This is a genomic window from Paradesertivirga mongoliensis (assembly GCF_024436395.1).
GTDB lineage: Bacteria > Bacteroidota > Bacteroidia > Sphingobacteriales > Sphingobacteriaceae > Paradesertivirga > Paradesertivirga mongoliensis.
The window spans coordinates 170,953-401,638 of sequence record NZ_JAFMZO010000004.1 but is presented as its reverse complement, the minus strand read 5'-3'; the positions used below and the strand labels follow the sequence as shown (position 1 = coordinate 401,638).

General features: G+C 42.8%; 190 protein-coding genes, 2 tRNA genes and 1 riboswitch (2 of these 193 running past the window's edge). Of the genes, 73 read left to right on the top strand and 119 right to left on the bottom strand.

Annotation, left to right across the window (positions count from 1 at the left end; all coding sequences use genetic code 11):
• From J3P43_RS17250 to J3P43_RS17080, 35 genes are all read right to left on the bottom strand, one after another.
• A protein-coding gene (locus tag J3P43_RS17250; RefSeq protein WP_255904773.1) for an aminotransferase class I/II-fold pyridoxal phosphate-dependent enzyme crosses the window boundary here: on the bottom strand, positions 1 to 796 show its 5' portion. It extends 479 nt beyond the left edge of the window; only the first 796 of its 1,275 coding nucleotides appear in the window; its start codon is at positions 794 to 796; its stop codon lies beyond the left edge, outside the window.
• 226 nt (positions 797 to 1,022) lie between these two features.
• Complete coding sequence (locus J3P43_RS17245; protein ID WP_255904772.1) at positions 1,023 to 1,943, bottom strand: LamG domain-containing protein; 921 nt, start codon at positions 1,941 to 1,943, stop codon at positions 1,023 to 1,025.
• Positions 1,944 to 2,201: 258 nt separating this feature from the next.
• A complete protein-coding gene (locus J3P43_RS17240) occupies positions 2,202 to 6,269 on the bottom strand; it encodes a two-component regulator propeller domain-containing protein (RefSeq protein ID WP_255904771.1) in 4,068 nt (1,355 codons plus the stop codon).
• 354 nt (positions 6,270 to 6,623) lie between these two features.
• Positions 6,624 to 8,174: a right-handed parallel beta-helix repeat-containing protein gene (locus J3P43_RS17235; RefSeq protein ID WP_255904770.1), complete on the bottom strand. Its 1,551-nt coding sequence runs from the start codon at positions 8,172 to 8,174 to the stop codon at positions 6,624 to 6,626.
• A 103-nt stretch (positions 8,175 to 8,277) separates the two neighbouring features.
• The gene (locus J3P43_RS17230) at positions 8,278 to 9,945 is read right to left on the bottom strand and encodes a RagB/SusD family nutrient uptake outer membrane protein (protein ID WP_255904769.1); all 1,668 of its coding nucleotides are present in this window, start codon (positions 9,943 to 9,945) and stop codon (positions 8,278 to 8,280) included.
• A gap of 23 nt (positions 9,946 to 9,968) precedes the next feature.
• On the bottom strand, positions 9,969 to 12,962 hold the full coding sequence (locus J3P43_RS17225) for a SusC/RagA family TonB-linked outer membrane protein (RefSeq protein WP_255904768.1): 2,994 nt from the start codon (positions 12,960 to 12,962) through the stop codon (positions 9,969 to 9,971).
• Positions 12,963 to 12,985: 23 nt separating this feature from the next.
• On the bottom strand, positions 12,986 to 14,737 hold the full coding sequence (locus tag J3P43_RS17220; RefSeq protein ID WP_255904767.1) for a RagB/SusD family nutrient uptake outer membrane protein: 1,752 nt from the start codon (positions 14,735 to 14,737) through the stop codon (positions 12,986 to 12,988).
• Between the two features lie 7 nt (positions 14,738 to 14,744).
• The gene (locus J3P43_RS17215) at positions 14,745 to 17,861 is read right to left on the bottom strand and encodes a SusC/RagA family TonB-linked outer membrane protein (protein ID WP_255904766.1); all 3,117 of its coding nucleotides are present in this window, start codon (positions 17,859 to 17,861) and stop codon (positions 14,745 to 14,747) included.
• 627 nt (positions 17,862 to 18,488) lie between these two features.
• Positions 18,489 to 18,815 carry a hypothetical protein gene (locus J3P43_RS17210; protein ID WP_255904765.1) on the bottom strand — a complete coding sequence of 109 codons (327 nt, stop codon included), beginning with the start codon at positions 18,813 to 18,815 and terminating at the stop codon, positions 18,489 to 18,491.
• Between the two features lie 215 nt (positions 18,816 to 19,030).
• Positions 19,031 to 20,461 (bottom strand): glycoside hydrolase family 88/105 protein, encoded by a 1,431-nt coding sequence (locus J3P43_RS17205; protein WP_255904764.1) that lies wholly within the window; start codon positions 20,459 to 20,461, stop codon positions 19,031 to 19,033.
• 75 nt (positions 20,462 to 20,536) lie between these two features.
• A complete protein-coding gene (locus J3P43_RS17200) occupies positions 20,537 to 21,967 on the bottom strand; it encodes a DUF1593 domain-containing protein (RefSeq protein ID WP_255904763.1) in 1,431 nt (476 codons plus the stop codon).
• Positions 21,968 to 21,975: 8 nt separating this feature from the next.
• Positions 21,976 to 23,313 (bottom strand): pectate lyase family protein, encoded by a 1,338-nt coding sequence (locus tag J3P43_RS17195; protein ID WP_255904762.1) that lies wholly within the window; start codon positions 23,311 to 23,313, stop codon positions 21,976 to 21,978.
• 77 nt (positions 23,314 to 23,390) lie between these two features.
• Positions 23,391 to 24,644: a nucleoside hydrolase-like domain-containing protein gene (locus J3P43_RS17190; RefSeq protein WP_255904761.1), complete on the bottom strand. Its 1,254-nt coding sequence runs from the start codon at positions 24,642 to 24,644 to the stop codon at positions 23,391 to 23,393.
• 167 nt (positions 24,645 to 24,811) lie between these two features.
• Positions 24,812 to 26,239 (bottom strand): nucleoside hydrolase-like domain-containing protein, encoded by a 1,428-nt coding sequence (locus J3P43_RS17185; protein ID WP_255904759.1) that lies wholly within the window; start codon positions 26,237 to 26,239, stop codon positions 24,812 to 24,814.
• Positions 26,240 to 26,260: 21 nt separating this feature from the next.
• Positions 26,261 to 27,643, bottom strand: coding sequence for a pectate lyase family protein (locus J3P43_RS17180; RefSeq protein ID WP_255904757.1), 1,383 nt, complete (start codon positions 27,641 to 27,643; stop codon positions 26,261 to 26,263).
• A 28-nt stretch (positions 27,644 to 27,671) separates the two neighbouring features.
• Positions 27,672 to 29,117: a DUF1593 domain-containing protein gene (locus J3P43_RS17175; protein ID WP_255904755.1), complete on the bottom strand. Its 1,446-nt coding sequence runs from the start codon at positions 29,115 to 29,117 to the stop codon at positions 27,672 to 27,674.
• Between the two features lie 237 nt (positions 29,118 to 29,354).
• The gene (locus tag J3P43_RS17170; RefSeq protein WP_255904753.1) at positions 29,355 to 30,866 is read right to left on the bottom strand and encodes an FGGY family carbohydrate kinase; all 1,512 of its coding nucleotides are present in this window, start codon (positions 30,864 to 30,866) and stop codon (positions 29,355 to 29,357) included.
• A gap of 3 nt (positions 30,867 to 30,869) precedes the next feature.
• Positions 30,870 to 31,844: an ABC transporter permease gene (locus J3P43_RS17165; RefSeq protein ID WP_255904751.1), complete on the bottom strand. Its 975-nt coding sequence runs from the start codon at positions 31,842 to 31,844 to the stop codon at positions 30,870 to 30,872.
• 13 nt (positions 31,845 to 31,857) lie between these two features.
• The gene (locus J3P43_RS17160) at positions 31,858 to 33,363 is read right to left on the bottom strand and encodes a sugar ABC transporter ATP-binding protein (RefSeq protein WP_255904749.1); all 1,506 of its coding nucleotides are present in this window, start codon (positions 33,361 to 33,363) and stop codon (positions 31,858 to 31,860) included.
• 11 nt (positions 33,364 to 33,374) lie between these two features.
• Positions 33,375 to 34,004 carry a DUF2291 family protein gene (locus tag J3P43_RS17155; protein WP_255904747.1) on the bottom strand — a complete coding sequence of 210 codons (630 nt, stop codon included), beginning with the start codon at positions 34,002 to 34,004 and terminating at the stop codon, positions 33,375 to 33,377.
• A gap of 3 nt (positions 34,005 to 34,007) precedes the next feature.
• A complete protein-coding gene (locus tag J3P43_RS17150) occupies positions 34,008 to 34,946 on the bottom strand; it encodes a D-ribose ABC transporter substrate-binding protein (protein WP_255904745.1) in 939 nt (312 codons plus the stop codon).
• A gap of 26 nt (positions 34,947 to 34,972) precedes the next feature.
• The gene (locus J3P43_RS17145; protein ID WP_255904743.1) at positions 34,973 to 35,941 is read right to left on the bottom strand and encodes a transketolase family protein; all 969 of its coding nucleotides are present in this window, start codon (positions 35,939 to 35,941) and stop codon (positions 34,973 to 34,975) included.
• A 1-nt stretch (position 35,942) separates the two neighbouring features.
• Positions 35,943 to 36,737: a transketolase gene (locus J3P43_RS17140; protein WP_255904741.1), complete on the bottom strand. Its 795-nt coding sequence runs from the start codon at positions 36,735 to 36,737 to the stop codon at positions 35,943 to 35,945.
• Positions 36,738 to 36,778: 41 nt separating this feature from the next.
• A complete protein-coding gene (locus J3P43_RS17135; protein ID WP_255904739.1) occupies positions 36,779 to 38,188 on the bottom strand; it encodes an L-fucose/L-arabinose isomerase family protein in 1,410 nt (469 codons plus the stop codon).
• Between the two features lie 93 nt (positions 38,189 to 38,281).
• Positions 38,282 to 39,046 carry a DeoR/GlpR family DNA-binding transcription regulator gene (locus J3P43_RS17130; RefSeq protein WP_255904737.1) on the bottom strand — a complete coding sequence of 255 codons (765 nt, stop codon included), beginning with the start codon at positions 39,044 to 39,046 and terminating at the stop codon, positions 38,282 to 38,284.
• A gap of 806 nt (positions 39,047 to 39,852) precedes the next feature.
• The gene (locus J3P43_RS17125; protein ID WP_255904736.1) at positions 39,853 to 41,694 is read right to left on the bottom strand and encodes a carbon starvation CstA family protein; all 1,842 of its coding nucleotides are present in this window, start codon (positions 41,692 to 41,694) and stop codon (positions 39,853 to 39,855) included.
• Between the two features lie 9 nt (positions 41,695 to 41,703).
• Entirely contained in the window at positions 41,704 to 43,641 is a 1,938-nt protein-coding gene (locus J3P43_RS17120; RefSeq protein ID WP_255904734.1) for a heparinase II/III family protein, read from the bottom strand.
• 10 nt (positions 43,642 to 43,651) lie between these two features.
• Entirely contained in the window at positions 43,652 to 44,929 is a 1,278-nt protein-coding gene (locus tag J3P43_RS17115) for a polysaccharide pyruvyl transferase family protein (protein ID WP_255904732.1), read from the bottom strand.
• 136 nt (positions 44,930 to 45,065) lie between these two features.
• On the bottom strand, positions 45,066 to 46,247 hold the full coding sequence (locus J3P43_RS17110; protein ID WP_255904730.1) for a glycoside hydrolase family 88 protein: 1,182 nt from the start codon (positions 46,245 to 46,247) through the stop codon (positions 45,066 to 45,068).
• A gap of 28 nt (positions 46,248 to 46,275) precedes the next feature.
• Positions 46,276 to 47,193: a DUF5017 domain-containing protein gene (locus J3P43_RS17105; RefSeq protein ID WP_255904728.1), complete on the bottom strand. Its 918-nt coding sequence runs from the start codon at positions 47,191 to 47,193 to the stop codon at positions 46,276 to 46,278.
• A gap of 33 nt (positions 47,194 to 47,226) precedes the next feature.
• A complete protein-coding gene (locus tag J3P43_RS17100) occupies positions 47,227 to 49,221 on the bottom strand; it encodes a RagB/SusD family nutrient uptake outer membrane protein (protein ID WP_255904726.1) in 1,995 nt (664 codons plus the stop codon).
• Between the two features lie 13 nt (positions 49,222 to 49,234).
• Positions 49,235 to 52,708, bottom strand: a complete 3,474-nt coding sequence (locus J3P43_RS17095; protein ID WP_255904724.1) for a TonB-dependent receptor — start codon at positions 52,706 to 52,708, stop codon at positions 49,235 to 49,237.
• A 119-nt stretch (positions 52,709 to 52,827) separates the two neighbouring features.
• On the bottom strand, positions 52,828 to 54,012 hold the full coding sequence (locus J3P43_RS17090; protein ID WP_255904722.1) for a FecR family protein: 1,185 nt from the start codon (positions 54,010 to 54,012) through the stop codon (positions 52,828 to 52,830).
• Between the two features lie 84 nt (positions 54,013 to 54,096).
• A complete protein-coding gene (locus tag J3P43_RS17085; protein WP_255904720.1) occupies positions 54,097 to 54,711 on the bottom strand; it encodes an RNA polymerase sigma factor in 615 nt (204 codons plus the stop codon).
• 558 nt (positions 54,712 to 55,269) lie between these two features.
• Positions 55,270 to 58,488 carry a T9SS type A sorting domain-containing protein gene (locus J3P43_RS17080; protein WP_255904718.1) on the bottom strand — a complete coding sequence of 1,073 codons (3,219 nt, stop codon included), beginning with the start codon at positions 58,486 to 58,488 and terminating at the stop codon, positions 55,270 to 55,272.
• 483 nt (positions 58,489 to 58,971) lie between these two features.
• On the opposite strand from J3P43_RS17080, the gene J3P43_RS17075 reads away from it, so the two are divergent.
• Entirely contained in the window at positions 58,972 to 62,247 is a 3,276-nt protein-coding gene (locus tag J3P43_RS17075; protein WP_255904716.1) for a glycosyl hydrolase, read from the top strand.
• Between the two features lie 303 nt (positions 62,248 to 62,550).
• On the opposite strand, the gene J3P43_RS17070 is transcribed toward J3P43_RS17075, so the two are convergent.
• The 5 genes from J3P43_RS17070 to J3P43_RS17050 all read right to left on the bottom strand — a co-directional run bounded on the left by J3P43_RS17070 (position 62,551) and on the right by J3P43_RS17050 (position 66,693).
• Complete coding sequence (locus J3P43_RS17070; protein WP_255904714.1) at positions 62,551 to 63,678, bottom strand: NtaA/DmoA family FMN-dependent monooxygenase; 1,128 nt, start codon at positions 63,676 to 63,678, stop codon at positions 62,551 to 62,553.
• Positions 63,675 to 64,718 (bottom strand): LLM class flavin-dependent oxidoreductase, encoded by a 1,044-nt coding sequence (locus tag J3P43_RS17065; protein ID WP_255904712.1) that lies wholly within the window; start codon positions 64,716 to 64,718, stop codon positions 63,675 to 63,677. Before J3P43_RS17065 ends, J3P43_RS17070 begins: the two co-directional genes overlap by 4 nt.
• Position 64,719: 1 nt before the next feature.
• Positions 64,720 to 65,142, bottom strand: coding sequence for an organic hydroperoxide resistance protein (locus tag J3P43_RS17060; RefSeq protein WP_255904710.1), 423 nt, complete (start codon positions 65,140 to 65,142; stop codon positions 64,720 to 64,722).
• Between the two features lie 24 nt (positions 65,143 to 65,166).
• Positions 65,167 to 65,910, bottom strand: a complete 744-nt coding sequence (locus tag J3P43_RS17055; protein WP_255904708.1) for an NADPH-dependent F420 reductase — start codon at positions 65,908 to 65,910, stop codon at positions 65,167 to 65,169.
• Positions 65,911 to 65,988: 78 nt separating this feature from the next.
• Positions 65,989 to 66,693 carry a nitroreductase gene (locus tag J3P43_RS17050; protein WP_255904706.1) on the bottom strand — a complete coding sequence of 235 codons (705 nt, stop codon included), beginning with the start codon at positions 66,691 to 66,693 and terminating at the stop codon, positions 65,989 to 65,991.
• 105 nt (positions 66,694 to 66,798) lie between these two features.
• On the opposite strand from J3P43_RS17050, the gene J3P43_RS17045 reads away from it, so the two are divergent.
• Positions 66,799 to 67,146 carry a winged helix-turn-helix transcriptional regulator gene (locus J3P43_RS17045; RefSeq protein WP_255904704.1) on the top strand — a complete coding sequence of 116 codons (348 nt, stop codon included), beginning with the start codon at positions 66,799 to 66,801 and terminating at the stop codon, positions 67,144 to 67,146.
• Positions 67,147 to 67,674: 528 nt separating this feature from the next.
• On the opposite strand, the gene J3P43_RS17040 is transcribed toward J3P43_RS17045, so the two are convergent.
• The 12 genes from J3P43_RS17040 to J3P43_RS16985 form a co-directional block, all read right to left on the bottom strand.
• Positions 67,675 to 67,754, bottom strand: a tRNA-Leu gene (locus J3P43_RS17040).
• Between the two features lie 9 nt (positions 67,755 to 67,763).
• Positions 67,764 to 68,294: a Fe-S protein assembly co-chaperone HscB gene (hscB, locus tag J3P43_RS17035; RefSeq protein WP_255904702.1), complete on the bottom strand. Its 531-nt coding sequence runs from the start codon at positions 68,292 to 68,294 to the stop codon at positions 67,764 to 67,766.
• The gene (gene rseP / locus J3P43_RS17030; RefSeq protein ID WP_255904700.1) at positions 68,294 to 69,613 is read right to left on the bottom strand and encodes an RIP metalloprotease RseP; all 1,320 of its coding nucleotides are present in this window, start codon (positions 69,611 to 69,613) and stop codon (positions 68,294 to 68,296) included. The genes hscB and rseP overlap by 1 nt, the downstream gene beginning before the upstream one ends.
• Before the next feature lie 13 nt (positions 69,614 to 69,626).
• On the bottom strand, positions 69,627 to 70,799 hold the full coding sequence (locus J3P43_RS17025) for a 1-deoxy-D-xylulose-5-phosphate reductoisomerase (RefSeq protein WP_255905106.1): 1,173 nt from the start codon (positions 70,797 to 70,799) through the stop codon (positions 69,627 to 69,629).
• A complete protein-coding gene (locus J3P43_RS17020) occupies positions 70,799 to 72,298 on the bottom strand; it encodes a GH3 auxin-responsive promoter family protein (protein WP_255904698.1) in 1,500 nt (499 codons plus the stop codon). Before J3P43_RS17020 ends, J3P43_RS17025 begins: the two co-directional genes overlap by 1 nt.
• A gap of 3 nt (positions 72,299 to 72,301) precedes the next feature.
• Positions 72,302 to 73,090 carry a beta-carotene 15,15'-monooxygenase gene (locus J3P43_RS17015; RefSeq protein WP_255904696.1) on the bottom strand — a complete coding sequence of 263 codons (789 nt, stop codon included), beginning with the start codon at positions 73,088 to 73,090 and terminating at the stop codon, positions 72,302 to 72,304.
• Positions 73,087 to 74,058, bottom strand: a complete 972-nt coding sequence (locus tag J3P43_RS17010) for a glycosyltransferase family 2 protein (protein ID WP_255904694.1) — start codon at positions 74,056 to 74,058, stop codon at positions 73,087 to 73,089. The genes J3P43_RS17015 and J3P43_RS17010 overlap by 4 nt, the downstream gene beginning before the upstream one ends.
• Positions 74,059 to 74,270: 212 nt before the next feature.
• Positions 74,271 to 75,221 carry a glycosyltransferase family 2 protein gene (locus J3P43_RS17005; RefSeq protein WP_255904692.1) on the bottom strand — a complete coding sequence of 317 codons (951 nt, stop codon included), beginning with the start codon at positions 75,219 to 75,221 and terminating at the stop codon, positions 74,271 to 74,273.
• Complete coding sequence (locus J3P43_RS17000) at positions 75,221 to 75,817, bottom strand: DUF4199 family protein (RefSeq protein ID WP_255904690.1); 597 nt, start codon at positions 75,815 to 75,817, stop codon at positions 75,221 to 75,223. Before J3P43_RS17000 ends, J3P43_RS17005 begins: the two co-directional genes overlap by 1 nt.
• Before the next feature lie 6 nt (positions 75,818 to 75,823).
• Positions 75,824 to 76,495: a hypothetical protein gene (locus J3P43_RS16995; protein WP_255904688.1), complete on the bottom strand. Its 672-nt coding sequence runs from the start codon at positions 76,493 to 76,495 to the stop codon at positions 75,824 to 75,826.
• A gap of 1 nt (position 76,496) precedes the next feature.
• Positions 76,497 to 77,762, bottom strand: coding sequence for a dihydroorotase (locus J3P43_RS16990; protein ID WP_255904686.1), 1,266 nt, complete (start codon positions 77,760 to 77,762; stop codon positions 76,497 to 76,499).
• The gene (locus tag J3P43_RS16985) at positions 77,762 to 79,813 is read right to left on the bottom strand and encodes a BatA domain-containing protein (protein WP_255904684.1); all 2,052 of its coding nucleotides are present in this window, start codon (positions 79,811 to 79,813) and stop codon (positions 77,762 to 77,764) included. The genes J3P43_RS16990 and J3P43_RS16985 overlap by 1 nt, the downstream gene beginning before the upstream one ends.
• A 204-nt stretch (positions 79,814 to 80,017) precedes the next feature.
• Here J3P43_RS16985 and J3P43_RS16980 point away from each other — a divergent pair, with 204 nt between their 5' ends.
• The 5 genes from J3P43_RS16980 to J3P43_RS16960 all read left to right on the top strand — a co-directional run bounded on the left by J3P43_RS16980 (position 80,018) and on the right by J3P43_RS16960 (position 86,669).
• Positions 80,018 to 80,179: a hypothetical protein gene (locus tag J3P43_RS16980; RefSeq protein ID WP_255904682.1), complete on the top strand. Its 162-nt coding sequence runs from the start codon at positions 80,018 to 80,020 to the stop codon at positions 80,177 to 80,179.
• 372 nt (positions 80,180 to 80,551) lie between these two features.
• A riboswitch (cobalamin riboswitch) is annotated at positions 80,552 to 80,746 on the top strand.
• 25 nt (positions 80,747 to 80,771) lie between these two features.
• Entirely contained in the window at positions 80,772 to 81,986 is a 1,215-nt protein-coding gene (locus tag J3P43_RS16975) for an ABC transporter substrate-binding protein (RefSeq protein ID WP_255904680.1), read from the top strand.
• Entirely contained in the window at positions 81,986 to 83,068 is a 1,083-nt protein-coding gene (locus J3P43_RS16970; protein ID WP_255904678.1) for an iron chelate uptake ABC transporter family permease subunit, read from the top strand. The genes J3P43_RS16975 and J3P43_RS16970 overlap by 1 nt, the downstream gene beginning before the upstream one ends.
• Positions 83,068 to 84,075 carry an ABC transporter ATP-binding protein gene (locus J3P43_RS16965; protein WP_255904676.1) on the top strand — a complete coding sequence of 336 codons (1,008 nt, stop codon included), beginning with the start codon at positions 83,068 to 83,070 and terminating at the stop codon, positions 84,073 to 84,075. Before J3P43_RS16970 ends, J3P43_RS16965 begins: the two co-directional genes overlap by 1 nt.
• A 158-nt stretch (positions 84,076 to 84,233) precedes the next feature.
• Positions 84,234 to 86,669 (top strand): TonB-dependent receptor, encoded by a 2,436-nt coding sequence (locus J3P43_RS16960; RefSeq protein ID WP_255904674.1) that lies wholly within the window; start codon positions 84,234 to 84,236, stop codon positions 86,667 to 86,669.
• 47 nt (positions 86,670 to 86,716) lie between these two features.
• Here J3P43_RS16960 and J3P43_RS16955 read toward each other — a convergent pair whose 3' ends face one another.
• Positions 86,717 to 87,115: a response regulator gene (locus J3P43_RS16955; RefSeq protein WP_255904672.1), complete on the bottom strand. Its 399-nt coding sequence runs from the start codon at positions 87,113 to 87,115 to the stop codon at positions 86,717 to 86,719.
• 160 nt (positions 87,116 to 87,275) lie between these two features.
• Positions 87,276 to 87,467, bottom strand: coding sequence for a cold-shock protein (locus J3P43_RS16950; protein WP_255904670.1), 192 nt, complete (start codon positions 87,465 to 87,467; stop codon positions 87,276 to 87,278).
• A 148-nt stretch (positions 87,468 to 87,615) separates the two neighbouring features.
• Here J3P43_RS16950 and J3P43_RS16945 point away from each other — a divergent pair, with 148 nt between their 5' ends.
• Positions 87,616 to 88,782, top strand: coding sequence for an App1 family protein phosphatidate phosphatase (locus tag J3P43_RS16945; protein WP_255904668.1), 1,167 nt, complete (start codon positions 87,616 to 87,618; stop codon positions 88,780 to 88,782).
• Here the strand turns inward: J3P43_RS16945 and J3P43_RS16940 are convergent.
• The 3 genes from J3P43_RS16940 to J3P43_RS16930 are packed head-to-tail and all read right to left on the bottom strand — an operon-like array spanning position 88,772 to position 90,306.
• Positions 88,772 to 89,206 (bottom strand): DoxX family protein, encoded by a 435-nt coding sequence (locus tag J3P43_RS16940; protein WP_255904666.1) that lies wholly within the window; start codon positions 89,204 to 89,206, stop codon positions 88,772 to 88,774. The two genes, J3P43_RS16945 and J3P43_RS16940, sit on opposite strands and share 11 nt — an antisense overlap.
• A gap of 10 nt (positions 89,207 to 89,216) precedes the next feature.
• Entirely contained in the window at positions 89,217 to 89,438 is a 222-nt protein-coding gene (locus tag J3P43_RS16935; RefSeq protein ID WP_255904664.1) for a hypothetical protein, read from the bottom strand.
• A gap of 52 nt (positions 89,439 to 89,490) precedes the next feature.
• A complete protein-coding gene (locus J3P43_RS16930) occupies positions 89,491 to 90,306 on the bottom strand; it encodes a DUF1206 domain-containing protein (protein ID WP_255904662.1) in 816 nt (271 codons plus the stop codon).
• 52 nt (positions 90,307 to 90,358) lie between these two features.
• Between J3P43_RS16930 and J3P43_RS16925 the strand changes: the two genes are divergently transcribed.
• Positions 90,359 to 90,856, top strand: coding sequence for a DUF4268 domain-containing protein (locus J3P43_RS16925; protein ID WP_255904660.1), 498 nt, complete (start codon positions 90,359 to 90,361; stop codon positions 90,854 to 90,856).
• 74 nt (positions 90,857 to 90,930) lie between these two features.
• On the opposite strand, the gene J3P43_RS16920 is transcribed toward J3P43_RS16925, so the two are convergent.
• A complete protein-coding gene (locus tag J3P43_RS16920; RefSeq protein WP_255904658.1) occupies positions 90,931 to 91,635 on the bottom strand; it encodes an LOG family protein in 705 nt (234 codons plus the stop codon).
• 22 nt (positions 91,636 to 91,657) lie between these two features.
• Positions 91,658 to 93,136: a sodium:solute symporter gene (locus tag J3P43_RS16915; protein ID WP_255904656.1), complete on the bottom strand. Its 1,479-nt coding sequence runs from the start codon at positions 93,134 to 93,136 to the stop codon at positions 91,658 to 91,660.
• A gap of 101 nt (positions 93,137 to 93,237) precedes the next feature.
• On the opposite strand from J3P43_RS16915, the gene recR reads away from it, so the two are divergent.
• Positions 93,238 to 93,852, top strand: a complete 615-nt coding sequence (recR, locus tag J3P43_RS16910; protein WP_255904654.1) for a recombination mediator RecR — start codon at positions 93,238 to 93,240, stop codon at positions 93,850 to 93,852.
• Between the two features lie 137 nt (positions 93,853 to 93,989).
• Positions 93,990 to 94,805: an SDR family oxidoreductase gene (locus tag J3P43_RS16905; RefSeq protein ID WP_255904652.1), complete on the top strand. Its 816-nt coding sequence runs from the start codon at positions 93,990 to 93,992 to the stop codon at positions 94,803 to 94,805.
• A 43-nt stretch (positions 94,806 to 94,848) separates the two neighbouring features.
• Here J3P43_RS16905 and J3P43_RS16900 read toward each other — a convergent pair whose 3' ends face one another.
• Complete coding sequence (locus J3P43_RS16900) at positions 94,849 to 95,736, bottom strand: YitT family protein (RefSeq protein WP_255904650.1); 888 nt, start codon at positions 95,734 to 95,736, stop codon at positions 94,849 to 94,851.
• A gap of 286 nt (positions 95,737 to 96,022) precedes the next feature.
• Here J3P43_RS16900 and trpD point away from each other — a divergent pair, with 286 nt between their 5' ends.
• Genes trpD through trpA form a run of 4 tightly spaced genes read left to right on the top strand, consistent with a single transcriptional unit; the run spans position 96,023 to position 99,640 of the window.
• Positions 96,023 to 97,015 (top strand): anthranilate phosphoribosyltransferase, encoded by a 993-nt coding sequence (trpD, locus tag J3P43_RS16895; RefSeq protein WP_255904648.1) that lies wholly within the window; start codon positions 96,023 to 96,025, stop codon positions 97,013 to 97,015.
• The gene (locus tag J3P43_RS16890; protein WP_255904646.1) at positions 97,015 to 97,653 is read left to right on the top strand and encodes a phosphoribosylanthranilate isomerase; all 639 of its coding nucleotides are present in this window, start codon (positions 97,015 to 97,017) and stop codon (positions 97,651 to 97,653) included. Before trpD ends, J3P43_RS16890 begins: the two co-directional genes overlap by 1 nt.
• An 18-nt stretch (positions 97,654 to 97,671) precedes the next feature.
• Entirely contained in the window at positions 97,672 to 98,853 is a 1,182-nt protein-coding gene (gene trpB / locus J3P43_RS16885) for a tryptophan synthase subunit beta (RefSeq protein ID WP_255905104.1), read from the top strand.
• 1 nt (position 98,854) lies between these two features.
• A complete protein-coding gene (gene trpA / locus J3P43_RS16880) occupies positions 98,855 to 99,640 on the top strand; it encodes a tryptophan synthase subunit alpha (protein ID WP_255904644.1) in 786 nt (261 codons plus the stop codon).
• Here trpA and J3P43_RS16875 read toward each other — a convergent pair whose 3' ends face one another.
• The 4 genes from J3P43_RS16875 to J3P43_RS16860 form a co-directional block, all read right to left on the bottom strand.
• Positions 99,641 to 100,099: a YciI family protein gene (locus J3P43_RS16875; RefSeq protein ID WP_255904642.1), complete on the bottom strand. Its 459-nt coding sequence runs from the start codon at positions 100,097 to 100,099 to the stop codon at positions 99,641 to 99,643.
• Between the two features lie 57 nt (positions 100,100 to 100,156).
• A complete protein-coding gene (locus tag J3P43_RS16870) occupies positions 100,157 to 100,528 on the bottom strand; it encodes an iron chaperone (RefSeq protein ID WP_255904640.1) in 372 nt (123 codons plus the stop codon).
• Positions 100,529 to 100,643: 115 nt separating this feature from the next.
• Complete coding sequence (locus tag J3P43_RS16865) at positions 100,644 to 101,030, bottom strand: VOC family protein (protein WP_255904638.1); 387 nt, start codon at positions 101,028 to 101,030, stop codon at positions 100,644 to 100,646.
• A gap of 11 nt (positions 101,031 to 101,041) precedes the next feature.
• On the bottom strand, positions 101,042 to 101,815 hold the full coding sequence (locus J3P43_RS16860; RefSeq protein WP_255904636.1) for a C40 family peptidase: 774 nt from the start codon (positions 101,813 to 101,815) through the stop codon (positions 101,042 to 101,044).
• A gap of 103 nt (positions 101,816 to 101,918) precedes the next feature.
• On the opposite strand from J3P43_RS16860, the gene J3P43_RS16855 reads away from it, so the two are divergent.
• Positions 101,919 to 102,398, top strand: coding sequence for a universal stress protein (locus tag J3P43_RS16855; protein WP_255904634.1), 480 nt, complete (start codon positions 101,919 to 101,921; stop codon positions 102,396 to 102,398).
• A gap of 68 nt (positions 102,399 to 102,466) precedes the next feature.
• Here the strand turns inward: J3P43_RS16855 and J3P43_RS16850 are convergent, their stop codons facing one another.
• Positions 102,467 to 102,820, bottom strand: a complete 354-nt coding sequence (locus J3P43_RS16850; protein WP_255904632.1) for a 4Fe-4S binding protein — start codon at positions 102,818 to 102,820, stop codon at positions 102,467 to 102,469.
• A gap of 105 nt (positions 102,821 to 102,925) precedes the next feature.
• On the opposite strand from J3P43_RS16850, the gene J3P43_RS16845 reads away from it, so the two are divergent.
• The 6 genes from J3P43_RS16845 (at position 102,926) to J3P43_RS16820 (ending at position 107,738) form a co-directional block, all read left to right on the top strand.
• On the top strand, positions 102,926 to 103,936 hold the full coding sequence (locus J3P43_RS16845; protein WP_255904630.1) for an acyl-CoA reductase: 1,011 nt from the start codon (positions 102,926 to 102,928) through the stop codon (positions 103,934 to 103,936).
• A 41-nt stretch (positions 103,937 to 103,977) separates the two neighbouring features.
• Entirely contained in the window at positions 103,978 to 104,181 is a 204-nt protein-coding gene (locus J3P43_RS16840) for a fructose-6-phosphate aldolase (RefSeq protein ID WP_255904628.1), read from the top strand.
• A gap of 1 nt (position 104,182) precedes the next feature.
• Entirely contained in the window at positions 104,183 to 104,866 is a 684-nt protein-coding gene (locus J3P43_RS16835) for a cell division ATP-binding protein FtsE (protein WP_255904626.1), read from the top strand.
• Between the two features lie 99 nt (positions 104,867 to 104,965).
• The gene (locus J3P43_RS16830; RefSeq protein ID WP_255904624.1) at positions 104,966 to 105,598 is read left to right on the top strand and encodes a nucleotide exchange factor GrpE; all 633 of its coding nucleotides are present in this window, start codon (positions 104,966 to 104,968) and stop codon (positions 105,596 to 105,598) included.
• Between the two features lie 85 nt (positions 105,599 to 105,683).
• Complete coding sequence (gene dnaJ, locus J3P43_RS16825) at positions 105,684 to 106,832, top strand: molecular chaperone DnaJ (protein WP_255904622.1); 1,149 nt, start codon at positions 105,684 to 105,686, stop codon at positions 106,830 to 106,832.
• A 135-nt stretch (positions 106,833 to 106,967) separates the two neighbouring features.
• Positions 106,968 to 107,738: a DUF2490 domain-containing protein gene (locus J3P43_RS16820; protein WP_255904621.1), complete on the top strand. Its 771-nt coding sequence runs from the start codon at positions 106,968 to 106,970 to the stop codon at positions 107,736 to 107,738.
• A 124-nt stretch (positions 107,739 to 107,862) separates the two neighbouring features.
• Here J3P43_RS16820 and J3P43_RS16815 read toward each other — a convergent pair whose 3' ends face one another.
• The 3 genes from J3P43_RS16815 to J3P43_RS16805 form a co-directional block, all read right to left on the bottom strand.
• The gene (locus J3P43_RS16815) at positions 107,863 to 109,089 is read right to left on the bottom strand and encodes a porin (protein WP_255904619.1); all 1,227 of its coding nucleotides are present in this window, start codon (positions 109,087 to 109,089) and stop codon (positions 107,863 to 107,865) included.
• Between the two features lie 116 nt (positions 109,090 to 109,205).
• Entirely contained in the window at positions 109,206 to 109,715 is a 510-nt protein-coding gene (locus J3P43_RS16810; RefSeq protein ID WP_255904617.1) for a hypothetical protein, read from the bottom strand.
• Positions 109,716 to 109,735: 20 nt separating this feature from the next.
• Entirely contained in the window at positions 109,736 to 111,103 is a 1,368-nt protein-coding gene (locus J3P43_RS16805; protein WP_255904615.1) for a dicarboxylate/amino acid:cation symporter, read from the bottom strand.
• A gap of 64 nt (positions 111,104 to 111,167) precedes the next feature.
• On the opposite strand from J3P43_RS16805, the gene J3P43_RS16800 reads away from it, so the two are divergent.
• The 4 genes from J3P43_RS16800 to J3P43_RS16785 all read left to right on the top strand — a co-directional run bounded on the left by J3P43_RS16800 (position 111,168) and on the right by J3P43_RS16785 (position 114,450).
• On the top strand, positions 111,168 to 111,689 hold the full coding sequence (locus J3P43_RS16800) for a hypothetical protein (protein WP_255904613.1): 522 nt from the start codon (positions 111,168 to 111,170) through the stop codon (positions 111,687 to 111,689).
• A gap of 93 nt (positions 111,690 to 111,782) precedes the next feature.
• Entirely contained in the window at positions 111,783 to 112,277 is a 495-nt protein-coding gene (locus J3P43_RS16795) for an RNA polymerase sigma factor (protein WP_255904611.1), read from the top strand.
• On the top strand, positions 112,264 to 112,866 hold the full coding sequence (locus J3P43_RS16790; protein WP_255904609.1) for a hypothetical protein: 603 nt from the start codon (positions 112,264 to 112,266) through the stop codon (positions 112,864 to 112,866). Before J3P43_RS16795 ends, J3P43_RS16790 begins: the two co-directional genes overlap by 14 nt.
• A 99-nt stretch (positions 112,867 to 112,965) precedes the next feature.
• Entirely contained in the window at positions 112,966 to 114,450 is a 1,485-nt protein-coding gene (locus J3P43_RS16785) for a sensor histidine kinase (RefSeq protein WP_255904607.1), read from the top strand.
• A gap of 10 nt (positions 114,451 to 114,460) precedes the next feature.
• On the opposite strand, the gene J3P43_RS16780 is transcribed toward J3P43_RS16785, so the two are convergent.
• Positions 114,461 to 115,075, bottom strand: a complete 615-nt coding sequence (locus tag J3P43_RS16780) for a hypothetical protein (RefSeq protein WP_255904605.1) — start codon at positions 115,073 to 115,075, stop codon at positions 114,461 to 114,463.
• Positions 115,076 to 115,372: 297 nt separating this feature from the next.
• On the opposite strand from J3P43_RS16780, the gene J3P43_RS16775 reads away from it, so the two are divergent.
• From J3P43_RS16775 to J3P43_RS16740, 8 genes are all read left to right on the top strand, one after another.
• Positions 115,373 to 118,597 carry an amidohydrolase family protein gene (locus J3P43_RS16775; protein WP_255904603.1) on the top strand — a complete coding sequence of 1,075 codons (3,225 nt, stop codon included), beginning with the start codon at positions 115,373 to 115,375 and terminating at the stop codon, positions 118,595 to 118,597.
• Positions 118,598 to 118,667: 70 nt separating this feature from the next.
• A tRNA-Lys gene (locus tag J3P43_RS16770) sits at positions 118,668 to 118,740 on the top strand.
• A 175-nt stretch (positions 118,741 to 118,915) separates the two neighbouring features.
• Complete coding sequence (locus J3P43_RS16765) at positions 118,916 to 119,143, top strand: type II toxin-antitoxin system HigB family toxin (protein WP_255904601.1); 228 nt, start codon at positions 118,916 to 118,918, stop codon at positions 119,141 to 119,143.
• Between the two features lie 12 nt (positions 119,144 to 119,155).
• The gene (locus J3P43_RS16760; RefSeq protein ID WP_255904599.1) at positions 119,156 to 119,362 is read left to right on the top strand and encodes a hypothetical protein; all 207 of its coding nucleotides are present in this window, start codon (positions 119,156 to 119,158) and stop codon (positions 119,360 to 119,362) included.
• Positions 119,363 to 119,722: 360 nt separating this feature from the next.
• Positions 119,723 to 120,754 carry a chemotaxis protein CheB gene (locus J3P43_RS16755; protein ID WP_255904597.1) on the top strand — a complete coding sequence of 344 codons (1,032 nt, stop codon included), beginning with the start codon at positions 119,723 to 119,725 and terminating at the stop codon, positions 120,752 to 120,754.
• Between the two features lie 287 nt (positions 120,755 to 121,041).
• On the top strand, positions 121,042 to 124,269 hold the full coding sequence (locus J3P43_RS16750; RefSeq protein ID WP_255904595.1) for a chemotaxis protein CheB: 3,228 nt from the start codon (positions 121,042 to 121,044) through the stop codon (positions 124,267 to 124,269).
• A gap of 292 nt (positions 124,270 to 124,561) precedes the next feature.
• Positions 124,562 to 125,638, top strand: coding sequence for a PKD domain-containing protein (locus J3P43_RS16745; protein WP_255904593.1), 1,077 nt, complete (start codon positions 124,562 to 124,564; stop codon positions 125,636 to 125,638).
• A 62-nt stretch (positions 125,639 to 125,700) separates the two neighbouring features.
• A complete protein-coding gene (locus J3P43_RS16740) occupies positions 125,701 to 127,359 on the top strand; it encodes a GH35 family beta-galactosidase (RefSeq protein ID WP_255904591.1) in 1,659 nt (552 codons plus the stop codon).
• A gap of 62 nt (positions 127,360 to 127,421) precedes the next feature.
• Here J3P43_RS16740 and J3P43_RS16735 read toward each other — a convergent pair whose 3' ends face one another.
• The 13 genes from J3P43_RS16735 to J3P43_RS16675 form a co-directional block, all read right to left on the bottom strand.
• Positions 127,422 to 128,672: a glycoside hydrolase family 28 protein gene (locus J3P43_RS16735; RefSeq protein ID WP_255904589.1), complete on the bottom strand. Its 1,251-nt coding sequence runs from the start codon at positions 128,670 to 128,672 to the stop codon at positions 127,422 to 127,424.
• A gap of 1 nt (position 128,673) precedes the next feature.
• On the bottom strand, positions 128,674 to 130,809 hold the full coding sequence (locus tag J3P43_RS16730) for a glycosyl hydrolase (RefSeq protein ID WP_255904587.1): 2,136 nt from the start codon (positions 130,807 to 130,809) through the stop codon (positions 128,674 to 128,676).
• A gap of 192 nt (positions 130,810 to 131,001) precedes the next feature.
• Positions 131,002 to 131,229 carry a hypothetical protein gene (locus J3P43_RS16725; RefSeq protein WP_255904585.1) on the bottom strand — a complete coding sequence of 76 codons (228 nt, stop codon included), beginning with the start codon at positions 131,227 to 131,229 and terminating at the stop codon, positions 131,002 to 131,004.
• A 119-nt stretch (positions 131,230 to 131,348) separates the two neighbouring features.
• A complete protein-coding gene (locus J3P43_RS16720) occupies positions 131,349 to 133,703 on the bottom strand; it encodes a glycoside hydrolase family 2 TIM barrel-domain containing protein (protein ID WP_255904583.1) in 2,355 nt (784 codons plus the stop codon).
• A gap of 17 nt (positions 133,704 to 133,720) precedes the next feature.
• Positions 133,721 to 134,737 carry a beta-propeller domain-containing protein gene (locus J3P43_RS16715; protein WP_255904581.1) on the bottom strand — a complete coding sequence of 339 codons (1,017 nt, stop codon included), beginning with the start codon at positions 134,735 to 134,737 and terminating at the stop codon, positions 133,721 to 133,723.
• Positions 134,734 to 135,864 carry a glycoside hydrolase family 88/105 protein gene (locus tag J3P43_RS16710; protein WP_255904579.1) on the bottom strand — a complete coding sequence of 377 codons (1,131 nt, stop codon included), beginning with the start codon at positions 135,862 to 135,864 and terminating at the stop codon, positions 134,734 to 134,736. Before J3P43_RS16710 ends, J3P43_RS16715 begins: the two co-directional genes overlap by 4 nt.
• Positions 135,865 to 135,876: 12 nt before the next feature.
• On the bottom strand, positions 135,877 to 138,054 hold the full coding sequence (locus J3P43_RS16705; protein ID WP_255904577.1) for a xanthine dehydrogenase family protein molybdopterin-binding subunit: 2,178 nt from the start codon (positions 138,052 to 138,054) through the stop codon (positions 135,877 to 135,879).
• Between the two features lie 3 nt (positions 138,055 to 138,057).
• Complete coding sequence (locus tag J3P43_RS16700; protein ID WP_255904575.1) at positions 138,058 to 138,528, bottom strand: (2Fe-2S)-binding protein; 471 nt, start codon at positions 138,526 to 138,528, stop codon at positions 138,058 to 138,060.
• A 79-nt stretch (positions 138,529 to 138,607) separates the two neighbouring features.
• Positions 138,608 to 139,597, bottom strand: a complete 990-nt coding sequence (gene mgrA / locus J3P43_RS16695; RefSeq protein ID WP_255904573.1) for an L-glyceraldehyde 3-phosphate reductase — start codon at positions 139,595 to 139,597, stop codon at positions 138,608 to 138,610.
• Positions 139,598 to 139,609: 12 nt separating this feature from the next.
• The gene (locus J3P43_RS16690; protein ID WP_255904571.1) at positions 139,610 to 141,280 is read right to left on the bottom strand and encodes a sodium/sugar symporter; all 1,671 of its coding nucleotides are present in this window, start codon (positions 141,278 to 141,280) and stop codon (positions 139,610 to 139,612) included.
• A gap of 81 nt (positions 141,281 to 141,361) precedes the next feature.
• Complete coding sequence (locus J3P43_RS16685; RefSeq protein ID WP_255904569.1) at positions 141,362 to 142,378, bottom strand: LacI family DNA-binding transcriptional regulator; 1,017 nt, start codon at positions 142,376 to 142,378, stop codon at positions 141,362 to 141,364.
• Between the two features lie 63 nt (positions 142,379 to 142,441).
• Positions 142,442 to 143,122, bottom strand: coding sequence for a response regulator transcription factor (locus J3P43_RS16680; protein ID WP_255904567.1), 681 nt, complete (start codon positions 143,120 to 143,122; stop codon positions 142,442 to 142,444).
• Positions 143,123 to 143,345: 223 nt separating this feature from the next.
• The gene (locus J3P43_RS16675; RefSeq protein ID WP_255904565.1) at positions 143,346 to 143,870 is read right to left on the bottom strand and encodes a leucine-rich repeat domain-containing protein; all 525 of its coding nucleotides are present in this window, start codon (positions 143,868 to 143,870) and stop codon (positions 143,346 to 143,348) included.
• Between the two features lie 242 nt (positions 143,871 to 144,112).
• Between J3P43_RS16675 and J3P43_RS16670 the strand changes: the two genes are divergently transcribed.
• A complete protein-coding gene (locus J3P43_RS16670; RefSeq protein ID WP_255904563.1) occupies positions 144,113 to 144,526 on the top strand; it encodes a response regulator in 414 nt (137 codons plus the stop codon).
• Between the two features lie 56 nt (positions 144,527 to 144,582).
• Here the strand turns inward: J3P43_RS16670 and rplT are convergent, their stop codons facing one another.
• The 6 genes from rplT to J3P43_RS16640 form a co-directional block, all read right to left on the bottom strand.
• A complete protein-coding gene (gene rplT, locus J3P43_RS16665) occupies positions 144,583 to 144,927 on the bottom strand; it encodes a 50S ribosomal protein L20 (protein WP_255904561.1) in 345 nt (114 codons plus the stop codon).
• A 94-nt stretch (positions 144,928 to 145,021) separates the two neighbouring features.
• Positions 145,022 to 145,222, bottom strand: coding sequence for a 50S ribosomal protein L35 (gene rpmI, locus J3P43_RS16660; protein WP_255904558.1), 201 nt, complete (start codon positions 145,220 to 145,222; stop codon positions 145,022 to 145,024).
• Between the two features lie 94 nt (positions 145,223 to 145,316).
• Positions 145,317 to 145,895, bottom strand: coding sequence for a translation initiation factor IF-3 (gene infC, locus J3P43_RS16655; protein ID WP_255904556.1), 579 nt, complete (start codon positions 145,893 to 145,895; stop codon positions 145,317 to 145,319).
• A gap of 13 nt (positions 145,896 to 145,908) precedes the next feature.
• Entirely contained in the window at positions 145,909 to 147,834 is a 1,926-nt protein-coding gene (gene thrS, locus J3P43_RS16650; protein ID WP_255904554.1) for a threonine--tRNA ligase, read from the bottom strand.
• A 112-nt stretch (positions 147,835 to 147,946) separates the two neighbouring features.
• A complete protein-coding gene (locus tag J3P43_RS16645; protein ID WP_255904552.1) occupies positions 147,947 to 148,675 on the bottom strand; it encodes a (Fe-S)-binding protein in 729 nt (242 codons plus the stop codon).
• Positions 148,676 to 148,798: 123 nt separating this feature from the next.
• On the bottom strand, positions 148,799 to 150,112 hold the full coding sequence (locus tag J3P43_RS16640; protein ID WP_255904550.1) for an MFS transporter: 1,314 nt from the start codon (positions 150,110 to 150,112) through the stop codon (positions 148,799 to 148,801).
• A gap of 123 nt (positions 150,113 to 150,235) precedes the next feature.
• On the opposite strand from J3P43_RS16640, the gene bamE reads away from it, so the two are divergent.
• The 5 genes from bamE (at position 150,236) to J3P43_RS16615 (ending at position 153,874) form a co-directional block, all read left to right on the top strand.
• On the top strand, positions 150,236 to 150,616 hold the full coding sequence (bamE, locus tag J3P43_RS16635) for an outer membrane protein assembly factor BamE domain-containing protein (protein WP_255904548.1): 381 nt from the start codon (positions 150,236 to 150,238) through the stop codon (positions 150,614 to 150,616).
• A gap of 8 nt (positions 150,617 to 150,624) precedes the next feature.
• A complete protein-coding gene (locus tag J3P43_RS16630; protein ID WP_255904546.1) occupies positions 150,625 to 151,992 on the top strand; it encodes an NAD-dependent succinate-semialdehyde dehydrogenase in 1,368 nt (455 codons plus the stop codon).
• Between the two features lie 130 nt (positions 151,993 to 152,122).
• Positions 152,123 to 152,284 (top strand): hypothetical protein, encoded by a 162-nt coding sequence (locus J3P43_RS16625; RefSeq protein WP_255904544.1) that lies wholly within the window; start codon positions 152,123 to 152,125, stop codon positions 152,282 to 152,284.
• Positions 152,285 to 152,564: 280 nt separating this feature from the next.
• Positions 152,565 to 153,440 (top strand): AraC family transcriptional regulator, encoded by an 876-nt coding sequence (locus J3P43_RS16620; RefSeq protein WP_255904542.1) that lies wholly within the window; start codon positions 152,565 to 152,567, stop codon positions 153,438 to 153,440.
• On the top strand, positions 153,437 to 153,874 hold the full coding sequence (locus J3P43_RS16615) for a DUF983 domain-containing protein (RefSeq protein WP_255904540.1): 438 nt from the start codon (positions 153,437 to 153,439) through the stop codon (positions 153,872 to 153,874). Before J3P43_RS16620 ends, J3P43_RS16615 begins: the two co-directional genes overlap by 4 nt.
• 34 nt (positions 153,875 to 153,908) lie before the next feature.
• Here J3P43_RS16615 and J3P43_RS16610 read toward each other — a convergent pair whose 3' ends face one another.
• Entirely contained in the window at positions 153,909 to 154,310 is a 402-nt protein-coding gene (locus J3P43_RS16610; protein ID WP_255904538.1) for a response regulator, read from the bottom strand.
• Positions 154,311 to 154,508: 198 nt separating this feature from the next.
• Here J3P43_RS16610 and J3P43_RS16605 point away from each other — a divergent pair, with 198 nt between their 5' ends.
• The 4 genes from J3P43_RS16605 to J3P43_RS16590 all read left to right on the top strand — a co-directional run bounded on the left by J3P43_RS16605 (position 154,509) and on the right by J3P43_RS16590 (position 159,907).
• Positions 154,509 to 154,901 carry a response regulator gene (locus J3P43_RS16605; protein ID WP_255904536.1) on the top strand — a complete coding sequence of 131 codons (393 nt, stop codon included), beginning with the start codon at positions 154,509 to 154,511 and terminating at the stop codon, positions 154,899 to 154,901.
• 295 nt (positions 154,902 to 155,196) lie between these two features.
• Positions 155,197 to 155,808 (top strand): DinB family protein, encoded by a 612-nt coding sequence (locus J3P43_RS16600; protein ID WP_255904534.1) that lies wholly within the window; start codon positions 155,197 to 155,199, stop codon positions 155,806 to 155,808.
• 184 nt (positions 155,809 to 155,992) lie between these two features.
• Positions 155,993 to 159,379 carry a DEAD/DEAH box helicase gene (locus J3P43_RS16595; RefSeq protein ID WP_255904532.1) on the top strand — a complete coding sequence of 1,129 codons (3,387 nt, stop codon included), beginning with the start codon at positions 155,993 to 155,995 and terminating at the stop codon, positions 159,377 to 159,379.
• A 99-nt stretch (positions 159,380 to 159,478) separates the two neighbouring features.
• Positions 159,479 to 159,907, top strand: a complete 429-nt coding sequence (locus J3P43_RS16590) for an HIT family protein (protein WP_255904531.1) — start codon at positions 159,479 to 159,481, stop codon at positions 159,905 to 159,907.
• A gap of 261 nt (positions 159,908 to 160,168) precedes the next feature.
• Here J3P43_RS16590 and J3P43_RS16585 read toward each other — a convergent pair whose 3' ends face one another.
• Positions 160,169 to 161,503, bottom strand: a complete 1,335-nt coding sequence (locus J3P43_RS16585) for a glycoside hydrolase family 88/105 protein (protein ID WP_255904529.1) — start codon at positions 161,501 to 161,503, stop codon at positions 160,169 to 160,171.
• Positions 161,504 to 161,961: 458 nt separating this feature from the next.
• Between J3P43_RS16585 and J3P43_RS16580 the strand changes: the two genes are divergently transcribed.
• Both J3P43_RS16580 and J3P43_RS16575 read left to right on the top strand, forming a co-directional pair.
• Positions 161,962 to 163,119 (top strand): DUF4934 domain-containing protein, encoded by a 1,158-nt coding sequence (locus J3P43_RS16580; RefSeq protein ID WP_255904527.1) that lies wholly within the window; start codon positions 161,962 to 161,964, stop codon positions 163,117 to 163,119.
• Between the two features lie 7 nt (positions 163,120 to 163,126).
• Positions 163,127 to 165,955 carry a porin family protein gene (locus J3P43_RS16575; protein WP_255904525.1) on the top strand — a complete coding sequence of 943 codons (2,829 nt, stop codon included), beginning with the start codon at positions 163,127 to 163,129 and terminating at the stop codon, positions 165,953 to 165,955.
• Positions 165,956 to 166,048: 93 nt separating this feature from the next.
• Here the strand turns inward: J3P43_RS16575 and J3P43_RS16570 are convergent, their stop codons facing one another.
• Together J3P43_RS16570 and J3P43_RS16565 are read right to left on the bottom strand one after the other, a co-directional pair.
• Positions 166,049 to 170,656 (bottom strand): rhamnogalacturonan lyase family protein, encoded by a 4,608-nt coding sequence (locus J3P43_RS16570; RefSeq protein ID WP_255904523.1) that lies wholly within the window; start codon positions 170,654 to 170,656, stop codon positions 166,049 to 166,051.
• 176 nt (positions 170,657 to 170,832) lie between these two features.
• Positions 170,833 to 171,063 (bottom strand): hypothetical protein, encoded by a 231-nt coding sequence (locus J3P43_RS16565; RefSeq protein WP_255904521.1) that lies wholly within the window; start codon positions 171,061 to 171,063, stop codon positions 170,833 to 170,835.
• Between the two features lie 153 nt (positions 171,064 to 171,216).
• On the opposite strand from J3P43_RS16565, the gene J3P43_RS16560 reads away from it, so the two are divergent.
• From J3P43_RS16560 to J3P43_RS16540, 5 genes are all read left to right on the top strand, one after another.
• Positions 171,217 to 172,470, top strand: a complete 1,254-nt coding sequence (locus J3P43_RS16560) for a putative DNA modification/repair radical SAM protein (RefSeq protein ID WP_255904519.1) — start codon at positions 171,217 to 171,219, stop codon at positions 172,468 to 172,470.
• Positions 172,470 to 173,225 carry a TIGR03915 family putative DNA repair protein gene (locus J3P43_RS16555; RefSeq protein WP_255904517.1) on the top strand — a complete coding sequence of 252 codons (756 nt, stop codon included), beginning with the start codon at positions 172,470 to 172,472 and terminating at the stop codon, positions 173,223 to 173,225. Before J3P43_RS16560 ends, J3P43_RS16555 begins: the two co-directional genes overlap by 1 nt.
• Positions 173,226 to 173,374: 149 nt before the next feature.
• Positions 173,375 to 174,073 carry an SIMPL domain-containing protein gene (locus J3P43_RS16550; protein ID WP_255904515.1) on the top strand — a complete coding sequence of 233 codons (699 nt, stop codon included), beginning with the start codon at positions 173,375 to 173,377 and terminating at the stop codon, positions 174,071 to 174,073.
• A gap of 133 nt (positions 174,074 to 174,206) precedes the next feature.
• Complete coding sequence (locus J3P43_RS16545) at positions 174,207 to 175,562, top strand: DUF6089 family protein (protein ID WP_255904513.1); 1,356 nt, start codon at positions 174,207 to 174,209, stop codon at positions 175,560 to 175,562.
• A gap of 128 nt (positions 175,563 to 175,690) precedes the next feature.
• Positions 175,691 to 176,995 (top strand): chloride channel protein, encoded by a 1,305-nt coding sequence (locus J3P43_RS16540; RefSeq protein WP_255904511.1) that lies wholly within the window; start codon positions 175,691 to 175,693, stop codon positions 176,993 to 176,995.
• Positions 176,996 to 177,016: 21 nt separating this feature from the next.
• On the opposite strand, the gene J3P43_RS16535 is transcribed toward J3P43_RS16540, so the two are convergent.
• From J3P43_RS16535 to J3P43_RS16520, 4 genes are all read right to left on the bottom strand, one after another.
• The gene (locus tag J3P43_RS16535) at positions 177,017 to 178,141 is read right to left on the bottom strand and encodes a glycoside hydrolase family protein (RefSeq protein WP_255904509.1); all 1,125 of its coding nucleotides are present in this window, start codon (positions 178,139 to 178,141) and stop codon (positions 177,017 to 177,019) included.
• 82 nt (positions 178,142 to 178,223) lie between these two features.
• Positions 178,224 to 178,634: a GNAT family N-acetyltransferase gene (locus J3P43_RS16530; RefSeq protein ID WP_255904508.1), complete on the bottom strand. Its 411-nt coding sequence runs from the start codon at positions 178,632 to 178,634 to the stop codon at positions 178,224 to 178,226.
• Positions 178,635 to 178,733: 99 nt separating this feature from the next.
• Positions 178,734 to 179,210 carry a TspO/MBR family protein gene (locus J3P43_RS16525; protein WP_255904506.1) on the bottom strand — a complete coding sequence of 159 codons (477 nt, stop codon included), beginning with the start codon at positions 179,208 to 179,210 and terminating at the stop codon, positions 178,734 to 178,736.
• 135 nt (positions 179,211 to 179,345) lie between these two features.
• The gene (locus J3P43_RS16520) at positions 179,346 to 180,404 is read right to left on the bottom strand and encodes a glycoside hydrolase family 43 protein (RefSeq protein ID WP_255904504.1); all 1,059 of its coding nucleotides are present in this window, start codon (positions 180,402 to 180,404) and stop codon (positions 179,346 to 179,348) included.
• Between the two features lie 174 nt (positions 180,405 to 180,578).
• Between J3P43_RS16520 and J3P43_RS16515 the strand changes: the two genes are divergently transcribed.
• On the top strand, positions 180,579 to 181,304 hold the full coding sequence (locus tag J3P43_RS16515) for a metallophosphoesterase family protein (RefSeq protein WP_255904502.1): 726 nt from the start codon (positions 180,579 to 180,581) through the stop codon (positions 181,302 to 181,304).
• A gap of 52 nt (positions 181,305 to 181,356) precedes the next feature.
• Positions 181,357 to 181,890 (top strand): GNAT family N-acetyltransferase, encoded by a 534-nt coding sequence (locus tag J3P43_RS16510; protein WP_255904500.1) that lies wholly within the window; start codon positions 181,357 to 181,359, stop codon positions 181,888 to 181,890.
• A gap of 60 nt (positions 181,891 to 181,950) precedes the next feature.
• Here the strand turns inward: J3P43_RS16510 and J3P43_RS16505 are convergent, their stop codons facing one another.
• The gene (locus tag J3P43_RS16505; RefSeq protein ID WP_255904498.1) at positions 181,951 to 182,808 is read right to left on the bottom strand and encodes a DUF808 domain-containing protein; all 858 of its coding nucleotides are present in this window, start codon (positions 182,806 to 182,808) and stop codon (positions 181,951 to 181,953) included.
• 309 nt (positions 182,809 to 183,117) lie between these two features.
• The gene (locus tag J3P43_RS16500; RefSeq protein ID WP_255904496.1) at positions 183,118 to 183,567 is read right to left on the bottom strand and encodes an SRPBCC family protein; all 450 of its coding nucleotides are present in this window, start codon (positions 183,565 to 183,567) and stop codon (positions 183,118 to 183,120) included.
• A gap of 280 nt (positions 183,568 to 183,847) precedes the next feature.
• Between J3P43_RS16500 and J3P43_RS16495 the strand changes: the two genes are divergently transcribed.
• The gene (locus tag J3P43_RS16495; protein ID WP_255904494.1) at positions 183,848 to 184,354 is read left to right on the top strand and encodes a DinB family protein; all 507 of its coding nucleotides are present in this window, start codon (positions 183,848 to 183,850) and stop codon (positions 184,352 to 184,354) included.
• Between the two features lie 54 nt (positions 184,355 to 184,408).
• Here J3P43_RS16495 and J3P43_RS16490 read toward each other — a convergent pair whose 3' ends face one another.
• From J3P43_RS16490 to J3P43_RS16470, 5 genes are all read right to left on the bottom strand, one after another.
• Positions 184,409 to 185,002 carry a dihydrofolate reductase family protein gene (locus J3P43_RS16490; RefSeq protein WP_255904492.1) on the bottom strand — a complete coding sequence of 198 codons (594 nt, stop codon included), beginning with the start codon at positions 185,000 to 185,002 and terminating at the stop codon, positions 184,409 to 184,411.
• Positions 185,003 to 185,037: 35 nt separating this feature from the next.
• On the bottom strand, positions 185,038 to 186,021 hold the full coding sequence (locus tag J3P43_RS16485; RefSeq protein WP_255904490.1) for a sterol desaturase family protein: 984 nt from the start codon (positions 186,019 to 186,021) through the stop codon (positions 185,038 to 185,040).
• A 246-nt stretch (positions 186,022 to 186,267) separates the two neighbouring features.
• Entirely contained in the window at positions 186,268 to 186,972 is a 705-nt protein-coding gene (locus J3P43_RS16480) for an ATP-dependent Clp protease proteolytic subunit (RefSeq protein ID WP_255904488.1), read from the bottom strand.
• A gap of 95 nt (positions 186,973 to 187,067) precedes the next feature.
• Positions 187,068 to 187,337 (bottom strand): hypothetical protein, encoded by a 270-nt coding sequence (locus J3P43_RS16475; RefSeq protein WP_255904486.1) that lies wholly within the window; start codon positions 187,335 to 187,337, stop codon positions 187,068 to 187,070.
• A complete protein-coding gene (locus tag J3P43_RS16470) occupies positions 187,318 to 187,860 on the bottom strand; it encodes an RNA polymerase sigma factor (RefSeq protein WP_255904484.1) in 543 nt (180 codons plus the stop codon). Before J3P43_RS16470 ends, J3P43_RS16475 begins: the two co-directional genes overlap by 20 nt.
• Positions 187,861 to 188,080: 220 nt before the next feature.
• Here J3P43_RS16470 and J3P43_RS16465 point away from each other — a divergent pair, with 220 nt between their 5' ends.
• The gene (locus J3P43_RS16465; protein ID WP_255904482.1) at positions 188,081 to 188,515 is read left to right on the top strand and encodes a hypothetical protein; all 435 of its coding nucleotides are present in this window, start codon (positions 188,081 to 188,083) and stop codon (positions 188,513 to 188,515) included.
• A 79-nt stretch (positions 188,516 to 188,594) separates the two neighbouring features.
• Here the strand turns inward: J3P43_RS16465 and J3P43_RS16460 are convergent, their stop codons facing one another.
• The 3 genes from J3P43_RS16460 to J3P43_RS16450 all read right to left on the bottom strand — a co-directional run bounded on the left by J3P43_RS16460 (position 188,595) and on the right by J3P43_RS16450 (position 195,301).
• Positions 188,595 to 189,626 carry a right-handed parallel beta-helix repeat-containing protein gene (locus tag J3P43_RS16460; protein WP_255904480.1) on the bottom strand — a complete coding sequence of 344 codons (1,032 nt, stop codon included), beginning with the start codon at positions 189,624 to 189,626 and terminating at the stop codon, positions 188,595 to 188,597.
• A 536-nt stretch (positions 189,627 to 190,162) separates the two neighbouring features.
• Positions 190,163 to 191,191, bottom strand: a complete 1,029-nt coding sequence (locus J3P43_RS16455; RefSeq protein ID WP_255904478.1) for a right-handed parallel beta-helix repeat-containing protein — start codon at positions 191,189 to 191,191, stop codon at positions 190,163 to 190,165.
• Positions 191,192 to 191,572: 381 nt separating this feature from the next.
• Positions 191,573 to 195,301 carry a hybrid sensor histidine kinase/response regulator transcription factor gene (locus J3P43_RS16450; RefSeq protein WP_255904476.1) on the bottom strand — a complete coding sequence of 1,243 codons (3,729 nt, stop codon included), beginning with the start codon at positions 195,299 to 195,301 and terminating at the stop codon, positions 191,573 to 191,575.
• A gap of 276 nt (positions 195,302 to 195,577) precedes the next feature.
• Here J3P43_RS16450 and J3P43_RS16445 point away from each other — a divergent pair, with 276 nt between their 5' ends.
• The 4 genes from J3P43_RS16445 to J3P43_RS16430 all read left to right on the top strand — a co-directional run bounded on the left by J3P43_RS16445 (position 195,578) and on the right by J3P43_RS16430 (position 198,949).
• Positions 195,578 to 196,036: a YdeI/OmpD-associated family protein gene (locus J3P43_RS16445; RefSeq protein WP_255904474.1), complete on the top strand. Its 459-nt coding sequence runs from the start codon at positions 195,578 to 195,580 to the stop codon at positions 196,034 to 196,036.
• Complete coding sequence (locus tag J3P43_RS16440; protein ID WP_369414811.1) at positions 195,946 to 196,164, top strand: YdeI/OmpD-associated family protein; 219 nt, start codon at positions 195,946 to 195,948, stop codon at positions 196,162 to 196,164. Before J3P43_RS16445 ends, J3P43_RS16440 begins: the two co-directional genes overlap by 91 nt.
• A 159-nt stretch (positions 196,165 to 196,323) precedes the next feature.
• Positions 196,324 to 197,898 (top strand): sialate O-acetylesterase, encoded by a 1,575-nt coding sequence (locus tag J3P43_RS16435; protein WP_255904473.1) that lies wholly within the window; start codon positions 196,324 to 196,326, stop codon positions 197,896 to 197,898.
• A 169-nt stretch (positions 197,899 to 198,067) separates the two neighbouring features.
• Complete coding sequence (locus J3P43_RS16430; RefSeq protein ID WP_255904471.1) at positions 198,068 to 198,949, top strand: DMT family transporter; 882 nt, start codon at positions 198,068 to 198,070, stop codon at positions 198,947 to 198,949.
• 40 nt (positions 198,950 to 198,989) lie between these two features.
• Here J3P43_RS16430 and J3P43_RS16425 read toward each other — a convergent pair whose 3' ends face one another.
• Entirely contained in the window at positions 198,990 to 200,696 is a 1,707-nt protein-coding gene (locus tag J3P43_RS16425) for a CHASE domain-containing protein (RefSeq protein ID WP_255904469.1), read from the bottom strand.
• Positions 200,697 to 201,021: 325 nt separating this feature from the next.
• Between J3P43_RS16425 and J3P43_RS16420 the strand changes: the two genes are divergently transcribed.
• Positions 201,022 to 201,486 carry a hypothetical protein gene (locus J3P43_RS16420; RefSeq protein WP_255904467.1) on the top strand — a complete coding sequence of 155 codons (465 nt, stop codon included), beginning with the start codon at positions 201,022 to 201,024 and terminating at the stop codon, positions 201,484 to 201,486.
• Positions 201,487 to 201,647: 161 nt separating this feature from the next.
• On the opposite strand, the gene J3P43_RS16415 is transcribed toward J3P43_RS16420, so the two are convergent.
• On the bottom strand, positions 201,648 to 202,115 hold the full coding sequence (locus J3P43_RS16415) for an XRE family transcriptional regulator (protein WP_255904465.1): 468 nt from the start codon (positions 202,113 to 202,115) through the stop codon (positions 201,648 to 201,650).
• Positions 202,116 to 202,358: 243 nt separating this feature from the next.
• Between J3P43_RS16415 and J3P43_RS16410 the strand changes: the two genes are divergently transcribed.
• A complete protein-coding gene (locus tag J3P43_RS16410) occupies positions 202,359 to 202,811 on the top strand; it encodes a cold shock domain-containing protein (protein ID WP_255904463.1) in 453 nt (150 codons plus the stop codon).
• Between the two features lie 39 nt (positions 202,812 to 202,850).
• Here the strand turns inward: J3P43_RS16410 and J3P43_RS16405 are convergent, their stop codons facing one another.
• The 4 genes from J3P43_RS16405 to J3P43_RS16390 form a co-directional block, all read right to left on the bottom strand.
• Positions 202,851 to 203,438 (bottom strand): hypothetical protein, encoded by a 588-nt coding sequence (locus J3P43_RS16405; RefSeq protein ID WP_255904461.1) that lies wholly within the window; start codon positions 203,436 to 203,438, stop codon positions 202,851 to 202,853.
• A 269-nt stretch (positions 203,439 to 203,707) separates the two neighbouring features.
• A complete protein-coding gene (locus J3P43_RS16400) occupies positions 203,708 to 204,526 on the bottom strand; it encodes a glycoside hydrolase family 16 protein (RefSeq protein WP_255904459.1) in 819 nt (272 codons plus the stop codon).
• A gap of 417 nt (positions 204,527 to 204,943) precedes the next feature.
• Positions 204,944 to 205,279 carry a hypothetical protein gene (locus tag J3P43_RS16395; RefSeq protein ID WP_255904457.1) on the bottom strand — a complete coding sequence of 112 codons (336 nt, stop codon included), beginning with the start codon at positions 205,277 to 205,279 and terminating at the stop codon, positions 204,944 to 204,946.
• 5 nt (positions 205,280 to 205,284) lie between these two features.
• Complete coding sequence (locus J3P43_RS16390; RefSeq protein ID WP_255904455.1) at positions 205,285 to 205,623, bottom strand: hypothetical protein; 339 nt, start codon at positions 205,621 to 205,623, stop codon at positions 205,285 to 205,287.
• Positions 205,624 to 205,778: 155 nt separating this feature from the next.
• Here J3P43_RS16390 and J3P43_RS16385 point away from each other — a divergent pair, with 155 nt between their 5' ends.
• Positions 205,779 to 206,504, top strand: coding sequence for a hypothetical protein (locus J3P43_RS16385; RefSeq protein WP_255904453.1), 726 nt, complete (start codon positions 205,779 to 205,781; stop codon positions 206,502 to 206,504).
• Between the two features lie 141 nt (positions 206,505 to 206,645).
• Here J3P43_RS16385 and J3P43_RS16380 read toward each other — a convergent pair whose 3' ends face one another.
• Positions 206,646 to 207,344 (bottom strand): hypothetical protein, encoded by a 699-nt coding sequence (locus J3P43_RS16380; protein WP_255904450.1) that lies wholly within the window; start codon positions 207,342 to 207,344, stop codon positions 206,646 to 206,648.
• Positions 207,345 to 207,970: 626 nt separating this feature from the next.
• Here J3P43_RS16380 and J3P43_RS16375 point away from each other — a divergent pair.
• The 5 genes from J3P43_RS16375 to J3P43_RS16355 all read left to right on the top strand — a co-directional run bounded on the left by J3P43_RS16375 (position 207,971) and on the right by J3P43_RS16355 (position 214,262).
• Entirely contained in the window at positions 207,971 to 209,962 is a 1,992-nt protein-coding gene (locus tag J3P43_RS16375; RefSeq protein ID WP_255904448.1) for an HRDC domain-containing protein, read from the top strand.
• Positions 209,963 to 210,122: 160 nt separating this feature from the next.
• Positions 210,123 to 211,196 carry an NADPH dehydrogenase NamA gene (gene namA / locus J3P43_RS16370; protein WP_255904446.1) on the top strand — a complete coding sequence of 358 codons (1,074 nt, stop codon included), beginning with the start codon at positions 210,123 to 210,125 and terminating at the stop codon, positions 211,194 to 211,196.
• 91 nt (positions 211,197 to 211,287) lie between these two features.
• The gene (locus J3P43_RS16365) at positions 211,288 to 211,512 is read left to right on the top strand and encodes a CDGSH iron-sulfur domain-containing protein (protein WP_255904444.1); all 225 of its coding nucleotides are present in this window, start codon (positions 211,288 to 211,290) and stop codon (positions 211,510 to 211,512) included.
• Positions 211,513 to 211,539: 27 nt separating this feature from the next.
• The gene (locus J3P43_RS16360; protein ID WP_255904442.1) at positions 211,540 to 212,565 is read left to right on the top strand and encodes an SMP-30/gluconolactonase/LRE family protein; all 1,026 of its coding nucleotides are present in this window, start codon (positions 211,540 to 211,542) and stop codon (positions 212,563 to 212,565) included.
• 479 nt (positions 212,566 to 213,044) lie between these two features.
• Entirely contained in the window at positions 213,045 to 214,262 is a 1,218-nt protein-coding gene (locus J3P43_RS16355) for a hypothetical protein (protein WP_255904440.1), read from the top strand.
• A 371-nt stretch (positions 214,263 to 214,633) separates the two neighbouring features.
• Here J3P43_RS16355 and J3P43_RS16350 read toward each other — a convergent pair whose 3' ends face one another.
• Positions 214,634 to 215,026: a VOC family protein gene (locus J3P43_RS16350; RefSeq protein ID WP_255904438.1), complete on the bottom strand. Its 393-nt coding sequence runs from the start codon at positions 215,024 to 215,026 to the stop codon at positions 214,634 to 214,636.
• 446 nt (positions 215,027 to 215,472) lie between these two features.
• Between J3P43_RS16350 and J3P43_RS16345 the strand changes: the two genes are divergently transcribed.
• From J3P43_RS16345 to J3P43_RS16335, 3 genes are all read left to right on the top strand, one after another.
• Positions 215,473 to 217,902 carry a glycoside hydrolase family 2 TIM barrel-domain containing protein gene (locus J3P43_RS16345; RefSeq protein ID WP_255904436.1) on the top strand — a complete coding sequence of 810 codons (2,430 nt, stop codon included), beginning with the start codon at positions 215,473 to 215,475 and terminating at the stop codon, positions 217,900 to 217,902.
• Positions 217,903 to 218,089: 187 nt separating this feature from the next.
• Positions 218,090 to 219,412, top strand: a complete 1,323-nt coding sequence (locus J3P43_RS16340; RefSeq protein WP_255904434.1) for a serine hydrolase domain-containing protein — start codon at positions 218,090 to 218,092, stop codon at positions 219,410 to 219,412.
• A gap of 307 nt (positions 219,413 to 219,719) precedes the next feature.
• Complete coding sequence (locus tag J3P43_RS16335) at positions 219,720 to 220,982, top strand: hypothetical protein (protein WP_255904432.1); 1,263 nt, start codon at positions 219,720 to 219,722, stop codon at positions 220,980 to 220,982.
• 532 nt (positions 220,983 to 221,514) lie between these two features.
• Here the strand turns inward: J3P43_RS16335 and J3P43_RS16330 are convergent.
• Entirely contained in the window at positions 221,515 to 222,414 is a 900-nt protein-coding gene (locus tag J3P43_RS16330; protein WP_255904430.1) for an alpha/beta hydrolase, read from the bottom strand.
• Between the two features lie 881 nt (positions 222,415 to 223,295).
• Here J3P43_RS16330 and J3P43_RS16325 point away from each other — a divergent pair.
• On the top strand, positions 223,296 to 224,426 hold the full coding sequence (locus J3P43_RS16325; RefSeq protein ID WP_255904428.1) for an MBL fold metallo-hydrolase: 1,131 nt from the start codon (positions 223,296 to 223,298) through the stop codon (positions 224,424 to 224,426).
• Positions 224,427 to 224,734: 308 nt separating this feature from the next.
• On the opposite strand, the gene J3P43_RS16320 is transcribed toward J3P43_RS16325, so the two are convergent.
• Together J3P43_RS16320 and J3P43_RS16315 are read right to left on the bottom strand one after the other, a co-directional pair.
• Positions 224,735 to 225,721 carry a hypothetical protein gene (locus J3P43_RS16320; protein WP_255904426.1) on the bottom strand — a complete coding sequence of 329 codons (987 nt, stop codon included), beginning with the start codon at positions 225,719 to 225,721 and terminating at the stop codon, positions 224,735 to 224,737.
• A gap of 506 nt (positions 225,722 to 226,227) precedes the next feature.
• Complete coding sequence (locus J3P43_RS16315) at positions 226,228 to 226,776, bottom strand: hypothetical protein (protein WP_255904424.1); 549 nt, start codon at positions 226,774 to 226,776, stop codon at positions 226,228 to 226,230.
• A 220-nt stretch (positions 226,777 to 226,996) separates the two neighbouring features.
• Here J3P43_RS16315 and J3P43_RS16310 point away from each other — a divergent pair, with 220 nt between their 5' ends.
• A complete protein-coding gene (locus tag J3P43_RS16310) occupies positions 226,997 to 227,896 on the top strand; it encodes a winged helix-turn-helix domain-containing protein (protein ID WP_255904422.1) in 900 nt (299 codons plus the stop codon).
• A gap of 306 nt (positions 227,897 to 228,202) precedes the next feature.
• Here J3P43_RS16310 and J3P43_RS16305 read toward each other — a convergent pair whose 3' ends face one another.
• Positions 228,203 to 228,769, bottom strand: coding sequence for a YdbT family protein (locus J3P43_RS16305; protein ID WP_255904420.1), 567 nt, complete (start codon positions 228,767 to 228,769; stop codon positions 228,203 to 228,205).
• Positions 228,770 to 228,971: 202 nt separating this feature from the next.
• Here J3P43_RS16305 and J3P43_RS16300 point away from each other — a divergent pair, with 202 nt between their 5' ends.
• Complete coding sequence (locus tag J3P43_RS16300) at positions 228,972 to 229,157, top strand: hypothetical protein (protein ID WP_255904418.1); 186 nt, start codon at positions 228,972 to 228,974, stop codon at positions 229,155 to 229,157.
• 156 nt (positions 229,158 to 229,313) lie between these two features.
• Here J3P43_RS16300 and J3P43_RS16295 read toward each other — a convergent pair whose 3' ends face one another.
• Positions 229,314 to 230,686: the 3' portion of a monovalent cation:proton antiporter-2 (CPA2) family protein gene (locus J3P43_RS16295; protein ID WP_255904416.1), read on the bottom strand. The gene runs 532 nt beyond the window's last position; the window shows 1,373 of its 1,905 coding nt (coding positions 533-1,905); its start codon lies beyond the right edge, outside the window — the gene reads right to left on this strand; the stop codon is at positions 229,314 to 229,316.

Sequence of the window (230,686 nt, the reverse complement as noted above, 5' to 3'; positions counted from 1 at the left end):
TTTTACTGAAAGTGCCGCTAATAATATCCACTTCCTGCAGGAGGCCATACTGCTCGATCAGGCCTCTTCCGGTCTGTCCGAGAACTCCCGTACCATGGGCATCGTCTACCATCAGGTAAGTGCCATATGCCCTGCATAACCGGAGGATACTATCCAGCGGCGCCAGGTCGCCGTCCTGGGAATACACTCCGTCTATGATCACCATCCGGGTGCGGTAGCGCCGTTGAGCATCAATTAGAATGCGTTCGAGTGCGTCAAGGTTATTATGAAGAAACGATTTTACGTTGGTGGCCGAACAACCTTCATACACACTGGCATGTACTGCCATATCCAAAATTGCCAGGTCCTCTTTCTTCAGCAAACACAAGAGCGAAGCACTGTTGGCGGTATACCCTGTGGTATAGACAATAGCATCGCTGCGCTTGAAAAAGCGGGCTATTTTCTTTTCCAATTGCTCGTGAAAACTGTAGTGTCCGCCAATAGCGGGCGATGCACCCGCTCCTGTACCGAACTGCAGGATACCGTCGATTGCCGCTGCGATAACTTCGGGATGCTGGGTGAAACCGAGGTAATCGTTGGAAACAAGACTGACGTACGAGCGCCTTCCTCCCTGACCCGGGATATTCAGCTCCAGCTCGGGGCCACAGCCGGTTTTGGCTTCGAACCGATAGTTAAGACGGGATTCGGATTTAAGATAATTAAGATACTCAGCAAAATATGCCGCTCTCTCTCCCAGTTCGGCGCCGGGGATGTTTTCAAAATCCTTGAAACTTGCGCTTTTAAAATTGATCATCATGATTTTGGCTTTTTTGTTAGCCATAAAACTAATGGGCTGCAGAGGTGTATGGGGGGAATTAAAAGGACTTTATTATCAGTTTCGCTATCTTTTTTTTCAGGTAAAGACCTTGATTATATTGGCAGACGAAATAATAAAAAGGCCGCCAGACATGTGTCTGACGGCCTTTAGCAACTACCTAACCATCTCAAGCAGGGGAATATATTACTCGACTGAGTATCATATTTTATTGAATTTTACCTTTTTTAACGATAATGTTTTTAGCATAAAAGAATGTATCCCCTAAAGGGCCAGAAGAGCCACTTGCACCTTCCATTTGCATATTGATAATAATATTAAATGTCTGGTTAAAAAAGTTAGTGCCTGTATGGGTCCCTTTCAATACTCCATCTATATAGTATTCACATTTTACGTTATTTGTAGGAACTCCTCTCCTGTCGTTAAGCCGGGTAAGTACAACCTTATAATTATGCCAGTTTGTAGGTGCATCTGCCACCACCGTTTTCACGGTTTCCCAGCCAACGTTTGTCCAGTCGGGACCATCTGCTGTATTCTGCCAACATAGATTGTTCCCTTTGAATTCCAATATGTCGCTTTCTGGCGGCCAGCTGTGGGCACCGGTAATCCAAAATGCGGGCCATGTACCGGAATTAATCGGAGCCTTGAAGTCTCCGCTTAGCTCCCACGCATCGTATTGCGAATTTATCACCACCTGAGGCTTCGCATGAATAGCTCCGGAATGGTAACGTATGGGTAAATGCGGATCATGGCTGCTTACCCCCTCTGTTTGCGGAACACGCGTCGCCTTAACGGTAAGAATACCAGATGTCTCAATATATACCTGGCTATGGTCGGTGGAGCTTGCATACATTCGGGCCGAGCCGTTGTGATCAGAACCCCAGGGATAGAGGTAATTCCATGTACTTTCCAGAGAACTATAATTAGTAAAACTTGTCCCGTCCATTACGGTTTCCCAGGCAATTGTTGGTGTTCCACCCCCTGGCTTACCCATTATAGAGGCCGACTGCTTTCCTGATCCGGATGCATTTACATCTGCATTTACCCCTTCTGGTCCGGCTTTTCTACAAGACGAGAATAAAAAAATCGTTAACAGGGGAAGAATACCCAATTTAATTTTTGTGTTCATAATTCGTTAGTTATTAAGTTTATAAAAGATCAGCCGGTCTGATAATTCAAATATTGTACTGTTTTTCCAAATCGGAAGGGGGGATTACCACAATTACAAGGGGGGTATCGAAGATGCTGTAACAGAATTGACCCTAACACAAGAAATAATCGGGAATCTTTGTAAAGAGACAACCACTTTCAATACCCTGTTAGATCCTAAATTAACTACGCTAAGAGAAGTTCTTGAACATTACAAGATTTCAAATCGCCGGACAAATCAACTTCTATTAACCTTTTCGTTGAACTTGTATAACTTCTTAAAGGCTTTCCTATACTTTTTAATATATTCGGACGGATTCATCCCGTATACCTTGCTAAACTGTTCACGAAAGTGCTTCATATCATTAAATCCGCATCTAAATGCTCCTTCGTTTATCCTGCAGTCTGTATTTATGAATAACTCAGCGGCTTTCCTCAAACGGATAAAACGAATAAACTCATTTGCAGATCGCCCGGAAATGGTCTTAACTTTTTGATAAAGAGAGGAATAACTTATCCCCATTTCCGAGGCCAGAGTATGAACGCTAAAACTGGAATCACTGAGATGTTTCTCTGTTATTGCAATACATTTTTCCAGAAACTCCTTATACTCTGCGGAAACAGTTGAATCATCCGATTTAAAGGTGATCTGGTTATAGAAATAACGCTGAAGATTACTTTTACTTTTCAAGAGATTGGCTACCCTGGCAGTTAAGATCTCCTTGTCAAAGGGTTTAGTGATATAATCGTCTGCGCCACTTTCTATGCCTTTCAGCTTAATTTCAGAAGAAGAACTGGATGTGAGCAAAATTATTGGTATATGATTAAGGGAGGCTTCATTCTTAATTTGCAAACACAGTTCAACTCCACTTAATTTACCCATAATTACATCAGTAACGATAATGTCCGGGATATGTTTTCTTGCAAGCTCATAGCCAGATTCGGCAGAATCTGCTTCATAGATTAAATAAGATGGCTGAAACAACTGTTTGATATAGCGTCTTAAATCTTCGTCATCTTCCACTATCAACATAGATGATTTTTCTGATATCATCTCTCTAGACGGATCTTCATTCACGTTCTCCGCCAGACTATTTTCTTCGTAATCTTCAACTAATTCCTCAAGAAAGACAGGCAGCTCAGTGACTTCAGGTTCGATCACAGACGGATCAAAATGTTCCTTTCCTTTAAGCAAGTTAATTTTGAACTCTGTACCAACCCCCTTTTTACTTGTATAGGAAACCCGACCTGCGTTTCCCTCAATAAACTTCTTCACCAGATGCAAACCGATTCCAAAACCAGCCTTCCCTGATCGGTCCTTTTCACGTCCTTGATAGAACACATCAAAAAGCTTTGCTCCTACATCCTCAGAGATTCCCATTCCTGTATCTTTGACAAGTAACTCCACCTCTGAATCCAAATCAAAAAGGGTCAAAGTTATCTTTCCTCCCGAGGGGGTATATTTAAAGGCATTCGAAATAAGATTAAATAATGCGATTTCCAATTTTTCCTTATCAGCATAAATCTCAATCTCGTCTTCAGGAGAAATAAAATCAAAATTCAAATCCTTTATTTTCGCTTGCTGAATGAAACATAAATATACCTCCCTGCAGAACGTCACCAAATTAACTTTGCTAACTTTCAAATCATCTGTATCAGATTTCCGGAAGTGTAGCAACTGATCCACCAGGCTCAATAATCGTCGGGCGTTTCTATAAACCACTATCAGGTCTTTGGGATCTATTTGACCATTTTTGTCGTTTAAAAACTCTTTAATCGGGTTGATAATCAGTGTTAAGGGAGTCCGAAATTCATGAGAAATATTCGTAAAAAATGATAGCTTTCTTTCATTTAATTCATGCTCTTGCTCGACTTTTATATTCGCTAGCTCGATTTGATATTTCAGGCGTTCTTGTCTCCTTTGGTAAAGACTATAGCAATAAAGAATCCCGACAAATAAGGCCACATAAAAGCAATATGCCCACCAGGAGCGCCACCAGGGAGCGAGGATCTTTATTTTCAGCACCCGTTCATTGCTTGCCCAAACTCCTTCGGTATTAGTAGATTTAATCTTTAACAAATAGGTTCCTTCTCTTAATCTGGAGTAATTAGCTATTCTGGATTTGCCGGCGGTATTCCAACTCTTATCCCATCCCTCCAGGTAGTATGTATAGGCTATTTTATCGGGGGCCGAATACTCTAAGGCTGCGAAGTCAACCGAAAGAACTGCCTTATCGTAAGGGATAACTATCTCAGTGAGTTCATAAACGCTTTTTTTACGATTGGAGCTTCCGTCCGCTTCGTATGGAAGATTATTTATTCTTAAGCCGGTAATAAAAATTTCCGGGTTTCTATTTATTGGCCTTATGTCTTTCGGATAAAAAATATTAAACCCTTTTATACCTCCAAAAAGAAATTCTCCTGAAGACAATTTTAGTGCTGCATTATAATTGAACTGATTGCTTTGCAATCCATCAGAGCCATAATAGTTACGAATATTCTTTCTATTGGCAGATAGTTTGGAAAGCCCAGTAAACGTACTGATCCATAAGTTTTGCTGTTTATCTTCAAGAATATTCAGAACTGAATTCCCTGCCAAGCCGTGTTGCCTGGTTATATTCGTTGAGCTTCCATTTTTCCGATTGAACAACAACAATCCTCCTCCCTCTGTTCCCACCCAAAAATCGCCCTTTCGGTCTTCGTATATCGCCCTTACGGCCTGACCAATAGGATATACATCGTGCCTTTTATGGATCGTATCAATTTTAAATAACGAATAAAATGTTCCCGCCCACAATTGCCCGCTCTTATCTGCTGTAAGTGTGATTACGTTTTTTAGATTATTGTCGAATAATTCAAACTTATTTCGCTGGCGATTAAAAATGTAAAGGCCGCCGTCTGCGCAATTGCCTGCCCATAAATTCTTATTCCTGTCCTCGAAAAGCGTCCAGGAGTATCTTTCATGAAACTTCAGATCAGGGTTAAAACAAGGATAATATTCAAACGATTTCCTGGCCTTATTGAATTTATTAATACCTCCTCCGTAAGTAGCTATCCAAATATCACCCTTGTAGTCTTTTATGATTCTGGCTATATTATTACTCGTCAACGATGCTGGGTTTTTACTATCGTGATAATAATGACTGAATACATTCTTGTTCCTATCCCAATAACTCAGTCCGGCACCGTCTGTACCTATCCAGAGCTTACCATTGTCATCCTCACAAAACGAAAGAATAAAATCATTGATAATGCTATTCTTGTCAAATGGGTTGTGTGCTATAGTAGAAAAGCGATCCTTTTTTTGATCGATCAGATTTATCCCCCCTCTTAAGGTTCCCAGCCACTTTCTTCCATCTTTATCTTCAAACATGGTACTAACCGCCAGACTCGTGAGCGAACCCTTATTTTTATTGGTATAAATATGTTGCGCAGCGAAGGTTGTGGTGTTTAAAACAGTTAAACCATTCGCATCTGTGCATATCCATAATTCACCGCTTTTATCGAAGGTCAAGCCATGAATCAAACCCATGTCAGAGGAGTTGGGAACATCAATAGACTCAAATTTCCTGCTCTCCACTCCATACCGGTATAAGCCATTTTCATTGCCCACCCAAATATTTCCGGATAGATCCGTTTCCATACAGATCCCCGTTTTGATGCCGGTATTTACTATATAGACCGACTTTGTTTTATAGTCAAATCTGCATATACCCTTATTTTGAATAAATAGCCACACACGATTCGAGTGATCGATATCTATTGACTGAACGTGATAACCATACTCCAGCTTCTTGCCAACTCTCAAAGGCACTTTAGATGCTTCCTTCTTTGACCATGTATAAAAAACAAGGCCCTCTCCAGCACTACCGATTAAAATATTGCCACCCCGGTCAGACTTAATATCGTTAATGGGATTTGTGAGTCTCCTTCTCTCCTTTCGAAAAGTGAATGAAAGAGAGCTGAACTTTGAATTTATTCGATTGTAGATGCTAACCCCGTTTTTAGTCCCTACCCATAAATTATTTGACCTGTCATCATGTATTGTCACCACCCTATCGTTTGATAAGGACGTAGAATCGTTTATTGTATTACGGAATACTTTAAAGTTGTAACCATCAAACCTGTTGAGTCCGTCATAGGTGCCAAACCACATAAATCCAAACTTATCCTGATATATGCTGGTTACTGCATTATTAGACAAGCCATGTTCGATGCCCAGATATTCAAACCTGGGATAATCCACAGCACTTGATTTAAAATACAAAGCAACTATCAGACTAAAAGATACAAAGAAATATTTCATGGTTCTTTCCTTCAAGGGCGAACTGATGGGTTCTGATTAACAAGTTTGAATAATAAAGTTAAATGGTTTATAATTTCAACGTAGCTACGTAATATATAAATAAACGTTGCATCTGATCGATGATTTTCAAAACCATTTATTCCAATACGCTTTAACTCCTGGCACTGTCAATTCCCTTAGATTCGTTCCCTTTTCCTAAAAAAAGGTGAACTTCCGGTGTTGATGATCAGCCCGCCGTTAAATATCCTTTTGATTTTCCTAAAAAGACTCATCTGACGGGCGTCAGACAAGTCTTATATAACCAATTATTGAGGAGGGCATACTGATATTTAACTATTGATCGATGCCAGGTATTTACGGCTGATAAATACCTATGGCTGGCTTTTTGTCAGAAAGCACAGGGTTGTTGAAAAAATCCACGATACTAGTTGAGACAATAACCTTCCCGGCATTAATACACGGAGAATCGTCTTTTAACTGAAAACACTTTAATGCATCAAAGCCTTGAGATCTACTCACCGGAACACTTACGAACATGGGATCAGAAGTCAATGCATGAGGATCATCAGGAATGTTGATATGCCGGCCATGATACAAGTTGTTTTCAAAAAAATTCCTCGTGCTTTCTCCAATTTGATAGTTGGCGACATCGGCAACCCAGAAAATGTTGTTAGCTATTAAGGTACTATCTGCGTAACCATGCCAGCTGGTGATGTCTATCATGGTACTATCTATTCTAGAAGATTCCTTTTTAGGAAGATAGATCACATTATTATAAATCGAGGTATTACTCACCGGGCCGGCAATATGAATTACCGGCGAAAAGCCAGCGGACTTTCCGGTTAGCCTGGAACCATCATTAACACTCACATTATAGCGGACAATTGTTCCTACATTACCAATATTTCCAGGCTTTCCTGCACTTCCATCATTACAAATGAGTAAAAATCCGCCTGCGTTGTCATGGCTATAATTATACTGTATAATCGTGTTCCTGCAATTCCAGTCTGAATCGAAGCCCTGTGAGTCCCAGGGACCTGCCGTGTATGCAACCTCATTAAATTGAACAATGGTATTATCGCAACTCCAGGGCCATATTCCGGCGGCTGCATCACCTTCCGGAAAACGCTGGCCTGCTTTGAAAACTACATTATGTTCTATCAGGGCTCCATCGCATCCGATGGGGACAATTGCGTCCCCACCAATGTCATTAAGTGTGTTGTTCCTGATAACTACATTGTAACTGGGAAACCAATTTAAGCGGGAACTGTAAGCTGAGCTTGTGATTCCATTTCTATCGGTCCGCTCGATTCTACAATTTTCGATAAACAGTCCATTAAATGCAGACTTGACGGTTTTCCCCTTATTCGTCCAGTGTATTCCGGCCCCGCCACCGTCTTTCTTTACATTCGTTCCATTAACATCATGAACATATAGATTAGAAATCACGACATTATTTGCGATTCCAAAATCTTCAATCAATATGTGCAACCCCATCCTTCCTGCTTTATAGGTAGCGCCTAAATTGGTAATCTCCAGGTTTTCTAGTTTAACGTACTCAGAATTATAAACCAAAACTGCTTCAGAGAAATCGCCTGCGCCATTAATTTGCGGCTTGTTCCCGGCACCATACGAACCAAACACTACGCTCATTTGTGATGTACCGCGGCAATTTATTTTCAAGTGGCCGCGATAAACTGTTGAATTTGAGAACAGGACTGAATCGCCGGGACTAAGAACCAGGCTATTTACTTTTGTAAGGGATTTGAAAGGAGTCTTTCGCGATAGCCCGTTGTAAGCGTCGTTACCTATAAGTGCATTTACATAATAAGTTCTGCCAGCAGCACGTGTTTTAGTTAGCTTAGCAAGTAATGAGCCCGGCGATAGTATAAATAACACTGCCATTAAGCAAAATAATATAGCTGGCTTAAAGTTCCGTTTTTCCATAAGTGGTTCAAACTTCAATAATTTGAAAAATCTGATCATAACTTTTAAATAACGATTTGAATTACCACTGAGGATTCTGCGTCAAGCTTCCCCCGGCTTTATCTATTTCCGCTCCTGGAATTGGATACAAATACATTTTATCTTCGAATACCCTGTTCTCCACCGGAGTTTTTTCAAAGGAGAACGAGGTTCCGTTTTTGAGAATTTTCATTCCATAAACAGGAGAAGCAAACACCTGCCCTATCCTCCAGCGACGAACATCCCAGAAACGATGTTCTTCGAAAGCTAACTCCACCCGCCTTTCATTCCTAACCTTTTCCCGAAATTCTGGTTGAGAGGAGGCGATCACATTTGGCATATTTACCGACGATCTTTTGCGCACAAGATTGATTGCTTGTCGGGCCGATAATGTATATCCGGCAGGCGTTACATCAGGACCATATGCTTCATTCATTGCCTCAGCATAATTCAACAGAATTTCAGCGTATCTGAAATATACCCAGGCATGATTACTCGTACGATTGAGCGACAGATCAAGTCCTTCGTCGGCAAACTTCTTAAGGTAGTAGCCGGTTCGGGTAGCTCTCGGTTTCCCAAGGCCGTCTTTACCTCCTATCCAGGCTTCTACGGGCCTGCCTTTATAGGTAGAACCATTAACGATAACGGTCATCAAGAGACGCGGATCTCTGTTGACATAGGGATTCTGACTATTATACGAGGGGTCGGCATTAACAGGTAACCCATTTGTGGTCTCATAAGAATCTATCAAATTTTGAGATGGATTTATTCCACCAACAGCTCCGTCAAATCCTGCGGGAAAGGTTGTACGCTCTAAGTTGTTAGATGCAGAATACCGGCGTTCGAAGATAAATTCGTTATTAGACATGGATCGAAACAAGTCTCTGTAGTTTGCCAATAACGAATATCTATTAAGAGCTATTACGGCTTTTGCAGCATCAGCGGCACTGACCCATTTTTGTAAGTCATTTGCCGGATTATTTAAAGGACTGGCAGCGTACAAAAGAACTCTGGACTTTAGAGCTAGTGCAGCCCCTTTGGTAGCTCTGCCAATCTGATTGCCACTATTCAGATCACTCCATGTGTTCCTTAACTCATTGTTGATCGCGTCAATCTCTGTTACGATAAAGTTGGCACACTCGTTAAAGGTATTCCTGGGGCGGGGAGATTCATCTGCTGACATTGTGGTAAGTATAAGTGGAACACCACCATACCTCTTTAAAAGCTCGAAGTAAAAATATGCTCTTAAAAAGCGCGCCTCGGCGCGTAACCATTTTATATCATTAATTTGATTATTGTAATTAGTTTTTCCAGCTGCGGTAATGGTATCGCGGTAGAGAACGTTTTTATAATCCACCGTCTTTTCGAGAAAAAAGTTAGCTTTTCGAACACCTGTATATAATCTCGCCCATTGGTCATCCGGGTTAATGAAAGGACCCCAACTACCATTATTAAACCGCTGAATGGTGGTTGCTGTACCCGAATGCACCGCATCGTCGGTGGCGGAAGCTAAAAACGCGGCATCAATTCTGTTGAACCCTTCGGGCAACGAGGTATATATAGCTATACCAAAATCACGCATCGGGGTATAAGAAGAAAACACCTGCTCTTCGCCGTAATTTGTGTCGAGCTTTCTATCGAGAAACTCTTTATCACAAGATATTGCGAGTACTGAGATTATGGCATAGATATATAAATAATATTTTTTCATCACTTTATATGTTAAGTCGATTATTAAAATTGAACCTGAAGACCGGCGTTATATGATTTCAACGGAGGATATCCTCCCATACCTTCGGGATCAACTGTTTTGATTTTATCCCAGGTAAAAAGATTCACACCAGAAACAAAAAATCTTGCAGACGAAATCCTGAGATGCTTAAGCAGGTTTGGGGCAAGAGAATAGCCTAGTTCAATATTTCTAAGCCGTAACACGCTTCCTGACTTCATCCAAAATGATGAGGTCCGATAATTATTCTCATTCGGGAGTGTTGTTAACCTCGGATAAGTGGCATTAGCAGCGTTTTCCGGAGTCCACCTGTTTAAAGCATTTTGTGTTACGTTATTATTATTTATCAGAGCCCAAAAATAAGTCCCACTGGTAAAAACATTACGATTGGTAATACCATGAAAAAACAGTTCAAGGTGTAATCCCTTAAACTTAGCTCCCAGGGTGGTGGTGTAGGTTAACTCGGGATAAGAACTGGAACCAAGAGAAACTTCATCATATTCATTAATAAAGCCATCGCCATTTTGATCCTTATATCTTATGTCGCCAGGCTGAACCGGTGAAAAAGACTGAACAGGACTGGCCGAAATCTCATCATAACTATTGAAAAGGCCTAGTGCTTCAAGTCCGAAATATTGATCTATTGCGTGCCCGGTCCGTTTCATATACTCTTCCGGCCGGGAGATTTCATTCATCTCTATAATTTTGTTCCGCGCCATAGAAGCTCCGGCCTGGATATAATAGCTAAAATCACTGATTTTACTATTAAACTTCAGGTCGAGCTCGAAACCACGATTATTAACTTTTCCCAAATTCTGGAATGACGTAGGCACTCCAACATAGGAAGGCACAGAGCCGTCGCTTGTGGCGAGAATATCAGAACGAGTTTCCGAAAACAGGTCGAGAGTTATATCCAGGCGCTTTAATAATGTGGCATCAACCCCCATATTGTATTTCAGGGATTTTTCGAAGGTTATATTCGGATTGCCCAACGGCCCCTCAACTATTGCTCCCCATACCGTATTATTTGCTCCGAGGTTATAACCACCAGAATAGTAGAAATCCTGCTCATAGGCAAATCTCCGGCCTGCTAACCTGTCATTCCCCACGAGACCGGCGGAGGCCCGTAGCTTTAAGAAATCAACAACTTTGCTTGTATTTAAAAAGTTCTCATTGCTAAGCAACCAGCCTGCTGATAGTGCCGGAAAGAATCCGAAGCGGTTGCCTTTGGCGAAGCTTTCAGATCCGCTATACGAAAATCCAAGTTCTGTGAAATACTTGGATTGATAACTATAGTTGAAGCGGCCTGCGATATTTTGGGTGGCATAATCCACATCATTCCCGCTAACTTTCAGCACGTCCTGATGGTACATCAACATAGCCGATAATCCATGTTCTTTTATCAACTTATCGTAATTCAAGGCCAACTGGAAATTTGAACGATTCCATTGATCATTCCCTCCCCGATCTACTGAATAGTCGCTAGTATTTCCCCTATTCTGATATACGATAGATTCCTCGCCAGCCGGATTAGTTACGACACTCATTTCACTATAAGACAGCGATCTGGTTCTGTTGTAGTTTCCCCGGTGCCAATTGTTCAAAGACATTAACTGACTAAATTTCAAGCCCTGAAGGAGAAACCCGAGATCTTCGGTAATTCGCATAGTGGCGTTTAAGTTGCGGTCGTTTGAAGTTCTATAACCTCTCCCCAGCACTGCAGCTACAGGGTTATCCGTATAAACAGCATTTCCGGCCCATGCCTGATTTGGATACTTGACAGGATAAATATTCGATGGGTACCTTGCTAAATTGTTCCACAAAGTCGGACCGTCGTAATTAGGAAAAGCCCTGTCTTCCAATCGACCGCCAAGATCAAAAGAAGCCGATACTATTTTATTCAGTGTTAAATCGATATTAGACCGAAAATTGTATTTTTTGAAGTTTGCATTGGAGTTAGCAACCGGCTTTTTATCAGTGTTAGCATACAGTCCCTGGTTGTTTAAATACCCTAACAGTATAAAATATTTAGCATTTGTATTTCCGCCCTGAAAGGTTAAGCTATAATCACTTAAGGGAGCACTTTTGCGCAAAACTTCGTCGTACCAATTCACATTCGGATATCTGTTAGGGTCGGATCCGGTTCTATAAGCCTCGAGAGCAGCAGCTGAGTACTGTCCGGTTAAATTATCATTGGTCAGAGCTTCATTATAAAGTCGCGCATAATCATAGGCACTTACAGACTGAGGAAGTCTGGATGGCTCTTGGGTGCCGGTTCGAGCATTTAAGGTTATTTTAGTTTTACCGATCCCGCCCCTTTTTGTGGTTACCAGAATCGCGCCATTTGCACCTCTAATACCGTATAAAGACAATGCCGCGGCATCTTTTAATACCGAAACACTCTCAATCTCATCTACCGCTAATTGATCAAAGGAACTTTCAAAGCCATCGACAAAAATCAGCAAAGAGTTATTCTGATAAGTCCCCTTTCCCCTGATAAACATGGCGGGAGCGTCATATCCGGGCTCGGCAGAAGTCTGCATTACCGTTAAGCCTGGCAATCTGCCGTAAAGTGTATTGCTTAATGTAGCCGCAGGAGTTTTACGAAGTGTTTCGGAACCGACTGTTGAGATGGCGGAGGTGAGCTGCTGAAAATTTTGAGTGCCATAAGCAACACTCACTTTGTCTCTACCTGCGTGTTCTTCTACAAGCACTATATCCCGTTTATTTGCAGACAGAAAAAAAAGATGCTCCTGAGTAATATAGCCTGCCTTTTTAAACACCAATGTGGTAGAATCACGCACCTGAATTATAAAGCTCCCGGTTTCATCAGTTTTGTATTCGGTTCCATTTTTAGCATCAACAATATTAACACTTGATAAGCCCCTGCCATTTTTGTTCTTAACAGTACCCGATACAGAGATTTGGGCATTGCTTATATTGGTACAGCCTAAGAGAATGGCCAGAACAAGATTTAATTGTATAAATATTTTATTCATTTTCTTTCGTTTATCTGTGGATATTAAAGCCAGCCCGGTGTCTGGATTACGTAGCCCTTATCGATCTCTGATTGTGGTATTGGATACAAATACATTTTATCTTCCCAAACTCTATTTTCGAAGGGCTCCTTTTTGTATATTTTGCTTCCATCGGCTTGTTCATAGACATTCAGCCCCCACATCTGGCCTTTCATAACACCCTCTTCTCCTGCAATCTTCCAACGCCGCACATCAAAAAACCGGTGCTCTTCGAAAGCGAGTTCTACGGCCCGTTCACGTCTGATTGCTGCTCGTAATTTTTCCTGAGAGTTGTATCTTGGATCGGCCGGTAGAATTAGAGGCACGCCTGCACGTTCCCTGATTTTATTTAAAGCAGAATAAGATTCGGCAGCCATTGGAGTAACTTCATTTAGCGCCTCTGCATAATTCAGATAAAATTCTGCCAGACGAAACACTATCCATTGCTGATAGGTATCGCCCCATCTATCTCTGGTCAGGAATTTCTTCATAAAGCCAACTCCGTTGACAGGAGCTCCGCCCGTCCAGCTTCCGTTCGACCTTTTGAAAAACTCCCGAACGCCGAGTTCATCATTCCATTTTCCACCAGAATAAAAAACTGATTGCTGGAAGCGAGGTTCCATTTCCTGCATTTTTTGAACAAATTCAGCAAAAGAGCCCTGAGTGTCCCATACCTGATCGACACCTGCTGTTGTCTGATATTTTTGCGCATGTTGAAGTGTTACCCCATGGCCATACCATCCCCCGTAAAAACCTCTTGGCATGAGAAATTGGCCAGTCATAGGCCACCAGTCTCCCCATGAACCTTCACCTTTATTAGCAAGAATAATTTCCGAATTATCTGTTTGTGCTATCGCTGCCTCATAATTCATAGCAGGATCTGCATGTGTTTTTACCAGCTCTACACCATTATCAGCGGCCCAGTCGAGTACGGCCTTATTAGCGTCGGCTGCCAATTGCCATCTTTGGACGTCAAAATTTCCATATCCTGTTAGTTTCTTTTGGTCGTCGAGGTAAGGAGTGCCATTGTGTAATGGGCTTGCTGCATATAAAAGCGTTCTTGCTTTTACTGCCAATGCTGTTCCGCTGGTAATTCTGCCACGACTTGCTTTGGGGTAAGTTTGAGGAAGAACAGCTGCTGCACTATCACAGCTTTTCACTATAAAGTCGACGCACTCCTGAAAAGAACTCCTGGGGATTTTTACGTTACCTGTTGCCTTCAACGAATGAAGCACCAAAGGTATTCCACCATATCTCTTCAATAACTCCGAATATTGAAGCGCACGGAGCACGACTGCCTCTGCCCGCATCTGTTGCTTTTCAGTCTCAGAGATGTCTGATACCCTGCCAATATTTTCTATAAATAGACTAGCATTCCTAATCCCTTTATAGTGATATCCAAACTGATCCTCGGCGTTGTAGTTTGGGCTCCAGGAACCAACATTATGCACATTGGAACTCGGCCAGCTGTCATAAACATCCCCTTCATCGCTAGCTGCCATCAACATGGATGCGTACATTCCATCATGGTGATTCTCTCTTCCATCGGCACCCCAGTCATGTGGAAAGCCCTGAGGAACGCTGGTACGATAAGTTTCCCATAAAAAACTTTCCGCTTTTACCTTCGTAGAAAAAATTGTGTCGATAGTTACATCACTGCTCAAGGGCTTTTCAAGAAAATCCTTATTACATGAAAGCAAAAATCCGCTCAATAAAAGGAAACACATAGTTCCCGCTGTTATCTTTAGTCTTTTCATAATATTTTTAGAATTGTAAACTTGCTCCGAAATTGTAGACTTTCATTTGAGGGTAGAACTGTCCTCTTCCCGCGGGAGCTTCAGGATCGTAATTTTTGATCTTGCTCCAGGTGATCAGGTTGTTACCATTAGTGAAAACCCTCAAAGATTTCACGCCAACTCTTCTCAGGGCATTCCCCTGAAAGCGATAAGCAACTTCCATGTTTTTTAAGCGTATATAACTTCCATCAACAAGCCAAAAATCTGAGGGTCTGTAATTATGCTTGCCTTGCGTTGGAGAAAGCTCCAATCTCGGATAACTGATGGTTTCGCCGGCTGCATATCGCTCCGGAGTCCAACGATCATGTATGCGGGATTGTGCACTCCGCCAGTCTGTATCAAAAGCCCAGGCAGCCATTTCACTTAAATAAGTTGACACCTTGCTTGCTCCCTGGAAAAGGACAGAAAAATCAAATCCCTTAAAATCGAATCCGGTGGAAATTCCGTACGTGATTTGCGGGAAGGTCGAATGTCCGATCGCCGTCATATCGTTGTCGTTGATAACGCCATCCAGATTGAGATCTTTGTATTTGATGTCGCCCAATTGCAATTGATTGGTCCATGCTGATTTAGGAGCAGCCGCCAATTCTTCTGCAGTATTATAAAAGCCTTCATTCACTAAACCAAAGTACTGTCCTACCGGCTGACCCGTTCGCTGCAACCATGGATAGGCACGGGGAGGCTCATCCTGATAGACAATTTTGTTTTTTGAGAAGGAATAATTTGCTTTTACCCAGTAATTTAATTTTCGGACACTGTTATTAAATCCGGCATCAAATTCAAAGCCCTCATTGTCTACTTTTCCAATATTGGCAGCCGGCAAAGTGGCCTGAACCAGGTCTGGAACTGTTTGGAGATTCCAAAGAATATTATCTCGTTTCTCCCGGAAAAAGTCTCCTGTGACACTTAATTTTTCATTAAAAAACTTTGCATCAAAACCGATATTGGACTTTTTCGCTCTTTCCCATGTGATATCGGGGTTACCGAGGCGGCCTTCTCTTGCTCCGTTATAAAACTGGTAATTAGTCCCAACCTCTCCAAAGTAATAACCACCTCCGTATACATAAGTATCGGGCCTGTACATAAACCGCTGAGAACCTAATCTATCATTTCCCACCTCACCGTAGGTTCCCCGAATTTTCAATAAGGAAAGTATATTATTCTTCGGGATGAAGGGTTCTTCTGTAAGCACCCAGCCAAGGGAGAAGGAAGGAAAAAAGCCGAAACGCTTGTTTTCGGGGAAATTTTCCGAACCATTATATCCCATGTTCATTTCGGTGAGGTAACGGCTTTTGAAGTTATAGGTTACCCGGCCAACCAGCCCCATGTAAGCTCTTGGAATTTCGGCAAACTCATACCCCACGCCATTATAGGTATCTGGATTATGGATTTTCTCCAGATTGTATAATACCAGCCCGGTAACATTATGCCCTCCGAAACTGCGTGCGTATTCGGTAGCCAGCTCGCTGTATATTTTTCTCCATCTATTGTATCCTTCTGAAAAGCCAAAGGGAGCTTCTTCACCGTCCTGTAGGTACACCGGCCGGCTTGGATCGGAAGGGTCTTTCACAATTCTGTATTGAAGACTAGACTTTTGACGGCTTACTCTATGTTGGTAATAACTATCGTAAGCCAAGGCTCCTCTCACTTTCAGCCCGGAGGTAATGAAATCCAGTTTGTGCTGCAGGCCTATATTGGTGTTTATGGTGCTATTAAAATTATTCTGGTACCCGCTTGTAGCGAGGAAGCCAAGGGGATTGCCGGAAGAGCTTGGAAGACCATCCACACTGCTTATCAATTTCCCATCAACCACTCCCGGGTTCATCATAGGGTTGGTGTTCAACACTCTAAAAAATATTTCGCCAGCCGGAACTCCAGGATAATTTACGTCGGCAATCTGACCGCCAAGTTTGATCGAAGCAGAAAAGTCTTTAGTAAAATTGACATCAAAGTTCGACCGGATATTATACCGTTTATACCGGGGGTTAGCAGAATACTCTTTCTGTAACTCGCCTACGTCATATGAGCCGTTTTGATCAAAATACCCCAAAGAAATAAAGTACTTCGTATTGTTATCTCCCCCGCCAATATTAAAATTATGCTGCTGTTGAAATGAGCTTGGTTTTAAAACCGCATCAAACCAATTTACATTCGGGTGGAATATCGGATCCGTTCCATTCTTAAACGTCTCAAGATCCTGGGATGAAAAATAAGGGGCTTGTCCCATATTCTTCTGCGCTTCATTTCTAAGCGTAGCGTAATCATAACTATTCAGAAGTTTTGGAAGCTGGGTAGGATTCTGCATACCAAAGTTCGATGAATAGCTTATCTGAGGCTTCCCTATCTTGCCAGTTTTGGTTGTAATAATAATAACGCCGTTTGCCCCCCGCACTCCAAAAACCGCAGTAGCCGATGCATCCTTAAGGGCGCTGACTGTCTCAATTTCATTGGGATCTAAAAGATTCATGTTTCTTTCCACTCCATCTACTATCACCAAAGGATCCGATTCAAAACCCTGAGATAATGTAGCGATACCCCGGATTTTAATCCGCGACTGGTCTTGCCCGGGCTCTCCGCTTTGCTGAACAGCTACTATTCCGGAAAGCCTGCCTGCCAGCGAATTACTGATATTTGCGACCGGAGACTGAACGAGTTGTTTATTGTCTATGGTAGATATGGCTCCCGTCAGAGTAGTTTTCTTTTGAGTTCCGTACCCAACCACCACCACTTCTTTCAAACTTTCGGTATCGGGTACTAAGCTGACATTGATAGTGGTTCTACCATTTATCGGGATCTTTTTTGACATAAATCCTATATAAGAGAATATCAAGATGCCTGTTTCAGGAGCACTGAACTCAAAATCTCCGTTAACGTTTGTGATTGTTCCGGCTTGTGAGTTCTCTACTTTTACACTCACTCCTATCAAGGGGTCACCATTGTTATCGGTTACCGTTCCCTTAATTCTAATATCCTGAGCGGAACTCATTGTGGCCAAGACATTAGCAGACGCGTCTGTTCCTATCAAAGCATATAAGGTTAATACCGCAAGAATCCGCGAAACTTTTTTCTGTAATAATTTCTTCATTTAGTACTTGGTTAGTTGAACAATAATTTGGTTTCTGATTAGGTTGAGAATCTTTTAGACCCCCGGGTGGAAGATGCTACTGCTTACAATTAGTTCCATTTTAATTAAGTTTAGTTTGAATACGGTTTAATAATTTTGCTACTCAAGAACTCATACTCATGTTAAGAACTGAGTAATCCATTTCTAATGATCCAAATTTATAGGAACAGTAAGGAAGCAAAAGGGGGGAAACCCACATATTGAGGGGGGGCTAAAAAACGATAAGAAAATTACTCAGCTGCATCCGCAAAACCTATCGCCGAGATGGCAAATCAGTCTTTAGATAAGCAGCCTGAAAGCTTTAGATAAATTTCCAGACTCCTGGAATTTAGGTTGTCAACTGGGGCAATCTGACGCGTTCATATGACTGGTCTCAATCTATCCTCAGGACTCGATGAGAGAGTACCTGATTGTAAATGACCAAATCGGGGAGCCTGCATTGCTTGGTTTACCCATATCTTATTGAATATAGAACCCGCCTGATGGCCAGCGGCCAGACTCGCACAGGTAGTAGATTCCGGTCCAGAGGAACTGTCGAAACGTTTCGGATAACGTTTATGATTTTGAATGTAGCGGCTCTCGGTATAACTATAGCCCGCAATATCTAGTGCTCCGGGATATTCCGTCTCGTTCGACATGGCTACACCGGCCAAGCCAGCTGTTACCGGCCGTATCGTATCTCCTTACTACTGCAGCAAGCCGCTTTGCAATATCACCCAAACGCATGGCATCGGAAGCATCTTTTTTGTAGCCGCTATACATGGCCTGTGTAAAGCCGCCTTCGCGGTTCCCATCAAGTACAGGGTGCGAATAAGGATCGTTCGGATAATCTACTTCGTTACCGATGCTCCAGGCAAATACAGAAAGATGGTACTGTCTCTTTTTACCATATCGGCCAGGCATCTTTCTCTCCATTCTTTAATGTAATCGTCTCCCCCTGAAGTCCGGGAGTTCCTACGTTCCAGCCCTAAAGCCATTTACGTTTAGGGAATTCCAACTCATCAAAAGCCTCGTCCATTGCCAACAGTCCCAGGCCTGCTCTTTTCAGTTCATCAGGACCCATGCCTTCTTTTTCTAAAAAACGTTTTATAACGTTGCGACCGCATAATATTCAGCCCCAAAGTATGCCATCACTTTTTCGGCCATTCACTTTTCAGGAGAAAATGATAGGTGCTGTTAACCGCGTTTGGTTTTGCTTTCAGAATCTCCAACTTCTCATTCTGTAGCAGGCGAATCATTTCGGCACCGGCATAAAGGACCGGTCCATACCCATGTGTAGCCTGCGTACTCTTTCCCCGGTAGTAATAGTACGTATTGTCGTGGGCAAATGTAGTACCCTCGACGGTGCCGTCAACAGCGCCATTGGGAAGAACCTTGGTGGTAATTGCATTCCAGCCGGTAAGCGCTACCGGACCATAAACATGACTGATCCATCCTTCATTAATGCCTTTTGCAATGGCGTAAGTAAACATAGCTGTGCAGGAAGTTTCCAGATAAGTATCGGGTTTGTCGAGCAGGTTGTGCCAGTGCCCCGTACCGTCCTGCAGACTGGCTAGGCTTCGCACCATCGAGCGGTAAAGATGAAGGATCTTATCCCGGCTCTGATGATCTTTGGGCATCGCACTTAAGAGCTCTGCCATCGCCATCAAACACCAGCCGTTGGCACGGCCCCAGTAGAACCGTGGGTCGTAAGCGGCTGAAGTTAGGTTCCAGCCATGATCGAATAATTCTTTCCCGGGAACATACAATCTGTCGCCCATTTGCAGCACCTGCTTTGCGGCATCATCAAAATACTTCTTCTTCCCTGTTAACACTCCCATATTAGTGAGGAAGGGGACACTCATATACATATCATCAGCCCAAACTGATTGATACTGCGGACGATTACGAGCCAGAGTTCCATCGGTTAAGCGGAACTGATTTTTGGAAACATGCTCGTCTACCCTGTTTATAACCGGAAGATACTTACCGTTTTTATTCCTTTGATAGGTTTTGATCATCGCCGCGCCAATGGAGCCACAATCGTCGAGCGCCTCAAAATGGAGAATACGTCCCCAGCTGCCTATTTTTTCCCCCGGTTTTATCGTAGTAGCCTTTTCAAAGTAAGGCAAGTTATCCACCACATAGTTGTAAAACCTGGTATTAAGGGCAGCGTAGCTTTCGTCGCCTGTTACCTTTGATATATAGTCGAAAGCAGACAACACCACACCGTGTGTGTACGACCATTCACTTGCGAAACCTTTGGAAGGGATTGCCAGCGGGTTGAACGACGTAAAATCTTTTATTCTTTCTCCGGTTTTGGAATTGACGATCGTTTGCGGACTTGTCGCTTCATAATACGAGCGGACACGCTGAAGCACTCCTTTAATGCTGTCTGTAGTAGGGAATTCATACGGAACGGGATAACTCGGTACCCGGCCAGGAGTAGTCTCCTGTGCGAATAAGCTGGCAGAAAGAAAAATAGGGAGTAAAAAACTTAGAAGTGATTTGAGTCTGCACGTTATCGCAGAGAGATTTTTTTCCTTCAAAATTGAATAGTGAGTATAAGTAAAGGGGCTCATAATTTTTATTGAGATATGATTGTTAAAATTGATAAAAAGCCGGAAAATATAATCGTTTATGAATTGGCATGCCCATTATTCAGCAGTTAATACTATCCGCTGATACCTGGTCAACTGTGGCGTGCCATTATCTTTTACCTCACAAATAATATGAAGCGTCTCCCCTTTTTTAATGTCGGATGGAACGGTGAAAGAAGCTTTTTTGCTATTGGCATTCGAAATGCTTACTCCGCCCTGGTAGCTGTCTGCTTCAACATATTGCCACCAGCGGTAGCTAAGCTTATCGTCATCAGGATCTTTCGTTTTCTTAGCGTTTAATTTAACCTTATCATTAGGCTCTGCTTTTCGATCCAAATCCCCACGCAACTTTAGTACAGGTGCATGATTAGCTTCCTCATATGGCTTTACACACCAGTCTGCTCTTGCAGCAAAGTCGTTTTGAAAGGCCTCAGACCAACGCCAGATAGGTTTAAAATAAGCGCGATGATTACTATCTGTTTCTGCTGTGGCGCCTCTTTTTGAACTCATTCTGCCCCATCCGTTGCTTCCATACCAGCGGCCCGTAGGGTATATATACCCCTTTTCCGGCACAGGATCATACCATGTATTTTCACGAACCTTAATATAACGGCCGCCCCATCCGCCCCAATCGGGGTTTTCCAGATTGCGTAAGCCGGTAACTATGGTGTGCATGAAAGCGGGCGAATCGCCCTCCGAGCGGAAATCGCCCTCAGCAAAACCTTTGTCACTTTTGGTGTGAGCTTTGTAAAGTGAGCAGAGCGGTCCGTGGTTGTTCAGGATATTTTCCTTCATCCATGCACCTTCAAAAAAGCGATGTATTTCTTTGGGTTGAGTGTCTTTCCAGCGATAAGCGATTGCTTCAAACTGGTCGGAGTTGATGGTTAAAATCTTGTATTTACCCCAATGCGGGCGGATATACGATTGATAGGTGGAGTCCTGCTCCCAGATTAAATAAAGGCGCATTTTAGCAGCAACTTCCTCCATGCGTTCCGGGTGTTCCTGCTCAATAGTTTTGAGTGCCCTGGCAATGGTGTTAGTGCCGCCCCAAGCCTGCAGCCAAACCGGGCGACTGTCGCTTTTGTCGAGCAACTCTTTTACGATAAGCTGCGAACCGGCTGTTACCTCATCCATCTCGCCCTCTGTTTTTACGTTCCCAAGCACAGTTCGCTCCCGAAGGTATTGTGGAGTAGGATAGCCTTTGTCGTGTTTAATCAGGTTAGGGTATACTTTCTCATAGGCATCCAGATAAGGATTCATCCAGTCGTCGCCTGCCCATTTGTGGCCCCGCCAGTGATACTGTGAACTGGAAGTTACGATTCCTTCTATATCCCACTCGTTAGCATACAGCAGGCAGCGTACCATAGAACATTCGTCGTCAATCTCTCCGTCGGACGTGATGATCACACGTGTCTTAACTGCCTGCTGCTGAGCAAACGTGCCGCTGATGACGAATGTAAACAGAACAACCAAAATCTTATTCATCATTATGGGTGTTAATGAATGCTGTTAATATATTTTTCAAGCATCGTGTAGCCATCTTCAGTTATTTTATTCCGGTCTTCCGGATTTTTCGGATCAAGGCTATTCTCCTTTTCCCATTTATCAGGCATCCCATCATGGTCTGTATCAGCAGGTGGAGTCGCTGAACTTAGTTTTGGCCAGGCTCCAACATCGTTCTGAGATTTGATGATCTTCCCTGTTCGGCGCCGGATATCATTCACTATACGGGAATCAACAGCATCCCGTTTGGGTAAAATTGCTCCTCCCCTTTCAAGCACACGTTTATATGTAGTCTCTGCATCTTCTGAATCCAACGCCCCCGTTCCCAATGGCTTGTTCTGCTTGTAAGCGCTGATTTGTTCGGTCGTCCAGCTTTTTGGAAAATTTACCACACTCCATGGGTTACCAGGAAGTTTGCCATTATAATAATTCCCCGCAAAATAGCCGCGGTTATAAGGCGAACCTTCAGAATATGCAAATCCTTCGGTTTTAGAATCCGCTCCGGGAACCAGGTAGTTGTTTACATAATTGAGGTTTGTAACACTTACTTTATCGGCGTTATAACCAGCATGTCCTCCTCCCCAGTTATAGATAACATTGTTCCTGAAATCGAGCAGCAATCCCTGTGGATCCTTGTCGTGCGGATTAGAATCATAGTTGCCGGGACGAGGATTCCGACCCCTGTTATTCGCATAAAGATTGTGAAGGTAGCTATACTTCGCCCCACCTGTTCCGCGAATCAGTGAACCAAAACCGTGGTTGTCCGGATTAAGGCCTTCTGTGATAAAGCACCATTGTACGGTCACCCTGGTAAGATCCGGCTTCCTGGTAGACGTTGACAATATTTCATCCAGGCTCCAGCTTGCCGAACAATGATCCACAATTATATCATGACCTTCCGAAATACTAATGGCGTCCTTTCCCTGCAAACTACCCTGCCCATGCAAACCATCACCCAGACGAACACGGATATACCGGACAATGACGTCATGTGTATTGATCTGCAGGGTCTCACCTTTTAGGCAAATACCCTCTCCTGGTGCGGTTTGTCCGGCAATGGTGATATAGGGTCTGTTGATGTTCAACCTGCTTTTAAGTTCAATAGTTCCGGATATTCCGAACACAATGGTACGCGGACCTTCCTGATCCACAGCCCATCGCAAACTACCGGGGCCACTATCATCCAGATTGGTTACGTAAATAACCTTTCCGCTACGTCCGCCTTTCGCGTAAGCACCAAAACCCTCGGCGCCCGGAAAAGCAAGTTGCTGTGCAGTAACAGATTGCAGTAACACAGAAAAAACAAGTCCATAAAATATCCTTTTCATCATATTAAATTTTTAATCCCTTAGCATTGAAAAATCAATGGCATCTTCCCGGTTGCAGCCGGATTTAAATCAAATCCCGTTTATTTTTCCGCAAGCCATTTCCAGCGTTTTGCCCAATCCAGTAAAACATCGTTACGCCATTTAAGCACTGTTTTGGCGCCCTGCCATAAGCCGTCAAACAACTCGGGATCTGGCTTATCTGTAAACCAGCTAGCTCCTAAATAATAATCTGTAGGATATTGCTCACCCGGCCAGCTATTACTTACCACTAATGCTCCGCTATGCTCCTGAAAGCCCGGAATGGTTGAGGTTACTTTATACGTGAGTGTTTCCTTCTGTTTTGGCGCGTACCTTACCGCATAGTTTCCGCTACCAAGGTAAAATCCATCCCATTTTTGGTTGCTTACAGCCATCGTAAAACATGCAGAATCTACCGGTATATTCACCTCTGGCCCTTTGAAGCTGAATTCAACTATTGAGTATACCGGTACTGTATCGGCCAGGGTAGTATTACGGTTATAAACTATTCTCGGACTGCGGCTGAGTTTTTCATAGCTCCCTCCCCAATTTTCCCTCATCGGATTATCCGGATCGCCGTCCATCAGGTAAAGTAATGTAGGCGTATCGCCCATTTTGACGTTACCTTCGTAGCGGTTGTTTTTAAAGTCTTTGCCCAGGTAACCTGCTCCACGAATATAATTGGCATAATAATTTTTACCGCTCAGTTTTTCCGGCGTTGAATTGGCAGAAAAAAAGCCTCTGTAGGCAGCATTAGATTCTATAAACCAAAGAGCGGAAAAGTTTTGTGCTATATAGGCATAACTGTTGGTACTCCATTTTTTGTTGGGGCCACCGATCCAGTACACTTTAATCTTGTTTTGAATTTCGGGAGCATCGTGCAGGGCCTGTGCTAAGTCATCGAGGCCACCCCAAACGAGCACCCACAACGGCCGGTTACTTTTTTCGTTAGCCTTTTTAATAATCCAGTTAGAACCCTCCGTTGCAGTTGTGTAGCCGAGATAGGGAGCCCCGCCTTTACGACCTTGTTTAGTTACTGAACGCAGGTAATCAGGAGTAGCCATCCCTTTGATGTGCGTTTTCATTTTAGGAAGATCTTTCTCATAAAGATCGATAGTGCGCAGAATTTCCTCCTTTTTGCCATCTCCGTATGATGGTGAAGATACCAGACCTTCAATATCAAACTTATCACTATACATTAGTAGATGGATCATCGACTGATTGTCGTCGGGGTCGGTGCCGCCAATGTCTGTGCTGACTATAATGCGGGGTTTGACCGGCACAGGATTCTGACCCACCGAGGCAAATGAACTCATGGACAGTAATAAAATCAACACTAACCGATACTTATACATAATTGGATATGTTTTGCATGCTTTTTAAGCTGATTAGGTTAATTCTCTACGAATTACATAATATTTTCCGAAGACTCAATCTTTTGTACCCTCATTCTTACATACATTGTTAATATCTCTCCTGCTAGCTATGGAACTACATTAACTATTACACGCTGATAGCGGGTTAGCCGGGGCGTACCGTGGTCAGTAACGGCAAGAATAACATGTATGGTACCCGTTCCTGGCGACATTACACGGTTTGTTTTAACAATGAATGAGGCTTTCGGCTGGTCAAAATTCTCAATATCTAACACCGCACCTGTACGAGAGTTCGACATTGCCCGTGTACCTGCCTCTCCATAGCAAAACCATTCATAAGAAAGTGCATTACCGTCAGGATCGGATGAACTAACAGCGCTAAGGTTAACACGTTCGCCCTGACGGGCAGTTATCTCTTTTGGATGATCAAGCTTTGGAACCGGCGGATGATTTGCTTCATCGTAGGCTTTAATGGTCCAATCCATACGAGCGGCAAAATCATTTTGATAGGCAGAACGCCAGCGCCAGATAGTGGCGTGATTGCTGGTGTGCCATTCGCCATCGTTACCTAATACTTCATCCTGCACGTTGGTCCAGATGGGGCGGCTTTCTGGTTCCAAAAACCATTTTTCTTTCCTTGGTGTGTATAGTTCATAACGACCGCCCCAGCCTCCCCAATCCGGACGTTCGGGATTGCTCAGACCATTATTGATCAGATGAAAAAACGAAGGTGTATCGCCCTCCATCATAAACTCCCAACGGGGATAAACAGCTCCGAGCGGCCCTTTGCTACGGATATTTCTGTCGAGCCACTCATTGGTCACCAACGAAAAGTCGGCTCCGTCGAAGCGACCATGAAATTTGTCTCCGCCGATAGCGATCCATGTTGCATGATGGAAACCGCCGCCGGCATTGACGCCCGGAGTTACAATGTAGAAAAGTTCAGGAAACTCTTTACGTATCCATGGACCGCTGTCGTCCTGATCTGATATGGCGTACACCCTCAACCTGGCCACAAATTTAGCCAGTTCCTTCGGAGATCTTGTGGCTCGTACTTTCCAGAGCGCCTGAGCAAGAACATTGGGACCACCCCATACCGTTACCCATAAAAGCCGGTCGTCTTTTTGATCTGCAGCACGTATCAGCAGTTCGGAGCCGGGAGAGTCCTTCCCTTTGCCAACGGCCTGCATTCCATCCAGTGATAGTCCTTGTGAAATGCGCTCCCGTAGATATGCTGCGGTGGGATACCCTTTTTCATGCAGTTCCAGATTATCACGAACCTTTCCGTAATTAGCTATTATTTCGTGAAGATATTCCGGAGAAATCCGGTACTCGCTTCCATAGGAAGTGGCGACAAGTCCCTCGATGTCAAAATGATTAGCATAGGTCATGAGCCGCACCATTGACATGCGATCATCAGGATCACCACCAATATCCGTAAGTACAAACAAACGATTTTTCTCTAATGCACTCGCAGATACAGCGAGGAACAGGATCATGACAGTCAGCCTAAGGCGCATTTTAATTTTTAACATATTAAACTCAATATCTTACTTTTACTTAATGCTGTTAAGAAACTTCTCCAGCATGGTATAGCCATCAGCAGCTACTTTATTTCTGTCGTCGGGGCTTTTTGGATTAAGGCCATTTTTACTTTCCCATGCATCTGGCATCCCGTCATGATCGGTGTCTTCTGGTGCAGGCGAATTTTTCAACTCAGGCCATCCGCCAACATCTTTCTGTGAATCAATAATGCCTGATTTCCCCGAGAGAGCTCCCTCTTTCTGGTCCGCCTTGTATCCTCCGCCATAGGTAGCATAACCGCCCTTCGTTTCACTTACAACTCTGGAATCGACGGCATCTCTCCGGGGTAAAGTGGCTCCCGCATTTTCGAGTACTAACTGATACGCACCCTCAGCGCTTTGTTGACCGATCTGCATAGATGGCCAGGGCTTATCAAGTTTAATTCTTTCGAAAGAGATTTTTGTTTGTACGCCTCCTTCCCAATTATTGGCCGAGACCGCTGGATTGCCCACCACAACATTATCCGCTATGTACCATTCGCCAAAGTCATCGGTTTCGTTTCTGGCCCCTGGGTTGGCAATCCGGTAAGATATTTCTCCGGCTCTTGTAGCCGGGCCTGGTTTATAGTAATTAGCCACAACATTAAAGGTCGAAAAATTGAACTTCCCCAGGTTAGCTCCTTTTTGCTGAGCCTCGCCCCCATACAGACTGTTATAGCCCCAGTTATAAATAACGTTGTTTCTATAATCGGTATAGCCAGCACCAGATGCCATCCTGGGATTACGGCTGCTATGGTGTGCCAACAAATTATGATGGTAGCTGCTATAGTTGCTACCCCAAATACCCCCGAATCCATGGCTTCCTTTTACATGGTTTGATCCGTACAAACTTTCAGAAATCAAACACCATTGAACCGTAATACTGTCGCAATGGTAAATCGAAAAAGCTTCGTCGATACTCCAGCTCGCTGATATATGATCCAATATGATATTCTTCGTGTACCTGCTGGAAACCGCATCGTAATCCTTACCGGATACATCGCCGGGTCGTACCCGGATGTATCTGACAATAACCTGATCGGCATTGATACCAAGAGGGTGATTTTTCAAACATATCCCATCGCCGGGCGCGGTCTGACCCGCAATAGTAACGTATGGATTTTCAATGGTTACCGGACTTTCGAGCTCTATATTACCCGACACCCTGAAAACAACAGTTCGCGGACCGGACGCTTCTACAGCAGCCCGTAAGCTTCCTTCTCCTCTGTCGTTTAGATTCGTTACTTCGTAAACCTTTCCCCCTCTGCCACCGACGGTAAACTTTCCGTACCCTTCTGCGCCGGGAAATGCAAGTTGCTGGGCAAAACTGTTGACTCCTGTAAGTAATACTAGACCTGAAAAAATGATTTTCTTCATTTGGATATCTTTAAAGTTCAGTTTTTAATTATTGCACCTTCACTATTACGCGTTGATATCTTGTTAATTGCGGCGAACCGTTATCTTTTACCTCGCAGATAATATGAATGGCTTCTCCTGTAACCACATCTTTAGGCACTGTAAACCAGGCAACCTGCTGAGTCGCATTCTCAATGGTGACGGCTCCTTTATAAGTATCTGCTTCCTCATACTGCCACCAGCTATAGTTCAGTTTGTCACCATCCGGATCTGTTGTTCCTTTAGCGCTCAATTGAATTTTGCTGCCGGGCTTTGCCTTTCTATCCAGCGCATGGCTCAGTTTAACAACCGGAGGATGATTGGCCTCTTTGTAGGATTTGACACACCAGTCGGCCCGGGAGGCAAAATCATTCTGAAAATCGTCAGCCCAGCGTACAATGGGGTCAAAGTACTTGTACATCAGGTCCTGATTTTTGGGATATGTCTCCCGCATATATTTTCTTCCCCAGCCTGTTCCTGTAAACCATCTTCCCTTGGGATACTGATACCCCGATTCCGGCACCGGATCCAGCCAGGTATTCTCCCGCACTTTGATATATCGGCCCGCCCAGCCCCCAAATGACGGCGACTCGGTACTTCGTAAACCGGTATTGATAAAATGCATAAATGCTGGTGAATCGCCTTCTGACCGAAAATCTCCCTCTTGAAAGTTCGTATCGCCCGCCAGGCCGTGACTTCCTGGTACGTGCGACTTATAGAGCGAACATAACGGACCGTGATTTTCAAGGATATTTGCTTTCATCCAGTCGGCCTTGAGATAGGCTTGCTTGTCTTCAGGCAATATTTTATTCCACTGGTAAGCAACTGCCCAGAACTGGTCCGAAATAATGGTTTCGACATTATATTTGCCCCAGTGAGGGCGAATGTAAGATTGATAGGTGGAGTCCTGTTCCCAAATGAAGAAAAAGCGCATCTTTCCGGCGACTTCGGCCATACGCTGCGGATGTTCCTGCTCAATGGTCTTCAAAGCCCTGGCAATGGTATTGGTTCCGCCCCAGGCCTGTAGCCAAACCGGGCGTGGATCACTCTTATCAAGCAATGCTTTTACTATCAGTTGAGAGCCTGCGGTAATTTCATCCATCTCTCCCTGAGCTTTGACATTTCCCAATACTGCACGTTCGCGGAGATATTGAGGTGTCGGATACCCTTTATCGTGTTTAATTAAGTTGGGATAAACCTTTTGATAAGCATCAAGATAGGGGTTTAGCCAGTCGTCGCCTGCCCACCTGTGTCCCTGCCAGTGGTACTGTGAACTGGAGGTAATGATGCCTTCAATATCCCATTCGTTAGCATATAGTAAAAACCGGACCATAGAGCATTCGTCATCAATCTCTCCGTCTGAAGTGACGATCACTCGTGTTTTATCTGGCTTTTGCTGTGCAAACGTAGCTGTAACCGAAATCATCGTAAGTAAAGCAATAAAAATTCTTATCACTGTATGTATTATTTTAAATCGTTTATACACTTCTCTTGTATGATATATCTTGCATCAGATCGGTTCAACAAACAAAAGCCGGCCCCAAAGAGGTAACCGACTTTTTATATGACGAATTAATATAAAGGGTAAAAAACATAGACACTTATTCAAACATATCGCAGTTGCAAAACGGCAAGTAATTTACTGTAAGGACAGGGGGTTTTTCGTATCAGATGACCAAAGAGGCGACCATCTTCATTCGCCCAAACCAGTTAGAACAGCTTTTTCCTCAATCACAGCTTTCCATCCCTGGTAATAGCGCTGAATATTGGCTTTGTACTTACCCGATTCAATGATTGGTTTCTGTCCGTGTAATTCCTTTATATCATCAATGCTACCAAATATCCCTATTCCGAGTCCGGCAAGATAAGCCGCACCCAGCGCTGATACGTCAGGCATTTTTCCATTAACCACCGTACAATCCAAGAGGTCTGCCAAGAATTCGAGCACAAAGGTGTTTGAAGTCATCCCCCCGTTAAGCATCAATTGATTTATCTGCACTCCGGTGTCTGCTTGCATTGCATCCAAAACATCTTTAATCTGAAACGCAATTGCTTCAAGCGCAGCTCGCACGATGTGATTTTTGGTACAATCGAATGTTAAACCTTGAATAGATGCCTTTCGGGTCATGTCCCAGTAGGGCGCGCCCAATCCGCTAAATGCAGGAACAATATAAACTCCGTTATTATCTGCTACCTCATTCGCCATCAGTTCGGTCTGCCTGCTATCTGAAAACAAGGCTAACTCATTTTTTAACCATTCGATAACTGATCCGCAGGAAACGATAACACCTTCCAGGGCATAATCTACTCTGCTTTCGGTGCTCCAGCAAATGGTAGTAATCATTCCAGACTCAGAGGACTTTGAGACCGGGCCAATATTTTTCAGAACCGAACAACCCGTACCCAGAGTTGCTTTAGCAGTGCCGGGCGAGAAACATCCTTCGCCAAAAGCTGCAGCATGCGAGTCCCCGATCATTGAGGAAATAGAAAGCGGTTCTGCAAAAATCCCTTCAAACGAGGATGAACCAAAATTATACGCAGATGGCTTCGGTTCAGGAAGGTTAATCCCAGTAAGGCCGAAAGTCTCAACAATATCTAAGTCCCATTGCAAACTGTGAAGGTTAAACAATAAGGTACGTGACGCATTACTATAATCTGTAAGATACTTCTGGCCGTTGGTTAACTTATAAAGCAACCAGGTATCAACTGTTCCGAAAAAAGCCTCGCCACCGCTAATTGCATTCTTTACCTCCGCATTATTTTCATTTAACCAGATGAGTTTACTTGCCGAAAAGTACGGGTCCACGATCAGTCCTGTCTTGTGTTTCAACATCCCCTCAAGACCCCTTCTTTTAAGTTCCGAACAAACTTTAATTGACCTTTTGCATTGCCATACTATCGCCGGATATAATGGGTTTCCAGCCTTATCCCACACAACGAAAGTTTCTCTCTGGTTCGAAATACCACAGGTTTTAATATCGGCAAGACTCCCACCATTTGACAGAAATTCCGCGACACATTTTTCAACCGACGATATTACATTCTTATAAATCTCATCCGGATCCTGCTCCACCCAACCACTCTCCATGTAATTGGTAACCAGGGCCTCGGTGGTTTTTGCTAAAACAGCACCTTTATTGTCGAATACTATAGTTTTAGTACTGCTTGTCCCCTGGTCTATCGCTAGTATGAGTGAATTTTGCATAGATTACTCTGCCTTAGAATTTACTTTATCAATTATTACTGCCAGAAGGATAACCAGGCCTTTAACAACTTGCTGCCAAAAGGGCGATACATCGAGTAATACGAGCCCGTTGTTTAATACTCCGATGATAAGTGCTCCGAGCACCGTTCCCATAATCGATCCACGGCCTCCTGAAAGTGAGGTTCCTCCGATTACTACCGCAGCTATAGAATCCAGTTCGTAACCCATACCGGCATTTGGTTGAGCAGAATCCAATCTGGACGTTACCATAATGCCCCCCACTGCAGCAAGAGCACCTGCGATAGTATAAACCAGAACTTTTACCTTACCGATATCGATCCCGGACAGCTTTGCAGCGCTCTCATTTCCACCTATAGCATAAATGTATCGTCCAAATGCTGTCTTATTCGAGATAATAACAGCAACAACCACAACTATAAGGGCAATCCACACGAGAACCGGAACACCTAAAAACCAGCCCGTTCCAATGAACGCAAAGTTAGGCCCCAATCCGGAGATGGGATACCCTTTGGTCCATAGCATCGTAAATCCACGGGCAATTGTTAGCATGGCTAAGGTTGCAACAAAAGGAGGCACTTTAAACCGCGTTATCACCCATCCGTTAAAAAAACCCAGGAAAGAGCCGGTTATCAGGCCGACTACAATAGTTCCAAGCAGGGTAAAGCCGACAAAAAGATCATTTGAGGGAAGCTCTATCCCAGTTTTTAAAAGACCTGCAGCAACAGCACCGCTAAGAGCGAGCACAGCCCCGACTGAAAGATCGATACCCGCAGTGAGAACCACCAGGGTCATCCCTACCGAGATACAAACGTTAACTGAGGTTTGTCTTAAAATATTCCAGCCATTTTCGGGAGTTAAAAATTTATCAGACAGAATACTTAGAGCTAAACACAGTACAAAAAGCGCTATAGATGATTGAAATCTTGCAAGTTTCGAACGATATTGAGAAATATCCATTTGTTGTTTGTAATTAAATTGTTTTAGGAATAGCAGCCTTTAAAATATTATCTTCATTGGCATCATGGGAAGAGAACTCTGCGGTGATTTTCCCTTCTGACATTACAAGGATGCGATCTGAAACGGCCAGAATCTCGGGCAGCTCTGAAGAAACCACGATAAGGCCTAAACCCGCTTCAGAGAGTTCAAAGATCAACTTGTAAATTTCATGTTTCGCATTTGCATCAACTCCGCGAGTTGGCTCATCCAGCATCAAAAGTTTCGGCCGGGTGGCCAGGCATCTTGCCAGAACTACCTTTTGCTGATTACCTCCGCTCAAATTCTTAACCTTTTCTTTACAGGAAGGCGTTTTTATTCTCAACGACGAAATGTATTGCTGAGCAAGATCAACTTCTTTTTTGTCGCTTAGAATGCCCGCATAACTCACTTGATCCAAAACACTTACACTGATATTGGTTTTAACATCCAGCCCTAAAACCAAGCCATCCTTTTTGCGATCTTCCGGAACTAAAGCGATACCCGCATTAATTGCATCCTCAGGAGAGCGCAGCTTTATCTTATGTTGTTCAATACTGATCTCTCCCACACATTTTGATGGGTGCAATCCAAAAACAGACTCCAGAAGTTCAGTTCTTCCTGCGCCCATTAAACCAAACACACCGAGTATTTCTCCGCGAAAAAGGTGAAATGAAATATCATCCAGCAACATTCTTTTCAAGCTATCCAGGGGTCGCAATGACAGTCTGTTTACCTCGAGAAGCTTTTCGGTCCCTACAACGCGGCTTCCCTTATTTACCATTTTCACCTCTCTGCCAACCATTTTATTTATGATAGCATCGTGGTCGATACCTTTCATCTCACCGGCTTCGGTAACGCGGCCATCTCTAAGCACTATATAGCGGTCGGCAATGCGAAACAGCTCATCCAACTTATGAGAGATATACACAATGGCTTTATTTTCACGTCTGAGGTTTTCGATAATTCCGAAGAGGATGTCGACTTCATGATCGCTTATTGCAGAAGTGGGTTCATCCATGATAATAACCTCTGCGTCTGTCAGCAGCGCTTTCGCGATTTCAACTACTTGTTGCTGGCCTACTTTCAGATCCCGAACAAGTGTATCCGGATTAACCGTCAGCTTTAGTTTGTCTAAAAGCTCCTGGGTTTTTTCCCGCATCAGCCGTTTTCTCAACACTCCAAATTCGTTGGTAACCTCTCTGCCGAGATAGATATTTTCGGCAATACTGAGATCCGGAATAAGATTTAACTCCTGATGAATGATAGCAATTCCGCATTCCTGAGCTTCCTTGGGATTCGCAAACTTAACTTCCGTGCCCTTATAGAGGACTCTTCCTTCATACTCGGGATATACGCCCGAGAGAATTTTCATTAAGGTTGACTTCCCTGCTCCGTTTTCGCCTATTATTGCAGTAACCTTCCCTGCTAAAAGCTCCATAGATACTTCATCCAGGGCAACTACGCCAGGAAATCTCTTTCCAATTTTTTCTGCTACTAACACTCTGATATCGCTTAATGTGGCTTTATAACAAGTTTTAAAGGAATTAATTCGATATCGGTCAGTTTGGGGGCCGTTTCTCTGATCTCCAGGGCCGCTATAAAATTCACTGTGTCTCCTTTCCTGGCTTCCTTTTTAAAAGGGGGAAGAATTTGAGAACGTATCAAACGGTTAATCTCCTCTGATACATTGTTAAAATCCATGGTGTTGTCAAACTGATCTGCTGAAATGAGGCCCGCAGCGTTCCTGGAAGCATTCCCGAAAATATATTCAGTCGCGATTTTAAGCTTAACAGAATCCCCGGAGCTGTTCAACAAAACATATTCCTCAGCAACTTCGACAATCTCAGCCTCTCCTTTTACCAAAAAATAGAGCTGATCTCCGGCTCTTCTTGATTCGGGAACAGCATTAAAAACCGCTTTAGGGTTGCCCGACACCCTGGAAATAAGTTCAGTAATATTTACAGCTTTGCCGACAGACTGAGGGACTTTTTTGAACAGATATTCCTGAGCATAGGCTTTTACATCAAGCGTTTTCTGAACGCCGGATTTATATTCACTCAACCTTTCGACATAAACAGAATTATAGCCGAGCAGTCCGACAGCTAAAACTATAAGCGCATATTTTAATCCACCTGACAACATAGCTTATTCTTTTTTTCCGTATGCAGTAAACTGGTCGATATTACTTTTATTAACAACATCAACCGCTATAGGCAATTTTTGAGGAAAATCTCTTTTGCCTCCAAAATATTCATGTGCAAAAGTTGCAGCCTTTTCGGCGATATCTTTAGGATACTGCATGGCGGTTGCGGCTAATTTGCCCTCGCTTACCGCAATAACGGCATCCTCAGAGCCGTCAAATCCAAATACCTTAACGTGCGACTTTCCCGCCGCCACTAAAGCCTGGATAGCTCCCATCGCCATAGCATCATTACCACAAAACACACCATCAATCTGCGGATGGGCCTGCAGTATAGACTCCATTACCTCCATGGCCTTGTTCCTGTCGAAATCTGCGCTTTGCTGAGCCACCATTTTCAGGTTAGGAAAATTATCAACAACACTATGAAATCCCTTCGAACGGTTCCAGGTATTGTTATCCGAAACTATTCCAAGAAGTTCAACGTATTGTCCTTTCTTTTGAAGAGTATCAACAAACAGCTTCCCAAGCTCTACGCAGGCCGAATAACTGTCGGACAGTATCTGGGATGTGGCGGCAGTTCTGGAGTTGATTTCCCTGTCCATACAAAACACAGGAATTTCAGCCTTTTTTGCTTTTTCTACATTGGATACCGAGCCGGCTGCATCTGTTGGATTGAACAAAATTGCGTCATATCCGGAAGCAAGAGCATTTTCGAAATGATCACTTTCTAATGCAGTATTGTTCTGCGAATCAAAAATCTTTGATTCATACCCGAGTTCCTTGGCTTTTTTTGCTGCGGTTTCAGCCAAAAAGACGAACCAGGGGTTATTTAGCGTGGAAACCACTATTGCCACCTTTTTAGGCTCATCAGATTTTTGGTTATTTCCCGAACAACCTGCAAATAATATCAGCAGAAGAACAAGCAGTTTAAACTGTTTCATAATTGGTTATTTAGATTTATTTGGGTTTATAAGTTAAGCAGATCCAGGGAGGCGGCTATAATGCCGGCCTCAGAAATCCCGTAATGGTTCATTATTTCAGCTTGCGAGCCGGTGACAGTATATTCGTCTGGAATGCCCATAATTTTAAATGGATTGCTGTAACGGTTCTCCAGCAGGTAAGATGCACAAGCTTCGCCTAAGCCACCGTAAACACTATGTTCTTCAACGGTAAGTAAGGCTTTTGTATTAGCGGCAACCTGTTTCAAAAGTGCATAATCAAGTGGCTTTATGGTATGCATGCTAACCACAGTGGCATTCAGCCCGTGCGAACTTTTCAATTTTTCAGCCGCTTGCAAGGCTGGTAAAACTGCTTCGCCGGTGGCGATGATAGCTATATCTTCGCCTTCGGTGATCACTCTTCCTTTTCCCAACTGAAAGCTGTTACTCTCGTCATTTGTCAGTAAAGGCATTGGCTTTTTTCCAAAGCGGAGATATATGGGCTTGTTAAGTTCTGCCGCCTGTTTGATTGCTTGTTGGGTTTCAAAGTTATCTGCCGGAGCAACGATGATCATATTATTGATTGCCCTCAAAACCGCATAATCGTGTAAACTATGATGCGTTGAGCCCAGGGCGCCGTAACTAACCCCTGCACTAATCCCTATTAACTTTACAGGATTATCAGAGTATGCCACGTCATTTTTTATTTGTTCGAGCGCGCGGGCCGTTAAAAAACAAGCCGGCGAAACTGCGAAAACCTTTTTCCCGGCAGACGCAAGCCCTGCAGCCACTCCTACCAGATTTTGTTCTGCAATACCTATTTCAATAATCTGATCGGGAAACTTTTGGCCAAAAGGAACCAGTTTACCCGAACCGCGAGAATCGCTGGTTACCGCAAGGATATCCCGGTCCCTCTGTGCCAATTCCTGTAAAGTGTTCGAAAACACCTCGAGATTTGCTACGCCATTTACTACCTGACTTTCTACAACTGTTCCCATCTTATAGTATTGCTGCTTTCTTTTGTTCTAACTCTTTAATTGCTTCTTCATATTGCCCCGCGTCTGGAACGCCATGATGCCATTTCACCTGATTCTCCATAAAGCTCACTCCATTTCCTTTCACGGTATGTGCTATAATTAAACTGGGTTTGCCTTTTTTTAACGGCAGAGAATCAAAAGCCTGTTTTAATTCTGAAATACTGTGTCCGTTTACGTGTTCAACTTCCCATCCAAAGCTCTCGAACTTTTCATCAATCGGATCTGTATTACACACATCGGCAGTAGAGCCTGTAATTTGTAAGGAATTTTTGTCGATTATGGCGCAGAGATTGTCAAGATTATAGTGAGATGCCGTTAATGCCGCCTCCCAGTTAGATCCCTCGGGAAGTTCTCCATCACCCAGCAAAGTATAAACGCGATAGGGCTTATTATCGAGCTTGGCCGCTAAGGCAGTACCTACACTTAAAGACAGGCCATGCCCAAGAGCGCCGGTATTTTGCTCAACCCCATGTACCTTTCGTGTAGGGTGACCAATGTAATGGGATTTATACTTACATAAAGTTTCAAGATCCGATTCGGGAAAGAAACCTTTATCAGCCAAAACAACGAATAAGGCCTCTACACAATGTCCCTTACTCTGAATATACCGATCCCTGTCGGCGGCCCCGAAGTTCTTCGGGTCGACATTTAAAACATAGTTGTACAGAACGTTTAAAATATCGATACATGATAAACTTCCACCGGTATGCCCGGCCTTAGCGCCGACAATGTATTTTAAAATTTTTTGCCGGTACAAATTTGATCTCAACTCCAATTCCCTGCCAGTCATCATCTTTTTTAGTTATGCTGATAAACTTCCCATCCCATATAATTACCCAATGCTTCTTTCAAAATTCCGGCTGTTTTGGAGGCATTCATCACCACGTGATGCTCAAATCCGTTACGGCAAACATATTGCATCAAGCCTTGTAAATCTGGTATTTTAGCTACTGCGCGATTGCCAAAAGTGTTCAAAGTGTCGTCGGTTAATGCACCCTCGCCGATGTAGGCTTTGATAATCCCTTTGCTGTCATCGGTGCTTATCCTTCCGTATGTAAGGGAAGAAGCCGGAGTACGCCCTGCAAGAGCGCCATAGGTATTTTCTACGCCAACGGTTGTCCCTAAGATGGGGGCCGTACTTATTTCGATATCCGGCAGAAAAGATTTGGCCCAGTTACCACAATGGAACAGAACACACTTCTCTTCATCATCCGCGTAATTGTTATTCCAATCTACCAATGCGCTGGGCGAGCCAGAAGCCAATTGCATGGCGTACATGGTAAGAGTACCGGTTACATCTACTTCACAGGCACTGGGAAGCATATTTTCACTCATCATACTCATACTGGTACATACGTTGCAGCCATAATTTTGCTGCAGAGAAGTCCAGCATTGAATAGCGGTCGCGTCGAGCGCATGATCAATCATAAACTGATTCAACACTACGTCCAATTTGGCTATTTGAATTAAAGCCTCATCCGGCGTTTTACCCGCAGGGGCATAAGCCAGTATTTTGTCGAGGTTAGCTTTAACCACGGCGTCGTCTTTAGTGAGTCGGTTAGCATGACCTAAAATCTCAGAAAGGTCGACAGTAGTAACTGATATTCCGTTACGCTGTAATATTTTCTCGCTGTAGCGAACCGTGTTAAAAGCGCCCGGACGGGCACCTACTGCTCCGATCCTTACCCGGCGCAGTCCCCTCACAACGCGACATACAGCTGCGAAATCTAACAACTCCTGGCCAAATGCGGCATCTTTTGGATGAACTACATGCTTACTGGTAAGGCTGTATTTAATTCCGTATTGATAAAGATTATTGCAAACGGAGATCTTTCCACACCAGGAATCTCTGCGGCGGGCAACATCAAGTTTATCTAAGTCGTCGGGATAAGCCTGTACCAACACCGGCACATTCAGTCCCGACAACTTTAGCGTCTCGGCCACTCCTTTTTCATCACCAAAATTTGGCAGCAATACCAGTACCCCGATAATCTCATCCTCATGTTTCTTAAACAACTGCGCGCACTTCTGTGCATCTCCAAAGGTTTCGACCCCTCCCAGTTTGGATTCGTTTTCTTCAAGTAAGATTGGATTGAGATTTAGATTATTGAAAATCTCAATAATATCCAGACGGGCCTCGGCCACCAACCTGTCAGGGAAAAAATCCCTGTTACCTATAATTACACCTATACTAACCTTATTTCTCATTCACTTATTATTTTCAGGAAAGAGGCTATCACGTAGCAGGTATCAGCCAATTTTATGACCTTCTACACGCCTTGCGATGCTTCAACTATCTTTTTATTTCGCTATTATTATTTCGATTTCATTTTCTTCCAAAACCACCTTATCCCTCTCGCTTATTTCCGGGTCTGTGATGACGTAATTTATCAACGACAATGCCCCCAAGCTAGCGAAGGAACTCTTACCTATCTTTGTCGAATCAGCGACAAGAAAGGTGGTTTCAGCAGCTTCGATCATTGCCTTCTTTACTACAATATCACTGATGCTCGGATATGTAAGCCCTGCTTTCAGAGACAAGCCCGCCGTTGCCAGAAACAATTTTTGAACAAATATCCCCTGGAAGAAATCTGCTGCCTTTTGGCCTGTCAACGAAAGCGTTGGCGGCTTAAACTCTCCGCCGGTTACAACAACTTCGATTCCCGGTTCGGCACCTAACATCATCGCGATGTTAAGGGCATTTGTAATAACCGTAAGATCACGGAAGCCTTTAAGCTTTTTCGCAATTTCGGTAGTGGTAGAACCCGAATCCAGGATAATCGTATCTCCACTTTCAATAAACTCCAGACACTTGTTCGCAATCCTCTCCTTTTTATCAAGATTTTCCTGATGACTTAAGGAGAGGCTTCTCACCTGATCCTCGATATTTTTCAGATAAGCTCCCCCGTGCTCACGCACCAGAAGGCCATCCTTTTCCAACTTCTCCAGATCCTGCCTGATCGTTACCTCTGTAACTTTGAATAATTTTGACAGGTCAATAACCTTTGCCGATCCGTCTTCTTTTAGTAATTCTAAGATTTTTTCTCTTCTTTGATTGGGTAACATATTCGTTCGTTAAAAACCCGCCTTTAAATTGGAGAAGGCTTTCGTTTTACTTTCATTTAACAAACATGCATTAATAAAAGAAGAAAAACAAAAATTCATCCTAAAAAGAATGTTAAAAAATATTTAAAAAATAGCATAGCCCACTACCCACGCCTCTATTCGCAAAAAATGTAGTTATAATTTACTCCAAAGAAAACAAAAAAACTAGAAAACAAACGTTCATTTAGAACACAAAGAGCAAGTCATTCGAAAGGTTAGCTCATAGCTAATATTCCCCCAAGATGACATCAGTAGTAATGAAACAGTGGTAAATCAATATGCCTCAGCAAGGGCTTGAGACTGCGAGATATCGTCACGAATAATATCAGGATGCTCCCCTCCATAGAGACAGGAGATTTATATTAATGACAGGGCATTTTTAAAAACGAATAGGATGACGATCACAGATGAAATCAAATAAAGCAGATAAAAACAAGTTTTCAGTATTTTTGTGATAATGTGAATGCCATTGAGATTACCTTTCGATAACGAAGATTACTGATTTAAAATTGCGAATGCCTGATAACCAAGGAACGGTGGAGATACCGATTTTATCCGAGGGCGAATAAGTCATATTGACAAGAAAAGACCTTCTATGATAATATTATAAATAACAGCACATATTAAGCTTAATTTAAAGAGTCGCTTAGGCTTCGGAGCGTTCTTGAAGCTTAGCGTTAGCTAATTATCCAACTGTTTGTTAGTGACGTATCACTTTTATTGAGAGACAGCTTTTTTTTCATTGATTAATATTCCTGTTATACTCTTTACCTTTCCACCAACTCCTTTACCGTATCTCCATAATAATCCACCTTATCTGCTTTCATTTTCGACAATTGATACCATCTTTTAAAGGAGTTCACAAACACGATGAACATCAGTACCATGGCTACGCAGGCCAGAAAAGCCAGTAAATATTTGCCTTGGGGCATGTACATATTCACCACCTGCTCGTAACCTGCCCAGAATGTAATGAGCGCCATGAACACCCCGGGTATAGCAGCAGAAAGGGCGTACTTCTTCCTGTTCATACGGATGAGCATGGTGGTACAAACGATCAGACCGCAGGCTGCCAGCAATTGGTTGCTGATCCCGAACAATGGCCAGATACTGCTTACGTTCCCTGTATACACCAGGTAGCCCCAGGAAAAGGTAAACAGCAAACTGCTGATGATGATGCCAGGCATCCAATTCTTATCATTGAACCTGGGGATTACCCTCCCTATCATCTCCTGTAAAAAGAACCTACCTACCCGTGTGCCTGCATCAATTGCTGTCAGAATGAATACCGCTTCAAACATGATGGCGAAGTTGTACCAGTAAGCCATCACGTCATCCATATAAGGGATTTTATTAAATATATGGGCCATACCTACTGCAAGGGATACTGCTCCCCCGGTCCTTCCCTGCAACTCTACTCCTATCTTCTCACTAAAATGGGCTAAGTCTACTGCCTTTAAATTTGGATTTAGGGCAATGAAACTTTCATACATCTCTTTTGGGGTATTGATGGCGAAATAATCTCCAGGAACTAAAGTACAGGCTGCGATCAAGGCCATCAATGCTACAAAGCCTTCCACAAGCATGGCTCCGTAGCCTACAAATAGAATTTCCTTTTCGTTGGTCAGCATTTTTGGAGTGGTTCCTGTGGCAATAATGGCGTGAAAACCAGAGATCGCTCCGCAGGCAATAACAATAAAAATAAAAGGTAATACAGGACCGCCAATAACCGGACCGCCTCCGCTCACGAATTGGGTGAGTGCAGGCATTTGCAGTGTTGGATGTACAAATATCACTCCTATCGTCAGCATAAGGATAGTTCCTATCTTTAAATAGGTAGATAGATAATCTCTTGGAACTAATAATAACCAAACAGGTAATACGGATGCTAAAAAGCCATATACTGTTATCGCTATGGATATGGTTTCTATCTTCCAGTGAAAAATATTGCTAATGGCAGGGATCTGCATCAGCTCATGACCTCCCACTATAGAGGCGATCAACATGATCCCCCCGAAAATACTTGCGAGGGTAACGCTGTCTTTCCGGTAGCGCATGATGAGACCCATGATCACGGCGATGGGCATGGTTGCTATAACGGTAAACAAAGACCAGGAAGCTTCATGCATGGCGCTGATACAGGCTAAAGAAAGGCCGGCGAGAGTAAGGATAAGGATAAAAAGTATGGCTATTCCTGCTATCAAACCGGTCCCTGTTCCAATTTCTTTTCCGGCTATGGTTGCAAGGCTTTCTCCTTTATGTCTTACTGATGCAAAGAGTACCACCATATCATGCACCCCACCTCCCAATACGCAGCCTATCAAAATCCATAAGGCTCCCGGCAGGTAACCAAACTGGGCTGCCAGCACTGGGCCCACTAAAGGCCCTGCAGCGGCTATGGCTGCAAAATGATGGCCAAATAGTACATTCCTGTTAGTGGCCACATAATCTTTTCCATCCGAAAATTCTATGGCAGGGGTTACGTTTGCAGCATTGAGCTTTAATACTTTATTGGCCAGGAAAATCCCGTAAAATCGATAAGCAATAGCAAATACCAATAAGGCGATAAAAACTAAAGTGAGGGCGTTAACCCCATTTAAAAAGTCCATACCTTAAATTTAGTTTTGCGGTCTATAAGTAATTACAATCTGACCTTCGGATACTGGTTTTGAGACAGAAATACCAATACGTGTGTAAGGCGTACCACCTTCTGATATTTCCTCTGATTTTAGCAATAGTTTGTTACCCGGAGAAGAAAAGGCAACCAGCATTTTTTCATTTTCTCTTGTCAGCAACAGAGTGCTATCAGAAGTCTGCTTCCATTCGGAACGAGTGGAAATAGCAGTTTCAAACCATTCTGGTTTAGCGTATTCAAAATAATCTGTAAAAGTAATGCTCCCGGCACCTGTTCTGTCGTAATCCATGGTGCGTTCAAGTTTCTTTAATCCCGGCACATTATATGCCGAGGCAATATCCAATGTGATATTATCTTTTTCCTTCGTAAAATCCGTACGCACAGTTCTTGATCTGGCTTGGACACCCGGCTGTTGCTGAGTACCTGCAACAAGCGGAACAGGGTGACCAAACGATCCAACCGTTTTATAAGTATAACGGTACTGAGGATCGAAAATATTGCTTGCATAAGGGATTACCCCGGGATCGCCAGCCATTATTTGATTTCCCTGTACAACTGTATACGATCCGATATCGTTATGATTATGGGATTCGTCATTATGGCCGCCTTTAAGAGCCACACCTATATTAGCGGGAGAGCCTGGTAGCGGCCTGCAGACCAACACACCTGTTTGTTCAAAAAGAGAGCGGATTTTTGCTCCTTCTTTTTGAATATTTTTTCCTGGCTGCGACTTAGAGGATGAATTCGGGAAGGCCATCATTACATTTAAGCGGTTATTACTAGTTGCGCTTTTATTTGTAAGGGTGTCATATTGGGTTATCCCCAGCGCTAAACTCCTATTGAGATAAATCATCATCTCCTCACTAGGCTTTGCTCCTTCCCGACAATCAGAAATAGCAGGATATACTCCGTTTATAATCTCAATATTCGGCGCATAACGGGCAATCTTCTGAACTTTTGGGTCGTCAAAAAGATCAATCTTTCCTCCCGTAGCCTGCCAAATACTTTCCCTCAATAAAATATAATGTCCAAATCCGTAGTTGTAATAAGTTACGCCTTCCACACAATATCCATCATCATTAAATCCGGCTAATCCATTTCTCGAATAATATTCTCCAATGTATGTAAATACAGCTCGCTCATGCTTATCCTCGATTACCGTAAGCGCTGCTCCCACCAATCCGGCCAAACAAACATGGTTCCAGTTGTTATCTGCAGTTAGAAAATCGTTTTTATCATTCTGTGTGCTAATTTTGCGATGTATTGGATTGAATATCCTTGTATATAAAGCATCCATAGCCTCTTTTCTTAATTTGGGACTTATCTTATTTCCCATCATATAAAGCGTTTGGGCAATGGTATGAGCATATAATGAGGAAGTCAGTTCTACTGAATACTCTACTCCATTATAATTCTTAAAATCATGATCGCTGCGGGGCGAAACCCAGGATTTTTGGTTAATAATATCACGTAAGCCCTCTTCTACCATTCGGGTATACTTCCCTTCGTTTTGCAAGCATTCGGCCCAGGTTACTTTTGCCAAGCCTTCTGCTCTTTTTCGCATCATCGTCAAACCTGCGTTTGAAGAAGAGGCACTACCGTTTGAGAGAGAGAAATAATCGTCCTTGCTAAAGGCGGGAAAGGTGTAATTTTTCATTGCCCGTAAAAACTGGTCGTAATCACCTGATTTTAAGAGGCTATTCCAAACTTTACGTTTATTATAAGGCTCGCCAAAACCCGAGGGTTTGTCCGTCAGCATTGCTTCAATTTCCTGAACGCGCTTTTCATCAATAGGTTTAAAAGGAGCCGTTTGAGCAATTGATACCGAAATCTTGAAAGTTAAAAGACCGGTAATAACAATAATTTTAGCCCTTAGCAACAAGTGCGTATAATAAGCTGATTTAGACTGTGTTTTTTTCATTTCTTTATGGTTAACCATTTAAAGATTCTTCTAAAATCTTCATTGTATCCCTTTGGTATTGAGTTACCAGTTTCTGGGCTTTCTTTACTTTTTCTTTTGAGGCTGCAGGATTTTTCACCATCTCAAGCACAGTAGGGACAATTCTCTCTACATCTTCTTTTGTATCCAAATCGAACAGCCACTCTTTTAACCCAATGTCCTGCCACATATATCCTTTAGATGTTTGCTCGGTAAAGCGACAAACGATGGCCGGTACACCCAGGGCTATACACATAATTGGCGAATGCATTTCGATCCCAAATAACCCTGCCGAACGGGCGTAAGTGCTAACCGCTTCATCTGTGAGCCAGTATTTATCCCGCCAAATAACGCGGGGTTTAACATCCTCTGGCAGGGGATCATACAGCATTTCCTTGCCTATACGGATTTGCGTTTCATTTTCCGGAACAAGCAAAACTTTAAGATCTGTTTGCCTAACTACTTCGATAATTGCATTTCGAATTGGGAGGTTATCATGTTCTTTCATCTTCTCATTCCACGCGTGTTTTTCCTGATTAACTGGCAATTGCTTTGACGGGATCTCCCACCATGGAGAAAAACGAAGCTGGGGAATTACACAAACAAACTTTCCGGTTTCCAGCTTATGCTCTTTCAGAAATAGATCAGCAGCTTTATCATTTCTCACATCTACGGCAAATGCACCGTCAGGACAAAAACCCATTATAGGGCATTTTGCGCCATGTCGTTTTGCAAATTCCAGTGACACAGAATCCCTGAAATAGGTAAAAGCGGCACCATTGAACAGTTCCATATCTACAGGCTTGTAAGTACCATCCTGTGCCTGAAACCCATAATTACCTGGAAAGGTAATTCCGTAAATTCCATATGGCTTGCCCGTGTCTCTCCACCGAAGCATTTCGTTTCTGCCTAACAAAGAAGGGCCCGATCCGTGAAGAAAAAAGTCGCACTCCGATAGTGCTTTTTGTTGTTCTTCTTCTGATTTTAAGATCTTTAATTTAGGAAACCTGGCCATGAGCATTTCTTCCACGCCAGCCTTTACGTCACTTGGCCACAGGCGAACATCTACATGCGGCAGGTATTTCTCTATCAGTGCCAACACGCCGGGTGTGTGCGCTATATCACCGATATTTTCGACTTGCCACGATGAACGTAAAAGAATCGTTCTGTTTCTCTTGCTACTGCAACTGGCTAAAGCCGGAATGGCGGCCAGGTAGCCTGCAAAAACAAGCGAGTGTTTCAGGAAGTCTTTGCGACTTATGTGATTCATATATCTGTATTTTTTATTAGCTTTTTTTTTTAAAAACCGGGATAATCCGGTCTTCATTTACGAATGGACTGGCCATACCATACCCTCTCAAAATTTTTTTTTGTTTGGGGATGGTCGAATTGGTTAGTTTAGTTTATTATAGCTTTGTTTTGCTGTACCTTATTAGCGCCTCCAGATAATAATAATCTGCATAGATAATGGGAGTATTTACTTCCGAATTTTCCGGTTTCGACCCTACAGAATGTTTTAATAGAAAATTATGATTCTCGCCCGGTTTGCTTTTATATGCTGTGCCAGATAAACTCACCAACATTTCTTCAGCGATAGTATAATATTTCTTTTTGTTTGTTAAAGTCGAAAGATCTAATAAAGCCGAAGCCATTATGGTAGCGGCAGAAACGTCTCTCTCTTCCTTAGGGATATAAGGTGCATTAAAATCCCAATAAGGTATTTTATCGGCCGGCAAGTTTGGATGATTGATAATGAACTTTGCAATCTTTTCTGCCTGTTTCAAATACCGTTTATGTCCGGTCTCTCTATACATCATTGTATAGCCATACAATCCCCAGGCCTGACCTCTGGCCCATGCCGATTCATCTGCAGCGCCCTGCGCTGTCCTTTTTGCCACCACTTTTCCATTATCTTTATCATAACATACTACATGATAGGAGCTGTAATCTTTTCTGAAATGGTTCTTTATGGTATTATCTGCATGTGTTATACTGATATCATAGTATTTTTTATTTTTAGATACTTTAGACGCCCATAGCAGGAAATCAAGATTCATCATATTATCTATAATTACCACGTAATTATACATGCCTTTATATCTTCCCCAATCATCCCATGATTTTATCAATCCCACTTTTTCACTGAACCGGGTTGATAAGGATTCGGCGCCGGTTAACATAACCTCTTTATACTTTTCGTTATTGGTTAAGCGGTAGCCATTACCAAAGGGGCAATACAACATAAATCCTAAATCGTGTGTGGTAGTATTGTGCTTTTCTTTTTCTACCGCCATCGTCCATTTATCCGCAGCTTCTTTCCACTTGTTATCTTTAGTGTATTCATAGATGTACCATAATGAACCACCGAAAAAACCGCTGCACCACCATTCTGATTTCCGGGTATCTAATGTTCCATCTTTTTTGATGGATTGGGGGAACCTGGTAATATCCGTATTTGCTTTTAACATTAAATCATATTGTGCTTTGGCGAATTCAATTTCTTTTTGAACATCTACTTTAGGTTGGGCATGTAAACCCATTGAAAGGAGTACACAATACATCCCCATAATAATGGTTTTCGTCATCATACTATCTAAGCTATTTGGCTTTTATAAATCAGTTGGTTACCGTAATGTTAAGTTGCCTTACCGCCTTTTTATTTCCATAGACATTATTTGTTTCACCTATGAAAGTGGCGGTATAGGTGCCGGCTTCATTATAGGTATAGGTGTAACTTTCCTTTTTTGGTTCTCTAAACAATTTAAGCGCTGTTGCTTTATCATTACTCAGGTCGTTAGGGTTGATATAGATAGCCCTGCTAATCCCCCAGTCTTCTGTATATTCTTCCTTAAGTTCCGCAGTTGCATTTCCTTTGAACTGAATCGTGGTCGCGTTTACAAGTGATCTGCCTTCTTGTTTGTTTCCGTAAGAAAATACAGAAAAATTACTGCCTGAACCATAGTCCATTAGCGTGACCTCTCCATCGTCAAATTTACTTTTCACCAATACAGCAGTGATATTCCAATCATTGGCGGCTAAAAATTCCGTCTGAGGCTTGGTAATATATCTAAAGGCCAGATATAATGGTTTTCCTGCAACGGCAAGATCCATGATATCAACTTCCGTAGAGGGCTTTACTGTGGCATTCGTTGCAAGTTCAAACCGGTTGGTGATGTCCACCCAGGTAGCAGCCTTGATGTTGGCAATCGCATATTTACCATCAAAATCAGAAGACACCAGCACAGCCAATTGATTGGCCTGTTTTATAGAGGCTACCGTAGCGCTTGAGAAAGACAAATAACAATTTTCTAATTCTCTGGGACTTGTCGCATAGTTATAGTCCTTCAGGAATTCTCCCGAATAAAAGGACAACATTTGTGGGTTCCCTTCAAATTTGAAAGTGACAGGATTACCAGCCTTAATAGTGGTTGTTTCAGCCGTAACCTCAAACGCTGGATCATCAAGCTGATTTTTCTCGCAAGAAAATAAAACAACCGATATCAGCATTAAATAATATTTGATATATGTGTTCATTAGATTATCAATAAATAGTAAAAGGAATAACAATTACCAGCCGAAATTCTGGCCGATTGCCTTATTGACTGTAGTTTCAGCATCCGGGATAGGCCATAAAACATCTCTCTCTGTGGTGTTTACTCCTGCTTTTCCACCGAAGGCCCTTGATCCCAGAGGGGCAAAATCCAGAGCGATCTGTTTCATTACACGGTAGTAATCACCCCAGCGCACCAAATCTCTCTTTCTCATGGCCTCAAATGCCAATTCTCTTGAACGCTCCGCTTTCAGGAACTCCATAAATTTGGCATAGTCTGCAAAGCCGATGGTTTTTACGTCGCCCTTAAAATCGGATAAATTGGTCAGGGTTATGGTGGCCTTTGCCTGTACCCCTGCATAGGTGAACACAGCACCGGTAGTCGCTGCTGCAGATGCTCCAGAGGTTTGTGTTGGGGGCGTGGAGGTTGTTGTCCCTGCGGTGGTTACTGTATACAGTTTATTAGCATTATAAACTTGTTTACCTGCAGTATAAGAGACGTTAGGCATCCAGGATTCACCAATAGTAATGGTTGGTGTTGAATTATAATTACCACCCCTATTCTCCAAATAAATCGCGGTTAGCGCTCTGGTTCCGCTCGTTGCAACTGTTGCTACAGCAGCGCCACCTGCACCGCCACCACCAGAAATTGTAACCGCGGGCGCTGACGTATAACCTGAACCTGCAGTCGAAATGGTAATGGTATCAATCAGTTCTCTATTTGGCAACAGGTTTCCAAAAGCTCTTCTTCTCACTTGATTCACAGTCTGGTCCAGTACATCTTGATCTGGTACTGTTCCATTTTGGCTTGCTACTGCTTCTGCATACATCAGCAATACATCTGCGTATCGCAGCAGCGGATAATTGACCGAATTACCTCCTTGCTCCTTTGGATAAACGGTTTCGTACTCCCTTTTCCATTTGGCTACGTGGCGTTGACTTGCCTGCATAGCTGTAGGATAGATTGGCAGATACGTTTTAGTGGCGGGATTTGTCGACGACAAAGTGTATGTAGAGATGGTCCAGTCCCTTCTCAGATCACCTTTTGAATAGGAAAAATACAACTTTGGTGTGATCGCTACATATCCAAAGCTGTAACCATGATTTGGATCTTGACCACCGTGTGAAATGCCATAATGAATGCCGACTTTTCCGGTAGCATTAAAACCATCTGTGCTATAACCGTAGAACTCAACCTCCCAAATACTTTCTTTTAGATCATATTTATCCTGGCTCATATTGATGAATACTTGCCTGTAATCAGGGTTAAGGCTATGAAATCCGTCATCAATCACCTTTTTCGCCCAAATTTTCGCCATTTCGTATTTAGATACATCCTTTACAGGGTCTCCTGCCATATATAGACATACTCTGGCTAATAAACCACGTACTGCAGATTTATTGATGTGACCTGCGTTGGTGACCTGCCTTACGTCAGGGACCAAACTTTCCGCTTCGGTCATATCTTTGATGATCTGCTCGTATACTTCTTTTGAAGGTGTTCTGGGATTATTGGTTTGTGCAACAGAAGAGGTAGGTTCCAGCAGCAAAGGCACATCTCCCCAGTAACTGACCAGTAAAAAGTAAAAGTAAGATCTTAAAAACAAAGCTTCTCCTTTAATGACCGCCCGATTTGCTTCACTCATTGTAGGCTTATTGATGTTGGCGAGCAATAGGTTCGCTCTTTCTATTCCACTATAAAGTGCTGTCCATACGGTAGTAACATTATTTTCGGAAGTGGTAACTAAGTTGACGGTAATGCCAGTATTCTGTGCAGAACGGTTATAAAAACCTTCATCTCCATCCAATGACATCACCCCCTGAAAGCTGTGCGCATAGATTTTGGTTAAAGTCTGAAACACTCCAGCCAATGCTGAATTGAGCTGTTGTTCTGTCTCGTAATAATTTAAATTGGTGATCGTATCCTTTGGTACGGTATCTAAAAATTTAGAGCAAGACGTAACCATACAAACCAGGGCTACAACAATACAGATATATAATTTCTTTTCCATAATATATTTTGGTTTATAATGAAGCCTTTAGTCCAAAAACTACTGTTTTCGCAATGGGGAATGCGGAATAGTCAAATCCTGGAGTTAAGATGGAGTTGCGCGTGGACACTTCGGGATCCATACCTGAATAGTTGGTCCATGTAACCAGATTCTGTGCGGAAGCTGTCAACATGATCTCTTTAAGTCCTAATTTTTTCGAGTAATTCGCTGGTATGCTGTAAGCTAATTCCACAGTTTTCAACCTTAAATAGGAAGCATCTTCCAATTCCCTGGTCGAATAATACCCCTCCGGAACCCCTCCTACAACGGGTATAGTCGTACTCGGATTTGTAGGCGACCAACGATTCGCATAACTCGCATATTGGTTCAGCATGCTGTATGCTTTTGCTTCAAAAATGAGTTTGTTTGCGTTGTACACATCATTGCCATAAGACCATTGCAAGAACACATTCAGACTTAAGTTTTTATATGTAAAATTGTTAGAAAAGCCACCAGTATGGATAGGTAAGCCCCTGCCGATAATAGTTTGATCTGCCGCTGTGATGATTCCGTCGCTGTTCAGATCTTTATAGCGGATATATCCTGGTCTGATAACCTCTCTGGCCATACCGTTTGTCGGCACAGAATTCTTGAGGCTATAACCGCCATTTGGCAATTGATAAAAATCTTCATACTGATAAATCCCATCAAAGATGTACCCAACGAAATTACCTATTGAATGACCTATAGCGGCGCTATACAATACCGGGTCAGCATATCCGGACTGCCATCTGGGTGAGATACTATTTAACAAACGTTCCTCTCCATCAGCCAACTGTAAAATGGTATTTCGGTTAAAGCTGATATTGAAATTACTCCGCCAGGCAAAATCAAGCTTATTGATATTCACCGTATTCAAGGTAAACTCCAATCCCTCATTCTTTAATTTACCTACGTTTTTGTAGGCACGGGCATAACCTGTACTGGGCGACATATTGGCTAAGAGCAACAAATTGTCTGTTTTCTTTTGGTACACATCAACCACTAACTCAATTCTATTCTTCAATAAAGATAAATCGTATCCTAAATTGAGCTGCGCAGTAGTTTCCCATCTTAATTGGGGATTGCCAATCGTAGGGATCGCAGCTGGTGTTGGCACTTCATTCCCAAAAGAATAACCAGTAGAGTTTTCTACGGCGATTGGTGAAAGCGCAGAAAAATCTCCTACCCGGTTGTTGCCGGTCAGGCCGTAACTTACACGTAATTTGGCTTCTGTAATGGCTTCAATTCCCTTAAAAAAGGATTCTTCCTTCATTTTCCAGGCTAAAGCCCCCGATGGAAAGTAACCCCATTTGCTATTCGGAAATTTAGAGGACCCGTCTGCCCTGAATGTTGCTGTGAACAGGTATTTAGATCGATATCCATAATTCACTCTGCTGAAATAAGATTGCAAAGTATTGTATGTACCGGAAGAACCTATCGCTAGTGGAGTACCTTGTCCCAGTCCATCTATGCCTAGAGTTTCATTGGGTACTTTAATCGCTGTATATTCATTTCCCTTTCTGTTTTCCTGCTGGAAACCAACCCCACCCAATACTGTAAGCGAATGGTTTTTGTTCACCTTGCTATAGGTAAGAGTATTGTCGTTAGACCAGGTGGTGCGACTGCTAAAGTCCATTGAACCCCACTGTCCATTGTTGTTTCTAGGGCTTATGGGGCTTCCTTGGCTCGTACCGGAATTATAGAACGTACCCAATTGAATGGTATTAAGGTTAATGGCGCCGGTAGATTTGAAGACCAGGTTTTTAGTGATATCATAAGTAAAATACCCATTAGCAACCAGGTTATTGTTGTCTTTATTTCTGTAAAGATTCTTTGCAGACTCCACTGGGTTGAAGCGATAATCTGTAGTGCTGGTTACATCTTCATCAAAAAGTTCTTCTTCCAAGTTTACGTCGTTTACGTCGCCTGTTAAATATCTAAGGTTAACTGGTCTGTATCCCCATACTGAATAAAGAAGCGCACTCGACGCATAGCCATCTTGTATAGAAGAAGCAATTTGGCCATACGTCTGCGTATGTGTATAATTTGCACTAACGCCAGCCCTCAATTTGTTGCTGACGTTCTGATCTAAAGTTACACGTCCCTGCTGCTTCTTCAAACCCGTGTTCACTACCACAGAGCCGGTTTCAAACAGGGATCCCGAAATGGCGTACTTGGTATCTTTATTTCCACCCCGCAATGATAAATTGTGAATATTGGTTACGCCTTGCCTGAAAAACTGATCTTGCCAGTTGATCCCTTCCAGATTTTTATAGGAATCAAAGCTTACCCCGTCTGGGAGATACAGCGTAGTAGCAGTCAACGGATCACGCTCATATTCCAATTTAACAAACTCATAAGGACTCAACACCTCAACTCTTTTAGTCACATCCTGGAAACCGTAGGACCCTGAATAAGTCAAAATGGGTTTGCCCACTTTCCCCTTTTTTGTTTCCACAACGATAACACCGTTTGCACCTCTAGATCCGTAGATCGCGGTTCCGGAGGCATCTTTGAGCACGTTTATGGATTCTATATCGTCAGGGTTCAACATTGAAAGATCAAAGTTCTCTGTTGCAAATCCATCAATAACATACAAAGGAGACGCATCCTGTGTGATAGACCCCACTCCTCTGATACGTATATTTGTTCCTTCTTCTCCCGGCTGTCCCTGACTGGCAGAGACGTTTAGACCGGCCACACGCCCAGCCAGTGCTTGTTCTATAGAAGACACCGGGGCTTTAGCCATATCGCGAATATTTACCTGAGCAATAGAACCTGTTGCATCTTTTTTGTTTACAGTACCATAGCCGACAACAACAACATCTTGTAGTAAAGATGTTTGTTCTTTCAGCATTACATCAATAACCGTCTTACCTGCTACTGAAACTTCCTTGTCTTCAAACCCTAAATAAGAGAATATTAATTGGGAATTGCTGTCTGCTTCTATAGTATACCTGCCATCGTTGTCTGCCATAGTCGCGGTTCCTGTTCCCTTTATTCTTACGGATGCTCCTGGCAATGGCAGGTTCTGTTCGTCCATAATCTTACCAGAGATTTTAATCTTTTTTCTGAGCTGCTGTTGCTGCTGCTGAGCTGTACCGGATTTTCTTTGTACTATAACAGTATTGTTGGTTAGTTTATATCTTAAAGGCTGTCCTTCAAAGCATTTGTCCAAAACCTCTTCTATACTGGCATTTTTTATTGAGATATTTACGGGCTTAGCTTCTTTAAGCATTTCTCCGGTATAAATAAATTCATAACCGAACTTTTTATTTATTTTTCTAAATACTTCAGCTATGGATGTGTTTTTTTCTGACAAAGAAATCTTTTGCGCTTTTGCAGCGAAGGACACTTGCATACACAAAGTAATGATCACAATAAAAGTTAACTTCATAACCAACACGAGTTTTCGGATTAAGGCATAGGAATGCTTATTATCCAATACATGTTTTTTTTTATACATTTGATTTAGGATTATTTGGCTTATATAATTGAGTGTATGTGGCTATTAATTCTACTCCCAGAAGCGTGTCCGAAGCGCTTCTGGTTTTTAAACCACTCTTTGAATTTGTTGGTTCAGGTTTACGGCATTACAATTACCCTCCTCCCTTCTGTTTTGAAATGTACTACGCCGGTCAATTCCAGCTTTTTAAGTACTTCATTTATATCCTCCGACCTGGAAATGTTCATAATAAAGCTTTCCTTAGTAACCGTTCCCTCATAAACAACCTCTACATTATACCATCTCGAAATTTCCTCCATTACTGTACGGATAGACTCGTTAGAAAAAATAAACAATCCTCTTTTCCAACCAATTACTTCCCAGGCATCAACTTGTTTAACCGACAAGCCATTATCATCTCTTATCCCCTGCTCTCCTGGGTTAAGTACTATAGATTGTCTTGATTTTGGAGAATTTACCTTGACAGAACCCTCTAATAAAGTTGTTTTAACATACTGGTTGACTTTGTAAGCGTCTACATTAAAATGGGTACCTAATACTTCGATATACTGTCCATCTGTTATGACTTTAAAAGTTCTTTTTTCTTTGCTAACCTCAAAGTATGCCTCTCCATCTAACTCCACTTCCCTTTCTTCATCTGTGAAACTTATCGGAAATCTCAAAGATGAAGCAGCATTGAGCCAAACTTTCGTTCCGTCAGAAAGTGTCACAAAAGACTGCCTGCCCGTTGATGTGTTGATGATATTATAGCTCTTTGTCTCATTGCTGCCAGGTTCATTTACTATATTGTAGATTAACTGTCCGTCTTCTGACCTTTTTATCTTTACAGATCCCTGTGTAATCTCCTCTCCTGCGCTAATACTATCCAGATTCAAAACAGAACCATCTTGCAATGTCAAACTTGTTATGCCACCTTGCCTGTTTGCTATTTTTTCATCTTTTAAACTATCCGGATCCATAAAATTGTAAATAACGGATAGAGCTACAACCAACAAAGCCGCTATTGCCGCTATTCTCCTAACAATGTTATTAGGCCTGATATGCTTTACCTTACCGTCGTTACTAATAATGGCCTGCTCTATCTTAGACAACAGTTCATGCCGTCTTTCTCCCGTCAACGTCTGCTTTAGATCTTCCCTTACTTCAAGAGTCTCTTTATTTATATCGTAATACTCTTTAAGTATTTTTTTTGCCTTATTTAAAGATTGTTTGTTAAGCCAGTCTATAAATTCCTGATGTTCCTGCTCGGTGTATTTATTTTCCGCATATTTTTTTAAAAATTCATTTACATTCATGTTTTTCATAACCATAAGACGAACATGCGTCGTAAAAGCCCCCCTCTAATTTTATTTTTCTTTAAAATTCAACTTTTAAAAATGTCATTGCAATTAATTACTCCCAAGCAATACAAGCGTAATAAAACTTACGGCATTCGGCAGTTCCCCATTAAACCTAAGATGCCGTTTTATGAGATCGATACCGCTATAAAACTGCTTTTTTACAACCGATTTTGAAATAGATAAAGTCGCAGCAATTTCATCCAGGCTCATATCTTCCATCAACCTCATGATAACAATCTGCTTTCTTTTTTCAGGAAGAAGATTAATAGCGTCCTGTATGATCTGGTAGTACTGTCCATAAATCACCTTACTATCAGAACGTTCTAAACTATCCTCAGAATCCAGTTTTAGCAGAGATAAAATTTTAGTTTCTGTTTGATTTCTCCTGAGTTCATCTATCAACAAGTTTTTGGAAACTTTATAGACGTAGGACCTGAAAGACCTCACCTTCACCAAATTGCATCTCTTCTCCCATATCTTCAGGAATGTATTCTGAACAATGTCCTCGGTTTTCTCTTCCGATTTGGTAAACAGAAAGATGTATCTGTAAACTTCATCCAGATAAAGATCATATAATTTAGAATACATCGTATAACTGCCTTGTGAAACCGCTAATAGCAAATCTTCTTCGTTAATATGATGTACTATTGCTGAATGCCTCATAAAAAACTGGGATAAACGACGTTTTAAATAATTGGTTAAACTGGTTTTCAGGTTTTAGTACCTTAAAATATAAATTGTGTTCTACATTATATGAGTTTGTATTTCCGCAGCATTAACCAAAGAAAACCATACTACATAACATGGCAACGCTTCCACTAAAACTCTGCAAGTGTACGACCAGGAGTTCAAAATTGTTTTAGCGATATTTGCGTAAGCAATGTCTCCCGTAATAGCCACATAATTGCACTCCTATAAGCTATCTGACCGTGGGAAGACAGTGCGTTTGCCACTGCACTAGTTATATACCTTCAGCCCATTAAACATCCTCATAAACCTCCCCTGAACATAGTTTATATCTGTCTTGCCATTCAAGATGGCAGACCCGGATTTCCATGGCTGCCGTCTCGAATTGCAAATTTCTTTTTCCTGACCAAGTGTCATCATAACTGAACAGCATCCCCGCTCATAAATGGCTATAATTTAGTAGTCTATAATCTTAATAGACGGACAACTAAGCGAATCGCACCCCTTCCTATTGAAAAAAATCATTCGTTATAATTACCTTTGTACTAAAACGGGTTTGCTGGCAATAGCACCATTTTTTTCTACTATCAGCTGATACACTCCGTCACTTAATGCTCCCGGAAGCAAGATGCTATATGTTCCCGTTCCCGTAACATCTTTTCTTATATTTATCTTTCTTCCGTTTATATCACATAAGGTGAATCTTACTTCATTCATATTTGAAGAAAGCTCTTCTGATAAGCGAACATTTACTATACTGCCTTTTACCGGATTTGGATAAACCTCTATACTGTTCTGGTTAAATTTAACTTCATTTAAGGTTGTAGGCTCTTCTGCGGCTTTTGCCTGTATTTCTAAGTTTTCTACGTTTGCAGAATTCAATGGCTGAGCCCCCCCTATCTGTACCCGGTAGCGTAGGCCATTGGTATTTAGAGTAACGGTAGCGGTATTTAGTGCATAATCACCACTGCCTGCCACTGTTCCCCAACTGCTTCCATTATATTTTGAAATACCGAAAGGAGATGACGGGGTAAAACCACTGCCTTTCAGACTTGCAGGAAAGCCAACACGAATCGTATAATCTGCTGTTCCGGCTGTACGGACAACATGGTACGACGCATTTACAAACTGGCTCTTGTCTGCAACTACACCGCCATTTGGCAAACCATTAGCTGTAAGGCCCGTAAGTACGCTCATTGTATAGCTTGATACAGTTGCTGGATCTGTAACCTTTGGGGTAACGCGTATAGGCAGATAATTTCCACCGTTTCCTAAAGGAAAATCTGCCGCCAGAGCAGCTAATCCGGTTACATTAACTTTCGCAATGTTACCGCTAGTTGCTGACGACTTGGTGTTGATATAGGATGTGCTGCTTCCGCCTGACACACGTGAAACATTAAGCTCTGAAGTTTCCGGAATATTCAGCAATCCCTTCTGCATATCCAGTGTTCCTATCGTCAGCACCGGGTTCAGTGTAACTCCAGCGGTGGAATTGACTACCATTTTATTGAGAGTTGCATTTTTAAACGTATTGGCTGCAACGGTTCTTAGTGTCGATGTAGAAGGAGAGGCACTTACAAAACTGATAGTTCCATTAGTTGCATCAATTATGCCGGTACTGTTTAGCGTAATAGCGCCTGCAATATTCATTACGGCACCCAGCTTCAATTTAATGATATTCGCAGCTGCAACACCCAGTGCGTTAAAAGTAACATTTCCGCCCATGAAACCGATATTATCAGAACCATTGTTAAAATTTACTGTGAGTGATGACATGGTATTATCATGAGCTACAGAGATACAATTAACGGTATCTTCTGCTATCAGGTTGCCACTGATATTCAATATACCTGTAGAAGCTGGAGCGGTATACACAGATGATCCTCTTTGAAAAAACACATCATTTGCTACACTTAAAGCAATTCCGTTACTCACTTTCAGAAAGGTCCCTGCTATAACTGTTGGTGCTTGGGTATAGCCGGTACCTCCGCTACTAATGCTTACCTGTGTAATACCAACTTTTGCCGAAACAGCTGCTCCTGTACCATTTCCTATAACAGACATGGTTGGTATGGAAGTATAGTTCGATCCTGAATTGGTTATAGTAATACCTGTAATTTTACCACCACTCAATTCTGGTATAGCCGTTGCTCCGCTTCCGCCACCGCCGCTAAAAGTAACACTGGCAGAAGTATAGCCAGAACCCTGATTATTTATATCTGCACCTGTTACTTTTACTCTTGTGATAGTTGCAACAGCACTGGTAGAGCCTGTAGCTTGTCCACCGTTAACAAAAGATAGAGGAGGAATACTGCTTAAGCTACCTGGCTCTACAATGGTTAATGCTGATACGGCACCTGCATTGACCTGCGCTCTCAAAACAGCTCCATCCCCTTCTCCAACCATCAGATTCTTTAAATTTCTATTACCTGCTGCCAATGCACTTTGCCCATCTCTTACTAACAAATTAGTTGTTAATCCAAGGGCAGTTGTTGCTGGTACCCAATTTCCGTTTGTAAAAACTTCGAACTGTGATGGGGTACCCATACTGCTACTCAATCCTGTTGTCCGATAATCACCCGCAGCAGGAACATATTTAAATCCTGCATATTCATTAAACAAAAATGATCCGTAGCCTAATAATATCGCATCACCACTTTCTCCTCCATTGTCTTGCCTTATTTTCTCAACAACCATTGTGGTAAATTTAACCGGAGTTCCAGACATCCCCAGTCTGTTTACATAATGATTGTAAACCAATTCATAAAATGGAAGAAACTCTCCCCTAAATAAAGGAGAAATTACAGATCCATAATGATTTGTTGTATAGGGTACGCTATAACCTAAATTATATTCAGCGGTATATTCGGTTCCTAACAATAACCTGTTTGAATACAAACCATAAAGATCCGTATTTTGGTTATACCCTATTTCGCAAGCTTCCGCTAAGCCCCCTATGCCCATTTGGGTATGCTCCTGATCGCGACCGCTTTCATAACACTGGCCGGTAGTACCGGAAATGTAATTGTACAGTGTTCCAGAATAAGTATCATAATCAGTGTCATCTCCTGGCTTTGCCATCAAGAAATTGCGCCCCCTGGTGTAAATGGCAGAGTCATTTATAAAAACTCCTATTCCCATCATAGTTTTGGTAATGGCCGTACTCCAATTCCCCGCATGCCCTGGCTGGAAAAATTCAATTACCGGATAAAATTTATTCCTGAACATGCCTTCCGCTCGCTGTATATGTGTCGTGCTCCAGCCTGAGTTTGTATATCGCAGAATTTCCGCAGCATTAACAAAACCAAAACCATACCACGCCGCACATAACTTGGCAGCGTCTCCAGTAATACTCTGCAAGGTACCTGACCAGGAGTTCAATATTGTTTTAGAAATATGTGCATAGGTAGTGTCTCCTGTAATTACCCACAAAATTGCGCACCTATAAGCTCTCTGACTTTGGGAAGACATTGCCCTTGACGCAGCACTGGTTTCACCTCCGTAATTTCTCTCAACAATGGCATAAACAGGTTCCTGCACATAGTTTATATCGTTATAGGCAAGCAATTTAGCATATGTCGCTGCCCATGGCTGTCGTTCCGTATTTGCATCTTTCTTTATCCTGGCCAGGCCAGCAGCGCTGAACAGTATCCCCGGATGTACAAGTTGCGCTTGAGCATGTAAAACGCCCATCAATAAAAAAACAAAGGCCAGCAAAGGCACTTTTAGTTGCTTAGTAAATTTTAATCTCATAATGGTTATAATTTGGTTATAGTCTACTTAGATATAGACGTTTAGATATAGACGGATATTTGAAAAAATCGCACCCCTATATAGTACCACAAAAAATGTTGAAATCGTTGACGGTGTAATTGTCCGCTTATTACCCAACTTAGGAGCCTTTACGAAATCTATGAAAAAGGTAACATAACTCAGAAGCATACATTAATTGGGGGGTGTTCAAAGATAGTCTGCTATGGGGGATGGGGTTATTTAGAAAACCGCTTTTATAGATCCAAGTGGAATAGCTTTGGACCGAGAATTTGAAGATAGTGGGAAAAGTCTGTAGCGTTAAGCGCTGCGAAAGACAGAGTAAAAGAAGCTGGTATCAAAAACACTAATATCGTTTAAAGTTCCTCGTATAATATATCACACCGGTAAGATTATTATGACATACCTTTAGAAATCGTTTTAAATCTCGATCCCTTCTTATATTGTCAACCTATAAACGATCGAATGCCTAAGTTACTTCTCACAACCTCCTTAATCGTAATATGCCTTTTTAGTTTCGCGCAGGAATTACGGATTGAGAATTTATCAAGTGTGCTTCACGGATTTAAACATCCGCAGGATAGTGCCCGGACCAAGGTTTGGTGGTTCCATGGCGAAACGGAGACCACACGGGAGGGAATAACAGCAGACCTTGAAGCGTTCAAAAAGGCTGGAGTTGGAGGAGTTGTTTACTATGACCAAAGTCATGGGAAGGCAGAAAACGCACTTGATGGGTTTTCACCTGAGTGGTGGAAAATGTTGCGTTTTTCGGCCGAAGAAACAAAACGACTGGGCTTGACATTTGAAATCCATCTATCCAATGGCTACGTGTCAGGCGGGCCCTGGATAACGAACGAAACGAGTATGAAACGGCTTGTCGCTACTGAGACTTATGTCAAAGGTGGCAAGACATTCTCAGGGCAATTGACTAAACCTATCAACGGATATAACTTCTATAAGGACGTAGCTGTGCTCGCATTTCCGGCACAAGTTGGTGCAGGGGTAACATCCTCTTCCCAAAGGGTTATGATATCCTCCAACGTAAAGGAATTGGATGTTCACAAGATGTTCAACATCAATGAAAAAACACTAACCAAGATCTCTAAGCAGAATAGTTCGGTCTTCATTAACTTAGAATTTCCCGAGCAGTTTGAAGCAAGGAGTATAAGCTATGAGGTTCAGCCCAAAGGCAAGGCAACAACAAGCGCCACGAATGTACCTGGGCCACCATCAGAGGTATTTGTTGGTACCGGATATCGTGTACTGCCAGACCTTGGCCAACTAGAAGCATCTAACGACGGAATCCACTACAATAAAGTTTGCGACCTGAAACCGATCTACCGCGCTCATGAGCGCTGGCGCCAGAAAACAATATCTTTTAAGCCGATAAAAGCGAAATACTTTCGTCTGAATTTACACAATTGGTGGGAGAACTCCGAGGCTAACCAAACCCTCATGATCGGAGCAGTAAACCTGCAATCTTCAGCCAAGCTGGATCAATGGGAGGAAAAGGCAGGGCTTTTTACAGAATACATAGAAGCCGACAAGACTCCAGCTTTTGCAAAAGCAGAAGCCATAGATTCGAAAAAGGTGCTTAATATCAGCGATAAGATGGACGCCGAAGGCAGGTTAAACTGGAATGTTCCGCCGGGGAACTGGGTGGTAATGAGATTCGCTTATGTACCGACTGGTGTAATGACAAAGCACGGTCGAAAAAATCTGATTGGATTTGAATCTGATAAACTATCCGTTAAAGCTGCCGAAATCCATTGGAAGAATTATGTGGGAAGGATAGCAGATTCGCTTCGAGCTTCCAACAGCGGGATCCTTTCGGGGGTGGCTATGGACAGTCATGAGGCAGGCTCGCAAAACTGGACCGACAATTTTATCGACGAATTTAAGTCTCGAAGAGGCTACGACCCGACTCCATATCTTCCTGCCATGCTCGGGTATGTTGTAGACGGAGTGAAGGAAAGCGATGGGTTCCTGTTTGACGTTCGCCGAAATATTGCTGATATGATAGCTGACAACTATTACGGAACATTTGAACGTCTGTCCCAAACACAGGGTTTAACATTCACTGCTCAGGCAATTGGAAACGCGCTGTGTATTGTTGGCGACCCTATTCTGGCAAAAAGTAAAGTAAGCAAGCCCCAGGGGGAGTTTTGGGCGATCCATCCGGAGGGCAATTACGATATCAAAGAGAGCTCGTCGGCGGCGCATTTGTATGGTAAGAAGATTGCTTCCGCGGAAGCATACACGGATGCAAAGTATAGTGCGTCTTTAGCTGAACTGAAGTCGCTGGCCGACTACGCCTACGCCTTCGGCATCAATGAATTTGTAGTATGCGCCTCAGCCTATCAGCCTTGGCTCGACAAATTACCGGGCAGTACCGGAGGGGGAAGGCACTATGCCATCAATCGAAATAATACCTGGTGGAAATACAGTCGCCCTTTTTGGGACTACCAGGCAAGAAACGCTTTTATCATGCGTGCAGGTAAATCCTCTTCAGACCTCTGCGTTTATCTCGGTGAGAATGCACCCGTTAAAATTCTTACTTACAGGCTGCCAGATATTCCAGGCGGGTTTGATTTTGATGCTTTTACAACGGACGCCTTACTTACCCGGATGAACGGTAACAAGGGCAAAATTACGTTACCAGATGGAATAAATTATAAAATGATGGTTCTCCCCCGTAACGGGGACATTACGCTTGATGCCCTACGAAAGATAGCTTCGATTATTGAGCAGGGGGGAAATGTTTACGGACCGAAGCCGCATACCTCCGGAACGGCCCGGGATATAGGGAAAGAACAGGAATACAAAACCATTGCAGATAAACTCTGGGGTGAAACTCCTGAAAAATCAGGTTCCAAAGACGTTGGCCAGGGAAGCGTTTATTGGGGGATGTCCCTCAATGAGGCGCTAGAAACGGCAGGTATAAAGCCCGACGTTGAAATGCAGGTTGGGGATACGAAATCCTCTAAGATTTACTTCGCACATAAGAAGCTGGCTGATGCTGATATTTACTTCCTCAATAATCATAAAGATGTAGCGGAGCGCAATCTTTTTACCTTCAATTCCCCGGGAAAGCAAGTGCAATTATGGAACGCAGTAAGTGGTGAACGTTTTTCAATTCCTATCACGAAGTCAGACGCGCAAAGCGTTTCTATCCAACTGAATATGGCTGCCCGCGAATCCTATTTTATAGTAGTAACTGACAAACAGGACAAGCTTCCTGTGTTAGCGAGTGAAAATAAAGCATCTAAAAGCGAGGTAATTAACGGTGAGTGGAAGGTGCGCTTTGATGAAAAGGCTGGCGGACCAGAAGAGGTGACTTTTAAAAAATTAGAAGACTGGACAAAGAATACCGATCCAAGGATCAAATACTATTCTGGAACAGCAATATATGATAAGACCATTTGGATAAACCATCCGGATGATGAGATAAAGATTGACCTAAGTAATCCTGGTTCTGTTGCACAGGTATTTGTGAATGGAAAAGATGCTGGAATTGTATGGTGTTCTCCATGGCAACTTGATATTACCCCCTACATAAGGAAAGGAGCAAATACTTTGGAGATTCGTGTTGCAAACAGCTTGATGAACAGGATGATCTATGATGCACAACTGCCGGAAGAAAAGCGAATCACATATGCCTATCCAATGATTGCTTCTCCATCAGAGCCTTTGCAGGCTTCTGGTCTGCGAGAAGTGCGATTATTGAGCCGGAGTAAATAACCATTAGAGGTATTGCGCTATTCGGCCTCAAATTGCTAACTAATTCATTTTTTATTGTTCCCCCACAACCGCTTAAACAACTAGCAGTTAAAATTTGCAAAGCGGGGAAGCTGAGGGAAAATAAACAACACTTAGTTAATCCGAAATCTCCATTTTTGAAGATAATGCAAAAAGAAACCCCTTCTAACATAAGCTAAAAGGGGTTGTTAATAAAACTTCGGTGGTACCTAAGGCTTACCAAGTTCCCCGGTACACAAGGCCGTACTAATCGAACCAGTTTCCGTAAAGAAAGTAAAATGATATTTACCCTACTTTTCTAAATGCTGGCTTCGGAATCTCCAGATGTCCTCTTAAGGTATCCCCCCCATACTCGGTCTTAAAAACACCACGCTCCTGTAAGATCGGAACCACCAGGTCGATAAAATCCCTCAATCCGTGCGGGTGGTCCTGCCTGACCATCAGCATATCCATCGCACCGGATTCATACCATAAAGCTACCTGAGCGGCCACCCGCTCTGCCGAACCAAAGAAGAGGGGTACCGGTATGCTGTTAGTTGGCTTAAATTCTAGCAGTTGCTTATATTTAGCCACCGCTTCTTCATCGGTATTGCCTACAATAGGGTTTTGGCTGGTGATCACTACAAAGTCTTCCGGGCGACGTCCTTTCTCGGCTAACCTTGCCCTGATGCCATTGGCTACTTGCATGGTATCTTCCATCGTTTCCCCATGTATAAACGCCCCGTCTGTATAGCTTGAGGCATGATCTATAAAGGTAGCCGAACTGCCGGCGGTATAGAGTACCGGCCTGCCCTGCACCGAACGGCTCAGGTTTAACGGTCCCGCGACTGAAAAATATTTTCCCCGGTAATTCAGCGTATGCATTTTGTTGGGGTTCAGGTACACTCCCCGTTCCTTATTCCGAATGAAAGCATCATCTTCGTAAGTGTCCCAAAGGCCGATCAGGATCTCCATAAATTCCTTGTTCATCGGGTATTGATCGGCCCTGGTTAAATGACCTCGACTGAAATTGACCATACCGCCGGGATTGGAGGTTACTGCGTTAACAGAGGCACGACCTTTACTAATCTTATCGAGGGACAAAACCTGCCTGGCCACGTTGTAAGGATCAGTATAGGAAGTAGCAATGGTGGCTGACAACCCAATCTTTTTGGTTTTCATGCTGATGGCCGACATAATGGTCATGCCCTCGAACATGCTTAGGTAATGTGGGATATTGCCCGCACCAACATGGCTGACATCGACCAGGAAAAGCGTGTCGAATTTTGCAGCCTCGGCAAGTTGTGCCTGCTGAATATAGAAGTCTATATTCTCGCTGGCGTCCGACGGCATGTCTGGATGCTGCCAGCCCACAAAGTTCCAGCCGGTGCCATCAATATTTGCAGCCAGCTTTAATTTTTTTCTTTCGCTCATTTTGAAACCCTTTGATGAGCACGAGAAGTTTCTGTATTGATATCATTCACAACTTCTGAAAAAAGCTGAACCGACTTTACCCGGTCTTCCAGGCTATACGTCGCAGTTACCACGATGAGTTCATCTACTTTCGTCTCGTTTAAAAATGCCTGGACTTGCTCTTTTACGGTTTGCTTGCTGCCTATAAAGGAGTATTTCAGCATTTGATGCACTGCGGGGTGCTGCAGCATACCTCTCAATTCATCAGTCATGACAGTTGGCGGATGCAGTGCGGTCGGAGTTCCGGTCAATACGCCAACGAACATCCTGATCAGCGTAGTAAATAAACGCTCGGCTTGTTCATCTGTATCTGCAACAAATACATTAATACCGGCTATAGTGTAAGGGCTTTCCAAAACTGAAGATGGCTGGAATTCTTCGCGATAAATGTGCAGAGCTTCAAGTAAATGCGTAGAGGCAAAGTGGCTTGCAAATGCATAAGGCAAGCCTTTCTTTGCTGCCAAGTGAGCGCTGTCGGTGCTTGATCCTAATATATATAGCGGTACATCAGTCCCTTCGGCGATAGCTGCCCTCACTTTTGAACCACTATTACCGCGAGAAAAGTAATTTTGAATTTTCTCAATTTCTTTAGGGAAAGAATGAGCAGCCTGCATGAAATCTGACCGGATAGCCTGGGCAGTTGCTGTGTCTGTACCCGGTGCCCTGCCCAGACCCAGATCGATGCGGCCGGGATACAAATGAGCCAGTGTACCAAACTGCTCCGCAATCACTAAGGGCGAATGGTTAGGAAGCATGATGCCGCCCGAACCCACTCTGATGTTTTCAGTGTTTTCGGCCACGTAGCCTATCAGTAGTGACGGCGCATTACTGCCGACATGTTCCGAATTGTGATGTTCGGCAAACCAGATCCTCTTATAACCCAGCGCTTCTGCTTCTTTGGCCAAAGCCAGGGAATTGTTCAGCGTTTGTTTGATGGTACTGCCTTCGGGCACAAGTGCCAGTTCTAAAATGGAGTAAGCAATATCTTGTGTTTTCATCATTTTAACTGTTTGTCGTAACAAGGCTTACCTCGATGTTATTTCTGGTGGCATTGGAATAAGGACAGACCTGATGTGCACGTTCCGTAAGTCGTTGTGCTTCTTCAATAGAAACACCTTGAATATTTACTGCAAGTTCTACTGCCAGTCCAAAAGCACCGCCTTCGAGAGGGCCAATTGACACTTTTGCAGTAACGGAAGTTTCGCCAGTCTTTGCTTTTTCTAAGCGGATGGTATGGTTTAGCGCACTATCAAAACAAGCAGCGTAACCGGCTGCAAATAATTGCTCTGGATTTGTGTAGTCGTCATTAGCACCGCCCATGGCTTTGGGTGCTCTTACCTGTATATCCAAAACGCCATTATCACTTTTTACCTGACCATCTCTACCTCCGGTAGCGGTGGCAACTGCTGTGTATAGAACTTTCATTGTTATTGTTGTTAAATTATTATTCTATTTTTTACCTATCTGCAATTCACGGTTTCCAGCTAAGATCTCTTCATAGGCAGGCCAGCTACCTTTACTCCTCAGTCTATCCATGATCCGATCCCGGATCGCCGGAGCGGTTCCTTTTTCAGCGTTAGCAAGTGCCTGTATTAATTCTGCTTCATTCAGTTCCGTGCAATACGCGGGTGTCCCGGGCTGCTGTCTCCAGGATTCGGCCAGACTTCCGGCGTCAACTGTATCAAAACCCGTAAGATCAACCAATTGAGCGACTACTTTTTTATGTTCCTGGTTATCCCCAGCTATAGAGATTGCTATTCGATCGTCTGCACCGGCTGCTTTGCCTTTATGTTTCAAGGTATATTCTAAAATGTTATTAAACACCTTAACAAGCGGACGATTTAGTATTCCGGAAATATATTCGCTTTCGGACATCTGCTCTAATTCAGCTATCTCACCATCCCTGAAAGGATAGTAGTTCGAAGTATCCATAACCACCACTTCCTGCGGTACTTCTTTCAATAAGTCCTTCGGGAGGTCTTTGTACGCATTAAAGGGCATAGAAAAAATAATGGCATCTACGTCTTTTACCACATCCTGTATGGTTGCAGCAGTTGCACCCAAGCTGGCAGCAATTTTTTCTAATTCAGGCATTGCCCTGGTGTTGGTTACTTTTATATAATGCCCGGCTTGAGATAATTTCTCTGCCAAAATGCTCCCTATGGAACCTGTTCCAACTATTCCTATTTTCATATCTTTCTATTTTTAGTTTCTATTTTAAACCCGTGAGTCAATTCCCTACTGGTCCGGAACACCGATGCTCCCCATATTTTATGGATGAAAAGTGACATTGTGCGAGAGTGGATCACGCCCTAATCTAAACGAATTGCCTGGCGCATCTGGGTCGGCATAGCCGAATGAAATCCCGAACAACATTTTAAGTTCGCCAGGTACATTCAATATTTCCCTTATGGTTCCAGCGAAAAAACCTAATGCTGTTTGCGGGATACCGGCAAGGCCATGGGCCGTGAGTGATAAGAGAAATGTCTGACCGTACATTCCTATATCGCCCCCCACCCGCACATTATCGCCAAATGATGGCATAAATGGTATAGCAAGATGTGGGGCATTGAAGAATTTATAATTCAGATCAGAAACCTCTTTTCGGCCTTCTCTATCATCACGTTTAATCCCAAATCCTTCATAATGAGTCTTAGCCAGGTTAAAGTAACGTTCTTGGTAACGACCGTGATATTCATCCGTATCAAAGCTAAAATCCGGCGATAACCTTCCTGCCTTGTTTGCTCTTACGAGAGCCTCCGAAAGTTCTTTGAGTTTGTCTCCTGAAACGATATGCGTTTCCCATGGTTGCGTATTGCAATTCGATGGTGCCATTTGCGCGTCTTCCAAAACGGAGGTAATCATGTCACCGGGCACTGGTGTTCGTAAAAAGCCCCGGCATGATTTTCTTAAATGCAGTACTTCTTTAAATGTATAGGTGCCCGTTTGTATTCTTTCTGATGTTGCTGTTTCCATGATGAAATGTTTTATAAATCGAATATGCAAACTTCCACAAAATATGCTTTACTTTGTATAGTCCTTTCCTAAAGGAAAGCGATTTATTATTTTCAAAAGACTATTATGGCGGTAAAAAGAGGTTATAACGATTGCATAAGTACCATCAATCCGGTGCGGGATTTTTTAGATGTAATGAGCGGTAAGTGGAAACTTCCAATAATTGTGTCTATCGGTGTGGGCAATGATAGATTTGTTGATATCCAGGAAAGTATACCAGGCATTACTCCAAAGGTTTTGGCTAAAGAGTTAAAAGAGCTGGAACTGCACCAACTTATTAAAAGAACCGTGGTAGGGGATTATCCGGTAAGAATCACATACACTCGCGAGCCTTATGCGGATACGTTAACACCGATTATTTATGCAATGAAAGACTGGGGTATTAGTCATCGTAAAAGGGTACTGGGCACTTAATTAGAATAATTTATAAATCCCTGGATAATTATAAGGCCCAATTATGTCTATAATTCTCTCAATTTCTCTGCTCTAATATGCGAACGTTAAATTAAAGGCTACGTTATATTCTTCGACAGTTGGGGTTCAAACTCCTCACCAAGGTAATAAGTTATCCATACAGATTATTCAAAAGATTATCTTAAAGTAACGATCTGACGTCTACTTAGCTGTTTGTTTCTTCTTCGTTGCCCTTCATTTTACGATAGCAATACGACTGGTGCACGTCGAAAAGGCGAATGCATTAGGATTCTAATCGGAAAGAGAGGGTTGAACTGATTTTGATTCGAAAACGGGTTGAAGCGGAGCCGTACTAAAATTATTCACACAAACATGCTAAAGGATAAAAACAAGAATCACTCGGAGGTACCGAATTACTTGCGAATGATTTAGACCCTAACCGGAGGTAGAATCGAAAAATCCTAAATTTAGGATTATAGCAAGTTTTTTACAGAAAAAACCCCTCTTTACTTACGTAAAGAAGGGTTGTACCCAGCGCCGGAGTCGAACCGGCACGGTTTCCCACAGGTGTTTGAGACCAGCGCGTCTACCAATTCCGCCAGCTGGGCATTTGCTTATTAGCGGGATGCGAATTTATTCAAACTCTCGCGAATTCGCAATAAATATTTTTGTCTATAATAGATGTCCTTGATTTTCAGCAGAAGAGTTTCTTTTTCAGCTCCCGATTGCTGATCAAACAGACTGGTATAATTTAATAATTCAGTGTTTAAAGCCGATTCAATCTCCGAAATCTGCTTTTCAGTATTTTCTATTACCGCAGGATCGGCTTCGAACTCAAGTTCCATCAACGCTTCGTTGATCTCCATCATTTCCATCAAAAAATTCTGCGCAAGCTGATACTTCTCCCCTTCAATTGCATGACCGTGTAATTGAAGGATATACTCAAGACGTTTGCCTGGGTTGGACAATACCTGATAAGCCTTATTATTTACCGTCGAGAGCTCCAGGATCTCCTGTTGCTTCTCCTCTGAGTGATTGATATAAAAATCGGGATGATACGTTTTACTTAACTCGTAAAACTTTCGCTTTACAAGGCCTTCATCCACATGAAAAGCTTCCGGAATATCGTAAAACTCGAAATAGTTCATCAATTCACTATTATCTTCAGCAAATCGTTTCCGAGGGTGAACACCATCAGGGCAACTAAGATCACAAAGCCGACAATTTGCGCACGCTCCATAAACTTATCGCCAAGAGGCTTTCCTTTGATCATCTCAACAACAAGAAATACAGCATGCCCTCCGTCCAGAGCCGGGATAGGGAGTAAATTCATCAGGGCCAGAGCCATAGAAAGGATCCCCACTAAACTCCAGAACCAGGTCCAGTCTACCGTAGCGCCGAACATCTGGGCAATACCAATTGGGCTGGTAAAGGCTTTATTGGCTTTCACCTGACCGGTAACTACCTTCCCAATGCCCTGGGCGTTAGCCATAAAAGATCCCCATGCCTTGGAAGCTCCAATGGGCAAGGAAGAAATAAACGAGTACTTCTGAGTTTCGGTAGGGAACTTTGGCGGAATGGCCACTCCTATCGTTCCTTCGCCAGTAACCTGCGATTTTAATGTAACAGGTTGTTCGCCTCTGATCACAGTCAGGTTAATAGCCTTGTTTTTGTTGGCCTGTACAAGCGACTGGAACTGGTCGAAGAACTGCACAGGCCTATTATTAATGGCTATAATACTATCTCCAGCCTTCAGTCCTGCCTTTGCAGCGTTACTGCCGGCGGATACTTCCATAACCTTGTACAGAGGGCGTCTTGGGGTTATAAACTCGCCGGCACCATAATCCGAGATAAGCTCTAATACACTTGTGGGTACATTGATGTTTTGGGTCTGGCCCTGGCGGTCGATGGTTAAATCGCTTCCCAGTAAAACCTTCGAGCTCAGGATTTCCTCAAAACGCTGTACCGGTTTTCCATTTATTGCCAGAATCTTATCGCCCGGCTGTATTCCGATCTCCTGCCCTACCTTACCAGGAACTACACCATGTACCAGTTTATCATTGGCAATAAAGGTCTCGCCGTTCTTAAAAATCAGGATCCAAAAAATAAGGACGCCTAAGATCAGGTTCACCGTTATACCTCCAAGCATCACAATTAAGCGCTGCCATGCCGGTTTAGAGCGAAACTCCCATGGTTGCGGAGGCAAGGCTAATTGCTCGGTATCCATCGATTCGTCGATCATACCTGCAATTTTAACGTAACCACCCAAGGGCAGCCATCCAATTCCGTATTCGCAGCCTTTGTAATTAAAGCTGAAGAGCTTTACGCCCCAGGCATCGAAAAAAAGATAGAATTTCTCCACTTTAATTCCGAAAGCACGAGCGGCCCAGAAGTGTCCAAGCTCATGTAAAATAATTAATATAGATAATGCCAGCAAAAGCTGACCTGCCATAACGAGTCCGTCCATTCGTACTTATATTTTATTTAAGATTTGTTGTCTTGTAGTTTGTTACTAATTCATCCGCTAAAATGCGAGTTTCTTTGTCAGTTTCAATAAAATCCTGTAAAGTTGGTGATTTCAAAAAAGACACTTTATTCATACAGTTTTCTATCACATCGCTCATCTGTAGGAAACCAATGCGTTCGTTCAAAAACTCGGCCACTACTACTTCATTGGCGGCATTGATGACACATGGCATGTTTCCTCCTTTTTCTATTGCCAAAAAAGCTAACGCGAGGTTCCTGAAGGTAGTTTTGTCAGGCTGTTCAAATGTCAGTTGAGGATATTGCAAAAAGTCAAAACGCGGAAAATTGCTATTTATTCTTTCCGGATAAGCCAGCGCGTATTGAATTGGTAATTTCATATCAGGCAATCCCATCTGCGCCTTCATTGAACCATCTTTAAACTGAACAATAGAATGAATGACAGATTGCGGGTGAACGATCACGTCGACCTGTGAAACATCGAGGCCGAATAGCCATTTTGCTTCGATCACTTCCAGGCCCTTATTCATCAATGTGGCAGAATCGATGGTTATTTTAGCTCCCATTACCCAATTGGGATGCTTTAAGGCCTCGTTCTTCGTAACGCCAGATAGAAACGCATTGTCCTTTCCCCGAAAGGGTCCACCCGAAGCAGTGAGATATATCTTCTCGATGCGGCTGACATTCTCGCCCACCAGACATTGGAAAATAGCCGAGTGTTCTGAATCGACGGGCAGGATTTTGACATCATGCTCTTTTGCAAGCGATGTTACCAGCTCTCCGGCAACCACAAGTGTTTCCTTATTTGCTAAGGCGATGTCCTTTCCGGCTTTTATCGCCGCTATAGTTGGCTGCAGTCCGGAGAAACCCACCAATGCCGTAAGCACAATATCAATTTCAGGCCGCTGAACAACTTCCACTAAGGCACTTTCACCGCTCAAAACCTTGATAGAAGTTCGTGAAAGCGCAGATTTAACCTCCTGATATTTGCTTTCGTCTGCTATCACGACAGCCAGGGGCAAAAACTCAAGCGCCTGTTCAATTAAGAGAGACGAATTATGTCCGACCGTCAGCACAGACACTTTAAAGAGTCCGGGGTTTTCACGAATTACTTCCAGCGCTTGTGTACCGATACTCCCCGACGAACCTAATATGGCGATATGTTTAATCAAAGTATATATTTTAGCAATGCATCCGCTATTTTCCTGTCGTTAGACAAACGGGCTACTTTATTTTGTCCGCCCAGTTTCCCCTCTTCCCTCATATAATTGCGGAATGCATCTGCTTGTAAATTTCTAATTTTTAATGGCTGTAAAATCTTGCCTTCAATCAGGTCAAAATAGTAAATATTCTTCTCCTGCAAAGCAGCGTCTACTTTCAGGCGAAAAGCTTCGGGATCGGTCGGAGCTTTTGCAAACTCGATAAACCATTCATGATAGGGCAATTCTCCGTTGATGGAATTCACCTGCGGGGCCACCGTAAACTCGGTTATCTCCACTCCTTCCTGCGAAGCAACAGAGAGGAGCGCATGTTCAACTTCTTCTCCAATAACATGCTCTCCAAAGGCTGATATATAGTGCTTTATCCGACCAGAGACTATAATCTTGTACGGGTTTTTAGATACAAACTTAATGGTGTCGCCAATGCTATATCCCCACAGGCCAGCATTCGTATTTAATATCAGTGCGTAGTTTTTATCGAGCTCGACCTCTGCCAGCGAAAGCCTGGTTGGATTTTCGTTAAAGTATTCTTCTGAAGGAATAAATTCATAAAAGATCCCCGCATCGACTAACAACAATAATCCTTTGTCGGTTTGTGAATCCTGGTAAGCAATAAATCCTTCGGATGCTGGATAGGTTTCTATCGAATCGATTTTTTTCCCGATAACCTCTTCCATCCTGGCGCGGTATGGCTCGAAATTAACCCCTCCATATACAAACAGGCTGAAGTTCTTAAAAATATCTTTGATCTTTTTTCCGCCGACTTTTGCAGATAGCTTGTCGAAATACATTTGCACCCATGGCGGTATGCCTGAAATCAGGCGCATATCTTCTTTATAAGTTTCTTCCACTATCGCATCAACTTTTTCCTCCCAATCGTCGATACTATTGGTTTGATACGATGGAAGCCGGTTCTTTTGAAGATAATTGGGAACATGATGGGCAACAATGCCGGACAAGCGCCCGGTTTGAATTCCAGCATGCTCCTTTAAAACAGGACTACCTTGCAGGAAGATCATTTTGCCGTCTACAAAATCTGTTTTGCCGGTCTCATGAATATAGGTCAATAAAGCGTTACGCGCTGCTTTAATATGTTCAGGCATTGACTCCTTAGATATCGGAATGTATTTTACACCGGAAGTTGTTCCTGAAGTTTTAGCGAAATATGCGGGCTTCCCCGGCCACAACACATTAGGCTCGCCATCAACAACACGTTCTATATAGTGTTTCAGCTCTTCATAATCCCGAACAGGAACATGTTTTTTAAAGTCCAGATAAGATGATATTTCTGAAAAATGATGATCCCGGCCAAAAGAGGTAGCTTGTGCATTTCGGATAAGTTTCTTAAACACTTTCTCCTGGGCAGCTACTGCATTCTTCTTCCACTTATTAATCTGCCAAACCGCGAACGCTGCAAAAGGCTTACTTAATGCCGCTTTTATACCCATTCTCTAAATAATATTATCCATCACATCGGGATCCTGATCACCTTTATACTCACTCATCATTATTCGATAAGCAATTGCTAGAGCGACACTTGAGAGAGGAATTATAAAAAAGGAGTTTATAAAGAGCACCACAAGACTTAAACCTAAGAACTCATTATACTCTAAATACAGGTACAAAATGTGAAAGATGGCAAAGAACGATAATAACAATAATATCTTGACAAAATTACCTCTGGTTATTGCAAGACTTAATCGTAAGGCTCTTAACGGCTGTATTTGCCTGTCGATAATAAAATATGGAAAAAACACTACTCTTATCGAAGCAATAAAAATTACAAGAGTAGCTATAGAGATAGCAATTGTAACCGCGTCTTCTTTTGATACTCCCATGTATACCAGTGGTAAGCCGAGCAATGCAAACACAGCAAGGATAATTAAACAGCAGATGATAAAGCTAAGGGTGCCCAGTAGAAAGTTAATCACTTCTGTTGTGGATGGCCAGGCTTTAATTACCGAAACTTCATTTTCTTCTTTATCCAAAGCGTGGAAAATGTACTTAATGATGGTGAGTTGGAAGCCAAAATAGGTAAGAACAAAGATCAGAAGAAAAAGAATGTTAAGTATCGGATGGATATCGTTCAAAAGTGCGGCCAATACCCGTGATATAGTAGGCACGAGAAACAGGAGCAAACACAGACCAACAATGGCGAAGTAATACCTTTTTAAGACAACCCGAGCCAACTGTATAACATCCTTTACAGCGAAGGTACTTTCCTTAAGAAAATCTATCATGAACGTTTAAAAATTATTCTTTTAATAAAATCCTGCATAAATCCCAGTCCATATGCAGTAAGCTGAATAATGGCTGCAAATATGCTTAAAAATGCAACATATAACGATTTGTTTACGCTCCAGGAATGAAAAAATATTAACAGAACATACAGAACCAGGAAAAAGTTGGTTAAAATCGATATCGCATGCTGAAAAACATTTACGAGCAATGTAAAAGCCAGGAATAAGGTAAATAAGGCAGGAAAAAAATGTACAAGCTTTAGTTCGGAGGGAAAGAATTTAAACACGTTTATTCGCGCTCTTCCAAAAAAATGGAGCTGTTTATAGAACTGACTAAAACTTGTCCGTCGCTTATGATAAACAACAGCATCAGGGATGAGGCCAATTTTGAAACCCAGCGAATGAATACGAATACTAAATTCAATATCCTCACCCAATCGGGTTAAAATAAAGCCTTTACTGGCTTCCCATACTTTTCTTGATATCCCCATATTAAAACTGCGGGGATGAAACATGCCCCCAAGGTTTTTCTTGTTGCCGCGAATCCCTCCGGTGGTAAATGGAGAGGTCATCGCATAACTTATCGCTTTTTGTATCGGGGTAAATGAATGGTGCCCCGCGTCAGGTCCGCCGTAAGCGTCGAGCTGATGTTGCAGGATATGGTTATTAACGTTTTGAAGGTAGTCTTCCGGGATCAGGCAGTCCGAATCAAAGACTATAAAATAATTGCCTTTAGCCCGGGCAAAGCCATAGTTTCTGGTAAAGCCCTGCCCCTCGTTCTCTTTAAAAAAATAATTTATTTCGAGCCTGTCTTTGTACGACTCGACAATCTCCTTCGCGGTGATCTTTGAACCGTCTTCGATAACCAGCACCTCGAATTGCGTATACGTTTGCCTTGTGAGCGTATCCAGCAACTCATCAATTTCTTGTGGGCGATTATAAAGCGGGATGATTATTGAAAAAAACACGGGCGAAAAATGTGCAGATGTGCAGATGAATTTATGTGCAGATATGGTGAAGGTTTGTTAGACATGTGCAAATGTATAAATGAAGTTGATGTGCAAATGACTGATGTGCAAATTTATAAATGAATTTGGTAAAGGAGAATTAGTATCAATGAGCGGCGGTGGTGTACATCTTCCGATCCGCATATCTGCCCATCCACCCATCTTTCCGTCTACTAAATCTTCTTCTCTATCTGATAATGATTTCGCTCCGACGAATTTCTCGATACCAATTCGGCAACAAAACCCGTCAAAAACAACTGGAAGCCTACAATAATCGCGACCAAAGCGATATAGAATAAAGGCTGATCAGTGGCATTACGGTATTTTAAGTTCTGGGATATGGCGATTAGCTTTTCGGCAATGAGCCAGATGGTGATAATCAATCCTGTAAAGAAGCTTAACACACCCATCGTACCAAAAAAATGCATAGGTCGCTTTCCGAACTTCCCTACAAAGAAAATGGAAAGTAAATCCAGAAACCCGTTTACAAAACGGCTCATTCCAAATTTGGTAGTACCGTATTTTCTGGGACGATGCTCTACTTCCTGCTCTCCGATTTTCTTAAAACCGGCCCATTTGGCCAACACCGGAATATAGCGGTGCATTTCTCCATAAACTTCGATGTTCTTTACCACGTCTCTGCGATAGGCTTTTAAACCGCAATTAAAATCGTGCAGATTATGGATGCCCGACATATTACGGGTGGCAGAATTAAACAGTTTTGTTGGAATCGTTTTGCTTAGCGGATCGTGCCGTTTCTTTTTCCAGCCTGATACCAGATCATATTTTTCCTGCGTGATCCGCCGGTAGAGTTCGGGAATTTCATCCGGACTGTCCTGCAAATCGGCATCCATGGTAATCACTACATCACCCTGAGCGTCTGCAAACCCAATATTTAAAGCGGCCGACTTTCCGTAATTCCTTCTGAACTTAATCCCCTTCACATTTGAATTTTGGCGCTGAAGTGACTCGATTACTTCCCAGGAGTCGTCGCTACTACCATCGTCAACCAGAATAATTTCGTACGAGAACCCGTTTTCCTCCATCACCCTGCGGTTCCAATCGACCAGTTCGGGCAAAGATTCGGCTTCATTATAAAGTGGAATAACTACGGAAACATCCATCAGGCGCTAAAATTACTATTGTTATGGTCAAATGCCCGGCCAACCTTCGGACTCCTTTTCAAAATATTACCAAAGATAAATGCAACTACAAACAGTATGATGATCAAAAACATCAAATTGGGCAACAATACACTTATCTTACTTACATCAATGGTGTCGAATTGCTGCCTTATGGATTTGACAATATTATTTATGGTATGGGGTTGAAACTTGAGGTTATTTAAGAACTGACCAACTGCATTGGCAAAGTTATTTATTGCCGAGCTCTTGGTTTGATCTGGAATGATTTGAAAACACAATAATCTCCCAAACGAGGAAATTAGATAGGCACACAGGAAAATTATGAAAATCCCCGAGGTTGCCTCCCGTTGGTTCCAATAGCCACCGATTTTATCACGCAGGCGGGTAATAACGCCGATAGCTGCACTTAATGGCAAAATAATGCTTCCGAAAAGATAAGCCAGAAGAACCCAAACCACTGATTCCCTTAACGAAAACACGTATAAGGTGATGATATCTATCACCAGCAGAGTAATTCCTAAAAGTAACCCGTAAAGGAAAGCGTTTTTTCTAAGTGCCTTTAAACTGCTATCCATCAAAAACTACAATTGGTTAAACGAAGCTAACAAGGCATAAACGGGTGCATCAAACTCCGGATCAACACTATTCTTTGTGTAAATGCTCATTTCTTCCTGATCAGGTTCTGGCTGGTAGAAGAAGCTCATAATAGGATAAAACAGATCTTTCAAATCGGAGTGCTCTGGCAATTCATTTGATGCCTTGGCAATATCTTCGATGCTCGACTCCATTAAGATCTGGTTTGCGATCACATCTTCATAAATGCGATGCTCATCTTGAAATTCATCTTCCTCAACTAATAAAAATTCTTTCAGGAAATCTTCAAGTTCTGGCTCAATTTCTTCATCGTGACACTCGCGGATATATAAAAGCACATTAAGAAGCTCGGTACCACGGTCAATAGTTTCTTCCTCGATATCTTCCCACTCTTTAGAATCGAGATAATCTTCTTCAAGCTTTTTAACATCCTCTGCAAAGAAGTTGATCATCATAAGGTCGAAGAAAACCTCGCGCAAGAAATCCAGTTTCGGCTCGTCATCAAATGCCTCATCCATCAGGGATACTTTTTCCATAAAGGGTGCCTCCAGATTAAAGACATCTATCACCCGCTTTGTAAAATCCTGTACCGATGATTTACTTACCTCGGAATATTTCTCTAACGAAGCTTTTATAGCTTTTTCTACCTGTATATCCATTCTAAAAATTGTTAAACACTTGCGCCTTATTACAGGCCAAAAACACTTTTCCTTTTAAACTTTGATTGAAGAAGGGGGAATTTGAGGCTTTAGACCTATTTGTAGTATTATCAAATATCCATTCTGAGTCGAGATCAAAAAGCACCAAATTTGCGTCCTCTCCTTCTTCGAAAGAAGGAACTGGAAGATTCAGTATCTCCCTGGGTTTTATAGCCAGCTTCTCTACAATGTTTTCGGGTGGCAGGCCTGCCTTTACAAGCAATGGGAGAACTGTTTGCAGCCCTATAATGCCGAACGAAGCAATTTCGAACTCAACTTCCTTAAACTCTATTTCGTGAGGGGTGTGCTGAGACACTATGGCATCGATTGTGCCGTCTTTGATCCCTTTTAAAAGCGCTAAAACGTCGGAAGACGCACGCAAAGGGGGTTTTACTTTATAATTGCTGTCGAATTCGGTTAAAGCCTCATCGGTTAAAGTGAGGTGATGAGCCGCCACATCACAACTCACTTTCAATCCCTTTTTCTTTGCTTTGCGGATTAAATCAACGCTGCCCGCCGAAGATATGGTGCTGAAATGTATGGGGCAGTCGTTATATTCGGCGAGGTATAGATCCCTCGAAATATGAACCTCTTCTGCTAAAGCCGGAATTCCTTTCATCCCAAGATAGGTACTTACTGTTCCCTCGTTCATCTTTCCTTTACCAGCGATTGATGAATCTTCCGGAAAAGAAAAAACAAGTCCGTCGAATCCCTTTGCATAAAGCAAAGCTCTGCTCATAAGGCCCGAGTCGGTTACAGGTCTGGTTCCATCGCTAAAGGCAATCGCTCCAGACAAACGCATATCGTAAAGTTCTGCAAGGTCTTTACCTTCCCTGTTATGTGAAATACTTCCTACAGGATAAACATCTGTTATAAAGTCCTTAGTACGATTAACAATGTATGAAACTTCGGACTTCGAATGTATCACCGGATTGGTAGAAGGTTGTATAGCCACACCGGTAAAACCGCCCGCAATGGCTGCGGCAGCCCCGCTGATAAGATCTTCCTTTGTTTCAAAACCTGGCTCGCCAAAGTTTGCGTTTAAATCCAGAAAACCCGGAGACAAATATTTGCCCTTCCCGTCAATAACAACCACATCGTCTTTGGCAATGATCTTGTCCGAAAGCCCTGCTATTTTGCCGTCCTTTATCAGTACATCAGCTAATTTATTATTAAACTTTGAGGCAGGATGAAGAATGGTTACCGAACGGATAAGTATGGGTTTCATCAAATTCTTGGTTTTGATTCTCTGGCTTTATAAAACCTGGTAAGTAACACTTCAATCCCCAGGAAAACCAGCGCCAAAATTAGACAAAGTTTCCACAATTGGAGGCCATTATTTGCAGCTTTTATCGCATTTTGTATTGAACCGCGGCCCGGGTCAAAAATATCGGCCTTTCTATCCGAAAATTGTCTACTTAGTTCGTCTTTGCTAAGATAACTCAGGTCAGACTCAAGCCGATTATCATTAAATGCAAACATCGACAAAACACTATCCCCTCTAAGCAACTGATACAGACCTTTTTCTTTGATCTGGTCGGAAATAAACAGGCGGGTACCATTTTCGGAGGATCTCATATCAGGAATCGCCTCAAAAGTTCCTCTTTTAAGTTTCAATGTTTGATTAGCAGACAACGTAATTTTATTGAATTCCAGGAACTGATCTTTTCCTAAAGTATAAAACAACCTATTGTCGCGCAGGCTTAAAAACGCTGCCTGATACATAATAGGCACAAACACAGAGTGCCGGACAAAATTGCTCGATTCCTCGCTTAGCTGCACCGCTGAAAGATAGACTTTTCCTTTCCCTATACTATACTGACTCAGAAAAGGCCTTCCAGGGCTTGAAAGTATATTTTGCTTGCTCGTACGGCTTGCATTACCGTATTGGACAGACTTTTTAGCAACTGGTAAGTCGAGCCTGTTAGGCGTGTGAGAAAAGACTCCTCTAAAAACAGGATGTTGTAAATTGATCGCGGTAACCTTAAGTTCCTGATTTGATATCGATTGGGGGACATCGGTACCTAGGGTCTGTGTTAGTGTGCGTAATCCTGTCAAATCTTCGTCCAATGAAGGAAAGATCATTAAACTTCCACCATTTTGAACGTAGGTTTTCAGCTGTGCCGCCAAGCCGGCGCTAACTGCCGATGTACCGGATAACACGATCAAAGGGCGACTGGAAAGCTGTGAATAGTCAATACTCCCCGTAGAAGTACTTTGGTAATTGAAAAAAGGTTCCGCGGTATATAAAGCCCTGACGTATGGGCTTTCCGTTTGCTCGTAGATAGAAAGCACCGACATTCCGCGCCGAACATTAAAGGTGAAGAAAAAGTTATCGTCGAAAACAACCGGATAGTCGGTTATACTCACCTCTCCCCTTTTCCAACCCGGATTTAAGCCGCTAAACGACAGCGTGTCTTTGCTGGTGGCCCGAGGCTCCACATTTAAACTACCCAGAGCCTTGGGTTTGCCGTCGATTAATACTTTCAGCGGAATATTAGCGGCCCTTTTATCCGAATTATTCCTGAGCTGGACTACCAGCCGTTCTGTTTCATTCTGACGGTGAACCGGAGAAACAAACCATACCGAGTCGACGGAAATATTTGGAAGCTCATTGGCTTGCAGGCGAACAAAACGAAGAGCTATACTCGTATCGGCTTTTATTTTTTGGGAAGGGCTGATGTTTTTTTGAAAATCTGAGATAACGTAAATGGTTTTAGCGGCGTTCGGTTCAACTGAAAAAACTTCCTGTTGACGGCTGACAACCTGCTGGAGATTTTTATTCAAACTACTTATTCTCACGTCTTCTACCGCTTGCACAAAATCTTCGTACGACAGCAAACGCTGATGCTTTCCCTCAAAATCGTTTGTTAACAGCTGAAACTTATCATTGATATTATACGCTGCGGCAATTTCCCTTGCACGTCTTTTCGCTTCATCCAGCAAGCTGCCCTCTTTATTAAGGGTTTCCATACTGTAGGAGTTATCGATATAAATACTGATCGCATTTTGCTGATAAGGATTACTTTCCTCTTCTCCTTGCGGGATGTACGGCCGTGCAAAAGCAAATACAAGAAAGATGATTGTCAGAATTCGTACAGCGAGCAGAAGCAAATTTTTAAGGTTTCTGCTCGAAGAGGTTTGTTGTTGAATTTCCCGAAGAAAAGAAACATTGCTGAAATATACTCTCTTAAACTTTCGGAAATTGAACAAGTGAATAATTACCGGAATGGCGATAAAGGAAAGTGCGAACAGAAAACCTGGAAAAAGGAATCTCATTAAAGACCAAATTTAAGATTTAGGTTTAATAACCTGATTTAAATATTCAATTAACGGTTTTATAGTGATATTGATACATAAACACAGTTTTCGCCCCAGCCACTGTATCAAATACAATACACTTTTTAGATAAGTTTCTAATTAAAAGGCAGCTTTTAGCTTTGGCATTATCTTAGTATAGGTGGAGATATAAAAATAAATTATATGAAAAGAACTCAGAACCTTACCGAAGATTTATTAAAACAATTTGATAAAGAATTAAGAGCAATCATCATGTACGATTTGAAACAATTCAAATTAAATAATGGCAAATTCTTAGGCAATAACGCGGGCAAAAACCAGGATAAAGACCTACTGGTTGCCTGATCTACATATATAATTTTTTCATCTACCTATAAAAAAAGAGCATGGTTTCTAAGCCACGCTCTTTTTTATATCCAGTCTCGCTATTAAGTAGCTTATTACAAGTCCCCCATAAAACTTTTTACTATATTAGATTCCGGCAACACCTCTTTGGTTTTTCGCACCACACTAATCTTAATCAGATATTTATGAGACATTAGCGTAGTCTATCACCAGTCTATACCCGCACTATGTCCTATGCACCATATATTCAGGGCTGTGTTTTCACCAAGAGCAAATAATCTGGAAGGTAATTTGAAAAATGTTCAAGGCACAAGGATACCGGCGACTCATGATCTCGAACACTGCGGGAGCATATCCCCTTCTCTAATTGGAAAATTTACGTAGTTTTGCGGCAAGGTAGCACGCCTTCACAGGCTGCTTTAATAGGGAATCCGGTGCAAGTCCGGAACAGTCTCCGCTGCTGTAACCTCAAAAAGACATACTACAATATGCCACTGTCCGGATAACGGGATGGGAAGGCTGTAGTTATGAGGAAGTCAGAAGACCTGCCGATTAATTTTCACCATGCTTTCGGAAGAAAGGCTCGAAAAATATGATTATAAAAAACAGGATTTACAGCTCTCCGGGGCTCGGAATTACTTTTCGGCTCTATCTATCACTTGCAGCTTTTCTGGCATCCGGGCTTCTTTGGATGGCAAGCTGCCAGCAATCGCAACACCGTCAAACTTTAAGAGAGAACGGCCAGAGTAAGATCACTTCTGGCAGAACCGAGATCAAATACGCTAAAGGTTTTGATATCGAGTACTTCGACACATATAAGCTTATCAAAGTTTTCAACCACAGCGCGAATAGTGTCGATACCATTAAATACGCATTGGTACCAACAGGCAATGCCGCTCCCAAAGGCTTTACAAAATCACGCGTAATTGAAATTCCGGTTAAAGAACTTGTTGGTATGTCTTCATTACAGATCGCTATGGCCGACTTTGTAGACTCGCCGGATATTTTAAAAGGCCTTGCCAGTTTAAAATATGTTACATCTCCCAAAGTACGGCAAAATATAAAGTCGGGGAAAGTGATTGAGGTTGGAGAAGAAGGAACCATTAACAAGGAGGCTATCATCGCTATGAAACCCGGTCTTGTGATGGCTATGGGCAACCCCAGCGCGAGCTTTAAGCGATACCAAACATTGGTCGACGCCGGGGTTCCGGTATTGCTGGTTTCGGAGTGGCTCGAAAACACGCCGCTTGGACGTGCGGAATGGGTAAAATTGATGGCCGCTTTGGTGAATAAAGAAGAGTTGGTGAATAAAAAGTTCGGGTTGATAGAGAAAGAGTATATAAGACTGGCTCAGCTCGGTCGTAATGCAGTAATGAAGCCTCATATCATCGTAGGCATGCCTTATAAAGGATCATGGTTTGTGCCCGATGGAACCAGTTTTATGACCCGATTTTTTAAAGATGCCGGAGCATCTTATAACTGGTACGATGTTAAAGGTACAGGTAGCATGGGAATGACCTTCGAGAGTGTTGCTCCAATTGCACTGAAGGCAGATTATTGGATCAATTCCGGAACTGCTCATAGCAAAGCCGATATTGCCGCGCTTGATGTGCGATATACTTACTTCAAACCTTATAAAAACAATACTATTTATAACTTCAACAAAAAAGTAAATGACTTGGGTTCAAATGATTACTGGGAGTCGGGTGTAGTAAACCCTCACATCGTGTTATCCGATCTGATTAAAATTCTTCATCCTGGAATCTTACCACATCACGAATTGGTGTATTACAAACAAATAAAGTAATGCCGGAATCAAGCACCTTTAATGACCAGTATCTTAGCGGCCGGCTTAGCCCTTTTAAAAAACTGATCATCAGCCTGTTAATCCTGTTTCTTTTCATCTTTTTTATCCTTGACATTGCGCTTGGGTCGGTTTCGATCCCCTTCCTGGATGTTATAAAGGTTATATTTTCCACCGGCTCGGTCGATGAAACCTGGGTGTATATCGTCGAAAAGATTCGTGTTCCGAAAGCGATCACTGCTGTTCTGGTGGGATGTGGTCTGTCGGTAAGCGGGCTTCAGATGCAGACCCTTTTCCGCAATCCACTGGCAGGCCCTTCGGTTCTGGGAATTACAGCAGGAGCCAGCCTCGGTGTAGCCCTGATCATGCTTTCAGCGGGCAGCGTTACGAGTTTATACACTATCCAGGAGCTTGGCCTAAACGGCAGCTGGCTCATCATTGTCGCCTCATCATTAGGTGCAGCAATGATTATGGTCGTCATTCTGGCAATTTCATCCTCATTAAAAGATAATGTTGTTATGCTGATTGTGGGGGTGATGATCGCTAATATTACACTCTCAATCATTAGCATCTGGCAATACTTTAGCGCCCCCGATCTGATAAAAGAATATCTCCTCTGGACGTTTGGCTCACTGGAAGGGGTTACCGAGCAGCATCTGTATGTTCTGATCCTGGCTGTTTTAGCTGGCCTGATCATCTCCATCGCATCCTCAAAATTACTCGACGCCCTGCTCCTTGGCGAAAACTACGCCCGGAGCATGGGCCTTACCGTGAACAGGGCACGGATTATTATCATTTGCAGTACCAGCATTCTGGCGGGAAGCATTACCGCGTTTTGCGGCCCTATTGGCTTTATTGGCATTGCGGTACCGCACCTGGCACGCTCGCTTTTTAACACGTCCAATCACCGTATACTCATTCCCGGCTGCTGTTTGATAGGCACCGCACTCATGCTTATCTGTGATATAATTTCGCAAATACCAGGTACTCAAACCACCCTTCCCATAAACGTTATTACTGCATTAATTGGCTCACCTGTTGTTATCTGGGTGATTATCAGCCGTAACAATTTAAGAGGTTTCTGATGGAGGATTTTCTGTTACATACCTCAGACCTGTCGGTGGGCTACAAATCGGGCAATACACAAAAAAGCGTAGCCGGGCCTCTCAATCTAACAATGAAAGCCGGTGAGCTAATTTGCCTTCTTGGACCCAACGGCGCGGGTAAATCCACGTTAATTCGTACGCTCGCAGGTTTGCAGCCTGCGCTGAATGGTATCGTCAAAATCGACACCGAAAATGTGGCGAAGCTGAAACCCTCTCAGCTGGCAAAAAAACTTAGCCTGGTTCTTACGGATTCGGTTAAAGCAGGAAACCTTGATGTTTTCTCACTCGTTTCTCTGGGCAGATACCCTTACTCCGGCTGGCTTGGCGGTTTGAGTAAAGAAGACAAAAAGATCGTTAAATGGGCCATCGAGTCTGCCCATGTGGAGATGTTCGTGAATAGAAAAGTGAGCCAGCTAAGCGATGGAGAGTGCCAGAAAGTAATGCTTGCCCGCGCACTGGCACAGGATACGCCTGTAATTATTTTAGATGAACCCACCGCACATCTAGACTTGCCCAGCCGCATAGAACTGATGCGGCTTCTGCATCAGTTGGCAAAAGAAACCAGCAAAGGCATCTTGATCTCTACCCATGAGCTGGACTTGGCGCTGCAGGTGGCCGACCAGATCTGGCTGTTAAAAAAGGACGGTTCGGTAGCCGTAGGCTCTCCGGAAGAATTGGTTTTAAATGGAATCTTCGAATCTGCTTTCGATAAAGCCGGAGTTCTGTTTGATAAGTCGACAGGAACTTTCAACATCCATCAAAATACCGGAAAATCTGTCTTTTTGGAAGGAAACGGAGCAGCTGCTTTCTGGACGAAGCGCGCCTTATTGCGACACGGCTATAGCCTTACAGATTCAGCATCAGCCCTGCTTTCGGCAGAAGTAAGGGATACACAAGAAGGTACGACATGGCTTATCAAATCGGGCGATACCATTGAAAAGCGTGATACCATGGAAGACTTTTTACTTCTGCTGCGTTCTCGTTGAATATCTTCTGGAGCTAATGCCTTACACAAACCTTCGCCTATGTTTCTTTACCGACAAAAAACATAAGCTCACCGACTTATTGCTACAGCCTGCCTAATATATATTGTAGTATCCCTTCCAACTTTCAAACTTTGACCAACCAATCCAAACATAAAACAATGAAAACCAAGGCTCTGCTCCTATTCACGCTCCTGATATCCGCTGCAAACACCCCGGCTCTATCTCAAATTAAAACAGATTATCAATTAACAGGCAGTATTACCGATTCTACCTCCAAGAAAGCGCTCGACTACGTTACGGTTAGCTTAAAAACAGAGAAGAATGTCCCGGTGAAAGTTGCTCTGACAAATCAGGACGGATCATTCGCATTTAACTCCCTGAAACCGCAAAAATATTTGCTATCCATCATTGCTGTAGGTTACTCTGCGAAAACCATAGCGGTCGACCTCAGCGACAGCTCCCAAAACAAACATAATCTTGGAGCAATAAATCTTGTTAAAGGGGCAAATAAACTTAAAGAGGTAACCATTACTGGCGACAAGCCAATAATGACTCAGGAAATTGATAGGATCGCGTACAATTTGCAGGCAGACCCTGAAAGTAAGGGATCAAATGTGCTCGAAATGATGCGGAAAGTACCTCTGCTTTCGGTAGATGCGGAAGATAATATCCAGTTGAAGGGCGATGGCAATTATAAAATCTTAATTAATGGAAAGCCATCGAGTATGATGGAGCGTAATCCGAAAGACGTGCTAAGAAGCATGCCGGCTTCGAGCATAGAAAAAATTGAGGTGATAACCACTCCTCCGGCAAAATACGATGCAGATGGCTTAACGGGTATCATTAATATTATCACAAATAAAAAAGTTGATAACGGCTATAACGGCAGCGTCAACCTCAACGAACGCTTTCCGGTAGGGGGACCCGGAATCGGAGGTTCGTTTACCATTAAGCAAGGTAAGTTTGGAACATCAGGATACGGAGGCGGCAGCTTATATAACTCGCCCTCTACCACAAACACTAACAACCGGTTTGCCACAACCAGCAGCAGCACACTTCTTCAAAACAGTCTGAGAGAATCCGACAGTCGCAGTGGTTATTTTGGTGGCGAATTAAGTTATGAGATTGACAGCCTGAACCTTATTTCCGGACAGTTTAATATCAACGGAAACCATAATAAAGGGAACAGTAATCAACACTCTGTTTTAAAAGAAGACGATGTAGTTAAACAAAATTATCGCTTACTGAATGGTAACACCGGGACGGGTCGCGGAGTTGATGCCGCTTTAAATTATCAGCTGGGATTCAAATCTAACAAAAACCGGCTTCTTACTCTTTCTTACAGATTTTTCAGCTTCAGTAATGATCAGTTCAGCAACCTGAATGTTGACGAATCTGCCTCGTATATCCAACCAGATTACAAACAAAAAAACAAAGGGCAGTCGTCTGAGCAAACATTCCAGATAGACTATACACATCCGGCAAAGAAGTTAACAATTGAAGCGGGAGTGAAAGGGATACTAAGGGATAATCAAAGCGACTTTAGGTACGATACGCTTAATACTAACGGCTCCTTTGTTACGGACGAAGAACTGAGCAACAAATTCAAGAATGAGCAACGTGTTTTGGGTGTATATAACTCGTATCAATACAATCTCAAAGACTGGGGATTTAAAGGCGGATTGAGGTTAGAGCAAACGCTGATCGAGGCGGATTTTATATCGAGCGAGTCTCAGCTGGAAAAGAGCTTTTTAAACCTGATTCCGTCTGTCTCAATCAATAGAAAACTAAAGAATATGACAAGCTTGACTTTGGGATTCTCACGGAAAATAAAACGTCCTGGAATTTATCAGCTAAACCCATTTGTAGACAAATCGAATCCCAATTTCCATTCGAGCGGCAACCCGAATTTGCGTCCTGCATCAGCTAGCGGCATCGAGCTGAAATTCAGCAAGTTTAAAAAAGGATCTTTTAATGCTGGCCTGAGTTACGAATTCTATAACAAACTTATAATGCCTATATCGACATTGGATCTGGCGACTAATATCACACGCTCATCGTTTGGCAATACTGGCAAAGCAAGAGTTATCGGTGCTAATCTTAATGTAAATTATCCTCTTACCAAAAAGTGGAACCTGACTATTAACGGCCAGGCCGGCTTCGGAAAAGTAAGCGCAATAGTGAACGATCAGCATGTAGAAAATCAGGGATTAATGTATTATATATCTGGCTCCACGGGCTACCGGTTTGAAAAAGGCTGGCGCATAAATGCCAACATGAATATGAACGGGCCGAATTTATCCCTGCAGGGAACGTCTAACCGCTTCATAGGGTCATCATTTAGCATAAATAAAGATATTGTGAAGGATAAACTGTCGTTTTCGGCAGCGGCTAATAATCCTTTTGCGAAATACCGTTATTACATCAGCGAAACCAATGGCAATAACTTTACGCAGGAAAGCAATAACCAAAGCTACCTCAGAAGCTTTTCTACAAGCCTGAATTACAAATTCGGCAAATTAAAAACCGGTTTGAAGAAAAACAAAAAGGGAATTATTAATGATGATACTGGCGGCGGAATGGGCGGGGGATAACCCAGAAATAAGAAAGGGTTTAAGCTCGACACTTAAACCCTTTCTTATTAATTCATCTGAGCCAAAATTTTTGTTAGTGTGTGAATAGTGACCGGCTTGCAAACAAAATCGGTTATTTCTTCTACCTCTCTTGCCCTCTTAATCTCATTCTCATTCACGGTAGAGCTTATCATGTAGATAGTAATTTTCTTATCGATCCTGATCTTAAGCTTTTTAAACTCTTTAATGAATTGCCAGCCATTGGTTACGGGCATGTTCAGATCCAGTAAGATAAGTTCGGGTAAAAGGCTTGACTGATGGATCCACTGGTCGAAATAATTAAGCGCTACACTACCATTTTCAAAATATACTGTCCGGTCTGTAAGCTCAACACTTTCTAAAAGTTTTTTTAAAGCGAGGACATACATTTCATCGTCGTCAATTACGGCCAGGTCGATTTTTTTCATTCTTGATAAACGCAGATATCTGCTTTAAATTGGTTGCTAAACTTCTATAACTCAGCGGTTATTACGGCATCACCTCAAAAAGGTTGCAGCGATAATTCAGGATATAAAAAAAGCACCAGCTTTTGGCTGATGCTTGTAAGATTTTAAAATAAAGTATTGATTATATAACCTTTACATTTACTGCGTTCAAACCTTTTTTTCCACGTTCTACTTCGTATTCAACGGTATCGTTTTCACGAATGTTGTCAACTAAACCTGAAGAATGAACAAAGATGTCTGCTTCTCCTGTGGATGGTACGATGAAACCGAAACCTTTAGTTTCATTGAAAAATTTTACTGTTCCTTTTTGCATTATAAAATTGTTAAAAATCAAATGTCGGCAATATAATTGAAAACAAGGATTTTTTTATTTTTTATATTTTTCCGGCAAAACTAAAAAAGAGAGCCGCTGCGATCAAACAGCGTGGCAATTAGTTCTGTTATTGAAGCAAAAGAACATTATGTCAGCCTGGAAAAAAGTATTCTCCGATTCCATTAACCTGCTCGAAGCCAAATATGACGATCTAAGGTTCGACCTGAAGAGAAAACTCGGACTAAACGATCCCGTTCAAATTATCCCGTACCGCAGTTATGGTACTGTAAACCGGCTGTATCTAAAAGGCAGAGTTTTAGAAGATAAAAAGATAGCCGCTTCAGGCGATAAAGATACTATCCTAAATAACCTGGTAAATATGTACAAGCGCTTCGAAAGCGATGAAGTACCGAATGCTGTGTTAAAAGTAGATTTTCAGGATCAAACCCATCAGTTAGTAACCGACGACGAGGGCTATTATATGATCAATCTGGAGCCTACTTTCCCTATCGAAACCACAGACATCTGGCATACGTTAGAAATAGAACTGGAAAATGCCCCAATCCCATTCATACCAGGCTTAAAAGCGGTATCAGAAGTACTTGTCCCTCCTTCAGACGCCGAATATGGGATCATCAGCGACATAGATGACACCATCGTTGAGACCTCGGCAACAAACGTACTGGCCATGTCGCGTACAGTCTTTCTGCATAATGCGCGTACGCGCCTTCCCTTTGCCGGGGTATCGGCATTTTACAAATCTTTACAGCTGGGCAGAAATGGTAAACGTAACAATCCGTTTTTCTACGTTTCAAGCAGTCCCTGGAATATGTACGACCTGTTAAAAGAGTTTATGGATCTGAATGAAATTCCGGCCGGACCGCTGTTATTACGTGATTTTGGATTGCAGGAAAATAAGTTCTTTAGTAGCGGTGGGCATATGGGTCACAAGTTCAAAGAAATTGAGAATATTTTGCTGACTTACCCAACTCTGAATTTTGTTTTAATTGGCGATAGCGGGCAAGAAGATCCCTCCATTTATCGCGAAGTTGTAAAACAATATCCCGGCAGGATTTTGGCGATCTATATCCGGGACGTACAATTACTGGAAAGAGAACAGATTGCTCTCAAGATTAAAGAAGAGCTTAGTAAGGATAAAGTGGATATGCTGATTCTCGATAACGCCGAGGAAGCTGCAGAACATGCCGCCAGTATTGGACTGATTTTCGAGGAAGCTATCCCGGAAATCGCGACCGAGAAGGAACAGGACAAAGGGCAAGCGCCAGGGAAAGAAGAGGCAAAAATTATTGAATAGCTATTTTCCGGGAAAACATCCGGTCCACAGACCAGGAGCCGCCTCCTTTTATTATTAAGAAGATGCTACCTAATAACATCGACCAGTCGGTGCGACTGTCGTGAAACATTTTCCAGATTCCTTCATCCGCTACTATTGGGAGCTTGGTTACAGATATCGCCGTGATCATAATTACGATTAATGGCAGCGAGGCCAAGCGGGTAAGGAATCCTAAAAGTATCAAGGTTCCGCAAAGTATTTCGAAGCTACCCACCAGACCTCCCAGGAGCGCCGGCTCTGGTAAGCCGATCTTTTCAAATCGTCCGGCACCTACGTCGCCTGGAAAGAGAAATTTTTGAATGCCTTCCGACAGAAAAACCGCACCCACCATTAGTCTGATGATTATAGTAGTCTTAGAATCATCTGCGCGTAAAATACGATACACCAGACTCGAACTAAATTTTCTGAAGATTAGCTAAATGCCTGTCAATCTTCTCACCTATTTTCTGCCAGGGATGATCTTTCATGATCCGGGATGGCCCCTCCCATGTCCAACCTTTGGTTTTCTCTTTGTACATCTGGCCAATAAAAGTGGCACCTTGAACAATAGAGTACATTCCTTCCGTTTCTTCGGCAGTGTAAATTTTATCGTTTATCGTGAATTCTATAGTTTCCATATCGTTATTTTATAAATGAAGATAAAAAAATTGAATCACAGTATGATATTCGTCAGAACTTAATTTTTTCAAAAACGGCCCTCACGAAATTCATCACTCCATAACAAATTAAACCGAGTCCGAGTGCAGCCAATAAGTAAGTCCCAAAGGAGCTCTGTTCAACAAATCCAAACGCGGAGGCTGTATCACCGGCTTCGGAAGCTTTATTATTTAAAGTCGCCTTAAGAAAGAGGAAAGCAATTATGAGCCAAACAATCCCCCTCGATATATATCCTATTTTACCGGCACGCATCAACGAGCGCGCTGCATCATGATCAAGCTCTTGCAGATCTACATGTTTGCGATATTTTTCAGAGTTTCCGTACCAAATTTGATAAACGCCAATCCCCGCAATTATAAGTGCAACAATCCCCAGAAGCCACTGGCCGAAAGGCTGATTTAAAATATCACTTACTGTGTCTTTTTGTGAGCTTCCCCCTCCTCCTCCTTTCCGACCATTTAGCACGAACTTTAACGAAAAAAAAGCCAGAGCCAAATATGTTAAACCACTAAAGAAATAGCTGAAGCGCTTGGCAAAACCTTTTGCGTTACTGCCCTTCCGCTCTGTATCGAGAAAAGTTTGCAAGAACCTCCAAACGGCATAACAAAACAAACCCAGAGTAATAACTGCAAGGATAAGTTTGCCTGCGGGCTGTTCAAGAATAAATTGAAATACCCCTTCTTTATTGGTCTTTTCGGATGTCTGGCCGCCTAAATGAAAGGCCGACATGATGGCCAGCAGCCCGATCAGGCAATAAACTATTCCTTTTGCTGCCAGGCCTAATTTGGCTATTGGTTTAATCCAGGATGAACTTGTTTTCAGATTCAATATATAAGTATTAGTGATTAAATAAAGGTTTTTAACGAGGAAATGTTTCTTAATGAAAGCAACAAATTATTCATTTGTATTTTTGAGGATGTATACGCGTGAACAGGCATCGCAACTCCGGCAGGAATTCTGGACAACTTTTGGTTTGTATATGTCTCCCCAATTATCCCCGGAAGGGCAGAAAGTAAACTGGCTGAATTACAAAACGGGAATAAAGAACGTGCATTTTAAAATGGATGCGGATAAAAATAAAGCCCGTATCGCCATAGAGATCACACACCCCGACGCAGGAATTCAGGAATTATTTTTCCAGCAGTTTGAAGAATACAGGGATATATTACACCAAACACTTAATGAAGAGTGGACATGGAGTTTTCAGTCTGCAGACGAATACAACAAGCCCATCAGCTGGATCGGAACCGAACTGCCGGGAGTAAATGTGTTTAAAAAAGAAGACTGGCCTGCAATCATCTCTTTCCTGAAGCCGAGAATTATAGCGCTCGATGGGTTTTGGGGAGACGTGAAGGACGGCTTTGAAGCGTTGAAGTAAAAAGAAACTCCGCATGATTGAATAGCCGGTCAGAAGCGCCATACTTCGCTTTTGACCGGAATGGTACTCAATCTTTAGAAATTTGGCTTCAAAACGTATTTATTATAGAATCTGAAGATATGTTCGGTTGCTTCTTCGGCAGTATCTACCAGGCGGTAAAGATTCAGGTCTTCCGCACTAATGTTTCCGGCATCAAGCATGTTCTTGTTCACCCAGTCAAGCAAGCCTTTCCAATATTCAGAACCTACAAGAACGATTGGGAAACGGGCGATTTTTCCGGTTTGTATCAAAGTAATTGCTTCGAACATTTCATCCATAGTACCGAACCCGCCCGGAAGAATGATAAAGCCCTGCGAGTATTTCATAAACATTACTTTGCGCACAAAGAAATAATCAAATTCTAAAAGCTTATCCCGGTCGACGTATTTATTATGAAATTGTTCAAAAGGAAGCTCGATGTTTAAACCAACCGACTTTCCGCCTGCTTCGTAAGCACCTTTATTGGCGGCTTCCATGATACCGGGCCCACCTCCCGAAATAACACCGTATCCCTTCTCGGTTAATAAACGGGCAATATCTTCGGCTAATTTGTAGTATTTGTTGTCGTTTGTCGTTCTGGCCGAACCGAATATTGACACACAGGGGCCAATTTTTGCAAGCTTCTCAAAGCCATCTACAAATTCGGCCATTATTTTAAATATCTGCCAGGAATCGGTTACTTTAATCTCCTGCCAGTCTTTATTATCAAATGCATTTCTTATCTGTTCGTCACTTGTCATAGTTCCCTAAATAAGTAAAAATTTAAAAAGTTGTTTGTTCTTTGGTACTTCTACTGGTTAGTAACAACAAAAGATACGTAATTAAAGCGTTGTAGATGATCAGCTCGAAACCAATGCCATACCCTACCCAGTTCACAGAGTTAATATCAATCAGATAACATATAGCGGGCGAGAGTATACAGATAAAGGGCACGAATTTATCTGTCACGCCTTTTCTGGTAAACATGCCAAAAGCGAATAAGCCGAGAAGAGGCCCGTACGTGTATCCGGCAGCCTTAAAAATTGCGTTCACTACCGAATCGTTATTAATTACCTTGAATCCTAAAATCACTAAAAGCATCAGGAAAGAAAAAACCACGTGTACCACATGCCGGGTACGAACCAGTTTAGGTGAGTTCTGATCCTTCTCTTTATTAAAATCCAGAAAATCAATACAGAACGAGGTTGTAAGCGCCGTTAACGCCGAATCTGTAGTAGCGAAGGTTGCAGCGGTGAGGCCGGCCATAAAAATAATTGCGGGCACAATATTGAGGTGATTTAAGGCTATCTCAGGGAACAGATGATCGGGGGTTTTGAACGAGGTTACATCAATATTGTTTTGAGCAGCGAACATATAAAGTAATGCACCCACACTTAGAAAAAACAGATTTATGATCACGAATATCCCCGTGAAGGTTAGCATGTTTTTTTGTGCTTCACCGATATTTTTACAGCTTAAGTTCTTTTGCATCAGATCCTGATCAAGCCCCGTCATTGCAAGGGTAACAAATATCCCCCCGATAAACTGCTTCAGAAAATGAGCTTTTGAACCCATAAAATCTTCCCAGAAAAAGATCTTCGAATAAGAACTTTCCTTCACTGCTTCAAAAGTCTGAGCTAAATTCAGGTTCAGACTCTGCGAAATAAATACGATTGATAACACCACAGATAAAAGTAGAAATGTTGTTTGCAATGTATCTGTGATAATAATCGTTTTTAATCCTCCTTTAAACGTATAAAGCCAGATAAGTACCAGACAAAGGGTAATGGTTACCCAGAAGGGCACATTCCATGCGTCGAAAATGAACTTTTGCAACACAATACCAACCAGGTAAAGACGGAAGGCAGATCCTATAGTCCTTGAAATCAAAAAGATCATAGCACCTGATTTATAGCTCCAGTACCCCAGCCTCTTTTCCAGGTAGGTGTAAATGGAAACCAGGTTCATGCGGTAATAAAGGGGGAGCAAGACCGTCGCAATCAGCACAAAGCCAACTGCGTTACCTAAAACAAATTGAAAATATCCGAAACTTCCCTTTCCCACCGCTCCGGGAACCGAGATAAACGTTACCCCCGAAAGCGCTGTACCAATCATCCCGAAAGCTACCAGGTACCATTTTGAGTTACGGTTAGCGATGAAGAATGTGGAATTATCGGAAGATTTCCTGGAAGTGAAATAAGATACGGCGATAAGCATCACAAAATATCCGATGATAAAAGTTAATAATATTCCCGGCGACATAGTTTAAATATTGAATTCTAAATGTATGAAGATGATTTAATAGATTTTAATATGATTACACAGAATTTAACTATCATCAGCTTAATCGTTATTTTTACACGATGAATTTCTCTTCCCGCTTACTTGAAAACGCTGTTACCGAATTTTCTAAGCTTCCGGGTATCGGACAAAAAACGGCCCTGCGGCTTGTTCTTCATTTACTTAACCAACCCACGCAAGATGTGGAACGGTTTAGCGATGCCTTAACCAGGCTAAAAAAAGAAATTCGCTTTTGCGAAGTATGCAAAAATATTTCAGACAATTCGATCTGTGAGATCTGCTCCAGTAGGAAACGGGATAAATCGCTGGTTTGTTTGGTTGAGGATACACGCGACGTGATGGCGATAGAAAACACTAATCAATACAATGGCGTTTATCATGTTCTGGGCGGCTTAATTTCTCCTATGGATGGAGTCGGTCCTTCAGATTTGAACATAGATTCAATTGTTGAACGCGTAAAAGCCGGCGAAATTCAGGAAGTGATACTTGCCCTAAGTGCCACCATGGAAGGCGATACCACTATTTTTTACCTGTATAAAAAGCTTAAAGATTTCCCCGTAAAGTTCAGTACCATAGCCAGGGGGATAGCCTTTGGCGGCGAAATAGAGTATGTAGACGAAATAACCCTTGGGAGATCTATTGTAACAAGGGTACCTTATGAAACCTCGCTGAGGTAAGCTTAGTCTTTTTAAATCAGTGGGTAAGACCTCTTCTCTATCCTTTTCAGCTTTATGCCTTTCACCGTTAACCTTTCTCCTTTTACCTTTTACCTTTTACCTTTAACCTCTTACCTTTACCCCTTTCATCTCAAACCATGTCTTTAAAGAACAAAACAGTTATCATCACAGGGGCATCATCCGGCATCGGAAAAGCCTGCGCAGAAGAATTTGCCCGTAATGGAGCCAATCTGGTATTAGGCGCCCGTCAATATGTAACTCTCTGCGAAATTACTGAAGAGCTGGAAAAGACTTATGGAATTAAGGCTATTGCGGTACAATGCGATGTTTCTAAAGAGGAAGAATGTAAGTTTTTAATTAAACAGGCCAACGTTACATTCGGACGGATTGATGTACTGATCAATAATGCAGGAATTAGTATGCGTGCATTATTTAACGATTTAGACCTCGTAGTGATCCGGAACCTGATGGATGTTAATTTTTGGGGAACGGTTTATTGCACCAAATATGCGCTGCCCGAGTTGCTAAAAAACCAGGGTTCAGTAGTCGGTGTATCATCAATTGCCGGATACAGGGGTTTGCCCGGGCGTACCGGATATTCTGCTTCGAAGTTTGCTATGAATGGTTTTCTGGAGGCACTACGGGTAGAAAACTTAAAAACAGGTTTGCATGTGATGATTGCGGCTCCGGGTTTCACAGCATCAAACATTCGAAATACAGCACTGGCAAAAGACGGCGAATCTCAGGGCGAAACCAGTATGGACGAAGGTAAAATGATGACTGCCGATGTAGTAGCCAAAATTATTGTAAATGGTGTGCTAAAAAGAGAGCGAACCCTGATTATGACAACTCAGGGTAAACTTGCTGTGTTAATGAATAAACTCATACCTGCTTGGGTTGACAAAAAAGTGTTTGAACTTTTCGCGAAAGAGAAAGACCCTTTGATCAAATAAACTCGACTCCTGTTACCTAAAAACCTGATCTATAAGCGTTACGTTAATGAAGCGGCCTGCGCTTGATTATTCCGCCATTGGTTTCGGTTATCACATTCATCACGATAAAAGCTTTCCTGTCAATTATTTTAACAACTTCTTTAATCTTAGATACTTCCAGCCTTGTAACCACTGTAAAAATTATATCGATATCCTTATCATCGTGAGGATTAGTACCATACCCTCTTTCTCCTTTATAGACCGTTACACCCCTGCCCAGTTCGTGTATAATGGCTTCGCGGATCTCGGTACTTTTGGCAGAAACTATAGTAACGCCTGTATATTCTTCAATCCCCTGAATAATAAAATCTACTGTTTTTGACGCCGACAAATAGGTAAGAATCGAATACAGCGCAGCTTCGATACTCAGCACAAAAGCGGCTATACAAAAGATAGCCACATTGATCAGTAGAATAATATCACCGATAGAAAAAACACTTTTCTTATTGATGTAAACCGCAATTATTTCAGTTCCATCCAATACGCAACCGCCCCGCATGGCCAGGCCAATACCCGCTCCAAGAAAAAAACCACCAAAAATGGAGATAAGCAGCTTATCGTGGGTAATAACCGGAAAACTAAAGAAGTATATCACCATCGCCAATGCAGTAACCGCTATCAGCGTATTTGCAGCGAAACGTTTTCCAATTTGCTTTACTCCGATCAGAATAAATGGAACGTTAAAAACAACCAGCCAGACGGAAACAGGAATTTTTTCGCTCAGATGATTAGCCAATAAAGCCAAACCAGTCACTCCCCCGTCGATAAATCCGTTTGGTAAAAGGAAACCTTTGAGTCCGAAGGCAGCAAGAGCCACACCCACCACAACAAATGCCCAATTGGCCACCTTCTGCCTCATCGAAATAATATACTTTGTACGTCTGCTCCTCATGTGGGCTAAAATAAATTATTGAGTGTTTTTGCGACGAATATAAACAGCGTACATTTATAACCGGGATGTTTTATCGACAAAATAAAATTTAAACAATATTTTTGCACAGCAAAAAAGATATAGGCATATTTGCAACACTTGGATATGAAAAAAACAACAGAATATAAATCTCTATGGTGGCAAATGTTAATTCGTTAGCAATTCCATAGGGACATATATTTTTATAGAACTAAATTAGGGTTGCTTCAAAGAGCAACCTTTTTTTTTGCCTAAAAGGCACACATAAATGAAAGACATATTAAATCACTTATTCGAACACAAAACATTCACACAACAACAGGCGAGAGAGATCCTCACCAGCATCGCCACAGGTAAGTACAACTCGTCACAAATGGCGGCTTTTATGACCGCCTACTGCATGAGGAGTATCACGGTGGAAGAATTGGAAGGATTCAGAGATGGCATGCTCGACCTGTGTTTAAAACCCGGTTTGGCAGATTACGACCTGATTGACTTATGCGGAACAGGCGGCGATGGAAAAAACACCTTCAATATTTCTACCCTGGCATCGTTTATAGTGGCCGGAGCCGGACACAAAGTGGCGAAACATGGCAACTACGGCGTATCGTCGGGCTGCGGATCTTCAAATGTTATGGAATATCTGGGATACCAGTTCAGTAACGATACCGGGAAATTAAAAAGAAGTTTAGACGAGGCTGGAATATGCTTCCTCCATGCCCCATTATTTCACCCGGCAATGAAAACGGTATCACCAATAAGAAAAGAACTGGGTGTTAAAACCTTCTTTAATATGCTTGGGCCGATGTGTAATCCGGCGCAACCACGTTTTCAGAGTGTGGGAGTATTTAGCCTCGAGCTGGCACGTATTTACGCTTACCTTTATCAAAAGTCGTCTAAAAGCTATACCATATTACATGATTTAGGTGGATACGATGAAATCTCTCTGACGAACAGCTTTAAGGTATTCTCTAACTCCGGCGAGAAGATCAGAACGGTTGAAAGCCTTGGTTTTGAAAAGATCTCTCCCGAGCTGATCACAGGAGGTGAAACAGTAGAAGAATCGGCCAGGATTTTTACTGGCATCCTCGAGGGCAGAGGTACTAACGAACAAAACAACACGGTCTTATGTAATGCGGCTATCGCGATACAGACCATTCAGCCGGAAAAAAGCTTTGGCGATTGCTTTTACGTTGCAGAAGAATCACTGGTGAGCAAAAAGGCGCTCAGCAGTTTCAAAACCCTACTTAGCATAAAGTAATGAGAAAAGATATTAAGCTTAAGGTTTGTGGTATGCGCGATGCGGAAAACACCATACAACTGGCTGCTCTGCAACCCGACTATATAGGCTTCATCTTTTATCCTGAATCAAAACGGTATGTCGGGGAAATAGATCAGAACATTCTGAAAAAGATACCGTCTGACATAAAAAAAACCGGCGTTTTTGTCAACGAGTCTTACCGCGTGATAGTTGATAAAATCAGCGATTTTAAACTCGATGCAATACAGCTGCATGGAAAGGAATCGGCAGAGTTTTGCGATAAATTCCGGACGGTGGATGTTGAAGTAATTAAAGCTGTAGGAATAAGTAACCCGGCAAACTTTGACGGATTGAATGAGTATTCCGACGCAGTCGATTATTTTCTTTTCGATACCAAAACAGAACAACATGGCGGATCCGGCAAGACGTTTGACTGGAGCTTGCTTAAATGTTATACCTTAAACAAGCCCTACTTTCTTAGTGGAGGTTTAAGTTCAGAGCATCTGAATGACTTATCAGCCATACAAGACAACAGGCTTTACGCGCTCGACCTGAACAGTCGGTTTGAACTCGAGCCTGGATTAAAAGACATACAAAAATTAAGATCATTTTTTAATGAAATAAGAGTCCCTGTTTAAATGGGATTGGAGGACACTATGAGTTATCATGTAAATGAAAGAGGATATTTTGGAACATTTGGCGGAGCCTATATTCCTGAAATGCTATATCCAAACGTTGAAGAACTGCGGGAAAAATATCTTGTGATTATGTCTGATCCCAAATTTCAGGAGGAGTATCAGCAATTGTTAAGAGACTATGTAGGACGCCCTTCACCTTTATATTTTGCAGGGCGCCTCTCTAAAAAATATGGTGCCAACATCTTCCTTAAACGGGAAGACCTGAACCATACCGGCGCACATAAGATCAACAACACCGTCGGACAAATCTTACTGGCCGAACGACTGGGCAAAAAGCGAATTATTGCCGAAACCGGGGCCGGTCAGCATGGAGTGGCTACCGCAACGGTATGCGCGTTAAAGGGGATTGAATGCGTAGTTTATATGGGGGCTGTTGATATTGAAAGACAAGCGCCAAACGTTGCCCGGATGAAAATGATGGGCGCTACGGTTATACCCGCAACCTCGGGAAGTCAGACTCTTAAAGACGCTACTAACGAAGCATTGCGCGACTGGATTAATAACCCTGTGGATACTCATTATATCATTGGTTCGGTAGTAGGCCCCCACCCCTATCCCGACATGGTTGCCCGCTTTCAGGCTATTATTTCGGAAGAAACTAAATGGCAGTTGAAGGAAAAAACCGGCAAAGAAAACCCAGATTACGTAATGGCTTGTGTAGGTGGCGGCAGTAACGCTATCGGCATGTTCTATCACTTTCTGAACGACGAGGATGTAAAACTTATCGCGGTTGAAGCTGCGGGAAAAGGTGTTGATTCGGGAGAATCGGCGGCTACCACATATTTGGGTACCGAGGGCGTACTGCATGGCAGCCGTTCTATTGTAATGCAAACACCCGATGGACAGGTTATTGAACCGTATTCGATATCGGCGGGACTGGATTATCCGGGAATTGGCCCGCAGCATGCCCACTTACACACTTCCAAAAGGGCATTGTATGTAAGCGTTACTGACGACGAGGCTCTGAATGCCGGACTGGAACTGACAAGGCTTGAAGGAATTATCCCGGCTATCGAAAGCGCTCATGCTTTTGCATACCTCGACAAGATGAAATTTAAGGGCGATGAAACTGTTGTAGTCTGCCTGTCTGGCCGTGGAGACAAAGATTTGGCCAATTACATGAATTATTTTGGATTTTAAAATGAACAGAATCAATCAACTTTTCGAACGGAAAAAAGAAAATATCCTCTCTATATATTTCACAGCCGGATACCCGGGCCTTAACAGTACCATCGACATTGCTGAGGCCCTGGAAAAAGCGGGTGCAGATTTCCTTGAAATAGGTATCCCCTATTCAGATCCCCTGGCAGACGGGCCGGTTATTCAAAACAGTTCTTTGAAATCAATTGAAAATGGCATGACCCTGAAAGTGCTGTTCGAGCAATTAAAAGATCTGAGGAAAAGGGTATCGATCCCTGTCCTTTTAATGGGCTATGTTAACCCGATTCTTCAATATGGAGTAGAAAAATTTTGCGCATCGTGCAAGGAGGTTGGGATTGACGGACTTATCGCCCCCGATCTTCCGATGTACGAATACGAAGAACTCTATATTAATTGCTTTCGCGGAAGCAATCTGAGCAACGTTTTTCTCATCACACCACAAACATCAGAAGAGCGGATCCGGAAAATCGACGAGCTTACAAACGGCTTCATTTATCTGCTATCCTCTTCATCAACCACAGGTAAAGATGTTTCGCTGTCGGATGTAACCGAGAATTACTTTTCGAGAATTAAAGCAATGCAGCTTAAGAACCCAACGATGATAGGTTTCGGAATTTCTGATAATAAAAGCTTCAGCAAGGCCACCGAATATGCCAACGGAGCGATTGTCGGAACCGCATTTGTGAAGTTATTAGGAGAAGACAATTATATGGAAAGGATTCCCGAGTTCGTAAGTTCTTTAAAAGGGAAACAAGAGTTCGCCTGATTACAGCCGGTTTTTCTCAATTTTTTCATGTGTTTTCAGATACTCGCCTAAGGCAGCAGAACCATACCATTGATACAATTCTGCATCAAGGAGTTTCTCTCTGAAAGCTGGGTCGGTTGCTAAAAGGACATTTGCTTCTTCAATACTCTTTACATTAAGGATGAAAATTCCACGATAGGCCTTATCATTCTTCTTGAATGGCCCCGCAACCACCAGTTTGCCCAAAGCAGCAAGCCGGTTGATGTTGGCAATATGCTCCTTAAACAAGCTGTCGATCATAGCTTTACTATCGGTTTTATTTGAGCCTGTTTTGAGTATAACCAGAACGTACGATTTCATTCCATAAATATCAGCGCCCAGGGAGTCGGCCAATGTTTTGTCGTACCTGAGATTTAGTGTCTGTGTTTTTGCATTAATGCTCAGAATCGTTAAAAACGTACAAATCAGGATCAGCCTCATAGTGTCAGGAGTTAATTATTTCAAATTAAATTACTGATTTATTGATTAACAGCAGGTTTATTTTGACAAACTTCCCTGCGAGACTTCCTCCACTCTGAATTTTACAATTTTCGTAATCAGATCCAGCGGCATAGGCTTATTTAGGGGAAACTGGATAGAGCCTTTACCTGTTTTGTAAGCCGAAAGCTCGTTAATGAAAGCCTGGTTCCCTTCCGGAAGGGCATAAAAACCGATGTGAGTTTTGAATGCAGCAAAGTAAACGAGAGGTGATTTGTTGAGTTTGAATGCGGGCATCGCATAGCTGATTGTTTCTATTGCTTCCGGAGCTGCAGCTCTAACCGTGTTGCGAACCTGTTCTAATGTTTCCCTAATTTCGTTGGGAAAACCGGAAATGTATTCGTCAATAGTACTGAACTTGGCGGTATTCATATGAATTTTTATTGTATGTAGTCTCTTGTAGATTCAATACAAAGATGCCTTCATACCTTTAACAGCCAGCTGTACGAACGCGACAATTTACAGGTAAATTGCGACGAGATAAGACCTACTGTTGTGTGCCAACAGACCACATATTACCGGCAAAATCTTTAAATGTACCTCTTTTATCAGGATCACCTTCCCGTTGCGATGGAGTCTCAACTACAGAACAGCCAAGTTCAATTGCCTTGTTAAAGATTTGATCTACGTCGGGTACATAAAGATGCACAACGTGAGTAACAGCCGGAAACCGTTCAGAGGAATCACCAATCATGATCACTGAATCGTCAATCCTGAGTTCCATATGCATAATAGTCCCGTCGGGGTTGTCGTAGCGGCGAAGTTCGGTGGCAGTAAAAACATGTTTTAGAAACTCGACGAAGCTCGAAGCGCCATCTATTATAAAATATGGCGATAACGAATTGTAACCTGAAGGTTTGAACTGTTTTTCCATAGGTAAGAGCATTAGATTCTCTTTATAATACGTAATTTATGAGTATGTCTTTTCAAATCTAAACTATAAATCCCCTGACCGTCAATAGGATCTATTTTAACCCTTCCGGATGCATGGATAATATTCTGCTCATCCAGCATAATCCCAACATGAATTACCCTTCCTTCTGCGTTATCAAAAAAAGCCAGATCACCTGGTTTTGCTTCCTGCAAGAAATTCACTACCTCTCCTTGTTCTGCCTGCTGCCATGCATCTCTTTTTAACGTTTTACCAAGCATTTTAAATACTATTTGAGTAAGGCCAGAGCAGTCAATACCAAATAACGTACGCCCACCCCATAAGTAGGGCGCCTGGAGGTAAAACCTGGCATAGTCGATCACCATCGCCGAAAAATCGCCCGGGGCTAAAATCGAATCAGCTGGTAACTGGTATTCTTCCGTCCCTAAAAAAAACCTTCCATTCAAAGGCTTTGGAACAGAGCTCCCTGCCACCAGATACAGTTTTTCGCCTGTAGATACCTTTACCACCTCATGATAGGGTTTTAATCCAAGCATAAAGGATTGCTCGCCAGGCTGCATCAGGCAGCTCTTGATTGGTGTAAATTGCTTGCTATCTATCCATCCCTGATAATCGTCAAAACAGGTTTTCACCTGTACCCACTTTTCAGTTATTTCCAGCACTTCAAAGCAATCGCCAAAAAGCAACTGAGTTAAAATTTCGCTTCTGTCAGACGCTTCCGCCCTTAAAGGGACGACAGATAAATTACAGGCTCCGTATTCAATCATTATTAGTGCAAAAAAACTGAAAATTGCTTAGATTCAGGAAATAAAAAACTTAGCTTTTACTTTATTGTTTTAACAATGGTGAAAAAACACTAGAAAATGCTTTATGAAAACCTTCAATCAAATCCACAAAATTTTAATCGCTGTTGAAGACAGTCAGTATTCTGAACGAGCCACCGGATATGGCATCGAACTGGCAAAAAAACTGGGGGCTGAAATCGCTTTGCTGCATGTAAACGAACTGCCTGTTGCAACGCCCTATGTTGCCGACCCTCTCCTGAATGAACCTCCCATTATGATGCCGGAGATCATTCACGCACAAGAAGATGCAAGTAAAAAATTATTGAACAAAATCGCTGACTCAATCGGCGAAGAGTATATGGTTTATACTTTTCATAAGGCAGGAAATCCAAAAGATGAGATTTTAAACACTGCAGAAGAATGGGATGCAGATATAATCATTTTAGGTACTCACGGCCGAACCGGCTTTGATCATTTTATCTCTGGCAGTGTGGCCGAAAGGGTTGTAAGAAAGGCAAAATGCCCTGTTCTAATAGTTCCCAATAAAGATTCTGAAGAGAAATAGCACCTCATGGCTGAGGTACTAACGAAAAAAAGCGGCTCAAGGGCCGCTCTATATTTCTATAACAGGGATCAGCCTTCGGCATGAAGCCATGCTTTCTTTGCCAACAACTCCTCTTCTGTTTCGCGTACATCCACGTCATCGATACAGCAATCTACCGGACAAACAGCAGCACACTGCGGCTCGTCGTGAAAACCTTTACATTCTGTACATTTATCAGAAACTATATAATAAAACTCATCTGAAATTGCTGGTTGAGCCTCTTCAGCATTTATTGTTGTACCGTCACCAAAATCAATTACTCCACGTAAAGCCGTACCCTCAGAGAAACGCCATGCAGCCCCTGCATCATAAATAGCATTATTAGGGCACTCAGGCTCACAAGCTCCGCAATTAATGCATTCGTCTGTTATTATTATCGCCATGTTCTAAAATTCTATTTCTTAACCGTAATTTTGCAACCGCAATTGCATTACAAAAACAATGCAAATATAATACAATCTGTTGATTTTATTTTAAGGACTTCCATTTTGACACTAGAACAACGAAAAACAGCTTTCAAAAGTTTGGGCAGCTATCTTCAATCACCAGATGAAGCGCTGAAACATCTGATAAAAACCGCGCATTTGACAAACGGCTGGTTCACTGCTGAAGAAACTGCGAAGGCTGTTAAAGGCATCGCAGCGATGTTGAACGAACAGGATTTAGACCTATGGCTAAGCCACCAAACAATTGATACTCAACAAAAAACAATCGGATTAGTACTGGCGGGTAATATTCCTTTAGTGGGTTTCCATGATATCCTGACGGTGTTAGCAAGCGGACACAAGGCGCTTATAAAGTCCTCATCACAAGACAAGCACCTTATTCCCCATCTGATAAACAAGTTAGTGGAGTTTGAACCTCGATTTATACATCAAATAGAATTCACCGAGAGGCTTGGAGGTTTTGATGCTGTTATTGCTACAGGAAGCAATAATACTTCGAGATACTTTGAATATTATTTCGGCAAGGTTCCGCATATTATCCGGAAAAACAGGAACAGCATAGCTGTACTTACAGGTAAAGAGACGAAGGAGGAACTTTACTTACTCGGCCGGGACATCCTTGATTTTTTTGGCCTGGGATGCCGCAATGTTTCAAAGCTATTTGTTCCGGAAGACTACAATTTCAGCACGTTCTTCGAATCTATTGAAGATCATAAAAATGTGGTAAATCATCATAAATACTGTAATAATTACGACTATAATAAGTCGATATACCTCATTAACCGCGAAAAACATCTCGACAACGGATTCTTGCTGGTTAAGCAGGACGAACGGCTAACCTCACCTCTTGCCGTGCTCTTCTATGAAGAATACACCTCTATCTCTTCACTCGAAGAAAGAATCGCACCGCTTTCAGAACAGATTCAGTGTATCGTTACCAGCGAAGCTTTTGCTCTTGAAAATCAGCAAGTCGGTTTTGGCAAAAGTCAGCAGCCGAAACTATGGGATTATGCCGACGGGATTAACACCCTTGAATTTTTACGGAGTTTATAAACAAGGAGCCAAAAACGATAGAAAATCATAACTTTGGCAGCATGTACATCATTAAGGTGAAAGGTGTGGCACGAATTCCTGACTACGTACAGTTACGGGATGATAAATTTACCTTATTGGCCTATTTCAGAGTAGACAGGCCGGATAAATCGCTGGATAAAATTGGTCTGGGCGATAAATCAGAATACATCATGAACCTTGTGAAGGAGCTTCCTTTTGGGAAGATTTTAAAATTAGAGCTTTAATATGATTGGCAACACTGTTATAAAACTTGAAAATGTAGACGTTTACCAGCAGAAGCACCTGGTATTAACAAATGTCAACTTGCAGATCGACAAAGGCGAATTTGTATTTCTTATCGGTCAAACCGGATCAGGAAAGAGCAGCTTGCTTAAGATAATTTACGGCGATCTGCATATTTCATCAGGCGAAGGCCACGCGGGAGGATACGATCTTAAAAAACTTACCGATAAAGATGTTCCTTTTTTGAGAAGAAAACTCGGGATTGTATTCCAGGATTTTCAACTGTTAACAGACCGAACTGTTGAGGAAAATTTGCGCTTTGTAATGCATGCCACCGGTTGGAAAGACAAGAATCTGATCGCCGATCGTATCAAAGATGTATTGGAGAAAGTGGGTTTGCGCTCTAAAATAAAAAAAATGCCCCACGAATTATCCGGTGGCGAACAACAGCGTGTAGTTATTGCCCGCGCTCTTCTGAACGACCCGGAGATCATACTTGCCGACGAACCTACAGGAAACCTCGACCCTGATACTTCAGAAGAAATTATGCTTCTGCTGAAAGAAATAAGTCGCTCGGGTACCGCCGTGTTAATGGCCACCCACGATTACCAGCTGATCCGCACCTTCCCCTCACGTATTATAAAATGCGAGAACGGAAAGGTACTGGAAGATGCCAAAATTGTATGATTTTGAAATCATGCGTCAAATTGTTTTAAACTAAGAACAAATCACTGACAGCTTGGCTGTTTTATTTGATTGGCAAAAATTTTGTCTAACCCCTTTATTATGAAGTTTTCAGATATGTTGAAAAACAAGAAGAAAAACCAGAAACCAGAAGTTATGAATGAAAATAACGAAGTGAAACCGGAAATAGAACAGGAACTCGAGCAGGTAAGCGAAATATTAAGCCATCAAGGTGATGGCGGAGATTCGGACAACAGGCCTGCAAGTGATGTTCAGGATCAACCATCAGAAGAAGAAAAACTTAAAGCCGAATTAGCAGAAGCGAACAACAAATATCTTCGCTTGTATGCTGAGTTTGATAACTATAAAAGACGTACCAACAAAGAAAGAATAGATCTTCTTCAAACAGCCGGAAAAGACGTCCTGGTAAGTTTGCTACCTGTAGTAGATGATTTTGACCGCGCTTTAAAATCAATGGAAACTGCTACCGATGTTTCTGCTGTAAAAGAAGGCATTGTTCTGGTTCAGAATAAATTAAAGAGCATTTTAACGCAAAAAGGATTAAAAGAAATGGAATCTGTGGGTACTGTTTTCGACGCAGATATTCACGAAGCCATTACCAATATCCCTGCTCCGTCAGACGACCTGAAAGGGAAAGTTATAGATGAGGTAGAGAAGGGTTATTATTTAAATGACAAGGTAATTCGCTTCGCAAAAGTAGTTGTAGGAGCATAAGGAGATGTGCAAATAAGCAGATGTGCAAATGCAGCAAGCGCAGATGCACATTTTCAAATCTGCACCTTCTCACATAAATAAATATATGGCAAAAAGAGATTATTACGATATCCTGGGAATTACGAAGGGAGCCAGTGCCGATGAGATAAAGAAAGCTTATCGAAAACAGGCTATTAAGTTTCACCCCGACAAAAACCCTGGCGACAAAGAAGCTGAAGAGAAGTTTAAAGAAGCAGCCGAAGCCTACGAAATTTTAAGCAGCCCTGAAAAGAAGCAACGTTACGACCAATTTGGTCATGCGGGAACTCAGGGAGCTGGCGGTTACGGCGGCGGCCATATGAACATGGAAGACATCTTCAGCCAGTTTGGCGATGTGTTCGGCGGCGGAAGCCCTTTCGAAAGCTTTTTTGGTGGTGGTCAATCTCGCGGCGGCCGACGCACGGCCCGCGGCAGCAATTTGCGCATCAAAGTAAAACTCAACCTTGAAGAAATTGCTAAAGGCGCAGAAAAGAAAATAAAAGTAAACAAACAGGTAGTATGTACCACCTGCGATGGCAGCGGCGCTAAAGACCGTTCATCGTTTCACACCTGTTCAACCTGCGGCGGTGCAGGTTCTGTACGCAGGGTAACCAACACCATTTTGGGCCAGATGCAAACAACCAGCACCTGCCCTACCTGTAACGGTGAAGGAACTCAGATCACCTCGAAATGTACAGTCTGCCATGGCGATGGAGTAGTTCGTGGAGAAGAAACGATCTCCATTAATATTCCGGCCGGGGTAAGCGAAGGTATGCAGCTGTCTATGGGCGGCAAAGGTAATGCAGCACCAAGAGGAGGTGTACCAGGCGATCTGATCATTCTGATAGAAGAGATCCCGCACGAAACCCTTCAGCGCGAGGGCAATAATGTGGTTTACGATTTACACATAAGTTTCATTGATGCGGCCTTAGGCGCAAGCGTCGAAGTGCCTACGATTGATGGTAAAGCAAAGATCAAAATAGAACCAGGTACTCAAGGCGGCAAAATCCTGCGTTTAAAAGGCAAAGGCGTTCCGGAAGTGAATTCTTATCACCGCGGAGACCAATTGATCTACGTAAACATCTGGACGCCAAAGGCTCTTTCTCGCGAAGAGCGCGACCTGATGGAGAAACTGCAGGACTCACCAAACTTTCGCCCGCAACCGGGGAAACATGAAAAGAGTTTCTTCGAAAGGATGAAGGAATATTTTGAATGAAAATTTTGATATAAAACAAAGAAGGTTGGAGGTTATATCTAACCTTTTTTGTTTTTAACTGATTTAAGTGCACCCTAAAGATTGGCTGGTGTAGTTTTGCTGACTTAATATATTAGTTATAAAACTATAAATCACATGAAATTAAAGATAATGGCAAACTGCGCTAAACGTTGTTTTTTATTGGCCACCTTCCTCCTCTCTGCCTTTAATTCGTTTCCACAAAAAGAAATAACAAATCAATCACTGTATTGGACCCGGTACTTTAATCAACTAGCTCTCTCCCCTAAGTTAACGTGGCACAATGAAATAGAAAACAGACGATTTTTCGAAAACAACCGGCAACATCATTTTATAATCCACTCACGATTACACTATAAAACTTTCAAGCGGGCTGACTTTGCTGCTGGATTTTCTTACGGACGTCAAAGCCCACACACCGCCGACTCTGAGTTCAGGCTTTCTGTACCTGAACTTAGGCCTTACCAGGAAGTAAGCCTCACTAATACTTATGGCCGCCGGCTTTCAGTTCAGCAAAGACTGCGAATGGATGAGCGATTTATTAAAAACAATAATGGTACTGAACTTCTCGACGGATACCAGTTCAATTTAAGATTCAGATATAGGTTGCAGGCCTCTGTCATACTGAGTAAAACCGGAGCGGAGAAATTAACAGCCCTGAAAATTGCAGACGAACTAATGATTAACGCCGGAGACGGTATTGTTTATAATCAATTCGACCAAAACAGGGTATATCTTGGCATCGAGCAAGGGGTTGTAAAAGGTCTGGCAGTAGAGCTTGGTTATTTGAATTGGTATCAGCAGAGACCTTCTGGCAAACAATTCTTCGCCAGAGATATCGTTCGAATAACACTCCATCACAAAATCAACCTTTACAAACAACTTTAGCTAATGCCTCTGAGAACCACTTAGAGTAAGTAAAGCAGCCGTCTTTTTTTACTTAACAAAAAAAATCTGTGAGATCAGGGGTTGAAGTTATCCCCCGCATCTCACAGAAATCAAGCGTTGCTGGTTAATAATTAAACTGAAACTGGATTCTTAAAAGATTTCCCTGCTGATCGTTAAATGGTCTGGCCGCATCTTCAAAGCGTCTTTTTGAAATAGTATACATGGTTACCAGCTCGAAGTTTTTAAACGGCTGCCATTCTGTACCAATTTCAAGTTCTTTTACTTTATAGGTTCTCGCATCGCGTTCAAATTTCTTTCCGCCATCATAAAAATGGTACCGCACAAATGGGAAAAACAGCTGCTTATTAAACTTCAGTGCATAGGATGCAAGTGCATATCCCCCACGCAAGCTGGTCTGTTCGATAGTATTTGTGGCCACATTATATTCCGGGCCGGTGCCTATGTTGTATTCGGCCTGCAAACCAAAAGGCTGCGGGTACAATACAAAGCTGGCGGCGGCACGCTGATCGCGGTATTGATTTTGGGGCTTGGCCTGAACACCTGTACTTATCGATGATACGACATACTTGCCGTGATAGGCCTGGATACCTGGCTCGATAATTTGCTTGCCAATCTGGATGGGATATGAAAAACGCGAAACGATATGCGGCTGATTATTTGCTTCGTTTTTATTTGCTGTCTGGCCGTTATACGCTCCTAAGGCAAACACTCCGTAGTCACCAGAGCCTTTCAGTCCTGAGCTCACCAGATAAGCGAATCGTTCGCGGATCTTCTTAGGCGCCCAATAGAAAAACACTCCAAGATCGCGCTCGTTACTAATGGCGCTATTCAAGCCATCGTTACGATCTAGAGGAAGTCTGTTTTGGCTGGATTGCATATTTTCGAATCCATAAGGAACTTTACTCTGTCCGAAACGAAGACGGAACTCATTTTCAGTATCCAAACCCAGATCAAAATAGGCGTCCCTTATCTGCCCGAAATTGTTATTTGAGCCATCCGGACTTGATGCAAAATCGGGTTGGATATAAAAATATAAACGATTGCTTATTTGACCTGAAAAAACCAGACGAAGACGACGAAGGAAAAACCCTCCGTTCTTACCCCAGGATTTATCACATTGCTCGCACTGTAAATCCTGGTTTGTTTCAAGCAGGCGGTTATAACGTACTTGCGCATAACCCCTTAAGTTGATTTTTTGATACCACTCTGATTTAGCCTCAGCTGGCTTTGTGGCTTCGGGAACTTTGGTTGCGGTATCAATCTTAGTCTCTTGTGAAAGAGCGGAAAACGATACAAAAACTAGGGCTGCTATTAACTTTAAATACCTCATGTTGCATTAATATGCCGCAAAAATATATTTAATGTTAATGCAATATTAGCTCTGGCGCAGATTTAACCAAATGATTATTCAGGCTTAACATTAACTTAACACTCTCAACGACCGATTTAGCGCCGCTGGTTGGTTTGATCTTCCGCATCATTAATCATGCTGCTCAGCTCTTCAATCAAGTGCCGGACGGCGTCTTTTAGCTTCGGATCTCCATTAAAGTCAAGGTCAAACAATACTTTTTTAGTTTTACGCTCGTAATTAAACTCAATATAATAATGCGGAGAATTCGGCCTTGAGGTTTCTTCTGAATTAACTATTTCCGAAGGGAAATTCCAGAATCCCAATTGGGCGGCCTTGCGGTGCAGATATAGAAGTTGATCTTTAGAAAGCTTTACTTTTTTCTTTACCAGCGAATCTTTGTCGGTTACATATTGATATTGAGCCGTCTTAGAATCGTATTGATTGACAAGACTATCACCTAATCCATATTTGAAGGTAAAAGACTCAAATTCAGAGAACTTATAGGGTGCGTTTTTAACCATCATCCCATAATAATAAAAGCAATAGATAAGGAAAGGGACTACTACACTTAAGGCTAAGAAAATCTTCTTCGATCTGTTCGACATATAAATTTTAATGTGGGGTATTATTCATTAATTTCAACTTCGGGATTAAATTCATTTTCCCATTTTGCCACTACCACCGTCGCCAGGCAATTTCCGATAACGTTCACCGAAGTTCTTGCCATATCCATCAGCTCATCAATCCCTAAAATGATAAAGATTGGCCAGGTAGGCATTCCGAACGATGCTGCGGTTCCTAATAAGATAACCAAAGAAGCCCTCGGAACCCCCGCTACTCCCTTGCTGGTCAGCATCAGGGTGAATACAATAACCAGTTGCTGTGTTAAACTTAGGTCCATGCCTGCAGCCTGTGCTACAAAGATCGAAGCCAGTGAAAGATAAAGTGTGGTACCATCGAGATTAAAGCTATAGCCGGTTGGCATTACGAAAGCAACAATTTTTCGCGGAACACCCAGCTTCTCCATATTCTCCATAGCACGCGGCAGGGCGGCTTCAGAGCTGGTTGTGGCAAACGCAATGGAAACGGGGCCCGCAATGGCCTCCAGGAACTTCTTAATAGGAACACCCACAATGAGTGCAATTGGCAGTAAGATCCCCAGCAGGAACACGATCAATGCCACGTATAAAGTGGCTAGTAACTGAAAAAGGTTGATCAGTATGCCCAGTCCCATGTGCCCAACGGTGTAAGCAATGGCTGCTCCCACTCCTATAGGGGCAAAATACATCACAATATTGGTGAACTTGAACATCACCTCGGATAAGCTTTCTGTAGCTTTAAGCATCGGAAGACGTTTATCTTCCCGTACCATAGCTAAAGCAATCCCAAATAAGATACTGAAAACTACGATTTGTAAGATCTGCCCTTCGGCGATAGATTTAGCAATATTTTCGGGGAAGATATGAAGTATAATATCGTTCAGCGTTTGCGGAGGTACATCGGGCAGTTCTTCCTGCGCTCCAACAGGCATTTGTATTCCGGCACCTGCCTGCGAAAGATTAATTGCAGCTAAACCAATAAACAGCGCAATAGTGGTAACCACCTCGAAATATAGAATAGCTTTCCAGCCCATTCGTCCAACCTGCTTCAGATCGGCGTGTCCGGCAATACCGTAAACCAGTGTGGCAAATAACAGCGGGGCGACGATCGTTTTAATCATCTTCAGGAAAACTTTGCTGAGCACCTGGAGTTTCATTCCAATCTCTGGGTAATCGTGCCCTATTGCCGCGCCTATTACCATGGATATTAAGATCCAGGTGGTTAGCGAACCTTTTTTAATAGCGTATAAAATCAGACAGGCAATTGCAAGCCATCTTGAAAAGATAAGCGCAATAGGAGAAACAGCAAGGATATTATAAGAGTTAAAGAAAGTAAGCAGGGCAGCAATAAATATGGCAATTATAGCAGCGTATCCTGCCTGTTTTAACCTCATAAAAGGAATTTAATGACTGAACAAATGTAAATAATTAGATTTACCCGTCAAACCGAAGCGATTAATGAGAGTAGAAAAATTAAGCGATATAAAAAAAGAGCTAAAATCGCATAATAGTGAGGCTTTAACCGAGATTTGTTTGCGGCTTGCCAAGTATAAAAAAGACAATAAAGAGCTCCTGAGTTACTTATTGTACGAAGCTGATAACCCACTTAATTATGCCGAAGAGGTTAAATCAGAACTACTCCTTAACTTCCAGAATTTAAACCGGTCGGCGTACACCAGCACTAAAGAATTAAGGAAGATCGTCCGTCTCCTTACCAAACATGCTAAATATACCGGATCGAAAGAAGTAGAAATCGAGCTGTTACTGTGGTTCTGCACCAACTTTCTCGAGTATGCTGATACCCGCTCTTCGCATAAACCCTTGCAAACTATTTTCAGCCGTCAGATGGAAAAAATAAAGAAAATCCTTCCTAAACTGCATGAAGACTTGCAATTTGACTATAGCTCGACATATGAGCAACTTCTCGAAGAAGCGGATAATAGGGTTAGGTTTTTTAACAAGAATGACTTTCGGCTGTAAGATCGCAAATGCAGGTTTTGCGATAAAGACCACCATTTACAAATTGAATTTATTTGTAACAGATACGGTTTTTCCTCATCTTAAGTTTATAAGATGAATAAAGAAGCTCTTTTCAAGGAAATCTTTAAAGCGAACTCCAAAAAGATTTATCATTTATGCTACGGTTATACCGGCGACGAAGATGCCGCTAACGACCTGATGCAGGAGACTTTTATGAAGGTGTGGCAAAATCTCGATAAATTTCGCAACCAGGCTATGATATCGACATGGATCTACCGGATTGCTGTAAACACCTGCCTCTCCTGGTTAAGAGTTGAAAAAAGACAAGCGAAGGACGAACTCACAGACAATATTATAGAAACGAGGGGCGAAGAGATATCTGAAAAGAATGAACAGGTTGCCCTCTTGTATAAATGCATCGCTCAACTGGAAGAAACCGAGCGTATTGTTATTTCGATGGTATTAGATGAAGTGCCTTATGCAGAAATAGCCGAGATCTCGGGGGTCTCTGAAGGAAATTTAAGAGTGAAGATCCATCGTATTAAACACAAACTGACTGAAATATACAATCGTTATGAAAGATTTTGATGCACTGAAAGATATATGGCACAGTCAGCTTGCAGCGCCCAGGCTCAGCTACGAAGATATTCTGAAAGGTATCAGAAAATCAAAAGCCAGCTTTGCCAACAAACTGTTGGTTGAAACAATTGGAATGTTTTTTGCCATCGTACTTTTTGCTTTGATATGGCTAGACAGCTCCTCGATGATGTGGACCACTCATCTGTCGCTGTTAATCTTCTTAGTTTGTTGCCTGTATTATCTTTTTGTACAGGTACGAGACTACCGAAGCATTTCCAACAGTGAGCATTTATTAAAAGAACCTGAAGAATATATCAGCTATTTGAAAGATTATCGCCGGAAACGCTATGCCTTAAACACACGCAAGTATACAGTTTACAGCATTTTTATCGGAATTGCTTTCGGGCTTTACTTCGTTGAAATTTACTTTAGTTCGCCACTATGGCATACAATCGCGGGCATCGTTGCTATCGCTCTTTGGTTTATAATATGCTGGTATTTGATGAAAACTTATATCCGTCGCGAGCAGGAAAGATTAACCGGAATGATCGAAAAACTTGAGCGACTGGAGAAACAATTTTCTACAGAACATAATTAGACACATCGGGTTACTGTTTCGGAAAAGGTTTGCAAAGCAGGTACTCGTTTTGTAAACATCACATATTTTAAGATTTTTGCTGCCACCAATTCATATAGATTGAACTTAACCGACGTTTATTTTAAAGACCTGTTTGAAAATACCAGCGATCTTATCCAGTATGTGAGCCTGGAGGGAGAAATTGAAATGGTAAATCCGGCCTGGCTCCTTAACTTAGGTTATGCTCTTGAAGAAGTGAAAGGTAAATCCATCTATGAATTTATCGATCCAGCTGAAGCAGACACTTACAAAACCTACCGGGACGCTTGCATAAACCACCAAAACAGGGATGATCTGGAAATTACCTTTATCGCCAAGGGGATGATACCAGTTATTTTAGAAGGCCACCTCCGCCCCTTTTTTCATGAAAATAAATTCCTTCACACCCGTGGCGTTTTTAGAAATATCACTGTAAAAAAGGAAAAAGAGAAACTACAGCAGGAACACCTGTTAAAGTTCAGCCAGTTCCTTGAGAATGCTCCCGATGCTGTAGTAATTATCGACGAACAGCAAATTATTGTTGAATGGAACTTAAAGGCATCAGAGATATTCGGATACTCGCGTAAAGAGGTGATCAACCAGCAACTGGCCGCATTTATTATCCCAATCGAATACCGTGAAGCCCACCACAGGGGTCTAAGGCATTTCCTGGCAACAGGCGAAGGTCCGGTGTTGAACAAAACAATCGAGGTCCCGGCGATTGATAAAAGCAATCGCGAATTCCCCATAAACCTGAACATCTCGAGCGTCAAACTTCAAGACCAATGGTTCTTTATCGCCTTTATGAATGATATTTCAGAGAAGAAGAAAAATGAACAGATTTTGAGGCAGAAAGACCTTGAGCTTGAAAAAACAAAGCTTGAAGATGCCCAAAAGATGGATTTTCTGACGATAGCGAGCCATGAACTTAAGACACCACTCACGAGCATGAAGGCCTATGTACAGCTGGCCTTAAGGGAAATCGAAACGAGGCCGACAGAACAGGTCATAAATCTTTTGAGAAAAGCGGATAGTTTTTCTGACAAACTAAATAAACTGATACTCAATTTGCTCGATATTTCTAAAATTCAGTCGGGCAAGCTACGTGTTGAAAAGCAGCCGACTGACATTACCAGCTTAGTTCGTGATGTTGTTAATTCGAGCCAGCTGCTCTACACATCGCATATTATAAGTTTCAGGTCCGATAAAGATTACATCATAAATATTGATCGTTCGCGAATAGAGCAGGTATTTGTAAATCTGATCAACAACGCGGTGAAGTATTCACCGAAAGCTGATAAAGTGGAAATTGAGATAAAACAGAAGCAGGATTTCATTTATATCAGTGTCAAAGATTATGGAACGGGTATCGAGAGCATCAACCAGACCAAAGTATTTGAGAAATTTTACCGGGTTGATGAACTCTCAAAAAACGACACCCAAAGCCTGGGGATAGGCTTATACATCTCCTCCGAAATCGTAAAACAGCATGGAGGAAAAATATGGGTCGAAAATAATAATTCAGGAGGCGCCACCTTTTTTGTGGTACTCCCGGTGAATGTATAAAGCCTGCAGCTTAGTTTTCGTCTTCCTTTAACTCATGAATATCAAAGCGGTTACCTTTAAGGGTATACTCCAGGCGTTTTCTTTCAACCGGAGTGATTCCTGCAGTATCTTTTTCATCGTACAACGGAAACTCTCTGAATAAATTACCCTCTTTCACATATACAGAATCTTTACCGCGATATTTCTTTTTGGTAGAGGATGTAAGTTCGGGGAATTTAAGCTCCTGAGAGGATCCTCCTTCAGAAAACTCATGGATATATAACTTAAAATAAGAATCCTTGTCCTGTCCTTTCGCCCGGATAAAAATTTCCGGATTACCATCTGAGTCCAGATCCATATTCCATGAGTCGGTAATATCTCCCTCGAGTTCTTCTGAGATAGTACTGTACTTCACGTCGGCAGAATCCGAACGAAGGATAAGATATTGCCCCACATGTTCAGAACCACGGCCCCAGCTCAAAACATCGAATGTGAGGCCGGGTGTAACTTCGATAGAATTGTGGTAGCGAAAAGGCGGTGGTAAAACCACTTTAGTGATAGACGACTCTGCCTTTTTCGGCTCTTTGGAAGTACAGGATATAAAAGCTGTTAAACCAAAGGTTAAAAACAGGATGGATCTCTTCATTACAGGTAATAATCAATTTATTTATTAAAACAGCCGGAATCTTAGGTACAAAAACCGGATTAAATTTATGATGCAATTCCAAATATGTGCATCGTCAAATCCAAATGTAGCATGTTTTCCGGCATAATTCACAACAACTTTATCATCAAGCGTCTCCAGCAATGGTAAGTTTTACGTGGATCGAATAAATAATCAATGCCGCAGAGCTGTTCAGCCGTTTTAAAAAGACACATAATATTTACATAGAAATTTAGTTCATCAAGGTACATAAGAATATATTTGTTGGTTTAACTGATAATGAAAAAAGCGTATATTATTGCTCTATCCTTTATTGTAAGTGTGGCTTATGGACAGCCCAGGTGGAATATTGAAAAACCTACCGGCCCGACCAAAAATATTTCATTTAGTACCGACGAAGGAACCTGGATGAACCTCGACGTCAGTCCCGACGGGAAAGACATTGTCTTTGATCTGTTAGGCGATATCTATAAAATGCCCATCACGGGCGGAAAGGCGACGGTTATTTCCGGAGGTCCTGCATTTGATGTCCAGCCCCGCTTTAGTCCAAACGGAAAAATGATCTCGTATACAAGCGATAAAGACGGCGGCGACAATATCTGGGTGATGAATGCCGATGGTTCGAGAAAACGCGCGGTTACCAAAGAAAACTTTCGCTTACTCAATAACGCGGTATGGACTCCGGACAATCAATATCTGATCGCCCGAAAGCATTTTACCGCTACACGCTCGCTCGGTGCCGGAGAAATGTGGATGTACCATTACACAGGAGGCGAAGGGATACAGCTCACGAAGAAAAAGAATGATCAGCAGGACGCCGGTGAACCAGAAGTTTCACCGGATGGAAAATACGTCTACTTTAGTGAAGACGATAGCCCAGGACCACTTTTTCAATATAATAAAGATCCAAACGGCGGCATTTATGTTATAAAACGCCTCAATCGCGAAAGCGGTGCGATTGAAACAATTACCGGCGGGCAAGGCGGAGCTGCTCGTCCCAGGATTTCTCCCGACGGCAGATATCTGGCTTTTGTAAAACGTGTGAGACTTAAATCGGTTCTTTATCTGCATGATCTTAACAGTGGTGAAGAATGGCCGGTTTATAACGATCTGTCGAAAGATATGCAGGAAACCTGGGCTGTTTTTGGTGTTTATCCGTCGTTTGCCTTTACTCCAGACAGCCGCAACATCATTTTTTACGCTAAGGGCAAGATCCGGAACCTGGATATCAATTTGCAGGAAGTTTCGGTTATTCCCTTTGAAGTTAACTCCGTTCACAGTATAACAGAGGCGCTGCATTTCAACAAACGTGTTTTTACTGAAGAGTTCGATTCGAAGATGATCCGCCAACTGACGACATCCCCGGATGGTAAACAGGTAGCTTTTAATGCTGCCGGCTATATTTATCTTAAAAACATACCCAACGGAAGACCAGAACGTTTAACAACGGGTACCGACTTTGAATATGAACCTGCGTTTAGCCCCGACGGCAAATCGCTTGTGTATGTAAGCTGGAACGATGAGGAAAAGGCCACCATAAATAGGATAGATCTGAAAACGCGGGAGATTACCCGCCTTACCTATGAAAAAGGATTCTATTACTCACCGCGGTTTTCATCAAAAGGAGATAAAATAGTTTATCGAAAAGGCAGTGGCAATAACACCTTAGGGTTCACCTACGGCAAAATCCCGGGGATCTATATGTTATCCCTAAACGGCGGAAACCCTACTAAGATTTCTGACCATGGCATAAGGCCTATGTTTGGTCAAAACGATACCAGAATCTATTTCCAGGGAAGCGAAGCAGGAAAAAAAGCGTTTAAGAGCATGGATCTTAACGGCGGCCAGATTCGCAATCATTATGTATCGCAGTACGCTAATCAGTTTGTACCGAGTCCTGATGGTAAATGGCTTGCTTTTACCGAGTTATTTAATGCCTACGTAACCCCCTTGGTAAATACCAACAACTCGCTCGACTTATCATCCGGCAACAAATCACTCCCACTGAGCAGAGTTACCCGCGATGCGGGCATATCCCTGCACTGGAGCAGCGATAGCAAAAAGTTAAACTGGACCCTGGGTTCAGAATACTTCTCGCATGAAATTAAAAACTCGTTCACTTTCGTGGATGGAGCCCCATCTAACCTGCCGGCTATCGATTCCACGGGCATAGAGATCGGCCTGAGGTTAAAGACCGACCTACCGGACGGAAAAATAGCGTTTGTAAACGCCCGTATCATTACTATGAAGGGCGATGAGGTGATTGAAAACGGCACTTTAATAATAGAACAAAATAAGATTGTTGCGGTAGGTTCGGCTAACCAGGTTAGAGTTCCTGACGACGCGAAGATCATCGATGCCGCCGGCCAGACTATTATGCCCGGAATCGTTGATGTCCATGCGCATTTACCTACCAGTCCCGATGGAATTTCACCACAACAGGATTGGTCATATTTCGCCAATCTGGCTTTTGGTGTTACTACCTCTCATGATCCATCTAGTAATACAGAAATGGTATTCAGCCAGTCGGAAATGCTCAAAGCCGGAAGGATGATTGGACCCCGACTCTATTCAACAGGCACCATTTTATACGGCGCAGACGGTGATTTCAAGGCCGTAATCAACAGTCTGGACGACGCGCGCTCACATTTAAGAAGAATGAAAGCAGTTGGCGCATTTTCAGTAAAATCATACAACCAGCCCCGCCGCGAGCAGCGCCAGCAAATTATGCAGGCAGCCCGCGAGCTCAAAATGGAGGTAGTGCCGGAAGGTGGCTCAACATTCTTTCACAACATGTCGATGATTCTGGATGGCCATACGGGTATTGAACATAACATCCCGGTAGTTCCTGTTTATAAAGATGTGAAGGCCTTATGGAACGCCAGCAAAACAGCTTATACACCCACTCTCATTGTAAGTTATGGATCGCAGTCGGGAGAGAATTTTTGGTACGACAGGACCAATGTCTGGGAGAATGAACGCTTGCTAACTTTTACGCCACGTTCTATTATTGACAGCCGGTCGCGCCGCCGGTCTACATCAGAATTTGGTGATTACGGCCATATCGATGTGTCCAAAGCAACAAAGCAAATAGCTGACGGAGGCACCAAAGTAAACCTTGGTTCGCACGGGCAAATCCAGGGATTGGGCGCCCATTGGGAGCTTTGGATGCTTGCTCAGGGCGGAATGTCACCATTGCAGGCCATCAGAAGTGCAACGCTTAACGGGGCGGAGTATTTAGGATTAGCTAAAGAACTTGGCTCTATCGAGAATGGAAAACTGGCAGATCTCATCGTTTTGACCGAGAACCCACTCGAGGATATCCGTAACTCGGATAAAATTAAATATGTAATGCTCAACGGCAGATTGTACGATGCAGAAACCATGAATGAGTTTGGAAGCGATAAAGTTCGCGGCAGGTTTTGGTGGGAGAATGTCAGAGCAGAAAGCTTCGGGCCAGGCGATACTGAAACGCATACATTTACCACACCAGAGTGTGATTAATGGCATGATGGCGCATGGCTTTTATTAAATATGTGGTTTGAATAATTTATTTCGTTACTTTGGACCACCAGACTTGGTAGCTCAGTTGGTAGAGCAACTGACTCTTAATCAGTGGGTCGAGAGTTCGAGCCTCTCCCAGGTCACTGGAAATCAAGCTATTACAAATTAAAATTTGGCCGCTTGAAAAATTTGCAGGAACTTTGCAGAAAGTTTGACTGCAAATGATAGAACAGAAAATGCCTGATAGAATGTATCAGGCATTTTCTGTTACCTCTCCTCCTACCTTTATTTGAACGCCAAACGATTTTTTGCATCTTCATGTTAGAATACGGTTGTCAATATAAACTCCAAATAAAGTTCACCTTCAACACTACCGACCTTTTTGGAAAAGGCAGTAACCGGGTAATCTTTGAGATTGGTGGGAATAATTTCAGGATGATCTGCAAGTATGTTTTTGGAGCAAAACAAGCTCATTTATCTGTTTGCTGGATGGGCACACATGCGGATTACGACAAGATTTGCACACAAGGTGAACAGTATAATTAATATCTATTGACCATGGTAACTACAGCAATTAAATATACCGTAATAAAGAACAAAGACCAGTATAACGAATACTGTGATCAACTGGAAAGGTTATTAAGCGAGAACCATACTGACCAAGTGCAGGATGAAATTGACTTGCTTACGCTTTTAATTGAGAAGTATGATGAGGATAACAATACCTTCCAGGAGACTGATCCTATAACGATGCTTCGCTCCTAACTATAAAAAAGGCTTGTCTAAAGAAGTAATCAGGAAGCTTGCTGAGTACTTCAAAGTGAGACAGGAGGCTTTTAACCGTCCTTATAAACTGGTGTAGACAGGGTTAGAGCTTCCCTCATCTGCGATGAGAAATAGTCACCTGCTGGTAAACGGACTGGTTATCTTCCCTCCTTTTATGTCTTCTTATGTATTCCAGACCATTGCGAAGCTTCGGGTTATATAAAAAAGTGAGACAAGAGGCTTTCACTTGTCACTATAAACTAGATTTTTTGCTCAACCTAACAACAAGGCAAAAAAGCACTATTAAAAGATTTTTGTTAGATTAGGCTAAATACGTCTCACCTATTGACAAATCACTCTATGGATAGCCGCAAACGAGTAAATAAAACACATTCTATACCCCAAGTTATTGTAATTGGAACTTCTGCCGGAGGACTGCTCGCACTAAAAAAATTAATTAACCAGTTGCAGGAAGATTTTCCGGCTCCTATGTTGGTGGTTCAGCACATTTCACCTGATGCCAATGGAAATGTATTGTTAGATGCGCTGAATAGCCTGGGCAAACTGAAATGTGAACATGCTATAAGTGGTGGAATTATTAAACCCGGCCATTTATATCTGGCACCTTCAGACCATCACCTGATGATAGATAGGGATCAAACAATGCTGGTGACCAAGGGAGCTGCTGAAAACAGATCCCGTCCAGGAATAGACCCATTATTCCGATCTGCTGCTGTAGCTTTTAGAAATAAGGTTGTGGGTATTATATTAACCGGGTATTTAGACGATGGAGTTGCAGGCCTCGAAGTAATAAAAAGATGTGGAGGAATCTGCATTGTTCAGGACCCGGAAGATGCAGAATACCCTGATATGCCAAAAAACGCATTAGCCCATGTTGAAGTAGACCACTGTTTACCTATTTCGGAAATGGGAGGCTTACTCTATCAGCTTATGTCACGGAAATTGGGAAAATTAAAATCAATTCCAAAGGACATTCAAATAGAAGCTAAAATTGCTCAGCGGGTATTAAGTGATCTGCCGTCCGTAAACGCTTTGGGCGATCAGGTTCCGTTTAATTGCCCGGGTTGCGGAGGCGTATTATGGAAAGTTAGCGATAGTTGGCCCATCCGTTATCGCTGCCATACCGGCCACGCTTATACAGAATCATCTTTACTTGCTGAGCAAACAATGAAAATCGAAGAAACCATGTGGACTGCCTTAAGGATGTTTGAAGAAAGAAAGAATCTACTAACTACTATGGCCCGGGAGCATGGCGGTGCCACTGCAAAATCAGCACTGGAGAGAGCTGAATTATCAGGGGTTCATATCGATCGTATTAAAGCAATATTAAAGTCAAATGATAAAGGAACTTCCAAAGACTTGCCGGGGTAAATAGCTTAAATCCAATCACCAATCTTATTAAAGACGTTACGAGTCTATATTTACGAGCTCAGGGGGCGGAATTTAGAATCGCTTCTGACAGTCGAAAAATGGCTAATTACCCTAAAAAATCAGATAGAAGCCTCTATCCTTACCTCTCAGCGCTGCGCTTCCTGCCAAGTTCGGACGCCTGTCTTTTCCTCCGGTTATCACTTTAATTACACAAATAGAGCTACCCAGTTATAAATGTGTATATTTATGGGGTACCCATCCATCATGAAATCAAACACTTCCTATCTATGCTTTTGAAAGACCCCCACCATATTATTGCCATTGGTGCCTCAGCGGGCGGCATGGAGGAAATAAACGCTTTTTTTGATCATACTCCAACGGACGGCGTGGCGTATGTAATAGTTCAGCACCTATCTGCGGATTTTAAGAGCCGTATGGTCGAACTACTTGCCCGCCATAGCAAACTCGAGGTTAGTGAAGCTCTGGATGGACTGCAGGTTAGATCCAACCAGGTCTATTTAATTCCTAACGATAAGTTTATGACCATTGTGGATAATAAACTTCATTTAACCGAAAAATCAGACAGCCGCGGACCGTATTTGACGATCAACACTTTTTTTAATTCTCTGGCTGTTAACTGCGGTGAAAAAGCAATTGGTATAGTTTTATCGGGGTTGGGTTCTGATGGTACAGAAGGCATTAAAGCAATTAAAGGCGCCGGCGGGATGGTGATTGCCCGCAACCCCGAAACTTCTGAATTTGGAAGCATGCCCTCAAGCGCTATTTCGACGGGATTGGTTGATTTTGTTTTAGAGCCGGAATTTATGCCTCAAACCATTGAGGATTATGTAAAACAAGACCATGGTATATTAGCTGATAACAAAGACGATGCAAAGCACATCAAAGCAGTTCTTGAAATAATAAAAACACAGTCGCCACACGATTTTTCGGATTATAAGCTAAATACTATTTTGAGAAGAACCAAGAGAAGAGCCTTGAACAGCGGTTTTACATCGTTGAAGACCTATCTTGGTTTCCTGAAAATTACCCCGGAAGAAGTCGAGGCTCTTTCTAAAGAATATCTTATCAGTGTGACAGCATTTTTTCGTGATAAGGAAGCATTCGACATTATCGAGAAGGAGGTGGTACCCGATATTTTATCAAAACTTGAACCAGAAGATGAGCTTAAAGTATGGATAGCAGGTTGTGCCACCGGTGAAGAAGCTTATTCAATGGCTATTCTGATTCACGAACAACTGGACGAGAACAAAGAAGAACCTGTTGTAAAGATATTTGCTACAGACATCGACCATGCGGCGCTGGCGTTTGCAGGAAGGGGTATTTATAATAAAGATATCGAAAAGCATGTAAGCTCCGAGCGCCTCAAGAAATACTTTATCAGAGAAGGAAAGGACTATAAGGTAAAACCTAAAATACGCAAAATGGTAATTTTTGCTCGGCACGACCTTGTTAAGAATCCGCCTTATTGCAATATGCAACTCATAAGCTGTCGTAACCTGCTCATTTACATGACCCCGATCCTACAACAAAAAATACATACACTTCTCTTATTCGGGCTTAAAAAAAATGGGTATTTATTTCTCGGTGCAAGTGAAAACCCACTTAGTATTAATGAAAGTCTGGAAACAATCGACAAGAAGTGGAAGATTTACAAAAATATTGAAAGCAAAAAGATCGTGCGCTTCGATGCATTCTCTCTTCCCCTGTTAGTTGATAAAAAAAACAACTCCAGTTTCAGTTTAAAGGAAGACCAACACACCGCTAAACAAACATTAGACAGTTTAGTAAATGCTGATCTAACAAGCGAATTTGACTGCCTGGTAGTTTGCGTTGATGAAAACCATCAGGTAGTGAAAACTTACGGTGATACCTCCAGGTACATGCTGCAGAAGATCCTCACTTCAAATCTCACCGAATTGCTGCCCAGACCACTGCTCATTGCATTCAACACAATAAGTGCAAAGGTGATTAAGACAAATAAAAAGGCCTGGGTGAGGGGAATAAAAACACAGTATGGGGAAAAGACAATCAAAGTAAATCTATCTGTATGTCCATTACATTTGACAAAGGATGGACCGAGATTGTTCTCCGTTACACTTTCAGAGGACGACAGAATCACAGGCTCGGGAAATGAAGAAAGTATTTTTGATGAAAAGATCTATCTCGATCAGTATGTTCTCAACCTCGAACAGGAGGTAAATGAACTTAAAAACAACCTTCAATCAGTAAACCTGCAGTTGGATGCATCCCACGAAAACATGCAATCTTTTAATGAAGAGCTCCTCTCCGCGAATGAAGAGATGCAGAGTTCCAATGAAGAAATGCAGTCGGTAAATGAGGAACTACATACCATAAATACAGACTACCAGTTAAAGAACAAAGAGTTGCTTGAACTTAACGATGATCTCAATAATTACTTTAGAAGCAATGTAAACGGACAATTGTTTGTAAACAACGACTTGCTTTTGATGAAGTTTTCACCCGGAACTGTTAAGCAAATCAACCTGTTACCAACCGATGTAGGAAGGCCCTTAAGTAATATTTCAACCAATATAAAATTCGAAACCTTCATAGAGGATATTAAAAAAGTTATTACAGACCAAACAGTTATTACAAAAGAGATTGAAGCTAATGATGGCAAGTGGTATCAGATAATGACGATGCCGTATATTCAGTCTGATAATAAAAGTAACGGCGCAATTATTACCTTCAATGATATTACGCAATTGAAAAGGGTTCAGCTTGAGCTCGATCAGAAAAACACAAGTTTATTGCGCATCAATACCGATCTTGACAATTTTGTAAACACCGCATCGCATGATTTACTTGCACCGCTTGCTAATATCGAAGGGAGCATAGCAGTGATGAATAAAATAAAGGTTAGTGATCCTAAACTCGCTAAATTCCTGTTTATAATTAACTCTTCGGTAAAAAAATTCAGGGCTCTGATAAAGGATCTTTCAGTTATTGGAAAAATTGAACATGGAAGAATTGAAACTGAGATGATTGATCTTAATGAACTACTGGATAATATAGAATGGAGTCTTGAGGATAAAATCATCTCATCCGGGGCTGTCATTACCCGGGATTTGAAGGCGAAGCGTATCAATTTCTCCAAAAAGAACCTTAGAAGTATAATATATAACCTGATTTCGAATGCTATTAAATTTACTAATGATCAGCCACCAGCGATTAAAGTGAGCACTAGACTTAAACAAGATTCTATAACGCTGACTGTAGAAGACAACGGAATTGGCATAAACAAAGTAGATTTACCCAGGATCTTTGATATGTATGGACGCCTTCATCATGATGTTGAAGGACAAGGTATCGGTTTATCTCTCGCTAAAAAGCTTATCGACGCCGGAAATGGTTCTATAACGGTTGAAAGTGAACCGGGTAAGGGAACGAAGTTTATTATTCAGTTTAAAATTAATTCGGAGCATGGATTACAACATAAGGTTCTGAATGTACTCCCGTCAGCCACGAACTAATAAAGTCATCCCCCACCAAGGCTGTTAAATGGCACCTTATTTAAACCAGTCATTGAGAAAGTGAAGCGTCACCTGGAACCCAGGATGATTCCTTATCCCACAGCTTTAGTTAAGCCATTCTGCGGAAAGCGCTTGAAGCCCCCGATTGTACTTAGTATGGACAAAGACGGATTTAGCATCCCAGGTCCGTCGCCGTTATAGTTCTCTAAAAGTATTGACGCATTTCGCCCCCCGGCACAGGACAGTAGAAATCATTCAATTATCTAAATTGCCTCCCAAAGCCGATAAACCAATGAAATTTAAACTTTTTACAGCAGCCTGCTTAACTTGCTTCATTACTTACAATCTTTCCGCGCAAGAAGACAAAGGATACAAAGTGTATCAGTTTCCCGCAAATATGATCCCAAAAATAGATGGAAAAACAGACGACTGGGATTCTTTTCCTAAAGAACTGATCGTGGGAACAGATCAACTGTGGGATGATTCGGGCAAATATCCCAAGGTAGATCCTAAAAACCTCGACGTTAAGGTAAAAGTTGCCTGGGTGAAGGGGCTAAACAGACTTTACTTCCTCTACGAAGCGTACGATAATTATTGGGACTTTACTCACCCGGGCTTACACAACGACATTTTTGAGATTGTGGTAGACGGTGATCTTTCCGGCGGTCCGCTTATCGATGAGCAACATCCCAATCAAAAGCTTGATCGATGGGAAACTTATTTCGCCTATCACGGCGTTCACGCTCAGAACTATCACATATTTACTCCCGCGGTTGGAAAAGACTGGGCTCTAGCCTGGGGAAGCCAGCCATGGATTAAAAACCTCCCGTATTCGAATATAGCATATTCGTACAATTTTAAACCAGGTGAATCCGGAAAGCTTACTGCTGAATTTTGGATCACCCCATTTGACTATGCCGGTGCTGAAGGACCGCTCAGGGCGGTTGAATCGGTGCTCTTCGACAACAAGAAAATTGGTTTGACCTGGGCAATTATAGATTATGATGATGTGAATGATGAAACCGTCAAGGGCTTCTGGAATTTATCCAAACACCACAAAATGTATGGCAACTCCAGCCTAGGAACAATTTTTACGCTCCAACCCCTGGAAGAGAAGTATCGGAAGCCATTCGAAGCTAAATGGTCATTCATTGTAACCGACATGGCCAAAAGAGAAGTAACCTTCAAAGATCAAAGCCGCGGAAAAATCAACAAATGGCATTGGGACTTCGGCGATGGAACATTCTCCAACGAACAAAATCCTGTTCATCGATACAAGAACCCGGGGAAGTATCTGGTGGTGCTTAATATTGAAGGCCCGGATGGAAAAGCCCGATGGGCCAACCAGTGGGACGTGGCGGTAAAGTAAACCACCCGCTACCCGAAACTGCCTGATATTAAAAAATAATACTCAAAACCATACAAAAAATCATGCTAAAACTAGTTAAAACCAGCACCATTCTATCGATCATCTTATCGTCCTTCCTATCGCTTAGTTTCGCGCAATCATCAGCGCCCCGATTAGAAAAACGAGGCCAGGCAACCCAGCTCATTGTTGATGGAAAACCCTTCTTACTACTGGCAGGAGAACTTCACAACTCCAGCTCCTCTAATCTTGATTATCTAAATACGCTATGGAAGCCATTAAAACAACAGCACCTGAACACTGCACTAGTTGCGGTATCATGGGAGTTAGTCGAGCCCCAGGAAGGGAAGTTTGACTTTAGTTTAGTAGACGGAATATTAAAAGGCGGCCGCGACAATAACTTGAAAATAGTTTTGCTTTGGTTCGGAAGCTGGAAAAATGGGCTTTCTCATTACGCGCCAGAATGGGTTAAGAAAGACACTCGAAGATTTCCCCGGATCAAGCTCGAAAACGGGCGATCAACAGAAACCATATCAGCCTTAAGCACCGAAGCCATGAACGCAGATGCTAAAGCATTTGCCGCACTAATGAAACATGTTAAAAAAGCCGACGCTTCAAAACAAACAGTGATTATGGTGCAGGTAGAAAATGAGGTCGGTGTTATCGGCGCTGCACGCGATTACTCGGATTTTGCAAATGTGGAGTTCGCGAAAGCGGTTCCCTCCGAATTAATGCAAAGCTTAATCGCACACAAAAACGAACTACAACCACAACTAAAAAGTCTTTGGGAACAAAACGGATCTAAAACCGGTGGCACATGGAGCCAGGTTTTCGGTAAAAGCGCTTCGGCAGATGAAGCCTTTATGGCCTGGAATTATGCAAAATACATCAATACGGTAACTGCTGCCGGCAAGGCCGAATATAATCTGCCCATGTTTGTAAATGCCTGGATTGTACAGCCTGAAGATAAACGTCCCGGAGATTACCCATCTGGCGGGCCGCAATCTCATGTACATGATATCTGGCGTGCAGCAGCGCCAACTGTGGATATACTATCTCCCGATATTTACCTTCAGGATACCAAAGGAATAACAGCAATGTATAAACATTCCTGGAACCCACTATTCATCCCGGAGTCGTTTGCAGGTCTGGATGGCGCTGCTAATGCATTCTATGTAATAGGCAGGCACGATGCCATTGGCTACTCTCCTTTTGGCATTGATAACAAAGCTGAGAAGCCGGCAGAGACACCTATCGCCAAGGCTTATAATATCCTGTCACAGCTAACACCAGAAATTACTAAAGCCCAATCAGAGGGTAAAATTACTGCATTCACATTAAAAGCCGACTCGGTACAAACCGCCGAACTTGCGGGCTACAAGATTAATGTAACGCTACGGAAGAACTGGAGCGGAGTTACACAGGCATCACAGGGTTATGGCCTGGTAATTAATACGGCTCCTGATGAATTCACTGTAGCCGGCTCCAATATAGATGTTACTTTCGTTCCTCTGTCTGCTGGCCCGAAAATGGCTGGCTTGTCATGGGTTCGCGAAGGCATAGTTGAAAATGGAGTTTGGAAACCAGGCCGGCTGCTTAACGGCGACAACATTATGATTAGTTACAAGTTGGCTGAACAGGCTGCCGTCAACAAAACAGGCACCGGAATCAGACTGCTCGATGAGCCTTCTATTTCAAAGTTGAAATTGTACCGGTTCGAATAATTCTTCTTTAACAAAAAGCCTCAGGTCGATTGATCCCGAGGCTTTTTGTTGTTTAATGACTACTATCGCACATTGGTCTTCATAATCGCCTCCCCTGTCACTCCCAGTATCTTTAAACCACTCAAATCTACGTTTGTGGCGTGCTCCATTGAAAATCCCCTTTGAGCTGTAATTTCACAATTCTTGAATTTCACTCCGTCGATCGGACTTTGCTCCAGGCCTTTCATTGTTCCAACTGTGCGGGCTGTTCCCCTCACATTGATAATACGTACATTTCTTACGATTGGCAACACTTTAGCCGGCGGTTTAGGATTCACCATCCGCCATGCCATGTTAAACTCAAAGGCTTGTCTTGTGTCTCTAATGATAAGATTTTTATAAGTTATATTTTCGACCACACCACCTCTGCTGGGTTGTGATTTGAATCGTATGGGTGCCCAATTGCCTGCTTCGAATACACAATTTCTTACCGTGATGTTTCTGATTCCTCCCGAAGTTTCGCTTCCCATAGCTACGCCGCCGTGCCCGTACCCAAATCTACATTTTTCGATCAGCACGTCTTCGCATGGGCGATTCACTCTTAGTCCATCCTCATCTTTTCCCGACTTGATGGAAATACAATCGTCGTTTACATCGATGTCGCAGCCGGTGATAAGGATGTCTTTACTAGAGTCGATATCTATACCATCCGAACTGGGTATGTTATGCGCTGCCCTGATCGTCAGGCCTTTTATCTTTACATTCCTGCTGTAGAGAACAAACAGTCCCCAACTCGCCTGATTATTCAATTTGATATGCTCTACTACCGCGTTTTTGCAGTTCTGGAGTCCTATCAGTCTGGGTCTTCCATATCGAGGGCCTGGGCTTTGCTGAGCGCTTCTTCCTCTCGCCGTCCAGGCATCACCCGAACCATCTATGGTTCCTTTGCCGCTGATTTTGAAGTTGCTTAAATCAATCGCATTTACGAGGCAGGCCGTCCATTTCTTTTCCTCGCCTTCCCAGCGCGTATTTATCTGGGGATAATCTTCCTGATTTAAGGATCCTTTCAATACAGCACCTTCTTCCAACAGCATACTTACCCCCTGTTTGAGAAATATCGAACCGCTCAGGAAAACACCCTCAGGTATAATAAGTGTTCCGCCTCCTTCTGCGCTGCATTTATCAATAGCTTCCTGGATCGATGCCGTGTTCAAGGTTTGTCCGTCTCCTTTAGCTCCAAAGTCGGTTATTTTATAGGTTTTATCTTTTTTAAAGCTGCTAAAAACGATGGCTGCTATGAGCAGGCAAACCATGAGTAGTTTTTTTTTGATCATTTTATTTAGACGAAGTTATGAGGAGATAGCGTGTCCCATGGGCCGGAATGGACAGCTGCAGAGTCGAACTGTCATTTTTTCGGACGATGTTTTTCACAGGAGTAATCTCTGCAGTTAAGGGATCCCAAAGTGTTACTTCACCCTGCCCGCTTAATGTAGCTTCTAATTCCTGATTTGATTCTCCCTCATTAAAGAAGAAGTAAAAGTCCGCGTCTTTTACCTTTCTATGAAGATACTTAACGGACGGAGCGGCTTTTTTAAACGTTACATCACGCGGAAGTGCAGCTTTTACACGTTCCGTTAAATTTCCGGAAGCTTCAGAAATGCCCCAGTTAACTCCTTCCAGCTTCTTCATACTCATAAACGTTTTGTCTGAAACGTATTTTGGCTGGCTTGCCATAAAAATCACCGTTCCTCCAGCTTTCTGGAAAGCTTCTAACCTGCTTAATGCCTTAGAAGATATAACCGTTACTGAAGGGATGATAATAGCGGAATACCCCTGCCCGCTGTCATTAACGAGCTGCTTGTTTTTTAGCTTCATTGTCTCGGTCAAGGCTTGCTCATCCACAAAATCGTAGTCGAACTGATTCTCAAGCAGCTGTTTCGAAATCGACAGTGTACTTTTATCGGCGCCGCTATCTCCTAACCACATGCTGGTGGTTGGATGATAGAGCGCTATCCTTGCCGCAGGAACGCCTTGCGAGAGTAGATATGCCGCACGGTTTGAATATACGGCCAGATCTTTGAACTCGGGCTTGCCTAAATAGCTCCCGGGCATTCCACGTCCTCCCGCCGAACCACTCCAAAACATATATTCGAACAGGTTAATACCTCGTACCATCTGGTAATCTACACACCATTTGGCTTGCGCTACCGTGGGTGGAATATTGTAAGCCGCGAAACTTTCACTTAACGAACGTGGGCGACCGAAAAGGTGTGCTGCAGACGAAGCGAGCTTAGGAAAGTCGGCTACCTTGTCAAACCAAACCTGATTCCAGATAGCATCAACACCGGGCACTTGTACATTTCGCATATTTTTGAAGAAATCACCGCTGGAACGCACCAGATCCATCATTTTCTCTTCATGATTAAGGTGTACCACGTATTCCAGCTTATTTTCAGCACACCAGGCAGCCTGAACATCGAAGAAGCTCTCTTTAAATAGATCAGACCATACATCCCAGTAATCCGCTTTGGCCCGTCTCTCCTGCTCGCTTAAACTGGCAGTAAAAAAGCTGGCGAGGTAAGGAACCACATCATAGCCCTTGCGCTTCTTAAACTCTGAGGGCATTTTGGGAGTCCACGGCGTAAATCCGTAATCCGGCTCATCACCTCTGAAGCCCAGCACTGTTTTCCCAAATTCGTTTCCGATGTATTTTTTGTACTGTTCGTGTGTAAATTCTAGGAACTGTTTTGTGCCTTCGGGATTAAGGTAGTCGAACAGTGAATTGGTGGTATCTTTTCCACCGGTTGGATTGTTGGCCGCCCGTGTAACGGAAGTTTTAAACCGGTGTTGTACTAATAACACTTGCCAGTTACCCTCGGGGGCTTTCCACTGTAAAGCTCCATTCTGGATTTGAAGCAGAACATGACTTTTATCCCCCAGATTTACTGCAGCAGCACTGATGATGTCGGCAGGTAAATCCTCTTTTATCTCTTGCCCTCCGGTTAATGCTATCCGCCGGGCTACAACAAGCCCCTGCATACGCAAAGCAGGTTTTTCCAAGCTGAACTTACCTCCGGCAAATCCGCTTGGATACTTTCCTTCATCAATAATCCATACCCGCATATTACGCTTTTTCGCTTCCTCCACTGCAACTTTCACCGTTTCGAACCAACCTGATGAGAGGTAGGGATTAATCATTTTATAACCGGCTTCGATGGTAACCACTCTTAAACCCTGCCCAAGGATAGCATCGAGATCTTTAATAATGGATTCACGACTGACAGGCCCATCCCAGCCCCAGGTAACTGTATGTGCATACTCCACCGGATAATTTTTAAAACTTGCTTCCAGTTGAGCTTTTGTAGGGTTAGTTATTTTTTGCCAGTTCTGCTGTGCGCTGGAAGGGGCCGAAGTAATAAACGTGGCGCCCAAAGCCAGATACACGAATCTGACTAAGACTGCTTTTTTCATGTGTTTGGTTTAATCGAGGGTTATAATTGATACTCAAATGTAATTGTTTAAGGCTGCTTTAGCTTTGAAACACATTATGCAACGGATATTTTACCCGGAACTCAAATGACTGTCTGGGATACTGAAGCAGACTCGAGATACACTGACGCCGTTCCACTATAGCCTCGAACAGTGACCCGGTTCGCCCGAAAGCTATCTACCTGCTCCAGGCTTTGCGGTCGGCGTAAATATTCGGTAGCCAACCTTAAGTGGCAGCTGAATTTTCGTTTGGTTCGATTCGACCACAAAAGACAGCCTGCTATGGTTAATCTTGACCACTTCAAACAACCTGCCCTGATACACAATAAAATCACCGGGGCCGGGAATTACCTTTTGATGGACCTCTTTCAGCATTGAATCTGCCTTTAGATCTTCTAACATAATGTATTACTTAATAAATGAAAATATCTTAGTATCTTATTTAATAAGAGGGTTTATATCATCAAAAGAAAGACACAGGGTGTATATAACACTACCTGCGCTTTCATTATGACATCTTGTTAAGGCGTAACATTTAACGTAATCACTCCGGCTTCCAGGCCTTCTACTTCTGCTTTCAAGGTTACTTTTCCACTTCTCTTACCCTTAACAATAGCTATTGCCTTGCCCATGTAAGCTTGTCGCTGTGAGGCCTGATAAGGCTCATGGCTCATAATGTTCCCATTATCAACTGCCTGAATCTCTCCGGCACCGGCTACAGTAAACTTGATTAAATTGTCAGCATTTGTACATGGAATTCCATTGGCATCTACGATAGTCGCCTGAACGAAAGAAACGTCGTCCCAGTTGTTGCGTAAATTTGTTTTGCTCGCAGTGAGCAAGATTTTAGCCGGTGTAGATGCCGACTTAAATTCTTCGGAGGCCACTTCTTTTCCTTTATTTTTGCCTACGGCACGAATGGTTCCTTTTTCAAATGTAATGTCCCACTCGCGGGCCGAATCATTTGCCGGTTTAGGTTTAACGCCCTGCGACTGACCATTTAAAAATAGTTCCACCTCATCACAATTACTATAAACCTGAACTTTAGCATTATCATAAGTATCAAAATCAGCCGGGGTCCAGTTGGCTACCCAATTACCGGAGCCAGCATTGTCTGATTTACGTACGATATGAACAACGGGTTTATTGGACCACCAGCTATGCCGCTGCAATGCTTGCTGTTTCCAATTATTTGCCCGATCGAAAAGGCCCTGATTATTGGTCGTTTCGGGCCAGTCGGCTTCTCCCAGATAGTCATATCCCGTCCAGAGGAACTGACCGGCCATATATGGTTTATCCCGTAAGGCAAGCCATTGATTTAAAACATGGGTATTTTCTGTACCGATAACTTTCCAATGCGGGTTAGCCTCATGCGCGGCGATTAATTCATTTTCACGATAATTTTGACCTACAACTTCCATGTGCTCTGCAAAGCCGTTAGAATACACCTTTGAAACATTTGGGCGGAACAGAGCCATAGTAACAGGACGGGTAGCATCAAACTTCTTAATTACGTCTTCCTGTTGTTTGTAGCGCTGATAGCCTTCGGGATAAGTAAGCGGATCATGAATCTCATTTCCTATACTATAAATTACGATAGAAGGATGATTTCTGTCGCGCAAAACCATGTCTCTGGTATCACGCTCCCACCACTCTTTAAAATAGAGATTATAGCCTTTCTCTCCGTTGTGTTTAGATGCGGTCCAGGTATCAAAGGTTTCATCCATCACTACAAATCCCATTCTGTCGCAAAGGTCAAGGAACTCTGGGGCCATAGGATTGTGAGATGTCCGGATTCCATTAACTCCCACTTCTTTCAATAGTCTAAAACGTTCTTCCCAAACAGCTAGTGGCACAGCAGCTCCTACCGCACCGCCGTCATGGTGCAAGCACACGCCCTTTATTTTATAATTTTTATCGTTGAGCCAAAAGCCGGTAGCGGCATCAAATCTCGATGTCTTGATACCAAAGGTGATGGTTTGATCGTCTACGACTGTGCCTCCTGATTTGAGCTTTACCACCGCCTTGTATAAGTTAGGCTGCTCGATATCCCATAGTTTTGGTTTTGACACTTCCAGATTCTGGTCAAATTCGATTTTATCGCCCGCGGGTACAGACTTTTTAGTACTTGAGCTCTTGACAATCTTGCCCTTATCATCCAAAATACTTGTTTCTACTGTATACTCAGCTGCTTTGTTGCTTGTATTAACCACATCGGCTTTTACATTTACAGTACCACTCGCAGTTGTAGCAATGGGTGTGGTAATAAAGGTTCCCCACTGAGTAAAGTGTACCGAATTAACAGATACCAGCCGAACATGGCGGTAAATTCCTGCACCCTGATAATACCTGGAAGCAGGCTGAATGGTATTATCAGCCTTAACCACTAACACGTTTTTCTGCCCTTTCCCGTACTTGAGATGCTTAGTTAAATCATAGCTAAAGCTGATATACCCGTAAGGTCGCTTGCCCAGATGAATGCCGTTTATCCAAACGTCGCTGTTCATCATCACACCGTCAAACTCAATCCAATGCTTTTTCTGAGCATCGGTTTCATTTAGTGTAAAGGTTTTTCTGTACCAGCCAATTCCTGCTGGAAGGTATCCGCCACCCCGCGCGGTTGGGTTTGACTTGTCGTATGGCCCCTCAATACTCCAGTCGTGCGGTACGTCCAGTGTTCGCCACTCCGAATCAACAAAGTCAGTTTTGTCAGCACCTGGCACGTCGCCCTTAAAAAACTTCCAATTATTATCGAAGGAAGTAATTTTTCTCACCTGCGCATAAATTGCAGTCTGTGAGATCGCGAGAAGCATTATCAATACAATTTTTTTCCAACTTACCATGCTGTGAATTTTCCGGTTGTTTATATAGTTCATTATTGATTAGTGTTTTGCTAGCGCTGTAGTTCTCCTTTTTCTGCAACTCCTTTTTCGTCCAATAGCTGTATTGCGGATGCAGGACCCAAATCCGGATCAGACCAGGATTTTACTCTCCATACCACCTTTTTATCAGGAGTAACTTCTAGTATCTGCACCGATGTGGGCCAGTCTTTCGGATCTTTGATTTTATTCGGAATCCAGTTGCAAATGACAGTGTTTCCATTGGCAAGCCGGTTACATTCTTGTACGCTGCCAAGTAAAATATCTGGTACATCCTTCTGACTGAATTCCCAAACAACTTCGCCTTTGGCATTTACCTCGCGTGCATAGGCCGCATTATCTCCACTGATCAAGGTATTGCCGTTCTTCAACCGAATGGCTGCCCATGGGCGCTCTGCAACAACAGACCAAATGCTTTTTCCATTCCCATCATATTCAACCACTTTCCCCATATCCATGTGTGCTACCAGAAAAGTTCCGGCAGTAGTATATCTCACGTGCCTGAATTGTCCATGTGCGGTTTTCGATCCACCGGTAGGTATTATTAGTTCCTTCTCCGTTTTTCCGGATTTCTTATTAATGATCATCAACTTAGCTGGAAAGCCGTTTTGCATAATCAGTACTTTATCTTTTCCAATTGGCTGGCTGGTATGGATTTCGGTCCCTTTTGGTGCCACATAGTTCCAAACTATTTTTTTAGCAGGAGTAATTTCGCTGGCCCCAACTTTGCGTGAAAACAAAATGTTGCCGTTCGACAATTGATGTACATCTCCAAGCTCTTGCAGCTCACCATTTTCGTCTTTTATCGGAATACCGTAAGACCAAACTACTTTGCCTTTTTTTACTATCCAAATGGTTTGCAGTGGATTACGGTGATCCCACTCGCCGGCATACACAAAAGGATGGCGTGACAGAGAGGTGTCTACCGCTGTTTGTGCAACGGTTTTCTGACTACTCAACGAGCCAACAAACACCAGGGATACAACCAACAAAACATAACCTTTCATACAAACTATTTTAAGTGCTTTCATTTTTTTCCGAGATATAAATAAAGTTGTGAACCTGCCAATAAGAAGGCACCAGGGCCATAAGTTTCTGTACTGTTTGCGTCTACCTTATCAGGTGCCGCGCCAACTGGTTGGACATAGCCCAGCATCCCGTTAGGATGGACAGAACTTGTTAATGCTTTCCAGGCCCTTTCTATTACTGGTCTGTATTTTTTGTCTTTTAGAATACCGTTATTCATTCCCCAAAGGATAGCGTAGGTATAAAATCCTGTTCCGCTGGTTTCTTTTGCAGGATAACTTTCGGGATCAAGAAGAGAAGAGTGCCAGCTTCCATCGGGTTGTTGAATAGCAGCAAGTTTGGCCGCCATGTCTTTGTAGAGCTTAATATATTTCGGTCTGTCGGGATAATCTTTTGGCATGTTGGAAAGAACCCTGACCAGTCCGCCCATCACCCAACCATTTCCTCTCGACCAGAACATCTTTTTCCCATTTTTTTCACGCTTTTCGAAATAACTTTCGTCTCTGAAATACAGATGCTCATCCTTGTCGTAAAGAAAGTCGGTAGTTTTCCACCAAAGCTTATTAGCAATATCCAGGTATTTTTGTTCGCCGGTGGCAGTAGCCAAATAGCTAAGTGAGGTAGGACCCATAAACAAAGCATCACACCAGGCCCACTCTCGGTCCATAATTCCCCGATTTTTTAATGACAAGGATTCTGTATGAGGGCGGGCAATAATGCTGTCGGCAAGTGCTTTGAACGGAGCTATCATTTTTGGCTCTTTGTAGAGCATATATAAATTGCTATAGGTCTGCGCTACACAGTAATCATCAGCAAAAAAACGTCGGGTGCCAGTATTCCAATTTAAGTCATTGCCTATGCCGACAAGAAAGTCAAAGTATTTTTTGTCGCCAGACACTTTTCCAAGTTCAAATATTCCGGTATAAGCGGCGCCGTAAGTCCAGTTATACTTTGGCTTTTTAAACCCTTTTGTAGTCCAGTCGTTTATTTGCCAGTCGGCCACCCGGCGCATAATGTTCATTACACTATCCCGGTTACGGAAACCATTTTTACTTTTTTTCTGCGCAAATGCTGGCGTAAACACAAGCTGCAGACAAAAAATTGCAACTAAATTTAAGCTTAATTTTCTCATCAGTGATTTATGTTAAATTGTGTATCCCTCTTTAATCAGCGGAAGCATCCTAATCCGTTTACCTGTTGCCGCAGCAATGGCATTACAAAGCGCTGGTGCTACAGAAGGAACCGCTGGCTCTCCCGCACCTCCAGGATTCTCGTTACTCTCTACTATTATTAGTTCGAATGGGGGCATTTCCCTAAGCCTCATTACATCATGATCAAAGAAAGACTGCTGATCCGCCTGTCCGTTTGTGATCGTAATTTCTTCTTTAATAGCAGCACTTAGTGCCCACACAAGACTGCCCTCTACCTGAGCTCTGAAACCATCCGGGTCTATAATTAACCCACAATCAATCGCACAAACTACTTTATGAATAGTGATTGCTTTTTCTGGCGAAACGCTGATCTCAAAAGCATGCGCTGTGTAAGCGTCTGTATGTGTATACTGGCAGCAGGCTATTCCGCGAAAGCGTTTTAATAAAGGCTTTTGTTTCCAATGAATGGCATCAGCACATTTTTGCAAAACAGTTTGCAGCCGCTGCATATGCTTTGTCTTTCCGTTGTTTTCATCAAAACCGTTTTTAAACAAGTTCATTCTGAAGTCAACCGGATCGATCAGTAAACGCTTGGCCAGCTCATCAATAAAACTTTCGACCGCAAATACATTATGGTTATAAGAAATCGACCGCCAGGAGCCGATCGGAACAGGAGATTCGACTGCATAAAAAGCCGATTGGTAGTCGTTTACCGGATAACACAAGTCATTTGCCGGACCACCATAGATGTCTTGAGCGCTTGAGATATTTTTGGCCGGAAAGGTTGCAATCCCAACTTCATGCCGCCAGTTGCTTATAGATAATTTATCAGCTACAGCCGTAAGTTGATGAAAACTTGCCGGGCGATAGAAATCATTCTTTGTATCATCGGCACGACTGAAAACCACCTGAACCGGCTTTCCTGTGGCTTTACTTAATTGCATTGCTTCGGCGGCGTTATCTACTTTCTCTTTGCGGCCAAAAGCACCTCCCATCGGAAGAAGGTTTACGAAAATTGCTGAAGGATCAAGACCAAATGCTTTTGACAAATTATTAGCGAACGCGCCCGGAGCTTGAAAGCCACCCCACAACTCATACTTACCATCCTTGTACCATGCGGTACAATTAATGGGCTCCATAGCTAGATGAGCAAGATAGGGTAGTTCATAGGTTGCCTTGAAAGCTTTGAGGTCGGTTATTTTACTAAAAAAAGAAGCCTTGCCTTTACTATCAAACTGCAATACGGGCTTTTCTGTTGACACAGCCTTTTTCAAAGCTGCTGATAGTGCAACTGTACTGCTGTTCGGTATAGCGCCCAAATCCCACTCTACTTTCAAAAGCTGTTGCGCCCTGAATGCCAGCCAGGTATTGGTAGCTATAATTGCGACACCGTTACGATTGTCGACACCGTTTCCCATTTGGCTGACAGGGACAACCTGAAGTATACCTGGCCCCAGTTTCTTTAAAGCGCTGTCGTCCCAGGATTGTATCTTACCATAAAATACAGGTGATCTAACTACAGCAGCATATACCATTCCTGGTAAACGAACATCGATTCCGTACTCCTGCTTCCCGCCCAGAATTTTCTTTATGTTGGTGCGCTTATTTTTCTTGCCGATAAGCTTGAAGTCCTTCAAATCTTTAAGCACCGGATTATCGGGAACTTTCAGATTGCTGGCCTTCTCGATCAGATTTGCGTAAGACAGAGATGCCCCGGTTACAGGATTAATAACTTTAGAATTTTCAGTTTTAAGATCTTCAGGGCTTACTTGCCAAACATCAGCAGCAGCGTTCATCAACATTGTTCTTGCAGCCGCACCTGCCTTTCGCAGGGTCTGCCATGAAGAACGAATACTGGCACTTGCATACGTGTTGTATCTTCCTGCAATGGCAGCATCGTAGGCGAATGTTTCAACCTGTACGCGTTGCGGATCAACATCAAGCTCTTCAGCAATTAACGCAGGCAATGAAGTATCAACTTGTTGCCCCATCTCCTGCTTCATCACGTACAGGATAACCTTGCCATCGCTTTGAATTCTGATCAAAGGATTAGGCATAAATGACTCCACACCAGCCCTATCCCTTGCATCCGATGCAAGCGGTATAAGATCAGAGATAAGCCAGGCACCTGCTGTAAAAGACGAAATCCTTAAAAAGTTTCTTCTGTTCATCACTTAACCTTTCTTTGCAGCAATTTCTGAAGCCCGATGTATTGCTTTTTTGATTCGATAATGGGTTCCACAGCGGCATATATTCTGAGACATAACCTGATCGATGATACTATCCTGAGGTTTGGGATTTTTTGATAATAAGGCCGCCGCCGCAAGCATTTGTCCAGATTGGCAATACCCGCATTGCGGAACGTTCAACTCCTCCCATGCCTGTTGAACTGGATGAGTTACCTCGTCAGATAAGCCCTCGATGGTTGTTATTTTTTTACCTGACGCAAATGCAGCAGTTAACTGACAGGAGCGAAAAGCCTGACCATCAACCAAAACAGTACAGGCACCGCAAACGCCAACACCACAACTGTACTTCGTTCCTGTGAGATTCAGCTCGTCTCGCAGTATCCAGAGCAGAGGCATTGCCGGGTCAACGTCTACTCCTTGTTCAATGCCATTTACTATAAGCGTATATTTTGCCATAAAATTCTCTGATTTTTACCCGCCAGCTTACAACAGGTCTTCCATTCCCTTCTGTATAGGGGGTAGAAACGAAAGGTTTTTATTTTAAGATGTTATTTATCATACCTATTTCTTCTACACTAAAATCAGTATTCTGCAAAGCTTTTATAGAATCTACAATTTGTTCGGGTTTGCTCGAACCGATCAATACCGATGTAACTCTTTTATCTTTAAGGAGCCATGACAATGCCATGTGCGCCAGTTTTTGTCCTCTTTGCTTCGCCAATGCGTTCAGTTTGGTAACCCTTTCAATTTTCTCGGGGGTAATGTGACTTTCGTTGAGAAATTTGCCGCTCGTAGCTACTCTCGAATCTTCCGGTATCCCCCCAAGGTATTTGTCGGTAAGCAGCCCCTGAGCAAGTGGTGAAAAGGGAATGCAGCCTACTCCCTCCTGCCCTAGTAAATCAAGTAACCCATCTTCCACCCACCGTTCAAACATGGAATATTTTGGCTGATGGATAAGGCAGGGCGTCCCTAACTCTTTCAGTATTTTAAAAGCTTTCGCTGCTTCCGCCGGACGATAATTTGAAAGGCCTACATATAGAGCCTTTCCCTGACGAACGATCAGGTCAAGCGCCGACATTGTTTCTTCTAAAGGAGTTTCCGGATCCGGACGATGATGATAAAAGATGTCCACATAGTCCAGATTCATCCGTTTTAGGCTTTGATCAAGACTGGCCACAAGGTATTTCTTTGATCCCCAGTTTCCATAAGGCCCCTCCCACATATCATAGCCTGCTTTGCTGGAAATAATCAGTTCATCTCTATAAGGTCGGAAATCCAGATCCAGTATTTTACCAAAATTAGCCTCGGCAGAACCGTAAGGGGGGCCGTAATTGTTTGCCAGATCAAAGTGAGTGATCCCATGGTCGAAGGCTGTTTTTAAAAGATTACGAGCATTTTCAAAATTATTTACGTGGCCGAAATTGTGCCATAAACCCAGCGAAAACGCCGATAATTTCAGCCCTGAATTTCCGCATCTGCGGTATTCCATTCCTTCGTAACGATTTGCTGCTGCGATATAAGTCATTTGTATTATAATTTACCAGTATAATGTATAAAGTGCTGTTAATATTCCTGTTATAAAAAGTGCTCCTACTGTAAATGCAGGAGAAAGCTTGAACATCTCTTTTTCGATTTCAAGTCCTTTTGGCTTATTGCCCGCCGCTTGCTGAATTTTGCTTATGATAACCATACAAATGATACAAAGCAGAAAAACTATCAGCATTCGATCAAGAAAGGGAATTTCGAACACACCTTCAGCATTCTGTTGGGCAAAGCCGATCTCTGATAAAAAGGAAAGGTCTGCGATTGTGGGAAGAACTTTCAGGATAATAGAAAGTACAAATCCTCCAATAGTGGCAAACATAGCGGCCCCGGAGGTGGTTCCTTTCCAGAAAAAACCAAGAAGAAACATGGCGAAAATTCCCGGAGAGACAAACCCCGTATATTCCTGGATGTATTGAAATCCTCCTTTTTTATCTATTCCGAGCATTGGAGCTATTACCACTGCAATTAACATGGCTATAACAACTGTTGTGCGTCCAACCAATACCATAGTTTTTTCATTGGCAGATGTAGCAATTTGTTTTTTATAAATATCAAGCGTAAAAATGGTGGCTATGCTATTTGCTTTGCCGGCAAGAGAAGCAACAACGGCAGCCGTCAACGCAGCAAATGAAATTCCTTTCAATCCTGAGGGTAAAAGATTTAACAATACCGGATAGGCCCTGTCGGGGTTTAATTCTCCATCTTGTAACATGGCCTGCTGAAAAGCGCCTTCCTTGTACAAAACAAAAGCGGCGATACCAGGCAAAACGACTATTACAGGCATTAGTATCTTCAAAAAGGCAGCGAATAAAAGACCGCTTCTGGCTGTTTTCAGATCGGCACCTAAGGCCCTTTGAGTGATGTACTGGTTACAACCCCAGTAGCTTAAATTAGAAATCCACATTCCACCCACCAATACAGAAATCCCTGGTAAATCCAGATAATTAGGATTGTCCTGAGATAAAATCATGTGAAAATGTTCGGGAGCTCTCTCTTGAAGTAGGTATAGACTTTCCAGGATTCCATCAGATCCCAAATGTTCAGAAACGAGGTCAAGAGCCAGATATGTTGTAACCAAGCCTCCAAGAATCAGGAAAAACACCTGTATTACGTCGGTATAACCGATAACTTTCATTCCCCCAAGGGTAATAATAATTGCAAAAAACGCCAGTGCATACATGCAATAACTAAGATCAATACCAGAAATACTATTGATAGCAACAGCTCCGAGATAAAGAATGGAAGTGAGGTTTACCAATACATATAATAACAACCAAAATACGGCCATAATCATACTCACAGTTCCGTTGTATCTTTGGTTAAGAAACTGCGGCATGGTGTAAATTTTATTTTTCAGATACACCGGAATAAAGAAAACAGCCACTACAATTAAAGTAGCCGCGGCTATCCACTCATAACTCGCAATGGCCAGGCCCATTTTGAATCCGGAGCCACTCATTCCAATAAATTGTTCTGCAGAAATGTTAGAGGCTATGAGTGATGCTCCTATCGCCCACCAGGTTAGTGATCCTTCTGCAAGAAAGTATTCCTTTGAGTCCTGACTGTGGTTTTTTTTCCGCCGATAAATCCACCAGCCGTAAATTGTTATTATCAGAAAGTAGATTAAAAAAACAAGATAATCTGTTAAGGACAGATATTTCATAAGGTCAGTTTAGCTGGAAACATCATTCTATTAGTTAATTCTTAAATACGTAATCGTTTACGTAACGAGACAAAAAAACATTTAAGTTCTTTTAGAAGACTCTCTTATTATTATTAATGGTTCGAGTACTTTTTTGTGCACTCGCTGGTTCGCTGGTTCATTATTAATTAATTTATTTATGAGGTCGAAAGCTTCCTCCCCCATCGCCACCGTTTGTTGATCGACAGTGGATAAGGAGGGTGAAATATGTTCCCCAAACAGATCATTACAAAAACCTATTACACCAAACTCTTCCGGAACATTGACACCCATCTCCTTCAACTCCTTAAGTGCCCCGAGCGCTGTAAAATCTTCCACCGCACATACGGCATCAGGCTTATTGTCTAATTTGAAAAACTTCTTAATTGCTTTCCTTCCAGACTCGATACTTATATCGCCAGGATAAATAAGTTCAGGGTCAGAATCTAGATTGTAATGCTCAAGTGCGTCTTTATATCCTCGTACTCTCTCAGAAAACGTTTTTATATGTAAAGGACCTGAAATGTAAGCAATTCGATTATACCCTTCGTTCACTAAAGTTTCAACGGCTAAGAATGCACCTCTGTAATCGTCTATGCATACTGAAGAAATGCCTAAATTATCATTAAAGCGGTCGAAAAAAGCAATCGGAATATTCTTTTCTTTGACATAGCTGAAATGAGAAAAATCTTTAGTGTCTTTAGCAATCGAAGCCAGAATTCCATCAACTCGCGCATTTATAAATGCGTCAATCCCTTTCTTCTCGAATTGTTCTGATTCATTCGATTGATATATCAGCACCTCATATCCGTTCTTGCTTGCAGCATTTGAAATCCCATGGATTACGGAACCAAAAAAAATGTGTTCAGCCGTCGGAATGATCACCCCTATAATATTTGTTTTACCGGATCGCAATGACGATGCAACCTTATTCGGACTGTAATCAAGTCTTAAAGCTGTTTCTTTGACAATTTTCTTTGTCCCTGAGCTGATCTCCGGATGATCACTCAGAGCGCGGGAAACCGTTGCTGCGGTGATATTTAACTCCCTGGCAATATCGTTTATAGTGACCCTTTTCATCTGCGTCGTAATCGTTTACGAACATAAAAACTATTTTTCGAATAAACAACTGATTCCGGATGATTATATAAGGTCAAACGCCTGAGCAAAAACTGTGAGATCATAACTGTTCGTAACGTTCAGCTTTTGTCGGATATTCTTTCTATGCGTATCTACCGTAGCAGGTGAAATAAAAAGCTGCTCGGCTATCTCGTTGGTAGATTTACCGAGAGCCATGAACTTCAAAACTTCCTTTTCGCGCGACCCCAGCTTGGCAAAAGCCAGATAATTCTTTTTCAGAAAGTTATTTTCAGACAAAATGCGTTCCGCCTTTGAAGTCATTTTATGCATATCATTGATCGAAGATGATGTCGAAATGGTCAACAAGGGCTCTCCTTTATCGTCCTGAGCAAAGATTCGCGTACTGGTAATATGCCACAACCAGTCGTCATTTTCCTTAAACCGCACTTGCTGAAAATAAGTACAGGTACTTTCCATATCATTTTCTGTAAGCAGCCGGATTAGCTTTGGCACATAATCTTTCGAGTCGTCTTCGTTAAAAAAACGGGCGTGATATTGCTCATTGGTCATACTGCAGACCTCTTCGAGCGTAGCACCTATCTGCTCAAGTCCGATTTTGCTCATCCAAACCACCCTAAAATCTCTAATATCATGTATAATGGTTACCCCTGGGAGGCTATCCGCCAATCGGGTTATATCCTTTATTTTTTCATTTATATACAATACATCATCCGATAAATCCATTGAGATATTCTTGAATATTTATAAGTCCTGAAAAGGGTGGGATCTCAAAAGCCGAGTCGCCATTTTAATTCGTCGAAAGCTTGCTACGAAGTCGAAACATCTGCGAGCTAACGGACCAATCCGATGCCACAGCAACAAATTTGACGAATTTGAGGCATACTTGAGGCATCTTCCATTGTATACACAAAAGAAAACATTCATTCTGAAGAGAAAACTACGTTATTTAAATGACTTTTAACCTATCGAATCTATAGTACACGTCATTAACAACAAGTTTACAGTTAGGAAAGGTGTGCTGCAATGCAATCAAACCGGGGTTAGAGTTTTCAGTATCTTTGACTGAGATATTTATGGATTTAAGATTCTGCAAATTATCGCATCCCTGTATACCTTTGTGAGTGATTGCAGTACCCCCTAAATAAAGATACTCGAGGGAGAACAGTTGGTTTAAAAAAGGCAGGCAGCCATCGTCAATTTGGCGACAGTTTGTTAAGCGAAGTTCTTTTAAGGATTGTAATTTGGTTAAATACAGGATACTCGTATTACTTACTTCAGTTCCTTCAAGATCCAGGGTTTCTATGGTTTTAACATTGCTACTTAGCAACCTTATTTCTTTGTCGCCCACCGCAGACATCTTTAAATTAACATGTTTTAAATGCTCTGAGATTTTCATCTGAGTCTTTGCTCCCTGAAAGTCAAAAAACTTTTTCCACCATTCGGAAGCAAACTTATTAAATCCTATATCCATAGTTGAGGTTCGGCTGGCTTCGAAATAAATACGCCTGCCTAAGGGAGAAATCCATTGCAGACAGGCTCTAAAATGAAGCTATTCGATCAATTAAGCAATACCCGGTTTCAGGTATTTATAAAACCAAACTGCATTAAAATTCAATCGATCTTCGTTAATTTTTTATTTGAAAAACCGATTTATTGTAACATAATTCGTATTTTACGGTATAAAAACGCTTCCCAACACTTTTATACTATCTTATGAGCATAAGTTTAATGTTAGTTGATGATGACCATATACAGCATAAGATCATCGAGCTAATGATTAAAAGAATAGATATTCCTTTAAAGTATAAAGCATACAGCCATGCTCAGGCGGTATTGAGTTTCCTTATAAAACATCACAAAAACTACACGCTTTTACCCGACCTTATCCTTCTGGACTTAGACATGCCAGAGATATCCGGCTGGGACTTTTTAGATATTTTTGAAATTTTCAAGCAGTATTTTGCTAAAAAGGTTTCCATCATTATATTAACTTCTTCTGTTGACCCGCGCGACCGCGAGCGCATAGCCATGTATGAATCTGTCAAAGGTTTTTATTCTAAGCCTTTTACTCAGGATGCTCTGGAGGATATCCTCGAGTCAGGATACATCACATTAAAGAAAAAATAAAGCAATAAAAAAGGGGCCCGATTTGAGCCCCTTTTTATTTTTTCGTTAAATACGATTTATTTTACCGCTTCAACTATTGCTTTGAAGGCAGCGGGTTCGTTCATTGCCAAATCAGCAAGAACTTTACGATTCAATCCGATTCCGCTTTTGGTTAATTTACCCATAAATTGAGAGTAAGATAACCCATGGTGACGTGCACCTGCGTTAATACGCTGAATCCACAATGCTCTGAATTCTCTCTTTTTAGCTTTACGGTCGCGGTAAGCATATTGCAAACCCTTTTCAACCGTGTTTTTAGCAATAGTATAAACTTTGCTTCTTGATCCGTAATAGCCTCTGGCTAATTTTAAGATCTTTTTTCTTCTTCTTCTTGACGCAACTGCGTTAACCGAACGTGGCATTTTGTTTGATTTTTGACTGGCGGCGTCGCCTCATTTTGCGAACTTATCCCGATAGCTATCGGGACCGGAAGCCTGGTTAAAACTTAATTAATACTTACTTACCAATGCAAAGCATACGCTTTACGTTACCCATATCCGCATCTGAAACCAGACTTGAATGGCTTAGGTTACGCTTACGCTTAGTAGACATCTTGGTTAAGATGTGACTCATGTAGGCATTGTTTCTTTTGATTTTACCTGTTCCAGTAAGCTTAAAACGCTTTTTTGCACTGGAATTGGTTTTCATTTTTGGCATGATCCTATGTATTTACGATTTATTGAATTACGATTTACGATTTTGGCACCTTACAAATCTGCACATCTGCATATTCAATAATTTGCACATTAACCTATTTTTTTCCCGCCTTAGGCGCTACTACCAAAAACATCCTCTTACCCTCTAACTTAGGTAGTTGTTCTACTTTTCCCACGTCTTCTAAAGCCTGTGCAAACTTAAGAAGCAGAATTTCGCCCTGCTCTTTATAAACAATGGCTCTACCTTTAAAATGTACATAGGCTCTAACTTTCTCACCATTTTCAAGGAAACTGATAGCATGCTTCAGTTTAAATTGAAAATCGTGCTCGTTAGTATTGGGCCCGAAACGGATCTCCTTAATCACCGTTTGCTTGGCATTTGATTTTATCTCTTTGAGCTTTTTCTTTTGCTCATAGATAAACTTGTTGTAATCAACAACTTTACAAACCGGCGGAACTGCATTCGGAGAAATTTCTACTAAATCCAGTTCCTGCTCTTCGGCAATTGCCAAAGCATCTCTCAAGGACATTACACCCTGTTCAACATTATCTCCAACAAGGCGTATCTGCTGAGCTGTGATTAGTTCGTTAATTCTATGCTCTGCCTCTTTCTTCTTAAAGGGAGGTCTGGGGCCGCGGGGCCCTTTGTTAAAACCCGGTCTTCCTAATGCCAAATTAAAATTTTCTTTAAACGGTTATTTCTGTAATTAACTGATTTCTAAATTCTTCTGCGCCCATGCTACCAATATCTCCTTCTCCGTGCCGGCGAACTGAAACCAATCCGTCTGCCATTTCTTTTTCACCTATGATAAGCATATAGGGGATTTTCTTGACTTCAGCATCTCTAATCTTCCTGCCAATCTTCTCGTCACGCAAGTCAATCAAGCCGCGAATATCGGAATTATTCAACGATTCTAAAACTTTTTTTGCATATTCTTCATACTTTTCAGAGATAGGAAGAATGATAAATTGTTCGGGTGTTAGCCATAACGGGAAGTTTCCTGCACAATGTTCTATCAGCACTGCTACAAATCGCTCTAACGAACCGAAAGGCGCCCGGTGTATCATCACCGGCCTGTGTTTCGCGTTGTCGCTTCCTGTGTATTCTAACTCGAAACGCTCTGGAAGGTTGTAATCCACCTGGATGGTTCCTAACTGCCACTTTCTGCCCAAAGCGTCTTTTACCATAAAGTCCAGCTTGGGGCCATAAAACGCTGCTTCACCTAACTCCACAACTGTACGCAAGCCTTTTTCATCAGCAGCTTCTATAATTGCAGATTCGGCTAATTGCCAGTTTTCATCCGAACCAATGTACTTCGTTTTGTTCTCCGGGTCGCGAAGGGAAACCTGTGCCGTGTAATCCGTGAATCCCAAAGCATTGAAAACATACAATACCAGATCGATCACCTTTTTGAACTCATCTTTTACCTGATCAGGACGACAGAACAAGTGTGCATCATCCTGCGTAAATCCCCGTACCCGGGTTAAGCCGTGCAATTCGCCACTTTGCTCATAACGGTAAACCGTACCAAATTCAGCGTATCTTACTGGTAAATCTTTGTAAGAACGTGGTTTTGTCTTATAAATTTCACAATGATGAGGGCAGTTCATTGGTTTTAAGAAGAACTCCTCCCCTTCCTGAGGCGTTTTTATGGGCTGAAAAGAGTCAGCGCCATATTTCTCATAGTGCCCCGAGGTGATGTATAAATTTTTATGGCCGATATGCGGCGTGATCACCTGTTCGTAGCCGGCTTTAACCTGTGCCCGCTGCAGGAAGTTGACTAATTTCTCGCGCAAAGCGGTGCCTTTAGGCAACCACAAAGGCAGTCCCATTCCAACTTTTTCAGAAAAGGTAAACAGTTCGAGCTCACGTCCAAGCTTCCGGTGGTCGCGTTTTTTGGCCTCTTCGATCATCTTGAGATACTCGGCCAACTCACTTTGCTTTGGAAAAGTTACTCCGTAAATACGGGTTAGCTGCTTGCGACTTTCGTCGCCGCGCCAGTATGCACCGGCAACATTAGTAAGCTTCACAGCTTTGATAAAGCCCGTATTGGGGATATGAGGACCGCGACACAGATCCGTAAAATTGCCTTGTGTATAAAATGTAATTGATCCGTCTGGCAAATCTTTAATCAGATCAAGCTTATACTCGTCGCCTTTTTCGGTAAAGTATTTCTCAGCATCGGCTTTGCCGACAGGTTTTCTCACATATTCGGATTTCGCTTTAGCGAGTTCTAAAATCTTATCTTCTATTTGTTTAAAATCGTCTGAAGAAAACTCGCGCTCGCCAAAATCAACATCATAATAAAAACCGGTCTCTATTGCAGGACCTATGCCGAATTTTGTTCCCGGATATAAGGCCTCTAATGCTTCGGCCATAAGGTGGGCGGATGAATGCCAGAATGTTGATTTACCGGTGCTATCATTCCAGGTAAGAAGTTTTACACTGGCATCTGTTTCAATGGGCCGACTTGCATCCCAAATCTCGCCATTTACTTCGGCTGCTAAAACATTCCTGGCAAGGCCCTCAGAGATTGAAAGGGCTATTTGATATGAATTGGTTCCTTTTTCATATTGCCTCGACGAACCATCAGGCAGTGTTATATTAATCATTTACAAACATGATTTTTGCCTTGCGGCGGGTTAGAAATATTTTATTGAAATCACCTACGATGTGATCTGGGAGGCAAAAATAGAATTTAATAGCTGAACTTAACTATGGAATTTAAACATTCCCCCATCCCTGTGTGAGTACATCGGCAATATGCATAGTTTTTATCGGAAGGTTATTTTTGTCGATATACCCTTGTAAATGCAATAAACAAGACGAATCGGTAGAGATAATGTATTCTGCATCCACTGCAAGTGCGTTATCAACTTTCTGTTGAGCCATAGCGCTTGATATTCCATCGAACTTAACCGCAAAAGTACCTCCGAATCCGCAGCAGGTGTCGTTGTCTTTCAATTCAACCAGTTCCAGTCCGTGTACTTTATCCAATAAAGCACGTGGTTCGGCTTTGATTTTACATTCTCTTAGTCCGGCGCAGGAATCGTGATAAACCGCCCTTCCTTCAAGTTCTGCACCGAAATAATCTTTCTTTAAAACATTGACCAGGAAATCTGAAAGCTCATGAATATTACTTTGGATATTGCGGCATTTATTGTGAACCGCCGTATTGGTGAACAAATCGTTATAATAATTTTTCACCATTCCTGTGCAGGAGGCAGAGGGTGAAACGATATAATTACTTTCAGAAAAATCGCTCAGAAATTTGCTTCCTACTGCTTTGGCTTCATCCCAAAAACCAGCATTGAAGGCCGGCTGTCCGCAACAAGTCTGTTGTGGATTGTAAGTTACCTTACAGCCTGCTTTTTCCAATACTTTAACGGTATTGAAAGCAGTTTCAGGAAAAAGTTGATCGATAAAGCAGGGAATAAAAAGTTCAACAGTCATATCCGAGGCCAAAGGTAAAAGGTTAAAGCTAAAAAGCAGAAGTTTTAGCAAATTACCCTTGAAATCGCATTTAATTTATCTCCTGCGTTTGGTTGTAACCATTTCAGAAAATGTTACCCCAACCTATGAGGTTTTCGAAACCTCATAGGTTGAGGGCTTTGTTTTCAAAACCACAAAAAGAGCAATAAAGCCTGCAATAAAAAACAATGTAAGCCCCAAAGCCGAGTTCCGAATATTCGAGTGCTCTTCAATAAATGCAAACGTTGCAAGGCCGATCACGATGGCAATCTTCTCTGTCACGTCATAAAAACTAAAGAAAGATGCGGTATCAGGAGTGTTAGCCGGCAAGAGTTTAGAATATGTGGATCGGGATAAGGATTGTATTCCTCCCATGATGATACCTACCAATCCCGCCAGGGCAAAAAACTGACCCTTGGTTTCTATAAAATAAGCTGCAACACACACGCCTACCCAAATAAGCACTACCAACATCAGCACCGGGATATTGCCGATTCGTTTTGCCAGACCCGACATAAAATAAGCTCCGGCAATAGCTACTAACTGAATAATCAGTATTATTTGAATGAGCTCACTGGTCTCCATCTGCAAAACCTTTGCACCAAAAGCTGTGGCTACGAGCATAATAGTTTGTACCCCAACAGAATACAGAAAGAATGCAGATAAAAATCGCTTAAGAACCTTTAACTCTTTTAGCTGTCGCCACACCTTTGCCAACTCGCTATAGCCACTTGCAACCACATTTAAAGTTGATTTAGCAAGGGCCGGTGTACCATCAGGCAGTTTTCGAAACGGAATCTGCGCAAAGCCTATCCACCATAAACCTACCAGGAGAAAGGAAAGGCGGGCGGGAAAGGAAGCATCAGTTATACCGAAAAGCTCAGGTTTTAAAACAAAGACAAAGCAGATAATTTGCAGCAAAACGCTTCCAACATATCCGTAAGAGAAACCTTGTGCGCTCACCTTATCCTGGCGACCGACCGAAGCAATCTGAGGCAAATACGAATTACTAAACATTACCCCGCCTATATATCCTGCTGCAGCAACAGCCGAGCATATTACGCCAAGTTCCAGGGTGTCGGACTCGAAGAAATAAAGTGCCATACAGGCCAGCGACCCGATCCAGGTGAACACTTTCATGAAAAATTTCTTATTCCCTCGGGCATCTGCCACACCAGATAAAACAGGCAGTAGAATGGCCATTATAAGGTAGGAAACGGAAAGCGAATAGTTGGCTAAAGCTGTATTAACGAAGGTAAAACCAAAGAAATCCACTTTGTCTCCCTGTTCTTTAGTAGTAGTGATCGCTGTATAATAAGCCGGAAATATGGTAGAAGTAATTACCAGATTGTAAGCTGAGTTTGCCCAATCGAACATGGCCCATGCCCTGATTGTGCTTTTGTTGTCTTTCGATTGCATAAGGTTGTCGAAAATAGTGATAAGTTTTGTTTAATGACAATCACTTAATTAAATGATAATCTAAAGAGTCTTTCAGGAAACAAATGAATAAAAACTATTGTTAGTGCCATAAATCATCAGCTCATGAAAACGCTATTTGTAACTCTGATAACTGCTATGATCCTGAGCAGTTGCGGCCGGCCTTCCAAAGATCTTGCCACTGTCGAAATAGGTATGACTAAAACTGAAGTAACCAGCATTGTGGGTGAACCAGTGAAAAAAAATGTGGTGAACGAAACTGAAATTTGGGATTATCCCGATTCAAACCGGACCGTAGTGTTTAGAAAAGATACTGTCTACGCAATTATGACTTCGGCACGGGCGCGTGTTGACTCGATGGAAGCCTGGATGGATACGACTGGAACGAAGGTTAAAAAAGGTCTCGGGAAGATTGGAGATAAGCTTGAAAAAGCCGGCGATAAAATTCACGACAAAGTAGATGGAGATTCGACAGTAGGTGAATAAGTTTGGGGATGCAAATTCAGTCTGTAAACCCCTATAATGGAAAGCTGATTCAAAGCTACTCTGCTGACACCCCGGAGAGAGTCGCTGAAAAAATCCGTCAAACCTATAAATCCTGGTCAACGTGGAAGGAAGTATCTTTCTCAGAACGAGGGCGTTATCTTTACAAAACTGCTTCTATTTTAAGAACTCAGGCGCCTATTCTTGCCCGCCTTATGGCGGCCGAAATGGGTAAGCCCTTCAAAGCGGGTCTTGCCGAAATTGAAAAATGTGCTGTTTGCTGTGAGTATTACGCAGAAAATTCCGAGAGCTTTCTAAAAGACGAAATTATTGATACGGAGGCCTCTAAAAGCTACATCAGGTTTCAGCCGCTGGGTGTAATCCTGGCCGTAATGCCCTGGAATTTTCCGTTTTGGCAGTTGTTCCGATTCCTGGCACCGGCATTGATGGCCGGAAACTGCGGCGTGTTGAAACATGCTTCGAATGTTTTCGGCTGTGCCCTTGCAATAGAAAATATAATTAGAGAGTCCGGATTCCCTGAATATGTATTTCAAACACTTTTGGTGAGCAGTAATGCTGTAGAAGGAATTATTGAGAATCCACTAATTAAAGCTGTTACCTTGACAGGAAGCACTACGGCCGGGAAAAAAGTAGCAGAAAAAGCCGCATCCGTTTTAAAAAAATCAGTGCTTGAACTCGGTGGAAGCGATGCTTATATAATTCTGGCCGATGCGGATTTGGAACATGCGGCTGAAGTTTGCGTCGACAGCCGCCTGATTAATAGTGGCCAGAGCTGCATCGCTGCCAAGCGATTTATTGTGTTAAAACATGTGGAAGAGGAGTTCACTGCCCTTTTTAAAAAGAAGATGGAATCGAAAGTCCTCGGCGATCCCCTGGATGAAAAAACTGATGTAGGCCCTCAGGCGCGCTTCGATCTCCGCGACGAATTACATCAGCAGGTTATTAAAAGTATTGAACTCGGCGCAACCTGTATTCTGGGGGGAGAGATCCCGCAAGGAAACCATGCGCTTTACCCCCCTACTATATTAAGCAATGTCAAAAAAGGAATGCCGGCTTATGATGAAGAGATTTTCGGGCCGGTTGCAGCGATTATAACTGCTCAGGATGAGGATGAAGCCGTTAATATTGCTAACGATTCGATTTTTGGACTGGGAGCTGCAGTATTTAGCAGAGATATCGCGAAAGCGGAGCAGATTGCGGCAACACGATTGGAGGCAGGCTCGTGCTTTGTGAATGAATCTGTCAAATCAGATCCAAGGCTGCCTTTCGGTGGAATCAAAGAATCGGGGTATGGCCGGGAGTTAGGGGTTTACGGGATAAAAGAATTTGTGAATATTAAAACGGTTTGGGTTGGCTGAATAAAGAATTAGCTGCAAAGACGCTAAGGCATAGAGCTGAACGCATCGTCGTGCCTTCGTGGCAATTAAATTAACGAAGTTATTTTTAAAACCACAGCACTTTTTTCTTGTCTTAATAAAAAAGGAAAACATGCTTATAGATCCTGAAGAATCCTTGATAGATGATTCACCATTAAACGATAATGATGACCCGAAAATTGAAAAAGGTTCGCTTATTGACGATTCACCACTGAATAATGAGAAAGAAGAAGACGACAGTCCCCCTGCTACCATACTTCCCCCGCCTGACTAAAATACTTCAGGTAAAAGACCCGAATCTCTGCTCAATCGATTAACACTGGTCTTGCTGGCCTTAACACATCCCTTCCCCCCAAAGATCTCTTCTAGTTGCATAGCGATTAAACAGCTTCCAGATACTTTTTGAAATTATCTCTCTTGAGTTTATAAAGATTACCTTCCGGAGAGCCTCCGGCTTCTAAACAAATAAGACTACTTTCCGGAATCAGTAAAAAGTACCATTATCCCCATAATACGCACCATTAAAGTTTGTAAGAGAGCCGTACCTTTGGATTATGAAAGACTTGCATGTTTTTGATCTATCCGGTTTTTCTGAACCCAGACATCAGGAGGTTTTAGTATCCAGATTTGCGCCTTATCTCCAAGTTCATCATCAGTTAAAAACGCCCCATGGACATTCATTTTATCACATTGTATTCTTCGTTCGGGGCAACGGTAACCATACCATTGATTTTGACCGGTTCGCGGTAAAGCCTAACCAGATATATTTTATGGTTCCCGGGCAAATTCACAACTGGCAATTTGATGGCGCCGTGGATGGCTATGTGATAAATTTCTCAACTACTTTTTTCCAGTCGTTTTTGCTCCGTCCGGATTACGTTGACGAGTTTCCATTTTTTAGCGGTTCAACCAGGGACGCGGTAATCGAAGTTCCTGAGGAATTTCAGGCAAAAATCAAATCGCTGTTTGAAGAAATGCTGACCATTAATTTAAATATCTCGCCAAGACAGGCAGACAGATTGCGGTTACTGATTCTTCAACTGTTCTTTGTAGTCGCCGACATTAACAATCAGAACACAGAAAATGCCCCATCGTACAACATTACTCTTTTGCGCAACTTCCAAAAGTTAATTGAGCAAAATTTTACCAAATTAAAGTTACCCAAAGAATATGCAGAGCTTTTGTTTGTAACACCTAACCACTTAAATGCTCTGTGTTCGCAAATGTTAGGTATTTCGGCTGGAGAATTAATTCGCAAACGAATTGTTTTGGAAGCCAAACGTTTGCTGGTAAATCTCGAGTTGCCGATCGCTTCCATCTCTTGCCTGTTAAATTTCAGTGACAACTCCTATTTCAGCAAGTTTTTCAAGAAACACACCGGGAGCACACCGGAAGAATTTAGAAGACAAATATTAAAACCAGGTTTATGAAAGGTTTAGAATTAAATAGAAAGCACATTATACCATCGGAATTCTCTTCGGCGCTGGCAGGAAAATGTCCACGGTGCCGAAAAGGCAATATGTTTACTACCTCAATGTATGGCTTCAGGCTGCAGAAAATGAACGTAAATTGCCCCCATTGCAATACAAAATTTGAAAGAGAGCCTGGCTACTTTTATGTAGCCATGTTCATCAGTTATGCAATGAACGTGGCCGAAATGATCGCTGCTGCCGTATCTACCTGGCTAATTACAGGCAATATGGAAAATCCGGCACTGTATATGGCGGTGTTGCTTCCAGTCGTGATCCTTCTCGCGCCGTTCAACTATCGGTACTCGAGAATTATTCTGCTTTATTGGTTAACACCCGGTTTGCATTTTAGCGTAGAAATGAGCAAGCCCTCATATGAGCCGGTTAAAGTGTAAAACAAAGGTCGTCAAGATTAATTAAGGGCAAATATTACGACCCGGCGCTTTTCAGCGAGTTTTCCTCAATCATCAATTGAGCATACTCTTTGTCGAAAGGTTTTGAAAAAATCGCCTTAACGATATCTTCGCGACAATTCAGGTCTTTCGGGTCGATAGAAGAAGTGCAGATATAGTGAACTGGTTTTTTAGCTAACCTTGGCTCCATTATTTCATAAGCCTCCAGATATTCCCAGCCATTCATTAATGGCATTTTGATATCCACGATAACGATATCTGGTATATTGTCCGCTTGTTCCGCATTCTCAAAATAATGTCTCAGAGCAGCCTGACCGTTAGAGAACTCGATAACCTGAACGTTTTTAGATGTTAATTTTATAAGTGTCGAACAGATCTGCCTGTCCAGAGCGTCATCATCAATTACAGCGATAGTCATATTTGCCTGGTAGTTTAGGTTATTATTTAGGAACGGTTTATACGAGATGAATGCCTGAAGGTTACCGGGTTGTTTGATACATTATTTATACACACGCTACAAACTTAGAAACGACAGTCGTCATTCTAAATTACTACAAACAAAACGCCGCAAACATTAACATTTAGTTAATGTTACTACAGTGAAGACATTCTGCGTATGAAAACAATCCTATGCGTTGATGATGATCAGGACATCCTGGACACATTTAAGATTATTTTGGACGGTGAGGGTTATAACACAGTATGCTTACCTGACCCTGCAGGCCTTTTTCAAACGATTGGCCAGTGCAGGCCTGCATTGATATTTATGGACATTAACATGGATGGAGTAAACGGCCTGGAGTTGTGCCGTGCTCTGGGTTCAAATCCGAAAACCCTCGATATACCGGTTATTATAATATCTTCTGATCCAAGGATTGATTCTGCGATAGATGATTACGGAGCAACCGATATTCTGTTAAAACCATTTGCCATTGAAGATTTGCTGGATACCGTCGACTACTACTTAGGATCGCAGATCGTTTCCCGTTCGCCCGAAGAAAGCCTTTAACGTTATTTTTAGTATTCAAATCATAACTATTCCACGTGGGCTTCGCAATTTTCAGCAAAGATTCACGGCAGACAAGCTTCGGATAAGCAAGGCAATTATTTGTCCAAATCAGCACCTAAAAATGTCCATTTACCACCGCAATTCAATTAACCGGGACTGTAACTTTGCCTGATAGTTTGAGATAACTGTTGTTAAAATGCCGGAAGTCCTGTGACCCTGACAGTTCAAATTAACAACCAAAAAATAACTTTACCTTAAACTGAGTTTCCTATATTGTGGCATAAAATCTAACATCATGAAATCAAAAACATCCCTACTCGTCGCCATTGCCTTTATAACGATGAGTTTTAACAACGCTGCCTTAACAGACGCCGAGCGTAAGTTTGCTTCCGATCTTTTACAGCAAACACAGGAAAACCTTGTTAAAAAAGTAAGCGGACTTAGCGCGGAGCAACTAAACTTTAAACCTGATACAAACAGCTGGTCTGTGGCAGAATGTGTAGAGCACCTGGCCATAGCAGAAAACAACTTATTTGGTTTTTCACAGGCCGCACTTAAAGAACCTGCTGATCCTTCTAAACGAAAAGATCTGATTATGAGCGACGAAGTTCTTGTCAGTAAAATTTCAGATAGAAGCTCAAAAGTAAACACTTCGGAATCGCTTAAGCCTTCCGGCAAATTTGGGACTTATGAAGCGGCGCTTAATGAGTTCAAAGCAAAAAGGGCGAGCAATATCGGGTATATTAAAACTACTACGGATGATTTAAGAAATCACTATAACGACTTTCCTTTCGGCAAATTAGACGCCTATCAAACCATTCTTCTGATGGCGAGTCATTCTAAACGTCATGCCGATCAGATTGAAGAAATAATGAATCACCCAAATTTTCCTAAGAAAGGAAAATAGCAAACGCTGCATATTCGCAGGTTAGCACTTAGTTGGATGAAAATCCAAAAAACTCAGGCAAGAGCATGATTCTTGCCTGAGTTTTTTTTCAGACCGAAAACCGTACCTCGTTTCTCTGGTGTATTAATAATCTAATTTCAAAAATTATTACTTAATGTCGGCCAGCAACCGCATATTTGAATAAATGTATCCGGGCTCGCTTCAAGAACATTCAGGCAACTATAATTATTCTATTTCCAGGGTTGATATCGAAGCGGTAAATGAGGTGTTCATACAGCACCATAGTGCCGAACATTTCCGTCCGGATGATCGGGATTTTTTGAAACTGCATCCCGAAAGTATAGAGATCAATTCGGCGCTTTTTTCAAACTTCAGCCACGATGCTCAAAGCTCTTTAACCTGGGTAATCCGGCAAGGCAACACCTTTTTATTTTCATGTCCCTGTCATACCGTACAAAACAAACTATGCTGCCATCAGGCGCAAGCCCTTTACAATATCATCAAGCGCAGAGAATTGCGTATTTTCTTTGATAGCGAACTAAGAACCGCCCAGTTAAAGAAATTCTCAGAACCCTACGGACTTCAGCATGAAACGAATATTGAGCAATACTTCGATATAGCATACGCGGATAAAAACATCCGGATTAAACCTGTTTCGCCAAGTATTTTTCCTGTTTCAACTGATCAGGCAGTTAAGATTGATACGGTGATTACTTCCGCGCCAGGCCTACCGGTAAGTCCGCCAGGCACAGAAAAAGAACAATTTGTGGTATTTAAACTGCACAAATATTACCGGCATTTGCTTGTTGGATTGTTTGAAGCGGCGAGTACGCAAAACGGAAAACCTAAAAATCCGATAAACCAGGTAAACGCTGCTGAAAAGATTTGGTCGGCTGAAAATTCAGAAGTGTCAAAATTCTATTTTGGAATTGAGCAGTTTCAAAATAAAAATCAGGCAGAGATGTCTGCTAGCACTATTGAAGGGTTAAAGGCCATACTGAAGAATCCGCTTGGGCTTAAATTCTATCATCACCAGGTTGAGATATCAGAAAATATAGTCGCCAGTGCTATTGTACCTTTTCCATTGGGTCAGATGGTTCATAATGCCGAGCTATCAGTAAAAAAAAGCGATCCGTTTTATGAGGTCAGCGCTCTTATCGATTTGGAGCATATTAAACCGCCCCTTGATCAGGTAAACATTAAATATGACTACTTCCTTGAAATAAATGGATCCTACCACCTATCGGGAAACTTACGGATTTTGAAGGTAGTTGAGTTCTTTAAAAAACATAATAACAAGCTGCTTATTCACCATAGCAAATATGAGGAATTCAGACAAAGCTTTCTGTCGAAGCTTGAAAACGATACCGAGATAAGATATGAATATCTGCCTCCGGCTACAGCCGAACAGCTCCGCGAAAACAAGCTTGATACGCCGCCGGAGCGAATTATTTATCTTAAAGATTCTGATCCCTACGTAGAACTTGATCCGGTAATGAAATACGGCGATTCTGAGATCTCGGTTCTAAGTAAAAAACAAATTTACCCCCAGGGCATTAAAAGAACGTTTAGCGTGAGCCGCAATTACGAGGCGGAAATTGCTTTTACAGCCCAGATCATTCGCCAGCATTCATATTTCAGAGAGCAGTCAGAGGATGCCCTTCCCTATTTTTACCTTCATAAAAAACATTTTTTGAACGAAGACTGGTTTCTTAACGCTTTTGAGGATTGGAGGACGCAGGGCATCAAAATTCTGGGGTTTAATAAACTGAAAGAGAATAAACTAAATCCTAATCCAGCCAGGATAAGTGTTAGAATATTGAGTGGGATTGACTGGTTCAATGCAGAGATTGACGTGCGTTTCGGGAAGAAGAAAGCATCATTAAAAAAAATCGACAAAGCCATTCGCAATAAAAGCAAATATGTGGCCCTTGATGATGGCACCTTGGGCATTCTGCCACTGGAATGGATTCAAAAATTCGGCGACTATTTTAGCACCGGCGATCTGGAAGACGATAGTCTGAAAATCCCAAAAAGTAATTTCAGCGTTATTTCTCAGCTTTTTGAAGAGGAGATGATAGACGGACAAGTAAAAGAAGAACTGCAATTCCTGAACGAAAAACTGGCTGATTTCCGTTCGATTGAAGAAGTAACCGTACCCAACGAACTTAAAGCACAACTGCGCGAATATCAAAAACACGGACTTAACTGGCTGAATTTTTTAGACGACTTTAATTTTGGAGGTTGTCTGGCTGATGATATGGGTCTCGGTAAAACCCTGCAAGTCATCGCTTTTATTTTACTTCTCAGACACAAGCGAGAGCATAACACCAATTTGCTTGTTGTGCCAACTTCGCTCATTTTCAACTGGCAGGCCGAGATCGAGAAATTCGCCCCGGATCTAAAGGTGCATATCCTTTATGGCGCCAGCAGGTTATCGGAACACAAAACGTTTAACAATTACGAGCTAATCATCACCTCCTACGGCACCTTGCTTTCCGATGTTCGCTTCTTGAAAAATTACGGGTTCAACTATGTTTTCCTCGACGAATCTCAAAATATAAAAAATCCAGACTCTCAGCGGTATAAGGCGGCGTGTTTACTAAAGTCGCGCAACCGGATCGTAATCACCGGGACGCCCATTGAAAACAATACCTTCGATCTGTATGGGCAATTAAGTTTTGCCAGTCCTGGCCTGCTAGGCAGCAAACAATACTTTAAAGAGATCTTTCTGGATCCGATAGATCAGTTCGGCGATAGCAAACGGGCGAAAGAACTACAACGTAAGATCCAGCCATTCATTCTGCGGAGAACGAAAAGCCAGGTGCTAAAAGAACTTCCGGAAAAGACCGAGATGGTGATTTACTGCGAAATGGGCATGCAACAACGAAAAGTTTACGATGCTTTTGAAAAAGAATTCAGGGAGTTTATTTGCAGTAAAACTAATGAAGAAATTCCGCGGAGTTCTATCCATGTGTTAAAAGGCCTCACACGGTTGCGACAGATCTGCAACTCCCCTCTCCTGCTTCATGATGATGAGATTCATGAACGGGAATCGGCGAAGATTGAAGTCCTGATGGAACAAGTATTAAGCAAAACTTCAGAACATAAAATCCTTATTTTCTCGCAGTTCGTTTCTATGCTCGACCTCATCCGAAAGGAGTTGACAGAAAGAGATATCCCCTTTTCTTACCTCAGCGGAAATACAAAAGACCGTAACAAAGTGGTGAAAGAATTTCAGGAAGAACCTGACCGCCGGGTGTTTTTAATCAGTTTAAAAGCTGGTGGAACCGGATTAAATTTAACCCAGGCAGATTACGTTTACCTCGTTGACCCGTGGTGGAACCCGGCAGTAGAGAACCAGGCCATAGACCGGATCTATCGTATTGGGCAAAAGAAAAATGTGGTAGCAGTGCGCCTGATTTGTACTGACACTATAGAAGAAAAGATCATGCAAATGCAGGAAGAGAAAAAGGATTTGTTTAATGAACTGATTAATACCGACACAACGATAGCAAAGTCCTTTACAAAAGATGGCTTATTGAAATTGCTGAACACTCCGCTGGCTTAAGAAGGCTTTATCGGCTGTTTTCAATTTACGCCTCCAACTGCTCTGTAAATTCATTTAAAACATGCATCTTGAAAAAAACTTATAACATAAAATAATATTATGACTACTGATAATCCCTGCATGTATTGCGCTAAAGATCAAAGACTTACCGATCTGATGATTGAAATTTGCGAGCTTGATGCTTCCATACTTTACCTTTTCAAAGAGCAGACCTACAAAGGCAGATGTGTACTGGCCTACAAAAAAGAGCACAAGAACGAAATCTTTGAACTTTCCGAGGATGAATTAGTTCTTTTCACGAAAGACATCGCCAAAGTTGCAAAAGCAGTTAGCAAGGCTTTTAATCCGGGCAAAATAAATTACGGCGCATACGGCGACAAAATGCCTCACGTACATTTTCATATCGTTCCTAAACACGAAAATGCACCCAAATGGGGAAGTACATTTGATATGCAACCGGATGAAAAGATTTATTTATCGGAGGCAGAATATGCTGAGGTGATAAATAAGATTAAGGGAAATCTCTAGTGTTTTATTGAACGCTAAAATCGTTTCTGTATGCACGGTATCGGCGAGAACCGGGCATGGGCAGTTTACACGTATTAAACCCTAAGTCCTGCGGCCAGCTCCCCCTTGAAAAAAGGGCAGCTGGCAAAACGCGTAATCCGCGATATACTCATTTATCGCACACCAGCTAAAGCGCTATCCTCTCCTCCTTTTTTAAGAGCCTGTGCCGAACGCATTCGGGAAGGGGATTAAGGGGTGGTTATCGCTCATTTCTGATCTTAATCATTTTGTCCGTCGCTCGTACTCTAAACTCGCCAAAATAAAAGGACCGATGGCTTTCCCCTCATTTTGTGTAACGGTAACATCCTTCCCACAGAGATAATAATTCACTGTGCCTGTTCTGGATCTATCCTTCGCAGGACCAAGTCCAGCCGAAGCACACGATTGGATAATACTAAGCTGCCCGTTCTGTTCTTCGCGAATAAAGTTATTTAGCAAACCTCGGTAAGCTTTTTCCGCAACCGGAAGAAAGGTTTTTTCATTCAGTACGCCTAAACGAATACCCTTTAAATAGGCATAGGTAAACATCGACGATGCCGATGATTCAAGGTAGTTACTTTTATCACATTTATTATGAACCTCTCCTGCAATCTCGTCGCCTTTACCGTCAGCTTTCTTAGAGCTATCGTATTGCAAAAGCTGATACCAGGATCCACTATTATCCTGATAACGGGCAAGGCCGGCGGCAACCTGATTAAGATTTCCGGTTAAAATTTTATAATCCGGATGATCTTTAGGCATCAGTTCGATCACATCTACTAACGCAGCAAAATACCAACCCATTCCGCGGCCCCAAAATTCGGGCGAAGTGCCTTTGAACGGACCTCCTTTTTTAGCCCAAAACGAATTCTCATCTGCCGGGTCAGCACTCCAGGCATGGTAGTTTAGCTGCTTCTGTGAATCGTAAGTATACTGGTGGATAGTTTTAAATTGCAAAGCGATATCATCCCAGGATTGACGGTTGTCTTCAATCCCTTTTTCCTGGCCAAAATTGTACTGCCATTGTGCGTACAGGGCAGGCCCCATATACAACCCGTCAAGCCACATTTGGTTAGGGTATTGGGCTTTATGAAAAAACCCTCCGGCCCCTGGTTTTGACCGGTCGATGCGGCTGTGATTATACTTAAGCTTGTTTCGCAAAAAATCGGCGCAATTCTTATATCGCCTAGCATCGGCGGTATTACCTTTTTTCAACTCGGTGTTGTACAACGTAAAAAAGATCTTTCCTGCAGCCAGGTCGTCTATATTGCTTTTACCCACGCTTACGGTGTCTCCGCCTTGCAAACAATAATCGGCGTAAGCCTTCACCAGGCGATAATACTCTTCCTTAGCAGGATATTGCTCCCAAGCCTTCAAAACGCTGATTGCCACTAAACCCGGGACATAATCCCAATGCGCTTTGGCCAGCTCTTGTTCACTCCGGTTAGTATAAAAACTCTTCATAGCACGCGTTTCAACCATTTTTTGCGAATATGGCGACTGCTGACTTTCTAACTTCTTTAAAGGTGTTGTACAGGCCGCAAAACTGCAGGCGATGATAAAAAAATACTGTCTCATGGTCTGGGCAAAATAAGATTTTTTCGCGAGGGATATGGATTCTTGTTGAAAATAGACGTCCGTCGTTGTGGCTATGTTTTACTCATACGCCACAAAGCCTTAAGTGCAAAGGCCGGTCCCCTGGGGACTTCTTCAGAGTATCCGCTTCAGCCAGGTTTAGGGTGTCAGGTTCAGACGGCTTCGCAGAGGGTTGATAAAAAGTGGCTTACATACATCGTCGGAAATAAAACCCTTATAAATCAGAAATAAAATCTCTACATTCGTACTGTGTGAGATTAGTGGAGGATGATTAACTCATTTTCATACATACAAACCTATAATCATAACCTATTTCCAATTACATGTTTTTCTCTCATTGTTCGTCTGTACTCAGGCACAAACCCCTGTTTTTTTCTGCGTTTCTAATAAATTTTGCATTGGCAGCATTATGCCAGCCAGCAAAAATTGACAGCAGCAACATGCTTACCCTTAGATTAAATCTGCAGGATGCACGTGGCGCCTCCGTTTCTCAGGTATTTGAAAACGTTAATTTCATTCCCCTCGAAACCACGAAAGAGAGTCTTTTCGGTAACATTAGTCAGCTGAAAACCTTAAAAGGCCACTATATAATTTTCGACTACGACACACGTGCCGTGCTCATCTTTTCTAGCACGGGCAAATTCAGAGCGAAAATCGATGGCCGCATGATTAACGAAGGCGATACCGAAGAAAAAGGAAAAACCCAGTTTTATGGTTTTGAAATACGTCCTCATCAGGAGGACAGCATTATTGCTATAAATTCAAACAAACACCTGCACTGTTTTAATCTGGACGGAAAACGAGTGGCCAAAATACTGTCGAAAGATGCTTATACCCGAGATATGATACTGCCTGGCAGCGACGCAAAGGTAAGGCCTGGATATGTCCGGAAACTGGGAAACGACAGCACTCACTACGAGTTCGCAATACTGACAAAAACGGATACCTTACCTTATTTTCCTTTCGATATAGACCGGTACAAAAAGGATGAATTCTGGGATGGGGCCAAATTTTTCAGTTACGGCATTCCTGGCGAAATGTTCTTTGTGAACCTCCATGGCTTTAATCTGTACAAAGTTACTCCGTCAAAGCTGTCACTCGCTTACCGCATCATTCTGCCGGCGAGCAACACGTTACCACAAGACTTTAACACCAATCCTATATACGTTAAAAAGCGGGGCGAATTTTTCAGATCTAATCCCAATGTATTCTATCGCATTAGTTTCGCCTATCAAATACACAACAACCTGTATATGCAAATGAGTTGTTTTGCCTCACCCTCTGAGGTGAAGAAAGCTATCATTTATAATTTAAAGACTACGGAAATGACTTCCCTTCAGGATCTGCAACCCGATAGCTTATCCCATTTTCTGCCTGTAAACGATGCCGGTCACTATTATGATTTCGTTAACCGGGGTTTCCTTCTTTTAAAGGATGATTATCTCTATACCAGTTATTCTTCGCTGGCCATGTTCAGCTTTAAAGAACAGCTTGGAGATACGCAAAAAACATTCAGTCCGCTGCTCGATGAATACTTTAAAACGCAGAACAGAAAAAGCAACCCGGTGATAGTTCAGTTAAAACCGAAAAAAAATTAAGGTGATTATGAAAACCCTATTTCAGTTTTTAACTGCATCAATCCTGATTTTAAGCCTCTCTGAGGTGAGCGGACAACAGGCTAACCCAAACAACATTGCCTCTGTTAAGGGATCATTGAAAGATACGGCACATAATTATCATGTGAAGTCGGCCACAGTTTCCATCTACCGATCAGACAGTACCTTGTTAAACTACCAGCTTAGCAATACTTATGGTGAGTTTAATTTCAGAAACCTGCCTAAAAACAGTAACTTTTATATCGAAGTGAGTCATATCTCGTATCAGGTGCTGCGTAAGAGCTTCACGACACTTAACAACGCAACGCCGCTTGATCTGAAAACATTGATCCTGCTGCCTAAAGAAGTATCGCTGAAGGAGGTCGCGATAACACTCCCTCCGATACAAATGAATGGAGATACACTCGAATTTAATGCCGCTGCCTTTAAGCTGGATAGCAATGCAGTGGTTGAAGATCTGCTCAGGAAGATTCCGAACGTTACGCTTTGGGGCGACGGGCAAATCACCGTAAATGGAAGAGAAGTAAAGAGCCTCCTGGTAAACGGGAAAGAATTTTTTGGCGGAGATTTTAAAATGGCTCTCCAAAACATCTCGAAAAATGCGCTGGATAAGATTCAGGTTTACAATCAGGCGAAAAACGAATCAAATCCGATGGACAGCAGCCTGACGGTAAATCTTAAATTAAAGAAAAGCAAGGGCATTGGCCATTTTGGCAAGATAGGTGGCGGTTATGGAACAACAGAGCGGTTTGAAGCCGATGGCAATGTAAATATGTACACGCCCAAACTGCAACTTGGTATTGTTGCCGCCGGAAACAACACCAATAAGATAGCCAACAGCATCCGGACGCTGACTGCTAACAGCACCTTTAAGGGAACGGGCATAAGTGTCGATTATCAGCCAGATTTTAGGGCAACAGGTATAAATCGATCTAATGCTGCAGGAGCAACGTTCAGTTACAATTTCATTGAAAAGCCTACCTACGAGAATAAAAAGGCGTTAACCGCAAACTATTTTGTTCAAAACCGCAATAATGATGTCGTTTCAAGTAGCCAGACGGCTACTACGGTAGGATCGGGAAATAAGGTGTTTGACATGACAACGAGCAATAACAGCAGTCTGAGCAACAATCACAATTTCGATAGCAGGTACGAGTTTTCGAAGATGGGAAAGCAATTAAACATTAGTCAGAATACATCTTTTAACACGGGCGAGAGCTTCAATAATTCGTTTCGAAGTTCGGAAAACCAGCAGAATGAGCTGGCTAGCACAAATAATGTTATTGGCAGGAACAACTTTACAAACAGAGCATTTTCTTTAAATGCAGATTACCGGCATAACAATTATTTAAGTGCAAGGAAAAAATTGCGTGCCTACAATGCCCGTTATAGTTTGACACTCAACGACAGTGAAAATGAAAGAACTGATTTAACCGAATTTATATCTTTTGTTGATGCAAGCACCAACCGGAATTTTAACCGGAGATACAATAACGAAGGCAGCAATATAAACCAAAAGCTTTTCTTTGAACTTCCCAGTTTGAAGCGTGTATTCTTTGGAAACAAAAGACTCGCAGATATCGACTTCGGCATCAGCAATGATTTCGAATTAGGGAGTTCACAAAGCAACAACAGAATATCGGATTTTAACAACACTACCGGTACTTATGACACTAACACTTATCTAAGTAATAACCTCAGGACCAATACGTTTACCGAAACACCCTCTCTCAGCTTGCTGAGAGGCTTCCATAAACGACTTAGTAACCGCTTCAACAGATCCCTAAACTTTAGTGTTTCTGCAAAACAACAATTTGATGTTCAGGATAATCAGTCTGCAAAATCTTTTCAAAACATCAGGCGCAGCTACAGCAACTTCGTTCCCGCGGCGTCGGTTAGTTATTATCGCTATCAGTATGGCGAACATAGTAACAACGTTTCTTTAAACTTCAACACCCTTATCCGGATCCCGAGCGTTGATCAGCTTGCACCGCTAACTGACAGTACTAATGTGTACCGCTTAATCCGCGGAAACATCAATTTACGGGAAGCAAAAACGAGACAAGTAAATCTTAACTTCTATCATTATGATCAGCGCGGTAAAAACACCCTCAATTACAATATGACGGCGTCGGTAAGTTTTACAGATAACGCTATATCCGACAGCATCTTTATTGATCAGCAAAACCGGAGAACTGTTTATCTGGCCAATGTTGACGGTTATAGGGCGGCATATGTTCGCGGCGAGGTGAGAAAGGCATTAAAGCTAAAAACCAGCGCCTTACAGATCAACTTGCTGGGCTCTGCCAATATTTCAAAAAGTCCCGGCTATGTAAACGGAGTCTTCGCATATTCAAACAATCTTAACACTACCAGCGACCTTACAGCAAACTACACTTACAAAGGTAAACTGGCATTAGAAGCCAAAGAGAGTTATGGTTATTATCGCAGCAGGCAAGACGCATTCAACACCAATTACAGTGGCACAAATACCACTACTACCTTCAGCGGAAGCTATAATATCACGAAGAAGTTCACGCTTAACAGTAATATAAGCCTTAATAGCAACAAGCCTTCGGGCAGGGAGGCCATCAACTACAACATCTGGAACAGCAGTGCTACTTATCGCTTCCTGAAGGGCGATAATGTTGAGTTAAAATTAACTGCCCTGGATTTGTTACGTCAGAATAATAGTATCATAAATAGCGCAGGCGCAAACAGTTTTACCTTTGCTACCCGAAACGTTTTACAACAATATTTTATGACTACATTCTCTTACTATCCACGAAAATTTGGAAAGACCGCTGCAAAGAAATAAACAGAAGACAGACGAAGCCGGAAGTTATCACTCTTCAAAACATAAAAAAAGCCTTCCCGTTGCCGGGAAGGCTTTTTTTGTTGAATGCTTATACTAGTTAATTATCACAGAACGGGTTTCTGTGAAATTGTTAAGACTCACTTTGATCAGATATACCCCCGCAGCTAATCCCTGCAAGTTCATCTCTTTTTCAAAGGTTCCATTTTTAATATCGGAAGTCGATTTCACCAGGGTTCCTGCTGAATTATAAACTGCGATAGTTACCTTTCCATTTTCTGCACTGCTTAGATTAACTTTGAAATTCCCGTTAGATGGATTCGGATAGATTGCCACAGCTTGTATAGAAAAGATTGGCTTCAATTCTGCATCAGCAACAGCCAATGTGTTAGCACCTGTTGAGCATCCGCCCAGCGTGTCGCCATGGTCGAGATGCGACTGAACGGAGTTCGATGCAACGCACACAGTTGATCCTTTATGGCAAACCAACACCTTATCTCCCTTAGGGCCGCAGGTAACATCTACAACCTTAATAGCTATTGATGCTGATACAGTACAACCTTTAGCGTCTGTAATCGTCACTGTATAGCTTCCGGCCGTATTTACACTGATAGACGCAAGTGTTTCTCCTGTGTTCCAAAGGTAAGTATATGGTGCAGTCCCTCCTGCTGGTGTTGCATTTAAAGTGAGAGAGGTCGGTCCGTAACCAATATACAGCGTATTCGGGTTATCTACCGTCTGTTGTACTGCATACACATCAGGGATACTTGCAGTAAGCGGCGCGTTCACAAAGACCGTGATACTGTCACTTACCTGATGATTTTGATCGTCTCTAACAGTCCAGACAATGGTGGAAGTACCCTGATTAAAGGTTCCGCTGGCATCCAGTCCGGTTCCGCTTCTTACAGTAGCGCCGGTGATGCTGTAAGTAGCCTCAGCTATTCCACAGTTGTCCGTAGCAGTTGCCGGTTGAATAGTATAACCTGTTTCACTATAGCACAATACTCCGCCAGATGGAACTGTCAAAACCGGAGAGATCGAATCGATCACTGTTACAGTAAAATTATAGTTAAGTGTATCAGAAGAGTTATAAGCAGTCACACTTACGTTAGTGATTCCCTTATTGAACACATTGCCCGATCCGGTACCGCTTCCAGAACCAGTAGTTGCCCCACTAAAACTATAAGTATGTTGCGGCGCAGGAAAGCCAGTTGCTTCGGCGGCATAATTAACAACCGCATCACAACCATCGGCGCGCGTGCCCTTACTCATGCTTGTAACCACAGGAGCCTCAAGGTATTTAACTTCAATATTAGGGGTCGGGGCTGCAGCCATATCATAACCCAGGAAAAAGCTTGGGTGCGGCGGCTGGTTATAACCCGAATTCTGCCATGCTATTGCAGTACGATACTGAGAATCGTGCATTAAAGTATAGATTCTGTGTTCTGTTGGGATATTGGTGGTAAAAAGGATCAGCGCGGTGTTATCAGAACGGCGCAGGATGATTTCTTCCCGCCAGTCTCCAAGAATATCGGCAGTCAGAGCCGGATTCTTCTTAGAATCGTTATTTGATGATACCGGAGCCGCCTGGTATATGGTGAATAAACGGTTCAATGATTTCGTATTGGGATTCCATTTATCCATGATTGTGCCATCGAGTACCTCACGGCCGAAATCACCATCCCACCATACAGCATGATTAACGGCCTGGCTGCCTCCTGTTGGCCTGGCAGTTCCTATCTGACCATCCTGAACATTATACAGAGCGCCCGAAGAGCTCCACATTTCATAGCCCCTGTGGTTTGGATCAACATCACCGGCCAGGGCACGTCCAACGTCGCCTGTTGTAGGAACGCCAAAGATTGTTTCGCCGGTCTTAGCGTCGAGAAGCCTCAGACCATGAGGACTGTACTGGCTTGGCGACTCAAGGCATTGCCAGATCTCCAGTCCCGGACGATCCGGATCCATATCCGACATATGCAATGCATCACCATGACCCTGGCCATAAGTCCAGAGACGTTTACCATTATCGTTGATGGCGCTTGAGCCATTGATCACTTCGTCTTTACCATCACCATCCACATCACCTATCGTCATCTGGTGGTTACCCTGACTGGAATATGCATTATTTGCCGGATCGCTGGGATCTTTACTGTCAAATATCCAGCGAAGGCTCAATTGTCCGTCGCGCCAGTCGTAGGCTGCACGAACCAGCTTGTCGTAATATCCACGACCCACAATAATGCTTGGGCGGGCGCCATCCAGATAAGCTACAGCGGATACAAAACGATCCTGACGGTTCCCATAGTTATCTCCCCAATCAGAAACAGCTCCCCTTGCTGGCTGATAATCCGTGGTAGCCATTGCAGCTCCGGTTAATCCGTTAAAAACAGTTAACCACTCTGGTCCTTGCTGAACCCATCCGGCAGAGTTTCTGTAATCAACATTTGCGTCGCCAAGTACTTTGCCTGTTCCATCGATAGTTCCATCAGCGGTTTTCAGGATGATCTCAGCCTTTCCATCGCCATCAAAGTCGTAAACCATAAATGGATTGAAGTGAGGACCAGCATTCATGTTAATGCCCAAATCAATACGCCACAAGCGTGTACCATCAAGCCTGTAGCAATCGAAGATCTGCTTTCCACTATAACCACCCGAATTATGATTTTCGATAGTTGGCGCCCATCTCAAGAAGATCTCATATTCACCGTCGCCGTCAACATCTCCCACGCTCGCGTCGTTGGCGGTGTAGGTATATGTTCTGCCATCGGGAAGAGTACCTGCAGGAGGAATTTGGAGTGGAATAGATAATTGATTATTTGACCATACCGAAGCCGGAGCTGAAGCACTTCCCTCTGCACCATTAATAACCGCTTTTACCGTATAATTGCCATTGACAGTAGTCGTGTCGACGAAATTTGTAGAAGTTGTAATGGGAGCTCCATTAAGCTTTAAACTATCACGGTAAACATTAAAAGCAATACCTGAAGGATCGGTACCCAAGAGCCTCCAGCTTATATATACCTGATTGCTCGACTTGCGTAATGCCACCACCCCTCTGTTCAGAAATTCCATTTGCCTTGGCGTGGTTACTACTTCATCGGGGGCTGCGAGTGTATTCAGGCGGATGGTATTGCCATAGGTAACACCACCGGCGTTTACGGCATACGCTCTCAGATAATATAATGTGGCAGAATTCAAACCAGATACGTTAACCGTAAATGATCCGGTGCCTGCCGAGTCGGCTGCAACTTTTGTATGAGACGTTGTTGGATTACCGCTCGTATTGAAAACCACACCGCGTTCCGTAATAGCCGACCCGCCATCAGATGTTATATCTCCTCCTGCTACCGCGGAAGTTGGAGTAATACCTGAAATCGCTTTTGTGGTGATTTGAGCAAGAGCGGCTGGCGGCGTGTAGGCCCGTACAACCGGCGTACTCACACCGTTTGAGTTTGTTCTGGTGAAGGCAACGAAAGGAAATTCGTCGCCGTCGGCAATGGTTAGATTGCCCACTGGCTCGTCGATACCCCTTGTAACGGCCGGGTCTTTCATTTCTACCCAGTTACTGGCGCCGGCAGATTGTTTAAAAACCCGTGCTACACTAGCAAATGAGGAGCTGATGGCATCAATAAATGAACAATATAGATTGCCCGAAATATCCCTGATAAGACTGATGTTTGGCGCATCACGCGAAGAAAGGCTGGTGGTGGTGCTCCAGGTCCCCGCGGTTTTGTTATATACAATGATAGTTGCCCGGTTCGAGTTTCCGGTATTAAAGTAGGCAATGGTTAAGTTGTTGGCAGAATTAAGAGCCATACTTGTATGACGGATACCGCCGATATTAACGACAACGGGTGTCCAGACACCACTGCTATATTTGTACAAGGCCATACTCCCGGTACTGGACGTAACTGCGGATAAGCTTGAAAACACCAACCAGGGTATATCCGACTCGTCGATAACCAAACTCACCGCCACGGCTTTTGAGGTAGGATTCACGGATACCGAACCTACTGTTACCCAGGAGTTGCCATCAAATTTTTTAACATACGGAGTAAGAGTTCCGTTATCGCCAAAAGCGATATAGGGATTGTTATCCGAATCGAATGCAAGCGAGCTGCGTGGCGTAGAACTGTATTGCGACACATTATTGGTCACTGATCCTGAAGAAACATACAGATTGGCCATATCCCCGTTAAGCGGCTGCCATAACTGGGTGCTGTCGTTGAAAGTTTTCACTGCCAGCCTGTTTCCGCTTGACGCGTCAACATAGCTAACAAAAAGCTTGCTAGCCTTGTCAAGATAAATCCGGGTATAAGTAAGATTGGAGCCAATATTGTCTCCCACCTGTTCCCAGTCGCCGCTAACCGGGTTTTTCTTTTTCACCTTTACCACCGGGCCGGTATTTTCTCGGTAAATGAGATACGGAACGTTATCCAGAACCGTAAGGGAGGTGTACGCAGACGAAACCGATGAGATCTGGTTTTCGTTGCCTACAATTTTCCATTGCTGCGCGACAGAATTTAAGCTCAGAAGACTCAAAATAGTCAATACGCTGATCTGAAGGAGGGCCTTCTGGAAGAACTCGGCGAAGCAGGAAAAGCCCGAAAGCGGCTTTTTCCTATCGCATGGTGCATTCGTCTCCAGCATCGGGAGCGAAAAAGCAATACCTACAAAGGATTTTTGTAAAAGTTTACCCATAGTTTAAGATTAAGAAGTTAGTTAATTGGTTAGCTTAGAATGGCTCTTGGTTAGATCCTAAACCTAGGTCAAATATATATTATAAACAACAGACAGAACAGGAATTATGTTCAGGAAAGACAGGAAAATTGGTCAGAAATAGCTACGCGTACAGCGGCACCTGTTCTAAAGGTTTTTTAAGTCCACTTGTAAGGAAGAATCTGCACTTTAGCAATGGTGGCCGCTTCGACAATCTTTGAACCACTTTCACTTTTAATTTTTAATCCTTGCTCGTCCGCACGCTCCAGTACTCCTTCCTCGGTTTTGCCACTAACGAGATTTACGAGTATCTCATAACTGATATTTCCTGTGCAACAGAACAGAACAGAACAAAGTACAAACAGAGCAATTAATGCACTTCGAATCATAATGAACAGTTTAATGTGAAAATACATAAAATCTGTCACCGTAATAATGGCATCCAGACAGCGGATAAACTATAGAATTTAATAAATCTTAAATTATTCTTTCAGGTCAGCAACTACACCGAATTTACTAAAAATATTAGTAAATTTGAAGTTATGTCGGAACGGATAAGAGAGAAGTTGAAAATATTAGCTGATGCTGCCAAATATGACGTGTCCTGCTCATCAAGCGGAAGCACTCGAAAGAATAAAAATAAAGGCCTGGGAGATACGGGCAACGGAATTTGCCACACGTATACAGAGGACGGCCGATGTGTATCCCTGTTAAAAATCCTGCTTACGAACTTCTGTATATATGATTGCGCATATTGCGTTACGCGTAAAAGCAACGATATCAAACGCACTGCCTTTACCGTTCAGGAGGTGGTGGATCTGACCATCAATTTTTATCGAAGGAATTATATAGAAGGACTGTTTCTTAGCTCGGGGATATTTAAGGATGCTGATTATACGATGGAACGTCTTGTTCGGGTGGCAAAAAAACTGCGCAGCGAACATAACTTCAATGGATATATCCATCTCAAGTCAATTCCGGGCGCAAGCGACGAATTAATGAAGGAGGCTGGACTGTATGCTGACCGGCTTAGTGTGAACATTGAAATACCAACCGAACAGGGCTTAAAGTTATTAGCACCCGACAAGGACCGAAAGGATATGATTCAGCCCATGAACTTTCTGAAAAACGAAATCATCCTTCGCGAGTCTGAAAACAAAACTTTCAGGAACGCTCCTCTTTTTGCCCCTGCCGGACAGAGCAGCCAGATGATAATCGGAGCCGCCCAGGAAAGCGACAAAGACATTATGTTTACAGCCAATAGCCTCTATAAAAACTTCAATCTGAAACGAGTGTATTATTCGGGCTACGTTCCGGTGTCTAACGACAACAGGTTGCCGGGATTAAACACCTCTGTGCCGCGAATCAGGGAGAACAGGCTTTACCAAACGGATTGGCTTATGCGATTTTATGGCTTTCAGGTTAAGGAAATTGTTAACCAAGAGCATCCCAACCTGGATCTGGACATCGATCCGAAACTAAGCTGGGCGCTGAGAAATGTGCAGCAGTTCCCAATTGACATCAATCGGGCTGATTTGCATTTGATCCTTCGGGTGCCAGGAATCGGAATTCAGTCTGCGCGAAAAATTGTAGACGCCCGCCGTTTCCAGCGATTAAACTGGGAGCATCTTAAAAAACTCGGAGTGGCTCTCAACCGTGCGAAGTATTTCATCATCTGCAACAGCCGCAATTATGAACGCCGCGATTTATCGGGAAGTCAGATAAAGCAATACATTCTGTCGGGCGCTCAAAGCAAAGCGCTTTCGGCAGTTGCTATACAATTACAACTCTTTTGATGACTATACTGATTTACGATAATACCTGGCCGGGATTTCTGACGGCAATTTTCGATGCTTATGAAAGGAAGCTAGAACAAGCGCGGATATGTCCGCAACGGACGCTCCAACCCAGCCTGCTATATACCCCGATAAATATTATCACGGATAATGTGAAGGCGAAACGAGTATGGCTGGGGCTTGAGAAAAAGCTTTCCAGAACCGGACTACAGAACGTGTATCACAGCTTTTTATCAGAGCTTCCAGCCATCGAAGATCATTTACTGGAATACATACGCCTGGCTTTAACACTTGATGGGGCAGAAAAAGCATACGGAAATAGTACTATACTAAGAGGTACTCAAGTAGCAAAAATGGTATATCGCGAAAAGCACCGAATGGAAGCATTCGTTCGTTTTCAACTTACTAAAGATGGTATCTATTATGGCGCAGTTGATCCCGATTTCAATGTTCTTCCCATCCTGATATCTCATTTCGAAAAAAGATATGCAGATCAAAAATGGCTGATTTATGATCTTCGGCGTAAATATGGAATTTTCTACGATTTAGAAAAAGTTCAGGAGATTGAGCTTGACTTTGCGAAACCGGAGGGTGGAGACATTCGTTCAATATTTTCGGAGGAGGAAGAGATTTATCAAACGTTGTGGAAAGACTATTTTATTCACGTAAATATTAAAGAACGGAGGAATATTAAACTTCATCTCAGACATGTACCAAAAAGATATTGGAAGTATTTAATAGAGAAATCGCCTTGAATACCCAAACTGCTACCGCCCGGTGGTATATTTTTCAGTGTTCGTGCGTCGCAGCTAAACTGATAACAGCTAAGCGGCACATAATTGTGTATTGATTTATTTATGGAAAGCCTTCGGCTTCTGCATCTTATCTTCATACACCAAATAGCATGAAAATATTAGCACTTATTATCACAGCAGGCGCATTTCTACTTTCCGGTTGCACGCAGAACGTGGACACCCGGCATAAAATACAAGTCTCAGGATCAGCGGAAGCTGAAGTTGTACCAGACATTATCTATGTTGGCATATCGCTCAAAGAATTTGTAGACGATGCATCAAAAAAGAAAGTACTGATTGAAGAACTGGAGGCCAGGCTTCAAACCGCTGTAACAAAAGCAGGCATTCCAAAAGAAAACTTCACGATAAACAACGTTTCCAGTTTTAATTATGAATACGAGAGAAGGAAAAACCGGGCCTTTATGGCACGAAAACAGTATCGTTTAAAGGTTTCGGATTTGAACAAGTTTAATCAAATAATTAGTTCTGTTGATGCAAAAGCGGTAGAATACACCAATATAGACGGCTACGATTACTCAAACCTCGAGGCAATTAAACGTGAGCTTAAAGTAAAAGCGCTGAAAGCGGCAAAAGATAAAGCCACCCATTTAGCTGCTGCTGTCGATAACAAAGTGGGGGAAGCTCTCGAAATCAACGAGATCGAAAATTCAAATCGGCCCTATTCAGGCGCAATGGGCTCAGTAGCGAACGACGGATTAATGACAGAACAGGCCGCATCAATGCCTCCTGTGGGTTTTAAGTCTACCAAACTAAGTTACCAGATCAGAGCAGTCTTCGAGCTGGAATAGGAAGATAGCGTAGAAACGGGGTAAAGTGGCCTTTTTTAGTCGAAACGAACCGGATAAGACAGAACAAAAAGGCTTAATTGTGGTTAATGTAGCGAATGGTTGATCAGATTCATTTTTAACCATATCCTTCATCATGATAATTAATCACATAAAAACTTCGCTACTTACTCTATCCATTCTACTTGCTACCAACGCCTTCGCACAAGAAGTCAATGAATATCAATCAGTAGCCCCTTTTGCAAAGGCTGGATCTTTCCGTACCTGGTCAATCGGTATAAATGCCGGGGCATTGGCTCCTATAGCGCCTTTTGGCAAAAATGATTATACTAACTGGGAAACAGACCTGGGTATGGGCGCCTATATCAAGAAACAGTTAAGTCACAACTTAAGTATTCAAGGCAACTTTTTACGCGGCAAATTGAACGCAAATAATGAAAATGTATTGGGTAACGGAACAGCCTCGACCAGCCCGATGAGGTCGTTTGAAACCGAGATTCATGCAGCCGGAAGCCTGACTGCAAATCTTACCATTGGAAATTTTTATTGGCTTAACAGAAAAAGTATGCTGAGCCCTTATCTAACGGGAGGCGCCGGATTGATGTCGTACAAAACTATGGTTACCACAAATGCCGGTGCCACCTCTGAATACAATCAAGGCGACCCAATTGAAGAAGTATTTTTTCCATTGGGTGCAGGTTTAAAAGTTGGCCTTTCACGTTCCATTAATCTTGATCTGGCATACACTATGAATTTTGTTGATGCAGACAATCTGGATGGGCATCACTCAGGGCCGCAAAACGATAAATTTTCTTACGCTTCCGCGGGACTTGAATTTGCCTTGGGTTCCAGATCGAAGCCACAGTTGGCAACACATAACCCTGTAGCTGCTTTAGAGTATGACTATATAAAACGCGTGAAAGATCTCGAAAACCAGCTTGCCGATGAAAGATCGAAAAGTGCTGACCAACTTCGCCAAATGGCGACCGACTGGGCCAGATTCAAGAACGATGAAGATAAAGACGGCGTATCGGACTTTTTTGACAAGTGTCCGGGAACGCCTGCCGGAACCCAGGTAGACGGCGCAGGCTGTCCCCTAACAGTAACTGTTAACAATCCTACAAGAACTGTTGTAATCACAGAAGAAGACCGAAGAGTTGTTTCGGAAGCGATCAGAAACCTGGAATTCGACTTCGGAAAGACAACTATTCGCTCGGCTTCACTTCCAAGCTTAAAACGTGTTGCAGATTTGTTGATCGATAAAAACTTTAGCCTGAAGCTGGCCGGGCATACAGATAATGTAGGCAGCGACGCCTCAAATTTAAAATTATCAAAAGGGCGAGCCGAATCTGTTAAAGCATATTTGGTAAGCCAGGGTGCAAATCCCTCGAGGATTGAGGCGACTGGATACGGAGAAAGTCAACCGATTGAAACCAATACAACAGATGAAGGACGCCAAAAGAACAGGCGTGTTGAATTTACGCTGTATTAAAAGTAATCCTTTCAAAAAAAAGGGAGATGCCATTGGCATCTCCCTTTTTTTTTCTCAATAACCGAGGCTGAAAAAATATTATGAAAAACAGTTGAGATTTCGTCCTTTTGCCATTTCAAAGAGGATAAATGAAATTTTCAACCAGCAGAAGAGTTTTTGAACTTAAGGATACATTACAAGGCCCGTTAAAATTTAACCCTTTCGTTTATAACAAGCTATTTTTGATCTGGACAATTTTGGGATTGATCGGCGGAATTATTGCAGGAGGATACTGGATTGTTTTGGAGCATTTAACCCACCTTCTTGCCGGTATAGATGGTTTTTATGTGATTTTATTAATGACAGTTGCCGGCCTGGCAGCAGGTTTAGTTATCCATAAATTAGGCGACCCGGGCGAAATTGACCTGATAGTAGATAATATTCATTTTAATAAAGGGAGACTGGATCCTAAAAATAACCCCTCTATGATCCTTTCGTCTCTGCTATGTATCTCTGCCGGAGGGAGTTTAGGTCCGGAAGCACCGTTAGTACAGGTGGTTGGGTCTACAGGAACATATATTGCGCGGAGGCTCGGATTTAAAGGGGAAGACATCCGTTCGATAACCATTGCCGGAATGGCCTCGGCTTTTACTGCCTTGTTTGGCGCCCCCTTGGGCGGAAGCTTATTTGCTCTTGAAATATTAGATCATAAGCAGGTTACCAGGTATTATCAAGCCTTTATGCCAGCACTTGTGGCAAGTTGCGCGAGCTACCTGATGTTTATTTTGATTACACATTTAAATTTAGGACCCACCTGGGCCTTTCCTACCTATTCGAACCCCCAGATTAACGATATTTTTTATGCTATTCTTTACTCTCTGGCCGGAGCTGCACTTGGCTGGCTATTTATTTTACTGGTAAAAAAATTTAAATCTCTATTCGGTCTCTTATCGGTTCCAATTTACATTAAACTGGCTTTAGGTGGCTTTCTTTTGGGGAGCATTGCCTGCTTTTTACCCTTAACACGATATTTCGGACATCATGAACTACAGGAAATACTAACAGGAACTTTCTCTATTGAATTCCTTGTTACGCTGCTGATCCTGAAATTGATTGCTATTGCCATTACTGTTACTTCTGGATGGAGGGGCGGATTTATTATCCCTTTATTTTTTGCCGGCACCATCCTCGGAGTAATTATCTACCAGTTAGTTCCTGGGCAGAACCTTGCCCTGGTAAGTGTCTGTATAATGGCTTCTCTCGTGGCTTGCGTAACCCGCACTCCTGTAAGTATCATCATACTTTTGGGAACTATGACAGGTTTCCAATCGCTGATACCCATCATGTTTGCCAGCTTAACAGGATTTTTCCTTGCACCGAAAACTCCGCTGATCAATGCACAGCTGGGTCCGGACAGATCTCTTAGGAAAAAAAGGCAAGTGGGCCACGACTAAGAAAAGAAACTGGGAACCAAACTATTGCCAGCTTAATACACATTTACCAATAGCGTAAAAGTTTTTATCCTTCACTTTCATTCTGGCGGTATACACAACGGTAAAGTTGCCATTCTCTTCTTCAATGGCGCATAGCGGAGTACGAGTGTAATGATCACCCGGCTCGGCCCAGGGGCTTTTAACAGCCTGTACCCTGACACGAGTTTCGCGGCTCCAATGAATCCCATCTGTAGAAAGACTATAACCAATTTCCTGATCTCCCAGGGAATCGTAAATCATGAGATAACGGCCATCTTTTAACCTGCTTACAATTTCGTTTTCGGTAAACACATCAGCCAAAGGCAGCGGATTGAACCCTTCAGGCATTCTTGTCCAGGGGCCATTCAGTTTTGATGCAAAAGCGAGCCCGGTTGGCCAGCCGCTTAATGGCAGATAATTGTGGCCATCGTAGGGCGAATACCAGGTATTACCTACTTTATAAGGATTAAAACAAGCTACGGCCTGCTGTCCCTCCCAGGGCTGAGAGTTGGCATCAGGCTCTAGCACAATACCCATATCAGCATAAGGGCCAGCAATTCCGTTCATCCCGGGAACGGTTGACTTCGCCCGCCAGATCCTTCCCTGATAGTCGCTACCCGCAATTTCACCTTTAGTTGCATCGCCTCCGCGATAAGCAACGTAAAAGATATTCCAGGCATTTTCATCTTCATTAAATACCACTCCGGTACACCAAACCTCTGCCCGGGGGTTAGTATGTGTACGACCGGGGATACTATTGACGATGGTTGATTGTCTCTTCCAATCAACTGCATCACTGCTTGTCCAGTAAGAAATCCGCAGATCCCGGTGGGGCCTGTCGAACATTTCGTTAACAAACATATGATACACCGCACCGATCTTAACCACCTGTCCGGTCTCAAAGCCAGATTTATTGGCGCTGGCAATTACATCGGGGTGATTAGCACTTATTACGGGACCAGAATGCTCGCTAACAAGCTTTAAAGTTTTTTCTGCAAGCTTTCCTGATTTCTTCTGCCGCGACTTGATATCGCTAACTTGCCCATTTACATCGGCAAAAAAAACTATCATCAAGAGCATCAAAACCGGGGTCGATATTAATTGAATGAATGCTTTATTATTATTCATAAAAGTATTGTTAAAACGTTTCAAATGCGGCAATCTTCTTCTCTGGGCATCTGTCCGAACTTATAAATGAACCTGATTGGCCTTACAGGAAGGTTCGTTCCATAATAACAAAATCATACCCATGTTTAACAAAAGAATGAGCGGTTACCTGAAAGCCAAACTTTGCGTAAAACGACGCTGCGGATGTGCGAGCGTTGCACCATAATCGTGTAACACTTTCCATTTTGGCTGTATCGATTACATAGTTCAGCAGGGCCGAGCCGTAACCTTTACCCTGATACTCAGCAAGCGTTGCAAACTTTCGGAATTGCAAGTCGTCGCCTGTACGGAAAAGAGAAATCACGCTGATCAGTTTGTTGCCACCGAATAACGCGAGATGAGTCCCCTGCTCGTCTTCCTTAAGTTTAATAGAATCGAATTCCATTTGGGGATACATCACTTCATGCCTTATTGGCCATACTACATAAGCAGGTACTTGTTCTATTTGTATCATTAGGTCTTTTGGGCTATACCCTGCGTGTGCAAATATAAACCACGGTTGTGAGAAAGCCCAAAATCCAAATTGCTTAATCTAAAACACGAACCGAAAACACTATTTATTAAGATACCAGATCGAGACGTTCAGTACACTTGCAAATGTTACCCAACCCAAATAAGGTAACTGTAAAAATGCTGCCGATCGGTTTAATCGGTAGAAAGAGACGATCATCAGCACAATAGCAATCCATAAAACAATTATCTCGAGGAATGCAAAACCGGGTTGATGAAAGTAAAAGAAAATAAAGCTCCAGGCAAAATTTAAGAAAAGCTGGAGAAAAAACAGCCGAAGCGCCGATTTGCGCTGGGGCGTCGCGGGCTCTTTCCAGATCATAAACAGGGAAATACCCATCAAAATATAGAGTGTTGTCCAAACCGGTCCGAATAACCAGTTGGGTGGATTAAACGCCGGCTTTTCCAGGTAAGTAAACCAGCTTTCGATATTCGATGAAGTTACAAAACCAGCAATCCCTCCGGTTAATAAGGGGATTAAAATGCAAATTATTAAGGCGATAATAGGTTTGAAATTCATTCTGTTGCTTTTGTATTTAACACCAAAGAAGATAATAAGATTTGAATGATTTCAGCATGCAATGGGCGTTGTAATTATCCAAGAATCCGGGAAAAGCGCAGAATTTCGACAAACCCAATCCGCCTTTTCAAACACTTATTTTTTCGCTGTGTAGTAACGCTTCAGTTGCTTTGCCTCCTTTTTGGTGAGATGAATCACAGACCCGTGTTTGGGAGAGCTAAAGTTTGTAGTTTTCATTAATCCCTCGTTAAAACGTTTCAGATTATTGAAGGTCTTGAAGTCGCTGGTTTCACAGAAACCAAAATTATGAGGTTTTACACTGAAGACATCATACATGAGCACCCATTTTTCCTGGCCGAGGCGTTTAAAAACATTCGGCGCTTCACAGGCGGCCGGCTCAAAATCAACCTGCTCGGGGAGATACTGATAACCGCTGTTGATTTTATTAGAAAAGGCCATTTTAATACCCCCCGGATTTTCCTGAGCTACGTACATCATACAATAACGACCATCTGGCAGGCGCGTAATATCGGCATCTAGTATCTGTTTGGTGGTATCGGGATATTCAAAAAGTATTTTCGGATAAGTTTCAAGCGCTGTAAACCCGTCGTTCATATACGCATAGTAAAGCTTGGTACGCCCTTTCGCTAAACGCATGGTAAAGTAAATCATGATTTTTTTCGCTTCGTCATCATAGATAAGCTGGGGCGCCCAGGCACAACCCACATTTAATTCCGGAAAAGCTTTATGCAGATCGGCAACGGTATGCGACCAGTTAATAAGATCCTTCGATTTCATCAGTACAAATCCTCTGTTATTTCCCCAGTCGTATTGTTCTGCAGGGCGTTCCCACTCGGTTGTGCGGTAACCTTTTTGCCTGCCAAAAATATGCAGGTCTGTCATCGCTATATAGAAATACCCATCATTACCCCGCATAATGTGCGGATCGCGGATCCCTTTTTGTTCCGCAATAGTGTCGCCTGCAATGATCGGCTTTCCGTTGTTAACATCGCTGAAGGTATAACCATCGTCGCTTAAAGCAAAATAAAGTCCATGAGTGTCGTCTTTAAAGTAAGTCAGCAGATAGGCCGCCAGCTTTTTTTCGTTCAGGTTTTTTGCTTTCGTTTGCGCTTTTGCAGGAGTAATTGCGATGAATAGAATTGCCAGTAAGAAAAGTGTCGTTGCGGTTTTCATTAATCGTTGGTTTATAAATCAAAGTAAGCGATTAAATGTCAGAGTGACAAGTAACATGTCCCGGCCTGTGGTCACATAGTAAAAAACCTGCACAAAAAATCAACTTCGTAGAAAGCTCTCCCATTTATCCCGCGTAAGCGGTATTTTAGCGCCGTTACACACATACCGCTTTACATGAGAATAGCACTCTTTTCTGATATTCACGCCAACCTCCCTGCTCTGGATTCTTTCTTCGAAGATTTGGGAAGCAGAAATGTGGACGCCCTATATTGTCTTGGAGATCTGGTGGGTTATAATACCTGGCCAAACGAAGTTGTAGCTGAAATTCGCAAACGGGGAATTCCTTCGATTGCGGGCAACCACGACCTGAAGGTAAAGAAACTGAAACAGGATGCCCATTTGAAGGAGGTGGATTATGCCTATCATATTGGTTCGGATGATGCGAGAGAATATTTAAGGTCGCTGCCCAAAACGATCAGGGTTCATTTTTCTTTTGGCGATGAGCGGATCAGTCTTTTGCTGGTTCATGGCAGCAGCAGGAGTATTGATGAGTACCTATTGCAGGACCTCGACGAAACATACGTAAGAGAAATGCTGGAAGAAGCGGGAGCTGATCTCTTGTTTTGCGGCCATACGCATAAGCCTTATCATCGTTTAATCGCTTGTGGGGGCAAGTACAAACATGTGGTGAATATCGGTTCGGTTGGAAAGCCTAAAGACGGTGACCCGCGCGGATGTTATGTTATTGCAACACTAAACGAGGAAAGCACACTTGCAGATAAGGACGCGGTAAAAATTGAATTTATTCGCTTCGACTACGATGTTGAAGCAGCGGCGAGGGCAATAGAAGCAAGCCCGCTACCCAGAGAGTTTGCTGACCGTTTGAGAAAAGCATATTAAAGGGTATCTGCACGAGCGCTACTGCAATATCGGGAAGGAAAAAAAGCTAAGGATGGAAAATATAGAAATAAGGAGGGTAACATTAGCTGAGGCTGGCCAATTACAAAAAATCGCCAAACAAACTTTTTCAGAAGCTTTTTCAACCGGAAATACGGAAGCAAACATGGAAAAGTATTTGGAAGAAGGATTTTCTTTAGGAAAACTCAGCTCCGAGCTTGAAGATAATAACTCTGCCTTTTATTTCGCTACGCTGGAAAAGAAGGTGATTGAATATCTGAAACTTAACTTTGGACAATCACAAACTGATTTAAAAGATGACAGGGCTCTCGAAATTGAGCGGATCTATGTTTTAAAAGAATTTCATGGAAAGAGTGTAGGGCAATTACTGTATGATAAGGCGATGCAAATAGCCAGGCAGGCAAATGCCGACTATGTTTGGTTAGGAGTTTGGGAAGAGAATCCGAGAGCTATAAGGTTCTATAAAAAGAATGGATTCGTCGAGTTTGACAAGCATGTATTTCAATTAGGCGATGATAAACAGACTGATATCATGATGAAACTGGACTTGAATGTAGCCAAAACTTAATATGTTGATATCACTCATGTTGAATTTCGAAATTACCTGCCGGGCAGAGATACAATGAGGTCAGAATAACGAAAATGTTTTCTTTGCTCCCAAAAAAATGATCACCGCCAGGAGCCCGACTGCTGTACCGATCAAAAACTCTTTGATGGTGGCAGGAATTCCTGGTAACAGGTGATGGAAATAATTTATATTGTGAACGAAGATACCACCGGCAACAAGCAGCAGGGCAATCGTTCCAACAACAGACAGAATCCTGATAATCACAGGCAGTGATTTAACCAGCAAGGAGCCCAGTATATATAAAGACCCTTTATTATTGGAGCGTTTGATAAGATTTAATCCAGCGTCGTCCATTCTTACAATAAGGGCCACGATGCCATACACTCCTACTGTTGCCAGCAATGCTACGGCAGCAACAGTTACTATTTGTGTTGTTAAGGTATCTGCAGCCACGCTTCCGAGGGCTATAATTACAATCTCAACGGAAAGTATAAAATCTGTGGTTATTGCAGATTTGACTTTGGCCTTCTCGGCATTATCATCGTGCTTAATCTCTTCCACTACTTCCTGTCCGGTTTTTTGTCGGTGAAAAAAGTATTCAATTATCTTTTCCACCCCCTCATAAGCCAGGTAAATTCCTCCCAGAATCAGTACGATTTGAATTGCTGCCGGAAAAAAGGCGTTCAGCAATAATGCAACCGGGACAATTATCAATTTATTGATAAAAGAGCCTTTGGTAATGGCCCATAAAACTGGTAATTCTCTGGAGGAAAGAAACCCCGTTGCTTTTTCTGCATTTACTGCTAAGTCGTCGCCCAAAATACCGGCGGTTTTGCGTGTAGCAATTTTTGTTGCCACCGCAACATCGTCCATTAAAGCCGTAATATCATCCAGAATTGCAAAAAAACCTGAAGCCATGTAGTGTAGTATAATTAATAACTGATGTTAATCCGCCCCCTGTATGGGATCGGGTATTTTAAACGGTTGGGTAATTAAACCGTTTGCACAATAATCGTAATCGCGCTCAATAATAATCAAAGGAACAGATATTTTAACAACCGGGATGAGAAAAGCTCTGGGAGGGCCATCCAGTCAGACAGGGTAAATGTGGTGGCTTAATCGCGCTGCGTACACATCAATACATTCTGTGGGGCAACTGGAAGCTTCATTTGATTAACCAGATAGTGCGACTCAGAGAGAAAACTGCCTGGTTAATCTTTTAAGAGATCAGGCATCGGGTATTTCAGGCTCGACCAGCCTTGTCAATTTTTCAAGCGATTCCTGCCAACCGAGGTAACACATTTCCGCAGGGATAACGGCGGGGATATTCTCCTGCAATACTTTCAGATCAGTACCTACAGAGGTTTTCTGAAACCAAACAGAAGTGGTTATCACCCCTGGCAGATTAGGATCGTCAAATTTATCGGTGTATTTGAGAAACTCGTTGGTTTTTACCTCTACATATTCGCCGCCGAAAGAGTGTCCGTTACCTGTCGTAAAATTCTGAAAAGACATTCTGAAGGTCCCGCCGACCTTTACATCCATTTGGTGTACGGTACAAAGAAAACCATAGGGCGGTAACCATGCGGCGATAGCCAGGGCTTCCGTAAAAGCACGGTATACCTTTTCAGGAGAGGCTTTAATAACTCTGTGCAATGAAACTTTGTTGTCTGCCATAATAACTCTTTTTTTTTGATTCCTACTCGTTTGGCTTTTCGGTTCGCCCGTTTGTTGTGGTAGCTGCTCCACTGCCTGACCGTAAGATCAATTGCTTATCAAAGATGAGAGTAAAAACAAATATAGAATAGGGGAATATGCGACCAATTTAATTCTATTTACGACCGGATAAATTTTTCAGGCCTTTGAAAGATAATCTTTGGTGGCTCAGTAGACGAAACTTTTTAAACACAGGAAGGTTTTTATAAAGCCAACTGGATTAGATATTAAAATTTACACCATGATATTGCAATCTTTAATAGCGGAATTTGAACACGAAGTAAACAGCACAAGAAAACTATTGCAGGCTGTACCAGAAAAAGATCTGGAGTACAAACCCTCGCAAATTTCATGGAGCATGGGCGAACTCGCTCAGCACATTGCTACCATTTACTACTGGTACGTTGGAACGCTTAAACAGGATGTATACGACATGGCGGCAGACACTTTTGAACGCGGGGACCCGGGAGATATAAAAGCAACTCTTGATCTTTTCGAGCGAAACGTGGAAAAAGCGAGGACTGCGCTGACATCCGTAAGCGAGGAAAGTTTACAGCGGCAGTGGACAATGAAAGTGGGCGACCAAACCGTTCTTGGCCCGATGCCCCGAGCTGCTGTTGTTCGCGGTTTCCTTTTTAATCATATCTATCATCACCGTGGCGAAATGATTGTGTATCTGCGGGCAACCGGAAATAAAGTACCCGGCATGTACGGACCCACATATGAAGAGAGCGGGCCGGGAAAATGATGCAGCGATAGGGCGGAGAAAACCGATAATTCGCCCCATCCCCCCGGAATCTCCTTAAACCGCGAGATTACCTGTTTTAACTTTTCCGGCTCGCCTGTACTTGCCAATAATAATACCGCCTGGTGTAACCCAGCTTTCGGTTAAAGTAAACGCGGCTGGTATCGCGCCGCCGTCAAATAGCTTTTTTCCTTTACCGAGAGTTAAAGGGAAAATTTTGAGACTCAACTCGTCGACTAAATCATGCTCGAGCAGCGTCTGAATCAAATTGGCGCTGCCCCACACCTGAATGTTGGAACCGTTTGAGTTTTTGAGCTTTTTAATGTCTGCCAGGCCGTTAAGGAATATCGAGTTTTTCCAATCCGAGTTTTTCAGCGTTGTGGACACGACGTATTTCGTAACGTCATTTATACCCGGCCATCCGTCTTCATGCTTTGGCCAATAGTCGGCCCAGATCTCAAATGTTTTTCTTCCTAACAGAAGATCTGCGGGTTCCATTTCGCTTTGCAAAACTTTATTAAAAACCTCGTCTCCATACGATGCGAGCCAGCCGCCATATTCAAAACCGCCTGATGTATCTTCTTCCGGCCCACCTGGCGCCTGCATTACCCCGTCTAAGGTGATAAATGATAAAACAATTATTTTTCTCATAGTATTTAACCTCCTATATTAAACGCAATTGTTAGCTATTGCCACACCCTGCTTTGCCGCTTCAAGGCGTGTTGCGTGGTACTTGCATGAAGCTTCGGATCCTTTGATTTACCGAAGCGGCTCTTTCTCAGGCGAATTTTAGCAGGGCTTCCAAAAAGGTAGAATATTTTTTCTTTTATTCCGCAGGCCGATCGCACATCTCTTACAATATCGGCAAATTCATGAAAGTTAAGAAAAACAGGATTTAGCCTGTTACCGATTTTTGAGGTAAGGCCATATTCTGGTTTCTCAGTCTCCGGGTGATAGGTGCCGAAAATCCTGTCCCAAATGATAAAGGTGGCCGCAAAATTTTTATCCAGATACTGCTCTTGTGAACCGTGATGTACGCGATGGTTAGAGGGAGTAGCAAAAATATATTCGATAGCGGGATGCAATTTGCCAATATATTCGGTATGTACCCAAAATTGAAACAATACAGCAATTTGATTGGTAACGAAAAATATTACCGGATGAAAGCCCATTAAAGCAACCGGCAGGAAGAACATAATTTTGAGGGTTTGTACCCAGCTCATCCGGAAGGAAACGGTGAGGTTATAATGCTCTGCAGAATGATGCACCACGTGAGTGGCCCAAAAAAAGCGATTGAAATGCGAAATCCGGTGCGACCAATAGCTAAAGAAATCAAAAATAATATAACAGGGTATTAAGGTCCACCAGTTAAAAGCAATGCGCCAGGGCAGTTGATTATATATCCACACGGCCGCATAAACCAGGCCCATTTTAAGACAAAGATTGATGCCGATATGGCCGAATCCAACTAATGCTGATCCGATTGACTCTCTCCATTGATAAGTTTTGTTTTCGAGATACCAGGAATAGCCTATTTCTAAAAAAGTAAATAACGCGATAAGAGGAATAGCATATACGATTATTTCAGGGGCCTTTTTCTCCAGGTTAATTATTTCTTCGTAAGGAATTTCCCTTGCGCCAAACAAAGGTTCTGCAGTTAATAAAGACATTGCAACAGTCATAAGTAGCTTGACAAAGCCGCAGCTTCATGGATCAAGATTATTATCACATTTTTAAAGCAATCTTTGTTTTTATTTTCCGCAAAGTATTCTCAGGCAACCAGGTGCATCTTCCGGACCGGCATTATTACCAGCCGGGCTGGCGCTCCGCTTATCTAAGCCTTCTAACAACCTTTTTAACGCTCAGTCCTAGTGAGCAGTCCAGCATAATGCCATTTGTCGACTGATTATTAAGAACTATATGGCACCCTTCCCTGCCCCACCAAGCACCTCGTCGATGATTCCGAAATTTTTCGCTTCGCCGGCAGTCATCCAGTAATCCCTGTCGGATACATCGTGAACCTTTTGATAGTCCTGATGGCTGTGCCGGGCTATTATTTCGTTGAGTTCGTGTTTGAGCTTGACGAACTCACGGAGCGTGATCTCCATATCACTGGTTTGCCCCTGAGCACCTCCATGAGGCTGATGCAGCATCACACGCGAGTGTGGTAGGGCAGCACGCTTGCCGGCTGCCCCTGAACATAAAAGTACTGCGCCAAAAGAAAGAGCTACACCAGTGCAAATGGTGGCGACATCAGGACTTATATACTGCATGGTATCGTATATACCTAAACCCGCATATACCGAGCCCCCGGGGGAGTTTATATAAAGCTGGATATCCCTTTCGGCGTCGGTAGACTGCAGAAAAAGCAACTGGGCCTGGATGATATTTGCCGTACTGTCGTCTACCTGCGTTCCGAGAAAGATTACCCGGTCCATCATTAAGCGGGAGAATACGTCCATCTGGGCGACGTTAAGGCTGCGTTCTTCGATGATGTACGGAGTTACCGCAGATAGTGCAGAGTTACGCTGTATACCACTTAGGTACTGGTCTACATGCAGACCTGAGATGCGGCGGTGTTTTACGGCGTAGTTTCTGAATTCGTGTGCAATAGCTTTCATGTTGTTCATTTTGTTGGGCATAGCAATTCCATAGGGGGGCTCCTCGGCCGGTTTACATGCAGATTTTCTGAAATTTTATTTGTTTAGGGCAAGAGCTATCGCTTAAACAGCTTAAAGACTTTCTGCCGGAAGCTGAGATGCAGTGCATCGTTAAAAAGAATATTCTCTACGTCTAAGATCTCGGCCCTGAGCTTTTGCCTGCTGTAAAGCTGCAGCAGCCGGTAGGTCTTCTGTTGCCACCGAAGCTTATCGGCCAGATCCGGCTGCAAGATAAGCTTAACCTGAAAGATCAGCGACTCTTCTGGCTGCTGAGCGCCTGAAAGATGTGCTTCTATTTCGCAGGTTTCAATCGATGAAGTCTGCATAACTTAGAGATTGACGTTTAACTTCATTGCGGACCTTCTCGAGGCATTTATATTTCTGGGCAGTGGCAGAGCGCTCGCCTGAGAAACTGTAGCGTTCTGCTAATTTAGCGGGTGAAAGCTTGTCATAGTAAAAAGCCCTGAGCAGCTCCATGCATTTGCGGCCTGCAGTTTCTAACACCTCCAGGAGCTTTTGCTCCGAAGGATTGGCCTGTTCACCAAATGATTCGCCGACATCAAAACCGGCGCTGAATTCGATTTGGGATATCGTGCTTTTATAGCGTTTTATCCATAAATATTTAGCAATGCCAAGCACGTAAGCTTTTTCTGATTTTGTAACATTTAAATCTGAAGATGCAGTTTTTTCATACCAGGCAAGCAGGGCATCCTGAAATATATCCCTGGCTTCGTCGAGATTTCCGCCCATGCGACTTACAAAACGCGCAAAAGCCGGGAAGGCGTTTTTATACAGGCTAAAAAACTGTTGTTGACGCTGGTTCATATCTTGCTGATGAGAAGTTTCCATGAGCTTTTTATGTAGAAGTGCAAGTTAGCAGTAAAATATCACCAGAAAATTAAAATCTTTTTTATTGCAGACTTCTAATAAACGGCTCCTGCAACTTTCATATCCTCTAAATCCCTCATACTTGCCCGTTCGTCTCATTTTCGCGGGCATTCATCTCCTTTTTGATTTTGCAATAAATAATAGTTCTTATTTTAACTTGATTTTATTAAAACCTATAACGATGAAAAAATTAGTATTGTCCGTATTCCTACTGTTAGCGATGGTAGCGGTTAAAGCCCAGGGTGGCGGTGGTGGTCAGCGTCAGCGCCTCCCTCCTGCCGAACGTGCACAAGCATTATTTACCAGTGAGCGTTTTGCTGCATTTGCGTTTACTGAAGATCAGAAGGCTAAGATTACGCCTATGCTCACGAAGTTCTACACCTCGTCTGACAGCCTGATGGCTACCATTCCTCAAGATGGTGATCGTATGGCTGCTTTCCAGGCCATAGCTCCAAAAAGAGCGGCTTTGGGAACGCCGGTTGAGCAGGCTATAGTAGCTATGCTTACTGCGGAACAGAAAAAGGCGTACGATACTGCGCTTGCAGCAGCTAAAGAACGTAACCCCAACGCTACCGCAGTTTTTACAGGCGGTTTTGGTGGTCGCCCGCGTAACTAAGAGTTATTTAAAAACAAAAACGCCCCAAGAGAAATCATGGGGCGTTTTTGTTTGCTTCATCAGCAAGTGAATTTATTTATTACGGACAGCCGCTGGTGCTGACGTTAGCATAACTACCAGAGCCGGTAACTGCAACACCGTCATTTGTGCATCCTGCCAGAACCTTGCAATTTACCACGTTCTCCAGCCAAACCCCGATACCAGTACCGTTCGTGATCCGGCAGTTCTTCAAAGTGGTGTTATTGCTGCCAGACAGTACAAAATATCCTCTGCCGCATTGATCAGCATACAACATATCTGTGGTAACATTACTGCAGCTATTGGCTAAACGCAGTCCTGCATAACCACCGCCATTGTTACAGCGATAAGCATTTACTGTTCCAAGGGTTCCGTTAATGGTTTTATTAAGCAACACTCCGCATTCGCCCATGTTTCTTGCCACGAGTCCGTAACCTTTAAATCCGTCTACGCCGTAGGTCTCAAGTCCGTGGCTGCTGCCATTTTCAAATCTGCAATCCTGAATGTGTACGCGATAGACCCAACGGCCGTCTTCATAAGGGCGGCTGGGATGACTGTCAATCCGGATACCGATGCTGCCACCATAAATTCTTACATTCTGAATGTAGATGTCGCTCGCGCGGCTTGTACGGATACCCATACCACCAGTTTGGGTTAATACCATGTCGTAAATCTTGATCCCGCCACTACCATCTCTGAAAAAACCATACCCGGTATGGCCTTTCTTAAGGCTAACATTGTGGCAGTAGAGGTTAAGGCCCGGCTGAAGATTGATTTGATGACCGATAGTACCGCCAGTTACAACATGAACATCGCGATTACCAGTCCCAATACAGTTATTAATCGCTGTCGCCAGACTGCTTGTGGTACCCTGATCAACATTGTTGATACGCCAGATAAAGCCGCCTGCTCCGTTAGACCGAACTTCATTTGTGTATGCTTTAACTGTTGCAGAACTTTTTCCCCCGCCAGAAATAACGGAATCATCTTCATTTACAGAATGGTCGGTTTTACTGCATCCTGCAATTACCATCATGGCAGCAACGGCTGTAACTTTCAGGAAAGCGCCCATGAATAAATTGTTTTTTTTCATTTGGTTAATAATTTGGTTATTGGTTATGCCTACTCTTAAGATTTTCGGCGTCCTCTTTTGTATAGGCTTGACGTAGATAATGTTGGCTTGGTCGGGTTATTGTCGTTATTATGAGTGGCTGTTCTCACCGGATGCGACTCATATTTAATTACTCATTTCATTAATGACCATTATAATGATCTATGTCAATACTATTCGGTTAAACATCAATATCAGAATGCTTTAACCTCCATGTAAAGATGGAAGGTGCCGCGGTAGGGCAACGAGTATTTTTGTTCGAAATATCTGCGATTATCGTTCGGAAGTGTTCTGTAAAGATTACAACCAGATATTAAGCACAACTCACCCGGGATTATCAGCGCAGCATCAGCTACTAAGTTTCATATTCAATTCGCCCTGAAGGATAACTCCCTTAAACTTCAACAGCCAGCCGGAGTATCGCGGGTTGGTCGATTACATTGCAGAACAAAAAGGAGGCTGCTAAACGCAGCCTCTTTTGAATAGCATGACCGTACAGGTCACTTGTATTTCTTTAATTATGGACAGCCGCTGGTGCTAACATTAGCATAGCTACCTGATCCGCTAACCGAAACGCCGTCATTGGTACATCCAGCCAGAACTTTGCAATTTGCTACGTTTTCAAGCCAAACGCCGATACCGGTGCCATTTGTGATCCGGCAGTTCTTTAAAGTGGTGTTATTGCTGCCTGAAAGCACAAAGTATCCTCTGCCACATTGATCAGCATATAACATCTCGGTAGTAATGTTACTGCAGGTATTAGCCAAACGATAGCCTGCATAACCGGTGTTGGTAGCACAACGATAAGCATTTATCGTACCGACAGTTCCGTTTTTGGTCTGGTTGAGTAGTACCCCGCATTCTGCCTTATTTCTGGCAACGATGTTTTGTATGTTAACCCCGTCTATACCGTATGTCTCAAGCCCGTGACCACCGCCCCCGTCGAATGTGCAGTTTGTTACGGTAAGGTTGTAGATGGTATAGTTCCATGCCTCGCTCTCTCTGCTGTCTATTCGCATCGAGATCCAGGGGCTATTATAGATTCTAACATTGTTAAATTTAAGATTGCTGGCCCTGCTGCTGCGAATTCCATAGCCATTACTGCCGTCTCGCAAAATCAGGTCGTGACATTCAAAACCATTTCGAGTATTTGTAATACCATTACCACTGTGTTTTCTGTAAATCGTAACATTATGAAACCATAGTCTTACATTATCTCCAGGTATAACAATCGGCTCGGTTAAATTGCCACCGGTTATGATATCGACATGAGTATTAGCACGCATGCAATTTTTAATCGCTGTTGAAAGACTACTCGTGGTTCCTCTGTCTACGCCGTCGGTGCGCCAAATGTAACCTCCCGATCCATTAGATCTCACCTCGTTTGTGTAAGCTTTAACTGTTGCAGGGTTTTTGCCCCCTCCTGCAACCGATGAAGATTCTTCGCTTGCAGGATTATCAGACTTGCTACAGCCAGCAATTGCGATTACGGCAGCTAAAGCTGCGACTTTCAGGAACGAACTCCTGAATGAATTGATTTTTTTCATTTGGTTTTATAACTGGTTTATAATATAATGCCTACTCTTGAGATTTTCGGCGTCCTCTTTTTTTCGACTTGACGTAGATAGGTGGCCTGGCCGGCTTGTATTTATTATGAGTGGCTTTTCTAATCAGATGCGACCCATTTCAGATGTACCTATTTAAGTGGCCATTAATCCGAGCTATGTCAATACTTTGGTTGCAGGCATTCGACAAAACCGGTGATTGCCAGTCTATTTCAATTGCGGTTGCCTATTGTAAAGATGGAGCTGTGACGCCAGGAAAACGAGTACTTTTGTTCGGAATAGCTTGGTTTAGCGTTCGGAAGTGTGCTGTAAAATTGTCAAAGTATCCTGGCGGTGCACACTCAGGCAGAGTCGGTTCATATATTACTCAATTCCGTCCTGCAATTTATGCTTGCTGTCTGAACTGATTTTAGCGAATTCGGATGGAGTGATTCCAAATTCCGCTTTGAAGCACTTTCTAAAATAGTCTACTTCTGAGAAGCCAACCATAAACGCTACTTCACTGACATTGAATTTTCTATCTTTTAGTAACTGCTTGGCACGTTCCAGTCTCATCTCTTTGATTAATTCGGCAAGATTCAATCCGGTCATACCTTTTATCTTAGCATAAAGCTGAGTGCGGCCAAAACCTGCGGCTTCGCAAATATCATCGACAGAGAGGTTACAATTCGACAGTTGATCCTCTACATAGAGCTTAACTTTTCTAAGCAGCTTTTCATCCGGAGAGCTCGGGATCTCTGCTGAAGGCCTCAGAGATGCAGTTTTTCTGTACTTTTCTTTCAGCTGATTCCTTGCGATCAGCAGCGTTTTGACCCTGGCTGCCAGAAAACTCAGACTGAAAGGCTTGGTTATATAGTCGTCTGCTCCCATCTCGATCCCTTCGATCTTATCCTCCAGAGGTGACTTGGCTGTTAACAGAATGACAGGGATGTGCGCTGATTTTAAATCAGATTTTATTTTTTTGCAGAATTCGAAGCCATTCATTTCAGCCATCATCACATCGGTTATGATGAGGTCGGGATGTTCCTGCAATGCCAGCTTCAGTCCCTCTTTACCGTTTTCAGCTTCAAGCACCGAGTATCCGCTTAAAAAGAATTCTTTCAAATACCGCCTCAGTTCCACATTATCTTCAACAAGAAGTATCAGCGGTAACTTTCCGTCAATGAGGAGTTTATTCTCCTCGATTTTCATCTGCGTTTTTATTCCCGAAAATACGCCCGGGATATCTGGCAGATGTATATCGTCAAGCAACTGCTCGCTAACGCTTTTAGATTCCTGAAAAGTAGCATCGGTATGAAGGTGAAGTGGCAGTTCCACGGTGAAGCAAGTCTCGGCCAGGTCATAATTCAGCCGCTTGCTGCTTGCACTGATGCGCCCGCCCTGAAGTTCGACCAAACTTTTACTGTAGGCCAGCCCGATACCGGTTCCCCCCTGCCTGTTTCCGGAACCTTGTTGAAATGGTTTAAATATGAGTTCTAATTCTTCCCCGGGTATACAAGTTCCCTGGTTTATCACTTTTATACTTACGAATCCGGGCTCGGTGCCGGGATGTTCGTTTAATCTGAAACTTGCTCTGATCGTCCCGGAAACGGGGGTAAATCTCAGCGCATTGGATAATAAGTTCGATATAACTTTTTCGAGCTTATCTTCATCAAAGTAGCAATGGCATTGCCGCGGAGCACAATCTAACACAAGGTTTACGCCCTTGATATCGGCAAGCGGCTTAAATGAAGAAACTATGCAGTTTAAAAAATGTACTGCATCGGCTTTCTTGAGTTCAAGATCCTTGTTTCCGGTTTCAAGTTTCCTGAAATCAAGCAGCTCGTTAACTAGTTTTAACAGACGGTTTCCATTTGTTTGCATAGTTGTCAGCTGCGTCCGGATAACCTGATTTTCGCCTAATAAGCCGAGCAGCCGCTCTATGGGTGCAAGAATTAAAGTGAGTGGAGTTTTAATTTCGTGTGAGATGTTCGTAAAGAACTCCAGTTTGTTTTGGTGAAGCTCATTCTCCTTCTCATGTATCAGTACTTCATATGCCAGTTTTGATTGCAGCCGGGTAAATTTTGTGGCGTAATGATGGTAGGCATAAGCAGCCACAGCAAGCAACAGGCCATAAAATAAATAAGCCCAGGTGCTCGCCCAGAGCGGGGGCAACACTTCGATATTTAATACGGCTGGTTTTAGATTCCAGATCCCATCGCTATTTGAAGAAATAACTTTGAAAGTATACTTTCCAGGTGCGAGATTCGAGTAGGTTGCAATTCTTCTGCCCGCGTCGGTATGCACCCAGTCTTTATCAAAGCCTTCGAGCTTAAATGCGTATTTATTTGCTTTTGGATTGGAATAATGCAACCCGGCAAATTCGATAACAATACTTTTGTCCCCAGAGCTTAGTTCTATTTTATCAGTAAGGTACAAGGGCTTCGACAAAACTACTCTTCCGTTTATCTTTTCGTTTATGCCTACCCGCTGATGCAAAATCTGAAGGTCTGTCAGCACCGTATTTGGCAGCGTTTTTTCAGGAAGTATGCTATCGGGATTGAAAACATTAAAACCATTATTCCCGCCAAAATAAAGCTTGTTATGAAAGCGGCTTTTGTAAACTGCCCCATCCGAAAATTCGTTACTCTGCAGGCCATCCTGTAAAGTAAAATTCCGCAGCCCGAGGGTTTTGGTATCGAGTTTTGAGATTCCTTTTTTATGACTAATCCAGAGATAGCCATTATCGTCTTCGGTAATAGCGGCAATAGATGATCGGGGGAATTTAGCCGTTGAAGACAAATTGCTGAACTTATTTCTTTTCGGATCATAGCAATCCAGGCCGTTGCCGGTTCCAATCCAGATAATTCCACGTCTGTCTTCGTAAATACTGAAAATCCTATTATCGCTGATAGAATTCGTACCAGGTTTGTGAAAGAAATGCCTTACAATTTCATAAGCGGTTTTTCCCTTAACCGGCTTTAAAACAGTTATCCCTCCGCTCAATCCGCCAATTCCTTCCGCTCCTACCCATATCTGGCCTTTGCTGTCTTGAGTGATTACTCTGGAGTATCTGTCGACGGGGGTATTCGTAAAATCAAAATGAACCAGCTTATTTTGGGAATAAATAAACTTATAAATACCATTCCAGCTTGCAAAAAGCAGATTACGTTCCTTATCCTCGGTAATTCCAAACACGGAAATACTGTTCAAACCATTATGTGTAAAATCGCGAAAGGTATCAGTGGATGGATCGTAACTGTTTAACCCGCTTTTTGTACCTATCCAAATTACGCCCCGGCTGTCGCAGTAAATGCTTCTTATCTGGTTATCGTTTATGGTTTTGGTTCCGTCCTTAACAATATGCTGGTAAGATTGTCCCCGTATCACGGTGATGCCTTTGTCCCTAGTCCCGATCCATAAGTTTCCGGCCTTATCTTCGCAGATGCCCCTAACATTGTTGTCAATTATCGAACCTTTGCTTAGCGGGTCATTATAATAGTGCTCAAAGGGCTTCAAATTTAAGTTAGCCTTGTTAATACCATTGCTATAGGTTCCTGCCCAAAAAATATTATGATCGTCTTTATAGAGATCGGTAACATACGAATCGCCCAGTGACCAGGGCTTTACCACGCTTTTTTGATAAACTTTCTTTTGGCTGTTCGTGATATCTGTTTCAATAAGCGAATTTGTTGTGATATCAATATTCCACTTTAGATGGCGATAGAAGACATTGACGGTTTCTACATGCTTTCTGCGGTTAGTAAGGTCGAAGAACGACTGGGGAAGCTTTTCTCTCGGAATCCTTTCAAAATTATCATGCTCGTAGCTGTACCGGCATAAGGCGTCGTTATCGAAGGTCCGTATCCATATGTTCTGGTCTTTGTCTTTAATGATATTATGTATGCGGTTGTTGTTAATACTTGTCGGGTCATCCGGATCATACATATAGGTCTTAAAAGAATATCCGTCGTACCGGCACAGTCCGTCCCAGGTACCAAACCACATAAAGCCATACTTATCTTTGATTATTCCATGAATGGTATTTTGGGCCAAGCCATCCTGAGAGGTTATATGTACAAACTTCAGGCCCGCAGGCTGACAGTAGCACATACCCGCAAACAGCATAAAGACAATCTGCAGGAGAGCAAAACAATTTCCTTTATTTAAACAACACATGAAACGGTTTAACAGGCGACAAACCTATTTCCTGAAATGATTTAATATGGATAGATTATTTCAGAATGAAATAGTTTATATCTTGGTTACCGTAAATTTATAAAATTCCGGCATCGATTAAACATTATTTTTAATCTATTCACAATCAACGCATGCACATGATGTATAGACGATATTTAAAAACTTGTGTGTTGCGTAACTAAATCCAAAATGCAACTTACAAAACCAGAAGCCGAGACCTTTTATGCAAAGGACAGACAAGAATGGAGACAATGGTTAAAAGACAACCATACTTTAAAGCAATCTGTCTGGCTTGTTCAGTACAAAAAGCAATCGAATATACCAAGCATCTCCTGGAGCGAAGCAGTTGACGAAGCACTTTGCTTTGGCTGGATAGACAGTACCAGAAAATCTGTAGACGACCGGCAATTCGTACAGTTCTTTACTAAACGGAAGGCTAACAGTATGTGGTCTAAGATCAATAAAGCGAAAGTAGAGCAACTTATTAAAGATGGCTTAATGGAGAAGCGGGTTATAAAAGCATCAGGATTGCAAAAGCTAACGGTTACTGGACCGTCCTGGATGAGGTTGAGAAACTGGAGATACCTTCGGAACTCGAAAAGGAATTCGAAAAACACCCGGGTTCCGGCGACTTTTTCTTCAGTTTAAGCAAGTCGGCAAAAAAGATGATCCTGACATGGATTGCGCTGGCGAAACGGCCCCAAACCAGAGAAAACCGAATAAAAGAGGTGGCAGAACTTGCGGCTCAGAGGCTAAAGCCTAAACAGTTCAGGTGAGACTTATTTAAAATTAGACGATAATTCCTCCTCGTTTGCTTCGTCCGCAGATAGAAGATTCAACGTCTATCACTAAATTATTACAGTTCTTTTGGCCGCTCCGTTTGCATCTTATCATTATAAAAGCCATGTTCGCTGCAACCAATTTATACATGCACAATGAAATCGCTGAAAATTTCCTGTCTGCTATTTGCATTTCTGATCGCTCAAAACCTCAAAGCCAACGTACGGGTTGCCAGTGTTTTTTCGAGTCATATGGTTCTTCAGCGCGACAAGCCGGTGCCGGTTTGGGGATGGGCTGACCCGGGTGAACAGGTAAGAATAACGTTTAACAGACAAACGAAACAAGCTACTGCTGCGGCAAATGGTAAGTGGATGTTATATTTTGATAAATTTTCGGCGGGCGGCCCCTACATTATGACCGTAAAGGGGAAGAACACCCTAACACTTCACGATATTTATATAGGCGAGGTCTGGCTTTGCTCTGGCCAGTCTAACATGGACATGACCGTGGCTAAAGAAGACCGTAATTGGGCCGGAGTATTTAATGAAGCTGAAGAACTGGCAAATGCCGATTATCCGCTAATACGGGTAATTGATGCAGACTTCACGCCGAGTGTTCCGGTTTTGGACGAAATTAAAACACCTGGCTGGGAGATTGTGACTCCAAAAACTGTAGGACATATGTCGGCAGCGGCCTATTTCTTTGCGCGCAATCTTCAAAAAAAACTTAAAGTGCCGGTTGGCCTTGTAGTAACAGCATATGGAGCCAGTACCGCGGAGGCATGGACCAGCAAGCCCGCCTTAGAGGCTAACCCGAAGTTTACCAGACTTTTAACCGCTTTTCGCGATAAGCTTGAGCAATATGCAAAAGCGAACACGGATACTGCCCTGCTCAATAAAGCAGCAAGGGACCTAAATCAGTGGAGACTGGATACTGCAAAAGCAAGGGCTGAAGGCAAACCGGCTCCAAGAAAACCGCGAACTGCTGTTAACCCTGAGCGGGATCAGCACAGTCCGTTTGTGATGTGGAATGGCATGGTAGCTCCACTTGCTCCGTTCGCTATACGGGGCGCCCTGTGGTACCAGGGTGAGTCAAATTATCCGTCGGCGGACATTTACAGGGAGATCATGGAAGCCTTAATAACCGACTGGAGAAAGCAATGGAAACAGGGCGACTTTCCATTCATTTACGTCCAGCTGGCAAACCACGGGAATCTGATCACAGAGCCGGTGAAGGAAGATCCGATGGTTTCTGTTAGAGACGCTCAGCGAAAAAATCTCTCGATCCCCAATACTGCAATGGTTGTGGCCATAGACAATGCAGACCCTCAAAACCCCGGAAACATACATCCAAAAAATAAGCAAGAAATTGGCCGAAGACTTTCATTAGCGGCCCTGGCTTTGGCATATGGCCAGAAAGATGTAGCCTATTCGGGACCTTTGTATGATAGATTGCAGGTTGAAGGAAATAAGATTCGTTTATATTTCAAACACACCGATGCGGGCCTGACAGCAAAATCGGGAAAGCTGCAGGGCTTTGCCATTGCAGGCGAGGACAAAAAGTTTGTTCAGGCTGAGGCTCAAATAATAGGCAATACTATTCTGGTGAGCAGTCCGGATATAACAAAGCCGGTAGCTGTGCGGTACGCATGGGCAAAAAACCCGCTGATCAGCATTTACAGCAGCAAGGAAAACCTGCCGGCATCTCCGTTCAGGACAGACGAGTGGTAAGTTTTTTTATAAGACGCTTTATTCCCGCAGAGTCTTTCTTAGAAATTTTGCTGAGCTACAATTGTTTCCGAATTCATATGCTGCAAAGCAGGCAGGGTACGGTTACCTCAATGTAAAGAAACGAAACACAGTGGCGCAGTTTGCTGCTTAGCTTTACATTTGTCGCACTTTGAAACAGGTATTAATAGGCATTATATTTTCTGCTCTGTGGGCATCAGCTTCTGTCGCTACGAAGTTTGGAGTAGAATCAGCACCTCCCCTCGTGTTGGCGAATATACGGTTCTTCATTGCCGGATTTATTCTGTTGGGCTTCTCCTATCTGACGAAAACAGGAGATAATTATCGTTTGCCAAATAAGGTAGAGTGGAGACAACTCGGCATCTTTGGGCTTCTAAACACGAGTCTGTACCTCGGCTTGTATGTATATGCCATGAAAAATACCGCAGCTGGTATTGGAAGTCTGGCGGTTTCTACCAACCCTCTTATTATTGTTATCCTCTCTGCATTTTTGCTGAATAGAAAACCATCATTAATAGAAATTCTCTGTATTGTTCTGGGTATGGCAGGAATTGTGCTTGCAGCCTGGCCCTTGCTCGAGAATAGCTATGGCACCATCGGAGGGCTTCTCCTTCTTCTCCTGAGTATGGTGGCGGTTTCATTTGCCAGCGTTTATTATGCATCGGTTAACTGGCGGTTACCCAATTTGCTTATCAACGGCTGGCAGGTATTTCTGGGAGGCATCTTTCTGCTGCCGTTTACATTCTTGCTAAGTAGCTATGATCAGGTAAACTGGGATATACGCTTTACTGCTTCTGTTCTTTGGCTCAGCCTCGCTGTTTCCGTTGTGGGGTTGATCTGCTGGTTCCACCTTTTACGGATCGATGCAGTTAAAGCATCTCTATGGTTGTTTCTTTGCCCCTTATTCGGATTCGCTTATGCCTGGATAATCATGGACGAACCAATAACCCTATACACCATAGCCGGAACTGCCATGGTAATTGTGGCGTTATATGGAGGACAGCAAAGCAGATTCGGTACAAGAAAAGAGTAAGCGGATAACCTTTCCATATTTATCTCAAAACTCAGCTGCCTTACGAATATGGCAGCTTAATTATAAAAACAGAACCTTTGTTAACTTCACTAATTACGGCAATACGTCCATTATGCCGGCCCACTATTTCGTTTGATATAAAGAGGCCCATGCCAAGGCCTGACAGGTTTGATGAAAGCCCCTCAGCCCTATAAAATTTTTCAAAAATCCTCCCCTGGCTTTCAGTAGATATTCCTATACCTGAGTCTTTTACCTTTATTTGCACCTCATTGTTATCCAGTGTAGCGCTTACAGAAATTTTGGTCGATCTGGGGGAGTATTTTATGCCGTTAATTAAAAGATTGGTAAGCGCCTGTTCCAGTCTGAATTTGTCGCCATGGAGGTTAATTTCAGGCACTTCTGACTCCAAAACAATCTCATGGCTTGAGTACATATGTCCAACAGCTTCGATACTTTCATAGATTAATTCCTTTAATGGAAAATCTCCCAGGTTGAGCTGTAAACTTCCTGCTTGAATCTTTGATACATCTAACAAGTCTGCTATCAAATTATTAAGCTTCTTAATCTGGGCAAGTGATTTCTTAACAAAATTATATTCATTGTTCTTTAGGTCCCCTCTTTCTAATAACTGAAGATAAGCCTTAATGCTCGTTAGGGGAGTTTTGAGCTCATGACTGGCAATACTGATGAACTCGTCTTTTTTGCGTTCAATTTCTCTGCTTAACTGCAGATCTTCAACTGCCCTTGTTTTGTTTCTGATGATGTGAATGCTAAGGATAGCCAGCAAGACAGAGATAGACAATCCAAAAGCTAAAATTAAAGCTGGTTCGCGGCTCTCCACTGTAGAGCCAAACGTATCCGTTGGCAGTACAATCATTCTCCATTGTGTTCCGGCGATATAAGTTGTGGAATCAGATAGAAGACTTCTTTTTCGCCTTTTTATTGCTTTTAAAGCATAAACACCAGTATCAGACTTAAATAGCAGGTTTTGACTCGCCGCTATATTTCCATCATAAATTTCAATATGTAAATCCGTGAATCTGCTAAAAACCACCTGCATTAAATCGTTAGCACGAAAAGGGCTGTAAACAAATCCTTTAATATTCTTTTTCCGGTGTTGTTTTGTAAGTGTTGCTTCATGATTCCTATAAATAGGCAGATACAATAAAAAGCCAGGTTGGATATTCTCTTCTGTTTCCTGAACTAATATTACTCGCCGGGTCAAAGCCGGCTGGCCGGTTATCAGCGCCCTGTCGATTGCCTCCCTCCGCCTTGTCTCACTATACATATCATAGCCGAACGCTCTGAGATTTCGTCCCGTAAAGGGTTCAATAAATATAATTGGGGTGAGCTTATCACTTTGGAAGTTAGATTTTACCTTAAATTCCGGATACCCGCCTCTCCTGACATCACTTTCAATTGCGGGAATGAATGACTTGTCAATATATTCAGCATATGCAACGGCCTGTATACCGGGATAGTCCATGGACAAAGAAAGGGTTTCCACATACTCTTTCCAATCATCCGCCGTCACAGAATCTGAGGCGTGAAAGAGCGCCTGACATCCTTTTAAAATTTGCACATAGTCGATTATTTGCTTCCTTAACAACTCTGTCACTCTGGAAACACGTTGTTCGAAAAGTTTTTCCCTTCTTGCGTTCCGGGTAGCGGCTAACTCGTGATAAGTATAAAAGGTAAAAGTGACTAAGCTTACGAATATCAGGATGGCCGGATAATAATTCTTCATTGTTTGTTGGACCCGCATATATAGAAATTTAACCCTGAACTTAACGGTTAAGTCAAGACGGTTTAACGGCCGTTGTATTAAGCTTGCAGTATTAACGTGAGTTCCCTGCCTTTGTTGGGACCAACTTCTAATTCAATTTACCGGCCAAATTTCTGCTAAGTCAGAGCCTCTATCGCATCCGTACCCTGAGCACAGAAGAGTCTGCACCAGAAAATATTATCCAGGATGTCATGGAGAATACCAGCGGCAGATCATTGCCACTGAGGTAAAAGGGACAACAACAGCTGAAAGATCTATATTTGCAGAGTTTGTTTCGACATACAATATGTATTCAACATTGTTAGCACTGCATTCATTGGTTCGATGGCTTGTATTGGCGAGCCTCGTTTTTGCAATGTTTCGCTCGTATCGCGGCTGGCTTACCCAGGGAGATTTTACAAGGTTTGACAACTCTTTAAGGCATTGGACCACCACTATAGCTCATATTCAGCTCCTTTTAGGGCTTGGGCTCTATTTCGTCAGTCCGATAACCGGCTATTTTTTACATAATTTTAAAGACGCGGTCCATTTACGGGAAATCCGCTTTTTCGGAATGGAACATAGCTTAATGATGTTTATTGCAATTCTGATCATTACCATCGGATCTGCAAAAGCAAAGCGTCAGCAAGCCGATCTTGAAAAGTTTAAAACCACCGCAGTTTGGTTTAGCATTGGATTTCTGGTAATACTAAGCTCTGTTCCATGGGCTTTCTCGCCCTTAACCAGCCGACCTAATTTCCGGCCATTCTAGTTCAGAGTTATTGTAAGGAGTAGGGAGAGCGGGTATAACTTTGGCTGGTTCTGCATCGGCGGCAGATCACCGTGTCACGGCCCGCTAAAGGCCAGCATGGCACCTCGCAAAGACGAATGGTTGTTCGGTTCGGCTTCGCTGGAAAGAAGAATGACCAGCTCTTAATTCAAACTCTTGAAATAGTAGTAGAACATAGCCTTCACAATCTGAGACATATTTCTCTCGCCTGTTACCCATCCGGAGATATCTTTTCGATCAAGTCCGGTGTCAAAAGCTATCTGCTTTATCCGAACTTCTTTTTCAAGCATCTGTCGGTCAATCCATGCCGGCGTAACAGTTGTTGCTGCAAATTCGGCAAACTCTCTGGGGTTAACCAGTAATTCGTAACCGGAGGGCAGGAATTTGTCAAACACTTCCCGTGTTCTCTTTATCAAGGTTTTAAAATTGGCATAGTTGCCACTGGTTTTCCCTTGTTCGGTGTCTACCACTACACTTTTATCATCCATTCTAACTACTGTAAACTCAATATTAGATTGCTTTAAATGTACAGCGGCGGCCGCATCCAGTTTCTGTAAGATATCTTCTTCAAATAATCCGGATAATTTATCGAGGTTCTTGATTGTACTCATAGTATGTGATCAGTAAAGTAACATATTATTGGTAGAATCGGTTTTTATCCATCCTACCGGCGGCCAAAGCTCTTTGTTGACGGGCTGTATTAAATGCCTGACTGATACACCAAACAATGCGAAATACCGTTTTTTGCTGAGGGCTGAATTTATATTTCAAAGTTATTTACAACTTCGACACAAGGAACGCTCAGAAATATCCAACAAACCGAGGAATTACAATATCTTTGTTAAAGTTAAAATATGGCAAGATCAACAGAAACTTTCAGTAAAAAAGAAAAAGAGAAAAAAAGGCTAAAGAAAGCTAAGGATAAGAAGGAAAAAGCCGAAGACCGCAAAGCCAATGTCACCAAAGGAAAAAGTTTGGAAGAAATGATGGCGTACGTGGATGAAAATGGGAACATTACTTCGACGCCTCCTGATGTCACTAAAAAGAGAAAAGAAATCAATTCTGAAGACATCCAGATCGGCGTTGCCCGGCAAGAAGCTATACCTCACGATACGGTGAGAAAAGGCATAGTTACCATGTTCAACGAGTCTAAGGGTTTTGGTTTTATTAAGGACTTAGAAACGCAGGAAGGCATCTTTTTTCACATCAATGGCCTCATTGACCCGGTTAAAGAAGGCAACAGCGTAAGTTTTGAAACCGAGCAGGGACAAAAGGGGCTAAATGCGATCAAAGTAAAAAAAACTTAGATCGTTAGCCCCCTTGGGCTTAAGCGCAAAAAAGAAGTATTATCTCTTCGGGAGTGCAAAGGTAATTGAAACGCCGATGGCATTAGCCGAATACCTGTTATTAGCCTGATCTTTATAAGTTAAAGCAGTGTAAGTAAGTCCTATTGCGCTATATGCCAGCTCAACAGTGGGCCCCAGGGCGCCGCGGAAAGTTATGTCTTCTCCGATCCCATCGGCTTTAAAACGAATGCCCTGATGGGAGACTAATCCCGCACCGAAACGTAGCTTTTTAGTCGCCATCCAGTTCGCAGTAAACTGGACTGGCACTCTTGACAAACTAATATTCGCGTTATCGGCCTTAGTCGTCACAAATTTGTAGCCTGCCGTAGCATGAAACAGTAGCTTTTTCAACGCGGGAACTTGAAACTCTGCTCCAATTGCTACAGAGGCTCCTTGCCCTGCCTTTACAGATTGTGTGCTTCCATCAACAAAATAAATTTCCGCCACATCATCGCCGCCAGATTCCAGGCCGCCCCGGATTAGAAGACGAAAAGGTGAAACTTTTTTTTCAGACTGCTGAGCAAATGCATCAGAAAAAGTTGCCGATGAAAGTAAGGAAAACAATAATAATTTTTGTAAAATCTTCATATGGAGGGCGAATACGGAAGATTTACAGCTAAGTTTCATTAAAAACTGCCGGAAGACACCTGATCGGGATAACAGCCTGAAGCTATGGGAGATTAAATTTGACCCGTTTGAACTTTACGGTCGGGAAACAACTTGTGTGTACTTTTTGGACAAAGCTTCGGGGAACCCTGAAGCTTAAATAGTATGGGCTGAAACAGGCCAGCCCATACAGGTAGTAATATTAAATCTGTCCTACTCATTATAGAATATCAGGGAAGCATTTTTAATAATTATAACGTTGCGCTTTTTTGAACTACTACATTTCTTGCGCGGTAATAGGTTGTTCCGGTTGGACCAGGAGAACCTGAAGAGCCTTCCATTTGAAGGTTAATGATAACGTTGAAACGTTTGCCCACAAAGTTTGTACCTGTGTGAGTAGCCCTTTTTACACCATCAATCCAGTATTCCACCGTTACATTGTTGGTTGTTCCAATTCTCCATACATAAGCGGTATAAGTATGCCAGTTGCCAGGACTGGAAATATTTACACCAGTACTCTCCCACCCGCCATCGTAGGTGTTACACCAGTTTGTTGCGCTTCCTTTATACTCAAGGATATCAGTTTCAGGCGGCCATGAATCGGCGCCTGTAATCCAGAATGCTGGCCACGTACCTCTTGTTGATGGCGCCTGGAATTCACCTGAAAACCTCCATTTCGGCCATGAGGCGTCGACTACCGGCTTCACGATTGAGTGAATTGCTCCAGAATAGTAATGAATTGGTAAATAAGGATCTTTATTACTGTTACCGACACCTGACGTAGGCGTTGCTGATAAAGTAAGTACTCCGCCTGATACAGAAATGTTTTGAGTTCTCATCCGGGCAGTTCCATTGTGATCAGATCCCCATGGATACAAGTTGTTCCAGTAGGTGCTTAACGAGCTAAAAGAGCTGGCAGGAATTACTGTTACCCATGTAGCTTTAGTTTCTGCAGCTTTTTTTGATGAAGCACTAGTGATAGCTTCGCTTTCTCTGCTTGTTTCTTTTTTACAAGAGGAAATAATTGCGACGAGCAATAACGCTGTTGCAAATAGCTTTAATTTGTTCATAGTTGATTAGTTAGTTGGTTTTTGATAGTTAAGTAGTTGCTCCCTCTAATATTGTATAATGAAAAGAATTAGAGATAACACGAAATACGTAACAAAATGGTTAGCCGAACGGGGGGAGAATGTGTTGTTTATGGGGGTATTTTAATAAAAAAGCTTGCTGCTCTGCAATTTATAACCAGTTCATTTTTAATTAAATAAAGTTACTGGTCAGTTATTCACTGCCTGGGTTATCATAAAGCAGAGGCCTTCACGTTCAGCGCTCTGCTTCAAAAAACTGACATCACGACAGAGTTGATGAGCATCCTTTAGGTTCGCTCAAGGCAAGGTCAAGACAAGGTCGGGCGAGGTTGTGAAGAAACTCCGAATCAGACATCCTGTGGGAGGGAACATCCATTAGTATCCTCAACTTGAGTGAAGCTAGTTTGAACCTGCGTCTCTGGCGGAGGGATATTCACCATTGGCAAGAATTCCTGTATCTTCCAAGTATTCTGTGTACTCCTTCTGTACACATTGAAGCGAGCTGATCACATCCTCCACATCTTTTTTAGCTGCAGCATTATCGAGGTAGTTTAATGCGTTTTGAAGCTTTGTTATATTGTTGGTTAGCTGTCCTTCTTCCAGCAGGCAACACTTGATATAATCCAGCAGATATAAGTCCACTGTATATCGTAAGCCTGGCTTTTGAACCGAACTTAGAATATTACTGATCTCTTCGCCTGTTAAGTACTTCTGCCCGTTATTTTCTTCTTTCATGTTCTTCAGGTGTTAATGCTGGTTTGTCCTTTTGACAACCTCAGGAATCCCTTTTTGTTTTTCTGACGAGGCTGACGAAGTGATTGTGCGGGGGCTTCAATACAACGAAAGTCAGAACCACAAACAGAGCTGTTTGGCTGTTGGCCAACCAGGAAGAAACGACTAGTAATCGGGGCTTGCACTCGATCGCTCCCGGCTTGTAAATCAACCAATAAAATAATTGCTACCCTATACATCCAGGTCGAGAACTCGCTTTCAGCTTTGAATGAGCGGTACGGCTTCCGGAGCTGAATAATGATCTCCTGCTGCAAATATTTCCGATCCTCCTCCGTATCCATATACATCCGGGCTGCTTTTAATAAAATGCCTTATGCTTTTCAAGGAGAGAAGGAAAGCGGTGTTCATCTTCCGGCATGATTCGGTGAAAGCTTGTTTGTGGGCCGATGCAAATAGGGTACATACGGGTAAAATTTTTATATTTGACTACACACACACTAAGATGAAATATTACCTGACCTTATTACTTGCAATCCTTTCCATTGTATCGTGCAAAAAAAGCGACCACTTAGCTATACCTATTGAAGAAGTGGATACATTAGAAACTAATGGTTTTAAATTCGATTATCTATCATTGGTGATAGATGGCAAAACCTATGTATGCAAGGACAATGGTGGTAGTTACCGCTGGGGAAGTGGGCCGGCTAATAGGAAAGTAGCTTCTATCGACGCGGGCGGAATACACTTAGACAAAGGCAATCCAGATTCTGTAATGTTTTTTCGGGAATACTTTATTTCTAACGATTCCACATTCTCTGTCGACGCGATTTTCTGTAAAAAGTACGCCAAAAAAGACATGACACAACAATTTTTCGTGTGGCATCCTGAAAATCAACTTGATCTGTTCAGACCGGGATTGCAGGGCTTTGCAACCGACTGGGAAAGAGAAAATAGTTATGATGGAGTTAGTCTTAAAGTAATATTTAAAGAAGGCGGTAAATACACCACGTATAGCACCCATAGCCAGCAGTATCCTAACTTCCCCACCGGCATTACGAATGATTCACAAAAAGGCTCTCGTTTTGATATCGTTAAATTGGCATACACCAAGAGAGGTGATTATATTGAAGCCAAATTCAAAACAAAAATCTTCAACTTAAAAGAAGAATCCAAAGTTATTGAGAAAGGTTTCATGCGACTGCACGTGGGATATTTCAGCAAGCAGTGACATTAAACGTTTGGCATGATTAGGGTTGAAAAAGTTTATTGCGGTGTTAAAGTCATTGGCTGTCTAAGGCGTAAGTCTACCGGTCAGGGTTAACCGCTGCATACCGGAAAGCTAAACTGCGAAGAAAATGGCCAACCAGCCTTAGTTTAATGACTGCACAAAAAGGAGCAGTCTGGTCAAATCGTTCTCTTTATTAAAATTGACATTAGTGCTGCTTATATACGCTTTAAGTTCTTTTTTGCTACCAGGATAGGCCAGTAAAAAAGCCTTCTCACTCGCCTCAATAAGTTTTTTCGAAGAGGTAAGAAGGTAATAGGTGTCTGTTAAAGTAAAGGATAGATTCTCGTCTACAGCCACTCTGCTGCCAGTTTGATCAATGCCAGGCAGCGTTGTGATAGCTTTAGCTCCCGAAGCTTTTGAATAGCTGCCAAAAGCCCCTTTGGTTTCCCGGTCTAACAGTTTCAATCTCGATGTTTTCACTAAAGCAACGGCTGGATACGCCACAATTTGTTTAACAAAACCACCAGCGGGCGAAACAAAGAAAGTATCTTTTGCTATTGTAACCATCTCGACTGTTTCAAGCTTGTTTAGGGCCAGTACATTATTCTTATCTTTAAAAAGGATTTCACCATTTACCCTGCTATAATTGAGTTTAGCCGGCGTATTACTGTTATTGATGAAAAAGACCCGGCCATCTCTGAAATGCGGATAATTGTATTGAATAGATGCGATTGAATCTGCATCATTTATAGAGTTAAGTTTAATAAATGTGCTCTGAGCAGATATTGTTTCTATACCTATCAGAACAAAAAACGAGAGACAGACAAGACCTTTTTTCATAGGGTTAATATGTTTATACCCAAAGATAATCAGAATATTTATTCTATCGCTGCTGGACCTGAAATTCAGAACAGTATTGCGTTACTTTAATAAAAACTCAGGTCGCCTCTATTCCATTATAATCAGTTCAGGTTGCCGGTTAAGAGACTTAGATTAGGTTGAAGCCAACAGGGGATGCGCCATCCCCTAACGCGAAGAAGACGGGGTAAAAAACTGACACAAAGACGGAACTCCCCACCCTCTCTTAGGTTCGCTCAAGGTAAGGTCAAGGTAAGGTCTGTGTAAGGTCAAGGTAAGGTCTGGGCAGGGCTACTGCAAAAACTGCGAATCCTGACATAGTGTCGGAGCAAATCACCTCTTCTTAAAGCTTTAAGAAATACCTTACTCGCCACACCAGTGCAATGGTCAGGGAACCTGCGGTAAAGATTTATAAAACGCGTGCTAAGTCCAGAGCGAATGCTGCGGATCCGCTAATCAGTGCAGAAGCACAGAGCGAAACATTAGAAACCATGCTGCAGCCGCCGGGCATCCGGATTCGCCCCAAGTAATTTGCTATAAAATTTAGCATTAAAACCGAAAAAGCTACATCTTTGCAGCACCGGCGCAAATTGTCTGGTGTGGGGCCAATGAACAAAACAAATAAGGAAATTGCTTTAGCCTGCGACTATCTGGAAACTACAAATACATTAGTTTTTTTAACGGGAAAAGCGGGCACCGGCAAAACTACGTTTCTACAAAATCTGCGCCGGACTTCAAAAAAGAAGCTGGCTATTGTGGCACCTACGGGTGTGGCCGCGCTTAATGCAGGCGGCATGACCATCCATTCTTTTTTTCAGTTATCATTCGGCCCTGTCATCCCTTCGGGCAAGGTAAAACAAGAAGTATATTACAGCGATGAGAAAAAGGAATTACTTGCGAGCCTGGAATTATTAGTTATCGACGAGGTAAGTATGGTAAGGCCAGATGTATTGGACCAGATTGATCTGATACTTCGAACTATAAAAGACTCCTCCTACCCCTTCGGCGGTGTGCAACTTCTGCTCATCGGAGATTTGTCGCAGTTGAGCCCGATTATTCGTGATGAGGAATGGGCTGTGCTGAACCGGTATTATGCAAGTCCATATTTTTTTAGCAGCCTGGTGATGCAAAAAACGCCTTACGTGAGGATAGAGCTGAGTGAGGTATTTCGTCAGAAAGAGCAGGATTTCGTTGATATCCTGAACGAGGTTCGCAATCAGGTGATCAGCACGTCGAGCCTTGAATTGCTGAATACCAGATACCAGCGCGACTTCCGGCCCGGCGCTGAAGACCCATATATCACCTTAACCACACACAACGGCATTGCTCAGCAGATTAACAATGAATATATTGAAGCAATACCGGGGAAAGAATTTGAATTTACAGCCACCATTAACGGCGATTTTCCGAAAGATGCTTATCCCACCGAAACAACTTTGAAACTGAAGGTTGGCGCGCAGGTAATGTTCGTTAAGAATGACAATTCGGCCGAAAAGCTTTACTACAACGGTAAAATCGGTACCGTAATTAAAGTTGAAGACAGAATGGTATTTGTTAAAAGCGGCCCAGAGGGTAAGGAAATAGCCGTTGAAGCATTAGAATGGACAAATGTAAAGTATCAGATGGATGGCGAATCCATTAATGAAACAAATGCGGGGAGCTTTATCCAAATACCATTAAAGCTGGCCTGGGCCATTACAATACATAAAAGTCAGGGATTATCTTTTGATAAAGCAATTATAGATGTATCTGAGGCATTTACACACGGACAAACGTATGTAGCCCTTAGCCGCTGCAGAAGTTTGACGGGCATGGTGCTGCGTAATCCGATCTCCGCTAAGAATATTATTGGTGATCCGACGGTTGCACATTTCAATAAAATTGCATCAGTACTTGAACCGGATAAACGCAGGCTCGAAGAGGATCAGGAACAATACCGTCTATTCTTACTGAGCGAGTTATTCAACTTTGAGCCGCTTCGATCGAGGTTGCAGGGCTTCGAAAGTTTGGCTCCCGATTTTAAAAAGGAGATTTTAGAGGTTGCAGAAAAATTCAGTAAACAACTTAACGCGGAACGAAGCAAGCCTGCGGCCTCGTATTTTCTTGATAAACTGACCCGCATAACCGAAAACTTACACAAGCAGCTACCTGCTTACATTGACTTATCGAAAGACAGAGCATTAAAGGCAGATCAGGTAATAACCTGGCTGATGCAGCGCATCCGGGTACTGGAGTATTTCTCTGTTAATCCGTTTACAACAGCGGGCTATTTAGCTCTTACGACAGATAAAGACAGCAATCATGATCGCTCCTACCTTAAAGCACTGAATGCAAAACCCAACGAAAAACTGTACGAACAAATATTAAGCTGGCGGGATAAGACAGCTGCAAAAGAAAAGGTGATGCCGGGTATGATTTTTTCTGAGAAAACAGTTGCTGCTATTGCAGAGAAGCTCCCGGCAACCATTAAAGCGTTGAGTAGCGTTAAAGGGGTTGGACCTCCAAAGGCAACTCAATATGGGCATGACCTCATCATGCTGATACGTGCTTATGAACAGGAATTAAAAGGGCCGGCTGCCGAGCAGAGCAGCTTGTTTTAGGAAATAATCTTCATTTGCAAAGAAAAAGAACTTGCGAGAAGAAGAGTCCCCGAAAAGGAGAATCGCAGCAAAGAAAGATCTCCGAAAATGGCAGAAGTTTGACGGGTACTATGGACCATTGGAATCATCTTTGTCCAAATCACGAATTAAATCAATCGCTATGTCAGCTTTATTTGAACCTCTAACTATAAAAAACGTCAAGCTCAAAAATAGAATTGGAGTATCGCCAATGTGCCAGTATTCGAGTGTAGACGGTTTCGCCAACGATTGGCACCTGGTACATTTGGGCAGCCGGGCAGTTGGAGGAGCAGGATTAGTGATTATGGAGGCTACCGCCGTGTCGCCGGAAGGACGTATAACACCTGCTGATATGGGAATTTGGGACGATGCCCATATTGCGGATCTGTCGCGGATTACAAGCTTTATTAATAGTCAGGGAAGCGTTGCCGGGATTCAACTTGCGCATGCCGGCAGAAAGGCAAGTACAAGGGAGCCATGGGTAAACGGTAAACTGATTCCGGAAAATGAAGGCGGCTGGCAGGCTTTGGCGCCAAGTCCGATTCAGTTTGCTGAAGGTTACGGGCAGCCCTCGGAAATGTCGGGTTCAGACCTGGATAAAGTGATTGGCGATTTTAAATCGGCAGCCGGGCGGGCGCTTAAAGCCGGATTTAAGGTTATTGAAATACACGCGGCTCACGGCTACCTGATCCATGAGTTCTTGTCGCCACTTTCCAATGTCAGAACGGACGAATATGGAGGCAGTTTCGAGAATCGTGTACGTCTTCTGACGGAGATTTTATCCTCTGTAAAAGAAGTCTGGCCGGCCGAATACCCTTTCTTCGTCAGAATATCGGCCACTGACTGGGCCGAAGGAGGCTGGGACCTGCAAGATTCCATTCGACTGGCCGGCATATTGCGTAACGAGGGTGTTGATCTTATTGATTGTTCGACAGGAGGCAATTTGGCCGTCGCTAAAATCCCGGTGGCGCCCGGGTACCAGGTATCTTTTGCAGAAGCGATTAAAAAAGACAGCGGTATTATGACCGCGGCAGTTGGATTTATTGACGATGCGGGGCAAGCGGAGGAGATCATTGTTTCGGGAAAAGCTGACTTAGTACTTCTGGCCCGGGAAATGCTGAGAGAGCCTTATTTCGCTTTAAAAGCGGCTCAAACCTTAGGCGCCGACATTTCATGGCCGGTGCAATATGAAAGAGCCAGACGATCTAAAAAATGACAGGAACGATCCGGGATTCATATCATGGCAGTATTTGAATTTAAGTCCCTTTAACTTGAATGTATTATTCTACTTTTACACAAAATAAAAAATGGCAACTACAAAACTTACTATAAATAACAACGGTTCGGTTAAAATTGAAGGCGATTTCGAGATTGTGGACAGGAACGGGAACTCCTATGGCTTGCAAGGCCGGACGGTTGTATCTGTCTGCCGCTGCGGACTTTCTAAGAACAAGCCGTTTTGTGACGGATCTCACAACGGCCATTTTGACCATGAAGCCGTTGCATTCGATTTGCCTCCAAAAAAAGTCTAGCAAACCTTCAGCCTGATCAGAAAGCCGATGTCTTTATTTACCAAGCGAATCAAAATTAATACCCCGAAGCTGTTATCAGCGCTGGCTTTTAGTTTATTAACGGACATATGTCTCGCTCAGACGCCGCCGGCAGCGGTTCTGGAGGAAATTGACCCGGGATTACGTAAAATCGTAACACAAGCATTCAAAGCTGAAATTATAGCTGAAGGATTCGACTGGAGCGAAGGTCCTTTATGGGTGGAAAGTAAACAGATGCTGCTCTTTTCTGATGTTCCTAAGAATATCATCTACAAATGGACGAGCGAAAAGGGTAAGGAAATTTACCTGAGCCCATCCGGATATACCGGAACGAGACCACGGGGAGGTGAGCCTGGCTCTAACGGATTATTGCTTAACCCAAAGGGGCAGTTGGTGCTCTGTCAGCACGGCGACAGAAAAATGGCAATGATGGATGCATCTTTAGATCATCCTCTTCCAAAATTTGTAACGCTGGCCGACAATTACAGGGGAAAGAAGTTTGATAGTCCCAATGATGCTGCTTATCATCCAAATGGTACTCTTTATTTTACCGATCCGCCATATGGGCTTGAAAGAAACATCAGAGATTCTTCTAAAGCCGCGCCTTATCAGGGTGTTTATAAGCTCTCGAAGAATGGACATGTTGATCTTTTAGCGGATACCATAAGCAGGCCCAACGGTATCGCGATTTTTCCGGGAGGCAAGAGAATACTGATAGCCAATTCTGACAGGGCAAAGCCGTTCTGGTATGTCTACGAACTGGATAGTGAAGGCAGATTAATTAAGGGTAAGATCTTTTCTACTACCCTCGGCACGAACAAGACTGACCGGGGTTTGCCCGATGGTTTGAAAATTGATAAGCAGGGAAATGTTTTTGCATCGGGCCCGGGTGGGATATGGATCTTTAATAAAGATGGACGTATCTTGGGTAAGATCAGGGTTCCCTCGCTGGTTTCAAATTGCGCCTTGTCTGCCGACGGGAAGACGCTTTTTTTGACAGCCGATATGAATGTGCTCAGAATCAGGCTGAGATAATTTTTTTATAGAAAGCGAGCTCTAAAAGGGGATGTTTTTTTAGTACTGATGTCCTCAACCGATTGGTTTATATTCTCACAACATACCATAAGCCCACCATCTTCGGCCTCACAGGGATTTGGCACAAACCGTGATTATGTAGGTTAAAGAAATTTCAACCTTCGGATCGACTTCCAATTTCCTTCTAAGTTTTGATATGAACATATCCAGGCTACTCCCAACTATAACACCTTCATCTTCCCACATCCAAGCTGGCCTGCGTGGGTGTGGCGTGTGCTCTCCAAATATCCAATTTCTATTAACCCGGCGACACTGCAAGTAAAGCGCAAGCGGGACGCCTGGCCAGAGGGAATTGCAGGGGTTTTCATAGGTGAAGTACGTTGACCTATTAGTCTATCTTTTAAGAAGTTAATCAAACTATAACAACCTAGCCCCTGTTGTTATATGATGGTACTTTTTTAACATTAATCTTTAAACTTATGAAAAAACATCTATTGAAAGCAAGCATGCTGATTGCTGTATCTATCGTGGTCTTTGGTTGCAGCAAAGAAGAGGAAGAACTGGTACAACCTGAGTTTGCAGGAGAATCCAATCAGAATGTAATCTTAAGTAACAATTTAATCTTAAGTGAAAGCTGTGAAACAGTAACTTTTGATAAGGTTACCAAAGATAACAGGGGATTTATGAATGGAGTAATGAGTGATAAATCTGCTAAAGTAATTGGCGTCCAAGCCTTCCAAAGGACGGGTGTTAATACCTATTCTGAGACCAATGTGGCTAATATCTTTGATTCAGGACAGCCCACTCCCGTTCCGGACCATAATCAAATCGATGACATCCTTACACCCAACAAGCAGTTTTTACCTGCTGAAAGCCTTTTCGGAGGTATAAGTACTGATGGTAGCGGCAGCACGAATAATATTCCTTTAGGTAATGTGATGATTATCAATCGCACTACAAACCCAGCAGCGGCCTTTGACTACAACCAAGGTGGAAAAATAGTGTTTGACTTTTCTGCTTATGGAACCGTTGCCTTGAGCAATATCTCAGTTGTAGATGTGGACTCTTACGAGGGAGCAAGCAACGTTCTTCTTTACGATATGGCCGGAAACCAACTTAAAAAAGTAGCTATACCCGCGGTAGGTGATAACGGGAAAGCAATTGTTGACTTAGGTGGAACTTCAGGGGTAGTTAAAATGGAAGTTTATCTGGGCCCTGGCATAGATCCTAAAGATGCAATGACTGGCTCGGGTACAGTTGACAACATCACTTTTAATTGCTTGCCAAAGGTGTATGGCTGTACTTATACACAAGGTTACTGGAAGACCCATGCTACTGGCAAGAAAGCTGATCCAACCTGGGGAAATCTAGCGAACTCGATTTTTTACGGTAGTGGTTTGAAGTACCTGGAGCTGATGAATACTGCCCCTAAAGGAGGTAATGCCTATGTTCAATTAGCACACCAATACATTGCCGCAAAATTAAACGTCGCGAAAAAAACTTCTACTACCCATGAAGTAGAAACTGCTCTTGCCTCTGCTTTGAAGTACTTCGCTGCGGTTCCTGATGGGGGTGGCTCTTATCTCAACACAATTAATTCTCCTTACACCACGGCTACTAAAAGCGAATTGACTAACTGGGCTGGTATCTTGGCTGCCTACAATGAAGGTAAAATTGGTCCGGGACATTGTAATTAAAAAAGTTTGGGAATCAGTTTAAATATCTTTTCAAAAAAAACCGCTGCAGCTATGATAGCGGTTTTTTTCTATTGTTATTTTCTGCAGCCTTCTTCCAACCTTTCTAATGCTCAACCCTCTGAGGGCGGTCCTGCACGATGCATTTGACGCTTCATTAGATACCTTCGGGGCTAAATAGTATGATTGAGATAATTAAAGTAGACCCTTCGTTGCTCTAAGGCACAAGTACGCCACCAATGGCCAACACTGCATACTTGCGACAAATCAGTACCGATTAGATATCCGGGCAATCTTAGTATGAGGTACAAGTACTCAGTCCACAAAAGGCCCTGCATACTTGCGCCAAACTGCGAACTCTGCGGGGAAGAAAATTATTCCATAGAGAACAGACCAAAGGGATTACCCTCGCTGTCGACACAGATTGAACAAAACCCAAATTCTCCGATGGAAAACTTTGACCGGTTGACCATTCCTCCCGCGGGTGCTACCCGGCCTTCCTGGATACTGCAATCCTGGCAAGGGAAATAAACCATAGTGTTTACGCATTGCCCGTCGCCTTCTTTGGTGCCGGCCATTTCAATTAAGGCTCCGGATACACCCTGATTTTCCATAGGTGAGAAAAAGGCCATCTTCATGCCCTCAGGTGAGTCGCCCGGGGCGCTACTGTCGCTAAATTTTGTACCTAATACAGCAGTGTAGAATTTTTTCGCCCGTTCGATATCCTTTACATAGATCTCAAACCAGCAGATGATGTTTTCGTTCATAATTAGCTTTTGTTGTTTATCAAAGTTAGCTTACAGGATCTAGAATGTAAAAGGGTGATTGCGTCATTTATGAGGGCTAAAGCGACAAATGATTTTTATTCCGGAAGACGCTCTTTTGTCTGCCGACTTCCCTTAATGCTTCCAGCAGAACTGGATTCATTGAAATCTGCTTTGCCGGACTAGTCTATTTTCAGGACGAGACAGTACAAATAAGAGCACGGAAGTTTACCCGCGCCTCAACCTTATTGTGTTTGGTGGTGTAAGAAAGACGCTCTATATTCCTGGTACATATACTTAAAACACATAGTTCAAAAATTATAACAAATAAGATAAATTTGAAATGGCACCGTCACACGATTTTAGCAACATAAACATAATCTCATAAATAAAGCTGCACCCGGGAGCAAATGCTTATCATATCCGGTGAAACCGACCCTATTATTACTATGAAGAAATCTTTTCTGCTTCCCTGTTTCTTTTTCTTAACTATTCTCTCTGCACAAGCAGCCACTGGCCCTCGCCAGCGAATGCTTATTGACGCCGGCTGGAAATTTTCTCAAACCGATACTATTGGCGCCCTGAACGAAAACTTTAATGACAGCCAATGGAGGGTTTTAAATCTGCCTCACGACTGGAGTATTGAAAATGCCTTCAAACAAGATGCTCCGACAGGCGGCGGTGGCGGATATCTGCCTACCGGGATAGGATGGTACCGTAAAACTATAAACCTATCTAAGGCTCAGGTGGCTAAAGACGTCTGGATTGAGTTTGATGGTGTGTACCAGCGAAGCGATGTATGGGTAAACGGGCAGCACCTGGGACATTATCCCAATGGATATAACAGCTTTTATTACAAACTCGACAAGTATCTAAAACCAGGCAAAAATGTAATAGCTGTACGTGTTGATAATTCTTTGCAGCCGAACACACGCTGGTATTCCGGCTCGGGTATTTACCGTCACGTATGGTTAACTGTAGCCGAGCCAGTGCATGTAGCACAATGGGGAACATTTGTTTCTACGCCGAAAGTCGACTCGGCTTCAGCAACCGTGTCGATAAAAGTGAGGCTGGAAAACACCAGTGGTAAGAGGGTATCCGGAGCCTTACGTTTTACCATTCTCGATTCAAAGGGACGGGAAGTTGCGAGCAAAGAATCGGCTCTTACTTTTGCGGCCAACGGAACAACCGAGCAGGAACAGCAAATTCAGGTATCGACACCTGCCCTATGGTCGGTCGAAACCCCTAACATGTATTCTGTACGTACACAGGTGCTGCAAGGCGCCAAATTGGTTGATGAAGTAGTCACTCCTTTCGGGATACGAGATATCCGTTACGATGTGAATAAGGGATTTCTTTTGAATGGCAAACAGGTAAAAATGAAGGGCGTGTGTTTGCACCACGATGCCGGAAGTGTGGGTGCGGCAGTGCCCGAAGCTGTTTGGGTACGACGCTTGAAAACCTTAAGAGAGATGGGCTGTAACGCTATCAGAACGTCGCATAACCCCATGGCACCCGAGTTTCTGGACCTTTGCGACAAAATGGGATTTCTGGTTCAAGACGAAGTATTTGACGAGTGGCTGGGTGGGAAAGTAAAGTTTGGTTATAATAAGTATTTTGAAAAATGGGCACAGACTGACCTGGTGAACTTTATTCATCGTGATCGTAACCACCCGTCTGTTGTGATGTACAGCGCGGGCAATGAAATTGGCGAACAAGGATCCCCTACAGGCCACCTGGTGCTAAAAGGCCTTGTAGAAACCTTGCATCGAGAAGACCCGACGCGGCCCGTTACTACCGGCAACGACTTAATAGCGGCCGACGGACGGAGAGCTACAGTAGCTTTTCTGGAAGGTGAAGATATTGTTGGTTACAACTACCCCGATCGCTGGCACGAACGCAGGGAGCTCTTTTACGGCATTGACCGTCACGAACACCCTAACTGGAAGATGGTTGGAACTGAGGTGTCAAATGTTAACGGCATACGGGGCAGATACTTTGGTCGGCGGGATACCACAACCATTGTGCCCATAGATTTGCCGCGATTAATCCAGGCCGAACAGCAGATGAAGTTTGTGAAGATGCATGATTATGTGATCGGTGATTTTATGTGGACGGGCATTGACTATCTGGGCGAATCACGCTGGCCCAACAGAAATTCTTCTTCTGGCGTAATCGACCTCTGCGGCTTCCCTAAAGACGCCTACTATTTCTACCAAAGTCAGTGGACAGAGAAGCCGATGGTACATCTGGCGCCGCACTGGAACTGGAAGGGACGCGAGGGCACAGTTATTCCGGTGATAGCTTTCACCAATTGTGATAGTGTTGAACTTTTTGTCAACGGCCGTTCATTCGGACTCAAGGCGCTTGAATTTCCGCGCCAGGGGACATCGGGAGGCTGGAACAGATATGCCAGGCCACAGGTAGGACTCACTACAGGAGATCTGCACCTTTCATGGGACGTACCCTATACTCCGGGAACTATCAGAGCGGTGGGCCGCAAGAACGGAAAGACCTATGTTCAGGAAATTCATACAACCTCCGCCCCGGCGTCTATTCGTTTATCGGCCGACAGGGGCTCTATCAACGCAGATGGCACCGATGTTTCGCACCTCAAATTTGAAGTAATTGACGCCGACGGCCGGGTGGTTCCCACAGCCAATGTTCCTATCAGTCTCAAAATTGAAGGTTCAGGAACGTTAATAGGCTTCGACAATGGAAACCCGACGGAACATGTGTCGATGAAAAGCAGTACACGAAACAGCTTTAACGGCCTTGCCCTGGCGATAATCCAATCGAACGGAGAGAAAGGTACAATAAAGGTTACCGCCACATCTCCCGGGATGAAAGAAACTTCATTTACAATTGCTACAAAGTGATATTTTGGGTTTTCAAATTGTATTACTGCACTAATATTTCTGATTAACTGGCTGATTCGCGGAAACGTTGAGGATGCGAGGCTTCCAACTAGTCCTTGATAAAGAATTTAATGCAGAATATATCTGGTAAGAAATAAATGCGCAGTTTTACTATCTCTATTTTCTAATCTAACAAATGCCATATCCAATGAAAAAAGTTTTCTCCTATACCCTGGTCATTGCCTTCTTTTTCTGTGCTTCAAATACCGTGGCGCAATCGAAAACAGCTGCCAATCCACAAAGATTCACCGAGAACACTGACCTTAGAAAAGTCGGAACAAGCCCTGCAAAAATCAAAAGCATTGATTCGCTGATGCAGTCGTTTGTTGACCAGAAGAAAGTGAGCAGTGTTGTAGGGTTTGTAGCCAAAGGTGGCAACATTGTGTACAAGAAGGCTTTCGGATGGAAAGACATTGAAAATAGGGTCCCTGCCACACCCGACGATTATTACATCAAGTTTTCTCAAACAAAGGCCGTTACGAGTGTAGCTTTCATGACTCTGGTTGAAAAAGGACTAGTTAAGGTAGATGATCCGGTGTCTAAATATTTTCCTGGGATATCTGATCAGGTAGTAACCGCCGTGAACAGCGATGGTACTTACGAAACCCGCCCCGCTGCCCGGCCAATGACCTTTGCACATTTGCTGTCGCACTCTTCAGGATTAGGCGCAGGGCTGGTAGGAAAAATTCGCCAGATTGAAAGACGGAAAGCTGATTCGATCAGAAAAGCTTCGGGGGCACCCGCCAGCGCGACAGTTCCGGGACAAAGAACAGCAGGTACAGCCAGATATTTGAAAAACGACATGGAGGCTCTTGCAAAATACCCGCTCGGCTTCGACCCCGGTAGTGAGTGGAACTATCATGTGAGTACTAATATGCTCGGATACATGATTGAACGCATCTCAGGTAAACCTTTACGGGAATATATTAAAGAAACGATCCTTACTCCTTTGGGTATGAACGATACCGACTGGTACTTTGAGCCCAAGAAGCTAAGCCGTTTTGTTAAAGTATATAATGCAGTAAACGGAAACCTTGAGCCCGCTTCAAACATGTATGCACAAGGAACGATTAGCAAAGAGCAGACCTATGCTGAAGGAGCTATCGGACTTAACGGCCCCATACAAGACTATGCTAAGTTTTGCCAGATGCTTTTGAATAAGGGGACTTTTAACGGGAAGAGAATTCTAAAAGCCGAAACGATCGATCAGATGACGAAGATCAACCAGCTACCAGAAAAGAACTCGGGTGGCAAAGGCTTTAAATTCGGGCTTGGTTTTGAGCTGTATAATCAAGATAAGAAACCAGCGCCAGAGGTTTCGAACTCGGCCTATGCCTGGGGCGGGCTGTATGGAACAGAATATATCATTGATCCTGAAAATGATTTGATTGCACTGTTTTATCTGAATATGCCCAAGAGGGAGACTTTATATCCAAAGTTTTTGAGCAAGGCATACCAGTTGTTTAAATAGCACTCTGCATCGAATTCAGCCAGGTGAATAATATTTAGCATTTCAACCGCGATTACTTTATTAGTTTGAGGCTCAAGTACGCCACCCACAAGGTTAAGGCTGCATATTAGCGACAACCAGGGGATTAAGGCACAAGAGCTTGTTTATGCCAGAGTCTCTGAAGGAGGAGACTCTGGGAAGAAAAGGCTAAGCTCAAAAAATCATACGGGACATGAAAAGGCATACTTCTGGATTTTAATTCATTGAGATGAGCTTTGCCTGACTATTCTATTTTCGGTTATATTTGCCTGAACCTAACCATATCACAATGACCAGATCTACTGCTTTAAAATTCCTGTTATCGGCACTTACCATCGTAATTCCTTCAATAGCATTTTCGCAGGCAAATTATAAAATCGGGTTTATAGTACGCGCCATAGGAGACACATCGGGAGGTTTGATTGATTTAAAAGAATGGGAAAAAACTCCTCAAACTATCCACTTTAAAAAAGATGAAACTAGTAAGCCGGAGAAATTGGGGTTAGAGGAGCTTCAGGCATTTGGTATTAGCGGCAATGGTTTCTTTGAAAAACATACTGTAAACATAACTTTGGGAGCGATGAGGATGGCGGGCCTGTCGGAGGAGAAAGATACCACGTCCGAAACCCGGACTATTTTTCTTGAAGTGATTGAAAAAGGCAAAAATGTTTCTCTTTATAGTTATACAGATAAAATAAAAACCCGGTTTTACATACAAAAACCAGGGATAGATACAGGCCCTGAAGAGTTGCAATATTACCCCTATCTGGAGAACAGAAAGGTAAGAGGGGCGGAAATCTTCGCCAATAAGCTGCATTTGCTTGCTTTGGCCAACGGAGTGAACTCTTCAAAATTAATTGGCCGGCTACAGTCGATACAATACACAAAAAAGGATATCCTCAACGTAGTCCGGGAAATTAATGGACCTCAGGAAAATACCAGGCGGAAAGAAAAAACATCAGCTTCAAGATTTTTCGCAGGTGCCTTTCTATCCACTTCACCGTTAATCTATAAAGGAGATGACCCGCTTGCAAAAGATGGAACTACACATACATCGGCATTTCTTCCTGGCATTTCGCTGGGTTACGATTCGTTTGTAAACAAGCACGTTCAGAAGGTTGTGCTTCGACTTGCAGGAGCTGTATCCCTGCAAAGAGCTTCTACGAATGAGACCAGCTATTATATTAACACCTTTGATTACCGGACTACCAGTCATGATCTGGAGTATCTCCATATCTCCTTTAATCCGCAAATAATCTATAATGTATATAACCAGGCGCAGTTCAAAACTTTCCTCGCAGCAGGGTTCACCCTCTCTCGCAATGTTTATCTTGAAAACGAATACAGAGGTGCCTACGGATCAAAAAAAACCGACGAAGATCTGGGCATGCGCAAGGCATTTCTTTCCTACTCAGCAGCTGCAGGAGTTCAGGTGAAGAAAAAAATAGAATGCTATATTAAATACTCCCCTTCATTAGAACTTGTTTCGAGCACAAGATACTCTACGAGCATTCGGCAAATTTCGGTTGGTATGAATTATTTATTTAAGTAAACGGAGGCAGGGTGCGCTTTCATCATGATAAGTGGGAGTGATTACAACTTTTTTAAGAACCACCCCTGCTTACTTTACCGGCAGCGGTGCTTACCGATTAAACCAATACTCTAATACTTGTTTGTTCGTGGGGACACGAACCAAGGCAACGTAAAAGGAACACTATTCGGAAGTAACGCTACAACGAGTACCAGCGCTGTTTTATCAGACAGACCGTTAAAAGCTATTAGGTTCATATCGGGGCTACAATAACCATTGATCAGTTAAAACCTCGTTATTACAATGGCCGGGAGAAAAACCACGGAAGGATTTGGCTACCGGCCAGGGTCTGTTACTCTCAATAGTAAACCAGGCTCAACCGGATGGGTTCCGAAACAATTTCTGTTTCGTGGGGACACGAACCAGGGCAACAGGGATAGTCATCAAATCCTGAGTCAATAATACCTTTGAGAACAGCGATTGTATGGCTCTTCAATCCCACTTGTTCCTAAACCAAATCGCGGGAATCGTTGCTTGCGCTGCTCATCACGGGTCACTTAGTAGTTTTGGCCGTCAAGAAGCGATTCACTTCCAGCCAATACATAAAGGCATCAAACCAACGGTTACTTGTTCTGTCGGGATTGCCTAACCCGAAACCATGACCGCCGTTTTGGTAGAGATGAAACTCTACAGGTATACCGGCTTTATACCAGGAGTCGATCACGCCAAACTGCCCGCGGAAAAGAAAATCATCCGTAGCAATTACGTTGAACATAGGAGGAGCATTCTTTGGTACCTGCACCGGCCCCATACCTCCGTAAATTGGGCCAATGAAAGCCAGTTTCATGGTTTTAGAGTTAAGTGTTGAGTGCATGGTAAGCCCTGCCCCGGCAGAGAATCCAATCATCCCTATTCTGGCAGTGTCAACGCCCCACTCTTTGGCTCGTTTCACAATCATCGCGTATGCGGCCTCGGCGTCCTCAAGTTGATTAGAGAGATCCGGTTGTGCCGGCCTTGCAGGTGTTGTACCTGTGCCCCTATTGGCAGAGGGGGCGGCAGCCGGGCGCGGAGCAGTCATCGATTGCTTAAAATCCTCAAGCGATACAGGAGTTGGCTGAAGCCTATATTTGAGCACAAAAGCGGTGATACCTTTTTCAGCAAGCGCCTTTGCAACTTCCCAACCCTCGTTATCTAAGGATAGCCATCTGTATCCGCCGCCAGGTGCGACGATCACTGCTGTCCCATTTGCCTGGCCAGCTTTCGGCAGAAAAGGCGTTAATGTGGCTTTGGTGATGTTCCTTGCCATTGGATCACCCCACTGGCGGAACCAGGTTTCCTGGGCCGGCTGATTATCGACCCCTCCGGTGCCCAGGGGAATAGCATTGGGCTCTGCAGGTGCATCCAGCGGATAGATAGTACCGTCCTGTGCTATTGCAGATACAGAAAGTGTCATTAAGATGGCTAGAGTGAATCTTTTAGCAAAATTTAGTGGTTTACGAGTCATAAGGCTAATATTATATCGATTAGTATTTTGCGGTAATTAGTATTCCCCTTCAAATAATGAATAGGTTGGTTGCAATCCTTTCGGGGGCATTGAAATATTTACAAAAAAAGAATACGGCAAAGTGATTCTTTCTCTCATCAAATTCGATTGGTTTATAGGTTAAAATATTACTTGCGCTTCAAAAATAGAGCGGGGTACTTAGAAGGAATGTTACATTTGATCAAGGTGATAGCATATATGTGTAAATAACTATGTGAATGCATTAGAAAAGGATTTAAAACAGATTTGAAAACAGTTTAGATCTCAGAAGAGGTTTCTTTTGGGATGGGCTTTGTTGGCAACATTCTTCTTTAAGCACCATCCAGGCCAGCGCCATACAAGCTAAATACTATACCGGCTAGTCAACATACCGGCTAAAGCGCTATACACTCCCCGATTTGGCGCAAGTATGCAGCCAAGGGTCTCCGTTGTTCTTCCTTCTCTGTAGCCGGGAAATGCCACGGCTCCCTTGCTCACGGCTCTACTTCAGCCTTGCAATGATGACAAGGGGCCAAGTTCGTTTTCAAAACGGATGGATACAGAACATAGTTCCTTCATTAAGAGACTTGGGCAGGCTTAGAATTTGAATTTCAAGCGCCTCACTTACAGCCATATCTGTCGCGGATCATTTTTTATTCAGGAAAATTAAAAGAAAAACCCGCGACAATCGTCTAAGAACAAGACGGACTGCAGAAGATGGACTTTGAAGGTATAAGAAGACAGCGTCACAAGGGCATCCGGAAAAAAACAGAGGCTGGATAACAAAGAATTTAAGCGACCGCAGCAAAACAATGAAAAGACTATTTAAAATTTTAAAATACACCATGATCACCTTATTCTCCATCCTGGCTGCACTCAGCTTCGCCACCATCATATACCTGCGGCAGCCTTTATTCGGGCAGGAAGCATCGGGCAAGCGCCTGGAACGCATGAAACAGTCTAAGAATTACCGCGAGGGAGTCTTCGTTAACCGCAGCCCTACTCCCACACTTACGGAAGGGTACTCTATGCCGGCCATCCTGTTCGACTTTTTCTTTAAGGGAAGCCCTCGCAAAACACCTTTAAAGTCTCTTCCTTATGTACAAACCAACCTGAAAGAACTTCCCGCGGACAGCAATCTGCTGATATGGTTCGGCCACTCATCCTACTATATACAGCTAAATGGACTTAAAATTCTAATCGACCCGGTATTCAGCGGTAACGCCTCCCCCATTCCCGGGACTACCCGGGCGTTTGAAGGTACCAACACTTACGGTGCAGATGATTTCCCGCAGATTGATTACCTGCTTATCAGCCACGACCATTATGATCATCTTGACTACCAAACCATCAAGGCACTCAAAGGAAAAGTTAAAAAGGTGGTTTGCGGATTGGGCGTGGGTGCGCACTTCGAGCGTTGGGGATATGCGCCGCAAACAATTTCTGAGCACGACTGGGATGAAAGCCTTGTGGTAAACGACGAGTTTAAGATACACACCCTCCCTGCCCGTCATTTCAGTGGCCGCACTTTTAAGCGCAACACTACCCTCTGGATGTCGTACCTGCTGGAAACTCCTAAGCAGAAAATATTCATTGGCGGCGACAGTGGTTACGACTCACACTTTGCCGAGATAGGTAAACGCTTCGGCAGCATCGACCTGGCCATACTCGAAAACGGACAGTACAATATTGCCTGGCATGCTATCCACTGTCTGCCACAAGAGGTAGCTCAGGCAGGAAAAGACTTGAGAGCAAAGCGCATCATGCCGGTTCATTCGGGTAAATTCTCACTGGCCCTGCACAGCTGGGACGAGCCGCTGAATGAGGTTTCCCGCTTTAGTAAAGAACTGAACATCCCACTAGTCACGCCTATTATCGGCGAAATCGTTTGGATGGAGAATGAGAAACAGGTATTCAGGGAATGGTGGAAAGGGTTGGAATAGCGTAAGCCGAGGGTTAGTTACATGGTATATAAAGTGGGAAAACAGGTTTGATAATGGTTCATATGTAATGTCGGGACGGTGGGAATGTTGCTGGTGTTTTTTAGAAATTCATTTGGAGAATAAAACTGACGAAGAAGACAAAGAAGTCTAAATAAAAAGACATCAGCTTGTTTACTTTAAGATGTTTGGATAAACCTCTTTTAAATTCACCAGTTCTACGTCCCGATAGGATGAGTACAGAGTCGTTATCTAGAATACAAAGACATAGTGAGTTCAGTAACACCACCAGGCTATCCAAATCTGTACTGTTAATCAGCAATCATTGTAATGTTTCCGTCGCCTGTGAAAGTCCAGCTTTTAATTATTGCAGCCAAGGATATGTCCAACACTTGGCAAGAGGTAAAATCAGAAGCCGCTCCAGAAGGTGAAGAGAATCTGCCGTAAGAAATTAACAAGCTTTTAGTGCCATTAACCCAACAAAGATGAATAACTGGATTAACTATTCCGCCCACACCTGTTGAGGGTATAGTTAAAGTATACACTGTCTCTTCAGGACCGTCCACCGAAATATCTTTTATTTTAATATGATATTGATCTGTTACGGTAGATTTCACTACATAAGCGGTTTTATTCGCTTTCGCGGAAAGAATGGGAGCCACAACAAAATCTGATGTGCTGCTGACAACTGTTCTGCTTTCATTTTGACTGACGTTATTGTTAAATAGTGGGATAAAAGTCGATACCTTGCTTCCATTAACCAGAAAGCCTCTTCCCTCACTGCTAATTTCCTCTTCGCGAAGTAAAACAGGAGCTAGTGGGGTATAGTTATTGCGCGTATCTGACGATGCGTCAGCCTTCATCCATCGAAACTCAAAACTTCCTGGAAAAGCAGTGTGGGTTCCATAGTATATCCTGTCATAGCTTATCCCTTTTACAAATTGAACCGTGGCCGTTACTTCCTTTATTAATTTGGTCGTGCTTCCGTCCAGACTTGCAACTGCGATTTTTGTTACATTAGAAGACTTAGGCAAATAGGCATACAGAACATTTCCCGAACCTGGCAATATAGAAGCAGATATAATTTTTTTAATATCTGAACCAGAGTTCCCAACCACCAATTTTCGGTTCGCACCAGTTAAATCAGTACTGTAAATTCTAGCAGTATCTATGTATAGGACTGTCGAACTAATCAAGGTATCAGAAGTTATTAAATGATCTTCCCCGGGATCAGTTTTTTTGGTGCATGAGAAAGAAACACAGAGTATAAGTAATGCAAATAATTTCCTGGAATTCATGTGATAAGGTTAAGTCATGAAGATTATAAGATGTAAATTAACTATTTTAAGCTAAAATCCATCCAACAAAATTCTGGAAAATTGAACCGTAATTGAGGAAGTAAAAATATTATAGCGTACACCTCCGTAGGCTTGAGATTGCCACGGCTCCTGCGCTTTGGGGCTCTGCTTCGGCCTCGCAATGACGACAAGGTGCAAGTTCTTTTCCAAACGGAGGGATACAGAACAGAATAACGTCATTGCGGGGCTTGTGCAGGCTTTGTGAGTTGGCGCCGTGGCAATCTGTTTCCTACATAGGAAACCCTCTCGCGCCTGGGAACCGAGGATGTGCGTTAAAGTCATCGGAAGGCTATAGCAAACTGGCCTGAACCATCGGATGACAACCTCCTCTACGCAGTGTGTCGGAAGGAAGAGAATCTGCGGGGAAGAAACCCAATATATCCTTCAAAGCCTGATTTCCTGTTTGATCACACCCCTGGCATTTAGCATCGCTCAACCGGCAATCCTCAACAACCGCCCTTTTTGCTAAAATCACGTTTAACAAGTACCTTACCATTTCGCTCTATATAGTCGCCCGATATAATTAAATATGGATGATTTGGTGAATACCCTGCGCTTCGGCTTCTGATAAGTATTTTGTCATTAACTTTCAGGCTACTTAAAGCTTGAAAATCCTTAACACTGTATTGCATCATATAATGTTCGCCATTAATGCGGACTATAACCCATTTTGGTCCTGGTTTTCCAATGGGTTGCGACCGAAAAGAAAGAGAGGTTACAAAGCCCTCCATATTGGAATAAGCATTTATGTACGTCCTTATTTTATCATGACTGGCATACACTTTTTGAGCTGCAGGAGAAGCCTGCCATTCTTTGAACTTTCTACCGTCAGGAGTAGCCTCCCATATTTTCCTGCCTTCCAGGCGGGTTTTCGTGTCAGCAATGGACAAGGGCTTTGGGGATGGCTTAGTTTCATTTTTGATTTCACGATTAGCAAATACTAGTCCGCTTACCACAACCAGCAGCAAGATCAGCGCGGAGATGACTCTTTTCATAATTCTTAAATTTTAATTGAACAATTGATTACAAAATTTTTAAACAGAAAAGGGATATGTTAAACGTTTCCTTTATTTTCCATTGCCTGTCAGTTCTGTTTCTACAAACGTAATTGACAACGTATTCTGGTTGTTAGTAAAATAGTGTAAAATGAATTGTAAACTATGTAAAATCAGCTCCATCCGATGCTATGACGATAGATAATGCATATTTTTACGTATGAAGTTAAGGTCTCCATTTCTTTTCATTACTGCATTCCTTCTGATTGTAGTTTCTGCGACTCTATGCTTCAAGTCGGACGATAGCGATTTTATATCTGCCAGAGAGATTATCGTCATGCGAAACATTGGGCATAAGATTCTACTAAGTTCCGGTGATAGCAGTTCGAGGGTTTTACCGGTTAATAAAACAGGGGATAATCAGTATCATATCCGCTTTGAGAGCAGCTTTCAGTTTACACCGGATTCTATTGTAAAAATCATCCGGCAAGGTGTAGAAAGGAGTCAGTTACCTTCTGACTATATAGTAAACGTTGTAGAATGCCAAAAGAATCAGGTGGTATACGGATTCGCTGTTCTTAAAACAGAAAAGACTGATGTGGTGGCTTGTAAAGGCAGGAAACAGCCAGAAGGATGTTATTCTATAAAAATCACCTTCCGGAGATCAACACTTAATACCCTAAGCAAGGACTATTATGTAGGGGCCGGTGGCGGTTTGACAGCACTCCTTCTGATTTTTGCGGGACTAAGAATAAATAGCAGACAGAAAAGGACGTCCGGCCGACCGTTAAAATCACTCTCAGGTACCTCCCGGTTTATTTCTATCGGGAGCTATAAATTCTATAAAGACAATCACTATCTGGAATATGGTAATGAACGAATTGAACTCTCGGACAAGGAATCAAAAGTGTTATACATTCTTGCAGGCAAACAAAATACGCTGATAGAAAGAGCCGAGCTTCAAAAAGTATGGGAAGATGAAGGGATAATTGTTGGCCGCAGTTTAGACATGTTTATTTCCAAACTCCGCAAAAAACTGGAAAACGACCCCAGCGTACGACTTCTGAATGTTCATGGCAAAGGATATAAGATTGAGGTAAACGAAGGGCTAACTGGTTGATTTAATAGTGATTCCCGGATACTGTTGATGGTCTCCAAATTTAAAATTTAACACAACTGGAAAGAATACCGGCGAAAATTCGCAGACCTCGCTGCATCCTCGCTACAAACGAGGACGACTTAGAGATGACATGTCATACACTACCCATACTTAAACCATACTTGAACCATACTTAAACAACGTGAGGGAAACGAGTCAGACTCATCTCTATATTTGAATCTGTAGAGCCCTACGGAACTCCGTGGACAGTGAGATGGAAGGTCGTAGCGAGAGGCTACGACCAAGTATGTTGTCGATTTAAGTTATCTAAGAAAGGTGCTGATGGGTGATGTGCCCTAATTTCATCACATTGTATTGTGTTTCTGAAATTGCTCCCTTTTCCTTTAGCTCATATAGTGTGTTCAGATTATTGCTCGGAAGCTTCTGAACGATCGTCTGTAACTTATCTGAAAATTCTTCCGGGTTTGCCACAAAGGAATGCTTAAAACCTAAGCAATTATCCGCTCTTCTTCTAGCTTTTACGGTTCCTACGTTAAAAAGCTTTTTTAACCGGGGATTTGCGTCCGTTTGAGTTTTATAAATATCATGAACTGAAACTTCATGGTAATTTTTAGCCCAGGGCATGATACCCTCTTCAATAATTAAGTGCTGATCGGTAAGGTGCCATTTTTCAGTTGCTCGTTTCAGAATCAGAACCAGGCCGAACAGACTTAAGCCGGCTCCTGCTGCTTTAAAAATAGGATGTTCTCCTGTTACAAGTGCTAATCCGGCAATTACAACCGCGGCAGGAAGAATATAAACAATCCAATGCTTTTTTGCCGTCATCACCGGTCTCAGATCTTTTTTAGGCGCCTTTTGTTTTGTTTTTGACATAAATACTGTTTTCAATGTTTGGTACGACTTGTACGGTATTTATTATAAAAAGATACCTTGAAATCGGGATTTTATTTTCCGCAGAGTTTCTTTTTTCAAGGACCTGCGGAGTTAAGATGGTTAAATCAATATCCTGTAATTCCAGATATGTTGTAATCGGAATTGGACACTCTTCATTCAATATGTAAAACTGCACTGTGCTATGTTCGTAATCAGCTGGCTTGTCGACCAACCTGTCGTCTCCCTTACTGGCATTTTCATGGATGCCCGCCTGCAGAACGGGCAGGTAGTTAAGCTTTTGTTCTATCAGATGCTCAGCATTAGCTGTTTGTCAGTTCGAACAGCTTTGCCATCGGGCACAGGCGAAGGTGATGAAGTAAACTCCTGAGATTCATAGATTGTTCTTCTGACGGGCATAGTAGATTAAAGACAAGAAAAAACGTCTACCGCAGAGTCCCTGAAGGAGGAGACTCTGCGGGGAAGGAAGGAAACATAGTTCGATCGATAGTTTGTCGAGTATTAACGTTCTTTTACCGTGTCCTGGTTAGAAAATCTCGTTTGAAGAAGCATTTCCCGACACATCTTTTCCGGCCACTGCCTTTCGTAAAGCGTCACTATCCCAGCCGCTATCTCTTTCAGTGATTTCAATATCACGCATATCGCTTAATATCAGTTCTTCAAGTTCTGCGATGCGGTCTCGTGCTACTTTTATATAGGATGAAGTATCCTTACGATAATTGAGAAGTTCAGTTAGTGCTTTTTCATCATAACGAAGAAAAGTTCGAGCAGCCCGATGTGTATTATAGGCCCTCAAGCCGAGCATACTTAGGGCGTCTGTGCCCATTCGCAAGGAAGAATCAAGTGTTTCCCGATAAATGTTATCTACCCCTGCATCCATTAGATCGAAGGCATCTTTGCGATCGTATGCCCTAGAAAGGATTTTCAGATGAGGAAAATGGCTCTTTACCAAGCTCACCATTTGCAGGCACTGTTCTGGTGTATCCATTGCAATAATGATTAGTTTGGCGCTTTCGGCGCCGGCCGCTTTCATCAGATCAAAGCGCGAAGCGTCGCCATAATATACTTTAAATCCAAATTTCCTGAGGAGATCGACGCGGTCGGAATCATTGTCGAGGATTGTTGCAGAAATGCCATTGGCCTTTAAAAAGCGGCCAACAATATTTCCGTAGCGTCCAAAGCCGGCTATTATCACCGGATGCGTTTCATGGATGTCGTCGCTTTCGCGCTTTGCTTTTTGTTTTGTGAAGAAGCGTGGCATGATCAAACGTTCGTTCAATACAAACATCAGCGGACTTAAGGCCATGCTTATTGCCACAACCGCGACCAGAACGCTGGTGGTTTGTTCATCCAGCAACTGATATTGTCCGGCAAAAGAAAAAAGCACAAAGGCAAATTCTCCCGATTGCGCCAATGCAACAGCAAACAGCATATTCTGGTCGCCTTTAATGTCGAAGAATGCGCCTAAAACATACAGGATAACACCCTTAACAATCACCAGGCCGAGAACCAGTGTTAAAATAAGCCCTGGGTTGGCGGCAATAAGTCCAAAATTGATAGAAGCGCCCACAGCAATAAAAAAGAGCCCCAGAAGCAATCCTTTGAAAGGTTCTATATCGCTTTCCAGTTCATGCCGGTACTCGCTGTTGGCCAACACCACTCCTGCAAGGAAGGTTCCCAGTGCCGGGCTCAATCCAACCATGATCATCAGTTCTGCGATACAAAAAACCAACAAAATAGCAGTTGCCATAAACAGTTCGCGCTGGTGGGTTTTTGCCACCCATCTGAATACAGGTCCGACAACATATTTTCCGGCCAGAATGATTCCTCCAATGGCTGCTAAAACGAGAAGGGTTTGCTGCCATCCCGGAAGGTTAGCTATGAAACTTGTACTGACCA

Bases quoted from the DNA above. Each gene is read 5' to 3' on its own strand.
- J3P43_RS17245 (WP_255904772.1), bottom strand. From the start codon at position 1,943: ATGAACACAAAAATTAAATTGGGTATTCTTCCCCTGTTAACGATTTTT.
- J3P43_RS17240 (WP_255904771.1), bottom strand. From the start codon at position 6,269: ATGAAATATTTCTTTGTATCTTTTAGTCTGATAGTTGCTTTGTATTTT.
- J3P43_RS17235 (WP_255904770.1), bottom strand. From the start codon at position 8,174: ATGGCAGTGTTATTTATACTATCGCCGGGCTCATTACTTGCTAAGCTA.
- J3P43_RS17230 (WP_255904769.1), bottom strand. From the start codon at position 9,945: ATGAAAAAATATTATTTATATATCTATGCCATAATCTCAGTACTCGCA.
- J3P43_RS17225 (WP_255904768.1), bottom strand. From the start codon at position 12,962: ATGAATAAAATATTTATACAATTAAATCTTGTTCTGGCCATTCTCTTA.
- J3P43_RS17220 (WP_255904767.1), bottom strand. From the start codon at position 14,737: ATGAAAAGACTAAAGATAACAGCGGGAACTATGTGTTTCCTTTTATTG.
- J3P43_RS17215 (WP_255904766.1), bottom strand. From the start codon at position 17,861: ATGAAGAAATTATTACAGAAAAAAGTTTCGCGGATTCTTGCGGTATTA.
- J3P43_RS17210 (WP_255904765.1), bottom strand. From the start codon at position 18,815: ATGGAGAGAAAGATGCCTGGCCGATATGGTAAAAAGAGACAGTACCAT.
- J3P43_RS17205 (WP_255904764.1), bottom strand. From the start codon at position 20,461: ATGAGCCCCTTTACTTATACTCACTATTCAATTTTGAAGGAAAAAAAT.
- J3P43_RS17200 (WP_255904763.1), bottom strand. From the start codon at position 21,967: ATGATGAATAAGATTTTGGTTGTTCTGTTTACATTCGTCATCAGCGGC.
- J3P43_RS17195 (WP_255904762.1), bottom strand. From the start codon at position 23,313: ATGATGAAAAGGATATTTTATGGACTTGTTTTTTCTGTGTTACTGCAA.
- J3P43_RS17190 (WP_255904761.1), bottom strand. From the start codon at position 24,644: ATGAGTTCATTTGCCTCGGTGGGTCAGAATCCTGTGCCGGTCAAACCC.
- J3P43_RS17185 (WP_255904759.1), bottom strand. From the start codon at position 26,239: ATGTTAAAAATTAAAATGCGCCTTAGGCTGACTGTCATGATCCTGTTC.
- J3P43_RS17180 (WP_255904757.1), bottom strand. From the start codon at position 27,643: ATGAAGAAAATCATTTTTTCAGGTCTAGTATTACTTACAGGAGTCAAC.
- J3P43_RS17170 (WP_255904753.1), bottom strand. From the start codon at position 30,866: ATGCAAAATTCACTCATACTAGCGATAGACCAGGGGACAAGCAGTACT.
- J3P43_RS17165 (WP_255904751.1), bottom strand. From the start codon at position 31,844: ATGGATATTTCTCAATATCGTTCGAAACTTGCAAGATTTCAATCATCT.
- J3P43_RS17155 (WP_255904747.1), bottom strand. From the start codon at position 34,004: ATGTTGTCAGGTGGATTAAAATATGCGCTTATAGTTTTAGCTGTCGGA.
- J3P43_RS17150 (WP_255904745.1), bottom strand. From the start codon at position 34,946: ATGAAACAGTTTAAACTGCTTGTTCTTCTGCTGATATTATTTGCAGGT.
- J3P43_RS17145 (WP_255904743.1), bottom strand. From the start codon at position 35,941: ATGGGAACAGTTGTAGAAAGTCAGGTAGTAAATGGCGTAGCAAATCTC.
- J3P43_RS17135 (WP_255904739.1), bottom strand. From the start codon at position 38,188: ATGAGAAATAAGGTTAGTATAGGTGTAATTATAGGTAACAGGGATTTT.
- J3P43_RS17130 (WP_255904737.1), bottom strand. From the start codon at position 39,046: ATGTTACCCAATCAAAGAAGAGAAAAAATCTTAGAATTACTAAAAGAA.
- J3P43_RS17125 (WP_255904736.1), bottom strand. From the start codon at position 41,694: ATGGACTTTTTAAATGGGGTTAACGCCCTCACTTTAGTTTTTATCGCC.
- J3P43_RS17120 (WP_255904734.1), bottom strand. From the start codon at position 43,641: ATGAAAAAAACACAGTCTAAATCAGCTTATTATACGCACTTGTTGCTA.
- J3P43_RS17115 (WP_255904732.1), bottom strand. From the start codon at position 44,929: ATGAATCACATAAGTCGCAAAGACTTCCTGAAACACTCGCTTGTTTTT.
- J3P43_RS17110 (WP_255904730.1), bottom strand. From the start codon at position 46,247: ATGATGACGAAAACCATTATTATGGGGATGTATTGTGTACTCCTTTCA.
- J3P43_RS17105 (WP_255904728.1), bottom strand. From the start codon at position 47,193: ATGAACACATATATCAAATATTATTTAATGCTGATATCGGTTGTTTTA.
- J3P43_RS17100 (WP_255904726.1), bottom strand. From the start codon at position 49,221: ATGGAAAAGAAATTATATATCTGTATTGTTGTAGCCCTGGTTTGTATG.
- J3P43_RS17095 (WP_255904724.1), bottom strand. From the start codon at position 52,708: ATGTATAAAAAAAAACATGTATTGGATAATAAGCATTCCTATGCCTTA.
- J3P43_RS17090 (WP_255904722.1), bottom strand. From the start codon at position 54,012: ATGAAAAACATGAATGTAAATGAATTTTTAAAAAAATATGCGGAAAAT.
- J3P43_RS17085 (WP_255904720.1), bottom strand. From the start codon at position 54,711: ATGAGGCATTCAGCAATAGTACATCATATTAACGAAGAAGATTTGCTA.
- J3P43_RS17080 (WP_255904718.1), bottom strand. From the start codon at position 58,488: ATGAGATTAAAATTTACTAAGCAACTAAAAGTGCCTTTGCTGGCCTTT.
- J3P43_RS17075 (WP_255904716.1), top strand. From the start codon at position 58,972: ATGCCTAAGTTACTTCTCACAACCTCCTTAATCGTAATATGCCTTTTT.
- J3P43_RS17070 (WP_255904714.1), bottom strand. From the start codon at position 63,678: ATGAGCGAAAGAAAAAAATTAAAGCTGGCTGCAAATATTGATGGCACC.
- J3P43_RS17065 (WP_255904712.1), bottom strand. From the start codon at position 64,718: ATGATGAAAACACAAGATATTGCTTACTCCATTTTAGAACTGGCACTT.
- J3P43_RS17060 (WP_255904710.1), bottom strand. From the start codon at position 65,142: ATGAAAGTTCTATACACAGCAGTTGCCACCGCTACCGGAGGTAGAGAT.
- J3P43_RS17055 (WP_255904708.1), bottom strand. From the start codon at position 65,910: ATGAAAATAGGAATAGTTGGAACAGGTTCCATAGGGAGCATTTTGGCA.
- J3P43_RS17050 (WP_255904706.1), bottom strand. From the start codon at position 66,693: ATGGAAACAGCAACATCAGAAAGAATACAAACGGGCACCTATACATTT.
- J3P43_RS17045 (WP_255904704.1), top strand. From the start codon at position 66,799: ATGGCGGTAAAAAGAGGTTATAACGATTGCATAAGTACCATCAATCCG.
- hscB (WP_255904702.1), bottom strand. From the start codon at position 68,294: ATGAACTATTTCGAGTTTTACGATATTCCGGAAGCTTTTCATGTGGAT.
- rseP (WP_255904700.1), bottom strand. From the start codon at position 69,613: ATGGACGGACTCGTTATGGCAGGTCAGCTTTTGCTGGCATTATCTATA.
- J3P43_RS17020 (WP_255904698.1), bottom strand. From the start codon at position 72,298: ATGGGTATAAAAGCGGCATTAAGTAAGCCTTTTGCAGCGTTCGCGGTT.
- J3P43_RS17015 (WP_255904696.1), bottom strand. From the start codon at position 73,090: ATGATAGATTTTCTTAAGGAAAGTACCTTCGCTGTAAAGGATGTTATA.
- J3P43_RS17005 (WP_255904692.1), bottom strand. From the start codon at position 75,221: ATGGATGTTTCCGTAGTTATTCCACTTTATAATGAAGCCGAATCTTTG.
- J3P43_RS17000 (WP_255904690.1), bottom strand. From the start codon at position 75,817: ATGGATAGCAGTTTAAAGGCACTTAGAAAAAACGCTTTCCTTTACGGG.
- J3P43_RS16995 (WP_255904688.1), bottom strand. From the start codon at position 76,495: ATGGATATACAGGTAGAAAAAGCTATAAAAGCTTCGTTAGAGAAATAT.
- J3P43_RS16990 (WP_255904686.1), bottom strand. From the start codon at position 77,762: ATGAAACCCATACTTATCCGTTCGGTAACCATTCTTCATCCTGCCTCA.
- J3P43_RS16985 (WP_255904684.1), bottom strand. From the start codon at position 79,813: ATGAGATTCCTTTTTCCAGGTTTTCTGTTCGCACTTTCCTTTATCGCC.
- J3P43_RS16980 (WP_255904682.1), top strand. From the start codon at position 80,018: ATGAAAAGAACTCAGAACCTTACCGAAGATTTATTAAAACAATTTGAT.
- J3P43_RS16975 (WP_255904680.1), top strand. From the start codon at position 80,772: ATGATTATAAAAAACAGGATTTACAGCTCTCCGGGGCTCGGAATTACT.
- J3P43_RS16970 (WP_255904678.1), top strand. From the start codon at position 81,986: ATGCCGGAATCAAGCACCTTTAATGACCAGTATCTTAGCGGCCGGCTT.
- J3P43_RS16965 (WP_255904676.1), top strand. From the start codon at position 83,068: ATGGAGGATTTTCTGTTACATACCTCAGACCTGTCGGTGGGCTACAAA.
- J3P43_RS16960 (WP_255904674.1), top strand. From the start codon at position 84,234: ATGAAAACCAAGGCTCTGCTCCTATTCACGCTCCTGATATCCGCTGCA.
- J3P43_RS16955 (WP_255904672.1), bottom strand. From the start codon at position 87,115: ATGAAAAAAATCGACCTGGCCGTAATTGACGACGATGAAATGTATGTC.
- J3P43_RS16950 (WP_255904670.1), bottom strand. From the start codon at position 87,467: ATGCAAAAAGGAACAGTAAAATTTTTCAATGAAACTAAAGGTTTCGGT.
- J3P43_RS16945 (WP_255904668.1), top strand. From the start codon at position 87,616: ATGTCAGCCTGGAAAAAAGTATTCTCCGATTCCATTAACCTGCTCGAA.
- J3P43_RS16935 (WP_255904664.1), bottom strand. From the start codon at position 89,438: ATGGAAACTATAGAATTCACGATAAACGATAAAATTTACACTGCCGAA.
- J3P43_RS16925 (WP_255904660.1), top strand. From the start codon at position 90,359: ATGAAAGCAACAAATTATTCATTTGTATTTTTGAGGATGTATACGCGT.
- J3P43_RS16920 (WP_255904658.1), bottom strand. From the start codon at position 91,635: ATGACAAGTGACGAACAGATAAGAAATGCATTTGATAATAAAGACTGG.
- J3P43_RS16915 (WP_255904656.1), bottom strand. From the start codon at position 93,136: ATGTCGCCGGGAATATTATTAACTTTTATCATCGGATATTTTGTGATG.
- recR (WP_255904654.1), top strand. From the start codon at position 93,238: ATGAATTTCTCTTCCCGCTTACTTGAAAACGCTGTTACCGAATTTTCT.
- J3P43_RS16905 (WP_255904652.1), top strand. From the start codon at position 93,990: ATGTCTTTAAAGAACAAAACAGTTATCATCACAGGGGCATCATCCGGC.
- J3P43_RS16900 (WP_255904650.1), bottom strand. From the start codon at position 95,736: ATGAGGAGCAGACGTACAAAGTATATTATTTCGATGAGGCAGAAGGTG.
- trpD (WP_255904648.1), top strand. From the start codon at position 96,023: ATGAAAGACATATTAAATCACTTATTCGAACACAAAACATTCACACAA.
- J3P43_RS16890 (WP_255904646.1), top strand. From the start codon at position 97,015: ATGAGAAAAGATATTAAGCTTAAGGTTTGTGGTATGCGCGATGCGGAA.
- trpB (WP_255905104.1), top strand. From the start codon at position 97,672: ATGAGTTATCATGTAAATGAAAGAGGATATTTTGGAACATTTGGCGGA.
- trpA (WP_255904644.1), top strand. From the start codon at position 98,855: ATGAACAGAATCAATCAACTTTTCGAACGGAAAAAAGAAAATATCCTC.
- J3P43_RS16875 (WP_255904642.1), bottom strand. From the start codon at position 100,099: ATGAGGCTGATCCTGATTTGTACGTTTTTAACGATTCTGAGCATTAAT.
- J3P43_RS16870 (WP_255904640.1), bottom strand. From the start codon at position 100,528: ATGAATACCGCCAAGTTCAGTACTATTGACGAATACATTTCCGGTTTT.
- J3P43_RS16865 (WP_255904638.1), bottom strand. From the start codon at position 101,030: ATGGAAAAACAGTTCAAACCTTCAGGTTACAATTCGTTATCGCCATAT.
- J3P43_RS16860 (WP_255904636.1), bottom strand. From the start codon at position 101,815: ATGATTGAATACGGAGCCTGTAATTTATCTGTCGTCCCTTTAAGGGCG.
- J3P43_RS16855 (WP_255904634.1), top strand. From the start codon at position 101,919: ATGAAAACCTTCAATCAAATCCACAAAATTTTAATCGCTGTTGAAGAC.
- J3P43_RS16850 (WP_255904632.1), bottom strand. From the start codon at position 102,820: ATGGCGATAATAATAACAGACGAATGCATTAATTGCGGAGCTTGTGAG.
- J3P43_RS16840 (WP_255904628.1), top strand. From the start codon at position 103,978: ATGTACATCATTAAGGTGAAAGGTGTGGCACGAATTCCTGACTACGTA.
- J3P43_RS16835 (WP_255904626.1), top strand. From the start codon at position 104,183: ATGATTGGCAACACTGTTATAAAACTTGAAAATGTAGACGTTTACCAG.
- J3P43_RS16830 (WP_255904624.1), top strand. From the start codon at position 104,966: ATGAAGTTTTCAGATATGTTGAAAAACAAGAAGAAAAACCAGAAACCA.
- dnaJ (WP_255904622.1), top strand. From the start codon at position 105,684: ATGGCAAAAAGAGATTATTACGATATCCTGGGAATTACGAAGGGAGCC.
- J3P43_RS16820 (WP_255904621.1), top strand. From the start codon at position 106,968: ATGAAATTAAAGATAATGGCAAACTGCGCTAAACGTTGTTTTTTATTG.
- J3P43_RS16815 (WP_255904619.1), bottom strand. From the start codon at position 109,089: ATGAGGTATTTAAAGTTAATAGCAGCCCTAGTTTTTGTATCGTTTTCC.
- J3P43_RS16810 (WP_255904617.1), bottom strand. From the start codon at position 109,715: ATGTCGAACAGATCGAAGAAGATTTTCTTAGCCTTAAGTGTAGTAGTC.
- J3P43_RS16805 (WP_255904615.1), bottom strand. From the start codon at position 111,103: ATGAGGTTAAAACAGGCAGGATACGCTGCTATAATTGCCATATTTATT.
- J3P43_RS16800 (WP_255904613.1), top strand. From the start codon at position 111,168: ATGAGAGTAGAAAAATTAAGCGATATAAAAAAAGAGCTAAAATCGCAT.
- J3P43_RS16795 (WP_255904611.1), top strand. From the start codon at position 111,783: ATGAATAAAGAAGCTCTTTTCAAGGAAATCTTTAAAGCGAACTCCAAA.
- J3P43_RS16790 (WP_255904609.1), top strand. From the start codon at position 112,264: ATGAAAGATTTTGATGCACTGAAAGATATATGGCACAGTCAGCTTGCA.
- J3P43_RS16780 (WP_255904605.1), bottom strand. From the start codon at position 115,075: ATGAAGAGATCCATCCTGTTTTTAACCTTTGGTTTAACAGCTTTTATA.
- J3P43_RS16775 (WP_255904603.1), top strand. From the start codon at position 115,373: ATGAAAAAAGCGTATATTATTGCTCTATCCTTTATTGTAAGTGTGGCT.
- J3P43_RS16765 (WP_255904601.1), top strand. From the start codon at position 118,916: ATGTTAGAATACGGTTGTCAATATAAACTCCAAATAAAGTTCACCTTC.
- J3P43_RS16760 (WP_255904599.1), top strand. From the start codon at position 119,156: ATGGTAACTACAGCAATTAAATATACCGTAATAAAGAACAAAGACCAG.
- J3P43_RS16755 (WP_255904597.1), top strand. From the start codon at position 119,723: ATGGATAGCCGCAAACGAGTAAATAAAACACATTCTATACCCCAAGTT.
- J3P43_RS16750 (WP_255904595.1), top strand. From the start codon at position 121,042: ATGCTTTTGAAAGACCCCCACCATATTATTGCCATTGGTGCCTCAGCG.
- J3P43_RS16745 (WP_255904593.1), top strand. From the start codon at position 124,562: ATGAAATTTAAACTTTTTACAGCAGCCTGCTTAACTTGCTTCATTACT.
- J3P43_RS16740 (WP_255904591.1), top strand. From the start codon at position 125,701: ATGCTAAAACTAGTTAAAACCAGCACCATTCTATCGATCATCTTATCG.
- J3P43_RS16735 (WP_255904589.1), bottom strand. From the start codon at position 128,672: ATGATCAAAAAAAAACTACTCATGGTTTGCCTGCTCATAGCAGCCATC.
- J3P43_RS16730 (WP_255904587.1), bottom strand. From the start codon at position 130,809: ATGAAAAAAGCAGTCTTAGTCAGATTCGTGTATCTGGCTTTGGGCGCC.
- J3P43_RS16725 (WP_255904585.1), bottom strand. From the start codon at position 131,229: ATGTTAGAAGATCTAAAGGCAGATTCAATGCTGAAAGAGGTCCATCAA.
- J3P43_RS16720 (WP_255904583.1), bottom strand. From the start codon at position 133,703: ATGAACTATATAAACAACCGGAAAATTCACAGCATGGTAAGTTGGAAA.
- J3P43_RS16715 (WP_255904581.1), bottom strand. From the start codon at position 134,737: ATGAAAGCACTTAAAATAGTTTGTATGAAAGGTTATGTTTTGTTGGTT.
- J3P43_RS16710 (WP_255904579.1), bottom strand. From the start codon at position 135,864: ATGAGAAAATTAAGCTTAAATTTAGTTGCAATTTTTTGTCTGCAGCTT.
- J3P43_RS16705 (WP_255904577.1), bottom strand. From the start codon at position 138,054: ATGAACAGAAGAAACTTTTTAAGGATTTCGTCTTTTACAGCAGGTGCC.
- J3P43_RS16700 (WP_255904575.1), bottom strand. From the start codon at position 138,528: ATGGCAAAATATACGCTTATAGTAAATGGCATTGAACAAGGAGTAGAC.
- mgrA (WP_255904573.1), bottom strand. From the start codon at position 139,597: ATGACTTATATCGCAGCAGCAAATCGTTACGAAGGAATGGAATACCGC.
- J3P43_RS16690 (WP_255904571.1), bottom strand. From the start codon at position 141,280: ATGAAATATCTGTCCTTAACAGATTATCTTGTTTTTTTAATCTACTTT.
- J3P43_RS16685 (WP_255904569.1), bottom strand. From the start codon at position 142,378: ATGAAAAGGGTCACTATAAACGATATTGCCAGGGAGTTAAATATCACC.
- J3P43_RS16680 (WP_255904567.1), bottom strand. From the start codon at position 143,122: ATGGATTTATCGGATGATGTATTGTATATAAATGAAAAAATAAAGGAT.
- J3P43_RS16675 (WP_255904565.1), bottom strand. From the start codon at position 143,870: ATGGATATAGGATTTAATAAGTTTGCTTCCGAATGGTGGAAAAAGTTT.
- J3P43_RS16670 (WP_255904563.1), top strand. From the start codon at position 144,113: ATGAGCATAAGTTTAATGTTAGTTGATGATGACCATATACAGCATAAG.
- rplT (WP_255904561.1), bottom strand. From the start codon at position 144,927: ATGCCACGTTCGGTTAACGCAGTTGCGTCAAGAAGAAGAAGAAAAAAG.
- rpmI (WP_255904558.1), bottom strand. From the start codon at position 145,222: ATGCCAAAAATGAAAACCAATTCCAGTGCAAAAAAGCGTTTTAAGCTT.
- thrS (WP_255904554.1), bottom strand. From the start codon at position 147,834: ATGATTAATATAACACTGCCTGATGGTTCGTCGAGGCAATATGAAAAA.
- J3P43_RS16645 (WP_255904552.1), bottom strand. From the start codon at position 148,675: ATGACTGTTGAACTTTTTATTCCCTGCTTTATCGATCAACTTTTTCCT.
- J3P43_RS16640 (WP_255904550.1), bottom strand. From the start codon at position 150,112: ATGCAATCGAAAGACAACAAAAGCACAATCAGGGCATGGGCCATGTTC.
- bamE (WP_255904548.1), top strand. From the start codon at position 150,236: ATGAAAACGCTATTTGTAACTCTGATAACTGCTATGATCCTGAGCAGT.
- J3P43_RS16630 (WP_255904546.1), top strand. From the start codon at position 150,625: ATGCAAATTCAGTCTGTAAACCCCTATAATGGAAAGCTGATTCAAAGC.
- J3P43_RS16625 (WP_255904544.1), top strand. From the start codon at position 152,123: ATGCTTATAGATCCTGAAGAATCCTTGATAGATGATTCACCATTAAAC.
- J3P43_RS16620 (WP_255904542.1), top strand. From the start codon at position 152,565: ATGAAAGACTTGCATGTTTTTGATCTATCCGGTTTTTCTGAACCCAGA.
- J3P43_RS16615 (WP_255904540.1), top strand. From the start codon at position 153,437: ATGAAAGGTTTAGAATTAAATAGAAAGCACATTATACCATCGGAATTC.
- J3P43_RS16610 (WP_255904538.1), bottom strand. From the start codon at position 154,310: ATGACTATCGCTGTAATTGATGATGACGCTCTGGACAGGCAGATCTGT.
- J3P43_RS16605 (WP_255904536.1), top strand. From the start codon at position 154,509: ATGAAAACAATCCTATGCGTTGATGATGATCAGGACATCCTGGACACA.
- J3P43_RS16600 (WP_255904534.1), top strand. From the start codon at position 155,197: ATGAAATCAAAAACATCCCTACTCGTCGCCATTGCCTTTATAACGATG.
- J3P43_RS16595 (WP_255904532.1), top strand. From the start codon at position 155,993: ATGTATCCGGGCTCGCTTCAAGAACATTCAGGCAACTATAATTATTCT.
- J3P43_RS16590 (WP_255904531.1), top strand. From the start codon at position 159,479: ATGACTACTGATAATCCCTGCATGTATTGCGCTAAAGATCAAAGACTT.
- J3P43_RS16585 (WP_255904529.1), bottom strand. From the start codon at position 161,503: ATGAGACAGTATTTTTTTATCATCGCCTGCAGTTTTGCGGCCTGTACA.
- J3P43_RS16580 (WP_255904527.1), top strand. From the start codon at position 161,962: ATGCTTACCCTTAGATTAAATCTGCAGGATGCACGTGGCGCCTCCGTT.
- J3P43_RS16575 (WP_255904525.1), top strand. From the start codon at position 163,127: ATGAAAACCCTATTTCAGTTTTTAACTGCATCAATCCTGATTTTAAGC.
- J3P43_RS16570 (WP_255904523.1), bottom strand. From the start codon at position 170,656: ATGGGTAAACTTTTACAAAAATCCTTTGTAGGTATTGCTTTTTCGCTC.
- J3P43_RS16565 (WP_255904521.1), bottom strand. From the start codon at position 171,063: ATGATTCGAAGTGCATTAATTGCTCTGTTTGTACTTTGTTCTGTTCTG.
- J3P43_RS16560 (WP_255904519.1), top strand. From the start codon at position 171,217: ATGTCGGAACGGATAAGAGAGAAGTTGAAAATATTAGCTGATGCTGCC.
- J3P43_RS16555 (WP_255904517.1), top strand. From the start codon at position 172,470: ATGACTATACTGATTTACGATAATACCTGGCCGGGATTTCTGACGGCA.
- J3P43_RS16550 (WP_255904515.1), top strand. From the start codon at position 173,375: ATGAAAATATTAGCACTTATTATCACAGCAGGCGCATTTCTACTTTCC.
- J3P43_RS16545 (WP_255904513.1), top strand. From the start codon at position 174,207: ATGATAATTAATCACATAAAAACTTCGCTACTTACTCTATCCATTCTA.
- J3P43_RS16540 (WP_255904511.1), top strand. From the start codon at position 175,691: ATGAAATTTTCAACCAGCAGAAGAGTTTTTGAACTTAAGGATACATTA.
- J3P43_RS16535 (WP_255904509.1), bottom strand. From the start codon at position 178,141: ATGAATAATAATAAAGCATTCATTCAATTAATATCGACCCCGGTTTTG.
- J3P43_RS16530 (WP_255904508.1), bottom strand. From the start codon at position 178,634: ATGATACAAATAGAACAAGTACCTGCTTATGTAGTATGGCCAATAAGG.
- J3P43_RS16525 (WP_255904506.1), bottom strand. From the start codon at position 179,210: ATGAATTTCAAACCTATTATCGCCTTAATAATTTGCATTTTAATCCCC.
- J3P43_RS16520 (WP_255904504.1), bottom strand. From the start codon at position 180,404: ATGAAAACCGCAACGACACTTTTCTTACTGGCAATTCTATTCATCGCA.
- J3P43_RS16515 (WP_255904502.1), top strand. From the start codon at position 180,579: ATGAGAATAGCACTCTTTTCTGATATTCACGCCAACCTCCCTGCTCTG.
- J3P43_RS16510 (WP_255904500.1), top strand. From the start codon at position 181,357: ATGGAAAATATAGAAATAAGGAGGGTAACATTAGCTGAGGCTGGCCAA.
- J3P43_RS16505 (WP_255904498.1), bottom strand. From the start codon at position 182,808: ATGGCTTCAGGTTTTTTTGCAATTCTGGATGATATTACGGCTTTAATG.
- J3P43_RS16500 (WP_255904496.1), bottom strand. From the start codon at position 183,567: ATGGCAGACAACAAAGTTTCATTGCACAGAGTTATTAAAGCCTCTCCT.
- J3P43_RS16495 (WP_255904494.1), top strand. From the start codon at position 183,848: ATGATATTGCAATCTTTAATAGCGGAATTTGAACACGAAGTAAACAGC.
- J3P43_RS16490 (WP_255904492.1), bottom strand. From the start codon at position 185,002: ATGAGAAAAATAATTGTTTTATCATTTATCACCTTAGACGGGGTAATG.
- J3P43_RS16485 (WP_255904490.1), bottom strand. From the start codon at position 186,021: ATGTCTTTATTAACTGCAGAACCTTTGTTTGGCGCAAGGGAAATTCCT.
- J3P43_RS16480 (WP_255904488.1), bottom strand. From the start codon at position 186,972: ATGAAAGCTATTGCACACGAATTCAGAAACTACGCCGTAAAACACCGC.
- J3P43_RS16475 (WP_255904486.1), bottom strand. From the start codon at position 187,337: ATGCAGACTTCATCGATTGAAACCTGCGAAATAGAAGCACATCTTTCA.
- J3P43_RS16470 (WP_255904484.1), bottom strand. From the start codon at position 187,860: ATGGAAACTTCTCATCAGCAAGATATGAACCAGCGTCAACAACAGTTT.
- J3P43_RS16465 (WP_255904482.1), top strand. From the start codon at position 188,081: ATGAAAAAATTAGTATTGTCCGTATTCCTACTGTTAGCGATGGTAGCG.
- J3P43_RS16460 (WP_255904480.1), bottom strand. From the start codon at position 189,626: ATGAAAAAAAACAATTTATTCATGGGCGCTTTCCTGAAAGTTACAGCC.
- J3P43_RS16455 (WP_255904478.1), bottom strand. From the start codon at position 191,191: ATGAAAAAAATCAATTCATTCAGGAGTTCGTTCCTGAAAGTCGCAGCT.
- J3P43_RS16450 (WP_255904476.1), bottom strand. From the start codon at position 195,301: ATGTGCTACTGTCAGCCTGCGGGCCTGAAGTTTGTACATATAACCTCT.
- J3P43_RS16445 (WP_255904474.1), top strand. From the start codon at position 195,578: ATGCAACTTACAAAACCAGAAGCCGAGACCTTTTATGCAAAGGACAGA.
- J3P43_RS16435 (WP_255904473.1), top strand. From the start codon at position 196,324: ATGAAATCGCTGAAAATTTCCTGTCTGCTATTTGCATTTCTGATCGCT.
- J3P43_RS16425 (WP_255904469.1), bottom strand. From the start codon at position 200,696: ATGAAGAATTATTATCCGGCCATCCTGATATTCGTAAGCTTAGTCACT.
- J3P43_RS16420 (WP_255904467.1), top strand. From the start codon at position 201,022: ATGTATTCAACATTGTTAGCACTGCATTCATTGGTTCGATGGCTTGTA.
- J3P43_RS16415 (WP_255904465.1), bottom strand. From the start codon at position 202,115: ATGAGTACAATCAAGAACCTCGATAAATTATCCGGATTATTTGAAGAA.
- J3P43_RS16410 (WP_255904463.1), top strand. From the start codon at position 202,359: ATGGCAAGATCAACAGAAACTTTCAGTAAAAAAGAAAAAGAGAAAAAA.
- J3P43_RS16405 (WP_255904461.1), bottom strand. From the start codon at position 203,438: ATGAAGATTTTACAAAAATTATTATTGTTTTCCTTACTTTCATCGGCA.
- J3P43_RS16400 (WP_255904459.1), bottom strand. From the start codon at position 204,526: ATGAACAAATTAAAGCTATTTGCAACAGCGTTATTGCTCGTCGCAATT.
- J3P43_RS16395 (WP_255904457.1), bottom strand. From the start codon at position 205,279: ATGAAAGAAGAAAATAACGGGCAGAAGTACTTAACAGGCGAAGAGATC.
- J3P43_RS16390 (WP_255904455.1), bottom strand. From the start codon at position 205,623: ATGTATATGGATACGGAGGAGGATCGGAAATATTTGCAGCAGGAGATC.
- J3P43_RS16385 (WP_255904453.1), top strand. From the start codon at position 205,779: ATGAAATATTACCTGACCTTATTACTTGCAATCCTTTCCATTGTATCG.
- J3P43_RS16380 (WP_255904450.1), bottom strand. From the start codon at position 207,344: ATGAAAAAAGGTCTTGTCTGTCTCTCGTTTTTTGTTCTGATAGGTATA.
- J3P43_RS16375 (WP_255904448.1), top strand. From the start codon at position 207,971: ATGAACAAAACAAATAAGGAAATTGCTTTAGCCTGCGACTATCTGGAA.
- namA (WP_255904446.1), top strand. From the start codon at position 210,123: ATGTCAGCTTTATTTGAACCTCTAACTATAAAAAACGTCAAGCTCAAA.
- J3P43_RS16365 (WP_255904444.1), top strand. From the start codon at position 211,288: ATGGCAACTACAAAACTTACTATAAATAACAACGGTTCGGTTAAAATT.
- J3P43_RS16360 (WP_255904442.1), top strand. From the start codon at position 211,540: ATGTCTTTATTTACCAAGCGAATCAAAATTAATACCCCGAAGCTGTTA.
- J3P43_RS16355 (WP_255904440.1), top strand. From the start codon at position 213,045: ATGAAAAAACATCTATTGAAAGCAAGCATGCTGATTGCTGTATCTATC.
- J3P43_RS16350 (WP_255904438.1), bottom strand. From the start codon at position 215,026: ATGAACGAAAACATCATCTGCTGGTTTGAGATCTATGTAAAGGATATC.
- J3P43_RS16345 (WP_255904436.1), top strand. From the start codon at position 215,473: ATGAAGAAATCTTTTCTGCTTCCCTGTTTCTTTTTCTTAACTATTCTC.
- J3P43_RS16340 (WP_255904434.1), top strand. From the start codon at position 218,090: ATGAAAAAAGTTTTCTCCTATACCCTGGTCATTGCCTTCTTTTTCTGT.
- J3P43_RS16335 (WP_255904432.1), top strand. From the start codon at position 219,720: ATGACCAGATCTACTGCTTTAAAATTCCTGTTATCGGCACTTACCATC.
- J3P43_RS16330 (WP_255904430.1), bottom strand. From the start codon at position 222,414: ATGACACTTTCTGTATCTGCAATAGCACAGGACGGTACTATCTATCCG.
- J3P43_RS16325 (WP_255904428.1), top strand. From the start codon at position 223,296: ATGAAAAGACTATTTAAAATTTTAAAATACACCATGATCACCTTATTC.
- J3P43_RS16320 (WP_255904426.1), bottom strand. From the start codon at position 225,721: ATGAATTCCAGGAAATTATTTGCATTACTTATACTCTGTGTTTCTTTC.
- J3P43_RS16315 (WP_255904424.1), bottom strand. From the start codon at position 226,776: ATGAAAAGAGTCATCTCCGCGCTGATCTTGCTGCTGGTTGTGGTAAGC.
- J3P43_RS16310 (WP_255904422.1), top strand. From the start codon at position 226,997: ATGAAGTTAAGGTCTCCATTTCTTTTCATTACTGCATTCCTTCTGATT.
- J3P43_RS16305 (WP_255904420.1), bottom strand. From the start codon at position 228,769: ATGTCAAAAACAAAACAAAAGGCGCCTAAAAAAGATCTGAGACCGGTG.
- J3P43_RS16300 (WP_255904418.1), top strand. From the start codon at position 228,972: ATGTTCGTAATCAGCTGGCTTGTCGACCAACCTGTCGTCTCCCTTACT.